Origin of the sequence: Burkholderia sp. AU16482, assembly GCF_002223285.1 — a bacterium.
GTDB classification, from domain to species: Bacteria; Pseudomonadota; Gammaproteobacteria; order Burkholderiales; family Burkholderiaceae; genus Burkholderia; species Burkholderia semiarida.
On the sequence record NZ_NKEY01000004.1, the window covers coordinates 450,721 to 679,822 of the forward strand.

Sequence of the window (229,102 nt, forward strand, 5' to 3'; positions counted from 1 at the left end):
GCGGATGCGAGAAGTACATCAGCACGCCGTTGCGATTCCAGATCTGGATCACGATGCCTTCGTCGCCGTTGGTACGCGAGCCGAACACCTGCGAGAACGGCTCCGACGGCAGCGCCGCGGCGATTTCCTGCAACTGGTAGTCGAACAGTTCGTTCGCCTCGGCGAGCGCCTGCCGGTAAATGAGCCAGCCCGCCATGCCCACGCCCGCGACGACGATCGCGAGCAGCCAGATCAGCAATTGATGACGAATCGACCGCACGCGTCAGCTTTCCTTGACGACCATGTAGCCGAGCCCGCGCACGTTGCGGATCAGGTCCGAGCCGAGCTTCTTGCGCAGCGCGTGGATATAGACCTCGACCGTGTTGCTGCCGATCTCCTCGCCCCAGCCGTACATCTTCTCCTCGAGCTGGCTCTTCGACAGCACCGCGCCCGGCCGCGCGAGCAGCGCCTCGAGCAGCGCGAACTCGCGCGCCGACAGCGCGACGGGCGCGCCGTCGAGCGTCACCTGATGCGCAGCCGGATCGAGGGTCAGCGCGCCGTGGCGGATCAGCGACTCGCTGCGCCCGGCCTGACGGCGGATCAGCGCGCGCATCCGCGCGCCCAGCTCGTCGAGGTCGAACGGCTTGACGAGATAGTCGTCGGCGCCGGCGTCGAGCCCCTTCACGCGATCGGCGACCGCATCGCGCGCGGTGACGATCAGCACCGGCAGCGCCAGCCCGCGCCCGCGCAGCGTGCGCAGCACGTCGATGCCGTCGCGCTTCGGCAGGCCGAGATCGAGCAGCAGCAGGTCGTACGTCTCGCCGCCGAGCGCCGTGAGCGCCGCGTCGCCGTCCTGCACCCAGTCGACCGCAAAGCCGTCCGAGCGCAGCGCCTTGCGCACGCCCTCGGCAATCATTCGATCATCTTCGACAAGCAGAATCCGCATCGCGACAGGCATCCATGGGGCGAATCAAACACGGCGACCATTGTAGCGCCGCGAATCGCGTGCGCGGCACCGTGCAATGCAACAGTAAGGCGGATTGCAAGGGACCTGCCCCGACTTGTCTCTACAATGTGCGCTTCGGCGCCCGCGCGCGCCCTGCCCGAGCCCCTGCTTTTCCCGTATTCGCCCATGCCGATTTCCGATCTTTCCGCCCGGTTCGCCCCGCGCGCCCGCGTCTGCCTGCGCGCGGCCGCCGTCGTCGCCACCTGCACGGCCCTCGCGTTCGCGCCGTCCGCGCAGGCCCGCAAGAAATCCCACAAGGAAGCGCGCAAGACCGCCGTCGTGTCGCCCGCCGCACGCGCGGCCGGGCTGCCTGCGTCCGTGCTCGTCGCGCTGCAGCGCGCGAAGGTGCCGGCGTCGGCGATGAGCGTCGTGGTGGAGCGCGTCGGCGATCCGCAACCGCTGGTCGCGTGGAATGCGAGCCGGCCGATGATGCCGGCCTCGACGATGAAGCTCGTGACGACCTTCTCGGGCCTGTCGATCCTCGGCCCCGACTACCGGTGGCGCACCACCGCGTACACGGACGGCACGGTCGATCCCGACGGCACGCTGCAGGGCAACCTGTACATCAAGGGCACCGGCGATCCGAAGCTCGTGCCCGAGGAGCTGATCGACCTCGTCGACAAGCTGCGCAAGGCCGGCGTGAAGCGCGTGGCCGGCGGCCTCGTGCTCGACAAGAGCTATTTCGCGGCGTCGACGCGCGACCTGCCGTCGTTCGACGACGATGCCAGCGCGCCGTACAACGTCGGCCCCGATCCGCTGCTGTACGCGTTCAAGGCCGTGTCGTTCACGGTCACGCCGGGCGACGACGGCAAGGTCGCCGTCGACGTGCTGCCGCCGCTCGCCGACCTGTCGATCGACAACCGGCTCGTCGAAGGCGCCGGCTCGTGCAGCGCGGCCGCCGCGGCCGCGCGCCCGACGCTGACGGCCGGCGGCGGGATCATGACCGCGTCGTTCGCCGGCGACTACCCGCTGCGCTGCGGCGCGCACACGACCAACCTCGCGATCCTCGATCACACGACGTTCTTCGCGCGCGGCTTCCTCGCGCTGTGGCAGCAGGACGGCGGCACGATCGCGGGGCCGGTGAGCGAAGGCAAGGTGCCGACCACCGCACGGCCGCTCGCCGTGCATCACGGCCCGGTGCTCGGCAGCATCGTCTACGACATCAACAAGTTCAGCAACAACGTGATGGCGCGCAACCTGTTCCTGACGATCGGGGCGGTCAGCGGCAAGCCGCCCGCGACGCCCGAGCAGTCGAGCCGCGCGATCCAGGCGTTCCTGCAGAAGAACGGCATCGCGATGCCCGACCTCGTGCTCGAGAACGGTTCGGGGCTGTCGCGCGAAGAGCACGTGAGCGCGCTGTCGCTCGCCGCGCTGCTCCAGGCCGCGAACGCGAGCCCGGTCGCGCAGGCGTTCGTCGATTCGCTGCCGATCGCGGGCATCGACGGCACGATGAAGAACCGTCTCACCAACGCGGGCGTGCTCGGCAACGCGCACATCAAGACCGGCACGCTGCGCGACGTGCGCGCGATCGCCGGCTACGTCGCCGGGGCGGACGGGCAGAGCTACGTCGTCGTCAGCTTCATCAACGACGATCACGCGGAAGCCGCGCGCGCCGCGCACGACACGCTGCTCGAGTGGATCTACGCGGGCGCGCACTGACGATCCGCGCATCGTGCATCGGGCCGTCCCGACAGGGCGGCCCGGGCGACCCACGCCGCGCCCCGCGCGGTTTGAAACGCCTCCGCCACCCTCATGCGATACCCCGCGCGCGCACCGCGCCCACAAAACGGGGCCATACCGCCGGGCCCCGTGCAGTACGGATTCCGTAGAAACCCTGTCCTCAGAGGGAACCCTCTACGCTGCCCCCTCGCCTAGCGCGTGGCGATTGCGTAGGCTGTTGGCCTGACGATATCTACAACGGGCCATACGCCCGGCCTCAAGGCTTGCAGGGGAACGAAGGAGACACGCCCATGCGATTCGACGTCGAATTGCTTCTGCTCGCGCTGGCGCCCGTCTTCCTGCTCTGCATCGCGTGGGAGGCCTGGCACCTCGCCCGCACCCGTGCGCAGGACCGCATCTATGCATGGCGCGACACGCTGTGCAACGCGGCGCTCGCGCTGATGCACCAGGCCGCCGACAAGCTCGCGTGGCTGTTCGTGATTCCCGTCTATGCGTACTGCTACCGGCACTATCGCGTCCACACGTGGCACGACGGCTGGCTGTCGTTCGCGGTGCTGTTCGTCGCGCAGGACTTCCTCTACTACGTGTTTCATCGCGCGAGCCATCGCGTGCGCTGGCTGTGGGCCGCGCACGTCGTGCACCACTCGTCCGAACGGATGAACTTCTCGACCGCCTTCCGCCAGAGCCTGATGTATCCGGTCGCGGGCATGTGGCTGTTCTGGCTGCCGCTCGCGTTCGCCGGCTTTCCGCCGCAACAGGTCGTCGGCATCGTGCTGATCAACCTCGCGTTCCAGTTCTTCGTGCACACGCAGGCGATCGGCAAGCTCGGCTGGCTCGAATACGTGCTGAACACGCCGTCGATCCACCGCGCGCACCACGCGCGCAATCCCCGCTACATCGACCGCAATTACGCAGGCGTCCTGGTGATCTGGGATCGCCTGTTCGGCAGCTATGTCGAGGAAACGCCCGACGATCCGCCGCGGTACGGGATCGTCGAGCGGCTCGGCTCGAACAACCCGTTCGTCGCGACGTTCCACGAGTGGGTGTCGATGGCGTCCGACGCGTGGCGCGTCGGCGGATGGCGCAACAAGCTGCGCGCGATTTTCGGCCCGCCCGAATGGGCGAGCGCTTATCATGCGCAGATTGCCGAGGCCGCGAACCAGGATCCGCGCACCGTGCCGACAGCGGCCGTGCGCGACCGATAAACCGTTTCAGCCAACGGCCGCCGCGCAGCCCGGAACCGAGCAGGCACGCGGCAGATGAGAAACACATCAGGCCATATCTACGAGGAGATAGAACGATGCAGACACAACAGCACGCACCTTCCCGCACGCGTCAGCGCATGCTGCGCACCGCGCAGATCGCGATCGCCGGCGCCGCGCTCGCGCTGCTCGCCGCGTGCGGCGGCGGCGATGACAACAACAACAGCAGCGCGTCGAACACGCCGCCGTCGGGCGTGAAGATGCAGATCGTGTCGTTCGGCGACAGCCTGTCCGACGTCGGCACCTACTCGCAGATCAAGCTCGGCTTCGGCGGCGGCCGCTTCACGACCAACCCGGGCCAGGTATGGACGCAGAACGTCGCGCAATATTACGGCGACACGCTGCAGCCCGCGAACCAGGGCGGCTTCGGCATCCCGCTGCAGGCCACCGGCGGCCTCGGCTACGCGCAGGGCGGCTCGCGCGTGACGCTGCAGCCGGGCATCGGCCATGCGGACGCCAGCGTGCCGAACTCCGACTACGCGCAGGCGACCACCACGCCGATCGCCGACCAAGTCAAGCAGTACCTGACGCAGCACGGCAGCTTCAACGCCGGCCAGATCGTGCTGATCAACGGCGGCGCGAACGACATCTTCTACCAGGCGCAGGTCGCGCAGGCGCAAGGCAACACGCCGGCCGCGCAGCTCGCCGCGGCCCAGGCGATCGGCCTGGCCGCGCAGCAACTCGGCGGGATCGTCCAGCAGATCGTCGCGGCGGGCGCCACGCACGTGTTCGTCGCGAACGTGCCGGACATCGGCGGCACGCCGCTCGCGCTGCAGGGCGGCACGCAGGCCGCGTTCACGCAACTGTCGGGGCTGTTCAACAAGACGCTGGCCGGTACGCTCGCCGCGCTGAAGGTCGACCCGACGAAGGTCGCGGTGGTCGATTCGTTCACGTGGCAGGACGGCATCGCGGCCAACTTCCAGGCGAACGGCTTCAGCGTGTCGAATACCGACACCGCGTGCAACCTGAAGGCGATGGTCCAGGCCGCCACGCAGTACGGCGTCGCGAACGCGACCGCGTTCGGCTCGTCGCTGTTCTGCTCGCCGCAGAACTACACGGTCGCGAATGCGGACCAGACCTACATGTTCGCCGACACGGTCCACCCGACGACGCGCCTGCATGCGCTGTTCGCGCAGTACGTCGAACAGCAGATCGCGAAGGCGGGCGTCGGCAAGTAAGCCGCCGGCCACGCGCCCCAACGCAAACGCCCGACCGGGTTCGCCGGTCGGGCGTTTTTCGTTGGTGCGGACGGATGAGGACGGATGCGTCAGTCGCGCGCTTCGAACGCGGCCGCCGCGCGGCCGAGGCGATCGTTGACCGCGATCCATTCGACGGTCTCGGGCAGCTTCTCGACGAGGATGCGCGCGACCTGCGCGCGATCGAGCGCCCGCAGCATCCCGTACAGCTCGCGCGCATAGGCCTGCGGATCTTCCGGCGCCGCGATGAAATGCACGCCGTCGGCCTGCACCCAGTGCCCTGCCCGTGACGCACGCGCGACGAGCGCGACGCGTTCGCCGTCGGTTTGCGCGGCCGCGAGCAGCGGCTCGAGCGCGTCGAACGGCAGCAGCGCGAGCGGCGTGCGCGGCGCGTAATGCGCTTTCAGCGTGCCGGACGCGCGTGGTGCCGTCGCATCGCTGCCGTCCGGCAGTGTCGGCGCGCGGCCGAGCACGTCGGCGATCTGCTGCGGCGTCACGTGGCCCGGGCGCAGCAGCGCCGGGAAACCGCGCGACAGGTCGAGAATCGTCGACTCGATGCCGACGTCGGACGCGCCGCCGTCGAGCACGTGCACGGTGTCGCCGAATTCGTCGCGCACGTGTTGCGCGGTCGTCGGGCTCACGTGGCCGAACCGGTTCGCGGACGGCGCGGCCACGCCGCCGTGGCCGCCGCGCCGCGCGCTGAACGCGGCCAGCAGCGCCTGCGCGACCGGATGCGACGGGCAGCGCAGCCCGACCGAATCCTGGCCGCCGCTGACGGCGTCGGGAATGCGCGCGTGACGCTTCAGGATCAGCGTGAGCGGCCCCGGCCAGAATGCATCGATCAGCGCCTGCGCGTCGGCCGGCAGACCGTCGGCCCAGTAGCCGGGATCGCCGCCGGGCGGCAGATGGACGATCACCGGATGGTTCGCGGGCCGCCCCTTCGCCGCATAGATGCGCGCGACGGCTTCGGGATTCGCCGCGTCGCCGCCGAGCCCGTACACGGTTTCGGTCGGAAACGCGACGAGCTGGCCCGCGTCGAGCAACGCGGCGGCCGCGTCGATCTGCGCGGGCGTCACGTGCTTTGGGAGATCGATGGACATCGGCCCGCGCCTCAGTCGAGCGGCACGCGCAGCAGTTGCGCGCACGCGTGGGCGGCGGCGACGGCTTCGTCGCGCGTCTCGGCCGTGAAGTTCACGTGGCCCATCTTGCGGCCGACGCGCGCTTCTTCCTTGCCGTACAGGTGCAGGTGCGCGGCCGGCATCGCGGCGACCGTGTCCCACGGCGGCGTGACGGCCTCGGCCGCCGCGCCGTCGGGGAACCACACGTCGCCGAGAATGTTCAGCATCGCGGCCGGCGAATGCTGGCGCGGATTGCCGAGCGGCATGCGCGTCATCGCGCGCACCTGCTGCTCGAACTGGCTCGTCGCGCACGCATCGACCGTGTAGTGGCCGGAGTTGTGCGGGCGCGGCGCCATTTCGTTCGCGACGAACGAGCCGTCCTCCAGCACGAAGAATTCGACGCACAGCACGCCGACGTAGCCGAGCGTATCGGCGATCCGGATGGCCGCCTGCTGCGCTTCCTCGACGCGCGCCGCATCGGCGGCCGGCGCCGGCACGACCGTCAGCGCGAGGATGCCGTTGTGATGCACGTTCTGCGCGAGCGGGAACGCGGCCGAACGGCCGTCCGCGCCGCGCGCGATCAGCGCCGACACTTCGTATTTCAGCGGCAGGCGCTTCTCCAGCACGCACGGCACGCCGCCGAGCGCGGCATGCGCGTCGCGTGCTTCCTGCGCGGTGGCGACGCGCACCTGGCCCTTGCCGTCGTAACCCAGGCGGGCTGTCTTCAGGATGCCCGGCAGCACGGCGCCGAGCGCGGCATCATCGAGCGCGGCGAGCGCCGCCGCCGATTCGATCACGACGTGCGGCGCGACCGGCACGCCGGACGCCTCGATGAAACGCTTCTCCGCGATCCGGTCCTGCGCGACGGCGACACAGCGGCCGGCCGGCGCGACGAACGTCGTGCGCGCGAGGAAATCGAGGCTCGCGGCCGGCACGTTCTCGAATTCCGTCGATACGGCCTGACACAGGCCGGCCAGTTCGGCGAGCGCGGCTTCGTCGTCGTACGCCGCGCGCAGGTGCCGATCGGCGACCGCGCCCGCGGGGCTCGCCGGATCGGGGTCGAGCACGGCGACGCGATAGCCCATCGACTGGGCGGCAAAGCAGAACATGCGGCCGAGCTGGCCGCCGCCGACCATGCCCAGCCACGCGCCGGGCAGGATCGGGGAAACGGAATCAGGAGTTGCGGTCATGTCAGTGGTCGGTCGCGGCGGAACGCGGATGCCCGCCGCAGTGGGGAAAATCCGGCGCGGGCCGCGTCGTGCGGCCGCGCGCCATGCCGTCATTCCAGCGGCGGCAGCACCATCGCATGCGCGGCTTCGTTCTGGCGCACGCGGAACGCGGCGAGCCGGTTCGCGTAGTCGACCGAATTACCGGACAGGATCGACACCGCGAACAATGCGGCATTCGCGGCGCCGGCCTCGCCGATCGCGAACGTCGCGACCGGCACGCCCTTCGGCATCTGCACGATCGAGTGCAGCGAATCGACACCCTTCAGGTACTTGCTCGCGACCGGCACGCCGAGCACGGGCACCGTGGTCTTCGCGGCGAGCATACCGGGCAGGTGCGCGGCGCCGCCGGCGCCCGCGATGATCGCGCGCAGCCCGCGCTCGCGCGCCTTCTCCGCATAGTCGAACATCTCGTCGGGCATCCGGTGCGCGGACACGACCTTCGCTTCGTACGGCACGCCGAATTCCTGCAGGATGGCGACCGCATGCTTCATCACGTCCCAGTCGGAACTCGAACCCATCAGCACGCCGACGAGCGGCGCGCTGTGCGTGTGGGCGGTCTGGACTTCACTCATTTCGTCTTCCTTCTGGTCAGGCGAGCGACTGGCCCGTGATGCGCTCGAGCGCTTCCTGGTACTTCGCGGCCGTCTTCTCGACGACGTCGGCCGGCAGCGCCGGCGCCGGCGCCGTCTTGCCCCACGGCTGCGCCTCAAGCCAGTCGCGCACGAACTGCTTGTCGAACGACGGCGGATTCGTGCCGACTTCGTACTGGTCGGCCGGCCAGAAGCGCGACGAATCGGCGGTCAGCACTTCGTCCATCAGGTACAGCTTGCCGTGGTTGTCGAGGCCGAATTCGAACTTCGTGTCGGCGATGATGATGCCGCGCGTCGCCGCGTAGTCGGCCGCTTCCTTGTACAGGCGGATCGAGATGTCGCGGATCGTCGCGGCCAGCTCGGTGCCGATGCGGCGCTCGGTTTCCTCGAACGTGATGTTCTCGTCGTGCTCGCCCATCTCGGCCTTCGCGGCCGGCGTGAAGATCGGCTCGGGCAGCTTCTGCGCGTTCTGCAGGCCTTCCGGCAGCTGCACGCCGCACACGGCGCCCGACGCCTGGTATTCCTTCCAGCCGCTGCCGGCCAGGTAGCCGCGCACGACCGCTTCGATCATGATCGGCTCGAGGCGCTTGACGACCACGCCGCGGCCCTTCACCTGCTCGACCTCGTCGGCCGCGACGACCGCTTCCGGCGCGTCGCCCGTCAGGTGGTTCGGCACGATGTGCGCGAGCTTGTCGAACCAGAAGTTGGCCATCTGGTTCAGCACGCGGCCCTTGTTCGGAATCGGCTCGCCCATCACCACGTCGAAGGCCGACAGGCGATCGGTCGTGACGATCAGGAGCTTGTCGTTGCCGACCGCGTAGTTGTCGCGAACCTTGCCGCGACCGAGGAGCGGCAGCGAGCGGAGCGTGGATTCGTAAAGGGTAGACATCGTCTTTTCGCAGATAAGGAGCCAAACAAAAAGGGAAACGCCGTTCCCCGCGGCAGGCGGGAACGGCGGTCTTGCAATACGTCGGCGAACCGGCGGGCGCAGCGCCCGGGCGGCTGCCGGCCGGCCCTCGTTCGGCCGGACGGAACGGCTGCCGGGGCCGGATCGGATCCGGCCAGCCAGGCGGCCAGCCCATGCCCGGCGGCAGAACCGGGCGGGGCAATCGTACTACAGTCTCAGCGCACGACCTGTGCGAGCGCGCCCGACTTGTACTGCTCGGCGATCTTGTCGAGCGACACCGGCTTGATCTTCGCGGCCTGGCCTTCGCAGCCGAACGCGAGGTAACGGTCGACACAGACCTTCTTCGCCGCTTCGCGCGCGGGCTTCAGGTAGTCGCGCGGATCGAACTTGCCCGGGTTCTCGAACAGGTAGCGGCGAATCGCGCCGGTGATCGCGAGACGCAGGTCGGTGTCGATGTTGATCTTGCGCACGCCGTGCTTGATGCCTTCCTGGATTTCCTCGACCGGCACGCCGTAGGTTTCCTTCATGTCGCCGCCGAATTCGCGGATCTCGGCCAGCAGCTCCTGCGGCACCGACGACGAACCGTGCATCACGAGGTGCGTGTTCGGGATGCGCGCGTGAATTTCCTTGATGCGCTGGATCGACAGGATGTCGCCCGTCGGCTTCTTCGTGAACTTGTACGCGCCGTGCGACGTACCGATCGCGATCGCGAGCGCATCGCACTGCGTGAGCTTCACGAAGTCGGCGGCCTGCTCCGGATCGGTCAGCAGCTGCTCGCGGGTCATCGTGCCTTCCGCGCCGTGGCCGTCTTCCTTGTCGCCCTTCATCGTCTCGAGCGAGCCGAGCACGCCGAGCTCGGCCTCGACCGTCACGCCGATCGAGTGCGCCATCTCGACGACCTTGCGCGACACGTCGACGTTGTACTCGTACGACGCGACCGTCTTGCCGTCGGCTTCGAGCGAACCGTCCATCATCACGCTCGTGAAGCCGCTGCGGATCGCGGCCATGCAGACCGCCGGCGACTGGCCGTGATCCTGGTGCATCACGACCGGGATGTGCGGATACGATTCGACCGCTGCTTCGATCAGGTGGCGCAGAAACGGCTCGCCCGCATACTTACGCGCGCCGGCCGATGCCTGCATGATCACGGGCGCGCCGACCTGGTCCGCCGCCGCCATGATCGCCTGAACCTGCTCCAGATTGTTCACGTTGAAGGCCGGCAGGCCGTAACCGTGCTCTGCCGCGTGGTCCAGCAATTGACGCATTGATACGAGAGGCATTGTGGAACTCCTTGGAATGAAAACCGGTGCGCCCTGACGCCGGCGCGGCGCTCGCTCCCGGCTGAACCGGAACGGCGCGGCGCGGCTGAGCGTCGAATAGCCGCATTTTATCGCGAAGCGCCTCCGATTCCGACCGCCCGGTGGCCCCCGCTCGCAATTTGTTACGTTCGCACGGCACAATCCGGCCAAAAAGGAGAAAAAAAGCCGCGCGGGGCTTCGGACCCCGCGCGGCTTACGCGTAAAAAAACGGTGCCAGTTCGATTCCTGACGACCCGGCCGCCGGCTCGCGGGCCGGCTCGAGAAGGCTCAGCCGGCGCTCAATAGTGCTCGCCGACCCGCACGATCTTCAGCGTGTTGGTGCCGCCCGCCTGCCCCATCGGCTCGCCGACGGTCAGCACGACCATGTCGCCGTGCTGCACGTAACCCTGCTTGACGACGATCTCGAGCGCCGCCTGCAGCGCCGAATCGCGGTCGCTGTTGAAGTCGACGTGCAGCGGCGTCACGTTGCGGTACAGCGCCATCGTGCGCTCGCTGCCGACGCGCGGCGTCAGCGCGAAGATCGGCACGTGCGTGTAGTGACGCGACATCCACAGCGCGGTCGCGCCCGATTCGGTCAGCGCGATGATCGCCTTCGCGCCCAGGTGGTACGCGGTGAACAGCGCGCCCATCGCGATCGACTGGTCGATCCGCGTGAACGTGCGGTCGAGGAAATCCTTGTCCAACTCGACTTCTTCCGACTTTTCCGCCTCGACGCACACGGCCGCCATCGTCTCGATCGTGACGACCGGGTACTTGCCGGCGGCCGTCTCGGCCGACAGCATCACCGCATCCGTGCCGTCGAGCACCGCGTTCGCGACGTCGGACACTTCCGCGCGGGTCGGCACCGGCGCGTAGATCATCGATTCCATCATCTGCGTCGCGGTGATCACGAGCTTGTTCGACTCGCGCGCCATCCGGATCATCCGCTTCTGCAGCGCCGGCACGGCCGCATTGCCCACTTCCACCGCGAGATCGCCGCGCGCGACCATGATGCCGTCGGATGCGTCGAGGATGCTCTGCAGCGCCGGGATCGCCTCCGCGCGCTCGATCTTCGCGATCATCTTCGGCTTGATGCCGTACGGCGCGCCCGCGATGTTCGCGAGCTGGCGCGCCATTTCCATGTCGGTCGCGTTCTTCGGGAACGACACCGCGACGAGGTCCGCGCCGAGCGACATCGCGGTGCGGATGTCTTCCATGTCCTTCGCGGTCAGCGCCGGCGCCGACAGGCCGCCGCCCTGGCGGTTGATCCCCTTGTTGTTCGACAGCTCGCCGCCCACCTTGACGATCGTGTGGATCTCGTCGCCGAGCACGCGCTCGACGGTCAGCACGATCAGGCCGTCGTTCAGCAGCAGCAGGTCGCCCGGCTTCAGATCGCGCGGCAGCTCCTTGTAGTCGAGGCCGACGCGCTCGTCGTTGCCGAGTTCGCAGCCCGCATCGAGGATGAACGGCTGCCCCGGCACGAGCGTGGTCTTGCCGTTCTCGAACTTGCCGACGCGGATCTTCGGGCCCTGGAGGTCGGCCATGATCGCGATCTCGCGGCCAACCTTGCGGGCGGCCTCGCGCACCATTTCGGCGCGCTGGCGGTGATCGTCGGCCGTGCCGTGCGAAAAATTGAGCCGCACGACGTCGAGGCCCGCCTGCATCATCTGCAGCAGAATCTCCGGCGAACTGGAAGCCGGGCCGATCGTGGCGACTATCTTGGTGGCGCGCTGCATGAAACTCCTCATCTGGATCAAGGTGGATGCGCTGGGTGAAACGCTGCGAGAGCCGGAAGCGGCAGGCCCAGCGGCCGCCGCTCCGGGGAGCGTGCCGGTGCTGGCGCCCGGCATCGCTTTGTTCTGAATCTCGTGGTGCTGCACGGCCGCGTCGCCGGCGGCCGCCGGTGCGCGCGGGGCGGTGTTCGCCCGCGCGGGCGCGCGTGTGCGCTTGCCCGCGCCGGCCGGCTGCTCCGCTTTCGCGGAGCGCGCGGCCTTCACCCCTGCGCGCGCCGCCACGCTCAGGCCGCCCGCGTTTCGAGCACTTCCACCGCCGGCAGCTTCTTCCCCTCGAGGAACTCGAGGAAGGCGCCGCCGCCCGTCGAGATGTAGCTGACCTGGTCGTGGATGCCGTACTTCGCGATGGCCGCGAGCGTGTCGCCGCCGCCCGCGATCGAGAACGCGGACGATTTGGCGATCGCTTCGGCGAGCGTCTTCGTGCCGTTGCCGAACTGGTCGAATTCGAACACGCCGACCGGACCGTTCCATACGATCGTGCCGGCCTTCTCGAGCTGGCTCGCGAGCGCCTTGGCCGTATCCGGGCCGATGTCGAGGATCATGTCGTCCGCTTCGATGTCGGCGACCTGCTTCACCGTGGCCGCGGCCGTCGGCGAGAATTCCTTGGCCGTCACGACGTCGGACGGGATCGGCACCGACGCGCCGCGCTCGCGCGCTTCGTCGATGATCGCCTTCGCCTCGGCGACGAGATCGGCTTCCGCGAGCGACTTGCCGATCGACAGGCCGGCCGCGAGCATGAACGTGTTCGCGATGCCGCCGCCGACGATCAGCTGGTCGACCTTGCCGGCCAGCGACTTCAGGATGGTCAGCTTGGTCGACACCTTCGAACCCGCGACGATCGCCACCAGCGGGCGCGCCGGGTTGCCGAGCGCCTTGCCGAGCGCGTCGAGTTCGGCGGCCAGCAGCGGGCCCGCGCAGGCGACGGGCGCGTACTTCGCGATCCCGTGCGTGGTCGCTTCCGCGCGGTGCGCGGTGCCGAACGCGTCGTTCACGTACACGTCGCAGAGCTTCGCCATCTTCTGCGCGAGCTCGTCCGAATTCTTCTTCTCGCCCTTGTTCACGCGGCAGTTCTCGAGCAGCACGACCTGGCCCGGCGCGACGTTCACGCCGTTCTCGACCCAGTTCGACACCAGCGGCACGTCGCGGCCGAGCAGTTCGGCGAGACGCTTCGCGACCGGCGCGAGCGAGTCTTCCGGCTTGAATTCGCCTTCGGTCGGACGGCCGAGGTGCGACGTGACCATCACGGCCGCGCCGGCGTCGAGCGCGGCCTGGATGGCCGGCACGGACGCACGCACGCGCGTGTCCTCGGTGATGTTGCCGTGATCGTCCTGCGGGACGTTCAGGTCGGCGCGGATGAACACCCGCTTGCCGGCGAGCTGGCCGGCGGCGATCAGGTCGGTAAGACGCTTGACTTGGCTCATGTTGAACAGATTGAAGTAGTGGATGGGGAAAAGGGGTTCACGCTGGACGTGCGCGGGCTGCCGCGAAAGGGCGCCGGATGCGGCCGTGGCTGGCGGTTCGCATGACGCGCACGGGTCAAAATCTCGAACGGGCATTCTAGCCGATCCACCCGGCAGACTGACCCGTGCGGCGGCGAATTCCGCCTATTTGGGATGACGCGCCGGCAGCGACGCATTGCTGCAACGCAACAATGCGTGCGCGCAGCCGGACGGCACGCGCCGAACCGGAACGGCGGCCCATCAGAAGATCAGGCGCAGGAGGGTGAACACGAGCATCCCGACGACGATCGTGCCGAGCATGCTGCGCCGCCACAGAAACCAGCCGAGGCCGGCGAGCGCCGCGTAGAACGGATGGTTGGACAGCGCGAACGACAGCCCGGCCGGCGTTTCGAGCACATCGGGCAGCACGACGGCGACCAGCGCGGCGGCCGGCGCGTAGCGCAGCGCGCGCTGCGCGCGTTCGGGCAGCACGGTGCGCTCGCCGCCGATCAGGAACAGCGCGCGCGTGACGGCCGTGACGATCGTCATCCCGACGATGACGATCCAGATCTCGGTCGCGCTCATTCGATTTCCTTTTCATGCACGGTTTCGGTACGGATGCGCCGCCAGTCGGCCCGCTCGACGAAGAAGTCGGCCGTGCAGCCGGCCGCGAGCGCGGCGAGCACCGCAAGCGGCAGCGCGAGCCGGTACGGCAGGTCGAACGCGATCAGCGACACGATGCCCGCGACCGCGACGGCCGCGAGCGTCGAGCGGTTCGCGACCGCCGACACCATGATCGGAATCAGCGCGAGCGTGCCGGCCAGTTCCAGCCCCCAGCTCGCGGGAAAGACGCTCGCGAGCAGGATCCCGGCGAGCGACGACACCTGCCACGACGCCCAGCTCGCGAGCGCCATCCCCCAGAAATACGCTTCCTTGCCCGGCACGCGGCCGTACGCGAAGCCCTGTTTCTGGAACAGCAGGTAGATCACGTCGCCGTTGAAATAGCCGATCGCGAGACGCCGCCACAGCGGCAGGTAGGAGAAATGCGGCGCCAGCCCGGCGCTGAAGATCACGAAGCGCAGGTTGACCATCGCGGCCGTGAGCAGCACGGTCCAGATCGGCAGCTTCGCCGCGAGGAGCGGCAGCACGGCGAGCTGCGACGAGCCCGCGTAGACGAACAGCGACATCGCGCTCGCCTGCCCGAGCGTCATCACGGACTTGCTCATCGCGATGCCGGTGACGAGCCCCCAGGACAGGATCGCCATCAGTGTCGGGGAATAGTCGCGCGCGCCCTGAATCAGCGCGAAGCGGTCGGTGGCGGACAATCGAGCGAGCATGGGAAAGCGGGCCGCGGCGGGCGGTTCGTCGGGACGCCGGCGCCTCCTGCCGGTGCGGCCCGTCGTTATTGGAATCGGTACCGGACGATTATAGCGCCGGCTCCGTGCCGTCCGACCGGATCGCCCCCAAATGACGCTAAAATAAGCGTCTTTCCGGCTCAACGCTGCATACCACCCGCAGCACATCACCGCTTCCAGGAGAATCGTATGTCAATGGCCGACCGCGACGGCAAGATCTGGATGGACGGCAAGCTGATCGACTGGCGCGACGCCAAGATCCACGTCCTCACCCACACGCTGCACTACGGCATGGGCGTCTTCGAGGGCGTGCGCGCGTACAAGACGGCCGACGGCGGCACCGCGATCTTCCGCCTGCGCGAGCACACCAAACGTCTGCTGAATTCGGCGAAGATCTTCCAGATGGACGTGCCGTTCGACCGCGAAACGCTCGAAGCCGCGCAACTCGCAGTCGTGCGCGAGAACCAGCTCGAGTCGTGCTACCTGCGCCCGATCATCTGGGTCGGCTCCGAAAAGCTCGGCGTGGCCGCGAAGGGCAACACGATCCACGTCGCGATCGCCGCGTGGCCGTGGGGCGCGTACCTCGGCGAGGACGGCCTCGCGAAGGGCATCCGCGTGAAGACGTCGTCGTTCACGCGCCACCACGTGAACGTGTCGATGGTGCGCGCGAAGGCGTCGGGCTGGTACGTGAACTCGATCCTCGCGAACCAGGAAGCAACGGCCGACGGCTACGACGAAGCGCTGCTGCTCGACGTCGACGGCTACGTGTCCGAAGGCTCCGGCGAGAACTTCTTCCTCGTGAACAACGGCAAGCTGTACACGCCGGATCTATCGTCGTGCCTCGACGGCATCACGCGCGACACGGTCATCACGCTCGCGAAGGACGCCGGCATCGAGGTCATCGAGAAGCGCATCACGCGCGACGAAGTCTACACGGCCGACGAGGCGTTCTTCACCGGCACGGCCGCCGAAGTCACGCCGATCCGCGAGCTCGACAACCGCACGATCGGCAGCGGCGCGCGCGGCCCCGTCACGGAAAAGCTCCAGTCGGCGTTTTTCGATATCGTGTCTGGCAAGAACGCGAAGTACGCGCACTGGCTGACGAAGGTCTGAGCGCGCCGCGCCACCGACCGCCCCACACAAAGAGTGACAAGAGAAAGTCTCATGAGCGAAATCAAGGAAATGCCGCTGGTCGAGCTGACGGCCAAGGATCTCCCCGCCTACTGCCCGAACCCGGCCATGACGCGCTGGAACGCGCACCCGCGCGTGTTCATCGACGTGTCGCACGGCGAGGCGCGCTGCCCGTACTGCGGCACGCGCTACAAGCTGCGCGACGGCGAGGTCGTCAAGGGCCACTGAGCCCCGGCGCCGGGCCTCACGGCCCGCCGACCCGCAAGGCGGCGCAGCCGGACGCCCGGCGCGCCGCCCTTTCCCATTCTGGCAACCCGAACGCGGCGCCCGCGCGCCGTGCTTCATTACGACATCGGAAGTCGACCTGATGCGTCGAGCGCTGGTTATCGCACCGAACTGGATCGGTGACGCATTGATGGCGCAGCCGCTTTTTGCGCTGCTGAAGAAACTCCATCCCCGCATCGCGATCGATGCCGTCGCACCGTCGTGGGTCGCGCCCGTGCTCGAGCGGATGCCCGAGATCCACGATGTCCACGCGACCGATCTCGCGCACGGCAAGCTGCAGCTGCTGCGCCGCTGGCAGCTCGCGAGCGACCTGCGCGACGTCGGCTACGACGCGGCGTACGTGCTGCCGAATTCGCTGAAGTCCGCGGTGATCCCGTGGCTCGCGAACATCCCGCTGCGGATCGGCTATACGGGCGAGCACCGCTACGGGCTGCTGAACGTGCGGCACGCGAACCCCGACAAGTCGGGCGAGCGGCCGCCGATGACCACCCACTACGCGGCGCTCGCGTACGCGCCGGGCGCGAAGCTGCCCGAGTCGATGAAAACCCTGCCCGCGCCGCGCCTCGACGCCGACCTGAACGAGACGGCGCGCGTGTCCGCACGTTTCAATCTCGATACACGCAAGCCGCTCGTCGTGTTCTGCCCGGGCGCCGAATACGGCCCGGCCAAGCGCTGGCCGCCCGAGCACTTCGCGTCGCTCGCGACCATCGTCCACCAGTCGTTCCCGTATACGCAGATCGTCGCGCTCGGCTCGCAGAAGGACGCCGCGGCCGCGCAGGCGATCGCCGACCACGCGCCGAACGTGCGCAACCTGTGCGGGCAGACGTCGTTGTCCGAGGCGTGCGCGCTGATCGCGCGCGCGAACGCGGTCGTCACCAACGATTCGGGGCTGATGCACGTCGCGGCCGCGTTGCGCCGGCCGCTCGTCGCGTTGTACGGATCGACCGATCCGCGCCATACCCCTCCGCTGTCGGACCTGGCGAAGGTACAATGGTTACATCTCGAATGCAGTCCCTGCTTCGAACGCGAGTGCCCGCTCGGCCACCTGAAGTGCCTGCGCGAACTCGGTCCCGAGCAGGTATTCGGCGATTTGCGCGGCATGCTCGTCGGGCAGCGCTGACCCTGGCCGGCAGCGTCGCACGGCGCGCCGGGCAATCCGATTCACCGGTGTGCGGCGGCTCCATCCGGGCCGCCGCGCTGAATACGGCGCGCGACGCGCGCGAGAGACAACCCCGATGCCACGTTTTGCCCGCCTCTTCGAAGCCGCTGCCGATACGCTGAACGCCTACTACCAGGCCGTCGCGGATGCCAATCTCGACGCGCTGCTGGCGTTGTGGATCGACGAGGATTTCGCCAGCTGCGTATGGGCGGACGGCGAGCATCTGCACGGTCTCGACCAGATCCGCGGCGGGCTCGCCAACCGGCTCGCGACGCGCCCGGTCACGATCGAGCCGCTCGACATCCGCGTGTACGACAGCCTCGGCACGGTCGTCTATACGATCGCCGAAGCGCATCAGCAGGCCGACCTGACGGCCGAACCCGACATGGTTTTCGCGACGTACGTGATGATCCACGAACGTGGCGAGTGGCGGATCGCGCACATCCACGCGAGCCCGATTCCCGAACAGGCGGCCGGACAATTCGCCGCGAAGATCCGTCATGGGCAGGGTCCGCTGCACTGACGAAAAACGAAGCAACGCATTAGCGGGGCGATCATGAGTACGGCTTCTCCGCCCACCTCGCCGCTGACCGGGGCCCCGGCCCCCGCCGACGACACACTGCGCTATCGCGCACCGCGCTGGCTACCCAACAGCCATGTGCAAACCATCGTGCCCGCGCTGTTCGCGCGGCGTCCGGTTGTCGCCTACCGGCGAGAGCGATGGGAAACGCCCGATCACGATTTCATCGATCTCGACTGGGTCGCGCACCTCGACAGCGCGGCGCCGGCGCCCGACGCGCCGCTGTTCGTGCTGTTCCACGGCCTCGAAGGCAGCTCCGGCTCGCACTACGCGCTCGCGATGATGGCCGCCGCGCGCGCGAAGGGCTGGCACGCCGTCGTCCCGCACTTTCGCAGTTGCAGCGGCGAGATCAACCGCCAGCCGCGCTTCTACCATCTCGCGGACAGCGCCGAGGTCGACTGGATCCTGCGCCGGCTCGCCGGGCAGCATCGCGGGCCGCTGGTCGCGGCCGGCGTATCGCTCGGCGGCAACGTGCTGCTGCGCTGGCTCGGCGAGCATCGCAGCGACACGTCGATCGTGCGCGCCGCCGCCGCGATCTCGACGCCGATCGACGTGCACGCGGGCGGCCGCGCGCTGTCGCAGGGGTTCGCGATGGTCTACACGCGCAGCTTCCTGAAGACGCTGAAACGCAAGGGACTCGCGAAGCTCGAGCAGTATCCGGGGCTGTTCGACCGCGACGCGATGCTGCGGGCCGTGACGATGCGCGACTTCGACGAAGTCGTGACCGCACCGCTGCACGGCTTCGCGAACGCGGACGACTACTGGACACAGGCCACGACCCGCCCGCTGCTGCGCGCGATCGACGTGCCCACGCTGCTGCTCAACGCGCGCAACGATCCGTTCCTGCCCGAGTCCGCGCTGCCGGGCGCCGCCGACGTGTCGCCGGCCGTCGAGCTCGACCAGCCCGCGCACGGCGGCCATGCGGGCTTCATGACCGGCCCGTTCCCCGGCCGCCTCGACTGGCTGTCGGCGCGGGTGTTCGGTTATTGCTCGAAATTCGTCGACCATGGATGACATCGTCAGGCAGGCGCTCGCCAAATGGCCGAACGTGCCGCATTGCACCGGCTGGCTGCTGCTCGACCGGCGCGGCACATGGCGGCTGCGCGACGACGCGGCGCAGGCGGCCGGCGAGCTCGGCTCGCCGGTCCGGCATGCGGCGCTGAACGCGTTCATCGGCCGCAACTACGCATGCGACGCGCAGGGCCAGTGGTTCTTCCAGAACGGGCCGCAGCGCGTGTACGTCGAGCTCGCCTATACGCCGTGGATCGTGCGGCTCGCCGAACGCGACGGGCAGCTCGCGCTCACCGACCAGACGGGCGCCCCGTTCGAACCGGACGCAGCCTGGCTCGACGACGGCGGCGGCGTGCTGTTTCGCGAGGCCGGCACACCCCCGCGCATCGCGGCGCTGCACGACCACGATCTCGGGCTATTCGCCGATCACGCGGATTTCGATGCCGAGCCGCCCATGCTGCGTTGGCGCGACGGCCGCACGCTGCCGCTCGGCAGCATCGCCTGTGCCGACGTGCCTGCGCGGTTCGGCTACGTCGCGAGCCCGGCGCGCCACGCATGCGACGCCGCCGGCAGCAGCAACTGACCCGCCCCGGCGCCGTCGGCGTTCGCCCCGTGGCGGCCGCTACCCGCGGCCGTTCTTCTCGTCGTCGCGCTCTTCCTTGTAGCGCGCCTCGAACTCCAGCAGCCGCGCGCCGATGATCGACTGCTCGTAGAACGACACGTCCTTCGCATCGCGCGCTTCCTTCAGTTGCCGGATCGCCGACGGCCACGCGCCGTCGAGCGCCAGTTTCTCCGCCAGCGCCCGGCGCCGCGCGAGCACGTCGCCCTTGCCGTCGCTCGCCTTCGCGAGGTAATCCCACCAGTCCGGCTGTTCGGGGTCGGCCTTCGCTTGCGCCCGGGCGAGCGTCTGCGCTTCGGCGAAACGGCGCGCGGCGAGCAGCGCCTGCAGGTGCGCGACGATCGCCGCGTGCGACGCCGGCCAGCGCCGCTGCGCGAGCGCCGAGAGCCGCACCGCGTCGTCGGTGCGGCCCGCGCGGCGGGCGATGTCGGCGGCCAGCACGTCGAGGCTCGGCGAACTCGTCGCCGGATCGTCGTCGCGCCGCTCGCGCGCGTCGAACGCGCCGCGCGCCGACGCGAGCGCCTTGTCCGCCGTGTCGTACTGGCCGAGCAGCGTGTTCGCGAGCGCGATGCCGTACCAGTTCGCCGCGACGTTCGGCGCGGTGCGATCGTCGATCTCGAGCTGCATCCGCCGCGCCTCGGCCGAGATGTCGGTCGGCGCCCGGTTCTGCAGCACGCGAAGACGCGCACGCACGAACCCGTATTCGGCCGACTGGCGCGGCTGCCGGTACGGCGCGCGGCGCGCGCGATCTTCCATGTCGGCAATCCGCTCGCCGGTCAGCGGGTGCGTGCGCGCATAGGCCGGCACGCCCGCATCGCCCATCGACGCGCGGTCGAGCCGCTCGAAGAAGCCCGGCATCCCGTACGGGTCGTAGCCGGCCCCCGCGAGCAGCTGGAAGCCGACGCGATCGGCCTCCCGCTCGGCCGACCGCGAGAAGCGCAACTGGTTGTCGACCGCATACGCCTGCCCGCCCATCGCGATCGCGCTGCCGAGATCGCCGCTGCGCGCGAGCACGCCGGCCAGCACGCCGAGCAGCATCGTCGCCAGCGCCGTGTAGCCGGTCTTCTCGTTCGCGCCGATCATCCGGGCGATGTGCCGCTGCAGCACGTGGCCCATCTCGTGGCCGACCACCGATGCGAGCTCCGATTCCGTCTGCGTCGTCACCACCAGCCCGCTGTTGATCCCGATGAAGCCGCCCGGCATCGAGAACGCGTTGATCTGCGGATCGCGTACCGCGAACAGGTCGAAGTCCGGCGTGTAGCCGCCGATGTAGCGCGCGGCCGCCGCGGCCGCGAGCCGCGCCGCCATCGCGTTCAGGTAGTCGCGCACCAGCCAGTCGTCGAGATAGTCGGGATCGCGCCGCACTTCGCGCATCACGCGCTCGCCGAGCCGGCGCTCGGCTCGCGGCGTCAGCGAACCGCCGGAGCCATCGCCGAGATCGGGCAGCTCCAGTGCACGCAGCGGCGCGCGCAAGCTCGCGACGGGCGCCGACGCACCGGCCGCGCCCGAGAATCGGCTCTCCGCGCCGCCGTATGTACCGAACACGCCGGTCGCGATGCCGGACGGCACGGTGGAAATCGACGTCCCGCCGCCGGCCGCCGGCTCGAGCGGTGGCGCGGATGCGCTCTGAGCATGGCCGCCCGGCGGCAGCGCGAGCGCCGCCGACAGCGACACGGCAAGCAACTGTTTGACACGCATGGCAGGATGAAAACGACGCCGTCCCGCGCGAGCGGCGCGCATCGCGGCGTTTGGTCTGAATATTCGGGTCATTGTACCGGCGCCGCGACGACTGTCCCGTGCCGCGCGAGCGTCATCTGCGCCCCCGGCGACGCAGACGCCGCTGCTATGATAGGCGCCCGTCGCGAGGCTGGATCGGTTCGCCGCGTCGGCATGGGTTCCGGTACCCGGCCGATCGCGAAGCAGCGATCGACGGACGTGCGCACGCACTCCGTTCTCACAAGAGGAAGACATGTCAGGACTCACCCATTTCGATGCCGCCGGCCATGCGCACATGGTCGACGTCGGCGACAAGCAGGAAACCCGGCGCATCGCGATCGCGCGGGGCACGATCCGGATGCTGCCGGCCACGTTCGCGCTGATCCGCGACGGCAAGGCCAAGAAAGGCGACGTGCTCGGCGTCGCGCGCATCGCGGCGATCCAGGGTGCGAAGCGCACGGCCGACCTCATCCCGCTGTGCCACCCGCTCGCGCTCACGCGCGTGGCCGTCGACTTCGAACTCGACGACGCGCTGCCAGCCGTGCATTGCGTCGTGCAGGTCGAGACGTTCGGCCGGACCGGCGTCGAGATGGAAGCGCTGACGGCCGTCCAGGTCGGGCTGCTGACCGTCTACGACATGTGCAAGGCCGTCGATCGCGGAATGGTGATCACCGACGTGAGCGTGCGGGAGAAACGCGGCGGGAAGTCGGGGGATTGGAAGGCGGAAGACGCGGCGGGCTGAACGGCCGGGCGCGGCCGGCCCGCAAATTCGAGATAAAACCGTTTATCTCATACAATTACCGGATTCCGCACGAGAGAGCGTGCGAACCAGCAAAACAGCACAACAAAGCGAGCCCTGGTGATGAATTCGCAAGCGTCAAGAAGCGCGTTGCTGGCCGGACCGGTCCAGCACCAGCGCCTCGTCAAGCTGGATACCCCGCTCGGCCCTGACGTCCTGTTGCCGCAGCGGGTCACGGGCCGGTCGCGGCTCGGACGCCATTTCGAGTTCACCGTCGATACCGTCTCGGTCTCCGACGACGTCGAACTCAAGAAACTGATCGCGCAGCCGGTCACGCTGTGGATCCAGCAGGCCGACCAATCGTACGCGCCACACCACGGCTACGTGCATGCGGTCCGCCGGCTCGGATCGGACAGCGGCCTCACGCACTATCAGGTCGTTTTTGCGTCGTTCCTGCACTTCCTGAAGTTCCGCCGCGATCAACGCATCTGGCAGGACCGGTCGGCAGACGACATCATCGCCGACGTGCTGAACCAGCACCCGCAGGCCAAGGGCCGCTTCACGTTCAAGCTCTACCAGCCGCTGCCGTCGCGCTCGTTCTGCATGCAATACGAGGACGACTGGAATTTCGTCCATCGCCTGATGGAATCGGAAGGCCTGTACGGTTTCTGGGAACAGGACGACGACGGCAAGTCGCACCGGCTCGTCATCGTCGATCGCCTCGATGCATTGCCCGCGCTGTCGCCGGGAACCGTGCGCTTTCATCACGCGGGCGCGGGCGACGAAGCCGACACGCTCGTCCAGTTCGCCGGTACGCGCACGCTGCGAAGCGTCGCGCGCACTACTCGCACGTTCGACTACAAGCAGCCGCCCACTGCGTCGAATCCGAAGGCCACTCACACGCCGACGATCGCGAACCAGGGCGACCTGCCGGGGCAACTCGAAGTCTACGAATACACGGGTGCTTACACGTATCCCGAACAGTCGCGCGGCGACCATCTGTCGAAGATCTGGATGGAGGAACAGGAATCGCACGCCAAGCGCTTTCACGGTGTCGGCGGCGTGCGACGCATGGACGCGGGACGCACGTTCGAGTTCGCCGATCATCCCGAACACGACAAGGACGATGCCGGTCAACGCGAATTCGCCGTGATCGAGACGACGTGGGTCATCGTCAACAACCTGCCCGTGGCCGACGAGTCGGCCGTTTTCCCGCACAGCCTGCAGGCCGAGATCGGCCGCCTCATGCGGGCAACCGATACCGACCTGTCGCGCGTGCGGCATCCCGACGGCAGCGAGGGCTTCTTTCAGATCCGCATCGAAGCGCAGCGCACGACGGTGCCGTTCCGCAGCCCGTTCGAGCATGCGAAGCCGCCGATGCACCTGCAGTCGGCGATCGTCGTCGCCCCGCAGGGCGAAGAGGTTCACACGGACGAGCTCAACCGGGTCAAGGTCCGATTCCACTGGGACCGCTTGAACGACGGCGACGAAAAGGCGTCGTGCTGGCTGCGCGCCACGGCGTCCGATTCGGGGGACGGCTACGGCGCCGTTCACCCGCACCGCGCCGGCGAGGAAGTGCTGGTCGATTTCCTCGGCGGCGACTGCGATCGCCCGATCATCGTCGGCAAGGTCTATAACGGCGCGACGCGTCCGCAATGGCACAGCAACGGGCTCCTGTCCGGATACCGGTCAAAGGAATATGCGGGCGCCGGCTACAACCAGCTGGTGCTCGACGACGCGACCGCACAGAACCGCGTGCACCTGTACAGCAGCCAGGCCAACACGCACTTGCACCTCGGCTACCTGATCGACCACACGGGCAACAACCGCGGCAGCTATCTCGGCAGCGGCTTCGACCTGCGTTCCGACGCATACGGCGCGGTGCGCGCGAACCGCGGGCTGTATGTGACGACGCATCCGAAGCAGGCGGCAAGCCAGCCGCTCGACGTCGACGAGACGCGGGAGCAGCTCGTGCGCGCGCAAGGGCTGATCGACGCCATGTCGCAGGTCAGCGCGCAGCATCAGGGCGAATCGCTCGACGCCGGCCACACGGCGCTGAAACAGTTCAGCGATGCGACGCAGCACAGCGTGAGCGGCAGCAGCGCCGGCGGCAGGACCGCAGGTGGCGGAACCGGCTCGGCCAATGCGTTCAAGGAACCCGTGATGCTGTTCGGCAGCCCGGCCGGCATCGGGCTGTCCACGCAGCAATCCGCGCAATTTGCCGCGGACCAGCACATCAACCTCGTCAGCGGGCAAAGCACGCACGTCGCCGCCGGCAAATCGCTGATCGCCAGTGTCCTCGACCGGATCAGCCTGTTCGCGCAGAACGCTGGGATGAAGCTGTTCGCCGGCAAGGGCAAGGTCGAAGTGCAGGCGCAGGCGGACAACATCGAGCTGACCGCACAGAAGGCGCTGAAGCTGATCGCCGTCACGCAATCGGTCGAGGGCGCCGCGGCGAAAGAAATCCTGCTGACGTCCGGCGGCGCTTATATCCGCATCGCGGACGGCAACATCGAGGTGCACGCGCCCGGCAAGATCGACATCAAGGGCGCGCAGCATGCGTTCAGCGGCCCCACCCACCTGTCGCAAACGATGCCGACGCTGCCGAACTCCAGCGGCAACTACGACCAGGCGTTCATCGCGCACTGGGCCGGCACCGACATTCCGGTCGCGAACACGCGGTACCAGATGTTCTCGAACGGCAAGCTGATCTCGGAGGGCGTCACCAACGCGGCAGGCGAGACGGGGCTCACGCAGAGCCACGTGCCGCACGACGTCGTCGTCAAGTTTCTGGGGAAATCGAATGGCTGACGGACAACACGACAAGGTGCTCGGGACAGGTGCGGCGATGCTCACCCCGACGGGATACCAGGATCGGCCGAAGGTGCAGATCAACATCTGCGACAAGCATGTGACGCCGGCACCGAAATGGGTCGTCGGTACCTGCCCGTTTTACTATCGGCCGCTTCACGGCGAATACTGGGAGACGGTCCAGAAAGTCAGTATGTCGAGCATATGGGAAACCGTGAAGAAGTTCGCCACGTCATGGGATCCTTGGAAAGACAAGAAGGTCGCCCAGGAATTGCTGCATCGGCGCGAAAACCTGATCAAAACGGAAAGCACGGATTCCGACTGGTCGCGCCACGGCAACTTCATGATGCGTCATATCGGGTGCGGACATAAACCACCCGATTACTACGTTAGTTACGGCTACTACTATTGCTCCGACTATGGCAAGAATCTTTACCCTCGACTCAGCCGCCAAGGGAAAGCGTGGTTGAACAAAGCGCGGAAATTGCTTCAGGTCAACATGGAAGACGGCCTGAATCAGAACATGATGGGCGACACGATCCAGATGGCCAGTCCGACACCCGGAAACGGTAGCGTCGACATGACGTGGCCACAGTTCGAACTCGAAATGAACACAGAAAAGTTCAAGGAATTCGCATTCAAGACGCACCCGATGGCCTATCTCGACGGCGGATTGGCAGACCTGCCGATCATGGATCTAGTCAAGATCGGGATGCGCCCGAACATTCAGGAATGGGGCGACGGAAGAACGTGGGGACAGGCAGTCGATTCGGCCATCCCCGTGCTCAGGAACAAGGCCGACGCATGGGACGTCGATGATCCGGTCGGCAAGGCCCTCGGAAGGCTGCTGGTGAAGTGACATGCGAAAAAGCAAACAATGGCTTTTGATCGCGGGATGCGCGCTCGCTCTACCGATCGCTATTTACGGATATACGGAAATGACTTCAGGGTGGGAAACAGTATCGACCGAATTCATGCGCAACGAGAAGCCGTACGGTGCGGGCGCATTTCGCGTACAGCGCAACGACTTCATGTCATTGAAGGTCGCACGACCGGAACTCACGTTCAAGCCGGAAAGCGAGCAGAAGAACCCTGACGTCGCGGAGTTCGCCGAACCGTGGATGGACGATTCGAACCAACGGCTGAACCGATCGACCGTGAGTTTCCTGCGCGGCACGCTAGGCGGCAGCTCCGTGCGTCACTTTCAGGAACCGGGCCAGACCGCGTCATGGTGGTACTCGCCTGACTGGCGAATCCTGTACGTAAGCACCGGCTGGATGGATTACGCGGCACCGCGCCCCGGCGACGGAGCGGCCCCTCAGACGACCAAGCTCTGGAAGTCGAGCGATGGCGGTCAGCACTGGACCCAGCTCGAATGGCCGGCGAACCGCAACATCAACCGCTTGCTCTTCATAGACTCGCAACGAGGCTACGCCATCGGCTGGGGGCCGCACGTATGGCGAACGGCAGACGGCGGGCAAACGTGGCAGGAAATCACGGAGCCACCTGGTGCCGCCGTCCAAGGCAAGCCGCGCGGGACTTTCGACGGATCCAGCCTCGGTCCGGACGGCATATTGCGCATCGCCTATCAGGTCGAAAACGCCGAACATCGGCAACCGGCAGCCGTTGTCTGGCGGCTCGCGTGGAGTCAGCAGGATTTCGTCCGGGAAGCGGTGCTGCCCGGACAAGTTGTCGTCAGCCTCGAATCGCCACCGGCACCCGTCCGCAATTACGCGGTGTATGCGTTGTCGCGTACAAGCGGCGAATCCGGCAGTGGTCGTGGTGCGGGCGTCATTTCGACCTGGACCAGCGAGCATCCCGATCACATCCAGCAGCTGCATGCGTTCGACAGCTCGCTGACGCTCAACGGACTAAGCGCGGGTCGCAACGGCGTCCTGCTGGTTCACGCGACCGATCCGAACGTCGCGAACGGCGGTGGCGCGCCGATCGATCTGACCATCAGCAGCACCGACGGTGGGAAGACATGGCGGCAAACCGCCGACAAGGCTTCGCAGGGCGGCTACTTCGACCCGGAAACGAATACGCTCTATTCGGTGTTTGCCTACACACTTCGGAAACGGCAGTTCTGATCGCTACCAGACGCATTTGCCGTGGGCCGGGTCCGCAGAATCGGACGACGCCTGCGGCATGATCGGCCTCATGCCCTCTTCTCCATTGACTCCAGCCCACCCCGTGCGCAACCGGTCCAGAGCGAAGTGGCTGGCAGCCATCGCGATCGGCAGCATCGTAGTGATTCTGCTGTTCGAAAACACAGGCCCTCGATGGGAAACCGTTTCGTCGAAGGTGACGTGGCCCGACCGACCGGCGGGTGTAGGTGATTTTTACGTCACCGGCAATGAAATCATGTCGCTCACGGTCGCCGACCCTGTGGTGACGCTGAAGCCTCCCGGCGAGTGGAAGAATCCAATGGTCGCGGAACCCACCGAAGCGTGGATGAACAACGCAGCAGAAACCCTCAATCGGCGGACCGTAAATTTCTTCCGTGGCACCCTCGATCAAGGGCTGCAGCGCTTCTTGCAAGCGCCGGGCCAACACACGGCGTGGTGGCATTCGCGAGACGGTCAGGTCCAGGTCATCGGCGTCGGCCGGACTAGCTACACGGCGCCACATCCGGCAGACGGCCTCGTCTCGCAGCAAACCCGTGTCTGGAAATCGCTCGACGGCGGCCGTCACTGGTCACCGCTCGACTGGCCCGAGCACGAGGATATCGCTCAGTTGCTCTTCATCGACGCGCGACGCGGTTATGCGATCGGTCGGGGCCCGGCCGTGCGGCGAACATCCGACGGCGGCGTGTCCTGGCAGCGGATTGCACTACCGCCGGATGCAGCCGTCCGCGGTGCTCCCTGGCGCAGCTTCGCAGGAGTAAATCTTGGGCCCGACGGCACCCTGCGAGTGACCTACCCTGTCGACCGGTCGGCTACGGCCCCTGCCCGCAGCGTCGTATACCGACTCGCGCCAAATCAGCAGGCGTTCGTTCTCGATACCGTCTTACCTGACCAGACCGTCACTCGACTCGTGTCTGCGCCCGCCACGGCTGGCGGCTACGTGCTTTACACGCTGTCTCTCCTCGATAACGAGAGCGGCGAGGATACTGCACCGGATCGCGCACGCCGGACCGGCGTGCTTTCGACGTGGGCGAACACGCGCCCCGACCAAGTCCGGCAAGTGACGACGTTTGACAGGAAGCTCATCCTGAGCGGCCTCGACGTGGGCCGCGATGGCCTATTGCTCGTCTATGCGACCGACCCCGGGCAGGCAATCGATGATCCACCGATCCCCCTGATGATCAGCAGCACTGACGCAGGCAAGACCTGGAAGCAGAATATCGACGCGATCGTCTATCACACTCGGTATTTCAATCAGGATACGAACACGCTGTACTCGTTGCTCGATGAAAGACTGAGGAAACTGTCGTTCCCGGTCCGAAATAACCGTGCCTTACAAGACCGAATCCCGCTGCTACGACGGGAGACTCAATTCGATGAATAAATCACTGCGCCGCGCCGCGCTCGTCATTCGGCGCGCCGCGGCTCGAACACGAACGGTTGCGTGAGCAGGAACGGATTCGCCGTCGCGCCCGTCTGCGTGCAACTCGCGTGCGTCATCGCCTCGACGGCCGCGCGATCGGCCGCCGCATTGCGGCTGCTCGTCGTCACGGTCACGTTCTGCGCTTCGCCGGACGTCGTCATCAATGCGCGCACCAGCACGGTCGCCTGGCGCGTGAGCGGCTTCGCGGTATCCGGATAGACCGCGCGCGGAATGTGGCAGGTCAGCTTGCTTTCCTGCGACGACGTCAGCATCGCGCAGCCAGAAAACAGCATCGCGACGGCGGGCAGGATCAGGTAGGTTGAGCGGATAGCCATGGTCGAATATCGTTCTTGAGTACTGGTCTGGGCACGCGCGCCGCACGACGGAAGCCTTCCCCGGCCGCGCCGCGTGTGTCGCACCGCGCCGCGGCCATCGGACCGGCGCCCCGTTACGGCCGCACGGCCGAGCGACGCTCGACCGCGATCCTGTTCGTGGAATGTCCCGGATAGCCGCGGGCGTTTTCTACGCTCGCACCGGTTAGCCCCGCGCCGCTTTCATGCGAGCGCTTTCGCGCATTGTGCACGCGCCACCCGGTCAACGGCGGCGATTTGACAATGGTTGACGCGAATCGCCGCCCATTCGAGCGGACTCCACGCGATCCGCGATGTAATCGATACCCGACCGGCGTGGCGCGTTGCGCGTGCACCGGGCCGCGGGGCCCGACGTCGATCCGCCTTCATCGCAACCGATAGACGCCGGTATTCCCCGTGCCGGCACGCGCAGCCGTCAATCCGAATCGTCGTCGTCCGAGTCGTCGCCCGCGTCGGCCGGCGCTTCCCCGTACTTTGCTGCCAGTGCGGCCCGGAACGTCTTCAGCGTCGGCTCGTCATCGCACAGCTTGTACAACGCGGCCAGCTGTTGCGGCCAGTCCTTCAATTCCTTTGCAAACACATGCAGGCGCGCGACGGTATCGAGCGCGTCGGCTTCGCGGCCGGCCAGCGCCTGCAGCACCGCGTAGCGGCGCAGCACCGTCTCGCCCGGCAGCAGCGCGATCGCGCGCTCGTGCGCGGCGAGCTTGAGCGGCAGGTTCTCCGACGAAATGGTGAGCAGCGTCGCCGCACCGTAATCGCCCCATGCGCCGAACAGCCGCGACGGCGCATCGCGATACTGCGCGGCCGGGCTGCTGCCGTAATAGAGCACTTCCGCGCGCTGGTAGTCACGCAGCACCGGCACCGCCGCCAGCACGCCACCGAACGACAGCACCGCGAACAGCCCGAATGCCGCGCGCCCCGGCAGGATGCGCAGCGGCTTCACGTCGAGCAGCCCGATCACGAACATCGCCGGCAGCAGGAAGAACATGTATTGCTGCGGATACTCGACCAGCGCATGCATCAGCAGGATGCCGATCAGCGCGAAACCGAACACGCGCATGCTCGACTGCGGCGCCCGCACCGCGCGCACGAACCACGCGACGAGCGTGACGGCGAGCACGCCGAGGCCGACCAGACCAGACTTCGCGAGCAGATCGATGAAGATGTCGTGCGAGTTGTTCGCGATCTCGACGCCGCCGAGCGTGCGCGCGAGCGCAAACTGGTGCGACGGGAATTCGCCCCAGCCGACCCCGAGCAGCGGATGCTCGCGGAACATCGCGAGCCCGTACTTCCACAGCGCGAGGCGCGGCGCGATCTGCCCGGCGTCGCGCATCCGGTCGGCTGCCGACTCCGCGAGATTCAGGTGGTAGTGCACGTTGGCCCAGCGCACCGCGACGTTGACCGCGATGAATGCAACGGCGAGCACGACCGGGATCAGCCACGCACGCGCATTGCCCTGCGTGCGGCGCGATTCGACCCACGCCATCCAGAACCCCGCGACGACCATCACCGCGACCTGCAGCCACGGCCCGCGCGACACCGTCAGCGCGAGACCGACCGACAGCACGATCGACAGCGCGAGCCATGCCCACACCGCGAGCCGGCGCGTCTGCACCAGATACAGCGCGCCCGCCATCGCGAACGCGATATAGCTGGCCAGATGGTTCGCCTGCGCCATGTTGCCGTACGGACGGCGGTCGACCGCGATGTTGTACACCACGACGAACGGCGAGACGGCCGACTCGAGGTGGAACAACTGCACGATCTGCGTGCCGACCGCGAACACGCCGCCGACGAGCAGCGCACCGGCCATCATCCGCGACACGGTTTCCGCGATCCCGTCGCGCGCGAGCGCGTAGCCGGCCTGCATCGCGACGAGCGCCGCGGCCAGATAACCGAGCGCCAGCCAGTTCATCGACGGCACCTTGAGCGGGATCAGCGCCAATTGCGCGATCAGCACCACCGCGAAGCCAATCGGCACGACGAACGCAGCCGGCGCGGCGAACGGCTTGACCGGCCGGCCCGTGCGCGCGAGCAGCACGACCGATACGCCCAGCAACAGATACAGCACGAGCGCGGAAAACTCGGAATAGAAGGTCGGGATCGGATACGTGTGATTCGTGATCGCATACGGCACGATCAGGGCGACAGCCAGCGCAACGAGCGACAACGAACGGGAAAAAGTAGAAGGCATGAGCGAACCGGGTGTCAGCAACCGGCGCACTATACAAAACTTTCCCCGCTCTGTGCGGCGCACGCGCGATGAACCGCGGCGCGGCCGCCGCCGCATCGGACACGCGGCGGCCGGCTTTGCGCACGGGCCACCGCCCTTCCATACCGGCGGCGGCGCTACGCACGGCACTCCGCGGGCGCATATTTCGCGGGCAGCGTCGCGGCGTTACCCGGCAACGGCCCCGCTCCCGGCGCGGGCAGCGACGATGCCTCCTTGCCGGCGGCGAAACATTCCCACGCGATCGCGCCCGCCTGTATCGCCCCCTTTTTGAGCGGTACGCGCGCGGTGGGCGCATCGGCCTTGTCTGGCGCGGACGGTACGAGCACCAGCGTATTCGCGCCAGCCGCGGCGACGCGGGGGGTAAACGCGACCGTGATCTGGCCGGTGGCGCCGTCGATCGCAACCGATTCGACGTTGCGGGTCGCGGCAGGCGGGCTGTAGCCGCCGTCGAGGCTCGCGCCGCTCGCCGCGTTGTCGGCAACCGCGAGCCGCGCCGACGACGCGAGCGCAAGGCCCTCGCCGACGCGCGACCGCGCGAGGTAATCCTGGTACGCGGGAATTGCATAGGCGGCGACGACGCCGACGATCGCCAGCACGATCATCAGTTCGATCAGCGTGAAGCCGGCCGGCCGCCAGCGCGGCGACGGCCGGTTCGCGCGCCGCAGGTCGGCGGCAACGCGACGAAACAGGGAAACGGAAAAAGCTTCGAACATGACAGGCTCCGGAAACGAAAAACGCCTGCCGATACAGGCAGGCGTCTCGATCGTAGCCAGCGGGCCGCGAAGCCGACAGTCGGCCGGATGGCCAGTCAGGGCGCGTGCGTCACGCCGCGGCGCTTCCTGAGCGCGTAACCGATCGCCACGACGAACAGCGCGCCGGCGATGCTCGCGCCATAGACCACCGACGGCGAATCGAGCACCGGCCAGCGGTCGCCGACCGGGTCGTTCACGATCAGCCCGCCCGCGATCCAGCCGAGCAGCCCCGCGCCAAGCGCCACGACGACCGGGAAACGGTCGAGCAGCTTCAGCACCAGCGTGCTGCCCCACACGATGATCGGCACGCTGACGACGAGCCCGAAGATCACGAGCGCGAGCCGGTGCGACGGATCGGCCTGCTCGGCCGCGCCGGCGATCGCGATCACGTTGTCGAGGCTCATGACCGCATCGGCGATCACGATCGTCTTCACGGCATCCCACAGCCGGTCGGCCGGTTTGATGTTGTCGTGCGCGTCGGCGGCCGGCGCCATCAGTTTGATACCGATCCACAGCAGCAACAGCCCGCCGCCGAATTTCAGGAACGGTACGTCGAGCAGCGCGACCGCGAACGTGATCAGCGCGACACGCAGCAGGATCGCCCCCGCGGTGCCCCAGACGACGCCGCGCAGCCGCTGGTTCGCCGGCAGGTTGCGGCACGCAAGCGCGATCACGACCGCGTTGTCGCCGCCGAGCAGGATATCGATGATGACGATCTGGAGAATGGCGCCCCAGTGCAGCGAGGTCAGGAATTCGAGCATGGAGGTGAGGAAAGGACAACGGCCGCCTCGCGGGCGACCCGGTTCATCGCCGGCACATGCATGACGCATGCCCGGTGCTTACGAATTCATTGCGGGAGCATAACAAAAAACGCCGGCAAAGCCGGCGTTTTCTGCAGGACGAGCCCAACGGAAACAATTACAGCGCCTTCTTCAGCAGACGGCCCATTTCCGACGGGTTGCGCGTGACGGTGATGCCGCACGCTTCCATGATTTCCAGCTTCGCTTCGGCCGTATCCGCACCGCCCGAGATCAGCGCGCCGGCGTGGCCCATGCGCTTGCCCGGAGGCGCCGTGACGCCCGCGATGAAGCCGACGACCGGCTTCTTCATGTTGTCCTTGATCCACTCGGCGGCGTTGGCTTCGTCCGGACCGCCGATTTCGCCGATCATCACGACCGCATCCGTATCCGGATCGTCGTTGAACATCTTCATCACGTCGATGTGCTTCAGGCCGTTGATCGGGTCGCCGCCGATACCGACTGCCGACGACTGGCCGAGGCCGAGTGCCGTCAGCTGCGCAACCGCTTCGTACGTCAGCGTGCCCGAACGCGACACGACGCCGATGCGGCCCTTGCGGTGGATGTGACCCGGCATGATGCCGATCTTCAGCTCGTCCGGCGTGATCGTGCCCGGGCAGTTCGGCCCGAGCAGCAGCGTCTTGCGGCCTTCGCGACGCATGCGGTCCTTCACTTCGATCATGTCGCGCACGGGGATGCCTTCCGTGATGCAGATCGCGAGATCGAGGTCGGCTTCGACCGCTTCCCAGATCGCAGCGGCCGCGCCTGCCGGCGGCACGTAGATGACCGACACGGTCGCGCCGGTTTCCGCCTTCGCTTCCTTGACGCTCGCGTAGATCGGAATGCCTTCGAAATCTTCGCCGGCCTTCTTCGGGTTCACGCCCGCGACGAATGCTTCGCGGCCGTTTGCGTATTCACGGCAGGCGCGCGTATGGAACTGACCGGTCTTGCCGGTAATGCCCTGCGTGATGACCTTCGTGTCCTTGTTGATCAGAATCGACATGTATTTTGACCTCTGTTCGATGGGCGTCGCGAGCAAGCCGCGCCGCCCTACGTGTTCATTAGCGCGTGCTTACTTGCCTGCGGCAGCCGCGACGACCTTCTGCGCGGCTTCTTCCATGCTGTCCGCCGAGATGATCGGCAGGCCCGAATCGGCCAGCATCTTCTTGCCGAGGTCCTCGTTCGTGCCCTTCATGCGCACGACGAGCGGCACGTTCAGGTTCACGGCCTTCGAACCGGCGATCACGCCTTCCGCGATCACGTCGCAGCGCATGATGCCGCCGAAGATGTTCACGAGGATCGCCTTCAGGTCCGGGTTCTTCAGCATCAGCTTGAACGCTTCCGTGACCTTCTCGGTCGTCGCGCCACCGCCGACGTCCAGGAAGTTCGCCGGCTCGCCGCCGAACAGCTTGATGGTGTCCATCGTCGCCATCGCGAGGCCCGCGCCGTTCACGAGACAGCCGATGTTGCCGTCGAGCGAGATGTACGCGAGGTCGAACTTCGACGCTTCGATTTCAGCCGGATCTTCTTCGTCCAGATCGCGGTACGCGACGATTTCCGGGTGACGGAACAGCGCGTTCGAATCGAAGTTGAACTTCGCGTCGAGTGCGGTGACCTTGCCGTCGCCGGAGACGTTCAGCGGGTTGATTTCAGCCAGCGATGCGTCGGTTTCCCAGAATGCCTTGTACAGGCCTTGCAGGATCGCGCGCGCTTGCGGAATCGACGCGGCCGGCACGCCGATCTTCGCGGCGAGGTCGTCGGCCTGCGCGTCCAGCAGGCCCGTCGACGGCTCGACGATGACCTTGTGGATCAGTTCCGGGTGCTTCTCGGCGACTTCCTCGATGTCCATGCCGCCTTCGCTCGAACCCATCAGCACGATCTTCTGCGAGATGCGGTCGACGACGAGGCTGACATACAGTTCCTGCTTGATGTCGGCGCCTTCCTCGATCATCAGACGGTTGACCTTCTGGCCTTCCGGGCCCGTCTGGTGCGTGACGAGCTGCATGCCGAGGATCTGGTTCGCGTATTCGCGCACCTGTTCGATCGACTTCGCCACCTTCACGCCGCCGCCCTTGCCACGGCCGCCCGCGTGAATCTGAGCCTTCACGACCCATACCGGGCCGCCGAGCTCTTCCGCCACCTTGACGGCCTCGTCAACCGAGAACGCCGGCTTGCCGCGCGGTACCGCGACTCCGAATTTCCGCAGGATTTCCTTACCCTGGTACTCGTGAATCTTCATGCGTGATTCCCTTCAGTCTGAGAGTTGGATGAAAAGTCGCTTAAGACGCTTCTTCGAATGATTTCCGTTCATTCCTTCGTGCTGCCTTCACCGGGCAGATCCGGCCGAATCGGGCCGTACCAGCGCGGGTAGTACTGCCGTACGACCTCGCCGTCGAATCGCAGCGCCCGGCAGCGGCCGAGCTGGAAAGGCGGTTCGGCGTGCGCGCCGTCATGGTCCGGCCCTTCGCCGCCCTCCTCGCGCACGTTCCACACATCACCGGCGAACGCCTGGATCGCGGCCGTCGGCAGCACGGCGCACAGTTCGGTGAGATGGGAACAGCCGGCGACGCCGGCGAGCAGCCGGTTCGCGTTGCGGCGGAAATTGCGGAAGAGGTTGAGCCCGATGAGGGCCCGATAGGCGGGAGAAGCGGATTGACAGTGACCGGGATAGGGAACCCATTCCGAAGACGCTTCGGCGTCGACGACATTGAGGTCACGATCGATGGTCACGCGTAGCCAGAGTTCGTGGATCGGCAGGCCCTGGGGCCGGATGCCCGACGCAAGCGCGACATCGCGCGGCTTGTGGTCGGTCAGGCAGGCTTCGATGTCCCACAAGCCGTCGCCGCGCTCGTAGGCTTCCGCTCGGATTGCGCGTCGATGTCGCAACTGACGGGGCACGGGCTCGGATAGCGGCATGCTGGAGGTTGAGGCCGAAGAGGAAAACCCGTGGATTTTAGCATATTGGGTATTTGAGACATCCGGCCTCGACGGCGGGTATTCCCGCCTGTCCGGAAGCGGTTGCGATGCAGCAAAATCGCGCGCCCCGCGCGCGACCGGGCGGCTCAGTCGTCGAGCGGGAAATTGTCGCCGACCTTCAGCAACTTCACGATGGTCGCGCTCGAGAAGCCGCGCGCGGCAAGGAAGCGCGCCTGCTTCGCGCGCTCGGCGGGCGTTTGCGGCAGCGCACCGAATTTCTTGCGCCACACGGCCTGCGCGCGCGTCAACTCGGTCTCGCGCAATTGGGCATTCACCGCTTCGACGAGGCTGTCGCCGACCGCATGGCGCTTCAGTTCGCTGACGATGCGCGCGACGCCGACGCGCGACGCGCGGCGATGCACGAGACTCTCGGCGAAGCGCGCGTCGGACAGCCAGCCTTCCTGTTCCAGCGCATCGAGCACCGGTTCGACGGACTCGTCTTCGCCGACGTAGGGGGCGAGCTTGCGCGCAAGCTCCGCGCGGCTGTATTCGCGCCTTGACAGATAACCGAGCGCACGGCCCTTCAACGACCGCGGCGGTTTCGACGGCTTGCGCTCGCCTACGCCCGACGCGTCGCTCGAAGCAGCGCCGCGGGAAGATGCGCCGGCTGCGCGACGTATGCGGCGCGGATGCTGGCTGCTGCGCGTATAGACATCTTCCGTCGCGGGCGCATCGGCTGCGCGATCGTCCGGGACGCGATCGTCCGGGGCGCGATCGCCCGGGAAGCGGACACCGGACACGCGACGGCGGGAGCGGTCGTGCGCGTCGAACGACTCATCGTCGTCGAACGGGTCGTCCGGTGCGGCAATCTCAAACGAAACGAGGGCATCGTCGGATGCCCTCGTCGCGGTGCGGTTCGCGGCGTTGCCGCCTGCGCCCCGCCGGTCGGCGCCCGAGGATCCGGCTCGCCGCCCGGAGCGACCCGCCGTTTCGGGCGTGTCGTGCTCCGCCGGCTCGCCAGCCTGACCTCGGCGCGCAACCATCACTCTTCTTCGTCCATCGCCTCGGCTTCGTTGACTACGCCATCGGGCATCGCGACGACACCGAGCGATTCGCGGATGCGGTTCTCGATCTCGCGCGCGATTTCCGGATTTTCGCGCAGGAATTCACGCGCGTTGTCCTTGCCCTGGCCGATCTTCTCGCCGTTGTAGCTGTACCAGGCGCCCGCCTTGTCGACGATCTTCGCCTGCACGCCGAGATCGATGATCTCGCCCTGGCGCGAAATGCCTTCGCCGTACAGGATGTCGAAGATCGCTTCGCGGAACGGCGGCGACACCTTGTTCTTGACGACCTTCACGCGGGTTTCGTTGCCGATCACCTCGTCGTTCTTCTTGATCGAGCCGATCCGGCGGATATCGAGACGCACCGACGAGTAGAACTTCAGCGCGTTGCCGCCCGTCGTGGTTTCCGGGTTGCCGAACATCACGCCGATCTTCATCCGGATCTGGTTGATGAAGATCACGAGGCAGTTCGTGCGCTTGATCGTGCCGGTCAGCTTGCGCAGCGCCTGCGACATCAGGCGAGCCTGCAGACCCGGCAGCGAATCGCCCATCTCGCCTTCGATTTCGGCCTTCGGCACGAGCGCCGCGACCGAGTCGATGACGATCATGTCGATCGAGCCCGAGCGCACCAGCGCGTCGGTGATTTCGAGCGCCTGCTCGCCGGTGTCCGGCTGCGAGATCAGCAGCTCCGGCACGTTCACGCCGAGCTTCGCGGCATATTGGACGTCGAGCGCGTGCTCGGCGTCGATGAACGCCGCGGTGCCGCCCAGCTTCTGCAGCTCGGCGATGACCTGCAGCGTGAGCGTGGTTTTACCGGACGATTCCGGACCGTAGATCTCGACCACCCGGCCGCGCGGCAGGCCGCCGACGCCCAGTGCGATATCGAGACCCAGCGAGCCCGTGGAGACGACCTGGATATCCTCGGCCGCTTCGCCGTCGCCCATACGCATGATCGAGCCTTTGCCGAACTGCTTCTCGATCTGCGCGAGTGCGGCCGCCAGCGCCTTGCTCTTCTCGGCGGTCATCCCGGAGCCCTTCTTGCTATCTTCCATGAATCGTCCTTTGCTATGATGAGCAGCGTCTGTTAAAGGCGCGCCCGCTTTCAAGCGCCGCCCACGAATGCAGACACTGTATAAAAAAACAGTGTTTTATGCAAGCCCGCAATGCAGGCTGCGTTGTACACGGATAACTTCGGAGACAGCCGCGCCGGCGCGAACGCCTCGCCGGCTATCGGTCAGCAACATGCGAATTCTCATCGCCGAAGACGACAGCATACTCGCGGACGGCCTCACCCGGTCACTCCGCCAATCGGGCTATGCCGTCGATCACGTGAAGAGCGGCGTCGACGCCGATACCGCGCTGTCGATGCAGACTTTCGACCTGCTGATCCTCGATCTCGGGCTGCCGAAAATGTCCGGGCTCGACGTGCTCAAGCGCCTGCGCGCCCGCAATTCCAATCTCCCCGTGCTGATCCTGACCGCCGCCGACAGCGTCGACGAGCGCGTGAAGGGGCTCGACCTCGGCGCCGACGACTACATGGCCAAGCCGTTCGCACTCAACGAGCTCGAGGCGCGCGTGCGCGCGCTGACCCGGCGCGGCGCGGGCGGCGGGCCGACCGTCGTGCGCCACGGCTCGCTCGCGTTCGACCAGGTCGGCCGCATCGCGTATGCGAACGATCACGTGCTCGATCTCTCGGCGCGCGAACTCGGCCTGCTCGAGGTGCTGCTGCAGCGGATCGGCCGCCTCGTGTCGAAGGAACAGCTCGTCGATCACCTGTGCGAATGGGGCGAGGAAGTCAGCAACAACGCGATCGAAGTCTACGTGCACCGGCTGCGCAAGAAGATCGAACCGAGCGGCGTGCGGATCTCGACCGTGCGCGGCCTCGGCTATTGCCTCGAGAAGGTCGCGCCCGCGCCGCCGGCCGACCCGGCGGCGCCCCAGCCCGCGGCGGCCGGCACGCCGCTGCGCTGACGCCGGGCGGCGCCGCGATGGCCACGCCGGCCCATTCCCGTCACCCGACCGGCGCGCCGTCGTCGGCCGCCGACGAGGCGCGCGACGCGCGCTACGAGAACCCGTTCGCGCCGCCCGACGAAACCGAATCGGCCGAAACGCCGCGCCCGCGCTCGCTGTTCGGCGAAATCCTCGACTGGATGCTCGCACCGCTGCTGCTGCTGTGGCCGATGAGCATCGCCGTCACCTATCTCGTCGCGAAGACGATCGCGAACAGCCCGTTCGACCGCGCGCTGGAGACCAACGCGTACGTGCTCGCGCGGCAGATCCATCCGGTCAACGGCGTCGCCGAGCTGACGCTGCCGGAGCAGACGCGCGACTTCCTGCGCGCGGACAACATCGACAGCGTCTACTTCCAGGTGCTCGGCACGCGCGGCGAGCTGGTCGCGGGCGAAGCCGACATGCCGCTGCCGCGCGACGAGGACCGCCCGCCGCCGGGCGTCGTCGTGTTCCGCGACGACCTGCTGCGCGGCAACGACGTGCGCGTCGCGTACACGACCGTCGCGCTGCCGCAGGCGAGCGGCGCGCAGCCCGTGCTCGTGCAGGTCGGCGAGACGCTCGACAAGCGCAACGCGCTCGCGAACGACATCATCAAGGGCGTGATCCTGCCGCAATTCGTGATCCTGCCGCTCGCGATCCTGCTCGTCTGGTTCGGGCTGTCGCGCGGGCTCGCGCCGCTCAACGCGCTGCAGGCGCACATCCGCGCGCGCCGGCCCGACGACCTGTCGCCCGTCGAGGCGCAGCGCGCGCCGCCCGAGATCGAGCCGCTCGTCACGTCGTTCAACGACCTGCTCGCGCGCCTCGAACAGAACATGGCGCTGCAGAAACGCTTCATCGCCGACGCCGCGCATCAGATGAAGACGCCGCTCGCGGGCCTGCGCACGCAGGCCGAATTCGCGCTGCGCCATCCGGTGCCGCCCGACGTGCAGCGCTCGCTCGAGCAGATCGCGACGAGCTCCGAGCAAGCCGCGCGGCTCGTCACGCAACTGCTCGCGCTCGCGCGCGCCGAGAACCGCGCGAGCGGGCTCACGTTCGAGCCGGTCGAGATCGGCGCGCTCGCGCGGCGCACCGTGCGCGACTGGGTGCAGGCCGCGCTCGCGAAACGCATGGATCTCGGTTACGAAGGCCCGGACGACGACGCGCCGCTCGACGTCGACGGCAATCCGGTGATGCTGCGCGAGATGCTCGGCAACCTCGTCGACAACGCGATCCGCTACACGCCCGAAGGCGGCCGCATCACCGTGCGCGTGCGCGCCGAGCGCACGAGGCGGCTCGTGCATCTCGAAGTCGAGGATACGGGCCCCGGCATCCCGGCCGGCGAACGCGAACGCGTCGTCGAGCGCTTCTACCGGATCCTCGGCCGCGAAGGCGACGGCAGCGGCCTCGGGCTCGCGATCGTGCGCGAGATCGCCACGCAGCACGGCGGCACGCTGACGCTCGACGATCACGTCTACCAGCACACGCCGCGCCTCGCCGGCACGCTGGTGCGCATCAGCCTGCCGCTGACCGACACCACCCCGGATTAACCCTGACGCGCGCCGCCGCGGCTGGGTGCAAATATGCCGAAACCGGCGTTTTAACGGACGTTCGCATCACGATCGACACGCGAAGCGGCCGGTTCGCCACGGGTTAACGTGCAGTCGTTTTGTACGCGCGAGTCAGTACGCCGTAAGTTTCCGTGCCAATAATCGTCGACAGGCCCGCCCTCCCAAGGCGGCCGCACATCTATATCAAGGGACTTGGAGACGATTCATGGCAACGTTAGGCGGGCAAATTTCGCACTCGCCGATGACGGGCGAAGAGAAGAAGGTGATCTTCGCGTCGTCGCTCGGCACCGTGTTCGAGTGGTACGACTTTTACCTGGCCGGCTCGCTCGCGGCCTACATCAGCAAGAGCTTCTTCTCCGGCGTCAATCCGACCGCCGCGTTCATCTTCACGCTGCTCGGCTTCGCGGCCGGCTTCGCGGTGCGGCCGTTCGGCGCGATCGTGTTCGGCCGGCTCGGCGACCTCGTCGGCCGCAAGCACACGTTCCTCGTGACGATCGTGATCATGGGCGTGTCGACGTTCGTGGTCGGCTTCCTGCCCGGGTACGCGTCGATCGGCATCGCCGCGCCGGTGATCTTCATCGCGATGCGGCTGTTGCAGGGCCTCGCGCTCGGCGGCGAGTACGGCGGCGCGGCGACCTACGTCGCCGAGCATGCGCCGGCCAACCGGCGCGGCTTCTACACTGCGTGGATCCAGACGACGGCCACGCTCGGCCTGTTCCTGTCGCTGCTCGTGATCCTCGGCGTACGCACGTTCGTCGGCGAGGAAGCGTTCGGCAACTGGGGCTGGCGCGTGCCGTTCGTCGCGTCGATCCTGCTGCTCGGGGTGTCGGTGTGGATCCGGTTGCAGTTGAACGAATCGCCGGTGTTCCTGCGCATCAAGGCGGAAGGCAAGACGTCGAAGGCGCCGCTGACCGAGGCGTTCGGCCAGTGGAAGAACCTGAAGATCGTGATCCTCGCGCTCATCGGCCTGACGGCCGGCCAGGCCGTCGTGTGGTACACGGGCCAGTTCTACGCGCTGTTCTTCCTCACGCAGACGCTGAAGGTCGACGGCGCCAGCGCGAACATCCTGATCGCGATCGCGCTGCTGATCGGCACGCCGTTCTTCCTGTTCTTCGGTTCGCTGTCGGACAAGATCGGCCGCAAGCCAATCATCCTCGCGGGCTGCCTGATCGCCGCGCTGACCTACTTCCCGCTGTTCAAGGCGCTCACGCACTACGCGAACCCCCAGCTCGAACTCGCGACGCAGAAGGCGCCGATCACGGTCGTCGCCGATCCGGCCACCTGCTCGTTCCAGTTCAACCCGGTGGGCACGTCGAAGTTCACCAGCTCGTGCGACATCGCGAAGAGCGCGCTCGCCAAGGCCGGCCTGAACTACGAGAACGTCGCGGCGCCGGCCGGTGCGCTGGCCCAGATCAAGGTCGGCGACACGGTGATCCAGACCTACGACGGCAAGGCGGCCGACGCGAAGGCGCAGGGCGCGGCGTTCGACAAGACGCTCGCGTCGACGCTGAAGGGAGCCGGCTACCCGGCGAAGGCCGACCCGGCGCAGCTCAACTGGCCGATGACGATCGTGATCCTGACGATCCTCGTGATCTTCGTGACGATGGTCTACGGCCCGATCGCCGCGATGCTGGTCGAGATGTTCCCGACGCGGATCCGCTACACGTCGATGTCGCTGCCCTATCACATCGGCAACGGCTGGTTCGGCGGCTTCCTGCCGGCGACCGCGTTCGCGATCGTCGCGGCGAAGGGCAACATCTACTCGGGGCTCTGGTATCCGATCGTGATCGCGCTGGCCACGTTCGTGATCGGCCTGCTGTTCGTCAAGGAGACGAAGGACTCGGACATCTACGCGCAGGATTGATGGCGGGTGCGCAGCGGGGAAAGGCGGCGGAGGCACTGCTTCCGCTGGCCGGCTCCCGCCCGTGATGGAGGCCGGCACGGGGCGGCGGCAACTTTTTTCGGGAAAGATGGAAAAAGGTATTGACAGCCAGCCGGCCGATCGACATAATTCAAGTCTTCGGCGAATTAGCTCAGTCGGTTAGAGCGACGGAATCATAATCCGCAGGTCCGGGGTTCGAATCCCTGATTCGCCACCAAATGCAGAAAGGGCTCAGCACAAGCTGGGCCCTTTTTCTTTGCTCCGCAGACATCGCGCGCCAACAATTCGGGCATCGCCAATCCTAATCACGCGACTCCCGCCAAGGTTGCCCAAAATCTGACTGCCCGCCCGAAGCCGCCCCCCAACGCCCGCATCAGTGACGCCTTCTCATCGCGCCCGCAGCGCAACAGCTCCTGCTTCGTTTGCCGTATTTTTCGATACCGCTCGCTTGGAGGTCGCAGCTCGCGGCCAACCACAACTGCACTCGTGACAACCTTCACCGAGGTTGCGGCATAGGTCTTCCTTCTGCTTGGTCTTGTAATCCTACCTGCTTACCACCTTGCGAAGCTCGCCCAGCAGCTTCTTCGTGGCGGCAGGCCCGGAAATGGTCACGTCGTCTACATAAGCCGTCATCCGGCATTTCTCACCCTCTGCCAGTTCAGCGATATCGTTGAACATATGCCTCGCCGCAAAGAAAGCGATCTTCGCCGCACGATTCGTAATACACAACCTCAAGAACGTCGGCCACTTGCCGTTATCACGACATACTGCGTCGATAGCCAATCGGTCCGACTCTGGCCACGGTCTTTGCCGCCGATGGTCCCTGGCGGTCTGCGCAGCAAGTAACGTTGCCTGCAAGACGCCATGTCAAAAATGAAACCGGTAGCCCTCCTCGCGAGCGTTTTTATTGCGGCGACATCTGGTTGCGCATCGCGGCCGCCCATTTCCTTCGAGCCGCCAGCGCCGGCCCAATGCTGCTCCACTTTCCAGAGCTTTCACTTCGGCGACCTTGGGCCCGACGGGGCCGACAGCGTGTCAATCCAGGTCGGACAAAGTCCCACTTTCGACTTTCCTGAAGGGCGATCTACCTTCGTAGCCTACAAAGTTCCGGCAACGCATCCCGAAGTGGTGGAAGTAAGAACGTATATCGCTGCTTGGGGAGCAATGCTGCTTCCCCATGTGACCATATTCAAACCGCGCCTGATGTTCCTCGACGACAACCTGCACATCACGGAAACCGATCGTCTCGAACCACTGAAGCGCCGCTCCAGGTCTCTCGCCACCCCTTACTTTTTCGCAAGAGCGCAGATTCCGGCAAACGCGAAGTACATGATCGTCTACGCCGCATCGTCGGCAAATAGCGAGCGGCTGATTGCCTATTCACAAAACGGCTCGATGTACGCCATACCGAACGCCTACGAAGGCAAAATCTCAATTACTTTCCCATGAACAAGTCAGTACGTATATTCGCACGCGCCCGAGCAATCGCCTTGTGTGTGATTTCTGCTTGGCTCCTCTCTGCTTGCGTCTCGCCTCTACTCACGACCGATATCAAGCTTGGACCAAACGACACGACCGCAAAGGTACGATTCCGGTTCGTCGGTAACGGTTGGTTGAATATCCTCGAACACGGAAGTGCCGCTTGCTATGCTGAAGCAGACCCGGCCATTCGGTCGCTCGCCTCCATCACCTATCAGGCGCGCTCCCTGAATGCAACAACTTGGCTCTTTAGTCAGCCAAGGCTTGGTATGCCGAACGACCTGGAGGATGTGTCGCAACTCACATACGCTGAAGTCCTCGTCAAGGCCGGCATCCCCCTCGTTTTCTCAGCACATTGGAGCATTGGGGATCGCTATCGGTACTACAAGGCTTGGCGATTCCTTAGCTTCACTCCGGTAACGGGAGCGGACTACGAGGTTGTCGTCACGGACGACGTCAAGATACCGATGTCCGTGACTATTGCCCGACTTCAGGTCGATGATGGAAAGATCGTGCGAACTCCTGTGGAGGTAACGCCGCTGCGCATCTGCGGGACTTCCTGACTCGTCGATTGACAGGAGCGACGCAAATCGGTCTGGACAATAGCCGTGCACATCCCTGATTCGCCACCAAATGCGAAAAGCCGCTGTTTCTTTCGAAACAGCGGCTTTTTTCATTGCTTCATCCAGCACCCGCCGTGCCGCGCGCTGCCCGTCCTTCAGGCCGCGCGCCGCGACTACGCCACCACCGCTCCGCGCTGCGCCTCTGCCGCCTCCACCCCCACCTTCCCGCGCCAGTTCTCCCCGCCCTCCAACGCCGGCGTCGCCTCGAACACCTCCGCGATCCAGTCCGCGAACACGCGCACCTTCTGCGACAAATGCCGGTTGTGCGGATACACGATCGAGATCGGCTTCGGCTTCGGATTGCAGTCCGGCAGTACCTCGACCAGCGAACCGTCGAGCAAGTGCGGCAGCACCATGAACAACGTAGGCTGGATCATCCCGAAGCCTTCGAGCCCGCACGTCACGTAAGCATCCGAATCGTTGACCGTGACGCTGCCGTTCATCCGCACCTCGAACGGCTTGCCGTCGATCATGAACACCCACGGAATCGTCCGCGCGCCGTGGCTCGCGCGAAAATTCACCGCCTGATGTTCGACGAGATCGGCAATCTCGTTCGGCTCGCCGTGGCGCGCGAGGTAATCGGGCGACGCGCACGTCACGCGCTTGAGCATCCCGATGCGCCGCGCGACCATCGACGAATCCTCGAGCGGCCCGACCCGGATCATGCAGTCGATGCCTTCCTCGACCGGATCGACGTAGCGGTCCGACAGCCCCAGCTCGAGCGTGATGTCCGGATAGCGCTGCCGGAAGGTCGACAGCGACGGCAGCACGATACGCCGCCCGAGCGAACTGGGCATGTGGACGCGCAGCATGCCGCTCGGCTTGCGGTTGCCCGCCTGGAAACTCGCGTCGGCCTCGGCGATCTCCGCGATGATCTTCATGCAATGCTCGTAGTACGCGGCGCCCTCCGGCGTCAGCGACAGCCGGCGCGTGGTCCGGTGCATCAGGCGCACGCCGAGCAGCGCCTCGAGATTCTGGATGATGGTCGTCACCGACGCGCGCGGCATCGAGAGCGTGTCGGCCGCCCGCGTGAAGCTGTTCGCGTCGACCACGCGGGTAAAAACTTCCATTGCCTGGATTCGGTCCATGCTGCTCCCCCCTTTCGAATCGCCAACGGAACAGAATAGAGCGCGCGGTGGGCGCGGCACAAGCCCCTGCCTATTGTTCTCCGATCCTGAATAGTTTCGAAACTTCGGACTGGAAACCGACCGGTTTCCGTTCAGTTCCGGGCGCCACCCGCTCCGGCCCCGATGATCGGTCGACCGTTACCGCACGAACCGCTCGCGATATCCCTGCGGCGACACGCCGAACACGCGCACGAAACTGCGCCGCAGCGTCTCTTCGGAACCGAAGCCGCACCGCCCGGCGATCCGCTTGACGGGCCACGCCGTTTCGCCGAGCAGGCGTTGCGCGGCCTCGACACGGATCTGCTCGACCGCGCGCGCGGGCGTGCGGCCGGTTTCCGCGCGATAGTGACGCACGAAGCTGCGCTCGCTCATGCTCATGCGCTCGGCCAGCGCGGGCACCGACAGGTCGGCCGTCAGGTGCTCGGCCATCCACGCGTGCAACTCGCCGAACCGGTCGGCGGTGCGCTGCATCGACAGCATCGTGCTGAATTGGGCCTGCCCGCCCGGACGCTTCAGGAACACGACGAGCTCGCGCGCGACGTCGAGCGCGGTCGCCCGCCCGAGATCGTCCTCGACCAGCGCGAGCGCGAGATCGATGCCGGCCGTCACGCCGGCGGACGTCCACAGCGCGCCTTCGCGGATGAAGATCGGGTCCGGCTCGACGCGCACGTTCGGGTAGCGCGCCGCGAATTCGTCGCAGCGCGCCCAGTGCGTGACCGCGCGCCGCCCGTCGAGCAGACCGGCCTCGGCGAGCAGGAACGCGCCGGTGCACACCGACGCCACGCGCCGCGCGCGTCCGGCCTGCTGCCGCACCCAGCGCACCACCCGCGCATCCTTCGACGCCGCGTGCACACCCTTGCCGCCGGCGACGATCAGCGTGTCAGGGTGGCGCGCGATGGTGCGCAGCGACTCGGCCATCACGACGAGGCCCGACGACGTCTCGACAGGCCCGGCTTCGACGGCCACGACGCGCGGCGCATACGGCGCCGGCTGCCCGCGCTCCAGCGCGAGTTCGTTGACGGACGCGAACACCTGCAGCGGCCCCGTCACATCGAGCAACTGCGCACGGGGAAACGCGAAGATCAGGATCGAACGCGGGGCGGCGGCAGGCATGGCGATTGGCTGAAAACGTGGGTGATATGGCAATTTCGCCAAACACTACGCGCCTAGAATCGATCTGTCCATCCCGTGCCGAACGGCGCGTTCCCTTCCTCTCCGGAGCCTTCGCATGACACTTCACATCGGCCTTCTCGTCTTTCCGGGCGTCCAGCAACTCGACCTCACCGGCCCGCACGACGTGCTCGCGTCACTGCCGGACGCGGCCGTTCATCTGGTGTGGAAGTCGCGCGACGCGGTCGCGTCGAGCAGCGGCCTCGCGCTCGCGCCGACCTGCACGTTCGACGACTGCCCGCCGCTCGACGTGATCTGCATCCCGGGCGGGATCGGCATCAACGAATTGCTGCTCGATGCCGAAACGATCGCGTTCGTGCAGCAGCGTGCGGCCACCGCGCGCTACGTGACGTCGGTCTGCACGGGCTCGCTGCTGCTCGGCGTGGCCGGCCTGCTGCGCGGACGACGCGCGACGACGCACTGGCGGTTCCACTCGCTGCTGGAACCGCTGGGCGCGATACCCGTGCGCGAGCGCGTCGTGCGCGACGGCAACCTGGTCACGGGCGGCGGCGTGACGGCCGGCATCGACTTCGCGCTGACGATCGCCGCGGAGCTCGTCGGCGACGAAGAAGCGCAGGCGATCCAGCTTCAGCTCGAATATGCGCCCGCGCCGCCGTTCGACGCCGGCTCGCCCGACACCGCGCCGGCCGCGGTCGTGACGCGCGTCACCGAACGTACGGCGGCCGGCTTCGCGAAGCGCAAGCAGATCGTCGAGCAGGCGCTGCGCGCCACGTCGCGCTGAAGGCGGATGTCGGAAAAATCACGGGAGAGCGGCGCACACACGCGCCGGAGAACACATCGATGAACATCATCCGGAGTGCCGCATTCACCGCGGACCGCGCGTGGGGCGCCCTCGACATCGCGAACCTGAACGGCATCACGGTCCGGCTGCACTGGACCGACCAGCCGTATCGCTGGCACGTGAACGACGGCGAGGAAGTGTTCGCGGTGCTCGATGGCCGCGTCGAGATGCGCTACCGCGAAGCAGGCGTCGAGCACGCGACGGTGCTCGAAACGGGCGACGTATTCCACGCGACGGTCGGCACCGAACATGTTGCGCATCCGCTTGGCGCCGCGCGCATCCTCGTGATCGAGACCGAAGGCAGCGCCTGACGGCCGGTATCGGCGCCGCGATGCCGCGCGAACGACGAGCGCCTGCGGGCGGCGGGACTCAGCCCGAGATCGTCCCGGTTGCCTGCGATGCGATCAGTTTCGGCTGCGGCGTGCACTGGCACTGGCACAGGTCGTGTTCGAGCGCGACGACCTTGCCCATCACGGTCATCGTGCGCTCGCCGCCGTCCGACACGATCACGCCCGGCGACTTGCACGCCGCACAGAACACGGATGCGCCGAGATACGCGAGTTCGCGCCCGTCGAACGACGAATTGGCGATCCCTTCGAGCACGACGCCGCCGTGATCGGTCGTGTCGCCCTTCAGAATGAATTTGCGGCTCATGATGTCGGTTCTTCCCTCGGAAACGCCGCGCAACGCAGCCGTGCACGGGCATCGTGAAACCGCCCGTCGGTCGCGGGCGTCCCGCGAGCATATCACCGCTCGCGGCCCCCGCAGCCGATCCACGCGGCCGGCAGCCCTCCACCGACGCGCCGCGGCCGTTTCGCGGCAAACGCGCCCCTGCCGCGTCGGCGCCCGCCGACCGTACGCCCACACCGCGCGCCGAACCGCCTCATGGTGGCCGGCCGGATGCGCGAGCATGGCCTGGATCGATATCGGGGCAACGATTCCCCGCCGTGTCGGCCAGCCTGCTCGCGCGCCGCGATGGGCCGGACACGATTGCATGCGACGGTTCGATCCGCTGCTTCGTCGCGGCCGTGCGTCGGCACGATGGCGCAAAAACGCCGGAAATACTTTATCTCGATAAAATCGAATCGCCCGATATCTCAAATACGTGAAAAAAACAATCGTATGAACATTCGTACAATTACTAAAAATGGTTGTAAAAATTACCCTTAACCGGACGCAAACCAGCGCTACCAAAACGCCGAAACCCTATATTTTCCGGGCTTCCCAGCCATCAAATCAACCTGTCGTTTCATAATACTTTTTTCCTCCATCGTCCGACGCTCTGAACAGCAAATTGGAAGATAGAATTAAATAAACAATTTCTGATTCTAGGCAAAAAAATGGACGAACTCCTTCCAATGCGACTATTTGTCAAGGTTGCCGAACTACAAAGTTTCGTGCGCGCCGCGACCGAACTGAACATCTCCAATTCGTCGGCCACCCGCATGATCATGAGCATCGAGAACCGGCTCGGCGCGCGCCTGCTGAATCGCACGACCCGCAGCCTGTCGCTGACCGACGCCGGCCACCTCTACCTGGCGCAGATGCGTCACGTGATCGAGGAAATCGACCGCGTCGAGGAAACGATCGCGTCGATGCACCAGGAACCGATCGGTTCGCTGAAGATCGCCGCGCCGGTCATGTTCGGCATGCACGTGCTCGCGCCCGCGATCGACGCGTTCAAGGCACGCCATCCCAACATCGTGCCGGAAGTCACGATCGTCGACCGCCATGTCGACCTCGTGTCGGAAGGCTTCGATATCGGGCTGCTGCTGTCGCAGCACATCGGCAACAGCACGTTGGTGAAGCGCCCGCTCATGCAATTCCAACGCGTCGTCTGCGCGTCGCCGCAATATGTCAGCCGGCACGGCTCGCCGGCCCATCCGCACGATCTCGCCACGCATGCATGCCTGGTGTTCCATGCCGACTTCGCGAGCGATTACCTGACGTTCGAGCACGACCAGACGCGTGTCACGGTGCGCCCGAACAAGGCCGCGTCGTCGAACAACTTCGGCATGATCCGGAACTGGGCGCTTGCCGGCATGGGCATCGCAGTCCTGCCGGACTTCCTCGCCGAACCGGATCTTCATGATGGCCAGCTTCTGGCCCTGCTCGCCGACTATCGTCTCGAAGCGCTCCAGATGAACGTCGCATACCCGAGCCGCAAGCACTTTCCGCGTAAATCCCGCCTTTTCATCGATCACCTCGTCGAACATTTCGTCAGTTGAATGATGCGATCGCGACGGTCTTTTCGGTGCCAGATGGCTTTCGAACGCGGATGCGGGACGACGTGTACCGCGAGGCCGCACCCGCGCGCGGGCCCGGCCTCGCGGCGCACGATTCCGGTGCGGGCACGGGTGTTGCGCCGCTGCATCTCAGTAGTGAACCACCCTTGGCAGCCCGCTGCGGAGGACTACACTAATCCTTAATGAGGTGCGGCCGGAGCCCGCGCCTTCAGGGAGACGCCGCCATGAATCGGCCGCTGAATCGCATCCTGCCGCGCGTGACCGGAGCTGCATCGGTCTGGACGTGGATCAAGTGGTCCTTGCTGGCCGCGCTGGTGATCGCGATCGCGGTCGTGGTGAGGCTCGTGATGACCGAAATCGCGACGTCGCGCCTGCAGGCGCACTATTTGTCCGAGCTCACCCGCGACGTCGGCTACACGGTCGAAACGGGCGCGAGCAACCACATCCGTTTCCCCGCGAACGGGCCGTACGATCAACGCCTCGGCTATTCGATGATTCCCGCGTTCCAGCAGCGGCTGCTCGCGCGCGGCTTCGTCGTCGGCAAGCAGGCGCGCGATTCCGACCGGATGCTGGCGCTCGCCGATCATGGCCTGTTCCTGCCTTACGAAGAGAAAGACCAGACCGGGCTGATGCTGTTCGACTCGACCGGCTCGCCGCTGTTCGCGACCGTGTTCCCGCAGCGCGTGTACGCCGATTTCGACACGGTGCCGCGCATGGTCGTCGATTCGCTGATGTTCATCGAGGATCGTTACCTGCTCGACCCGAACCAGCCGAACCGCAACCCGGCGATCGACTGGGGCCGCTTCAGCCGCGCGCTCGCCGACCAGGCGCTGCACGTCGTCAATCACCACCAGGCGCGCCCGGGCGGCAGCACGCTCGCGACGCAGATCGAGAAGTTCCGCCACTCGCCCGACGGCCGTACCGCGACGCCGCCGGAGAAACTGCGGCAGATCGCGTCCGCGTCGATCCTCGCGTACCTGAACGGCCCGCAGACGATGCTCGCGCGCCGCTCGATCGTCGTGCGCTACCTGAATTCGGTGCCGCTCGCCGCCCGGCCGCACGTGGGCGAAATCACCGGTATCGGCGACGGTCTCGCCGCGTGGTACGGCCGCGACTTCAACGACGTGAACCGCATCCTGTCCGCGCCGACGACCGGCGACAACGTCGACCAGCAGGGCAAGACGTTCCGCGAGGTGTTGTCGTTGCTGATCGCGCAGCGCGCGCCGTCGTACTTCCTGAATCGCGGGTATCCGGCGCTGCAGAAGCTGACCGACAGCTACCTGCGGCTGCTGTCGAACGGCGGCGTGATCTCGCCCGCGCTGCGCGATGCGGCGCTCGCCGCGCAGATCGAACGCAGCGCGCCGCCGGCCGCCGCGCGCGTGCAGTCGTTCGTGTCGCGCAAGGCCGTCACGTCCGCGCGCGCGTCGCTGCTGTCGGCGCTCGGCATCGCCGACCTGTACCAGCTCGACCAGCTCGACCTGGAAGCGACCAGCACGCTCGACAACGGCGTGCAGCAGGCGGTCGCCCAGCGGCTCGCGCAGGCGTCGACCCGCGACGGCGCGCAGGCGGCCGGCCTGTACGGCTTCGAGATGCTCGCGCCGAAGGACGACCCGTCGCACCTGACGTACAGCTTCACGCTGTACGAGCATCGCAACGGCGCGAACCTGCTGCGCGTGCAGACCGACAGTGTGAACCAGCCGTTCGACGTGAATCGCGGCGGCCGCATCAACCTCGGTTCGACCGCGAAGCTGCGCACGTTGATCACGTACCTGCAGATCGTCTCCGACCTGCATGCGCGCTACGCGAACCTGTCGAACGCGGAGCTGGCGCGCGTGAAGCCCGATCCGATCGACGGGCTGTCGCGCTGGGCGCTCGACTACCTGTCGCATACGCGCGACCGCTCGCTGCAGGCGATGCTCGATGCGTCCGTCGAACGCAAGTACTCGGCGAGCCCGGACGTGTTCTACACGGGCGGCGGCGCGCAGGTGTTCTCGAACTTCGAGAAGTCGGACAACGGCCGCATCATGACGCTGCACACGGCGTTCGAGCACTCGGTGAACCTCGTGTTCGTGCGGCTGATGCGCGACATCGTCCACTACGAGACGCTGCAGGCGGCCGGACCGTCGTCGTCGTGGCTGAACGATCCCGCCCAGCGCCAGCACTACCTGCAGCAGTTCGTCGACGGAGAAAGCCAGGTCTACGTGAAGCGCTACTACACGCGCTATGCGGGCAAGGCGCCCGACGACGCGCTCGCGCTGATGCTGCGCGACGTACGCAAGTCGCCGCCGAAGCTCGCGACGGTGCTGCGCAGCGTCGCGCCGAACGAATCGGTCGCGTGGTTCGCCGCGCGGATGCGCGCGCAACTGAAGGGCACGCCGGCCGCGACGCTGTCCGACGACGATCTCGCCGCGCTCTACGCGAAATACGCGATCGACCGCTTCAACCTGAACGACCGCGGCTATATCGCGAGCGTGCATCCGCTCGCGCTGTGGACGCTCAACTACCTGCGCGCGCATCCCGCCGCGTCGCTCGCGGACGTTCAGCGCGACAGTCGCGACGCGCGTTTCTACACGTATTCGTGGCTGTACAAGACCCGCTACCACGCGACGCAGGACCGGCGCATCCGCCGCATGGTCGAGCTGCGCGCGTACGCGGAGATCACGAAGTCGTGGCGCGCGCTCGGCTATCCGTTCGCGGAAGTGACGCCGTCGTATGCGGCCGCGATCGGCGCATCGGGCGACCAGCCCGACGCGCTCGCGAAACTGATCGGCCTGATCGTGAACGGCGGCCAGAAGGCGCCGACCGAGACGATCACGCGGCTCGATTTCGCGAAGGGCACGCCGTACGAAACGCGCTTCGTGCGCGCGGCCGCGCAACCTCAGCCGATACTGCCGCCGGAGATCGTCAAGGTGGCGCACACGCTGCTGCGCGACGTCGTGCTCAACGGCACCGCGCGCCGCCTCGCGAGCGGGCTCACGCTGCCCGACGGCAAGACGCTCGACGTGTACGGCAAGACGGGCACGGGCGACCAGCGCTTCAACGTGTATGCGCGCGGTGCGCGGCTGATCGAATCGCGCAAGGTCAACCGCAGCGGCACCTTCGTGTTCGCGATCGGCGACCGGTTCTTCGGCGTGCTGACGGCGACCGCGCACGAGCCATACGCGGCGCGCTACGACTTCACGAGCGCGATGGCCGTGCAGCTGCTGAAGTCGATGGCGCCGGCGCTCGCGCCGCTGATCGAACGGCCGGCCGACGCCGGCACGCGCACCGCGGGCCCGGCGCCGCAGGCGGAAACGCCCGCGCCGGGCGCGACGACCGCGCACCCGTCCTGACCCGATCGCCGCGCGCAGGCGCCCGCACCGGCGCGCCGGTCAGTGCGAGCGGCCGTCGTAGTGCGTGACGGGCAGCGCGTCGAGATCGACGCCGTCGATGCAGCGCACGTTGATCGCGGCCATCGCGGTGCCCTTCGGATCGACACCCTCGCCGAACGCGTGAATCCCGCAACGCTTGCAGAAGCGATGCCGGATCACGTGCTTGTTGAACAGGTAGGTCGCGAGATTTTCGTCGGGCGTCAGCAGCTTCATGTGGTCGCGCGGCACGAACCACATCAGCGCGCCCTTGCGCCGGCAGATCGAGCAGTTGCACGCCATCACGCCCTGCAGGTCGCCTTCCGCCTCGAACGTCACGTCTCCACAATGACAGCTTCCGCGATAAAGCATGGTCGTCTCCCGGTGCAGCCCGTGCGCAGCGCCGGCGCCCGGGCGGGACACCGTTGGCCGGGCCGATCCAAACGCGTACAGTAGCGCTCGCATGCGCCGCACGCAATGTGCGGCGCCCCCTCACCCGTCAAGGAGACCGTCATGCTTGAACTGCGCCCCGGCTGCGAATGTTGCGACAAGGATCTGCCGCCGGATTCGACGGACGCGCGCATCTGTACGTTCGAATGTACTTTTTGCGCGACGTGCGCCGACGACGTGCTCAAAGGCCAGTGCCCGAACTGCGGCGGCGACCTGGTCGCGCGGCCGCGGCGGCCAGCGAGCCTGCTCGCGAAGTACCCGCCGTCGACGGAACGCATCCACAAGCCGGGCGGCTGCGCGAACGCCTGACGGCACCGCAACGGCGCCGCCCGCCCCGCTTCCGTCACGACATCTCGATCCGCGCACGCGTCACCGCGAGCAGCGTCGCCATCGCGCGGCGCGCGCCGTCCTCGTCGCGCACGCGGATCGCGTCGCTGACGGCCGTATGCTCGGCCAGCGACGCGTTGTAAACGTCCGCCCGGCGCGCATTCAACTGCAGTTGCGCCTCGAGCGTGCGATCGATCAGCGCGCCGAGCGGCACCAGCAGCTCGTTGCCGCCGGCCTCCAGCACGCTCAGGTGAAAGCGCAGGTCGGCGCGCACCCATTCGTCGACGTTGCGCGCGGCGGCCATCGCGCGCGCCGCGCCCTCGATCGCGTCGAACGCGTCGGGCGTATGCGCGCGGGCGGCGAGCGCGGCCGCGTACGGCTCGATCATCTCGCGCATTTCCTGCAGCTTCAGCGCGAACGCGAGCGGCGGCGCGACGCGCGCATACCAGTCGAGCAGGTCGGCGTCGAGCAGGTTCCACGCCTGGCGCGGCCGCACGCGCGTGCCGACCTTCGGCCGCGATTCGACCAGCCCCTTCGACGTCAGCGTGCGCAGCGCCTCGCGCATCACCGTGCGGCTCACGCCGTACATCTCCATCAGGTCGGGTTCCCTCGGCAGCAGCGATTCGGGCGGATAGTCGCCGCGCAGGATCGCCGTCGCGAGCCGGAAAGCCGTCTGTCCATGCAGGTCGCGTTGAATGATCGTTCTCCGTCGGGCGGGCTGCCCACTATCTGCACATTAATGCTATTAATACTATTTTTTATTCGACTACGCTAGGATAACCGCGAAAGCACGGATCGTGCGCCGCGCCCGAACGGTCGCGCCGGTCAATCATGGAGACTCGCATCGTGAAAATCACCCGCCTCGAAACCTTCGTCGTCCCGCCGCGCTGGCTGTTCCTCAAGATCGAAACCGACGAGGGTGTCGTCGGCTGGGGCGAGCCGGTCGTCGAAGGCCGCGCGCACACGGTCGAGGCCGCCGTGCAGGAACTGGCCGACTACCTCGTCGGCCGCGACCCGCTCCTGATCGAGGATCACTGGCAGGTGATGTACCGCGCGGGCTTCTACCGCGGCGGCCCGATCATGATGAGCGCGATCGCGGGCGTCGACCAGGCGCTGTGGGACATCAAGGGCAAGCATCACGGCGTGCCGGTGCACGCGTTGCTCGGCGGCCAGGTGCGCGAGCGCATCAAGGTGTATTCGTGGATCGGCGGCGACCGGCCGAGCGACGTCGCGAACAATGCGCGCGCGGTCGTCGAGCGCGGCTTCAAGGCCGTGAAGATGAACGGCTCCGAGGAGCTGCAGATCGTCGACACCTACGACAAGGTCGAGCAAGTGATCGCGAACGTCGCGGCGGTGCGCGACGCGGTCGGCCCGCACGTCGGGATCGGCGTGGACTTCCACGGCCGCGTGCACAAGCCGATGGCGAAGGTGCTCGCGAAGGAACTCGATCCGTACAAGCTGATGTTCATCGAGGAGCCGGTGCTGTCGGAGAACGCCGAGGCGCTGCGCGACATCGTCAACCAGACCAACACGCCGATCGCGCTCGGCGAGCGGCTGTACTCGCGCTGGGACTTCAAGCACATCCTTGCGGGCGGCTACGTCGACATCATCCAGCCGGACGCGTCGCACGCGGGCGGCATCACCGAGTGCCGCAAGATCGCGACGCTCGCGGAAAGCTACGACGTGGCGCTCGCGCTGCACTGCCCGCTCGGGCCGATCGCGCTCGCCGCGTGCCTGCAGCTCGATGCGGTCAGCTACAACGCGTTCATCCAGGAACAGAGCCTCGGCATCCACTACAACCAGGGCAACGACCTGCTCGACTACCTGCGCAACCCCGAGGTGTTCCGCTACGAGGACGGCTTCGTCGCGATCCCGCAGGGCCCGGGGCTCGGCATCGACGTGAACGAGGAGAAGGTGCGCGAGATGGCGAAGACGGGCCATCGCTGGCGCAACCCGGTGTGGCGCCACGCGGACGGCAGCGTCGCCGAGTGGTGACGAACGCGTGAGATAAGAGCGACGCACGCGTGCCGCGCCACGCGTTCGACACGGCCGCCCCGACAAGGCGGCCGTTCTTGCATCCGCGCCACGCGCGCGGCGCGCGCCGGCGCCCGGCGCCGCGCCGTCCGGCCGTCAGCCGAGCGCCGCGAAGCCCGGCACGCTGAACGACAGCACGGCCGCCGCGACGAACACGCCGATCATCGTCATCCCTTCGAGATGCAGGATGTTGCGGAACGTGTGCGCGTCCTCGGTCGACGCGGTGCGGCGCAGGCGCGGCAGCGCCGAGAAGCGGTTGAGCCCGCCGAGCACGAGCGCGAGCGCGACGAGCAGCAGCTTCAGCAGCAACACGCGGCCCCACGTGCTGCCGTCGAGCGGCGCGAGCGAGCCGCCGAGCCCGCGGATCGCGTTGAGCGCGCCGGTGCCGAGCACGAAGACGACTGCGACGATCGACGTGCGCGACAGGTGCTGGCCGATGCGGATCAGCGCGCCGCGCGCGACCGACGTCCCGAGCGCCGGCAACACCGCGAGCCCGCCCGCGAGCACGAGGCCGCCCCATACGGCGGTGGCCAGCAGGTGCAGCGTCTGCACGCCGACCGCCGCGGACAGCACGCCGCTGTCGGCCGCATGGCCGAGCGACGCCTTGCCGGCCGCCACCACGATCACCGCGAACCACAGCACCGCATGCGCGAGCGGGCCGTCCGGCTTCGCGAGCGCGACGATCGCGAGCAGCACCGCGCCGGCGAACGCGACGCTCCATGCGAAGCCCGTGTGCGTCTGCATCAGCATGACGGGAATCGCGGCGAACGCGCCGCCGAGCCCCGCGCCGCTCATCGCCGCGGCCTCGTACACGAGCCAGCCGAGATCGGCGAGCACCAGCGCCAGCGCGGCCGCCACCAGCGAATGTTGCGCGCGCAGCCATGCCGGGTGCGACGGCGCGATGACCGGCCGCGCGCCGTCCTTGCCGAGCCACGCCTTGAGCAGCGCCGAGCCGACCGCCATCGCGAACGCCGCATCCATCAGCGCCGCGAGCGCGACCTGGCCGATCCACAAGCTGTCGAACTTCATCACGCGCACCCTCCCGCAAGCGGCAGGCCGGCAGCGCGGCGGCAACGGGACGGACAGCGTGAGGCAGGCAACGGCACGGTAGAAAACGTCATCGATGAATCCGGAAACGGGAGAAATGACTGGGTCAGCGGCGGAGGCGGCGCCGCGCGACCCGCGAGTGTACGGTCTTCGAGGGTGAAAGCGCACGCCGGTTCACTCGACCGTCGTGCAATGCGCGTCAAATTGTCGCAAGTCGCAAACGGACAGGAACCGATGTCCTTTCGTCAAATAGCCGTCATTACCCATCGATGATAGAATGCCGCGTCGCAGCAGCCCGGCTGTCCTGCCGTCCATGCGCCGAGCCGATCGTAGCCCGGACAAGGTCCCCGACGAATAAACATGGAGTCTCGTGTGTCTTCAAGACGCCTCTTCCGTCCGCTGCTCGCCGTTCTGATGATCGGCGGCGCGGGCCTTATGAGCGCTGCCCAAGCGCAGACCAAGCCCACGGAGCAAGCGCACGCCCAGCAGGCGCCGCTCAAGGCACCCGATACCATGGCCGAGCGCGTGCGCGGCTGTACCGCATGCCACGGCGTCCACGGCCAGGGCACGGACAACGACTATTTCCCGCGTCTTGCCGGCAAGCCGGCCGAGTACCTGTACAACCAGCTCGTCAACTTCCGCGACGGCCGGCGCAAGTACCCGCCGATGAACTATCTGCTCACGTACCTGAACGACGACTACCTGCGCGAAATCGCCGAGCACTTCTCGGCCGAGCGTCCGCCGTACCCGACGCCGGCGAAGCCGACGCTGCCGGCCGCGACGCTCGCACGCGGCAAGCAGCTCGTCACGCAGGGCGACCCGGCCCGCAAGCTGCCGGCCTGCGTGGCCTGCCACGGCGCGGGGCTGACCGGCATGCAGCCGGCGATCCCGGGCCTCGTCGGCCTGCACGCCGATTACCTGAGCGCCCAGCTCGGCGCATGGCGCTCGGGCAACCGCCACGCGAAGGCGCCCGATTGCATGCACGACATCGCCGCGAAGCTGTCCGACGAAGACGTGACGGCCGTGACCGCATGGCTCGCCGCGCAACCGGCGCCCGCCAACCCCGTGCCGGCCCCGGCGCGTTCGATGAAGACTCCGCTCGCCTGCGGCAGCGAACCGCAATAAGGCAAGGGAGACAGACACAATGAAACGCAAGTCCCTGTTTGCACTCTCGGCCGTCGCGATCGTCGCGGCTGCCGCCCTCGTGCCGGTCCTGTGGCCGGGCAACGACACGCTGCACGGCGCTGCCGCCGTCGCGGCCACGCCGGCCGACCAGGCCGCGCTGATCAAGAAGGGCGAATACCTCGCGCGCGTCGGCGACTGTATCGCGTGCCACACGGTGCGCGGCGGCAAGTCGTTCGCGGGCGGCCTGCCGATGGCGACGCCGTTCGGCACGATGTACACGCCGAACATCACGCCGGACGACCAGAACGGTATCGGCAAGTGGACGTCGGACGACTTCTACCGCGCGATGCACACGGGTCGCTCGAAGGACGGCAGCCTGCTGTATCCGGGCTTCCCGTTCGCGAGCTACACGAAGGTCACGCGCGCCGATTCGGACGCGATCTACGCGTACCTGCGTTCGGTCCCGCCGGTGTCGGTGCCGAGCCGTCCGCACGAACTGAAGTTCCCGTTCAACAACCGCAACCTGCTGATCGGCTGGCGCACGCTGTTCTTCAAGGAAGGCGAGTACAAGCCGGATCCGACGAAGTCGGTCGAATGGAACCGCGGCGCGTATCTCGTCGAAGGCCTCGGCCACTGCTCGATGTGCCACACGTCGATCAACATGATGGGCGGCCCGGTGAACTCGTCGGCGTTCGCCGGCGGCCTGATCCCGCTGCAGAACTGGTATGCGCCGTCGCTGACGAACGACAAGGAACTCGGCCTCGGCGACTGGCACGTGCAGGAGCTGTCCGACCTGCTGCAGGCCGGCGTGTCGCAGAAGGGCGCGGTATTCGGCCCGATGGCGGACGTGGTCCACAACAGCCTGCAGTACATGACCGACGAAGATACGCGCGCGATGTCGACGTACCTGAAGTCGATCCCGCAGAAGGCTGAAGCGCCGAAGAACATGCAGTACGAGCCGTCGAAGCAGTTCGGCAACGCGCTGTTCGAACAGGGCAAGAAGATCTACGCGGACAACTGCGCGACCTGCCACGCCGAAAACGGCGCGGGCAAGCCGCCGGCCTATCCGCCGCTCGCGGGCAACCACTCGATCATGATGGAATCGGCCGTCAACCCGATCCGCATGGTGCTGAATGGCGGCTACCCGCCGAGCACGTTCAAGAATCCGCGTCCGTACGGGATGCCGCCGTTCGCGCAGTCGCTGTCGAACCAGGAAGTCGCGGCGGTTGTCACGTATATCCGGATGTCATGGGGTAACAACGGTACGCCGATCTCGCCGCAACAGGTGAGCGATCTGCGTTCCGCGCCGCTCGACTAAGAAGCGGCGCACACAAACGGGGCGCGGCTGCGGGAAACCGCGGCCGCGCCCTTTTGCTTTTTGGCTGTTTTGCGATGCAGGTTTGCCGCGCGGGCCGCGCGATGCATCGCCGATCATAAAACTCAAGAGTGGTATCTATGTCTTTCGAATCTCTCGGCCTGGCCGAACCGCTGGTCAAGGCGGTCAACGAGCTCGGCTACACGTCGCCGACTCCGATCCAGCAGCAGGCCATTCCGGCCGTCCTCGGCGGCGGCGACCTGCTCGCCGGCGCGCAAACCGGCACCGGCAAGACCGCCGGCTTCACCCTGCCGATCCTGCAACGCCTGCACACGTTCTACGCCGAGCACCGCGGCGCGAAGCGCGCGGTGCGCGCGCTGATCCTCACGCCGACGCGCGAACTCGCCGCCCAGGTCGAGGAAAGCGTGCGCGCGTACAGCAAGTACCTGAAGCTGCGCTCGACCGTGATGTTCGGCGGCGTCAGCATCAATCCGCAGATCGATGCGCTCAAGCGCGGCGTCGACATCGTCGTCGCGACGCCGGGGCGCCTGCTCGACCACATGCAGCAGAAGACCATCGACCTGTCGGATCTCGACATCCTCGTGCTCGACGAAGCCGACCGGATGCTCGACATGGGCTTCATCCACGACATCAAGCGCGTGCTCGCGAAGCTGCCGCCGCAGCGCCAGAACCTGCTGTTCTCGGCCACCTTCTCCGATGAAATCAAGGCGCTCGCCGACAGCCTGCTCGACTCGCCCGCGCTGATCGAGGTCGCCCGCCGCAACACGACCGCCGAGAGCGTCGCGCAGAAGATCCACCCGGTCGACCGCGACCGCAAGCGCGAACTGCTCACGCACCTGATCCGCGAACACAACTGGTTCCAGGTACTCGTGTTCACGCGCACCAAGCACGGCGCGAACCGGCTCGCCGAGCAGTTGACGAAGGACGGCATCAGCGCGATGGCGATCCACGGCAACAAGAGCCAGTCGGCCCGTACGCGCGCGCTGGCCGAGTTCAAGAACAGCACGCTGCAGGTGCTCGTCGCGACCGATATCGCCGCGCGCGGGATCGACATCGACCAGTTGCCGCACGTCGTCAACTTCGATCTGCCGAACGTGCCGGAAGACTACGTGCACCGGATCGGCCGCACGGGCCGCGCGGGCGCGACCGGCGAAGCCGTGTCGCTCGTGTGCGTCGACGAGAAGCAGTTGCTGCGCGACATCGAGCGGCTGATCAAGCGCGAGATTCCGCAGGAAGTGATCGCGGGCTTCGAACCCGATCCGAACGCGAAACCGGAGCCGATCCAGCAGCGCCGTGGCCAGCAGCAGCCGCGTGGCGGTGGCGGCGGCAATCGTCAGCCGCGTGCCGGCGGCTCAGGCCAGCCGGCCGCGAAGCGCGACGGCAACGCGCAACCGAAGGCCGCGCAGCAGAAGGCCGCGAAGCCGCGCACGCAAGGCGGGGCCGGCGGCAATGGCGGCGGACGTCCGGCAGGCGGCGGCAACGGCGCCCGCCCGGCAAGCGGCAACGCCGCGCATCCGAACCGCAACCGTTCGTCGCGCAGCGGCCAGCGCGGTCACTGAAGCCGCGCGGCCGCGCGCCGCAGGTGCTCGATCTGGCGTCGCCAGCGTGCGAGCACCGCGGCGCGCTCCCCTTCCAGCGTGAACGTGACGCCTGTCGCGAGACGCGCATAGCCGACCCGCTGCGCATCGCCGTGCGCGATCGTCGCAGCGAATCCGGCCAGGCCGCCGAAGTCTCCTTCGAGCGGCGCCATCTCCAGTTGCGCCTGAAAGAACGCACCGTCCGCGACGAGCGTCAACGCGGCCGTGCGCCGCTGCGCGATCGCGCGCGCCGCCCGCGACTGCGGCCAGAGCGCGATCAGCAGCGTGCGTGCATCATGTGCGTAGATCTCGCCGACGCCGAGCAGCGTCGTGCGCAACTGGCCGTCGTCGGTCGCGACGATCAGCGACGCGGCGAGGTCGGCATGACGCTCGAGCGCGGTGCCGTCGAACAGCGACACGACGGCGGGCGGCCACGCGTCGAACGTCCATTGTTCGAGCGCGTGGCGATGGGTATCGGTCATGATGGCGTGGCCCGGGCGCGAATCGGATGAGAATGCACCAGCATACGCGCGACGGGCCGTGCCGCGGCGATCAGCGCAGGAAAACGTGCCGCGTGATCTTCGTGAGCGGATAGTGGACGCCCGGCTGGATCTTCGCGGGCAGGTCGAGCGGCTTGAGCAGCATCTTCACGCACATGTCGGCAGACAGGTTGCGCCGGACGAGCGAATTGATGCGTGCGGCGCGCTCGCGGTTGTATTGGCTGTCGCCGACGCGGTCCGGATAGCGGATCGCGAACACGTGGCGCAGCGCGATCTCGGAATCCTCGTTCTTGATTTCCATCACGCGGCGCGCCAGCGCCCCGAGGACCGCGAGCCGGCCGTTGCCTTCGACCTGGTTGTACTTCTTGAAGAACTTGAAGAAGTGCTTGTAGTGACGCACTTCGTCCGTGCGGATGTTGTCGGTGATTTCCTTCAGCACCGGCTCGTCCGAGCATTCGTTGATCGCGCGATAGAGCGTGGCCGTGCCCGTCTCGACGACGCAGCGTGCGACCATTTCGAGCGCGCGGGTTTTTTCGAACGCCTCGACCGAGCAGGTCTTCGAATACTCGGCGAAGAAATTCGCGAAGGCCGTATCCCAGTCGAACTCGGGCCACACGTGCGCGATATACGCCTTCAGCGCGCGGCCGTGCTGCAATTCTTCGGGCTCCCATGCATTGTTGAGCCATGCGGAGACTTCCGGATCGTCATTGAAGAATTCGCTCAGATTGCTCGTATAGAGATCCGAGCCGCTTTCGATGAACGACGACGCGCACAGCAGCAGCAGCAAATCCTCGTTCGCGGCGGCACGCTGACGATCGATCCGGTTCAGGTCGATGTCCTCGATACGCCACGGCATCACATGCGTCGTTTTGGTGTCCATGGTGGTGCGCTCCCAGTCGTCGCGCGGAGGCCGGCCCATGCCTGGGGCACAGGCGCCAGCCGATCCGCGGCGGCGTTTTACTTGCGTTTATAGTGAGTCGGTCCGGCCGAACCATTCTGGCATCTTAGCCGGACTTTCATGTTCGTGCTCCAAAGCACTGACCATACCCGACAGGCGCAGTTCCACGGCGTCCGTTGCCGTTCGTTAGATGAGACCTTCAAACCGCTTGCGCGCGTTCGATGGACATGCGCCGCGCCAAATGAAACGGGCGGCCGCCGGGCCGCCCGTGATGCCGGGAAACTGCAAGGAAAGCTGGAAGCGATCCGTCAGAAACCGGCCGCCAGCCCGTCGCGCCGGCTGTCGCTCGCGGCCACGTAGCCGCGCTCCGGATCGTCGGGATCGAGGCGCCAGACGAACTGCCCCGAACCGAAATCCATGTACGGATCGTCGATCGACTTGATCGTATGGCCGCGGGCCGCCAGCCCGTCGACGGTCGCGCGGTTCATCGTCGCCTCGACGTCGAGCGTGAAGTCGCGGTTGACCTTCCAGCGCGGCGCGCAACACGCGGCCTGCGGCTGCTGGCCATAGCCGAGCATCCGCACGACGGTCTGCAGATGGCCTTGCGGCTGCATGTCGCCGCCCATCACGCCGAAGCTCATCACGGCCTCGGTGCGGCCGTTGGCCTGCTCGGTGACGAACGCCGGGATGATCGTGTGGAACGGCCGCTTGCCGCCCGCGACGACGTTCGGCGAAGCCGGGTCCATCGAGAAGCCGTGCCCGCGGTTCTGCAGCGCAATGCCCGTACCGGGCACGACGAGCCCCGAACCGAAGCCCATGTAGTTCGACTGGATGAAGCTCACCATCATCCCGCGCTCGTCGGCCGCCGACAGGTAGATCGTGCCGCCCGAATGCGGGCGGCCGGCGGCGAAGTGCGTCGCGCGCGCGCGATCGATCAGCTTCGCGCGTTCGGCGAGATAGGCGTCGTCGAGCATCTGTTCGGGCGTGACGTCCATCGCGCGCGGATCGGCGACGTAGCGATAGACATCGGCGAACGCGAGCTTCATCGCCTCGATCTGCAGATGCTGCGAATCGACCGAGTCGACCGGCCATTCGGTCACGCCCGCGTGCTCGGCGATGCCGAGCGCGATCAGCGCGGCGATGCCCTGCCCGTTCGGCGGAATCTCGTGAATCGTGTGGCGGCCGAAGCGCTTGCCGATCGGCTCGACCCATTCCGGCCGGTACGCGCGCAGGTCGGCTTCGGTCAGCGCCCCGCCGCCCTCGCGCGCGAACGCGGCGAGACGCTCGGCGAGCGTGCCTTCGTAGAACGCCCGGGCGCCTTCCGTCGCGAGCGTGCGCAGCGTCTGCGCATGACCGGGCAGGCATACGCGTTCGCCGACGAGCGGCGCGCGGCCGCGCGGCATGAAGGTGTCCGCGAAACCCGGCAGGCCCCGCAGTTCGGGGACGGCCGCCGCCCACTTGTGCGCGACGATCGGCGGCACCGAATAGCCGCGCTCCGCGATCTCGATCGCCGGCTCGAGCAGGTCCGCGAACGGCAGCGAACCGAACTTCGCGTGCAGCGCTTCCCAGCCCGCGATCACGCCCGGCACGGTGACGGTGTCCCAGCCGCGGGTCGGCTTGTTCGCGATGCCGCGCGCGTCCTCGCCGTGGCGCTGGCGGAAGTAGTCGACGTTCCATGCGGCCGGCGCGACGCCCGATGCATTGAGTCCCGACAGTCGTTCGCCGTCCCACACGAGCGCGAACGCATCGCCGCCGAGCCCGCACGACACCGGCTCGACGACGGTGATCGCGGCGGCCGCGGCCAGCGCCGCGTCCACCGCGTTGCCGCCCTTCCACAGCATCCGCAACCCGGCCTGCGCGGCCAGCGGGTGCGACGTCGACACGACGTTGCGCGCGAACACCGGGATGCGGGTTGTCGGATACGGGTTGTGCCAGTTGAAGTCAGTCATCGATGCCACCTTGTCGAAAACGGGATGAACGCGCGCCCGCACGCGCGGGCCATCCGCCATTGCAACGCGATCGGCACGATCGCACAAATTCATTTGTCACATGAATCCATGTAATTTCCGCATGAATCATGCGCACCGACGCCCGGCAGGCCGGCCGAACGCCGTTGCCGCCCTTACAATACCCGCTCCGTCTCACGACACGACCATCGAGCCATGACCCGAGATCCCCGCCTCACCCTCAACGCGCGCCAGCAGGAATTGCTCGAATGGGTGCAGCGCGACGGCTTCGTGACCGTCGACGATCTCGCCGCGCACTTCGCGGTGACGCCGCAGACGATCCGCCGCGACGTGAACTGGCTCGCCGACCTGAACCTGCTGCGCCGCTACCACGGCGGCGCGAGCCTGCCGACCAGCTCGGAGAACGTGTCGTACACGGCGCGCCAGCGGATGTTCCACGACGAGAAGCGGCGCATCGCGGCGCTCGCGGCGTCGCACATCCCCGACCAGGCGTCGCTGTTCATCAACCTCGGCACGACGACCGAGGAAGTCGCGCGCGCGCTGAACCGCCATCACGGGCTGCACGTGATCACCAACAACCTGAACGTCGCGTCGATGATGAGCGGCTACCCCGACTGCGAGGTGCTGATCACGGGCGGCATCGTGCGGCCGTGGGACAAGGGCATCGTCGGCGAGCTCGCGATCGACTTCATCCGCCAGTTCAAGGTCGACTACGCGATCATCGGCACGTCGGCGATCGAGGCCGACGGCACGCTGCGCGATTTCGACACGCGCGAGGTGCGCGTCGCCGAGGCGATCATGCAGCATGCGCGCACCGTCTACCTCGTGACCGACCATTCGAAGGTCGGCCGCCCGGCGCTGGTGCGCCAGGGCCATCTGAGCCAGGTGCACGCGCTCTTCACCGACAAGCCGCTGCCGCCCGACATGGCCGACACGGTCGCCGCCGCCGGCACCCAGGTGTACGTCGCGGAATGACGATCGCGATGCTGCACCGCACCTGAAACTTCAAGTGAAATCAAGAAGTTGGCGCCGCGCGCGAACCGCTTGTGGCATGCGTTTCTGTCAAACGGAAAATTAACGGGGCATGATTTGTCGTTGCCTGCGCGCTCGACTAGACTCCAGTTCCCCGGCCCGTTCGCCGATCCGCCTGTGCCAGGGCGGTGCGAATCGCAGGCCGGCGAATGCAGCTTTTCCCCCCAAGCCATACCCTCGCGGGGTATCGCGCGGCGGCGTGTACGCCGGCTGCGCGGGCAGTCCGATTGCCATGGAGAGAACGATGCTGAGTCCGCATGAATTCGCCACGCTCTTGCTTGTAAAGGACGCGCCTGATCAGCGCGACATGGATCGGGATGAACTGGACATCCTGCTCGAACAACAACTCGTCCGCCTGGAAGGGCTCGGCTCGGGGCGCAAATACTGCGTGACCGAGACCGGCGACGCCGCGCTGCGATCCATCAAGTACCGCTATTCGTAAGCCCGCTGTTCCCGACCTGACCTGATCGCGCGGCCGGATTCCGGCCGCGCGGTCGTTCTGCCTCCCGCCTGCCCGTCGCCGCCGCCGGCTTCAGCCGCCGCGCAGCGTCGGATCGACCGCCGCCCGCCAGCTGATGGCCTGCGCGCGTGCGCCGTTGAAATACGCGATCCAGCCGGCGCGCGCCGCCGCGTCGGGCGCCGCATAGTGGGTCGAAAGTTCGTTTACGAACGCACAATAGTTCGCTTCGGTCAGCCCGCGATACCGTTTCGCGACGTACGCGTCGTACAGCGTCGAGTACACCGGCTGCGCGTCCGTGCCCCAGTCGCGCGCCGCGCCGCCGCACGACGTCTGCAGGTCGACGAACGACGGCGCCCGCCAGTTGCCCGCGAGCGGCGGCGTCCCCGCGCCACATCCCGCCAGAAGGACGGCGCACACGCCGGCCCACATCCCAATACGCATGATTCACCTCGCGAAACGGTCGATTCCGTCAGTATCGTCCGGGATCGCGTCGCACGCTACTGGCCCCGCTTTTTCGAACTTTACTTTTTCGATTTCGTTCGTTAAATTTCGAATTCGAACATTTCGTGTTCGCCCCATTTCAACAGACGATAAGGACAGCAGGTGACCCAACCGAATCGCTACGATCTGCTCGTCGTCGGCGGCGGCATCAACGGCGCGGGGATCGCGCGCGATGCGGCCGGCCGCGGCCTGTCGGTCATGCTCTGCGAACAGGACGACCTCGCGTCGCACACGTCGTCGTCCAGCACCAAGCTGATTCACGGCGGCCTGCGTTACCTCGAGTACAACGAGTTCGGGCTGGTGCGCAAGGCGCTGCAGGAGCGCGAGACGCTGCTGCGCGCGGCGCCGCACATCATGTGGCCGCTGCGCTTCGTGATGCCGCACATGCCGAACCTGCGCCCGGCCTGGCTGATCCGCATCGGCCTGTTCCTCTACGATCACCTCGCGAAACGCGAACTGCTGCCCGGCTCGCGCGGCATCGACATGCGCCGCCATGCGGCCGGCGCGCCGTTGATCGACTCGATCAAGCGCGGCTTCGTGTATTCCGACGGCTGGGTCGACGACGCGCGCCTCGTCGTGCTGAACGCGATGGATGCGAAGGAGCGCGGCGCCGAGATCCTGACGCGCACGAAGCTCGTTTCCGCCGAGCGCCGCGGCGACGAGTGGGAAGCGCGGCTGCAGCACGCCGACCGCTCGATCCGCGTCGTGCATGCGCGCGCGATCGCGAACGCGGCCGGCCCGTGGGTCGGCGACGTGCTGCACGGCGCGCTCGGCCGCGGCGCGCATCACAGCGTGCGGCTCGTGAAGGGCAGCCACATCATCACGCGCCGCCTGTTCGATCACGATCACGCGTACATCTTCCAGAACCCGGACAAGCGGATCATCTTCGCGATTCCGTACGAGCACGATTTCACGCTGATCGGCACGACCGACGTCGAATACACGAACGATCCCGCGAAGGTCGCGATCGATCGCGACGAGACGCAGTATCTGTGCGATTCGATCAACCGCTACTTCAAGCGCAAGATCTCGCCGGCCGACGTGCACTGGACCTATTCGGGCGTGCGCCCGCTGCTGGAAGACGAGAACGCGGCGAACGCGTCGGCCGTCACGCGCGACTACCGCCTCGAACTCGACGACGGCGCGGGCGCCCCGCTGCTGTCGGTGTTCGGCGGCAAGATCACGACGTTCCGCAAGCTCGCGGAAGAAGCCGGCGACATGCTGTGCCGCGCGCTCGGCCGCGACGCGAAGCGCTGGACGGCCGGCGTCGCGCTGCCGGGCGGCGACATCGCGGACGCGAAGTTCGACGTGTTCGCCGGCGCGTTCGCGAAACGTCACCCGTGGCTGCCCGCCGCGCTCGCGCGCCGCTATGCGCGTGCGTACGGCACGCGTGCGGAACGCGTGGTGGAAGGCGCGACGTCGCTCCCCGATCTCGGCGCCGAAATCGCGCCGGGCATCCACGACGCCGAGCTGCGCTACCTGCGCGACGCCGAATGGGCGACCTGTGCGCAGGACGTTCTGTGGCGCCGCTCGAAGCTCGGCCTGCACGTCGCGCCCGGCACGCTCGATGCCGTGACCGCCGCGGTCGACGCGTGGTTCGCCGCCGCGCATGCGCCGCACGCGTGACTCGAACGCAAATTGCAGTTGCAGTTGCCTGACCGACGTTGATTCACCGACGCGCCGCCCCATGCGGCGCGCATCACAACTAAGCCGATCCACGGATGGAGATGAGAGACATGCAGGACCAGTACATCCTCGCGCTTGACCAGGGCACCACGAGTTCCCGCGCGATGCTGTTCGATCGCCAGGGCAATATCGTATCGATCGCCCAGAAGGAATTCGAACAGATCTACCCGCAACCCGGCTGGGTCGAGCACGACCCGCAGGAAATCTGGTCGACGCAAGCCGGCGTCGCCGCGGAAGCCGTCACGCGCACGGGCCTGAACGGCACGTCGATCGCGGCGATCGGCATCACGAACCAGCGCGAAACGACGATCGTCTGGGATCGCGAGACGGGCCAGCCCGTCTACAACGCGATCGTGTGGCAGGATCGCCGTACCGCCGACTTCTGCGACTCGCTGAAGAAGCAGGGCCTCGAAGCGAAGGTGCGCGCGAAGACCGGCCTGCCGATCGACTCGTATTTCTCGGCGACGAAGATCCGCTGGATCCTCGACAACGTGCCGGGCGCGCGCGACAAGGCGCGCCAGGGCAAGCTCGCGTTCGGCACCGTCGACAGCTGGCTCGTGTGGAACTTCACGAAGCACGAGCTGCACGTGACCGACGTGACCAACGCGTCGCGCACGATGCTGTTCAACATCCATACGCGCGAGTGGGACAACGAGCTGCTCGAACTGCTCGACATCCCACGCAGCATGCTGCCGGAAGTGAAGGCGTCGTCGGAGATCTACGGCCACACGAAGACCACCGTGTTCGCATCGAAGATCCCGCTCGCGGGCATCGCCGGCGACCAGCACGCGGCGCTGTTCGGCCAGATGTGCACGACGTCGGGCATGGTGAAGAACACCTACGGCACCGGCTGCTTCCTGATGATGAACACCGGCGACAAGCCGATCGAGTCGAAGAACAACCTCGTCACGACGATCGCGTGGCAGATCGGCGACGACGTGCAGTACGCGCTCGAAGGCAGCATCTTCATCGCGGGCGCGGTCGTGCAGTGGCTGCGCGACGGCGTCGGCCTCATCAAGACGGCCGCGGAAATCGAGGCGCTCGCCGCCAGCGTGCCGCATACCGACGGCGTGTATCTCGTACCCGCGTTCGCCGGCCTCGGCGCGCCGCACTGGAACGCGCGGGCGCGCGGCTCCGTGTTCGGCGTCACGCGCGGCACGAGCGCCGCCCATCTCGCCCGCGCGGCGCTCGATGCGATCGCGTACCAGTCGCTCGACGTGCTGGCCGCAATGGAAGCCGATTCCGGCATCAGCATCGGCGAGCTGCGCGTGGACGGCGGCGCGAGCGCGAACGATCTGCTGATGCAGTTCCAGGCCGACCTGCTCGGCGTCGACGCGGTGCGTCCGCAGATCACCGAGACGACCGCGCTCGGCGCGGCCTACCTCGCGGGCCTCGCGATCGGCTACTGGAAGAACCTCGACGAAGTACGCGACCAGTGGCAGCTCGATCGCCGCTTCGCCCCGTCGATGCCCAAGGAGCAGGTCGAGCAGCGCATGGCCGGCTGGCAGCGTGCGGTACGCGCCGCGAAGGCATGGGCCGACGACGCCCAGTAACCCGAATCAATCCAGACGAAATACAACAACACCGGCGGACCGCGCGATGCGCGAGTCCGCCGTGACATACGAGAGACAACCATGTCACCTTATATTGCGGAATTCATCGGCACGGCGATCCTCGTGCTGCTCGGCAACGGCGCGGTCGCGAACGTGCTGCTTGCCAAGACCAAGGGCAAAGGCGCGGACCTGATCGTGATCGTGATGGGCTGGGCGATGGCGGTATTCGTCGCGGTCTACGTGACCGCGTCGTTCAGCGGCGCGCACCTGAACCCGATCGTCACGATCAGCCTCGCGCTCGCGGGCAAGTTCGCATGGTCGAAAGTGGGCGGCTACGTGCTCGCGCAGATGCTCGGCGGGATGGCCGGCGCGCTGCTCGTGTGGCTCGCGTATCGCCAGCACTTCGCGAAGGAAGCCGATGCGGACCTGAAGCTCGCGGTGTTCTGCACGGCGCCCGCGATCCGCAGCACCACGCACAACGTGCTGACCGAAGCGATCTGCACGTTCGTGCTGATCCTCGGCGTGCTGTATCTCGCGTCGCCGCAGGTCGGCCTCGGCGCACTCGACGCGCTGCCCGTCGGCCTGCTGGTGCTCGGCATCGGCATCTCGCTCGGCGGCCCGACCGGCTATGCGATGAGCCCCGCGCGCGACCTGTCGCCGCGCATCATGCATGCGCTGCTGCCGATTCCCGGCAAGCGCGACAGCGACTGGCGCTATGCCTGGGTGCCCGTCGTCGGCCCGCTGCTCGGCGGCGCCGCGGCAGCCGGGCTGTATCTGCGCCTGCACGCGATGGCCTGATCGCCGTTTGAACGAAGCGCGCGGCGTTCACTGCCGCGCGCTTCACGCCCCTCCTTTCTTCTGCCGGTCATTCATGGCCGTCACCAGCGACTTCAGCTTCACGCCGACGTTCGCGACCGCCGCCGGCGTCACGTCGATCCCGCGCTCGACCAGCATTCTCGCCACGCGCATTTCCTTCACGAATCCCGCTGCACGGCCGAAGCCGCTCGCCGCGACGAGCCGCGCGAGCGCATCGAAATGGAAATGGATTTCCGCATCGTCGCCGAGCACGCGCGCGACCGACTGCACGCCGAGCGCCGGCTCCCCGGCCACCTGCAACTGCGCATCGTATTGATCGGACCAGAACCACGGCGTGTCGCGATACGGTGCGCCCGCGCCGAGCATGTTGCGGGCGGCCACGTGCGCCTGCGTCTCGGCGCCATGCCACGTCTCCTGCCGAACCAGCCGCCCCGATAACGCGCTCGGAAACACGGCGACGTCGCCGGCCGCGTAGATGCCGCGCGCCGACGTCTCGAGCTGCGCGTTCACGACGATCCCGCGCTCGACCGCGAGGCCCGCGTCGCGCGCCAGCGCGTCGGCCGGTTCGATGCCGATGCCGGTCACGACCGTGTCGGCAAGCAGCGCGTCGCCGTCGTCGAGCAAGACGGCCAGCGCCCCGCCCGAGGTCCGCTCGATCGCAACGGGCTTGCGGTTCAGACGGATCGCCACGCCGCGCTCGTCGTGAAGCGCATGCACGCGCGTCGCGATGGCTTCCGGCACTGCCCGGCCGAGCAGCCGCGGTGCCGCATCGAGCACGGTCACACGGCAGCCGCGCTGCCGCGCCGACGCCGCGACTTCGAGACCGATGAAGCCGCCGCCGACCAGCACGATCCGTGCGTCGGGCACGAGCCGCGCGCCGAGCGCCGCCGCGTCGTCGAGCGTGCGCAACGCGACCACGCCGTCCAGCGCCGCGCCCGGAATGGCCAGACGGCGCGCGCTGCCGCCGGTCGCCAGCAGCAGCGCGTCGTAGCTGAATCCATGCCCGCCCGACACGTGCACTTCGCGTGCATGCGGGTCGATGCGCTCGACGGTCGCGACGATCCGCTCGATGCGGTCGGCCGCCCACGCCTCGGCATCGCGCAACCGGCATTGCGCCGCGCTATGCTCGCCCGTCAGCACGCCCTTCGACAACGGCGGCCGCTCGTACGGCGGGTGCGGCTCCGCGCCGATCAGCACGATGCGCCCGCGCCAGCCGGACGCGCGCAGCACCTGCGCCGCGCGGCCGCCCGCATGACCCGCGCCGACGATCGCCATTACCCGGTCGTGGCTCATCGCGTCACACCTCGATCAGGATGCGACCGTCTTCGATCTTCGCGCGGTACGTGCGCAGCTTCTCGCAGGCGGGCGCGGACAGCGGCCGGCCGTCGCGTACGTCGAAGCGACCGTTGTGCTTCGGGCATTCGATCACGTGATCCATCACGAACCCGTCCGCGAGATGTACGTGCTCGTGCGTGCACAGGCCGTCGCTCGCGTATACCTGGCCGTCGATCCGGTAAATCGCGTACGTGCGGCCTGCGTGATCGAAGCGCGCGACGTCTTCGTCGTCGATGTCGTCGAGCGCGCCGGTGTCGATCCATTGCGTCATGGGGTGTGTCTCCTTCGTCGGGATGGTCGGTAGCTGTCATGCGCGCGCGGCATCGGGCACCGGCCGCACGACGTAATCGGACGGATCGCGCGTCTGCCGGATCAGCGCCGGCACGATCTCCGCATACGCGGCGAGCGTGCTGCGGTACGGCGGCGGCATGTCGGCCTTCACGGCTTCGTGCAGCTTCGGCAGCGCATGGAACGGCACCATCGGGAACATGTGGTGCTCGACGTGATAGTTCATGTTCCAGTACAGGAAGCGGAACACCGGATTCATCATCACGGTGCGGCAGTTGCGCCGGTGATCGAGCACGTTCTCCGGCATGCCCGCGTGCTGCGTGAGGCCGAAATACAGGTACAGCCATGCGCCGTAGAGGCTCGGCAGCCCGATGTAGAGCAGCGGCAGGATCGTGTGCCAGTACATCGCGGCGCCCGCCACGAGCGCGTAGATCGCGAGATGGATGCGCGACTCGCGCACGACCTTCGGCCATTCCGATTCAGGCACGTAGGTGCGCTCCTCGTCGTCGAGCCGGCCGGTGACCGACGCCGCGATCATCTTGCGCAACTCGCCGGCCACGTGCTTCAGCGCGACGACGTTCAGCACGAGTGCGAGCCAGTCGGTCGGCTTCGGCGCGGCGATTTCCGGATCGCGCCCGACGACCAGCGTATCGGTGTGATGGCGCGCATGACTCCAGCGCCACGCGGTTGCGCGGCGGAACACCTGGAACGATGCGAGCTGGTACAGCGCGTCGTTCATCCAGCGCGTGCGGAACGCGGTGCCGTGCCCGCATTCGTGCCAGCGCGAATCGGCCGGGCTGCAGTAAAGGGTGCCGTACACGAAGAACGCCGGGATCGCCCATGCCGAATGCGCGTGCCACGCCAGCCACGCGAGCGCGCCGCTGATCGCGATCGCCGCGTACCAGATCAGCGTGTCGCGAATCGCACGGGCGTCGCCACGCTGCATCAACTGCTTCATCAGCGGCCGCGGCACCGCGCACCGGTACCACGCGGCGTTGACGAGCCCGGCCGCGTGCGCGCGCTCGCCCGCGCCGCCGATCATTCGGTATTCCTGACGGCGCGCCGCGTTGCGCTTGCGTGCCGGGTCGTCGGTAGGGGCCACGTCTGTCTCCTGGGGTTCTCGTGCGATGCAAGCGCGACACGCGCTGCGATGGAATCAAAATTAGGCGCCCGGCTTCCGCTGCTCAATCGAAACGTTGACGAAATTTCGCCATCGCTTTAGCGTTCGGCAACGCCACGCGATCGATGGCGCCTATCACGATGGAGACGACCATGGCAGGAGAATCCGGGCCGCGCTGGCGCAAGCGCACCGCGCGCTTCGACGAGATCGCGGCGCTTGCCGGCGTCAGCACGACGACCGTCGACCGCGTGCTGAACGAGCGCGGCAGCGTCTCCGCGCAGGCGCGCGAACGCGTGGTGGCGGCCGCGCGGCAGCTCGGCGTGCCGCGGCAGCTGCCCGACACGCGGCACGGGCTGATCCACGTCGACGTACTGCTGCCGGACACCGACGCGCCGTTCTTCCGGCGGTTGCAGCAAGCGCTGCAGCGCTCGCTGCAGATGCTCGACCGGCGCGTGGTCGTGCACCGGACGATCGTGCCCGCCGCGGACGACGCGCGCGCCGCCGCGCTGATCGAACGGCCCGCGTACCGGCGCGCGGCGCTGATCGTCACCGCGCACGACACGGCCCGCATGCGCGACGCGCTGGCCGCCGCGATCGCGCGGGGCGAGACCGTCGTCACGATGGTCACCGACATCGGCGGCATCGACCGCGCGCACTTCGCCGGCATCGACAACTATCGCGCCGGGCGCACGGCCGGCTACTACATCGGCCGTCTCGCGGCGCGCCCCGGCCGCGTGCTGCTGCTCGGCGGCCGCATGGGCTACCGCGCGCACGCCGACCGGATGGCCGGCTGCCGCGACCAGCTTGCCGACGCGTTCGCCGCGGTGCGCTGCGACGACGCGCCGGTCGAGACGCTCGACCAGGACGACCGCTGCTACCGCGCGGTGTCGAAGGCGCTGCAGGCGCACGACGACGTGGTCGCGATCTACAACAGCGGCGCCGGGTCGGCCGGGATCGAGGCGGCGCTGCGCCGGGCCGGCGCGGTCGGGCGCGTCGTATGGATCGGCCACGAGATGATCGATCTGCACCGCACCTTCATCGAAGCCGGCGCGATGGATCTCGCGATCGACCAGGATCCGGACGGGCAGGCGATTTCCGCGCTGCAGCACGTGCTGCATGCATGCGGCATCGTCGAGGCGCCGCCGCCGCACGACCCCGTCGAATTCCGCGTGTTCTGTCCGGCGAACGTGAGGACGAGCGCGTACCTGCAGCCGTGAACCCGCCGCACGGCATGCGGCATGCGGCCCGGCGCGTGCATGCGTCGAAAAAATCGATCGCCGCATTGGCGATTTTTCGTCAACGTTTGTCATGCAGCCTGCGCGGCGCGTCCGTACATTGACAGCCATCCACGAACAACGACGGACAGGAGACGATGGCTGAACCGATCCTCATCGGCGTGAATCTCGACGGCGTGCTCGAACACGACGGGCTGCCGCCGCCCACGCCCGCCGAGCGCTTCCGGATGGTCGCCGCCGCCGGCGTGTTCGACTACGTCGAAAAGAACCCGGTGCGCGGCGAGGACCTGTCGCCATATTTCGCGCTGGTCGAGCGCCACGCGCTGCCGATTCGCGTGATCGGCGGCATCTGGTGCGCGGGCCGCGACGAAGCGCATGTCGCCGAGATCGTCGCGGCGGGCGCGCGGTTCGGCAGCACGGTGCTCAACTGTCAGCTGTTCGCGCATCACGCGGACGGCCATCCGCTGTCGGATCGCGAAGTCGCCGATTTCTACCTGCGCGCCTATGCATGGGGCGAACCGTCCGGCTGCCTGCCGAGCCTCGAAGTGCACGTCGACATGTGGAGCGAGGATTTCGCGCGGGTTGCACGCGTCGCGCGGCATGTCGAGCAGGCCGGCGCGCCGTTCCGTATCACGCTCGATCATTCGCACCTGCTGTTCAAGATCGGCAATCGCGCCGAACTCGACGCATCGGGCCTGCACGAATCGGCCGACGGCGGCCGCGCGATGCTCGACCCCGCATCGCCCGCCGCGATCTACGCCGACTGGATCGCGCGCGGCTGGGTCCGGCATGCGCATGCGCGCAGCGTCGTGCCGAACAACCCGGACAATCGCTGGATGCGCCGCGCGGACGGCCGGCCCGGACGCGGCATCCAGTACCCGTTCGTCGCGCCGCCGCCGGGCGCGTACCACGGCGAATGGCGTGCCGAGTCGCTCGATCCATGGAAAGCCGCGCTGCGTCAGTTGCTGCAGGCGCGGGGGCAGGCCCATGCGCAAGCGACACCGCTCGAGCAGATCAGTTGCGAATTCATCCCGTTTCCCGACTACGGCGGCGGCGCACGCTATTCGATCTTCGACAACAACGTCGCGTGCGCGCACTGGCTGCGCGACACGTGGCACGCACTCGCCGCGCGCGCCGGCGCCTGATCCGAACCCGCCCCACTCAAGCCCCAAGGACAGAACGATGACGCAAGCCTTGCACTTTTCGCTGAACCGGATGAGCGCGCCGCGCTTGCCGCTCGACCGCTACGTCGCGCTGTGCCGGCGCCTCGGCGTCGACACGATCGAGATCCGCAACGATCTCGACGGCGTCGAACTCGCCGACGGCACGCCGGCCGCCGCCGTCCGCGCGACGGTCGAAGCCGGCGGCGTAACGATCCTGACGATCAACGCACTGCAGCGCTTCGAGCAGTGGAATGCCGAGCGCGCCGACGAGGCGACCGTGCTGGCCGACTACGCGGCGCAATGCGGCGCGCGGGCGCTGGTGCTGTGCCCGACCAACAGCCGCACCGACACGCGCGACGAGCACGCCCGCCACGCGGATCTCGTCACGGCGCTGAAGGCATTGAAGCCGATCCTCGAAGCCCGCGGCCTGCTCGGCTTCATCGAGCCGCTCGGTTTCGAGGAATGCGCGCTGCGTCGCAAGTCGGACGCGGTGAAGGGCATCTACGGGGCGGCGGGCGAGCCGGTGTTCCGGCTCGTGCACGACACGTTCCACCATCACCTCGCCGGCGAGGACATCTTCTTCCCGAACCTCACGGGCCTCGTGCACCTCTCGGGCGTCGAGGAAGCCGACCTGCCGGTCGAGCGGATGCGCGACGGCCACCGCGTGCTGGTCGGCCACGTGGACCGGCTCGGCAACGTCCGGCAACTCCGCGAGCTGCTCGCGCGCGGCTACCGCGGTGCGTTGTCGTTCGAGCCGTTCGCGAAAGAGATCGCCGAAGCCGACGACATCGAGGACCGGCTGCGGGCAAGCATCGATTACGTGCGCGGCGAGCTGGCGGATCGCTGAGCGGACCGTCGCGACGGCGTGCGGCCCACGCCGGCCGCGCATCGGCAAGATAAGTGAATCCACGGGAGAACGAAATGATCGAATTCGCTTTGTTCGGCGCGGGCAGGATCGGCAAGATCCACGCGGCGAATCTCGCGCGCCATCCGGGCGCGACACTGAAGTACGTGATCGACCGGCACGCACCGTCGGCGGACGCACTCGCCCGCGCGCACGGCGCGCAGGCAACCGACGTCGAACGCGCGCTGGGCGACGCGTCGGTGCGGGCCGTCGTGATCGCATCGAGCACCGATACGCACGCGGACCTGATCGTCGCGGCCGCGAACGCGGGCAAGGCCGTGTTTTGCGAAAAGCCGGTCGACCTCGCCGTCGAACGCTCGCGTGCATGCGCGGACGTCGTGCGGCGCACCGGCGTGACCTGCATGATCGGCTTCCAGCGCCGCTTCGACCCGACCTTCGCGGCGCTGAAGGCGCGCGTCGAGCGCGGCGAGATCGGCGCGCCTGAAATGCTGGTCGTCACGAGCCGCGACCCGGGCGCGCCGCCGGCCGACTACCTCCGCAGCTCGGGCGGCATTTTCAAGGACATGCTGATCCACGACTTCGACGTGTTCCGCTGGATCCTCGGCGACGAAGCGCACACGCTGCATGCGACGGGCAGTTGCCTGACCGATCCGGCCGTGCACGACGCCGGCGACATCGATTCGACCGCCGTGACGATCCGCACGCGGCGCGGATTGCTGTGCCAGATCAACACGTCGCGCCGCGCGGCGTACGGCTACGACCAGCGCTTCGAACTGCTCGGCAGCCGCGGGATGCTGCAGGCCGGCAACGTGCGGCCGACCGACGTGAGCGCGTGGCTTGCCGGCGGCATCGCGACGGACGTGCCTGAGCCGTTCTTCCTGGAACGCTACCGGCATGCGTACGCGGCCGAGATCGCGCACTTCGTCGACGCGTTGCGCGACGGCACGCCGGTCAGGACGACGATCGACGACGGACTCGCCGCGCTCGAGCTGGCCGAAGCCGCGATGACGTCTTGGAAAACGGGGCGCGTGATCGAGCTGTGACGCCGCGAACGGCGGCCGTCCGGCACAACCTGCCGCGCGGCCCGGCCGGATCGGGCACATTTACCGCCACGTCGCTCGGCATGCACGGGAAAGCACGTATGATGGCGAATCGATCGGCGTCGCCGATTTCCCGCGTTTTCATCACCATGCTCGATCACCTCATCTGCGACTGCGACGGCGTGCTCGTCGACAGCGAAGTCATCGCCGACCGCGTGCTGCTCGACACGCTGTCCGCCACGTTCCCGAACCTCGATTTCGAAGCCGCCGCGAAGTCGGCATTCGGCCAGCAGACGTCCCGCTTCCTCACCGGCATCGAAGCCCGCTTCGGGGTCGAGATGCCCGCCAACTTCATCGAGACCGTCGAGCACAACATCGAAGTCGCGCTCGCGCAATCGCTCGCGCCGATCAGTGGCGTGCGCGACGCGCTGCTGAAGATCACGCTGCCGGCCGCCGTCGTGTCGAACAGCCGGCTCGCGCGCGTGCGCAGCTCGCTGAAGCGCGCCGCGCTCACCGAGATCTTCGGCGAACGCGTGTTCAGCGCCGAACAGGTCGCGCGGCCGAAGCCCTACCCCGACGTGTACCTGCACGCAGCGCACACGCTCGGCGTCGCGCCGGCGCGCTGCGTCGTCGTCGAGGACAGCATCTCGGGGCTGAATGCCGCGCGGGCGGCCGGGATGAAGACGATCGCGTTCGTCGGCGCGAGCCACATCCCCGACAACTACGCGGACGCGCTGCGCGCGATGGGCATCACGCGGATCATGCGCAGGATGGACGAACTGCCGGCGCTCGTCGAAGCCGGCATGCGCGGCGAATTCGGCGACGTGCAGTCCTGATCGTCATTCGCGCCGGCTCGCGTCGATCCGGCCGCGCCACGGGCGCGCGAACGCGCCCGCGTTTCCTTCCGCTCAGGCCGGCTCGCAGCAGCGTTCGCGCGCGGCGGCCAGCGCCTCGCGGAACGCGACGAGTTCCGCGATCGTCAGCATCGGCAGCCCGTGCCGTTGCGCGAAGCGCTCGACATCGTCGCCGCGCGTCATCGTGCCGTCCGGATTCATCAGCTCGCACAGCACGCCGGCCGGCTTCAGGCCCGCGAGGATCGACAGGTCGACGGTGCCTTCGGTGTGACCGCGGCGCGCGAGCACGCCGCCCGGTTGCGCACGCAACGGAAACACGTGGCCGGGGCGCACGATGTCGTGCGGCTTCGCGCCGTCGGCGATCGCCGCGCGGATCGTCGTCACGCGGTCGGCCGCCGACACGCCGGTGTGCACGCCTTCGCGCGCCTCGATCGACACGGTGAACGCGGTGCCGTTGCGGCTTTCGTTGGTCTGCACCATCGGCGGCAGCTCCAGCGCACGCACCGTGTCGTCGGTCAGGCACAGGCACACGATGCCGCTGCACTCGCGAATCAGCAGCGCCATCGTCTCGGGCGTGATGCGCTCGGCGGCGACGATCAGGTCGGCCTCGTTCTCGCGGTCGTGGTCGTCCTGCAGCACGACCGCGCGGCCCGCGCGCATCGCGTCGAGCGCGGCGGCGATGCGCGGCGGCACCGGTTCGGAATCCAGCAACGGGAGATCGGCAAAGGCGTCGGCAGGCGCCGACGAAACGGACATCAAGGACATGTGAAACGCTCCTCGCAAAGACGATTTGGGCGAAAAACGTTTCAGGGCATTGCAAACAGACAGAACGACAACCCGCTTCGCACGCACGGCGAAGCGGCCCTGACGGACATGACTATCTGCACATCTTCTCTCATCCGGACTGTGACCGTCGGCTCTGGCATTCGACCAGATCTGCTGACCCCGCGCGAAATGCGCGGGCGCTCGCGGGCTCGCCGGCTTACGCCAGCCTACCGCCGGTGGGGAATTTCGCCCCGCCCTGAAGACGCACTGATTGCCGGACGGGAACGCCCCGTGACCGGCGGGCCAAGCATACAACAGCCGCACACGACGCGCAGCGAATGACCGGTAAAACCTTACTGACGACCCCGTCTAACGGCATCGTCCGAACGGCCGACGCGCGCACGCGGCGTCTCCCGCGCAAACCGGGGACCGCAACGCTCGCGCCGCGCGACCCGCGCGATCAGTTGGCGGCCGCGTGCGCCGCGTCGGGCACGAGCCAGCGCGGCGGCACCTCCGGGCTCACCGTCACGCGGAACGCACGCGCTTCGCTGTCGCCCGGGTTGCGCAGGCTGTACGGCTGATCGGCGTCGAACACGATCGCGTCGCCGGTCGCCAGCAACTGGCGGCGATCATGCACGCTGACTTCGAGCGTGCCCTCGCTGACGACGAGATTGATCGTCGTGCCCGGTGCGCGGCGCGCGCCGGGTTCCGTATGCAGCGGCGCGATCCGCAGCTCGTGGAATTCGGCCGCGGCCGGCTCGCCTTCCGGATACAGCGCACGCGCCGAGAAGCGGCCGTTCGAGCTGACGACGCGCGACGCGCGCTCGGCCGCCAGATGCTCGAAACCGTTCACCGCATGGCGCCGCAGGAACGCGGCGACCGACACCTTCAGCGCCGCGGCGATCTTGCAGAGCACCTTGATCGACGGCACGCTGCGCGCCGATTCGATCTGCGCGAGCATCGCCCGCGACACGCCGGACAGCCGCGCAAGCGCATCGAGCGACAATTGCCGCTCGGCGCGCAAGCGCGCGAGGTTCACGCCGACGACCTGCTCGAGCGCGTCGAGCGATGCGGACGCGCGCAGGTCGGCGCCATTGCCGGACTCGAAGGAAGACACGTCGCGCACGAGCGCCAGGGATGAAGACATAGCATTGCCTCCGGGCCGCCGCGCGGCCCTGCGTAGGGGGTAAGCCGGAATCGGAATCGGGTTGCGCCGGTCGTGGCGCGTATCGAAACGCTATCACCCGGCCTTGCACGGGCAAACGAAGTTATCTTCACACCGTTATCAGCATCGCGGAGGAATGCGTTTCTCGCGAACCTTTTCCTGCCGCTATGGCGTCGCGCTCGGCGCGCCGTGGCGGCGTTCACTGCGCCGCCGGCGCCGCGCCGCGCGCCGGGCCGCGCGCGTCGAGCCGCATCGCGAGCCACGTGACGACCAGCGCCGCGAACGTCACCGCGACCGCGACCCACGGCAGCGCATCGAGCGCGAAGCCGTGCTCCAGCGCGAGGCCGCCGAGCCACGCGCCGCCCGCATTGCCGACGTTGAACGCGCCGATGTTCAGCGTCGACGCGAGATGCGGCGCGCTCGCGGCCTTTTCGACCACGCGCGCCTGCAGCGGCGGCACCGTCGCGAACGCGGCGATCCCCCAGACGAACACGGTGACGGCGGCCGCGACCGGCAGGTGGCTCGTCTTCGCGAACACGGCCATCACGGCCATCAGCGCGACGAGTATCGCGATCAGCGACGGCATCAGCGCGCGATCGGCCAGCTTGCCGCCGATCGTGTTGCCGATCGTCAGCCCCGCGCCGAACAGCACGAGGATCAGCGCGACCGCGCGCGGCGAGTAGCCCGACACGGCCTCAAGGATCGGCGCGATGTACGTGAACACGACGAACACGCCGCCGAAGCCGAGCACGGTCATCAGCAGCGCGAGCCACACCTGCGGCTCCTTCAGCACGCGCACTTCATGGCCGAGGCCGACCGGCCCGCTGTCGTGACGGTTCGGCACCAGCGCGGCCACGCCGCCGAGCGCGAGCACGCCGAGCGCGGCGACGATCCAGAACGACGCGCGCCAGCCGAGCACCTGGCCGACGAACGTGCCGAACGGCACGCCGAGCACGTTCGACAGCGTGAGCCCCGTGAACATCAGCGCGATCGCGCTCGCGCGCTTGTCGGCCGGCACGAGCGACGCGGCGACCACCGCGCCGATCCCGAAGAACGACCCGTGCGCGAACGACGTGACGACGCGCGCGACCATCAGCATCGCGTAGCCGGACGCCGTCGCGCACAGCACGTTGCCGACGATGAAGATCGCCATCAGCAGTTGCAGCGCGGCCTTGCGCGGCATGCGGCTCGTCAGCACCGCGAGCAGCGGCGCGCCCACCGCGACGCCGAGCGCGTAGCCGGTGACGAGCAGGCCGGCCGACGGCAGCGACACGGCGAGGTCGTGCGCGACTTCGGGCAGCAGGCCCATGATGATGAATTCGGTGGTGCCGATGGCGAAGGCGCTGATCGCGAGCGCCAGGAGCGGAATGGGCATGACGTTCTCCGGTAGGCGGCGGCCGCGGCGCCGGTTCGGTGCCGCACCGCACAAGAAAGCGGGATGTGCGCGCATTGTCCCGAAGACGCCAATATTTGATAATTGGCGTGGCATTTGAACCATTTTCAAATATTTCTGGAAAATCGCATGGACCGACTGGGCGACATCCGGCTGTTCGTCGAGGCGGCGGAGCTGGGCAGCCTGTCCGCCGCCGGGCGCAAGCTGAACCTCACGCCGGCCGCCGCGAGCGCGCGGCTCGCGAAGCTCGAGGCGAAGATCGCGACGCGGCTGTTCGAACGCTCGACGCGGCAATTGCGGCTCACCGACGAAGGCAAGCTGTACCTGAACTGCTGCCGCCAGGCGCTGCAGGCGCTCGACGATGCGGACGCGATGTTGCAGGAAGGCCGCAACGTCGTGAGCGGCAAGGTGCGGCTGTCGTCGACGTCCGATTTCGGCCGCAATCAGTTGCTCGACTGGCTCGACGAATTCACGACGCAACATCCCGACGTCACGTTCTCGCTGACGGCGTCCGATTCGTCGTCGAACCTGTGGCAGGACGAGATCGATCTCGCGATCCGCTTCGCCGCGCCGCCCGACGGCGCACTGATCGCCCGCCGGCTCGCGACCAACCGGCGGGTGCTGTGCGCGGCGCCGTCGTTCATCGAACGCCACGGCGTCCCGGCCGATCCGCACGATCTGGCCCGCTTTCCGTGCAACGTGATCACGATCGCGTCCGGCCCGATGAACACCTGGCACTTCACGCGCGGCGACGAAGTGCAGGTTCACACGGTGCCCGTGTCGACCGCGTTCGAGACCAACGACGGCGGGCTCACGCGCGAATGGACGCTGCGCGGCCACGGCATCGCGCTGAAATCGCTATGGGACATCGCCGACGACGTCCGCGCGGGCCGGCTGCGCGTCCTGCTGCCCGACTGGCGGCACCAGGACGCGCCGCTGCACGCGATCTACCACAGCAAGCGCTACATGGCACCGCGCGTGCGCGTGCTGCTCGACTTTCTCGCCGAACGCTTCGCGCGCGAGGAAGCCGCGCTCGACGACCTGCTGAACGCGTGCCGCTGACGGTCGGCTGACCGTCGTCGCCGTCATCGAGGGGTCGGAACCCGGAAGCCGACGTCGCCTGCCCGCAACCGGCGGCCCATCCGCCGCGGCATGAAAAGCTATAATGGAAGGCTTTCCCGACGGCCTTTCCTCCCGGCTACGCGCGATTCGCGTGCCGCGCACCGCCGTCCCGACTCACCCTTGACGACGCCCCCAGGTCAACCACTGCGAACGGCGAATCCCCATGACCAAGAAAGTTTACGTAAAGACCTTCGGCTGCCAGATGAACGAGTACGACTCGGACAAGATGGTGGACGTGCTCAACGCGGCCGAAGGCCTCGAAAAGACCGACACGCCGGAAGACGCGGACATCATCCTGTTCAACACGTGCTCGGTGCGCGAGAAGGCGCAGGAAAAAGTGTTCTCCGATCTCGGCCGCGTGCGCGAGCTGAAGGAAGCGAAGCCGGGCCTGCTGATCGGCGTCGGCGGCTGCGTCGCGAGCCAGGAAGGCGCGTCGATCGTGTCGCGCGCGCCGTACGTCGACCTCGTCTTCGGCCCGCAAACCCTGCACCGCCTGCCGCAGATGATCGACGCGCGCCGCGAGAGCGGCCGCGCGCAGGTCGACATCACGTTCCCCGAAATCGAGAAGTTCGACCACCTGCCGCCCGCGCGCGTCGAGGGGCCGAGCGCGTTCGTGTCGATCATGGAAGGCTGCTCGAAGTACTGCAGCTACTGCGTGGTGCCGTACACGCGCGGCGATGAAGTGTCGCGCCCGCTCGACGACGTGCTGACCGAAGTGGCCGGCCTCGCCGACCAGGGCGTGCGCGAAGTCACGCTGCTCGGCCAGAACGTGAACGCATATCGCGGTGCACTGACGGCCGGCTCGTCGGAAATCGCCGATTTCGCAACGCTGATCGAATACGTCGCCGACATCCCCGGCATCGAGCGGATCCGCTACACGACGTCGCATCCGAAGGAATTCACGCAGCGCCTGATCGACACGTACGCGAAGGTGCCGAAGCTCGTGAGCCACCTGCACCTGCCGGTCCAGCACGGTTCCGACCGCATCCTGATGGCGATGAAGCGCGGCTACACGGTGCTCGAATACAAGTCGGTGATCCGCAAGCTGCGCGCGATCCGCCCCGACCTGTCGCTGTCGACCGACATGATCGTCGGCTTCCCCGGCGAGACCGAGGAGGATTTCGACAAGATGATGGCGCTCGTGCACGACATGCGCTACGACACGAGCTTCTCGTTCATCTACAGCCCGCGCCCCGGCACGCCGGCCGCGAACCTCGCCGACGACACGCCGCGCGAAGTCAAGCTCAAACGCCTGCAACACCTGCAGGCGACGATCGAGGAAAACGTCGCGCGCATCAGCCAGTCGATGGTCGGGAAGGTCGAGCGGATCCTCGTCGAGGGCCCGTCGCGCAAGGACCCGAACGAGCTCGCGGGCCGCACCGAGAACAACCGGGTCGTGAATTTCCCGGCGCCGCTCGCGTCGCACCCGCGCCTGATCGGCCAGATGATCGACGTGAAGATCAACCATGCGTACCCGCACTCGCTGCGCGGCGAGCTCGTGCTCGTCAGCGACGACGCGAGCACGGCCACCCACTGACCGACCGACGCCCGACAGGAGCCCGACGCTACTTTGAAGACCGTCCAAGCACTGGAATTCACCGCCCCGCGCGACGACAACGCGCGCCTCGCCAACCTCTGCGGCCCGCTCGACGAAAACCTGCGGCAGATCGAACAGGCGCTCGACGTGACGCTCGCGCGGCGCGGCCACCGGATCACGATTCGCGGGCGCGGCGCCAAGCTCGCGCTCGCCGCGCTCGAAAACTTCTACAACCGCGCGCGCGATCCGCTGTCGGTCGACGACATCCAGCTCGCGCTGGTCGAAGTGCGCCACACGGCCGGCAACGGCCGCCAGGACACGCTCGACGTGCGCTTTCGCGGCGATCCCGACCATCCGTTCGACGAACCGGTCGTGCAGCTCGACGCCAGCGAGCCGGACGAAGAGCCGGGGCCGAAGCTCTACACGCGGCGCGCCGACCTGCGCGGCCGCACGCCGGCCCAGCGCGAATACCTGAAGCAGATCCTGCAACACGACGTGACGTTCGGCATCGGGCCGGCCGGCACCGGCAAGACCTACCTCGCGGTCGCATGCGCGGTCGACGCGCTCGAGCGCGACCAGGTCAAGCGGATCGTGCTGACGCGCCCGGCCGTCGAGGCCGGCGAGCGGCTCGGCTTCCTGCCCGGCGATCTCGCGCAGAAGGTCGACCCGTACCTGCGGCCGCTGTACGACGCGCTGTACGACCTGCTCGGCTTCGACAAGACGGCCAAGATGTTCGAGCGCCAGATGATCGAGATCGCGCCGCTCGCGTACATGCGCGGCCGCACGCTGAACCACGCGTTCATCATCCTCGACGAGGCGCAGAACACGACGCCCGAGCAGATGAAGATGTTCCTCACGCGGATCGGCTTCGGCTCCAAGGCGGTCGTGACCGGCGACACGAGCCAGGTCGATCTGCCGCGCGGCCACAAGAGCGGCCTCGTCGAGGCGCAGCAGGTGCTCGGCGGCGTGCGCGGCATCGCGCTCACGCGCTTCACGAGCGCCGACGTGGTGCGCCACCCGCTCGTCGCGCGCATCGTCGAGGCGTACGACGAATTCCACGCGCAGCATCAGGACGGCTGAGCGGCGGCGGCCGCGTGCCGCCCCCCGGCCTCCCGGCCCGGCCCGCCCGACGGCGCGCCGGGCTTTTTTTGCCCGTGCGCGGCCCGGCCGAATTCGGGCGCGATCGCCCATTTGGTGTATCCTCGACGCGTCCCAATCGCCTCACGCGTCATGAAATCCTCCCGTTCCCGCAAGTCCGGCCGCGCCCAGTCCGTCGCGTCCGAATCCCCCCGCCTTTCGCTGTTCGACGCGAAGGGCAAGGCCCGGACCGTCAACGCGCAAGGACTGCGGATCGACTTCCCGGACGGCCGCAGCCTGATGTTCGACCTGTCGGGCAGCTCGGGCGACGCGGCTGTCGCGATCGTCGCGCAGCACAACGACCCGGCGATGCGCGCGAAGCTCGCGCTGCAGCCCGAGCACTACGACAGCGTGACGCTGCACGTCGGCGCCGAATTCGCGCCGCGCGAGGACGACCCCGAAGACGAGCCGCGCGCGCTGGAACTCGACTTGTCCGTCCAGTACGGCGACGAGATCACGAGCGACGTGCGCAAGGCGCTGCCCAAGCGCAAGCTGATCGCCGAATGGCTCGAGCCGGCGCTGTTCGCGAGCGCGCAGCTCACCGTGCGCTTCGTCGGCGAAAACGAAGGCCGTACGCTGAACGCCGGCTACCGCCACAAGGACTATCCGACCAACGTGCTGACCTTCGCGTACGACCCGGCGCCCGACGGCACCGTGATCGGCGACCTCGTGCTGTGCTGCCCGGTCGTCGAGAAGGAAGCGCACGAGCAAGACAAGCCGCTCGCGGCCCATTACGCGCACCTGCTGGTGCACGGCGCGCTGCATGCGCAGGGCTACGACCACGAGACGAGCGACGAGGACGCGGCCGAAATGGAAGCGCTCGAAGTCGACATCCTCGCGAAACTGGGTTTCCCGAACCCGTACCGGTAAGCCGGCCGCACGATGCGTCACGCCGCGATGCTGCCGCCCGCCTACCCGCCGTCGATCGGCGAAGGCCGTCTGCTGACGGAAGACGAGCTCGCGGCATCGCTCGCGCACACGATGCGCGACTGGGACGGCCGGCAGGATCTCTGGCTGTTCGGCTATGGCTCGCTGATCTGGAACCCCGGGCTGCCGACCGTCGCCGCCGTGCGCGGCAAGGTGCACGGCTACCATCGCGGGCTCTACCTGTGGTCGCGCGTGAACCGCGGCACGCCCGAACGGCCGGGCCTCGTGCTCGCGCTCGATCGCGGCGGCTCGTGCTCGGGCATCGCGTTCCGGCTTTCCGGCCCGACCGCGCAGCCGCATCTCGAGACATTGTGGAAACGCGAGATGCCGATGGGCTCGTACCGGCCCGCGTGGCTGCCGTGCTCGCTCGAGACCGGCGAACGCGTGAACGCGCTCGCGTTCGTGATGCGCCGCGACGCACCGACCTATACGGGCAAGCTGACCGACGCCGTCGTGAAGGAAGTGTTCGGCTGCGCGGCCGGCCGCTACGGCACGACGCTCGACTACGTGAGCCGCACGGTCGACGCGCTGCGCGCGAGCGGCATCCCCGACCGCGCGCTGGAAGGGTTGCTGGCGCGATGCCGGTGATCCGACACCGCGCCGCCCGCGCACCCGCACGAGGACACCGCCAATGAAACCGTCACACTGGTCGCGTTGCAGGATCGCCGTGCTGCTCGTCGCCGCGAGCGTCGCGCTGTCCGGCTGCGGGATACTCGGCTGCGGCGGCGCCGCGACCAACGGCGCGGCCGCCGGCGGCTGCTCGGCCGGCATGCGGTTCTGAGCGGCGCGCCGGCGGCGCCCGCCTGCGGCAGAATGCCGCCGTCCGGCCGCGCCGCCCGTCCCGCCACCGATTTTTGGCCGCCGCGCCCCGCCGCTCCTTTCTGCGATAGGATGGACCCGACGACGACGTCGCGCCCGGCGCGGCCGTCCGCGAGCGGGGCCCGGGCGAGCCGCCCGCCCTGGCCGTGCGGCCGGGGTGACACGGTCGCGTCGTGCCCTTGGTGTATCCTTGCCTACTCCGTGACCGCGCGCCCCGGCATGACCCGGGCGCACCACCATGAACGATTCGTATCCCAGTCGTAAGCCAACCGACAAACCGCAAGAAAAGCGCTCGCTGCTCGAGCGCCTGACCGACTTCATCTCGCCCGAGCCCGAATCCCGCGGCGAGCTGCTGGAAATCCTCCAGGACGCCCACGAACGCAACCTGATCGACGCCGATTCGCTGTCGATGATCGAAGGCGTGTTCCAGGTGTCCGATCTGTGCGCGCGCGACATCATGGTGCCGCGCGCGCAGATGGACGCGATCAACATCGCCGACAAGCCCGAGGATTTCATCCCGTTCGTCCTGGAAAAGGCGCACTCGCGCTACCCGGTGTACGAGGAGAACCGCGACAACGTGATCGGCGTGCTGCTCGCGAAGGATCTGCTGCGCTTCTACGCCGAGGAGGAGTTCGACGTGCGCGGGATGCTGCGCCCGGCCGTGTTCATTCCGGAATCGAAGCGCCTGAACGTGCTGCTGCACGACTTCCGCGTGAACCGCAACCACCTGGCGATCGTCGTCGACGAATACGGCGGCGTCGCGGGCCTGATCACGATCGAGGACGTGCTCGAACAGATCGTCGGCGACATCGAGGACGAATACGACTTCGACGAGGAAGCCGGCAACATCATCGCGGGGCCGGACGGCCGCTACCGCGTGCGCGCGCTCACCGAGATCGAACAGTTCAACGAGACGTTCGGCACCGATTTTCCCGACGACGAGGTCGACACGATCGGCGGGCTGATCACCCATCATTTCGGCCGCGTGCCGCACCGCGGCGAGAAGCTGCAGCTCGGCAACCTCGTGTTCGAAATCCAGCGCGGCGATGCGCGCCAGGTTCATGTGCTGCTGGTGCGCCGCAACCCGCTCGCCAGCCGTCGCGCCGAAACCTCGCACGAAGACTGACCGCTCCGCGCCAGCCGCGCTTCCTTCAACCGCTCGCCCACTTCCGCTTCACATGGACGATCCGATCCCGTCCCGCCCGGCTGGCGGCCTTCTCGCGCCGGCCCCCGGCCGCGCGCTGCCGCGCTGGCACTATCCGGCCGCGCTGCTCGCCGGCGCGGCCAATACGCTCAGCTTCGCGCCCACGCCGCATGGCGGCTGGCTGCAGCTCGTCGTATTCGTCTGGTTTTTCGCGCAACTGACCCGCACGTCGAGCTGGCGCGGCGCCGCGCTCACCGGCGGCGCGTTCGGCTTCGGCAACTTCATCACCGGCGTCTGGTGGCTCTACATCAGCATGCACGTGTACGGCGAGATGGCCGCGCCGCTCGCCGGCGGCGCGCTCGTGCTGTTCTCGCTGTACCTGGCGCTGTATCCGGCGTTCTCGGCCGGGCTGTGGTCGTTCTGTGCGGGCCATGCGTGGCACCGCCGGGAGCCCGACCCGCGACCATTCTCGCCGACCTGGCACGGCGCGTTTGCGTTCGCCAGCGCGTGGGCGCTCGGCGAATGGCTGCGCGGCACCGTGTTCACCGGCTTTCCGTGGCTCGGCAGCGGCTATCCGCAGGTCGACGGCCCGTTCGCGGGCTTCGCGCCGGTGGTCGGCGTGTACGGGATCGCGTGGGTGCTCGCGCTGTTCGCCGCGCTGGTCGTGCAGGCGCTCGCCGCCGCGCGCCCGTCGCCGGTGCGTGACGGCGCAGCCGGCGCATCGGGCGGCAACGCCCGCGTGCGCATCGCGGCGCCGGCCGGCATCGCGCTCGCGCTCGTCGCGGCCGGGCTCGGGCTGTCGCAGGTCACGTGGACCGTGCCCGCGAACGCGCCGCTCACCGTGCGGCTGCTGCAGGGCAACGTGAAGCAGGACATCAAGTTCGAGCAGGAAGGCATCGACGCGGCGATCAAGATGTACCAGCAGATGATCGTCGAGAAGCCGGCCGACCTGATCGTCACGCCCGAGACCGCGATCGCGGTGATGATCCAGGAACTGCCCGAGCCGTTCGCCGCCGCGATCCGCAAGTTCAGCGACACGACCGGTTCGGCCGTGCTGTTCGGCGCGGTCGGCGCGTCGGTGACCGAGGATGGCCACTACGTCGACTACACGAACAGCCTGTACGGCGTGACGCCGAATTCGCGCGACATCTATCACTACGACAAGCATCACCTCGTGCCCTTCGGCGAGTTCATTCCGTGGGGCTTCCGGTGGTTCGTCAACCTGATGAAGATGCCGCTCGGCGACTTCGCGCGCGGCGCGCCGGTGCAGAAGCCGTTCCTCGTGCACAACCAGCCGGTGATGGCCGACATCTGCTACGAGGACTTGTTCGGCGAGGAAATCGCCGCGACGATCCGCGACAATCCGCAGCCGCCCGGCGTGCTCGTCAACGTGACGAACCTCGCGTGGTTCGGCGACACGATCGCGCTCGACCAGCATCTGCAGATCGCGCGGATGCGTTCGCTCGAAACGGGCCGGCCGATGCTGCGCTCGACCAACACCGGGATGACGGCCGCGATCGACGCGCACGGCCGCGTGCTCGGTCAGTTGAAGCCGTTCACGATCGGCTCGCTCGACGTGCGGATCGAAGGCACGAGCGGCTTCACGCCGTACGTGACGAGCGGCAACAACATCGTGCTCGCGGTGTCGTTCGTGCTGCTCGCGTTCGGCTTCACGTTCGGGCCCGGGCTGCGCCGCCGCAACGGCCGGCAGCAGCACGGCGGCGACGGAGCGGCATGATGCAACGGGCCGCTGCCGTGCACGGCGGCGGCCCGTGACCGCGAACCGGCCGGCCGTTCAGGCCTGCCGGGACGATCGATCCGATTGCGCCGGCTGCGCGGCGAGGCCCCGCAGGTCGCGACTCACGTCCTCCATCACCGGCGCCCACGCGCCGAACGTCGGCTGCCGGTACAACGTCGCGGTCGGATACCACGGGCTGTCCCGGCGATCGAGCAGCCACGGCCAGTGCGGATTCACGTCGAGCAGCACCCAGGTGCGCGCGCCGAGCGCGCCGGCCAGGTGCGCGACCGACGTGCACACAGTGATCACGAGATCCAGCGCGCCGATGAATGCGGCCGTATCGTCGAAGCTCTTCAATTCGTCGGTGTAGTCTTCGATCGCGAAACCGGCCGCGCGCGCGGCGGCGACGTCCGCGTCCGCCCCCGGCTGTAGCGAATAAAACGTGACGCCGTCGATGCCGCGAAACGCGTCGGCGTAGCGTTCGAGCCCGACGCGCCGGAACGGATTGCGCTGGTGGCCCGCGCTGCCCGTCCACACGAGCCCGACCTTGAGCCGGCCGTCGCCCGCGAGCCGCGCGCGCCATGCGTCGCGGGCGCCCGGCTCGGCCCGCAGGTACGGCACCGACGCCGCGAGCGTCGACGCTTCCATGCCGAGCATCAGCGGCACGCCGATCAGCGGCACTTCGTAATCGAACGCCGGCAGCGCGTCGACGCCGCCGCCCGCGCCGAACACGTCCGCATGCGCGCCGAGGCTGCGCTGCATCAGCGCGCCGAGCGCCGGAAACGTATTCCACGCGAGCCGGCCGCCTTCGCGATGCACGCGTTCGGCGAGCGGCACGACGAAGCGGCAGAACTGCAGCACGTCGCCGAGCCCCTGCTCGCCCCACACCAGCAGCGTCTTGCCGGCAAGCGGCTCGCCCTGCCAGCGCGGGCCCGGCAGCGCCGGCCGGCGGCCGCGCAACTCGCCCGCGCCGTCCCAGCGCGCCTCGTGGCCGCGCCAGCCGGCCGCGTAGTTGCCGCGCACGAGCTGGATGATCGCGAGATTGAAGCGGAACGACGCGTCGTCGGGCGCGAGCTCGCACGCGCGCGCCGCGTAGCGCTCGGCGTCGTCCCAGCGCTGCGCCTCCTTCATCGCCATCGCGACGTTGTTCATCGCGAGCGCGTTGTCGGGTGCGAGATCGGCGAGCCGCGCGGCGCTCGCGAGCGCACCATCCAGGTCGTGCATCGCGATCCGCGCGACGACGAGGTTGATCCATGCCTGCACGTCCTGCGGATCGTGCTTCACGGCCGCGTCGAGCAGCGCGATCTCTTCCGCGCGGTCGCCGCCAGACAGCCGCAGCGCGATCGCGAGGTTGTTGCGCAGCGACGGCCAGCCGGCGTCGATGGCGAGCGCCGCGCGGTACGGCGCGACCGCCTGCGCGTGATGGCCGGCCATCTGCAGCACGTAGCCGTGGTTGAAGTGCGTGGCCGCGCCCGGCTGCACGCGCGCCGCGCATTCGGCGAGCGCGAGCGCGTCGGCCGGGCGCTGCCGGGCAACGAGCGCGGTCGTGAGCCGCACCAGCGAGTCGGCATCGACCGCATGCAGATGGGCGGCGGCGGCCAGCCAAAGATCGTGCGCGGGGCGCTCGCCGCGCGCCTGCGCGTCGGCGGCCTGCCCGAGCAGCGCGAGGAACGGCGGAAGCAGCGGAATCAGAATGTCGGTCGGTTCGTTCATGCAATCGGCATCGGCGAGCGGGTGACGCGGCGCGCATCGCACGCGCCGCAATACGCGCATCTTAACGCTCGCGCGAGGCGCCGCGGCCCGCGCGCGTGCGCACCGGTGCGCGGGCCGCCGGAACGGTGCGGCGATGCCCGCATCCGGCTTCCGGCCGCATCCGCTCGCCGATCCGGTAAAATTACGCGTTTCTGCACACTAACAAGCCGCGCCGCCGCGCGAGCCGACCCTCCGGGCCCGCCCGGAGCGCCGTCCGCAACGGAGCGCCAGCGCCACGAAGGCTCTTCATGCTTACGTTTCAGCAAATCATCCTGACGCTGCAGTCCTACTGGGACAAGCAGGGTTGCGCCCTGCTCCAGCCCATCGACATGGAAGTCGGCGCGGGTACGTCGCACGTCCACACGTTCCTGCGCGCGGTCGGCCCCGAGCCGTGGCGCGCCGCGTACGTGCAGCCGTCGCGCCGCCCGAAGGACGGCCGCTACGGCGAAAACCCGAACCGCCTGCAGCACTACTACCAGTACCAGGTCGTGCTCAAGCCCGCGCCGGAAAACATCCTCGACCTGTACCTCGGCTCGCTCGAGGCGCTCGGCTTCGACCTGAAGCAGAACGACGTGCGCTTCGTCGAGGACGACTGGGAAAACCCGACGCTCGGCGCGTGGGGCCTCGGCTGGGAAGTGTGGCTGAACGGGATGGAAGTCACGCAGTTCACGTATTTCCAGGAAGTCGGCGGCCTCGAATGCAAGCCGGTGCTCGGCGAGATCACGTACGGCCTCGAGCGCCTGGCGATGTACCTGCAGAAGGTCGAGAACGTGTACGACCTCGTGTGGACCGAGTGGGAAGAGCAAGGCCCGAACGGCCCCGAGCTGCGCCGCCTGTCGTATGGCGACGTGTACCACCAGAACGAGGTCGAGCAGTCGACCTACAACTTCGAGCATGCGAACGTCGACCTGCTGTTCACGTTCTTCAACAGCTACGAAGCGGAAGCGAAGAAGATGATCGACGCGCAGCTCGCGCTGCCCGCGTACGAGCTCGTGCTGAAAGCCGGCCACACGTTCAACCTGCTCGACGCGCGCGGCGCGATCTCGGTCACCGAGCGGGCAGCGTACATCGGCCGCATCCGCGCGCTGTCGCGTCTCGTCGCGCAGGCTTACTACGACTCGCGCGAGAAGCTCGGCTTCCCGATGCTCGGCAACCCGCCGGGCGTGCCGGGCCTCACCACCGACGCCCAGGATGCCGCGCAGCCGGCATGGGCGCCGCCGCTCAAGGTCGAACGCAAGATCGATCAGGACTGACGAGACGAGATTTATTCCAGACATGACGCACAATCATCCCGCCCCCCTGCTCGTCGAACTGCTGACCGAAGAGCTGCCGCCGAAGGCCCTCGCACGCCTCGGCGACGCATTCGCCGAAGGTATCGCACAACGCCTCGCCGCGCGCGACCTCGTCGAAGGCGAACTCGTGTTCGAACGCTACGCGACGCCGCGCCGCCTCGCCGTCGTCGTGCAGAACGTACGCGCCGTCGCGCCCGACAGACAGGTCCGCGAAAAGGTCCTGCCCGTGTCGGTCGCGCTCGACGCGCAAGGCAAGCCGACGGCCCCGCTCGCGAAGAAGCTCGCGGCGCTCGGCCACCCGAACGCCTCGATCGCCGATCTCGAACGCGCGCAGGACGGCAAGGCCGAAGCGTTCTTCATCAACTACTCGGCGGCCGGCGCCACGCTCGCCGACGGCCTGCAGGCCGCGCTCGACGAAGCGCTCGCGAAGCTGCCGATCCCGAAATTCATGACGTACCAGCGCCCGGACGGCACGGACGTGAAGTTCGTGCGCCCGGTGCATCGCCTGACGGTGCTGCACGACGACCGCGTCGTGCCCGTCACCGCGTTCGGCGTCGACGCGGGCGACACCACGCTCGGCCACCGCTTCCTGTCCGACGGCCTCGTCGCGATCCAGCATGCGCGCGCGTACGCCGACACGCTGCGCGACAAGGGCCGCGTGATCGCGCACTTCGCCGATCGTCGCGAAACGATCCGCACGCAACTGAACGAACATGCGAACGGCGACACGGTCGTGATGCCCGAATCGCTGCTCGACGAAGTGACGTCGCTGGTCGAATGGCCGGTCGTCTACCCGTGCCGCTTCGAGGACGAATTCCTGCAGGTGCCGCAGGAATGCCTGATCCTCACGATGCAGACGAACCAGAAGTATTTCGCGCTGACCGACGTCGCCGGCAAGCTGCGCTCGCGCTTCCTGATCGTGTCGAACATCGAGACGAAGACGCCGGGCGAGATCGTCGAAGGCAACGAGCGCGTCGTGCGCCCGCGCCTCGCCGATGCGAAGTTCTTCTTCGAGCAGGACAAGAAGAAGCCGCTCGCCGATCGCGTGCCGCAGCTCGCCAACGTCGTCTATCACAACAAGCTCGGTTCGGCGCTCGCGCGCGTCGAGCGCCTCGACGCGCTGGCGGGCGAGATCGCCCCGGCGATCGGCGCCGATCCCGCGCACGCGAAGCGCGCCGCGCGCCTCGCGAAGGCCGACCTGCTGACCGACATGGTCGGCGAGTTCCCGGAACTGCAGGGCACGATGGGCACGTACTACGCGCGCCACGACGGCGAAGCCGACGACGTCGCGCTCGCGTGCGCCGAGCACTACCAGCCGCGCTTTTCCGGCGACGCGCTGCCGACCACACCGGTGTCGACCGCCGTCGCGCTCGCCGACAAGCTCGAAACGATCGTCGGCATCTGGGGCATCGGCCTCGCGCCGACGGGCGAGAAGGATCCGTTCGCGCTGCGCCGCCACGCGCTCGGCGTGCTGCGCCTGCTGCTCGAAAAGCAGTTGCCGCTCGATCTCGTGTCGCTGCTGCGCACGGCCCATGCACGCTTCGACGGCGTGCCGGGCGTCGCCGAATCGACCGACGCGATCTTCGCGTTCTTCATGGATCGCCTGCGCGGCCTGCTGCGCGAGCGCGGCTATTCGGCCGGCGAAATCGACGCGGTGCTGAGCCTGAACCCGACGCGCATCGACGATCTCGTCGCGCGCCTCGACGCGGTGCGCGAATTCACGCGCCTCGCGGAAGCCGAAGCGCTCGCGGCCGCGAACAAGCGGATCTCGAACATCCTGAAGAAGTCGGAAGGCGGCGCGAACGGCGCGGTGCAGCCGACGCTGCTCGTCGAGGCCGCGGAAAAGGCGCTGCACGAGCAGCTCGCGGCCGTCACGCCGCACGTGCAGTCGCAGCTCGAGGCGCGTGCGTACACGGGCGCGCTGTCGGCGCTCGCCGCGCTGCGCGCGCCGGTCGACACGTTCTTCAACGACGTGATGGTCAACGCGGACGATCCGGCGCTGCGCGCGAACCGTCTCGCGCTGCTGTCCGCGCTGCACCAGCAGATGAACTGCGTCGCCGACATCTCGAAGCTCGCCGCATAAGGGCCGCACGATGCCGATCAGCCCCAACCGAAAGCTCGTCGTCCTCGACCGGGACGGCGTGATCAATGTCGATTCGGATGCGTTCATCAAGACGCCCGACGAATGGATCGCGCTGCCCGGCAGCTTCGAGGCGATCGCCCGGCTCAACCACGCGGGCTACCGCGTGGTCGTCGCGACCAACCAGTCCGGCATCGGTCGTGGGCTGTTCGACATGGCCGCGCTCAACGAGATGCACCTGAAGATGCATCGCGCGGCGGCTGCCGTCGGCGCGCGCATCGACGCGGTGTTCTTCTGCCCGCACACGGCCGAGGATCACTGCGACTGCCGCAAGCCGAAGCCCGGCATGATGCAGATGATCGCCGAGCGCTTCGAGATCGATCCCGATCACACGCCGGTCGTCGGCGATTCGCTGCGCGACCTGCTCGCCGGCGTCGCGGTCGGCTTCCAGCCGCACCTCGTGCTGACCGGCAAGGGCAAGAAGACGCTCGCCGCGGGCAACCTGCCGCCCGGCACGAAGGTGCACGACGACCTGCGCGCGTTCGCGCTCGATTTTCTTTCACACGAACACGAGTGATGCGGCTGCCGCGCGCATCCTCCCCAACGCCAGACTCACGCCGATGCGCTTCGTTCGCTCCCTGCTGCTGCTGATCTACTTCATCCTGTACACGGTGCCGTACGCCACCGCGTGCTTCATCGCGTTCCCGTTCATGCGCCCCGACGCACGCTACTGGATGGCGGCCGGCTGGTGCAAGTCGACGCTGTGGGTCGTGCGCTGGCTGAACGGCATCCGCTACCGGATCGAAGGGATGGAGAACCTGCCCGACGGCCCGGCCGTGCTGCTGTCGAAGCATCAATCCGCGTGGGAGACGCTCGCGTTTCCCGCGCTGATGCCCAAGCCGCTCTGCTACGTGTTCAAGCGCGAGCTGCTGTACGTGCCGTTCTTCGGCTGGGCGCTCGGGCTGCTGCACATGGTCAACATCAACCGCAAGGAAGGCAAGAACGCGTTCAATTCGGTGATCCGCCAGGGCAAGAAGCGCCTGTCGGAAGGCGCATGGATGATCATGTTCCCCGAAGGCACGCGCACGCCGGTCGGCAAGCAGGGCAAGTACAAGACGGGCGGCGCGCGCTTCGCGATCGAAACCGGCACGCCGGTCGTGCCGATCGCGCACAATGCAGGTCGTGTGTGGCCGCGCAACTCGTTCACGAAATTCCCGGGCGTCGTCACCGTGTCGATCGGCAAGCCGATTCCGGTCGAAGGCAAGACGCCCGACGTATTGAACTCGCAGGTCGAAGCCTGGATCGAAGCGGAAATGCGCCGCATCGATCCCGATGCGTATCGTCAGGCGGGCAACGCCGGCACACGCGATGCCGCGCGCGCCTGACGCCCCGGATTGCAGCCGTTGCGTACGACAAAAAGAACCGAACTGATGAAACAGCGTCCGCGGCCACGGCCTGCCGTCGTGGCCCTCGATCATCGCCAGATGGACCTGCCGCTCTTCGACGGGCCGGCCGCGCCGCCGTCGGCGCCCGCCGCCCCGCCGGCGCCGCCCGACATCGCCGCCCCTGCCGCGCCGCTCGATCCCGGTCCGGCGCCCGATCGCTCGCGCGTGCGCACGTTCGCGCTCGACAGCCGCGTGCTCGAATACCGGCTCAAGCGCTCGGCGCGCCGCACGATCGGCTTCACGATCGACGGCAGCGGGCTGTCGATCACCGCGCCGCGCTGGGTCACGCTCGCCGACATCGAAGCGGCGATCGCCGAGAAGCAGCGCTGGATCTTCGCGAAGCTCGCGGAATGGAAGACGCGCACCGAGCAACGCGCGCTGCCGCAGATAGACTGGCGTGACGGCGCGCAACTGCCGTATCTGGGCAAGACGGTGACGATCGCGCTCGGCGCGGGCGCCGTCGCGTTCGATGCCGACGCGCTGCGGCTGTCGCTGCCGCTGCCCGTGCAGGCCGACATGCAGCAGATCAAGGACCGCGTGCAGGGCTGGCTGCAGGGCGAAGCGAAACGCATCTTCGGCGAACGCCTCGCGGTCTATGCGGAAAAGCTCGGCGTCACGTATTCGATGTATGCGCTGTCGTCGGCCGCGACGCGTTGGGGCAGTTGCTCGAGCGACGGCAAGATCCGCCTGAACTGGCGGCTGATCCATTTCCCGATGTCGATCATCGACTACGTCGTCGCGCACGAGCTGTCGCACCTGCGGGAGATGAACCACAGCCCGGCCTTCTGGCAGACCGTCGAATCGATCTTCCCCGAGTTCCGCGAAGCGCGGCACACGCTCAAGCATCACCCGCCCGAGCTGCTGCCGTCGCTCTGACGCGCACGGCTTCGCCGCCAACGAAAAAGGGCGATGCGGATTACCCCGCATCGCCCTTTTTCGTTGGCGCGGCGCACATCGCACGCCGCGGCCCGGTTCATCCCGCGCTTACTTCTTCTGGATGAACTCGATCTTGTAGCCGTCCGGATCCTCGACGAACGCGATCACGGTCGTGCCGTGCTTCATCGGGCCCGCCTCGCGCGTGACCTTGCCGCCTTGCGCCTTGATCTTCTCGCAGGCCGCGTACGCATCGTCGACCGCCACCGCCAGATGGCCGAAGCCATTGCCGAGATCGTAGGACGGCGTGTCCCAGTTGTGGGTCAGCTCGATCACGGTGCCCGTGCGCTCGTCTTCGTAGCCGACGAACGCGAGCGTGAACTTGCCTTCCGGATAGTCCTCGCGACGCAGCAGCTTCATGCCGAGCAATTCGGTGTAGAACTTGATCGAGCGGTCGAGATCGCCGACTCGCAGCATCGTATGCAGCAAACGCATGTGTTGTACTCCTGTGGGGACTTTCCAGAACCGGAAATTCTACCGGAGTCGGGTGAATCGCGCCGGGGACGGCCGGCCGGCGCGCGCCCGGGCGGTGCAGCGGCTGAGCCGCACGAGCACGAGCGAGCGCCGCGGCGGGAAACAGCACGATCCGACTCACCCGGCCACCGCGTCGATCGGGTAACATCCTTCCACTTCGTACCAAAATCGGGCACGCATGCCACCGCCCGACCGCGACCACCCACTCTTCCGTACCGCCACCCTGCCGTGCGAAACCGCCCATCCGAGCGCACCGGACGCGCCGCCCGCCTCACCTCGCCGCCACCGCACCGGACCCGCGAGGCACGTCGATGAGCCCGCTTGCCGCCGCCCCCGTGCGCCGCGCACTCGATACGCACGCCGTCGGCCTGATGCTGCTGCTGTGCGCGATCTGGGGCTTCCAGCAGGTCGCGATCAAGAGCACGAACGCCGCGATCGCGCCGATGTTCCAGGCCGGGCTGCGCTCGGCGATCGCCACGCTGCTGCTGTGGGGCTGGGCCCGCACGCGCGGCACGCCGCTGTTCCAGGCGGACGGCACGTTCGGCGCGGGCCTCGCGGCCGGTGCGCTGTTCGCCGGCGAATTCGTCTGCGTGTTCTTCGGGCTGACGCTGACGAGCGCGTCACACATGGCGATCTTCCTGTACACGGCGCCGTGCTTCACCGCGCTCGGCCTGCACCTGTTCGCACCGGGCGAGCGGCTGCAACGCACGCAATGGGCCGGCGTGGGCATCGCATTCGCCGGCATCGCGCTCGCGTTCGCGGACGGCTTCCTGAAGCCGCGCGCGCCCGGCGCGTCCGTGCTGGCCGGGCTCGCCGGCGACGCGCTCGGGATCCTCGGCGGCGCGATGTGGGCCGCGACGACGGTCGTCGTACGCTCGACGGCGCTCGCGCGGGCCAGCGCGAGCAAGACGCTGTTCTATCAGCTCGCGGTATCGGCGGTCGTGCTGGTCGCGCTCGCCGCGCTGTTCGGCCAGATGTCGTTCGCGCACGTGACGCCGATTGCGGTGGCGAGCCTCGCCTACCAGTCGGTGATCGTCGCGTTCGTCAGCTATCTGTCGTGGTTCTGGCTGCTGACGCGCTACAGCGCGTCCCGGCTGTCCGTCTTCACGTTCCTGTCGCCGCTGTTCGGCGTCGCGTTCGGCGTGCTGCTGCTCGGTGAATCCGTCGGCTGGCGCTTCATGTCCGCTGCCGCGCTCGTGCTGACCGGCATCGCGCTCGTCAACGCGCCGCCGCGCCGGCGGGCGTGACGACCGGCGCAAGACGCGCGGGCAATAAAAAAGCTGCCCGTCGGGCAGCCTCTTCGATACAGCCGATGAGCGGCTCGCGCCACGCGCATCATCCGGCCTTGCGCGCCGCCGCCAGCGCCTGCGCGACGCCGACGTATTCGGCCACGCTCACGTCCTCCGCGCGGCGCGCGAGATCGAAGCCGAGCGCATCGAAATCGATCGTCTCGCGGTAGTCGCCGAGCGTATTGCGCAGCATCTTGCGGCGCTGCGAGAACGCGGCGGTGACGATTTCGCCGAGCAGCCCGGGATCGACGTCCGGCAGTTCGTGCGGCTCGTACGGAATCATCCGGACGATCGCCGAATCGACCTTCGGCGGCGGCTGGAACGATTCCGGCGGCACGTCGAGCATCTTCTCCATCACGTAACGGTACTGCAGCATCACCGACAGCCGGGAAAACGCCTTCGTGCCCGGCTCCGCGACCATCCGCTCGACGACTTCGTTCTGCAGCATGAAATGCTGGTCGATGACCGCATCGGCGAACGTCATCAGGTGGAACAGCAGCGGGCTGGAAATGTTGTACGGCAGGTTGCCGACGATCCGCAGCGACGGCTTGTCGCCGGGCGCCGCGAGTGAGCGGAAGTCGAACGCGAGCGCGTCGCCCGCGTGCAGCTCCAGCAGCGCGCCGAAGCGCTGCTGCAGGCGCCCGATCAGGTCGCGGTCGAGCTCGACCGCGTGCAGCGGCGACTCGGGCGTCGCGAGGCGCTCGATCAGCGGCTCGGTCAGCGCGCCGAGCCCGGGGCCGATCTCGACCATCCGCTGGCCGCGGGCGGGGCCGATCGTCGCGACGATCGAGTCGATCACGCCGTGATCGACGAGAAAGTTCTGCCCGAAGCGCTTGCGCGCGAAATGGCCTTGGTGCTGTCTGCTGTTCGACATCGACTCAGTAAAACGAAAAATACGACGAAAGGAGTAAGCCGGCGGCGTCAGGCTGCGCGGCGATGGCGCGCCATCGTGACGGCCGTATCGAGCGCGGCGATCATGCTGCCCGGATCCGCGCGGCCCGTGCCGGCCAGATCGAGCGCGGTGCCGTGATCGACCGACGTGCGGATGATCGGCAGCCCGAGCGTCACGTTGATGCCCTCGCCGAACGTCGCGTACTTCAGCACGGGCAGGCCCTGGTCGTGGAACATCGCCAGCACGCAATCGGCATCGGCCAGATGGCGCGGCTGGAACAGCGTGTCGGCCGGATACGGGCCGCGCGCGTCGATGCGTTGCGCGTTCGCGCGGGCCAGCGCCGGTTCGATCACGTCGATCTCCTCGCGGCCGAGATAACCGTTCTCGCCCGCGTGCGGGTTCAGGCCCGTCACGAGGATGCGTGGCGCGGCGAGACCGAAATCGCGCCGCAGGTCGCGATCGATGATCGCGAGCGTCTCGACGAGCCCGTCGATCGTCAGCGCGGCCGATACGTCCTTCAGCGGCAGGTGCGTGGTCGCGAGCGCGACGCGCAGCGGCCGGTGGCCGGTGCCGGCCAGCATCATCACGACGCGCGGCGTATGCGTGCGTTCGGCCAGGTATTCGGTATGGCCGGTGAACGGCACGCCCGCGTCGTTGATCGTGCTTTTCTGCAGCGGCGCGGTGACGATCGCGTCGTACCGGCCCGCCAGCGCGCCGTCGATCGCCGCGTCGAGCAACCCGAGCACGTACCGGCCGTTCGCCGCGTCCAGCTTGCCCGCCTGCGCGGGCGCGGCCAGCGCGTGATGCGCGACCGACACCTGCGCGCCGCCCGCCAGCGTGGCCGGGTCGGCCCCGACCGCCGCCGCCCGCGCATCGAGCAGCGCCGCATCGCCGAGCACGGTGAAATGCGCGTCGGGCCAGCGCTGCGCGGCGTCACGCAGCGCCTGCACAGTCAGCTCCGGGCCGACCCCCGCGGGTTCGCCGGTCGTGATCGCGATCTGCAGCGCGGGCATGGTCATCCGACGCTCGCTCAGTTCGCCGGGCCGACGCCGCCGATCTTGTACTGCACGTACGACGAATCGCGCAGCTCGCGCAGCCAGTCGGCATAGGCCTGTTCGGCCTTGCGCTGGCCGATCGCCTGACGGGCGATGTCCATCTGCTGCTGCACCGACCCTTCCGCTTCACGGCGGCTCAGCACCTGGATCAGGTGGTAGCCGTACTCGGTGCGAATCGGCTGGCTGATCTGGCCGTCCTGCAGGCTGTTCATCGCGCGCTCGAATTCCGGCACGGTCTCGCCCGGGCTGATCCAGCCCAGATCGCCGCCCTGCGACGCCGAGCCGTCCTGCGAGTAGGTGCGCGCGAACTTCGCGAAATCGCCGCCGGCCTCGACCTGGTTGCGGATGTCGCTCAATTGCTGGCGCGCCTGGCCTTCCGACTTGCCTTCGCCAACGCGCAGCAGGATGTGGCGCACGTGCGTCTGCACGATCTTCGGCGCCGCGGCGCTCGCGCCCTGGCTCTGGCGGCGGTCGACGAGGCGCACGATCTCGAAGCCGTCCGGCACGCGGATCAGCGTCGGGTTGACCTGGCCCGGGCGCAGCTTCGACGCGGCGTCGACGACGTCGGCCGGCAGCGCGCTCGGCGCCTTGAAGCCGAGATCGCCGCCCTTCTTCGCGTCGTTCGCTTCGGAGTTGCTCTTCGCGAGGCGCTCGAAATCGGCGCCCGACTTCGCCTGCTGCAGCAGCGCTTCGGCCTTCTTCTGCGCGGCTTCGATGTCGGCCTGCGGCGCGTTGGTGGGCGCCTTGATGAAGATGTGCTGGAAGCGCAGGTCCTGCTGCTGCGCCGCGTTCGGCCCGCGCTGGCTCGCGATGTAGTTCGCGACCTCGGCGTCCGACACCGTGATCTTGCCGTCGACTTCGCGCTCGCGCAGCTTCGACAGCATCAGCTCGGTACGCGCATCGTTCGTGAAGATGCTCCACGGCACGCCTTGCGCCTCGAGACGCGCGCGGTACTGGTCGAGCGTCATCCCGTTCGCCTGCGCGAGACGCTGCAGCGTGGCCTGCACGGTCGCGTCGTCGATGCGGATCCCGTCGTCCTTGGCCTTTTGCACCTGGATACGCTCGAGCACCATCTGGTTCAGCACCTGCGCGCGCAACTGGTCGGCCGGCGGCACCGGCGCGTTCTGCTGCTGCAGCCGGCGCGCGATCAGGCCGACGCGCTGGTCGAGTTCGCGGCCGGTGATCACGTCGTTGTTGACGACCGCGACGACTTCGTCGGCGAGCTGCGCACCTTGCGAACCGAGCGCCTGCGCCGCAGCGGGCGCGGCGGCGAGCAGCGCGGCGGACGCGGCGAGGCTGGACACGACTGCCGCGAAACGAAGGGTTTTCTTCATTGCCACTGAAACTCCATTGAAATCGTGCTGACCGGTGCAGACATGCCGGCGTTACTCGTAGTTGCTGAAGCGGGACATCGGCGGCGGCGGCGGCGGCAACGGCGTGTAGCCCGGCACCCCGGCGCGGAATGCGGACACGAGGCCGTTGTCGATGGTCGACAAGCCCTTGAGCGTCAGCTGCATCATGAATCGCGTCGACGAGTTCTGCTGTCCCGACGTATTGATGCCGTTCGCGGCCCGCTGCACTCCGACCCCGAGCGCCCAGCAATCCGCGTCGTATTGTAAGCCGACCAGACCGTCGACCACGCGATCTCCGGCGAAGTCGTAGTTGAAGCGGCCGATCGCATACAGGCGGCGCGTGAGCGGCCACTGCGCGGACACCAGGAACTGGTTGATCGGCTGGTTGTCGAGCGTGGTGTTCGTGCGCGTATAGCGGTAGCCGACGTTGATCACGCGGCGCTCGCCCGGGCTGTAGCCGAAACCGATACTCGACTTCACGAGCTGGTTGTTGTTCTGGTTGTACTGGAACGCCGTTTCCGACATGAAGCCCGAGCCGAGCTTCAGCGCGGCGCCGACGATCAGGTCCGAGTGGCGCGCCAGCACGGCGCTCTGCCCGGGCGTCAGCGTGACGCGCTGATCCGCGAAGTAGTACTGCTGCGCGATCACGAAGCGCGCGCGCTCGTCGCCGGTGCGCGGATCGATGAAGCGCGACGTGAGGCCGGCCGTGATCCGGTTCGCGTCGGCGATCCGGTCGTTGCCGACGAACGTGTTCGGCTGGTAGATCTCCGCGAGGCCGAAGTCCGATTCCGCGGTGTCGAACAGCGGCGCGTTCGACTGGTCGCGATACGGCGTGTACACGTAGTACAGGCGCGGCTCGAGGGTCTGGATGAAGTCCTGGCCGAACAGGCGCACCGAACGGTCGAAGATCAGGCCCGTGTCGAAGCTCACGGTCGGGATCGACTCGGTGAAGCGCTTCGGGCTGTTCGGCGTGGTCGACGACAGGTAGTTCAGGTCGTAAGACGCGAAGTGGTACTGGACCTTCGGCACGACGAAGTAGCCGGGCCCGTACACGCCGTACGAAATGTACGGATTGAAGACGATGCGGTCGCCTTCGGTCGCGTCGGCGGTCGTGATGCGGAACCGCGAATAATCGGCTTCCGCGCCGAAGTCGAAGCCGCCGACGTTGTACTTCGTGTACTTCACGTTCAACTGCGGCTCGCGGCTGTACGGCGCGATCGACGGCGGCAGCGTCTGCCAGTGCTGGTAGCGCGCGAGCACCGACCACGGGCCGTTGTTGTACGTAAGGCCGGCTTCCTGCTGGTACAGCGTCTGCGTCCCGTTGATGAACTGGTTCGCCGACCCGAGGTCTTCCGGATACGTGTTGTCCGAGACCTTGTTGTAGTAGACGTAGCCGCCGAAACCGCCGCCGAAGTTCTGCTGGTGCTGCCAGTAGATCGCGTAGCGGTTGCGGTGCGCGAGCCGGTCGTCCGGCAGGTAATTGGCCGTGAACGTGCCCGAATACGACGGCGACAGATAGCGGAACGTCGCCTCGGCCATCACGCCGCGCCGCGAGATGATGCGCGGCGTGAGCGTCAGGTCGCGGTTCGGCGCGATGTTGAAGTAGTACGGCAGCGACAGCTCGAAGCCGTTGCTCGAGTTCACCGAGAACGTCGGCGGCAGCAGGCCGCTGCGCCGCTCGCCCGACAGCGGGAACGTCATCCACGGGCTCGCGAAGATCGGCACGCCCTGGAAGAACAACACGCCGTTGCGCGCGGTGCCCTCGTCGGCGCCCGTATCGAAGTCGAAGCGGCTGCCCTTGATGTACCACGCGGGGTTCGTCGCGCACTGGCATGCGGTGTACGTGCCGTTGACGAACACCGAGCGCTCGTTGTCGACCATGTCGACGCGCTCCGCGCTGCCCGACCCGCCCGTCACGTTGAAGTGATACTTCGGCGCGGTCATGAAGCCCTGGTTCGCCTCGACCTTCAGGTGCGCCTCGGGGCCCGCGAACGACGTGCCGCCGTTGATCACCTTGACCTGGCCGTACGCATCGGCCATGTCGGTATCCTGATCGTAGTGGATCGCGTCGGCCTTCACGACCGCATCGCCGCGCCGCAGCTCGGCGGAGCCCTTCGCGGCGAGATCCTGCTCGGCGGTGCCGCTCGTGTGGTCGGCGATCACGAAGGCGGCCGGCTTCGCGCCGTCCTTCAGCGGATGATCCTCGAGCTGGGGTGCGAGACGCAGATCCCACGGCGAGTCGAGCGGCTGCGGCTGCGCAGCGGCGCCCGACAGCTGCGCGTACGACACGGCCGGCACGAGGCCGGGCACGGCCAGGAGCGCGAGCGCGAGCCGCCGTTTGCGCGGCGCCCCGTCACCGGGGAAAACATTCGGGAATAGCGGTTTGGGCGGCATCTATCGTTTGGCGAATCGCCCCTTGTCAACCGCGCCTGCACGGCACCTTCGCGCGCGGCGGGCCGCGCCGTCGAGCCGCGACTGCGGCTCTTCGCAAACCGGGGAGGCGATCGGGCGGACGTCGCGACAGGCGCGGGCCTGCACGGCGGAAGCTGACGCGGGGCGCGTCAAAAAAGTCGTGGGGTATTATATGGCAAGACGTTCCCCCCTCCGCCGAGTTTCATGACGCCCCCATCCGCCGCATCCCAGCCCGACGCCCGCCTCGACGCGCTCACCGCGTGGCTGCGCCCGCTCGCCGGGCGCTACGCCCTCGATCTGTCGACCCTCGCGCCCGCGTCGTCGGACGCCAGTTTCCGCCGCTATTTCCGCGTCGCGTCCGCCGCGAGCCCCGGCGGCACGCTGATCGCCGTCGACGCGCCGCCGCCCGAGAAGTGCCGCGAGTTCGTCCAGGTCGCGCAGTTGCTCGCCGCGGCCGGCGACCACGTGCCGGACGTGCTCGCCCACGATTTCGACGCGGGCTTCATGCTCGTGACGGACCTCGGCCGCACGTCGTACATCTCGGTGCTCGATCCGGCCGACCCGGCCGCCGCAAAACCGCTGATGCGCGCGGCGCTCGACGCGCTGATCCGCTTCCAGCTCACGTCGAAGCCCGACGTGCTGCCGCCGTTCGACGAAGCGTTCCTGCGCCGCGAAATGGAGCTGATGCCCGAATGGTTCGTCGGCCGCCACCTCGGCAAGCCCGTCACCGACGCGATGCGCGGCACGCTCGACCGCACGTTCGCGCTGCTGGTCGCGAGCGCGCACGCGCAGCCGCAAGGCTTCATGCTGCGCGACTTCATGCCGCGCAACCTGATGGTCTGCGAGCCGAACCCGGGCGTGCTCGACTTCCAGGACGCCGTGTACGGGCCACTGACGTACGACGTCGTGTCGCTGCTGCGCGACGCGTTCATCAGCTGGGACGAGGAATTCGAGCTCGACTGCTTCGCGTACTACTGGGAAAAGGCGAAAAAGGCCGGCCTGCCGGTCGATCCCGACTTCGGCGAGTTCTACCGCCAGCTCGAATGGATGGGCCTGCAGCGCCACATCAAGATCCTCGGCCTGTTCGCGCGCATCAACTACCGCGACGGCAAGCCGCACTACCTGAACGACCTGCCGCGCTTCCTCGCGTATGCGCGCAAGGTCGCGCTGCGCTATCGTCCGCTCGTGCCGTTCGCGAAGCTGCTCGACGAGCTCGAGGGCAACGCGCCGGCCGACGTCGGCTATACGTTCTGAGCGCCCCCACACCCAGTCGAACATGAGCCCTACCCTGACCACGGCGATGATCTTCGCCGCCGGACGCGGCGAACGGATGCGTCCGCTGACCGACACCTGCCCGAAGCCGCTGCTCGAAGCCGGCGGCAAGCCGCTGATCGTGTGGCAGATCGAGGCGCTCGCGCGTGCGGGCATCGACACGATCGTGATCAACCATGCGTGGCTCGGCGAACGGATCGAGGCCGCGCTCGGCGACGGTTCGCGCTGGGGCGTGCGGATCGCGTATTCGGCCGAAGGCGAAGCGCTGGAAACCGCCGGCGGCATCGCACAGGCGCTGCCGCTCATCGAGCGCGACGGCCAACCGGCGGTGTTCGCGGCCGTCAGCGGCGACGTGTACTGCGCCTTCGACTACCGGGCGCTCGCGCCGCGCGCCGCCCGGATGGCCGCACTCGACACGCCGGCGATGCACCTCGTGATGGTGCCGAACCCGCCGTTCCACCCGGCCGGCGACTTCGCGCTCGGCGACGACGGCCGTCTCGCGCTCGACGGCGCCGCGCGCTTCACGTTCGGCAACATCGGCCTGTACGACACACGGATGTTCCGCGATCTCGCGCCCGGCACGCGGCGCGCGCTGACGCCGTACTACCGCGCGGCGATCGAGGCCGGCCACGCGAGCGGCGAACTGTACGAAGGCATCTGGGAGAACGTCGGCACGCCCGCGCAGCTCGGCGAGCTGGACGCGCGCCTGCGCGCCGCGGGCTGAGCGGAGCCGACGGACGGCCGCGCACCGTCGTGCCGGCCGCCCGCTGCGCGCCACGGCACGCAGCACACCCGCAAGCCGTTACGCGGCCTCGGCCTCTTCCCCGCCGGCTGCCGCGCGCTGCTGCTGCAGCGCCCACATCTGCGCATACAGCCCGTCGGCGCGCACGAGTTCGTCGTGCGTGCCGCGCTCGACGATCCGCCCGTGATCCATCACGAGAATCTGCTGCGCGTGCACGACCGTCGACAGCCGGTGCGCGATCACGAGCGTCGTGCGATGCCGCGCGATCTGGTCGAGCTCGTGCTGGATCGCGCGTTCCGAGCGCGAATCGAGCGCCGACGTCGCTTCGTCGAACAGCAGCACCGGCGGATCCTTCAGCAGCGTGCGCGCGATCGCGACGCGCTGCTTCTCGCCGCCCGACAGCTTCAGCCCGCGCTCGCCGACCGGCGTGTCATAGCCCTTCGGCAAGCTCTCGATGAAATCGTGGATGTGCGCGGCGCGCGCGGCCGCGACCACCTCGTCGCGGCTCGCCGTCGGCCGGCCGTACGCGATGTTGTAATAGATCGAGTCGTTGAACAGCACAGTGTCCTGCGGCACGATCCCGATCGACGCGCGCAGCGATTCCTGCGTGACGTCGCGAATGTCCTGCCCGTCGATCCGGATCGCGCCGCCCGTCTGCCGGTCGAGATCGTAGAAGCGGAACAGCAGCCGCGACAGCGTCGATTTCCCCGAACCGCTGTGGCCGACCACCGCGGTCGTCGTGCCGGCCTCGATCGTAAAGGTCACGTCGTGCAGGATCGGCCGCGACGGCTCGTACGCGAAGTTCACGTGCTCGAAGCGCACCTGCGCGCCGGCCACCGCGAGCGGCGGCGCATCAGGCCGGTCGGCCACTTCCTTCGGCGCCGACAGCAGCCCGAACATCCGATCCATGTCGGTGAGGCTCTGCTTCAGCTCGCGATAGACGACGCCCAGGAAATTCAGCGGGATGTACAGCTGCAGCATGAACGTGTTGATCAGCACGAGATCGCCGAGCGTCAGCTTGCCCGCGAGCACGCCCTGCGTCGCGCGCCACAGGATGAACACGAGCCCCGTGCCGATGATCGCCTGCTGGCCGAAGTTCAGCACCGACAGCGAGTTCTGCGAGCGGATCGCGGCCTTCCGGTAGCGCTTCAGGTTCTCGTCGTAGCGCTGCGCCTCCCACTCCTCGTTGCCGAAGTACTTCACCGTCTCGTAGTTGATCAGCGAGTCGATCGCCCGCGAGTTCGCGCGCGAATCGAGCTCGTTCATCGTGCGGCGGAAGTGCGTGCGCCAGTTGGTGACCTTCACGGTGAACACGATGTACGTGACCAGCGCCGCGAACGTCACGTACGCGTAGTAGGCCTCGTACTTGACCACGAAGAAGCCGAGCACGAGCCCGACCTCGACGAGCGTCGGCAGAATGCTGTACAGCGAGTACGAAATCAGTTGCTGGATGCCGCGCGTGCCGCGCTCGATGTCGCGCGACATGCCGCCCGTCTGCCGCTCCAGATGGAACCGCAGCGACAGCCCGTGCAGATGCCGGAACACCTGCAGCGCGAGCTGGCGCACCGCGCTCTCGGTGACCTTCGAGAACAGGATCTCGCGCAGCTCGGTAAAGAGCGACGTCGACAGCCGCACGAGCGCATACGCGACGACCAGCAGCCCGACACCGCCCGCGAGCACGATCCCGGCCGATTGCTCGGCACGGCCGAGCGCGGTGAGCTGCTGCACGGCGGACAGGTGATCGACGATACGCTTCATCACGACCGGCACGCCGAGGTTCGCGACCTTCGCGCCGATCAGGCAGCCGAGCGCGAGCGCGACCCGCCATTTGTAGGTGGTCAGGTACGGCAGCAGCGACCGGATGGTCTGCCAGTCGTTGCGAGGCCCGGTCGAAGCCGGCGCGGGCTCGCCGGAAGCGGGAAATCGGCGCATGGGGAAAAGGTCCTGCGGCGATGCCGGACGCGCGTATCGACGGCCGGCTCGCGCGCTTTCTCGTACAATTTGCGAACGTTGTATTGTCGCAGAAGCCGCTTCGCGCCGCTGCCGGCGGCCTTGCCGGCCGGCCTGCGCGCGGCGGCCCATTTATTACAGGATGAAAGCCCCCGCCATGACCGATTCGACCCTCGAACTCCCGCAGAAGCAGCCCGCGCTGCGCGTCGTCCCGCAACCGCACGACGCGAACGTTCACGGCGACGTGTTCGGTGGCTGGATCATGTCGCAGGTCGACATCGCCGGCTCGATTCCCGCGAGCCAGCGCGCGAACGGCCGCGTCGCGACGGTCGCGGTCAACTCGTTCGTGTTCAAGCAGCCGGTATTCGTCGGCGATCTGCTGAGCTTCTACGCCACGATCATGCGCACCGGCAACACGTCGATCACGGTCGACGTCGAGGTGTACGCGCAGCGCATGCGCCTGATGGGCGAAGTCGTGAAGGTCACCGAGGCGACGCTCACCTACGTCGCGACCGGCCCGGACCGCAAGCCGCGGCAACTGCCGCCGCTCTGACGCGGGCACGCGCAGCGGCGCGGCAGGCGGCCGTCAATGCGTGGCCGTCAGCCCGAACTCCCGCATCGCGGGCAGGAAATCGTGATTCAGCTTCGGCTTGCGCGACAGCTTCACCAGCACGTAGCGCTGGAACGGCGCGAGCCGCTGCCACTGCGCGAGCGCGGGCGCCGGCAGCCCGGCCAGCGCGCTCTGCTGCACGAGCGACTCCGGCACCGTGTCGACGTCGCGCCAGGCCGGCTGCTCGTCCGGCTGAAACCATGACGGCTCCAGATCGGCGTGCGTGCGCAGCATTTCGAACAGCGCATGATCGAAGTTGGGCTCGATCGCGGTGTCGTCGTCGGCCGGGAAGCGCGCGAGCAGCTTGCGATCCTCGAGCGGCAGCAGTTGCCACTGTTCGAGCGAAATCCGCAGCCCGAAGCGGTCGAGATTGAAACGCACGATCATCGGGATGTACGTGAAGTTTTCCGACGAATCGTGTTCGAAGTTGAAGAGCAACGGAGCGTCGCTGAGTCCCATGGTCGTTACCTGACGTGGCGGATGCCGGCGCGGCCGGCTTGCCTGGGGTATTTTAGAACCTCTGCGCGCGGGCGGCGGCACGATCGTCGCCGGCCGTGCGTCGAATCAACGGGAGTGCTCGTGAATCCGACCCAATCAGACGATCCGCGCGACGCGTTGCGCGATGAGCCGCGCGGCGCGATCGAGCTGCCCGTGAGCCGCACGCGCGGCGGCGCGGTCGAAACCGCGCACGACTTCGTCGGCCAGGAATGGCCGGTCGCACTCGTCTTCAACGGCATCTCGCACGCGGTGATGATGTGTACGCCATGCGACCTCGAAGCGTTCGCGGTCGGCTTCGCGATCTCGGAGGGGATCGTCGTGCGCGGCAGCGACATCAAGGACATCGAGGTGATCCTGCATGCCGATGCGCCGTTGCCGCACGCGGAAGTCCACCTGGAAGTCGTCCAGCAGGCGTTCGCCGCGCTGAAGGACCGGCGCCGCGCGCTCGCCGGGCGCACGGGCTGCGGCGTGTGCGGCATCGAAAGCATCGACCTGCTCGATCTCGCGCCCGAACGCGTGCCCGATACCGGCTTTCTCGCGCGCCTCGCGCCCGATGCGCTGGCGCGCGCCGCGCATGCGCTGCCGGCGCATCAGGCGCTCACGAAACTGACCGGCGGCCTGCACGCGGCCGCGTGGTGCGACGCAACAGGCGCGATCCGCGCGGCATTCGAGGATGTCGGCCGCCACAATGCGCTCGACAAGCTGATCGGCTCGCTCGTGCTGTCGCGCGCCGATACCACCGACGGCTTCGTGTTCCTGTCGAGCCGCGCGAGCTATGAGCTCGTACGCAAGGCCGCACGGGTCGGCATCCCGCTGGTCGCGACCATCTCCGCGCCGTCGTCGCTCGCGATCGGGATCGCGAAGGCGGCCGGCTTGCGGCTCGTCAGCTTCTGCCGCGAAACGGGCCACGTCGACTACGGCACGGCCTGATCGCGGTCGAAGCCGCGCCGGCAAGCCACCGCCGGCGCGGCCTGCCCGGTCAGTCGAACTGACGGAAATCCGGCTTGCGCTTCTCGAAGAACGCGGTCATCGCCTCGCGCGCTTCCGGCGCACGCAGCATCGCGGCGAAATGGCGCGCTTCCTCGGCCATCCGCGCGGGCGTCGCCACGCCGCCCGTCTCCTTGAGCAGCGCCTTCGTCACACGCAGCGATGCCGCCGGCAACGCCGCCAGCTTCGCCGCCTGCTTCGCCGCGAACGCGTCGAGCTCCGCCGCCGGCAGCACGCGGTTGACGATGCCGATCCGGTGCGCTTCCAGCGCGTCGAACGCCTCGCCCAGCAGCAGCTTCTCGGCGGCGACCTGATGGCCGGTCAGGCGCGGCAGCAACGCGCTCGACGCGGCTTCCGGGCACAGCCCGAGCTGCACGAAAGGCAGCGAGAACGTCGCGGTGTCGGCCGCGTAGACCAGATCGCAGTGCAGCAGCATCGTCACGCCGACGCCGACCGCGATGCCCGGCACGGCCGCCACGATCGGCTTGCTCGCGCTGCTGATCCGCGCCAGGAACTGGAAGACCGATGCCGAATCGTCCGTCGGCGGCGACTTCAGGAAATCCTCGAGATCGTTGCCCGCGCTGAAATTGCCGTCGCTGCCGCGCAGCAGGATCACGCGCGTCGCCTTGTCTTCCTGCGCGTCGGCGAGCGCATCGGCCATCGTCTGGTACATCGCCGCCGTCAGCGCATTCTTCTTCGCCGGGCGTGCGATCGTGATCGTCATCACGCCGTCGGCGCGTTCCACTTGAATGTCGGCCACAACCGTCTCCTTTGACTGTCTCTACCGGAATGAAAAAACGGTGCGCGAGCTCGTGGCCCGCGCACCGTCGTCGCTTTTATCCGCGCCTCGCTTACAGGCGCTCGATGATGCCCGCGGCGCCCATGCCGGTGCCGACGCACATCGTGACCATCCCGTATTTCAGGTTGCGGCGGCGCAGGCCGTGCACGACGGTCGCCGCGCGGATCGCGCCGGTCGCGCCGAGCGGGTGGCCCAGTGCGATCGCGCCGCCCATCGGGTTGACCTTCGACGGATCGAGGCCGAGGTCGCGCATCACCGCCAGCGATTGCGCGGCGAACGCTTCGTTCAGTTCGATCCAGTCGAGATCGTCCTGTTTCAGGCCGGCGGCCTTCAGCGCGGCCGGAATCGCTTCCTTCGGACCGATGCCCATGATTTCCGGCGGCACGCCGCGCACCGCGAAGCTCACGAAGCGCGCGAGCGGCGTCAGGTTGAATTGCTTGAGCACCTTCTCCGACACGACGAGCAGCGCACCCGCGCCGTCCGACGTCTGCGAGCTGTTGCCGGCCGTGACCGAGCCCTTGTTCGCGAACACCGTGCGCAGCTTCGCGAGGCCTTCGAGCGACGTATCCGCGCGCGGACCTTCGTCGAGCTTGATCTCGCGCGTCTTCACGTCGACTTCGCCGGTCGCGAGGTTCGGGAAACGCTCGGTGATCGTGTACGCGGCGATTTCGTCGCCGAACTCGCCGGCCTGCTGCGCGGCGAGCGCCTTGCGGTGCGACTCGACCGAGAACGCGTCCTGGTCCTCGCGGCTCACCTTCCACTGCTCGGCGACGCGCTCGGCCGTCAGGCCCATCCCGTACGCGATGCCGAAGTCTTCGCTGCGATCGAAGATGTGCGGCGACATCGACGGCTTGTTGCCCATCATCGGCACCATGCTCATCGATTCGCAGCCGCCCGCGAAGATCGCGTCCGATTCGCCGACGCGGATGCGGTCGGCCGCCATCGCCAGCGCGGTGATGCCCGACGCGCAGAAGCGGTTGACCGTCACGCCGCCGACCGTCTGCGGCAGGCCCGCCAGCAGCGCGCCCATGCGCGCGACGTTCAGGCCCTGCTCCGCTTCCGGAATCGCGCAGCCGATGATCGCGTCCTCGATCACCTTCGTGTCGAGGCCGGGCACCTGGGCGACCGCCGACTTGATCGCGTGAACCAGCAGTTCGTCGGGGCGCGTGTTCTTGAAGACACCGCGCGGGGCCTTGCCGATCGGCGTGCGGCTGGCGGCGACGATGTATGCGTCTTGCAGTTGTTTGCTCATTTGAAACTCCTTGCCTTATCCGCTCGCTCAGTTACGCACCGGCTTGCCGGTCTGCAACATGCCCATGATCCGTTCCTGCGTCTTCTGCGTGCCGAGCAGCTCGACGAACGCGCGACGCTCGAGCGCGAGCAGCCATTCTTCGTCGACGAGGCTGCCGGCTTCGACGTCGCCGCCGCACACGGCTTCGGCGATGCGGCTCGCGATCAGGTAGTCGTGATCGCTGATGAAGCGGCCGTCACGCATGTTGACGAGCGACGCCTTGATCGTCGCGATCGCCGAGCGGCCCGCGACCGGCACGTCCTTCGCGCGCAGCGGTGCGCGGTAGCCGGTGGCGGCGAGCGCACGCGCTTCCTTCTTCGCGGTGTCGAGCAGTTCGAACACGTTGAAGACGATCGTGTCGGACGGCTTCACGTAGCCCATCGCACGCGCGTCGTGCGCGGACGACGACACCTTCGCCATCGCCGCGTTCTCGAACGACTTCGTGACGAACTTCAGGATGTCGGTGGTCGCGTTCGCGGCCGTCGCGGCTTCCGCCGCGCGCAGCGCCGCTTCCTTCAGGCCGCCGCCGGCCGGCACGAGGCCGACGCCCACTTCGACGAGGCCGATGTAGCTCTCGACGTGCACGACGCGCTTCGCGCTGTGCAGCATCAGCTCGCACCCGCCGCCGAGCGCGATGCCCGACACGGCCGCGACGACCGGTACGTTCGCGTACTTCACGCGCAGCATGCCTTCCTGGAATTTCTTCACGAACGGCTCGATGCCCTTCGCGCCGCCCATCATGAACGCGGGCATCGCCTCCTCGAGGTTCGCGCCTGCCGAGAACGGGCCGCCCGGCGTGCCGAGCTTCAGCGACGTCGGCTGCCAGATCACCACGCCCTTGTAATCCTTCTCCGCGAGTTCGATCGCCTGCACGAGGCCGTCGATCACGCTCGGTCCGATCGTGTTCATCTTCGACTTGAACGACACGATCACGACGTCGTCCTCGCCGGCACGGTCGTCGACCCACGCGCGCACCGCGTCGGTTTCGAACAGCGTCTTGCCGTACGTCTTCGGGTCTGCGCCGGCTTCGCCGACGAGCGGCGCACGGAACACCTGCTTGTCGTACACGGCCAGGTCCGAACGCGGCACGAAACGCTTGGCGGCCGGCGCCCACGAGCCTTCGGCCGTGTGCACGCCGCCCTTCTCGGCGACCGGGCCTTCGAGTACCCACGACGGCAGCGGCACGTTCGCGAGCGCCTTGCCGGCCGCGATGTCTTCCTGCACCCATTCGGCGACCTGCTTCCAGCCGGCGGCCTGCCAGCCTTCGAACGGGCCTTCGTTCCAGCCGAAGCCCCAGCGGATCGCGAGATCGACGTCGCGCGCGTTGTCGGCGATCGATTCGAGATGCACGCCGATGTAGTGGAACACGTCGCGGAAGATCGACCACAGGAACTGCGCGTGCGGATGGTTCGTCTCGCGCAGCAGCTTCAGGCGTTCCGCCGGCGGACGCTTCAGGATGCGGCCGACCGTTTCGTCCGCCTTCGCGCCCGAGTCGACGTAGGTGCCCGTCTTCGCGTCGAGCACCTTGATCGCCTTGCCTTCCTTCTTGTAGAACCCGCCGCCCGTCTTCTGGCCGAGCGCGCCCTGCTTCACCAGCTCGGCGAGCACGGCGGGCGTCTGGTAGACCGGGAAGAACGGATCGTCGGCGAGGTTGTCCTGCATCGTCTTGATCACGTGCGCCATCGTGTCGAGGCCGACCACGTCCGCGGTGCGGAACGTCGCCGACTTCGCGCGGCCGAGGCGGCTGCCCGTCAGGTCGTCGACTTCGTCGAAGCGCAGGCCGAACTTCGCGGCCTCGGTGATCACCGCGAGGATCGAGAAGATGCCGACGCGGTTCGCGATGAAGTTCGGCGTGTCCTTCGCGCGCACGACGCCCTTGCCGACGACGCTCGTCAGGAATGTTTCGAGCTGGTCGAGGATTTCCGGGCGCGTATGCGCGGTCGGGATCAGCTCGACGAGGTGCATGTAGCGCGGCGGGTTGAAGAAGTGCACGCCGCAGAAGCGCGCCTTCAGCTCGTCCGAGAAACCTTCGGACAGCTTCGTGATCGACAGGCCCGACGTGTTGGTCGCGAAGATCGCGTGCGAGGCGATGTGCGGTGCGACCTTCTTGTACAGGTCGTGCTTCCAGTCCATCCGCTCGGCGATCGCCTCGATCACGACGTCGCATTCGGCCAGCTTCGCGATATCGTCCTCGTAGTTCGCCGCTTCGAGGTACTTCGCGTCGTCCTTCACGCCGAACGGCGCGGGCGACAGCTTCTTCAGGTTCTCGATCGCCTTCAGCGCGATCGCGTTTTTCGGGCCTTCCTTGGCCGGCAGGTCGAACAGCAGCACCGGCACGCGCGCGTTGACGAGGTGCGCGGCGATCTGCGCGCCCATCACGCCGGCGCCCAGCACGGCGACCTTGCGAATCAGGAAATTGCTCACGGGATGTCTCCGGATAGTGTCGTGCAGCGCGGAATATGGTGGCTGCACGGCGAAGTGAGTACCAGGAACCGTTGCGTTCGGGCGGCGCGGCACGCGGCGCGCACCGCCCGGACTTGGATCAGAACAGCGATTCGTCGACTTCCATCAGCGTCTTCGAACCGGCGCGCGCGGCGCGGATCGTCGATGCCGTTTCGGGCAGCAGACGCGCGAAGTAGAAGCGGGCGGTGGCGAGCTTCGACTTGTAGAACGGATCGCCCGACGCTTCGTTGTCGAGCGCGATGCGCGCCATGCGCGCCCAGAAGTACGAGAACACCAGGTGGCCAACGGTGCGCAGGTACGGCACGGCCGCGGCGCCGACTTCGTCCGGGTTCTGCATCGCCTTCATGCCGATTTCCATCGTCAGCTTCTGCACCTTTTCACCGATGTCGGCGAGCGGGTTGATGAACTCGGCCATCTCGGGCTTCACGCCTTCGGCTTCCGCGAATTCGGTCACGAGCTTGCCGAACTTCTTCAGCTTCGCGCCCATGTCGCCGAGCACCTTGCGGCCCAGCAGGTCGAGCGACTGGATCGAGTTCGTGCCTTCGTAGATCATGTTGATCCGCGCGTCGCGCACGTACTGCTCCATGCCCCACTCGGAGATGAAGCCGTGGCCGCCGTAGATCTGCATCGCATGGTTCGTGCACTCGAACGCGTTGTCGGTCAGGAACGCCTTGATGATCGGCGTGAGCAGCGCGACGAGGTCGGCCGCTTCCTTGCGCACCGCTTCGTCGGCGTGCGACAGCTCCTTGTCGATCTGCAGCGCGGACCAGTACGTGAATGCGCGCGCGCCTTCCGCGTAGGCCTTCTGCGTGAGCAGCATGCGGCGCACGTCCGGGTGCACGATGATCGGGTCGGCCGGCTTGTCCGGTGCCTTCGGGCCGGTCAGCGAACGCATCTGCAGGCGTTCCTTCGCGTACGTCAGCGAGTTCTGGTACGCGACTTCCGTGAGGCCGAGGCCCTGCATGCCGACACCCAGACGCGCGGCATTCATCATCACGAACATCGCGTTCAAGCCCTTGTTCGGCTCGCCGACCATCCAGCCCTTCGCACCGTCGAGGTTCATCACGCACGTCGAGTTGCCGTGGATGCCCATCTTGTGCTCGATCGAGCCGCACTTGATGCCGTTGCGCTCGCCCGGCTCGCCCGAAGCGTCCGGAATGAACTTCGGCACGATGAACAGCGAGATCCCCTTCGTGCCTTGCGGCGCGTCCGGCAGGCGCGCGAGCACGAGGTGGACGATGTTCTTCGACATGTCGTGCTCGCCGCTCGAGATGAAGATCTTCGTGCCGCTGATCGAGTACGAGCCGTCGCCGTTCGGTTCGGCCTTGGTGCGCAGGATGCCGAGATCGGTGCCGCAGTGCGGCTCGGTCAGGCACATCGTGCCGGTCCATTCGCCCGACACGAGCTTCGGCAGGTATTGCTGCTGCAGTTCCGGCGCGCCGTGCGCGTGCAGGCATTCGTACGCGCCGTGCGACAGGCCCGGATACATCGTCCAGGCCTGGTTCGCCGAGTTCAGCATTTCGTAGAGCGCGTTGTTCACGAACGCGGGCAGGCCCTGGCCGCCGTAGTCCGGATCGCAGCCGAGCGCCGGCCAGCCGGCTTCGACGTATTGCCGGTAGGCCTCCTTGAAGCCGGTCGGGGTCTTCACGACGCCGTCGCCTTCATACGTGCAGCCTTCGCGGTCACCGACCTGGTTCAGCGGGAACAGCACCTCGGAGCAGAACTTGCCCGCTTCCTCGAGGACCTGGTTGATCGTGTCGGCGTCGAGGTCCGCATGCTTGGGCATTTGCTTGACTTCGGCTTCGACGTTCAGAAGCTCGTGCAACACGAATTGCATGTCGCGCAGCGGCGCGGCGTACTGTCCCATGACTCTCTCCAAAGGTGGGCAAACGGCTCGAGCTCCTGGCGGGCGGGTCACGCGCCGCTAACGGCTCTCGCTCTGATACGAAACAATCGTCTTTTCCAGCGCGGCCCACGTGAGGCGCACGGCGTCCGGCGAATGCAGGAAGCGTGCGTCGTGATGCAGGCCGAGCGTGAAGCTGTACAACTCGAAGAGCATCAATTCCGGATCCGTATCCGCGCGCAGATGCCCTTCTTCCATCGCCTGCGAAATGGCGCGCAGCAACGCGGCACGCCAGGCGGTTACGCTCGCGATCAACTGTTCGCGCACGGGGCTGTCCGGCCGGTCGTCGTACTCCACCGCGCCGCTGATGTAGATGCACCCGGTCGTCACCTCCTGGATGCGCTTCTCCATCCAGCGCGCCAGCATCGCCCGAAGACGCGGCAGACCGCGCGCCTCGCGCAGGCTCGGAAAGAACACCTCGTTCTCGAAACGATGGTGGTACTCGCGCACGACCTCGACCTGCAGGTCCTCGCGCGATCCGAAGTGCGCGAACACGCCGCTCTTGCTCATCTGCATGCGCTCGGCCAGCAGGCCGATCGTCAGCCCCTCCAGCCCGTCACGGCTGGCGAGGTCCAAAGCAGCTTCGAGTATCGCGGCACGCGTCTGTTCGCCTTTTCGCATAGCTATTTCTGTAACCGTTCGGGGGTTCGAATAAAATCGAACGGCCGTACTATTATTGAGTGCGGCCGCTCGCGAAACAAGGAAATTATTAGAAACCGGTGTCTAACCGAGCCGCTATTTTGCGCGATTCCGGCGGGACCGGAGCGGCTTTTCCGCACGAACGTGCGGACGGATTTTTGAAGTGAATGCTTAGTCTGCGTCAGTCGTAACCGCCGACCGTCAGCGCCTTCATCAGGAGGCGGTACGTGTTGTACGCCAGCCAGTTCAGCAGCCGCTCGATGCGCGGGCGCGCGGCGTAGTGCGCGGCGTCGATCTCGCGCCCTTCGGCGAACGCGGTGGCGATCGCGTCGCGCAACTGGTTCGTGACTGCATCGTAGCGCACCAGCACGACGTTCGCTTCATTGTTCAGCATCAGGCTCAGCGCGTCCAGATTCGACGAGCCGACCGTCGCCCAGTTGTCGTCGATCACGGCGACCTTGCCGTGCAGGATCGTCTTGTCGTATTCGGCGACGCGCACGCCCGCGCGCAACAGCGAGTGATACAGGAACGGCACGGCCGTATCGAGCGCCGTGAACTCCTTGCGGCCGATCAGCACCTGCACGTCGACGCCGCGGCGGGCCGCGCCCGTCAGCGCGCGGCGCAGCTTGCGGCCCGGCATGAAGTACGGATTCGCGAGCAGGATCCGCTGGCGCGCCTGGCCGATCGCCGCGAGATACGCCTTCTCGATCGCGCGGCGGTTCACGACGTTGTCGCGCGCGACGAACGCGACGCTCGGCTCGGTCACGACCCGCAGCGCGCCGGCCTTGATCCACCGGTGGCTGCGCATCCAGCGCCGGAACATGTCCGGGAACGCTTCGCCGCCGTGCAGCCCGGCCGCGTACTGCGCGTACGGCTTGTGGCCGAACTGGATCCGGTGCCACTGCAGCTCGAACGCGGCGCGCACGTCGGACACCGCGGGCCCGGCCATCTCGACCGCGAAATCCCAGCGCGGGAACGGCAGCGTCGCGCTGCCCTGCGTGTAGTCGTCGACGATGTTGATGCCGCCGCAGAACGCGACCGCGTGATCGACCACCGCGAGCTTGCGGTGCGTGCGCGAGAAGCCGAAGCGGCCAAACAGGTAGCGGTTGTAGATGCAGTGCTCGACACCGGCCTCGGCCCACGTGTCGAACAGCGGCAGGCGGGCGGTGCCGATGCCGTCGGTGATCACGCGCACGCGCACGCCGCGCCGCGCGGCGCGGATCAGCGCGTCCGACACCGGCCGGCCGGCCGCGTCGTCGCAGAAGATGTAGGTTTCGAGCATCACCTGCTCGCGGGCGGCATCGATCCGATCGATCAGCGCCTGGAAGAATTCGCCGCCGGTTTCGCACAGCCGCACGGTGTTGCCGGCCGTAAACGCGAGCCGCGACGCGGAGCCGCGCTCCTGCAGGAACATCTGCCGCAATTGCGCGAAGCGCTTGCGGGTTTCCGCATTCATGCGGACGAGCCGTGCGGCGCCCGCGCGAGCGCCACGCGTACGGGCAATTGCAGGATCGCCTCGGCGTTCGACGGCGAGAAACAGCGCGCGGCCGCCTCGCGGAACGGCAGCCACGCGTGATCGACGTGCTCGCGCGGCGACAGCGTCACGTCGACGCGATGCGGCACGCACAGCCCGAACCAGTGCTCGACGTTGCGCGTGACGCCCGGCGCATAGCGGTGCTGGTATTGCGGATAGATCGTGTATTCGATCCGGTGATGCCAGTCGACGAGCGCGCTGGCCGGCACGTCGGGCGTGCCGACCGCGATGCCGGTTTCCTCGGCTACTTCGCGCGCGGCGGTGAGCGCGAGCGGCTCGTCGAGCGCGTCCTTCGAGCCGGTGACCGATTGCCAGAAATCGGGCTGGTCGGCACGCTTGATCACGAGCACGTCGAGGTCGGGCGTGTAGATCACGACGAGAACGGATTCAGGGATTTTCGGCGGCTTCGTCATCTTGGTTTCATGCGGCACGGGGCCGTGCGTCGACCCTGTGCCCCGAACGTGCGGCAAGTGCTGCGACTGTACCGCAAAAAATGCAAAAGGCGCATCAGCGCCTTTTTCATGGGTGTCGTGTGGGCGTGACCGCACACACGACAGAGGGGGCGAAAGCGCGTTACGCCTTCGGCTGCTCCGGCTGACGCAGACGGATGTGCAGCTCGCGCAGTTGACGCTCGTCGACCGGGCTCGGCGCCTGCGTGAGCAGATCCTGCGCACGCTGGGTCTTCGGGAACGCGATCACGTCGCGGATCGAATCGGCGCCGGCCATCATCGTGACGATGCGGTCGAGACCGAACGCGATACCGCCGTGCGGCGGCGCGCCGTACTGCAGCGCGTCCAGCAGGAAGCCGAACTTCGCCTGCGCTTCTTCCGCGCCGATCTTCAGCGCGCGGAACACCTTGCTCTGCACTTCCTCGCGGTGGATACGCACCGAGCCGCCGCCGATTTCCCAGCCGTTCAGCACCATGTCGTACGCCTTCGCGAGGCAGCGGCCCGGATCGGTCTCGAGGTACTCGAGGTGCTCGTCCTTCGGGCTCGTGAACGGATGGTGCGCAGCGACGTAGCGCGCGTCTTCGTCGTCGTATTCGAACATCGGGAAGTCGACGACCCACAGCGGCTTCCAGCCGGCCTGGACGAGACCGTTCGCCTTGCCGAATTCCGAATGGCCGATCTTCAGGCGCAGCGCGCCCAGGCTGTCGTTGACGACCTTCGCGCGGTCGGCCGCGAAGAAGATGATGTCGCCGTCCTCAGCGCCGGTGCGCTCGAGGATCGCCGCGATCGATGCGTCGTGCAGGTTCTTGACGATCGGGCTTTGCAGGCCGTCGCGGCCCTTCGCCTTCTCGTTGACCTTGATCCACGCGAGGCCCTTCGCGCCGTAGATACGCACGAATTCCGTGTAGCCGTCGATGTCGCCGCGCGACAGCTCGCCGCCCTTCGGCACGCGCAGCGCCGCGACCCGGCCGTCCTTCGCGTTGGCCGGCGTGCTGAACACCTTGAAGTCGACGTCCTTCATCGCGTCGGTCAACTCGGTGAATTCGAGCTGCACGCGCAGGTCCGGCTTGTCCGAACCGAAACGCGCCATCGCTTCCGAGTACGGCATCACCGGGAATTTCGCGTCGAGCTCGACGTCGATCGTCGTCTTGAAGATGTGACGGATCATGTCCTCGAACAGGTCGCGGATTTCCTGCTCGCCGAGGAACGACGTTTCACAGTCGATCTGCGTGAATTCCGGCTGGCGGTCGGCGCGCAGATCCTCGTCGCGGAAGCACTTGGTGATCTGGTAGTAACGGTCGAAGTTCGCGACCATCAGCAGCTGCTTGAACAGCTGCGGCGACTGCGGCAGCGCGAAGAACTGGCCCGCGTTCACGCGCGACGGCACGAGATAGTCGCGCGCGCCTTCCGGCGTGCTCTTCGTCAGCATCGGCGTTTCGATGTCGATGAAGCCCTGTTCGTCGAGGTACTTGCGTGCTTCGATCGCGACGCGGTAGCGCAGGCGCAGGTTGTGCTGCATCTGCGGGCGGCGCAGGTCGAGCACGCGGTGCGTGAGGCGCGTCGTTTCCGACAGGTTGTCGTCGTCGAGCTGGAACGGCGGCGTGACCGACGCGTTCAGCACGTTCAGCTCGTGGCACAGCACTTCGATCTTGCCGCTCTTCAGGCCGGCGTTGACCGTGCCTTCCGGACGGTTGCGCACGAGGCCCTTGATCTGCACGCAGAACTCGTTGCGCACGCCTTCGGCGGTCGCGAACATCTCGGCGCGATCCGGGTCGCACACCACCTGCACGAGGCCTTCACGATCGCGCAGGTCGATGAAGATCACACCGCCGTGATCGCGGCGGCGCTGCACCCAGCCGCACAGCGACACGGTTTGGCCCAGCAGGTGTTCGGTCACGAGACCGCAGTATTCAGTACGCATCGACATGATGTTTGCTTTCGTTCGGTTTGATCAACGGGCGCCGCAACGCGCGGCCCGGGCGATGATTCTTTACTTACAGCGGCGGCTCGACGGGACGGCGGGCGGGCGCCGGAACCGGCGCCGAAGGCGCCACGACGCCCATCGAGACGATGTACTTGAGCGCGGCATCGACCGACATGTCGAGTTCGATGACTTCGCTCTTCGGCAGCATCAGGAAGAAGCCGGATGTCGGGTTCGGCGTCGTGGGCACGTACACGCTCACGTACTCTTCCGTCAGATGGTTGACCACGTCGCCGCCGGGCACGCCGGTCAGAAACGCGATCGTATACGAGCCGCGGCGCGGGTATTCGATCAGCAGCGCCTTGCGGAACGCGTTGCCGCTGCTCGACAGCAGCGTGTCCGATACCTGCTTGACGCTCGTGTAGATCGGCCCGACGACCGGGATGTGGCGCACGACCGCGTTCCACCACGTGACGAGCTTCTGGCCGATGAAGTTCTGCGTGGCCAGCCCGACCACGAAGATGAACGCGAGCGTCAGCACCGCGCCGATCCCCGGCAGATGGAAGCCGAGCATCCGCTCGGGCTGCCACGATTCGGGCAGCAGGAGCAGCGTCTGATCCATCGTGCCGATGATGAGGCCGAGCACCCACAGCGTGATCGCGAGCGGGACGAGAACCAGCAAGCCGGTCAGGAACACCGTTTTCAGGGTCGTCTTTTTCATCATCTGCCGTCAATGAACCGCGCCGGCGGCGCGGGTTGGTCGCGACCCGGCCGGGCCGCGACGGTCAACTGCCGGCGGCGGGCGTCGCGGCCGGTGCCGGCGCGGCGCTCGTCGTCGTGGTGCTGCCTGAACTGCTCGCCGCGGCCGGCGCGGCCGCGGCGGGTGCGGCTTGCGCCCCGGAGGCTGCCGGCGCCGCGTCGCCCGACGCAGCCGCCGGTGCGCTGGTGCCGCCCGAGCCACCGCGGAAATCGGTGACATACCACCCCGAGCCCTTGAGCTGGAACCCGGCGGCAGTCACCTGTTTGCGAAAAGCATCCTTCCCGCATTCAGGGCATTGCGACAGCGGCGCGTCGCTCATCTTCTGGAGCACGTCCTTCGCGAAACCGCACGCTTCGCATCGATAGGCGTAGATCGGCATGATATTTTTCCCGCGGAAACTGGAAACGGCTTGCAAAACCTTGAATTATAGCCGAAACCCGGGCGTGCTCCGGCAATGGCCGAGACGCCGGCGCATCAGCGGCGACGCCACGTGAGCCAGCGCTCGTGCCCGTCGAACACGGCCAGCGAATCGGTCACCGGCAAATCCTCCACCCGTTCGAAGTGCGGCGCGAGCAGCGCGTCGAGCTCCGCACGCTCGATGCCGAACGGCGGCCCCTTCGGCTTCGCCACCAGGAAGAAATAACCGGCCAGCAAGCCGCCCGCGGGCAGCAGCTCGGCCATCCGCGCCGCATAGTCGGCACGCATGGCCGGCGGCAACGCGCACAGGAACGCTCGCTCGTACACCCACTGCACGTCGAACGGCGGCCGGTACTGGAAAAAATCCGCCTGCTCGACGACGTCCGCATGCGCGCCGAGCTGCGCCTTCGCGGCAGCGACCGCCTGCGCGGCGAAATCGATCGCACGCACCGGCCAGCCGGCCTGCGCGAGCCATCCGGCCTCCTGCGCGCTGCCGCAGCCGGGGATCAGCACCGCGCACGGCTCGAGCCGCCGCGCGAACACGCGAAAGCCGTCCGGCACGCCACCGAATTCCCACGGCGTCACGCCGCGCTCGAAGCGCTCATTCCAGAACGACGCGCTGCCCGGGTCGCGCGTCGCGAAATCGGCGGCCGACGGTGCGGCCGGTTGCTTCGGATCGGACATCGCCGCGCTCCTTTCGATCAGGCGCCGTACGCGAGCGCGAGCAGCACGCGCGCGACGAGCGCGCCGACGCCGACGGCCAGGCCGAAGATCAGCAACGCCTGCATCAGCCGGTTCGTCCGTTTCTGCTCGACGAGGATCTGGCGCATCAGCTCCTCGCTCGCGGCGCGCGGCGCGTCGTGGCGCGCGGCCATCGCATGGTGGATCAGGCGCGGCAGCTGCGGCAGCGTCTTGCTCCACTGCGGCGCCTCGACCTTGAACCGCTCGTACCAGCCGCGCAGGCCGATCTGCTCGGTCATCCAGCGCTCGAGATACGGCTTCGCGGTCTTCCACAGATCGAGTTCGGGGTCGAGCGAGCGGCCGAGCCCTTCCACGTTCAGCATCGTCTTCTGCAGCAGCACGAGCTGCGGCTGGATCTCGACGTTGAAGCGGCGCGACGTCGAGAACAGGCGCATCAGCACCTGGCCGAGCGAAATGTCCTTCAGCGCGCGGTCGAAATACGGCTCGCACACCGCGCGAATCGCGCTTTCGAGCTCCTCGACGCGCGTCTCGGGCGGCACCCAGCCCGATTCGAGGTGCAGCGTCGCGACGCGGTGGTAGTCGCGCTTGAAGAACGCGAGGAAGTTCTGCGCGAGGTAGTTCTTGTCGAAATCGGACAGCGCGCCGACGATCCCGAAATCGAGCGCGATATAGCGGCCGAACGTGTTCGGATCGAGGCTCACCTGGATGTTGCCGGGGTGCATGTCCGCATGGAAGAAGCCGTCGCGGAACACCTGCGTGAAGAAGATCTCGACGCCTTCGCGCGCGAGCTTCTTGATGTCGACGCCCGCCGAGCGCAGCGTCTCGACCTGGCTGATCGGCACGCCGGTCATGCGCTCCATCACGAGCACCTGCGACGTCGAGAAATCCCAGAACATCTCCGGCACGAGCAGCAGGTCGAGGCCCGCGAAGTTGCGGCGCAGCTGGCTGCCGTTCGCGGCCTCGCGCATCAGGTCGAGCTCGTCGTGCAGGTACTTGTCGAATTCGGCGACGACCTCGCGCGGCTTCAGGCGTCGGCCGTCGGCCCACATGCGCTCGGTCCACGTCGCGATGTCGCGCATCAGCGCGAGGTCGGAATCGATCACCGGCAGCATGTTCGGGCGCAGCACCTTGACGGCGACCGCCTTGCCCGCATGCGCGCCCTGCTTCAGCTTCGCGAAATGCACCTGTGCGATCGATGCGCTCGCGATCGGCTCGCGCTCGAATTCGTCGAACAGCTCGTCGACCGGCGCGCCGAGCGATTTCTCGATGATCGCGATCGCGACGGCCGAATCGAACGGCGGCACCTGGTCCTGCAGCTTCGCGAGTTCGTTCGCGAAATCGACCGACAGCAGGTCGCGGCGCGTCGACAGCACCTGGCCGAACTTCACGAAGATCGGGCCGAGGCTTTCGAGCGCGTGACGCAGCCGTACGGCGGGCGGATCGGAATAGCGGCGGCCGATCGTCGTGATCCGCAGCAGCAGCTTCACGCGCCGGTCGTCGATCCGGGACAGCATCACTTCGTCGAGGCCAAAGCGGATGACGGTGTAGACAATCTTGATGAAACGGAAAATGCGCATGCCCTGCGGCCCTCAGTGCGCGCCGCGCGGGCCGGAACCCGTGCGCGCGCCGATTTTTTGTTCGAGTCGCTCGACCCGCTTTTCGACCCGCGCGAGCGCATCGCGCGCGCGCGCCAGTTCCGCGTCGAAACCGCCGAGCGACGTGCGCCGGACGACTTGCGGGTTCTCGTCGAGCCAGTATTCGGCGACGGAATCGAGCACGTTGCGGCCGGTGCGGCGCACGCGCGCGCCGGCGTCGCGCACGAACGTCGCGATCCGGTACGCCGCCGCGTCGCCGACCAGCTTCGCGAGATCTTCCTCAGGTTCCCAGCGCAGATGCTCGGCCAGCTTCGCGATCTGCGTCGCGAATTCCGCGTCGCCCTCGATCTTCACGTGCTTCATCACGGCCGCCTGGCCGCCCTGCAGGAACGCGGCGACCGTGTCGCCGGCAAGCGCGATCGACACGTCGACCTGTTGCGCATCGTGCGCGTCGACGGCCGACAGATAACCGTCGGGCTGCACGAGCAGCGTGAGCGTGACGGGAGGCACGTCGATCCGGGCAGTCTTGCCCGCATAGGGAATCAGGCGGTCGCGCGCCCACGATTCGCGCGCGAGCAGGTGATTGACGGCAGCAGCAAAAGGCTTGGCGGCAAAGGTCATCGGGCTGGGAAAGAAAAAACCCGCGCAGGCCGGGCGCCCACGCGGGTTTCTATTGTAACGTCGGATCGGCGGCAGACCGTGCCCGACCGTACACCCGGGCGGCAAGCGGTCGCAGTGCGGCGGCCGTCGCGCGGATGCCCGGCGGCGCGGGCCGCCGGTCACGCTCAGTGCGTGTTGATCTGCTGGATACCCGCGAGCAGCCAGCCCTGACTGCCCGACTTCGACAGGTTCCACACCTCGTCGAACGGCGTGGCCGACGTATTCGCCGATTCGCGGATCAGACCGTGGAAGCGTACGCTCGCCGACTGCTCGATGCCGCGATCCTCGATCGCGACCAGTTCGGCGTCGAGCTGCACGACGTCGGTCTGGTTCGCGTCGGTGCCGCGCGAATCGAGGTCGACCTTGATCTCGGCGAACATTTCGGGCGTCGTGAACTCGCGGATGTCGGCCAGGTTGCCCTGGTCCCACGCGGCCTGCAGGCGCACGAAGTACACCTTCGCGCTGCGCAGGAACGCTTCGGTATCGAAGCCGGCCGGCACCTGCAGCGGCGCAGCCGCCATCGCGCCTGCCGCACCGGCCGCCGCCGCACCGCCGCCGAACACGCTCTGCGCTTCGTTCGCATAGCTGCTGCCGCTACCTGCATAGTTGCTGCCGGTGTTGCCCTGCTGGAACGACGGGCTTTGCGCGTAGCCGCCCGACGACGACGACGCGCCGCCGACCGAATACGCCGGCTCCTGCGGGCGACGGCGGTTCATGAACTTGCGGATCAGCCAGATGCCGACCATCGCGAGCAACGCGATCACGATGACGTTCGCCATCATGCTCGCGAACGCGCCGCCGAGGCCGAAGTGCGACAGCAGCGCCGCGATGCCGAGACCGGCCGCGAGGCCGGCGATCGGCCCGAGCCAGCGCGAGCGGTTGGGTTGCGCGGCCGGCGTGGGCGCGGCCGGGTTCGTACGCTGCGCCTGCGACGGCGCCGCTTGCTGCATCGGCTGCTGCGCGGGCGGCGTGGCCTGACGCTGCGTGACGGTGGAACTCTGGCGGCCGATGCTGCGCCCGCCGCCCATGCGCTTGGCCTCAGCGTCGAGCGATGCGAACGTGCCGGCCGTGAGCAGGCCGACCATCAGCAGGGTGCCGACCCGTCGAGCCCACGGCTTCGACGGCTTGCCACGGTTGAACAACGAACGCGATTCGAACATCAGTTTCTCCAGATGTAAGACAAATGTATGGAAAGAGCCCCTTAGTACTTGGCTCCCATGTGTAAAGCTACCACGCCACCTGACAAATTGTAATATTTGACGGCATCGAGGCCCGCTTGTTCCATCATCGTCTTCAGCGTGTCCTGATCGGGGTGCATCCGGATAGATTCAGCAAGATACCGATAACTTTCAGCATCTTTCGCGAACTTGTCGCCAAGCCACGGTAATACTTTGAAAGAATACAGATCGTACGCTTTTTTCAGCGGATCCCAGACTTTCGAGAATTCCAGCACCATCACGCGGCCGCCGGGCTTCGTCACGCGGCGCATCTCGGCGAGCGCGGCGTCCTTGTGCGTCATGTTGCGCAGCCCGAACGCGACCGTCACCACATCGAAGTAGTTGTCCGGAAACGGAATTTTCTCGGCGTCGCACAACAGCGACGGCGTCACGATGCCCTTGTCGAGCAGCCGGTCGCGGCCGACGCGCAGCATCGATTCGTTGATGTCGGTATGCCAGACCTCGCCCGTCGGCCCGGCCGCCTTCGCGAACGACTTGGTCAGGTCGCCGGTGCCGGCCGCGATGTCGAGCACCTTGAAGCCGGGGCGCACGTTCGCCTGCGCGATCGTGAACGCCTTCCACGCGCGGTGCATGCCCGCCGACATCAGGTCGTTCATCAGATCGTAGTTGCTCGCGACCGAATGAAACACGCCCGCCACTTTCTTCGCTTTTTCGTTTTCCTCGACGCTTTCGAAGCCGAAGTGGGTTTTGCTCATCGCGTTGATCCTCAGTAAATGGCAAGACGGCGCCGAGCGGGCGCCGTCGATTTCAGTGGCAGTGGCCGTGCGGCGCGCCGGCCGCCTGCATCGGGGCGTCGCGCTCGACGCCCGCCGCCTTCAGTTTGTCGAAATAGTCGCGCCACAGCGCGTCCTGCTGCGTCGCCAGTTCGTACAGCAGATCCCACGAGTAGATGCCGGTCGAATGGCCGTCGGAGAACGTCGGCTGCAGCGCGTAGTTGCCGACGCCCTCGAGCGCGGTGATCGTCACTTCGCGCTTGCCGGTCTGCAACGTCTCCTGGCCGGGCCCGTGGCCGCGCACCTCGGCCGACGGCGAATACACGCGCATCAGCTCGAACGGAATCCGGTAACTCTCGCCGTTCGGATACTGCAATTCGAGCACGCGCGACACCGCGTGCACGACGACGCCGGACGGAATCGGCGTCGTGGAAGTCAAACCGCTCATGGCTGCCTCGAATCGATCATGCGTTGAATTTCCTCGCGCACCGCATTGTGCAGCAGCGAGGCCTGCGCCGCGCGCGAGCGCAGCAGCGCCTCGGACACGCTGCGCTGGCGCGGCGCCCATACGGGCTGCGGAAAATGGGCATCGTTGGAAAAACGCGGAATCACGTGCCAGTGCACGTGCGGCACCATGTTGCCGAGGCTCGCGAGATTCACCTTGTTCGGCTGCATCACGCGGCGCACGGCCCGCTCGACCGCGTAGACCACGCGCATCAAGTGTGCCCGCTCCGACTCGCCGAGATCGGAGAACTCGGCGACGTGCGCGCCCCAGATCACCCGGCAGAAGCCCGGGTAGTCGTGCTCGCCCGTCGCGAGCACGACGCGCAGCGCATCGTCCTGCCAGAGCACCTCGCCGCCGTCTTCACGGCAAAACACGCATTCCATCGTCGCTCCCATGTGGACGGGCGCCGGCGCATCAGCGCCGGCGCCCGCTCTCATCCGTCGCCCGGCCGGGCGGTCGTCATGCCCGCATTAGACCAGCACGCGCTCGATCCCGCCATGGTTGGCCCGTGCGACATAATCGGCCATCCAGTTCTCGCCGAGCACCTGGCGCGCGATCTCGACCACGATGTAGTCCGCTTCGAGATTCGCGTCCTCGCCGTAGCGCGACAGCCCCTGCAGGCACGACGGGCAGCTCGTCAGGATCTTCACGTCCGGGCCGGCCGCGGCCACTGCCGCCGGCGCCGCCGCGTCGCCCGCCACCACCGGAATCGCACGCAGCTTCGCCGCGCCCTTGCGAATCTCTTCTTCCTTGCGGAAGCGCACCTGCGTGGAGATGTCCGGCCGCGTGACCGCCAGCGTGCCCGATTCGCCGCAGCAGCGATCGTTCTTCTCGATCTTGTAGCCGTCCTTCTCCGAACCCATCAGCTCGTTGACCAGCTTCACCGGGTCCATCGTCTTGATCGGCGTGTGGCACGGGTCGTGGTACATGTAGCGCGTGCCCGTCACGCCGTCGAGCTTCATCCCCTTCTCCAGCAGGAACTCGTGGATGTCGATGATCCGGCAGCCCGGGAAGATCTTGTCGAATTCGTAGCCCGCGAGCTGGTCGTAGCACGTGCCGCACGACACCACCACCGTCTTGATGTCCAGGTAGTTCAGCGTGTTCGCCACCCGGTGGAACAGCACGCGGTTGTCCGTCACGATCTTCTCGGCCTTGTCGTACTGGCCCGAGCCGCGCTGCGGATAGCCGCAGCACAGGTAGCCCGGCGGCAGCACCGTCTGCACGCCCGCCTCCCACAGCATCGCCTGCGTCGCCAGCCCCACCTGCGAGAACAGCCGCTCGGAGCCGCAGCCCGGGAAGTAGAACACCGCCTCCGAATCGACGGTCGTCGATTTCGGGTCGCGGATGATCGGCACGATCTTGTTGTCCTCGATGTCCAGCAGCGCGCGCGCCGTCTTCTTCGGCAGGTTGCCCGGCATCTTCTTGTTCACGAAGTGGATCACCTGCTCGACCGCCGGCGGCTTGCCCGTCGTCGCCGGCGGGTGCTGCGTCTGCTTCGTCACGACCTTCTTGAGCATGTCGTTCGCGAAGCGCTGCACCTTGTAGCCCACCCCCATCATCACGCCGCGCGCGACGTTGATCGTCTGCGGATTGGTCGCGTTCAGGAAGAACATGCCCGCCGCGTTGCCCGCGTTGAACTTCTTCTTGCCCATCTTGCGCAACAGGTTGCGCATGTTCATCGTCACGTCGCCGAAGTCGATCTTCACCGGGCACGGCGTCGCGCACTTGTGGCACACCGTGCAGTGGTCGGCCACGTCGTTGAACTCGTCCCAGTGCTTGATCGACACGCCGCGGCGCGTCTGCTCCTCGTACAGGAACGCCTCGACCAGCAGCGACGTCGCGAGGATCTTGTTGCGCGGGCTGTACAGCAGGTTCGCGCGCGGCACGTGCGTCGCGCACACCGGCTTGCACTTGCCGCAGCGCAGGCAGTCCTTCACCGAATCGGCGATCGCGCCGATGTCGGACTGCTGCATGATCAGCGACTCGTAGCCCATCAGCCCGAAGCTCGGCGTGTACGCATTGCGCAGATCGGCGCCCTCGAGCAGCTTGCCCTTGTTGAAGCGGCCGTTCGGGTCCACGCGCTGCTTGTACGCGCGGAATTCGGCGATCTCGTCCTCGGTCAGGAACTCGAGCTTCGTGATGCCGATCCCGTGCTCGCCGGAAATCACGCCGTCGAGCGAGCGCGCGAGCGTCATGATCCGCGCGACGGCCGCGTGCGCGTCCTGCAGCATCTCGTAGTTGTCGGAGTTGACCGGGATGTTCGTGTGCACGTTGCCGTCGCCCGCGTGCATGTGCAGCGCGACGAACACGCGCGCGCGCAGCACGCGCTTGTGGATCGCCTGCGCTTCGTCGAGGATCGGCTTGAACGCGCCGCCGTTGAAGATCGCGCGCAGTTCCGCGCGGATCTCCTGCTTCCACGAGATGCGCACCGTGCGGTCCTGCGTGACGTGGAACACGGTCGCGCCCGGCTGCTCGTCCGCGCGATCGGCGAACTTCTCCGCGAGCGCCTCGTAGCCGAGCTGCACCAGGTAGTGCTGCGCCTCGCGCAGCGGCTGGTCGAGCCGGTCGCGCACGAATTCCCAGCGCGCGCGCACGCGCTTGAGCAGCTCCAGCGCCTGCTGCACGCGGTCCTCCAGCAGTTCCGCGCTCGGGATCTCGTTCGCGTCGTCGGTCTTGCCGAGCGGCAGGTTGCCGCCACGGAAGAACGCCTCGAGCGCGTCGACCAGCTGCAGCTTGTTCTTCAGCGACAGCTCGATGTTGATCCGCTCGATGCCGTCGGTGTACTCGCCCATCCGGTTCAGCGGGATCACGACGTCCTCGTTGATCTTGAACGCGTTCGTGTGCTTCGCGATCGCCGCCGTGCGGCTGCGGTCGAGCCAGAAGCGCTTGCGCGCCTCCGCGCTGACCGCGACGAAGCCTTCGCCGCTCTTGCCGTTCGCCATCCGGATCACTTCGGACGTCGCGTGCGCGACCGCGTCGGCGTCGTCGCCGACGATGTCGCCGATCAGCACCATCTTCGGGAACGCATTGCGCTTGCTCTTGGTCGCGTAGCCGACCGCGCGCAGGTAGCGCTCGTCGAGGTGCTCGAGGCCCGCGAGGATCGCGCCGCCCTGCTTCGAGGTCTCGAACAGGTAGTCCTTGATCTCGACGATGCTCGGGATCGCCTCGCGCGCCTGGCCGAAGAATTCGAGGCAGACGGTGCGCGTGTGCGCGGGCATCTTGTGCAGCACCCAGCGCGCGGACGTGATCAGCCCGTCGCAGCCTTCCTTCTGCACGCCCGGCAGGCCGGCGAGGAACTTGTCGGTCACGTCCTTGCCGAGCCCTTCCTTGCGAAAGCGCCGGCCTTCGATCTCGAGCATCTCGGTCTTCAGCAGCTTCTCGCCCGGCGCGTACGCGCCGTCGAACCACTTCAGCTCGAAGCGCGCGACCGCGATGTCGTGGATCTTGCCCTGATTGTGCTCGTGGCGCGTGACTTCGAGCCAGTTGCCGTCCGGGTCGACCATCCGCCACCAGGCCAGGTTGTCGAGCGCGGTGCCCCACAGCACGGCCTTCTTGCCGCCCGCGTTCATCGCGACGTTGCCGCCGATGCACGAGGCGTCGAGCGAGGTCGGATCGACCGCGAACACGTAGCCGGCCGCTTCCGCCGCTTCGGTCACGCGGCGCGTGACGACGCCCGCGCCGGAGAAGATCGTCGGCACCTTGTGCGCGACGCCCGGCAGCTCGGTGAGCTCGACCGCGCCGAGCTGTTCGAGCTTCTCGGTGTTGATCACCGCGGAGAACGGCGTGAGCGGCACCGCGCCGCCCGTGTAGCCGGTGCCGCCGCCGCGCGGGATCACGGTCAGGCCGAGCTCGAAGCACGCCTTGATCAGCGCGGCGATCTCGGCTTCGGTGTCGGGCGTCAGCACGACGAACGGGTATTCGACGCGCCAGTCGGTCGCGTCGGTCACGTGCGACACGCGCGACAGCCCGTCGAAGCGGATGTTGTCCTTCTGCGTGCAGCGGCCGAGCGCCTTGGTCGCGCGGCGGCGCAACTCGGCCATCTTGTCGAATTCGTCGGCGAACTCGTTGACCGCGCGCTGCGCCGCCGCTTCCAGCATCTCGACGCGCGATGCGCGTTCGCGGCCGGCGGCGTCGCGGTGCTCGGTGAGATCGGCGCTACGGCGCTTGCCGATTTCGGTCAGGCGGTGGTTCAGGGCCTCGATCAGCAGCGCGCGGCGCTTCGGGTTGTCGAGCAGGTCGTCCTGCAAGTACGGGTTGCGACGCACGACCCAGATGTCGCCGAGCACTTCGTACAGCATCCGTGCGGAACGGCCCGTGCGGCGTTCCGCACGCAGTTCGTCGAGCACCGACCACGCCTCTTCGCCGAGCAGGCGGATCACGATCTCGCGATCCGAGAAGGACGTGTAGTTGTAGGGGATCTCGCGCAAGCGGGGCGCGGGGTCGGCGGCGACGGCGGCGGCCGCGCCATGCGGATCGAAAACTTGTGGTGCGTTCATGTTCGGACGACTCGGAGGGCCGATATCCCGTGCACGGGCGTCGGCAAGCGCGTGGGCGCAATCTTGGGGAAATCTGTTCTGTTACCAGGCGCGCGGCTGTCCTTCATGGGGCCGGAGCGGGCGACTCGCCCCTCCTGGCCGGCGACAGGGCCTGGCGGCACTCGGGACCATCAGCACGATCGCGCGCGGCGCGCATGCCGTTCGGCCGCGGGGCTGGCTGCGCGCGGCGTCGGCTTCAACGGTGCGATCCGAGGGTGCCTCTGCATCTTCCGAATCCTTGATTCAAAACGGAATTCTAACCCATGATCGCGCCGCCCGTGACACGCCGGACAGGTCGTGGGGCTATCGCCGCGAGCCGCGCCGGGCGGGGTTCGGCACGATTTCGGGCGACCATTCGCCGTCCGTCCGGTCGGTAACCATGCGGTTAAACCGGTAAAAGGCGGCGCGCGGCGCCCCGCCCGTATGCGCAGGTCACCGCCCACGACCGCCCGCCCGGCATGCCGCTTGCGTGCGGGCGGACCCTTGGCGCTATCATTGACCCTTTACCGTCTGCATCCGCACTGCACGCGAGCGCCCATGGCATCCCACGATTACCTGAAGAAAATCCTCACCGCGCGCGTCTACGACGTCGCGATCGAGACGGAACTCGAACCGGCCCGCAATCTGTCGACCCGGCTGCGCAACGCCGTTTACCTGAAGCGCGAGGACAACCAGCCGGTGTTCTCGTTCAAGCTGCGCGGCGCGTACAACAAGATGGCGCACATTCCGGCGGACGCGCTCGCGCGCGGCGTGATTACCGCGTCGGCCGGGAACCACGCGCAGGGCGTCGCGTTCTCGGCGGCGCGGATGGGCATCAAGGCCGTGATCGTCGTGCCGGTCACGACGCCGCAGGTGAAGGTCGATGCGGTGCGCGCGCACGGCGGCCCGAGCGTCGAGGTGATCCAGGCGGGCGAATCGTACAGCGATGCGTATGCGCACGCGGTCAAGGTCCAGCAGGAGCGCGACCTCACGTTCGTCCACCCGTTCGACGATCCGTACGTGATCGCCGGCCAGGGCACGATCGCGATGGAAATCCTGCGCCAGCATCAGGGCCCGATCCACGCGATCTTCGTGCCGATCGGCGGCGGCGGGCTCGCTTCCGGCGTCGCCGCGTACGTGAAGGCGGTGCGCCCCGAGATCAAGGTGATCGGCGTGCAGGCCGAGGATTCGTGCGCGATGGCGCAGTCGCTGGACGCGGGCGAGCGCATCGAGCTGAGCGAGGTCGGCCTGTTCGCGGACGGCACCGCGGTAAAGCTCGTCGGCGAGGAAACCTTCCGGCTGTGCCGCGAATTCCTCGACGGCGTCGTGACGGTCAACACCGACGCGCTGTGCGCGGCGATCAAGGACGTGTTCCAGGACACGCGCAGCGTGCTCGAGCCGTCCGGCGCGCTCGCGGTCGCGGGCGCGAAGCTGTACGCGGAACGCGAAGGCATCGAGAACCAGACGCTCGTCGCGGTCACGTCCGGCGCGAACATGAACTTCGACCGGATGCGCTTCGTCGCCGAGCGCGCCGAGGTCGGCGAGGCGCGCGAGGCCGTGTTCGCGGTCACGATCCCCGAGGAGCGCGGCAGCTTCAGGCGCTTCTGCTCGCTCGTCGGCGATCGCAACGTCACCGAGTTCAACTACCGGATCGCCGATGCGCAGTCCGCGCACATCTTCGTCGGCGTGCAGATCAAGCGCCGCGGCGAATCGGCGGAGATCGCCGCGAACTTCGAGTCGCACGGCTTCAACAGCGTCGACCTGACGCACGACGAGCTGTCGAAGGAACACATCCGCTACATGGTCGGCGGCCGCTCGCCGCTCGCGCTCGACGAGCGCCTGTTCCGCTTCGAATTCCCGGAACGGCCGGGCGCGCTGATGAAGTTCCTGTCGTCGATGGCGCCGGACTGGAACATCAGCCTGTTCCACTACCGCAACCAGGGCGCGGACTACAGCTCGATCCTCGTCGGGCTGCAGGTGCCGCCGGCCGATCGCGCCGAATTCGAACGCTTCCTCGCGGCGCTCGGCTATCCGTACGTCGAAGAGAGCGCCAACCCGGCTTACCGCCTCTTCCTGTCGTAAAGGCTTCGTGCAATGAATCCCGAACATTCCCCGCTCGGCAAGGCCACCGTCTACGCGGCGCAGTACGATGCGTCGCTGCTGTTCCCGATCCCGCGCGCCGGCGCGCGCGAGCAGCTCGGCATCACGTCGGCGCTGCCGTTCTTCGGCACCGACATCTGGAACGCATACGAACTGTCGTGGCTCAACGCGCGCGGCAAGCCGCAGCTCGCGATCGCGACGTTCTACGTGCCGGCCGAATCGCCGAACATCGTCGAATCGAAGTCGTTCAAGCTGTATCTCGGCTCGTTCGCGCAATCCAAGTTCGACTCGGTCGACGCGGTGCGCGACGTGCTCAAGCGCGACGTGTCGGCCGCGTGCGGCGCGAGCGTGTCGGTGCAGCTGGTGTCGCCGCACGATTTCGGCAAGCTCGAGATGGACGAGCTCGACGGGCTGTCGCTCGACCGGCTCGACCTCGACACCGACGTGTACGAACCCGATCCGTCGCTGCTGTCGGCCGCCGACGGCGAGAACGAGGCGCCGGTCGAGGAGACGCTCGTGTCCGACCTGCTGCGCTCGAACTGCCCGGTCACCGGCCAGCCCGACTGGGGCAGCGTGCAGATTCATTACGTGGGGCCGCAGATCGACCATGCGGGCCTGCTGCGCTACATCATCTCGTTCCGCAATCACACGGGCTTTCACGAGCAGTGCGTCGAGCGGATCTTCCTCGACATCCTGCATGCGTGCAAACCGGTGAAGCTGGCGGTGTATGCACGGTATACGCGGCGCGGCGGGCTCGACATCAACCCGTTCCGCACGAATTACAACCAGCCGATGCCCGATAACGCGCGGACGGCGCGGCAGTAAATGAGTCTGTTGGCGGCATCTTGCGGTCCGCCAACCCTCCCTGCTTGCGGAAGGGTGCGTCTCTCTAATTCGGCGCGAACATGGCGGCCCGGCACTTCGGACAATACAGGTAGATTGTTCGACCATCGTGCATGGAAATGAAGCCTCGCCTTGCCTGGTCTATCCTCCATTTCGCCGCGCCACCACCCGCTAGACGCGCTTCGCCTTCGGCATAGCAACTCGCGGCATCCAAGTCATGACTGTACGCCCGTTCCGTTACGCGGTTCGCACGCTTGAAAAACGCGCTGACATCCGTCTGCCGAAGAATGAACTGGCGGCACATATCCGCGGTTTCGCCTCCGCTGATGTCGGCCGACCACGCCCCGTTGCTGACGATTTCGACAGACCTCGGCGCAACATGAGGCACTACTCCTCGCAGCGGCGTCTTGTCGGACAACGTGCTCGCAACGGCAGTGCGGTCGAGCACGAGCAGCAACATCAGAATTGCGATCCGCATCACCATTGCACGCTTGCTCGCCGCTGCGTGGCGCTTCCGCGAGTGCCCAATGCGACCGTCATTTCGGCTGCGCCGGCAAACCGCCGAAGGTGCGTGCAAAGTTGCTCTCGATATGGGCCAGCAAACGTGTGAGCGTTTCCTGGTCTTCGTACCGATCTGCGAGCGCATCCTCATCGAGCGAATCCGGATCCATGCACTCGATCTGGTCGAGTCGCAAGCGGATCGTTTCCATCAGCACGGCCCATTCGCCCATCAGCAACGGGATGGCCATGTCGCCGCGACCTTGCCGCTGATCACTCATGTTCATTTCAGCATCATCTACGGCTGGCACTGTCATCCTGCTTTCGCTGCACTTCGGCCAATCGCTCGGCATCCCATTTCCTCCCGACCGCCGCACGATGCAGCATCTCGAGCGTAATTGGTTCACGCTCGAGGTGGTGCGGTTTTCGAAGCACCCATCGCCGAAACAGCGAATAGAGCAACCCCTCGCCTTCCATCAAAAAATATCGATGGAAATCGAAGTCGCCGGTATCGACGGCAAACCGCTCAAAAAAGCGCCACATGAAGTCATTGGCTTCGTCGCCGGTTTGACCCAGGTCTTCCCAGAGCCGGGTATGAGCAGCGAGCGGCTTCGATGGACCGAGCCCCACCTCCGACCTCACAAAAGCTTCGATCTCGTCCCAACTCACGTTTTGCATCAAAACACCCTGTCCTCGTTTTTGACGAGGCCGTTGTACCGGGAGATCGTTCCGTGAACGATCGCGAACACGTCACGCGCAAGCAGCGCCCAACCCACGCCAGGCACGGCACGTCCGACGAACACGCTGAGCTTTCGGGTCAGGATGATCCGAAACGACTTGATACTCTGCAGCGTCACGGTTGGTAAAACCTTCCTGTTCAACTGGTGGCGGAAAATCGATCGAGCCATCACGGATGCGACGGACGTTCCTTTCGTCGCGCCGCCGAATTTCTGCCGCGTCGGCAATACCGGCCAGCCCGCCAGAATCAGGATCACAGCTTCGACATCGTCGATCCCGGCCCGTGCACACGTCTCTTCTACAGCGACGAAAAAGAAAAGCTCGGCGGGTGTGAGATCCGAATGAACGCCGTAGCGGTATGTATTGCTGGTCATGGGGCGACTTCACGAAATCGTTGATCGGGAAGACGACCATACCCAGCAATCCACTTAGTCTGCTCGTTCGAATTTCATGATGCCCGTTGCCAATTACGCGTCCATCACTGTTGTCACCCGCCAGACGGACCTATCGTCTCGCGCTCTCATCGACAGGATTCTATTCAAAGTGTAAAAATTCAGTGCCAAATGCAACAAGGCCGGTGCACGTCCATGCACCGGCCTTGTCGTACAGCTTCCACCCTCGCGCGTTACTTCACCGGCGGCTTGTACGCGATGCAGTCGACCTCGACCTTGCAGTCGATCACCATGCTCGATTGCACGCACGCGCGTGCCGGCGGGTTCTCGCCGAAGTACGACACGAACACCTTGTTGAACGACGCGAAATCGCGCGCGTCGTCGAGCCACACGCCGCAGCGCACGACGTGCTCGAGGCCGTACCCGGCTTCCTTCAGGATCGCGATCACGTTCTCGATCGCCTGCTTCGACTGCGTGACGATCCCGCCTTCGACGACCTCGCCGTTCACCATCGGCGTCTGGCCCGACACGTACAGCCAGCCGTCGGCCTCGACCGCCCGCGCGAACGGCATCACCTGGCCGCCGGTCCCCTTCGCTTCGCCTACGCCATATCGCTTCATCGTTTCACTCCTCGTGTTGTCGGCCGGAGCCGGCGCTTCAGCGCCTGCTCCTGCCCATGCAACGCACGGTTGCGGGTACGCGCGCCGGCTGCTGCGGCGCGCGGAAGATCGGAATGCGCGCGTTCAGAACGCCGCATCGGCACTGGCCGACACGCGTTCGCCGCGCGCGACGAAACCGCCGGCGCGCTCGCCGGTCGGCTGGCCGTTTTCGTAAGTCAGCACACCGTTCACCCACACGGCATCGATCCCGTGCGCGGGCTGCTGCGGCTTCTCGAACGTCGCGGCGTCGATCACGCTCGCCGGATCGAACAGCACGAGATCGGCGTGATAGCCGACGTGCACCTCGCCGCGCCGAGCGAGCCCGAAGCGGCGCGCGGACAGCGACGTCATCTTGCGGATCGCCTCCTCGAGCGGCAGCAGGCTGGTGTCGCGCACGTAGTGGCCGAGCACGCGCGGGAACGCGCCCCACAGCCGCGGATGCGGCAGCGGATCGTTCGGCAGGCCGTCGGAGCCGACCATCGTCGCCGGATGCGACAGGATCCGGCGCACGTCGTCCTCGGACATGTTGTGGTACACGGCGCCGGCCGGGCGAATGCGCTGCGCGGCCTCCTGCTCGGTCACGCCCCAGTCGGCCGCGATCGCCTTCAGCAGCTTGCCCGCGACTTCCGGATGCGGTTCCGACCACGTGATCGTGATGTCGATGTCGCCCGTCACCTGCTTCAGGTCGAGCGTCGACGAGCTGCGGCTGTACGGATAGCAGTCGCAGCCGACCGGCTGGTAGCGGCGCGCGCCTTCGAGCGACGCGAGCACCTCGGTACTGCGCCCCCAGTTCGACGGGCCCGCGCACTTCAGGTGGGAGATCACGACCGGCACGCGCGCATGACGGCCGACCTGGTACGCCTCTTCCATCGCGTCGAGGATCGCGTCGAACTCGGTGCGCATGTGCGTCGTATACAGCGCGCCGGCTTGGGCGAGCGGTTCGGCGAGCGCCATCACTTCCTCGGTCGGCGCCGCGAACGCCGAGCCGTACGCAAGGCCCGACGACAGGCCGAGCGCACCGTTCGCGAGCGCCTCCTCGAGCTGCGCGCGCATGCCGGCGATCTCGCCGTCGGTCGCCGCGCGGTCGAGGCGGTCCATCTGGTTGTTGCGCAGCGCCGTATGGCCGACGAGCGCCGCGACGTTCACGGCCGGGCGCGCGTCGTTCACGGCCGCGACGTAGGCGGCGAAGGTCGGGTACTGGAACGCGCCGCGCTCGCCGAGCAGGTTCATCGGATCGGGCGGGTCGCCCGCGAGCGTCACCGGCGATGCGCTGATCCCGCAGTTGCCGACGATCACGGTCGTCACGCCCTGCGAGATCTTCGGGATCATCTGCGGCGCGCGGATCACGTGCGTGTCGTCGTGGGTGTGCACGTCGACGAAACCCGGCGCCAGCGCGCGGCCGTTCGCGTCGACGACGTTCTCGGCGAGCCAGTTCGACAGGTTGCCGATCGCCGCGATCAGGCCGTTGCGGATCGCGACGTCGCGCGTGACGGGCGGCGCGCCGGTGCCGTCGTACAACTGCGCGCCGACGATCAGCGTATCGGCGGCTTCGGGGTGCGAATGCATGGTCAGTCTCCTACCGGTTGACGGTCTCCGCCGCCGCGGTGCGCGTCGAGCGCGTGCTTGATGCGGCGCAGCGATTCCCGGCCCGCGTCGCCGAGCCGCAATGCGACACCGGTGACGAGCACGTCGATCGCCATCATCATCGCGTAGCGCGATGTCGAAGGCTTGTAAATGAAATCGGTTTCGAACGCGACGACGGGGATCAGGTGGTCGGCGAGCTTCGCGAGCGGCGATGCCGGCGCGGTGATCGCGATCAGCTTCGCGCCGTAACGCTTCGCGAGCCGGCAGCTCTCGAGCAGCTCGGGCACGCGCCCGCTCACCGACAACGCGACGACGACGGTGTCGCCCGACAGCGTCGCGGCCACCATCCGCTGCAGCAGGCTGTCCTGGTAGCTCGCGACCGGCCGGCCGAAGCGCACGAGCCGGAAGCGCAGCTCGTCGGCGAGCGCGGTCGAGCCGCCGCCCTGCCCGTACACGTAGGTCATCTTCGCGCCGGCAAGCAGATCGGCCGCCGCGTCGAACGACGTGTTGCGCAGCAGCTGGTGGTTGTGCGCGAGCGCCACGCGGATCTCGTCGTAGACGATCGACGCGGGGCTCGTGTCGTCGTCCGGCGCGTCGTCGGACGGCACCAGGAAGCGCTGGCCGACGGCCGCCGCCTGCGCGACGAGCACCTTCAGCTCGCGCACGTCGCGGCAGCCGACGGCCTTCGCGAAACGCGTGACCGTGGCGACGCTGACCTCCGCGTCGCGCGCGAGCGCGCCGATGCTCGCATGCGCGGCACGCGCCAGATCGGCGAGGATGAACGCGGCGACCTTGCGCTCGGCTTCGCGCAGCTCGGGCGCGCATTCGGCGATCCGCGCGACGATGTCGAGGACCGGCGGAGCGGCCTGAGCCGGATGCGGCTCGGCCGCGGGCGAAGTGGACGGGGAAGCGGGCGTATTCATCGGCGGAAAAGGGGGTGAAGCGGGATGTTATTAAATAACATCACCGCGCCGATGCTACTTTCTGTACCATCTGCATGTCAACTTCAGTGCAATGCATAGTGATGATGGAGCGGGATGACATGAAAGTTACAAACTATCAGGAAGCGACGATCGATCCGTTCGGCAAGGGCCTGGGCAATCTGCCGAGCGCGAGCGTGCCGCTCGGCGACGCCGGCCGGCTCGAATGGAACCTGCTCGCGGAAGACGTCAGCTTGCCGGCCGCCGTGCTTTACGAGGATCGCGTCGAGCACAACCTGAACTGGATGCAGGCGTTCGTGCAGAAATACGGCGTCAAGTTCGCGCCGCACGGCAAGACGACGATGGCGCCGCAACTGTTCCGCCGCCAGCTCGACGCCGGCGCGTGGGGCATCACGCTCGCGACCGCGCACCAGACGCAGGCCGCGTATCACGGCGGCGTGCGGCGCGTGCTGCTCGCGAACCAGCTGGTCGGCCGCCAGAACATGACGATCATCGCGGGGCTGCTGTCCGATCCCGATTTCGAATTCTTCTGTCTCGTCGATTCCGCGGAGAGCGTCGACCAGCTCGGCCGCTTCTTCGGCGACGCGAAAAAATCGCTGAACGTGCTGATCGAACTCGGCGTGCCGGGCGGCCGCGCGGGCGTGCGCGATGCCGCGCAGCGCGAGGCCGTGCTCGCCGCGATCGCGCGCTATCCGGACACGCTGAAGCTGGCCGGCATCGAGCTCTATGAAGGCGTGCTGAAGGAGGAAGGCGAGATCCGCGCGTTCCTGCAGCAGGCGGTCGCGCTCACGCGCGAGCTGGCCGAAGCCGGCCGCTTCGCGCGCACGCCCGCGATCCTGTCCGGCGCCGGTTCGGCGTGGTACGACGTGGTCGCCGAAGAATTCAGGAAGGCGTCCGATGCGGGCTTCGCGGAAGTCGTGCTGCGTCCGGGCTGCTACCTGACGCACGATGTCGGCATCTACAAGAAGGCGCAGACCGACGTGTTCGCGCGCAACCCGATCGCCCGCTCGATGGGCGAAGGGCTGCTGCCGGCGCTGCAGCTGTGGGCGTACGTGCAGTCGGTGCCGGAGGCCGACCGTGCGATCGTCGCGCTCGGCAAGCGCGATGCGGCATTCGACGCGGGCCTGCCCGAGCCGGCGCGCCACTTCCGCCCGGGCCGCGACACCGCGCCGCGCGACGTCGCCGCCGCCGAAGGCTGGGCCGTCACCGGGATGATGGACCAGCACGCGTACCTGCAGATCCCGCCGGGCGCGGACGTGAAGGTCGGCGACATGGTCGCGTTCGACATCTCGCACCCGTGCCTGACGTTCGACAAGTGGCGCCAGGTGCTCGTGCTCGATCCGCAGTTCCGCGTGACGGAAGTCGTCGAAACCTTCTTCTGACGCATGCCGCGCGCGGCGCCGCCCTGCCGCTCGCGCGGGGCGGCCGTCACGCGCGCTTCAATCTGCCGGAGTACACTGCGCTTTCGCCCTCGGGCCCGTCGCGGCCGTCATGCACGGCGCGATCGGGCCTTCAACGCTGCTTCTCTGGAGAAAGCCATGGCCGCGAAGAAGATCCTGTTCCTGACCGGCGATTTCGCCGAAGACTACGAAACGATGGTGCCGTTCCAGGCGCTGCAGGCCGTCGGCCATCACGTCGACGCAGTCTGCCCGGGCAAGCGCGCGGGCGACAAGATCAAGACCGCGATCCACGATTTCGAGGGCGACCAGACCTACACCGAGAAGCCCGGCCACAACTTCACGCTGAATGCGGCGTTCGACGACGTCGATGCGGCGCGCTACGACGCGCTCGCGATCGCGGGCGGCCGTGCGCCCGAATATCTGCGGCTCGATCCGAAGGTGATCTCGCTCGTGCGCGAGTTCGCCGAAGCCGGCAAGCCGATCGCGGCGATCTGCCACGCGGCGCAACTGCTCGCGGCCGCCGACGTGATCCGCGGCAAGCGCATTTCGGCGTACCCGGCCTGCGCACCGGAGGTAAAGCTCGCGGGCGGCGAATACGCGGACATCCCGGTCGACGCGGCCGTGACCGACGCGCCGTTCGTCACCGCGCCCGCGTGGCCCGCGCATCCGGCCTGGCTCGCGCAGTTCCTCGCGTTGCTCGGCACGCGCATCGAGCTGTGAACGACGCGGGAATGAATCGAAATGATGTGAAGTGAAACGCCGGCCGGCAGCGGGTGCGTACGTGCGCTCGGCCGCGTCGGCCACGACCGGCCGACGGGGGGCGCCCCGTCGCGGCCTGCCCTTCAGTGCGGCGCCGGCGTCGAGCCGACGTCCGCGATCCGCGACTCCAGCATCGCCAGCGCGCCCGACAGCGCGGTCAGCACGTCGTCCGGCAATTGCGCCATCGTCTGGTCGATGAACGCCTTGCGACGCGGCAGGCACGCTTCGAACGCGGCGCGGCCGTCGGCGGTCAGCGTGACGTTGGTCACGCGGTTGTCGCGTGCATCGGACGCGCGCTCGATCCAGCCGAGCGCGTCGAGCGACTTCAACTGGCGCGTGAGCGCGCCCGGATCGATGCGCAGCACCTCGACGAGCTTCTTCTGCGACGCATGCCCGTCCATCGTGTGCAGCGCGACCATGATGCGCCAGCGCGGCATCGGCTGCCCGACGTGCGTTTCGAATGCGGTCATGAACGCACGATACGTGCGTCCGAATTGCTGCAAGATCGCGACGCGGTCCTGTTCTTCCATGCGCTCAGTTCTGTTCGTTCAATCGATCAATCGGCCGCGACGTGCGGTTCGATCTTGCGCCGCAGCGCGATCGGCGGCACGCGACGGCACTGCCACACCGACACCACGGCGACGACGGCCGCCATCGCGACACCGAGGTGGATCGCACCGACCAGCGATTCGCGGGCCGCTTCCAGCAGCAGCGCGCCATTATGCCCGGCACGCGTCAACTCCGCGACGAGACCGCCCTGCGCCGCGCGATCGATCAGGATCTGCGGATCGGCGAGCCGCGCGTGCCACTGCATCGCGTGGTCGGCCGACAGCGCGCTGCGCACGCCGCCCGAATACATCTGGTTGACGAGCGTGCCCGTGAGCGCGGTGCCGAGCATCCCGCCGACCATGCGCAGCGACTGCAGCAGCGCCGTCGCGATGCCGAGATGCTCGCGGCCGGCCGTCTGCTGCGCGAACACGGTGAGGTTCGGCAGCACGAAGCCGAGCCCGATGCCGCCCGCGACCATCAGCGCCATCAGCATCCAGGCCGGCGTCGCGTGGGTCGCCACGACGACGCCCGCGCAGGCGGCCGCGAACAGCACGAAGCCGACGTGCAGCATCGCGTTCGGGTTGCGGATGCGCGTGATGACGCGGCCGTTCATGATGCTGCCGATCGTGATGAACACGACGAGCGGCGTGATCACGAGCCCCGCCTCCTTCGGCGACATCCCGAAGCCGCCCTGGAACAGCAGCGGCGCGTAGAACAGCAACGAGAACATCGAGAAACCGGCGAGGATCGCGAGCACGAACAGCGCGGACAGCGCGCGGTTGGCGAACATGTCGAACGGCAGGATCGGCTGCGCGCAGCGCTTCTCCCAGTGCCACAAGCCGGCGCCCGCCGCGACCGCGACGACGAGCAGCAACGACGCCCAGCTCATGACGCCGTACTTCGGCAGCCATTCGACGAACAGTTGCAGCGCGCCGAGCGACAGCGCGATCAGGAGCGCGCCGGGCCAGTCGAGCCGCATCTTGCGATCGTGCTCGACGTGGCGCAGGTGCGGCAGGTAGCGCCACACGAAGAACAGCGACAGGATGCCGATCGGCAGGTTCACGTAGAACACCGAGCGCCAGCCGAACGATTGGGTCAGGAACCCGCCCAGCGACGGCCCGACCGCATTCGCGATGCCGAACGCTGAGCTCATCAGCACCTGCCAGCGCAGCCGCACGACGGAATCGGGAAACAGATCGGGAATGCATGCGAACGCGGTGCCGACCAGCATCCCGCCGCCGATGCCCTGCAACCCGCGCGCAAGCACGAGGGTCAGCATGTCGTTGGCCATCCCGCAGAGCACGGACGCGCCGGTGAACACGACGATCGACGCGATCACGAACGGCTTGCGCCCATAGTAATCGCCGAGCCGGCCGAAAATCGGCACGGTAATCACGGAGCTGAGCAGGTACGAGGTCGCGACCCATGCGTACAGGTCGAAGCCGCGCAGTTCGGCGACGATGGTCGGCAGCGCAGTGCCGACGACCGTCTGGTCCAGCGCGACCAGCATGGTGACGAACGAGATCCCGATCATCGCGAGCAGCGATTCGCGGAACGGCAGGACTTGCCCGCTCGAATGGTGGGCGGCAGTATGGACGGCCATTTTTTGTCGATGCAACTTTTGCCGGGTCAAATAATCTCAAAATTCTAGCATGCCGGAGTAATCTAGGCTGGCGATGGTTCAGGGCCCGTTCAGGCCAAGGAGAAAGATGGAACCGATTTCAATCAACCCCGCGACGACGCTGTCGCCGGAGGACCGGGACGCGCTGCGGCGCGCGAAGCAGGTGCTGGAAAGCCCGTCGCTGACGATGAAGCTGACGGGCGTGCTCGGCGCGCCGGTCGAGAAGATGATCGCGCGGCTGCCGGACTTCGCGACCGGCAAGATCAACGATGCGACGCAGCTCGCGCTGCGCAAGTGCCTGCACATCGCGCTGCGAACGCTCGGCAAGCCGCAGGCGCCGGACGCCGAGCCCGACAAGCCCAGCAACCTGCTGCACAAGCTCGCGGTCGCGACGACCGGCGCGGCGGGCGGCGCATTCGGCTTTCTCGCGCTGCCGGTCGAGCTGCCGGTGACGACCACGCTGATCTTCCGCTCGGTGTGCGACATCGCGCGCAGCGAGGGGGAGGATCTGACGTCGGTCGATACGCAGCTGCAGTGCCTCGCCGTGCTCGGGATGGGCGGCCACCCGGACAAGCAGGAGGAGGACGCCGATCTCGGCTATTTCGTGCTGCGCGGCGCGCTCGCGCAGGCGATCTCGAAGGCGTCGTCGGACATCACGGCCAAAGGCATCGCCGCGCACAGCTCGGCGGCCGTGTTCAAGCTCGTGCAGACGGTGGCCTCGCGCTTCTCGGTGCAGGTGACCGAACAGATGGCCGCGAAGTCGATCCCGGCGATCGGCGCCGTGCTCGGCGCGACCGTCAACACGCTGTTCATCGACCACTTCCAGCAGATGGCGCACGGCCACTTCACCGTGCGCCGGCTTGAACGCAAGTACGGCCCGGTGGCCGTCCAGGCCGCCTATCAGGCAATCGACGCCTCGCCCGCGCGCTGAGCCGCGCGCTCGAGCGCGACGCGGCGCAGGAACGCGGCCGCGCGGTCGAGCGCGTCGCGCGCCTCCGGCACCATCGGCGCATACAGCTGCCACACGTGCGGCATGTCGGGCCACACCTCGATCTCCACCGCCACGCCGGCCGCCTTCGCCTTGTCCGCGACGCGGCGCGAATCGTCGAGCAGCACCTCGGTGCTGCCGACCTGGATGTACAGCGGCGGCAGGCCGGTGAAATCGGCGTGGAGCGGCGATGCGTACGGATGCGTCGCCGGCGTGTCGCCCAGATACAGCTTCGCGGCCTTCGGCAGCGCCGCGGCCGCGAACATCGGGTCGCGGCCGTCGTTGCTGCGCATCGTGTCGCCGGTGCCGGCCAGATCCGTCCACGGCGAGAACAGGATCGCGCCGGCCGGCAGCGGCTCGCCGCGATCGCGCAGCGCGACGAGCGTCGCGAGCGCGAGGCCGCCGCCCGCCGAATCGCCGCCGAGCACGATCGACTCGGGCGGCGTGCCGAGCGCCAGCAATTGCCGGTATGCGGCGAGCGCATCGTCGAGCGCGGCCGGGAAGCGGTTTTCGGGCGCGAGCCGATAGTCGAGCGAGAACGCGCGCACACCCGCGCGCTTCGTCAGCCCGAACACCAGCGGCCGGTGCGTCTTCGTCGAACAGAAGTAGTAGCCGCCGCCGTGGAAATACAGCAGCGTGCGGCCGGACCCGCGGCCCGTGGCGGTGTCGGTGCGCTCGAGCCATTCGCCGCGCAGCGGCGCGTCGCCGGCGCCGAAGCACGGGCGCAGCCGGTAGCCCGACGGCGGGCGGCGCGGCACGATCATCCGCAGGTCGGTAAAGCGCCGGGCACGCGCGGGGTCGAGCACCTCGCGCGTGGTTTCGGGACGAAACTGCCAGCGCAGCAGCCAGCAGGCGAACTTGCTTTGCCAACTCATCGGACGCACTCCGTCATCGCAATGTGACGATGGTACGGGCGAACGTGCCCGCGTCGCTCGACAGGTGCCTCTACCTCAAACGCCGGCGCTCAGTTCGCCGGCATCACCTGGCCGCGGATCTCGCCGGACGGGTGTTCCTTCGTATGAATGTTGAAGTACCACTTGCCGCTCATCAGGTCGGTGACCTGCGCGTCGGTGAGTTCCTTCGAACCCTTGATCGGGCTCGTCAGCTCGTCCTTCGGAATCGGCACCTGCACGCCGGCGTTCTGGCCGACCGGCGCGGGCCCGTGGAAATGCGCGGCCGTGGCCGGCCCCGTGAGGTGTTCGTAGGTGACCGTCCACTGCAGCATGCGGGTGGCCGTATCGTAGGTGGCGGCGACGGCGCCCGACCCCTTGGTCGCCGTCGGCGGCACTTCGCTCGACGGCTGCAGACTGGCGGACAGGCGCACCGTTTCGGCAGCGGCGCCGCCGGCGGCCAGCACGCCCGCGAACAACGCGACCTGGAGCAAACGCAGCTTGAGCATGGATTCTCCTTGTACGACGTGGACGCCGCCCGGACAGGGGCGGCAGATACGATGGTAGTCGATTGCGGTCGATCCGGGCAGCCTGCCGAAACGTGGAAGAGACCTTTGCAGCAGGCCCCCTGAATCGCGACGCGGCCTTTCGCTACACTTCGTTTCACAGTTGCTTGTTTCCTTCGTCCGAAGGAGTCTGCGAGTATTCACGCGGCCGCCCGGCCGCGTTTTTTTGCGTGTATCGACCGGCACGCGACATGCCGCACACGAACGTCTTTTTCCGGAATACGAAGCACCACGAATCGTTTTTCATCTCGCGAACGCCGCGATCGAAGCGCATGCCGACGCGCGCCGGGACCCGACCGCGTACCCCGCATGTTGTCACGATACGTGTAATACGTTATTGCGCGAAGCCGGGTCGACACGTGTTTTCCCGCGCAGGAAAATGATCGCGTGTTGTCGTGACTGGAAAGTTGACCGTGCCGGCCCGTCTCCCGATGCCCCGCCCGACCCGCCCCGTTCGCGCCCGCCCGCTGCTGGCGGGACTCTGCTCCGCTGCCGCCCTCTACGGCGCGCCCGCCGACGCGCAGGAATTCTCGCTGTTCACCGGCCCGCTGTGGGGCGGCGGCCAACGCACGTATTCGTGGGCGTTCGATTACCAGGAAGGCTTGAGCCCGCATACCGCGCTCGGCTTCACGTGGTACAACGAAGGGCACATCCCGAATCACCACCGCGATGGCCAGGCCGTGCAGTTCTGGGGCCGCATGCCGCTCGATCGCCGCCGGCTGGTGCTGTCGGCCGGCGCGGGCCCGTATCGCTACTTCGACACGGTGCCGGCCGCCGAAGGCCGCGGTTACTCGAATACGCACGGCTGGGGCGTGCTGATGAGCGTGCGCGCCGCGTACTACACGTCGCACCGCTGGATCGCGCAGCTTCAGGTCAACCGCGCGCAGGTGTTCGGCGGGCCCGACACGACGGCGGTGATGTTCGGCGTCGGCTATCAGCTCGATGCGCCCGACACGCCGGGCCCGCGCGACACCGCGCTGCCGCGCGCGGGCCGGGTCACGCACAACGAAATCACGGCGATGCTCGGCGAGACGATTCTCAACAGCCGCTCGTCACCGTCGACGCTCGGCGGCAGCCTCGAATACCGGCGCGGCCTCACGCGTTCGATCGACTGGACCGCGACGTGGATGTACGAAGGCGCGAAGCAGGCCGTCCGACGCAACGGCGTCGCCTCCCAGCTGTGGCTCACGCGCGCGTTCCTGAACGACAAGGTCACGCTGGCGGCCGGCGCCGGCGCCTATTTCACCGTCAACCAGCGCAACCGCGAAGGCCAGCCGGGCCCCGGCGACGGCCGCCTCTCCGGCATCGTGTCGATCTCGGCCAGTTACCGGATCTCCGAGCGCTGGCTCACCCGCGTCACGTGGAACCGCGTGGTCACGCGCTACGACCGCGACACCGACGTGATCCAGGCCGGCCTCGGCTACCGGTTCTAGGCGGGCGCACTCGCCGCGCGCGCCGCCCCCGTCACGCGCGGTAGCCCGGATCGATCCGGTCGACGATGCGCTGCAGCGCGTCGAACGCGTCCTGCCCCGCGCCATGCTTCGGATCGAAATTCAGCGAATCGCGCACGCACCCTTCGAGCACGGGCGGCGCAATCGGCAGCGCATCGCCGATCGCATGCGTCGCGACCTGCACCTCGCACGCGCGGTTGAGCAGCCACATCAGCGAAAACGTCTGCGCGAGCGTCGCGCCGATCGTCACGGGCCCATGGTTGCGCAGCAGCAGCACGGGCCGCCCGAGCGCGCTGTCGACGATGCGCCGGCCTTCCTCGAGATGCACGGTGATGCCTTCGAAGTCGTGATACGCGACCTTACCGTACAACTGCGCGGCATAGAAATTCGAGAACGACAGCCCGTCGCGCGAACAGCACACGGCCATCGTCGGCGTCGTGTGCACGTGCATCACGCAGTGCGCATCAGGGAGCGCCGCATGGATCGCACTGTGGAACGTGAACCCGGCCGGATTGATCGGCCAGTCGGAATGACCGATCACGTTGCCGTCGATGTCGATCTTCACGAGGTTCGATGCGCACACCTCGCGGTAATGGAGCCCGAACGGATTGATCAGGAAATGCCCGTCCTCGCCCGGCACGCGCAGCGAGATATGGTTGTAGATGAGCTCGGTCCAGCCGAGGTGGTCGAAGATGCGGTAGGCAGCCGCGAGCTGCACCCGCGCCTGCCATTCGGCTTCGGAAAAGCGCGCGGGGCGCGTGAACGGCTGGTTCGGTACACGTTGCATGGGGAACTCCGGTTGCGCGGGGCGCGCAGCGTGGCGGTGCGCGTCGTCCATCGTCTGCCGGCGCCGCGCAGGGTGCGGATCCCGCACGTGCGGCGGCACGTCGTTCGGCACCGTTCCGGCCCGCATTGCGCGAGCGGCCCGGCGCCCTTCACGATTCACATATCGTTGCGCGCACAACCATATCATCTTTCCCCGCGCGCCGGTATCGCGGGTTTTGCCGGAGCCGTTCCCGCCCTTACAACTGATCGTCGACCGGCAGCAGCGTGAAGATGCCCGTCATCACGTTGCGCAGCAGCCCCGCATGCGGGTCGACGTGATAGGTGGTGGTCCGGCCGCCCTCGGTGCCCGTCCATTCGAGCGCGGGCGGGCTGCCGTCGGCCCCCTTCGCGAGCGTGACGCGATAGCTTTCGTCCGGCTGCGTCACGCGCGCGAAAATCGCCGCGGCCTGCTGCGCGAGCACCGGGCTGTGGATCACGAGCGCGAGCTCGGTGTTCAGGTACGCGGAGCGCGGGTCGAGGTTCAGCGAGCCGATCACGAGAATCTGCCGGTCGATCACGTATGCCTTCGCATGCAGGCTCGCACGCGAGCGCGAGCCGAACAGCCGCGCTGGCTGCTGATCCGGCTGCGACTTGAATTCGTACAGCTCGACGCCGCGCCGCAGCAACGGCACGCGATACGGCGCATAGCCGGCCTGCACCGCGACCGCGTCGGTCGCCGCGAGCGAATTCGTGACGATCGCGACGCGCACGCCGCGCGCGGCCGTCTCGCCGAGGATCTTCACGCCGGCGTCGTGCGGCACGAAGTACGGCGAGAACGCGAGGAATTCCTTGCGCGCGCCGCGCGTGAGCTCGGCCAGGCGCTGCATCGGCGGGCTCACGTACGTGCCGGTCGGCCGCGCGACCTTGGTCGGCGCATCGACCTTGAATTCGGCCGGCGCCCACACGAGTTCGAGTTCGTCGCGCGCGATCTGCCGGGCGAGCGGCGTCGCGTTCAGCGGCTTCGCGTTGTACGGATCGGCATTCTTGCGCCAGTGCTCGCGCAGTTCGTCGCGCATCGCGTCGAGATCCTTCGGATCGAAGGTCTGATGATTGAGCACGCGCAGCGGATAGCTGCTCGCGCTCGCCCAGTACTCGTCGAAGCTCGTCGAGATGTCGTGCGTCACGGGGCCGGCCGCCAGCACGTCGAGATCGCGGAACTGCAGCGTCGGGCTCGCACTGAAGTATTCGTCGCCGAGATTGCGGCCGCCGACGATGGCGAGCTGGTTGTCCGCGATCATCGCCTTGTTGTGCATCCGCCGCGTGAAGCTGTCGATCCGCGTGAAGAAGTTGGCCGTACGCTCGACCATGCCGCGCTGCGATGCGCCGAACGGGTTGAACACGCGGATCTCGATGTTCGAATGCGTATTCAGCGCGGCCATCACGCGGTCGATATCGTCGAAGTTCAGGTCGTCGACCAGCATCCGCACGCGCACGCCGCGATCGGCCGCGTACAGCGCCGCGGCGAGCAGCAGCTTGCCCGTCGTATCCTCGGTCGCGATGTAGTACTGCATGTCGAGTGTCTTCGTCGCCGCACGCGCGAGCGCGATGCGCATCTGCAACGCGGTGGCGCCGTCGGCCAGCAGTCGGAAGCCCGACTGCCCCGGATGCGCGGCCTCCGGCGCGGCCAGCGCATCGCGCAACGGCGTCGCGGTAGCGGCCGGCAACGCGTGGGAGACGGGGCGATCGAGCGAAGTGGCGGGCGGATGCGTCGCGCACGCGGCGAGCGGCAGCAGCGCACAGACGATCAGCGCGCGGGCCTGGCGGCATGCGGCGCGCCACGGCAGCGCGGCCGGTGCGCGCCGGATCAAGGACGTGAGCACGGAAGCTTCCTCGACAGTCGGATCAATGGGCACGTCATTGCCGCGGCGCGCGGCTGACAGGCGGTCCCGATCGATTCTAGTGGGCGCCCGACGAACCGGTCAATTGGGCGGACCGAGCATGCCGCGCCGTTGCTCCGACCCATCTCGCGGTACATCGCTCGGTTCGAGATGGCTGCGTACGTAGTCGATATGGTCTGCATCGCGGGTGCGCGCCTCTTGGAGCCGGCGCGTGCGAATCGCCCCGCACACGACCGGGTGCCGCAATGACAGCAACCCGGGTGCCTGCTCGTCCTCCATCGTCATCCCGGCCATGTCGATCCGACGTGCTCGCGCAGCATGCGCGCCACGCCCGTATGTCGATGCACGCACATCGTGTTGCGCGACGCGAGCGCGATCGCCTCGTGCAGCTTCGCGTCGGTCGCGGCTGCGACGGCCGCGTCGCCGTTCGCGTGCGCGGTTTCGAGCGCATAAGCGGCGGCAGGCGCCCCGAGAAAACAAAACCCCACGCCCGAACAACGAGCGTGGGGTTTTTCATGTCGCTTGCCGATCGCCGGCGCGGACGGCCGGCAATCCGCCGCGCGATCGGCTGCGGAATCAGCTACCTTTCGCGATGCGATCCTCGATGTGCTGCGCACGGCTCGACGAAGACGGGTGCGAGCTCATCATCGAGCTCTGGCCGCCGTCGAGCTTCGCGAGCTTCTGGAACGCGGTGACGAGGCCCTTCTGGCTCATGTTCTTCTGCTTCATCAGGTCGAACGAGTAGTCGTCGGCCGCGCTTTCCTGCGACTGCGAGAACTGCGCGTTGATGAACTTCTCGGTGATGTCGCCGAGCTGCGAGCTCGTCAGCGCCGCCACGCCCGGCGAAGCCGCGCCGGCCGCGGTACGCGCCGCGCTCACCGCATACGCCGTCTGCATCGCCTTCTTCGAGTGGCCGAGTGCGACGTGGCCCATTTCATGGCCGATCACGCCGCGCAGCTCGTCGTCGTTCATCATGTCCATCAGGCCGCTGTACACGCGCACGCAGCCGTTGCCCATCGCCCACGCGTTGACGTCCTTGGTCAGGTAGACCTTGTAGTTGATCTTCTGGCCGTTCAGCGTCATGTCGCCGAAGCCCTTCATCACCTTCGTCAGGCGCTTCGCGTACGCGCTGTTCGGCGGCGCGATCTTCGATTCGGCGTCGCTCGCTTTGCACGACTCGTTCGACAGCGCGGCGATGTCGCTGTCCGACAGCGTCGCCGCCTTGTAGAGATTGGTCCCCGCCGACGTCAGGCTGTTCGCGTCAAGGTTCTGTACCCCGCCGCACGCGCTCAACAGAAACGCCACGCCACACGCCGCCACCGCTTTCTTGAGTTGCATCCCGGAATCCCTCGATAGTTGTATTTGGGAGCGGCGATTTTGCATAATCCGGCGGAAAATTACCAGATGTTTACATCACATGACATGTCGATTACTCGGTAGATTGAAAATAAGTGTCAAAACATGGTCGAATTGACGACAAAAAGCGCCGCAATCGTCGCGCTCGGGCGACGGCCGGAACGGAAGCCGGAAACGGTGTCGCTCAGGCGGTCTGGCCGCGGCGGCGCGTCAGGCGGCGGGCGACCAGCATCGGCAGCCTCACCGCGAAGCCGGTGAAAAGACGCAAGTGCATCCACGCGAGCAGCGCGTTGTCGCGACCGTAGTGAAAGTGCGACACGCCGCCTTCGTGCCGGCCGAAATAGCGCACCGGCGCGTCGATGCGGATCGGACGCACGCCGGCCCAGCACAGCCGCACGGCCGCTTCGGGATCGAAGTCGAAGCCGCGCATCCACGGCTGGCGCCGCATGATCGCCGCCAGCGGCGCGACCGGATACACGCGAAAACCGTACAGCGAATCGCCGATGCCGGCCCAAAGCGTCTCGAGGTCGGCCCACGCGTTCGACAGCCGGCGCCCCTGCACGCGCAACGGCGGCGCGCTCGCGTCGAACTTCGGCACGCCGAGCACCATCGCGTCGGGCGCGGCCTGCGATGCCGCCATGAAAGCGGGAATCAGGTCCGCCGGATGCTGGCCGTCGGAATCCATCGTCAACACGTGCGTGAAGCCGCTCGCGGCGGCCGCGTCGAGGCCCGCGAGCACCGCGGCGCCCTTGCCGCGATTCTCCGGCAGCACGATCACGCGCAAGCCGGGATCGCGCTCGGCCATCGCCTGCAGCCGTTCGGCGCTGCCGTCGGTGCTGCCGTCGACGACGACCCACACCGGGTTCCACTGCGCGCGCGCATTGCGCACGGTCGTGTCGACCTTGGCGCCCGGGTTGTAGCTCGGAATCAGGACGAGATGAGTGGACGACGCGTGCAGCCTGGACATGGGAACAGCCGATGACGTAGACGGGGATCCTGACAAAAGTGCATGACTTGCCGACGAACGCTCGCACGCGTCGTCGACCTCGGTTGCAGGCCGGGCCGGTGGCCGGATCGCGAGGCTCTCGCGTTTCATGGCAGCCACTCCATCGCATGACCGGCGCTGGCCTCGATCTCGACCAGCAAGTCGTCGCGACACACGTGCGCATGCACGAACAGCGGCCGCACGTGAGAACCGGCCGCGTCGCGCAGCACGCGGTCGATCGCGGCCAGCGCCGCGGTGTCGCCGGCGTCGCGCACGTAGACGCGATAGCCGAGGTCGGCGAGCGAGTACGGGCCGTGCCCCTGCCGCGCGGCCTGCTCGAGCACCGCCGCGAGATTCGCGACCGTCTCGCGCGTCTGCGCGACGACGTCGCCGCGATGCACGGTGCGATGCCCGACGATGCTCGCGGTGCCCGATACGAACAGCACCGGCGCCGCATCGCCATCGGCCCATGCGGCGGCGCGTGCGAACGTCGGTGCACGCGGGCCGTACTGCGCCGGATAGTGATACGCGCTGACCTGGCGCGGATTCTCGACGGCATCGGCCGGCGTGCGGCTCGCGAGGAAATGAATCGCGAGCGGCGCGGCAGGCGGCGTATCGCCCGCGACCGGCACGACCGAGCCGAGCGCGCATGCGGCCGGCACGCCGCCCGTCAATGCGCGCCGGCACGCATCGAACGCGTGCTGACGGCCGATATTGAACTGACGATAGCGCTCGATCCCGAACTGCACCGCGTTGATCGCCGGCACCGTGTTCCAGATCCGCAGCGGATGCGGCATGCCGAGCGTATCGAGCAGGCCGAACAGCGCGTGGTACGCATCGAACGTCGCGCGTTCGAGCGGCGTGCCGCCGTCGCGCGGCGCGTCGTACGCCGCGTCCGTCTCGTGCACGACGAGGCTGCCGAACACGAGCCCCGCCGCTTCGCTGTAGCGGTAGTGCAGCGCACCGCGCCGTTCGCTGCGCAGGTCGTGCGCGTCGCATTGCCAGAGTTCGCAGACGGCATCGCCCGGCGCGACTTCGGCGCCGAGCAGCGCCATCCGCACCGGCGCGACCGGCAAGCCGGGCGCAACATCGGTCAGCATCCGCGCCAGCGCCTGCGCGCGCGATTCGTGCGGCGTGCCCGCGGCGCCGATGCACACCGCGCCCAGCGCGCCGGGAAACACGCGATCGAGTGCGTCGCCACGGCCGCGCGCATCGTGCAGCAGCGCGACGAGCCGCGCATCGCTCATCTGGACGAGCCGCAGCGCGCGGTCGCCGCCGTGCGCGAACGGCGCGGCGGCGGGGGACGGCGAACACGGGTGCCGTTCGGCGTCGACTGGTTGCACGGACACTTCGATTTCCTCACTATGGGGGCGCAGGCCGAACGACGACGCGGCCCTGCACCGCGGTGCGTTACATCAGGCCAATGCGGTCAGGCCAACGCGACACGCCGCGTCATGCGAGCCCGCCGTTGACGGACAACACCTGCCCCGTCACATAGGCCGCGGCGTCGGATACCAGATACGCGACCATCGCCGCGACTTCGTCGGGCCGGCCCGCGCGCTGCGCGGGCACGAGCTGCCTGATGCGTTCGGCGGGAAACGCCTGTTCGGCCATCGGCGATGCGATGATCCCGGGCGCCACCGCATTCACGGTGATGCCGCGCGACGCGAGCTCCAGCGACAGCGACTTCGTCGCGCCGATCAGCCCCGCCTTCGCGGCCGCGTAGTTGGCCTGCCCGCGATTGCCGGTCACGCCGGCCACCGATGCGATGTTGACGATCCGTCCGTGCCGCGTGCGGATCATCGGCAGCAGTAGCGGCTGCGTGACGTTGAAAAAACCGTTGAGCGTCACGTCGATCACGCTGCGCCACTGCTGGCGCGACATGCCGGCCATCGGCGCGTCGTCGTGGATGCCCGCGTTGTTGACGAGGATCTGCACCGGTGCCTCGTCGATGAACGGCTTCAGCGCGGCAAGCGTCGCGTCGGCATCGGTCACGTCGAACGCGATCGCGTGCGCGGCGCCGCCGGCCGCGACGATCTGCTGCGCGACCGCCTGCGCGTGCGCGAGATGGCGGTTCGCATGCACCCACACTTCATGGCCGGCCTGCGCGAGCGCCGTGCAGATCGCCTGCCCGAGCGCGCCGCTGCCGCCCGTCACGAGCGCCCGCATCGAATGGCTCCGTTCATCGCGTTTTCACCTCGATCGACGCGGCCGCGCATCGTCCGCCGAGCGCCGCCGCGTGCCGTCTTCATCGTTGCGCCGCGCGCTGCGCTACGCCGCTGCGCGACACCGTCACTTCGTGCGATGCGCGGCGACGTACGCCGCCAGCGCGCCGAGCGTCGCAAAGATCTTTTGGTTGTCCGGATTGTCCGAGCGCAGCTCGAAGCCGTATTGCTTCGAAATCAGCAGCGCGATTTCCAGAATGTCGATGGAGTCGAGCCCGAAACCTTCGCCATACAGCGGCGTGTCGGCCGTCACTGTATCGAGCGAGACGTCTTCGAGATTCAGTTCGCCGATGATCAGCGTGGCGAGCTCTTGTTCCAGTGCGTTCATCATGCGTGCGTGCAGGCGGCCCATGGCAGCGGGAGGCGCCCGGAAACGGCAACCATCGTGCACGCCCGGCGCGTGCGAATCTCCGTCCCTCCGGCCTCTGCCGGCTTCCCCGCCTGCGTCGTTTGGGGATCGTTTGTAAAAGTTACGCGGATTCTAGACGAAGGGTATCGGGGCGTATACCGCGAATGGTTACAAGACTGGCGAGCCGCCGCCGCGGCCCGTTTCGGCCGCGAATGCACGAGACGCTTGAGCCGCTTTGGATGGAAATGCACCGACCCCGCGAAACCGTTCGTCCCGCGCCATACAATCGGTTACAAAAGCCGGTCGCGGCCGCCCCGAACCGGCGCTGCCGCGGCCCTAAAATGAGCGTGCCCGACCACCGGCCCGGACCCGCGTCCGGGCCACCATTCATATGATGTTTGACGGCCCGACCGCGCGTCCGCCGACGATCCACCCGATGTCTCCAGTCATGCCGCGTCCGCTCTTGTGCCCCGTTCCGGTTCGCCCGCCCGTCCGCCGCCGCCATCCGGCCGCCGGCCGGTGCACACGCGGCGCGCGCGGAGGCCGCCGATGAGCCGGCTGCTGCCCGTCGTGCGCGGCATTGCGGCGGCCGGGGCCGTGGCCGCCTACCAGGTGGGCGCGCACTACGCGAGCGCGACACCCGGCGCGCACGGCTTCGGCCTCGCGATGGCGCTCGTGCCGCCGCTGCTGCTCGCGCTGGGCGCGGCGCTGCGCTCGCCGCGGCGCGCATGGCTCGTGCCGGCATGGCTGCTGGCCGCCGCCGCGCTGTGGGTCGCGCGCGCGCCGCTCGCGCGGCACTTCGAATGGGGCCTGTATCTGGAACACGCGAGCTTCAACGTCGCGATGGCGCTGCTGTTCGGCCGCACGCTCGTGGCCGGCCAGGTGCCGCTGTGCACGCGCTTCGCGGCGATGATCCACGGCGCCGTCACGCCGGCCGTCGCGCGCTACACGCGGCGGATCACGCTCGCGTGGACGCTGTTCTTCGTCGCGACCGCCGCCGTGTCGACGCTGCTGTTCGCGACCGCGCCGATCGTCACGTGGTCGACGTTCGCGAACTATCTGTCGCTGCCGCTCGTCGCCGTGATGTTCGCCGCCGAGCATGCATGCCGGCGTTTCGCGCTGCCTCACGAGCCACGGCCGCGGATGATCGACGCGGTGCGCGCGTATCGCGCGTCGACCCACGCGTCGCAGGCCTCGCGATGAATTCATGACCGGCGTGGCTTCACGGCCGCGCCGGCCTTCGTTCCCGTCTTGACCGATTTATGCCGACTCACCCGCTGGTATTCCATGCCTCGCCCGACCAGACGATCGCCTGGCGCGACGGCTCGCCCGTCACCGTGCGCGCCTTCGTCGCCGACGTCGCGCGCGTGGCCGCCGCGCTGCCCGCCGGCGGCCACGTGTTCAACGTGTGCCGCGACCGCTATCGCTTCGCGGTCAGCCTGTGCGCGGCGCTCGTCGCCGGCAGGATCAGCCTGCTGCCGTCGACGCATACGCCTGAAATGGTCCGCCAGCTCGCGTCGTTCGCGCCCGACGCGTTCTGCCTGCACGATGCGCCCGACTGCGCGATCGACCTGCCGCGCTTCGCGTATCCCGACGCCGCGCCCGGCGAATGCACGGGCGATGCGCCGTTCGCCGTGCCGCAGATCGACGCGGCGCGGATCATGGCCTACGTGTTCACGTCCGGCTCGACCGGCGCGCCGGTGCCGCACCGCAAGACCTGGGGCTTCCTGGTCGGCTGCGTGCGCGCGGCGGCCGAGCGCCTCGGGCTGCTCGACGGGCGCGCGGCCACGCTGATCGGCACGGTGCCCGCGCAGCACATGTACGGCTTCGAGTCGACGGTGCTGCTCGCGCTGATCGGCGGCCTCGCGTTCAGCAACCGCCAGCCGTTCTACCCGGGCGACATTCGCGACGAGCTCGACGCGATCCCGCAGCCGCGCGTGCTCGTCACGTCGCCGATCCACCTGCGTGCGCTGCTGGCGGCCGGTCACGGGCTGCCGCGCGCGGCGCTGGTGCTGTCGGCCACCGCGCCGCTGTCGGAAAAGCTCGCGTGCGAAGCCGAGGCCGCGCTCGACGCGCCGCTCGTCGAGATCTACGGCAGCACCGAGACGGGCCAGATCGCGACCCGTCGCACGTCGCAAGGCGCGGCGTGGGACCCGTTCCCGGGCATCCGGCTCGACGCGCGCGACGCACGCGACGATCCGGCCGGCGACGACAGCGAGCCGACGGTCTGGGTATCGGGCGGGCACGTCGAGACGCCCGTGCCGATGGGCGACGCGCTCGAGCTGCTCGGCGACGGCCGGTTCCTGCTGCACGGCCGCAAGGCCGACCTCGTCAACATCGCCGGCAAGCGCACGTCGCTCGCATATCTAAATCATCAGCTCAACGCGATCCCCCGCGTGGTCGACGGCGTGTTCTTCATGCCCGACGAAGCCGCGCCCGCGCGTGGCGACACGGCGCTCGAACCGGTCACGCGGCTCGTCGCGCTGGTCGTCGCGCCGACGCTCGCGGCCGCCGATCTGCAACGCGCGCTGCGCGAGCGAATCGACCCCGCGTTCATGCCGCGCCCGCTCGTGTTCGTCGATGCGCTGCCGCGCAACGAAACGGGCAAGCTGCCGCGCGACGTGCTGGCCGCGCTCGTCGCGCACCATGCGCGCGCCGCGGCCGCGGCGGCCACGACGGTCGTTCCGCCGGCCGAGGGCGACCCGGCCGGCACGCCGTCGCCCTCGCCCTCGCCCTCGCTCGCGTTCACGATCGCCGCCGACCATCCCGCGCTGCCCGGCCACTTTCCCGGCCATCCGGTCGTGCCGGGCGTCGTGCTGCTCGATCACGCGATCCATGCGATCGGCGCGGCGCTGAACCGTCCGCTGCACGCGTGGCGGCTCGGCGCCGCGAAATTCCTGAGCCCGGTCGCACCCGGCGAACCGCTCGATCTCGCGTACGACGCCGCGGCCGGCGGCGCGATCCGCTTCACGGTGCGCGCCGGTTCGCGCGAGGTCGCGACCGGCGTGCTGTCCGCGCCACCGGCCGCGCGGGATGGCGCGCAGCCATGAAGCGCACCGCGTGGGCCGAGCGTCAGGAGCGCAGCAACGCGGGCTTGCTGCGCGCGATGACGTGGATCTCGCTGCGCTTCGGCCGACAGCGCGCGCGCATCGTGCTGCACCTGATCGCGACGTATTTCGTGCTGTTCTCGCCGGCCGCGTGCGCGGCGTCGCGCGACTACCTGCGCCGCGTGCTCGACCGCCCCGTGCGCTGGCGCGACGTGTACCGGCACGTGTTCACGTTCGCGGCGACGATCCACGATCGCGTGTACCTGATGAACGGGCGCTTCGACCTGTTCGACATCCGGCTGCACGGCGAAACGCTCGTCGACGCTGCGCTCGCGGGCGGACGCGGCGCGTTCCTGATGGGCGCGCACCTCGGCAGCTTCGAGGTCGTGCGCGCGATCGGCCGCACGCGCCCGGACCTGCGCGTGGTCGTCACGATGTATGAGCAGAACGCACGCAAGATCAACGCGACGCTCGCGGCGGTGAACCCGGCCGCGCAGCCGGAGGTGATTCCGCTCGGGCAGGTCGACTCGATGCTGAAGGTGCGCGAGCGCCTCGACGCAAATTGCATGGTCGGCATGCTCGCCGACCGCACGCTGCTCGACGACGCGGCCGCGTCGCTGCGGCGCCTGCCGCTGCTCGGCGCGCCGGCCGCGTTCCCGGTCGGCCCGCTTTACATGGCCGCGATGCTCAAGCGCCCGGTGATCTTCATGACGGGCCTCTATCGCGACGGCAACCGCTACGACGTGCACTTCGAGACCCTTGCCGATTTTTCCGACGTGCGGCGCGACACGCGCGCGGCGGCGGTCGACGCGGCGCTCGCGCGCTACGTCGCGCTGCTCGACAGGTACTGCCGCGCGGCGCCGTACAACTGGTTCAACTATTTCGATTTCTGGCAAGGCGGCGACGCCGCGCCCGCGCGCCGCGACGCGGTGCGCGCCGGCGCCGACCTGCCCGCCACGAGGGATTCCGACGCATGACCGCCGCTCGCCGCTGCCTGTTCCCGTTCTCGTTGCCCGTGGCCGCGTGCACCGCGCGCGTGCTCGCCGCCAGCGCCGCCGCGATCGCGCTGGCCGTGCCTGCGTACGCGGCCGATGCCGGTTCGGCCTGGACTCTCGACCGGCTGATGTCGACGCTCGCGCAGCACAAGTCGGGCCGCGCGACCTTTACCGAGACGAAGCACCTGTCGATCGCCACGCAGCCGGTCGAATCGTCGGGTGAACTGGTGTTCGTCGCGCCCGATCATCTGGAAAAGCACACGCTGAGCCCGAAGCCCGAGCACCTCGTCGTCGACGGCGACATGCTCACCGTCGAGCGCAACGACCGCAAGTACACGCTCGCGCTCGCGCGCTATCCGGAGCTCGGCGCGTTCATCGACAGCATCCGCGCGACGCTCGCCGGCAACCGCTTCGCGCTCGAACGGGTGTACAAGGTCGCGCTGTCCGGGCGCGGCGACGGCTGGACGATGACGCTCACGCCGCTCGACTCGCGGATGCTGAAGGTCGTCAGCACGATCACGCTCGACGGCACGCGCGACACGTTGCGCGGCGTCACGATCCGGCAGGCCGACGGCGATCGTTCGGTGATGCGCCTGCAACCCGCCGCGGCGAACGCGAACTGATGGACGATCGCATGCGCCCCTCCCCCGTCGCCCCCCGCGTGCCCGCATGGCGGCAGCGCGCGGTGCTCGTGTGGCTGCTCGCGCTCGTCGCGTGCGGCGTCGCGATCGGGCGCGCGCACTTCACGGCCGACCTGTCCGCGTTCCTGCCGAACGCGCCGAGCGCCGGGCAGCGCGTGCTCGTCGACCAGTTGCGCGACGGCATCGTGTCGCGCCTGATCCTCGTCGCGATCGACGGCGGCGATGCGGCCACGCGCGCCGCGCTGTCGCGGCGCGTCGCCGGCACGCTGCGCGCCGATCCGCGGTTCGCGGCCGTTCACAACGGCGAAGCCGCGAACGACGCGCGCGACCGGCAGTTCATCTTCGATCACCGCTATCTGCTGAGCCCGGCCGTCACGCCGCAGCGCTTCAGCGCCGACGGCCTGCACCAGGCGCTCGGCGACAGCCTCGACCTGCTGAGTTCGTCGGCCGGCCTCGTCGCGAAGGCGATGCTGCCGCGCGATCCGACCGGCGAAGTCGCCGCGCTCGTCGACGGCCTCGACGGCGCGGCCGAGCCCGCGAGCCGCGACGGCGTGTGGGCGTCGCGCGACGGCACGCGCGCGGTGCTGGTCGTGCAGACGGCCGCCGCCGGCTCCGATACCGACGCGCAGGCCCGCGCGATCGACGCCGTGCGCCGCGCGTTTGCGGCCGCGACGCGGGCCGTGCCGAACGCGAACGCGGCGACGCTCGCGATGACGGGCCCCGGCGTGTTCTCGGTCGATACGCGCGACACGATCCGGCACGACGTCGAACGGCTGTCGACGGCGAGCGTCGTGCTGATCGTCGCGCTGCTGCTCACGCTCTACCGTTCGCCGCGCACGCTCGCGCTCGGCTTGCTGCCGGTGCTGACGGGCGTCGCGGCCGGAGTCGCGGCAGTCAGCGCCGCGTTCGGCACGGTCCACGGGCTGACGCTCGGGTTCGGCACGACGCTGATCGGCGAAGCCGTCGACTATTCGATCTACCTGTTCGTGCAATCGGCATCGGTCGGCACGCGCGGCGCCGCGCACCCGGCCAACGCGACGCGCGCGTGGGTCGCCGCGTACTGGCCGACGATCCGGCTCGGCGTGCTGACGTCGGTGTGCGGGTTCGCGTCGATGCTGTTCTCCGGATTCCCGGGCCTCGTGCAACTCGGGCTCTATTCGATCGTCGGGCTGACGGCCGCCGCGCTCGTCACGCGCTTCGTGCTGCCGCACCTGCGCGGCGAGCATGTCGCGATTCGCGACGTATCGCGCGTCGGCGCCGTGCTCGCGCGCGCGGCCGACGCCGCGCCGCGGCTGCGCTGGCCGCTCGCGGTACTCGTGGTTGCCGCGTGCGCGACGCTCGCGCTGCATCGCGACGGCCTGTGGAGCCGCGAGCTCGCCGCGCTCAGCCCCGTGCCGGCACAGGCGCAGGCGCTCGACGCACGGCTGCGCGCCGACGTCGGCGCGCCCGACGTGCGCTACCTCGTCGTGATTGCCGCGCCGACCGAACAGGCCGCACTCGAACGCGCGGAAAAGGTGGCCGCGCAATTGCAGCCGCTCGTCGACCACGGCACGCTCGGCGGTTTCGACAACCCCGCACGCTACCTGCCGAGCGACGCCGCGCAGCGCGCGCGCCAGGCGAGCCTGCCGGATGCGAGCGTACTCGCCGAACGGATGCGCGTTGCCGTCGCGAACCAGCCGATCGCGGTGAAACCCGACCTGTTCGCGCCGTTCGTCGCCGACGTCGACGCCGCGCGTCGCGCGCCGCCGTTGACGCGCGCGGACCTGCGCGGCACGTCGATGGCGCTCGCCGTCGACGCGCTGCTGACCGAACGCGACGGCCGCTGGAGCGCGATGCTGCCGCTGCGTGCGCCGGACGCCGCGCGCACCGCGCAGCCGGCGCCGAGCGTCGACGCCGCGCGGATTCGCGCCGCCGTCGCGCGCGCGGGCGTGCCCGATGCGCTGTTCGTCGACATGAAGGCCGAAGCCGATCGGCTGTACGTGAGCTACGTGCACGAAGACATCCGGCTGTCGCTCGCGGGATTCGCCGTGATCGCCGTGCTGCTGCTGATCGCGCTGCGCTCGCCCCGGCTCGCCGCGCGCGCCCTCGCCCCGCTCGTTGCGGCCGTGCTGGTCGTGACGGCCGGTTTCGCGCTCGCCGGCGTGCAACTGACGATCCTGCACCTCGTCGGGATGCTGCTGATCGTCGCGGTCGGCTCGAACTACGCGCTATTCTTCTGCCGGCGCGGCGACGCGCAGCCCGTCACGCCGTACACGCTGGTGTCGCTGCTGATCGCGAACCTCGCGACGGTCGCCGGCTTCGGGCTGCTCGCGCTGTCGCGCGTGCCGCTGCTCGAAACCTTCGGGCTGACCGTCGGCCCCGGCGCGATGCTCGCGCTCGCGTTCGCGGCGATTCTCGCGCCGCGCGCCGCGACGGCGGTCGGCAATCACGAGCAACGAGGCCGCGCATGAACGTGCCGCCTTTCATCCCCCCGCGCGATACCGGCGACGCACGCCGCTGGAAGCCGACGCCGCTGATCGCGGGCGCCGCCGCGCTGCACGCGGGCGCGGCCGCCGCCGTGATCGCACAACCGGCCGCGTGGCCGTGGGCCGTCGGCGGCGTGGCCGCGTCGCATCTCGCGCTGACCGCGGCCGGCCTGTGGCCGCGCAGCACGCTGCTCGGCCCGAACTGGACGCGCCTGCCGGCCGGCGCGGGCCGCCGCATCGCGCTGACGATCGACGACGGCCCGGACCCGGACGTCACGCCGCGCGTGCTCGACCTGCTCGACCGTTACGACGCGCGCGCGACGTTCTTCTGCATCGGCGATCTCGCACGCCGTCATCCGCGGTGGATCGAGGCGATCGTCGCGCGTGGCCATGCGGTGGAGAACCACAGCCAGCGGCACCGCCATACGTTCTCGCTATCGGGGCCGGCGGCGCTGCGGCGCGAAATCGCCGCCGCGCAGCAGACGCTGACCGACATCGCCGGCACGCGCCCGCTGTTCTTCCGCGCGCCGGCCGGCCTGCGCAATCCGTTTCTCGAACCCGTGCTGTGCGAATTCGGCCTGCAACTCGCGAGCTGGACGCGGCGCGGCTTCGACACGCGTGCGCGTGACGCCGCGACCGTCACGCGCCGCCTGCTGCACGGGCTCGATGCGCGCGACATCCTGCTCGTGCACGACGGTCACGCGGCGCGCGATGCGCGCGGCGAACCGGTCGTGCTCGACGTGCTGCCGGCGGTGCTGCGCGCAGCCGCCAACGCGCAACTGCACTGGACCACCTTGCGCGCGGCGCTCGCGCCCGAACCGCCCGGCCAGCCGGGCGTTCCGGCACCCCCGTTTGATAAGATCTGACCTCGAACGGCGCGCGTGCCGGCCCTGCTGCAGCGCCCGTTCCGGCCACCGGATGCGACTCTCGTGAACCCTCTCCTGCTCTCGCACTTCACCGCCACCAGCTGCATCGGCCGCGGCCTCGACGCGACCCTCGATGCACTGCGCCACGCCCGCGGCGGGCTCGTGCCGTGCAACTTCGAGCGTGCGGATCTCGACACGTGGATCGGCGCGGTGGACGGCGTCGATGCGCGGCCCGTACGCGCCGATCTCGCCGACTTCGAGTGCCGCAACAACCGCCTCGCGCAACTCGGCCTGACGCAGGACGGCTTCGATGCGCGCGTCGCGGCGGCGGTCGCGCGCTACGGCGCCGCACGCGTGGGCGTGTTCGTCGGCACGAGCACGGCCGGCATCCTCGAAACCGAACGCGCGTACCGGCGCCGTGACCCGACGAGCGGCGCGCTGCCGGCCGACTTCCGCTATGCGCACACGCACAACCCGTATTCGCCGGCCGCGTTCGTGCGCGCGTATTTCGCGCTGCGCGGGCCGGCGATGGCGATCTCGTCCGCGTGCTCGTCGGGCGCGAAGGTGTTCGGCTCCGCGCGCCGCATGATCGAGGCCGGGCTGATCGACGCGGCCGTCGTCGGCGGCGTCGATTCGCTGTGCCTGACCACGCTGTACGGCTTCAATTCGCTGGAACTGCTGTCGCGCCAGCCGTGCCGGCCGTTCGACGTCGCGCGCGACGGCATCTCGATCGGCGAGGCCGCCGCGTTCGCGCTCGTCGAACGCGCCCCGGCCGCGCCTGCCGCGCTCGACGGCGACGCGATCCTGCTGCTCGGCATCGGCGAATCGAGCGACGCGCACCATATGTCGTCGCCGCATCCGGAAGGGCTCGGCGCGCGCGCCGCGATCGAACAGGCGCTCGCGTCCGCCGGCCTCGGCGCGCACGATATCGATTACGTGAACCTGCACGGCACCGCGACGCCAAGCAACGACGCAGCGGAAAGCCGCGCGGTCCGCACGTTGTTCGCGCGCACGCCGTGCAGCTCGACGAAGGGCGCGACCGGCCACACGCTCGGCGCGGCCGGCGCGCTGGAAGCGATCGTCGCCGCGCTCGCGCTGCGCGAGCAATTCGTGCCGGCCGGCGTCAACACGACGCAGCCCGACCCGGCGCTCGTCGCCGATTACGTGCTCGCGAGCCGCGACACGCGCGTGCGCGCCGTCCTCTCCAATTCGTTCGGCTTCGGCGGCACGAACTGCAGCCTGATCCTCGGCCGCGCCGATCACGACCGCCGTTGAGGCCCGCCATGACGCTCACCGCCTTCATCGAAAGCATCGGCCTCGTCGGCCCGGGATTGAACGGCTGGCCGCACGCGGCCGACGTGCTCGCGGGCCGCGCGCCCTACGTGCCTGCCCGCACCGAGCTGCCGCCGCCCGCCGGCCTGCCGTCGGCCGAGCGGCGTCGCACGGGCCCCGTCGTGCGCGCCGCGCTCGCGGTCGGCCACGAAGCGGTGGCCGCGAGCGGCCGCGACGCCGCGACGCTCGCGACCGTGTTCAGTGCATCCGGCGGCGACGGCCAGAACTGCCACGCGATCTGCGAAACGCTGGCCGGCGACGATCGCCAGTTGTCGCCGACGCGCTTCCACAACTCGGTGCACAACGCGCCGGCCGGCTACTGGAGCATCGCGACCCGCGCGATGGCGACGTCGAACGTGCTGTGCGCGCACGACGGCAGCTTTGCCGCCGGCCTGCTCGAAAGCCTGTGCCAGGTCGTCGTCGATCGCGTGCCGAGCCTGCTGATCGCGTACGACACCGACTATCCGGAACCGCTGCGCGCGGTGCGGCCGATCGGCGACGCGTTCGGCGTCGCGCTCGTGTTGGCGCCGGAAGCCGGCGAGCGCGCGCTCGCCCGTATCGACGTCCAACTCACCGACGCACCCGCGACGGCGCTCGCGCACGCCGGGCTCGACGCACTGCGCACCGGCAATCCGGCCGCGCGCGTGCTGCCGCTGCTCGAGGCGCTCGCCACGCAACGTACGACGCGCGTCGTGCTCGACTATCTGGACGACACGCGCCTTCAGGTCGACGTCGCGATGCCCGGGACCTTCGCGGAGCGCGCGCGATGAACGCAACCGCCGCACCGGCCCCGCCGCTCGACCACGCGTGGATTGCCGCGCACATTCCGCACGCCGGCGCGATGTGCGTGCTCGATTCGGTCGATGCGTGGGACGCCGAACGCATTCGCTGCACCGCGTCGAGCCACCGCGATCCGCACAACCCGCTGCGCGCGCACGGGCGGCTCGCGTCGGTCTGCGGCATCGAATACGCGGCGCAGGCGATGGCCGTGCACGGCGCGCTGCTCGGTGCGCACGATGCACGCCCGCGCGCCGGCTATCTCGCGAGCGTGCGCAACGTCGACGCGTTCGTCGACCGGCTCGACATCTTCGCGCAGCCGCTCACCGTGGACGCGCAACGCGTGAGCGGCGACGGCCGCTCGGTGCTATACGGCTTCGCGCTGCGTTGCGGCGAGCGCGTGCTGCTGTCCGGCCGCGCGGCGGTGATGCTCGACGCATCGGCCGCCGGCGCGTTTCAACCGGCGCCTGCCGGCAACCCGAAACCTCGATGACGAGGCTTACCTCAAGGAACCCGGTCGTGAAAGTTCGTCAGTTCATTGGCGCCGCGCTCGTTCTGGCGCTGCTCAGCCCGCTCGCCCACGCGGACCTGTCGGAAGTGAAGCAGGACATCAAGCGCGATTCGAAGGAAGCCGCGCACAAGACCGGCGAAGCGGCGCGCAGCTTCGGCCACGCGACCGCGAGCGCCGCGAAGGCGGTCGGACACGGCGTCGCCCATGCGTCGCGCGAAGGCTGGGAAGCCACCAAGCGCACGACGAAGCGGATCTTCCACAAGAACGACTCGGGCGAATCGGCCGGGAAGGGCGAAAGGAACGACTGATCCCGCGCCCACGCGTCGCGGACGGCATGCGCGCGGGACGTGACCGCCGATCGGCCGCTCATCGATCACCGATCGCAACGCGTCGGCGCGACGGCCAACGTGCGCGACGCAGCGGCCTGGCCGGCCTGCGCGCGAAGCACTTGCCGTACGCTGCGAGCCCGCAATCGCGATGATCGAAATTCCGCAACAGCCGCGCGCGGCGCCGCTCGAGCCGGTAGAGCGAAATCGCCATCGTCAGCGCGACGGCCAGTGCCGTGCCGCCGATCACGAGTCCCATCCAGGTGTCGCCCATGCGTCCTCCGGAATGCGAGGCCGAAGCGGCGCGCCTGCCGTCGCTCCGGCACGGGATGGTGCGCAACGCTGCCCGCACGCGCGCGAATGCCGTGCGGGCCGCCGCGCGTCAGTGCATGTGCTGACCGCCGTTGATCGCGATGTTGGAGCCCGTCACGAAGCCGGCCTCCTCCGAGCACAGGTACGCCACCAGCGCCGCGACTTCCTCGGGCTTGCCGAGCCGACCCACCGGAATCTGCGGGAGGATCTTCGCGTCGAGGATGTCCTGCGGGATCGCGGTGACCATCTTCGTCGCGAGGTAGCCCGGCGACACCGTGTTCACCGTCACGCCCTTGCGCGCGACCTCGAGCGCGAGCGATTTCGTGAAGCCGTGCATGCCGGCCTTCGCGGCCACGTAGTTGGTCTGGCCGACCGAACCCTTCGAGCCGTTCACCGACGAGATGTTGACGATGCGGCCCCAGCCGCGCTCGACCATGCCGTCGCAGACCGGCTTCGTCATGTTGAACACGGAGTCGAGATTCGTGCGGATCACCGCGTCCCAGTTGACCTTGTCGAGCTTGCGCAGCGTCATGTCGCGCGTGATGCCCGCGTTGTTCACGAGAATGTCGACCGGGCCGACGTCCCGCACGATCGTCTCGATGCATTCCCGGCACGAGTCGTGATCGGCCACGTCCACCGGGTACGCAAGGAACGTGCGACCGGCCGCATGCATCTCGGTCAGCCAGCGGTCCGCGCCGGCGTTGTTCGGCGAATACGTGACGACGACCCGGTGGCCCGCGTCGTTCAACCGGATGCTGACCGCTTCGCCGAGACCGCCCATCCCACCTGTCACAACTGCGATTCGCTTAGTCATACTATGAATTACCGACAAAAAAGTAATCGATGAAAGACGGGGCGACGGCCTCGCACCTGCTGCAGCCCCACCGCTTCGATGCACGGCCGCCCCGCGTCGCGGGCGCGGCACGCATCGGTACCTCGCGCTTATTGTCGATTTCCCGTCTTGCGCGAAACCCGCGCGGCTCGCCCGCGGCGCGGGCGCGCGCCGCGAGCGAGCCGTGCCGTCAATCACCACTCAGAGACGCTCGACCGCGAGCGCGACGCCCATCCCGCCGCCGATGCACAGCGACGCCAGCCCGCGCTTCGCATCGCGCTTGGCCATCTCGTGCAGCAGCGTCACCAGGATCCGGCAGCCCGACGCGCCGATCGGGTGACCGATCGCGATCGCCCCGCCGTTCACGTTCACCTTCGACGTGTCCCAGCCCATCTGCTTGTGCACCGCCAGCGCCTGCGCCGCGAACGCCTCGTTGATCTCCATCAGGTCCAGGTCGCCCGGCGTCCAACCCGCGCGCTCCAGGCACCGGCGCGAAGCCGGCACCGGACCCATGCCCATCACGCTCGGATCCACGCCCGCGTTCGCGTACGCCTTGATCCGCGCCAGCGGCGTCAGGCCCAGCGCCGCCGCCTTCTGCGCCGACATCACCAGCACGGCCGCCGCGCCGTCGTTCAGCCCCGACGCGTTCGCCGCCGTCACCGAGCCGTCCTTCGCGAACGCCGGCTTCAGCCCGGCCAGCGATTCGGCCGTCACGCCGTGACGCACGAACTCGTCGGTCGCGAACTGCAGCGGCTCGCCCTTGCGTTGCGGGATCGACACCGGCACGATCTCGTCGTTGAAGCGCCCGGCCTTCTGCGCGGCTTCCGCCTTGTTCTGCGACAGCGCCGCGAACGCGTCCTGCTCCTCGCGCGTGATCCCGTATTCCTTCGCGACGTTCTCCGCCGTGATGCCCATGTGGTACTGGTTGTACACATCCCACAGGCCGTCGACGATCATCGTGTCGACCAGCTTCGCGTCGCCCATCCGGAAGCCGTCGCGCGAGCCCGGCAGCACGTGCGGCGCCGCGCTCATGTTCTCCTGGCCGCCCGCGATCACGATGTCCGCGTCGCCCGCGACGATCGCGTTCGCCGCCAGCATCACGGCCTTCAGGCCCGAGCCGCACACCTTGTTGATCGTCATGCCCGGCACGGCGCTCGGCAGCCCCGCCTTGATCAGCGACTGCCGCGCCGGGTTCTGCCCGGAGCCGGCCGTCAGCACCTGGCCCATGATCACTTCGCTGACCTGCTCGGGCTTCACGCCCGCACGCTCCAGCACCGCGCGGATCACCGTCGCGCCCAGTTCAGGCGCGGCCACCTTCGCCAGCGAGCCGCCGAATTTGCCGACCGCGGTCCGCGCGGCCGATACGATCACTACGTCCGTCATGTTCAGTTCCTGCATCGAAATCAGTGTGTGGTTCTGACGCCCGCACGAGGCGTGCTGTACACGGCGATGACGCGTGTCGGGCCATCCGGCGCGATCGCGGCCACACGCCGCCGTACGCCATAGGGCGGGCGGCATCCGTTCGCACCGTGGCACGGGCAACCGTGCACGGGCGTCTTGCGGCGAGCCGAAGCTCGCCAGCCCCGCGTGGCACACGCGGCGCCGGCGCCAATCAATCGTGTCGCGCCTGCGCGCGACACGCATTCATGCGCGTTCGTGCTCGTTCGGGCCCGTTCGGGCCGTCACGCAGCCGATTCGCGCGCGGCCGCTGCGTCCTTGCGTGCGGCGGCCGCCGTCTGCTTCGCGCCGCGCGTGGCCGTTTCGCTGACCACATCGAAGCCGCTCTTCGCCGCTTCGATCGCCTGCCCCGTGGCTTCACGCACGGAGTCGGCCGCGGCGCTCGCCGCGGACAGCGCCGAATTCAGCGCGGCCACCACCGGCGCCGAGCCGGCCGGCGCATGCTTCGACAGCTCGCCGAGCACGTCCTTCAGGCGCTTGTCGTTCTGCTCGTACTGCGCCTGGGCGACCTTCGCCCATTCGGACTGCGTCGACACCGCGATCTCGAACAGATGCCGGCCGTACGACGCGACCTTGCCGGCCGCTTCCTGCGGCGCGGCGACCTGCTGCGCGAAGCCCGCGGCCGGGTTGCTGCCGGTGAACGCGTTCTTCAGCTTGTCCTCGTAGTCCTCGAGCGCCGTCCGGGCCGCTTGCAGGTTGAGTTCGACGACAGCCTCGAAACCGTGGATCGCCGGACGGGCGATTGCAAACCACGCGGCGATACCGGACTGATAATCGGCGGTGAGTTTTTCGGGGGCAAATACGGACATCGGGCACGCTCCTGTTGGCTATGCGAGAGACGACGTAAAGAAAAATGGAAGCTCGGGTAAACAACCGCTTCCTTATTGAAACCCGTCACCTGTTTGGGAACGGGCGGTAGAAGGAAGTCATTCTAGATCGATTAATTGTCAATTAAATGGCATTAATAATAGGTGTAAACCCTTATTACCCTTTGAACCGTCCGCCGAAGCTGCGGGCACGCCGAAATCTCAGACAAGACAGTGCCCCTCACCGGCCGGCGACGCTTTTTTACCTTTTGCAGCACAGCGCATCATGACGTGGCGCAATATTTGCCAATTCATTATTCCGCTTATTAGAAAACCGGGCACCATTGAAAATGGAGCACCCATTTATGTCATATTTTTTGTGGATTTCTTGTGAAATCGTTTTCTTGATTATTAATGACGAAATCAATAATCGGACGAATTGCCGGTCGCGACAAAAAAACAAGGCCGCTCGAAGCGGCCTCGGTCGGTGCGGTCGCGCGCGAGATCAGCCGGCCAGTTCGCGATGCAGCGCGCGGAACTCCTGCGCGAGCTTGTGCGTCGGCTCGAGATGGATCACCGGCCTCGACTGCTGATGCGATTCGCGGATCTTCACCGATGCGGACAGCCGCGACGCGAGCACCGGCAGCCCTTCGTCGACGAGCTCGTCGACCAGCCGTTGCGGCAGGCTCGCGCGCGGCTGGAACTGGTTGATGACAATCCCTTCCACCTCGAGCGCCGCGTTGTGGTCCTGCTGGATTTCCTTCACGTTCTCGAGCAGCGTGTACAGCGCGCGGCGCGAGAAATCGTCGCAGTCAAACGGGATCAGGCAGCGCTCGACCGCGATCAGCGCCGAGCGCGTATAGAAATTCAGCGCGGGCGGCGTGTCGATGTATACGGTGTCGTACATGTCGAGCTCGTTCAGCGCGTCGCGCAGCTTGTAGATCTTGTAGCGCGATTCGAGCTTGCCGTGCAGCGTGTCGAGATCCGGATGCGCGGGCATCAAGTCGAGCCCGTCGAACGGGGTCGCGTGGATGAACGACGCGACGTCGATCGGACGGAAGTTGAAGGTCAGCGCGGTTTCGAAGAAGCCGGCGACGCCCGGTTGCGCATCGGCCGCGGCGTCGCCGAGCAGGTAGCGCGTCGAGTTCGCCTGCGCATCGAGATCGATGACGAGCGTGCGCAACCCTTCGCTCGCGCTGATCGCCGCCAGGTTGCAGACGATCGTCGATTTGCCCACGCCGCCCTTCTGGTTGAACACGACACGCCGCATAGTCCCCTCTCGATCGAAGCCAACGGAAGACACCAGCATACCCGAGACCGGTTGCCTGCCGTATCGCGACGTGCATCGGGATCGTGCGGCGAATCGCCGAGCCCCCGCGTGCATCGATGTGCGCCCGCCGCGGACGCATCCGCTGCCAGCCGCCCCCGATGGTTGCACGACCCACACAGAAGGGCGGGCACGCGGCCACGCCGGCCCGATTGAGTCGCGCCGATGAACGACGAAGGCGAGGCACCGGATCACTCCGATGCCCCGCCTTCAGTGACTACGACAAGCGACGGTCAGCTTCGCGGGTGGCTGGCGAAAAGCCCGCCCCCCGCATCGAGACCGGTGCGCTTACCGGGACGCGATGACGCGACGGCCAGCACCGATCTGTTGCACCGCGGCTGCCGCGCCGGTTGCCACGCTCGACTCGATATGTCCGTAGTTCAAGCCCGCCAGACCACCGTAAGCCTGGTCATACCCGGACACATAGTTGATGCGGCTGCTCGTCGTCGAGCCCTTCACCGTGGCCACGTTATAGCCGACGAGACCGCCGAGACGCGCACCCCTACCGCCGCTCACCGTACCCGACGATTCCGAGCTCGACACGAGGTGGCCGTTAGTGCCGACCAGACCGCCGACGCTCGCATAATCGCCGCCCGTCACGTCGCCTGTCGCCTTGCTATTCGCAACGCTACCCGCCACATTGCCCATTCCGACGAGACCGCCTACGGCGCTACTCGTGCCGGCAGTCACCGCGCCGGACGCTTCCGAGTTCGACACTCGACCGTCGTTGTGGCCGACCAGGCCGCCGGCGTAAGCGGAGTTGCCGCCCTCCACCACGCCGATCGCCTTGCTGTTCGAAATGTCACCGTTCGCGTTCTTGCCGACCAGACCGCCGACGCTCGCCGAAGCGCCCGCCACCACCTTGCCTGACGCCTTGCTATTTGCGATGGTGCCGCCGTTCATGCCGACGAGGCCGCCTACGGTGCTCTTCATGTCAGCGCTCACGTAACCCTTCGCCTGGGACCCGCTGATGGCGCCGGTGTTGACGCCAACGAGGCCGCCCGCGAGGCTGAAAGCGCCGCCCGTCACCTGGCCGTACGCATCCGAACCGGAAATCGTGCCCTTGTCGTTATTGCCGACCAGACCACCGACATGGCTGGCTCCGCCGCTGGTGACGTCGCCGCGGGCGATCCCCACCGTGATTTGCCCCTTGTTTTGACCCACGAGGCCACCGATAAGCGCAGCCGACTTGTCGGTCACGTCGCCCGTTGCCGTCCCGTTCGTGAGGACGCTTTCGTTCACGCCAACGAGACCGCCGATCGCGGCCGAGCCGACGCCCGAGACATTGCCCGTCGCCGTTCCATTGGCGACCGTGCCGAGAAGATGCCGGCCGATGAGGCCGCCGATCGTGGAACCGGACGCGGTGCCGTTGACCGCGCCGCTCGCCGACACATTCGAGAGCGAACCGCGGTTCACGCCGATGAGACCACCGATCGCGGAATTACCGGCGCCGCGGACGGTGCCGCTCGCCGACGAGTTCGCGATGCTCGTGCCGACGTCGTTGTCGCCCACCAGGCCACCGATGCTGCTGTTACGGCCGCTGACGGCAACGTTGACGCTCGACGACGAATTCTGGATCGCACCCGTGCCGACGTCACCGTTCACGCTGTTCACGCCGACCAGACCGCCCACCTTCGCATTGGTCTGCGCCAGCGTGATGCTTCCCGTGCTGCTCGAATTCGAGATCACGCCGCCGCGGTTGATGCCGGCCAGACCGCCCACGCCGCCGTAGAACCAGCTCTGATCCGCGATCCCGCCCGAAATGGTCGTATCGGCCGAGCTGTTGCTGATCGTGCCGAGCTTGTCCGGACGGCCCGCGATCGTGTAGTTTTCGCCGACGAGACCGCCCATCGACAACGTGGCCCAGCTGCCTGCAATGCGCCCGGTGACCGACGACCGATCGATGTCGCCGCCCAGGTTCGTGCCGACGAGACCGCCCAGCACCTGCATGCGCGACGTCCCGCCGTTCACGACCACGTTCGTCGCCTTCACGTTGGAGATGACGCCGGTGTCCGTATTCACGCCCGCGAGGCTGCCGATCATCGCCGGCCCGTTGCCCGTGTACGATCGCGCGCCCGTCACGTTCACCGACGCGAGCTTCAGGTTGCCGATGTAGCCGGCGTTCACCGAGAACAGGCCGATGAACGGGCCGGTGCCGTACACCGATACGTTGCTGATCGTGTTGCCCAGGCCGTCGAACTTGCCGAAGAACGTGCGGTCGTTGCCGATGCTCCGGAACTGGCGGCCACCGCCGTCGATTGCGCTGCCGAGCACGTAGCGGCCCGACAGGTCGTTGTCGATCGAACGCAGTTGATCGACGCTGTTGATCACGCGATACGCGTCGCCGTTCGAACGGTACGACGCATTCGCACCCGACAGCGTGACGACGCCGTCGCCGTTCACCGCGAGACCGCTACCCGGATTCAGTTCCAGCTTCGCGTTGCGGCCATCGAGCGTCAGCTTGTCGTTCACGCGAATCTGCTTCGCCGCGTTCACCGTGACGCCCGCGTCGTCGCCCGTCGCCGTCACCGGCCCGTGCAGTTCCACGTCGCCTTGACGCGACGTCAGCGTCAGCCCGTTGTCGCTGCTCCAGGTAACCGGCGCGTCCACCTTCAGCGTGCCGGTCGTGCGAGCGAGTTCGACGTTGGTCGTGCCGAGATTGCGCGCCAGCGTATCCGCGCCGATCGCGGCATCCGAACCGCCCGAACCGCCGACCTGCTGGCCGCCGATCACGAGCGCGCGCGACGCGGCGCTCCGACCCACGCCGGCATTCGCCGACTCGATCGTCCACTTGCCCGCCACACCATCGTGCCCGCGCGTGTCGACCGTCGTCGTGTCCGCCACGCGCACCGCGGCACCCTTCGTCACCACGGCGCCGTGACCTTCCGCGCCCGCCAGCGTGCTCGCGTCCAGCGTCCCGGCCACGTGCACCGCGCCGTCGCCACCGTCCAGCGTGATCCGGCCCGCGACGTTGTTCAGCCCCTTCGCCTCGATCGTCCCGCTGTTGTTCACCACCGTGCCCAGCAGGCTGTTCGCCGACCGTGCCGACATCAGCACCTGGCCGCCGTCGGCCTTCAGCAGGCCGCCGTTGCTCACCAGCGCGTCCACCGCCGCGCCGTTCACCTCGAGGCTCAGCAGCTTGCTGCCGTCGAAGTTCACCTTCACGTCATTGCCCGCGCCCAGCGCGACCGTGCCCATCTGCGCCCGGATCACGCCGTTGTTCGTTACCTGCGCGCCCAGCAGCGCGACACCGCCGCCGTCCGCCGCCGTGATCGTGCCCTGGTTCACCACCTGGCCTGCCGACTTACCGTTGAAGCGGAAGTTGCCGTTCAGGAAATCCTTGTCCGAGATGTCGCGCGTCGACGCCACGAGGCCACCGACGTTCACTTGCGCGCCCGATCCGAACAGCACCCCGTTCGGGTTCACCAGGAACACCTTGCCGTTCGCATCGATGCGGCCTTCGATGTTGCTGCCGTTCGCACCGACCACCCGGTTCAGCGCCAGCGACTGGCTCGTCGGCTGATTGAACGACACGCGCTCGCCGCCGGCGACGCTGAAGTCCTGCCAGTTCGTGATCAGCTTGTCCGTATGCTGGTTGATCGACATCGTCTTGTTGTCGGCCGACGTCGCGAAGTCGCCCTTGCCCGACACGATCTCGGCGCCCGTGGGCAGCGCATATGCGCTCGACGCCGCGAAGCCCAGCAGCGACACGGCCGCCGCGATTACACGGCGGCCGCCCGCCTTGCCGCGCCGACGCGCGTTCTCGCCCGCCACGCTCCAGCATCCGTTCGCTTGATTCCAGACCAATGCATAAGCCTTGTTCATCTTTGGTTTCCTTGTTGTATTGACTGCCAAACCCTGCGTCATGCAGGCGCTCGTCCAGACGCTCAGAAATACTGAGTCGCCTGAAACCAGATTCGCGGCGAGCCGGCGGACGACGCCAGCCCTTCGCTTGAGGCGAACGGCCAGGCGGCCGCCACCGTGACTTGATGCCCCTTCCCGTACCAGCCCGCGCCGAATCCCGCGGCCTGCATGCGGATGATGTTGGTGTCCTTGAACACGCGATGCTTGTTGATGCCGACCCGGCCGGCGTCGACGAACGTGCTGACCCGCCAGCCGGGCGCCACCGCATACCGCAATTCCGCGCTCGCCTGCCACCCCTGATCGCCGCTGCCCGAGCCGAGCGTGTAGGCGCGCACGCCGTACGGGCCGCCGAGGCTGAACTGCTCGGACGCGTCGAGATTGCCCGACGACAGTTGGCCGCTGAACTGTGTGTAGAACTGGAAACGCGAGCCAAGCGCCTGCAGGCGCATCACGCTGACGCCGAGTTTCTTGAAGGTGCCGCGCGTCTTGACGAACCCCTGCGCGCCAAGCACGTCGGCCGTGCGCAGGCGGCCCGCGCCGGCCGAAACGGAGAAGGCGGTGGTGCCGCCGCCGAGCAATGCGTCGTCGCCGTTGCCGCTCAGCGTGAAAGTCCATAGACCGACGTTCTTGTCGTCCTGTATCTGGAACGCGCGATAGTCGTCGTGAAGGTTCTTGTTCTCGTATTGGAGTTGCGCGTTCAGGTTGAACGCGCGGCCGCGCAGCAGCGGCTGAACGACAAATGCGCTCTGGATGTTGGCGCGGCTGTGAAGATCGAGTTCCTCGAAGCCTTCGCCGACCTTCGAATGCAGATTCGAGTAGCCGACGCCGACGCGCGTCGACCACGGCCCGACCGGCAACTGGTACGACGCGCTGTAGTAGCGCTGCAGCGTGTCGCTTCCCATGCCGCGCAACGTGAGCCGATCGCCGATGCGCAGCGGCGAATTGACCGCGATGCTGCCGGTAAGCCGGTAGCGCCCCGTCGACAGGTTGCCGTAGTTGTCCGCCTCCAGCGTTCCCGTCGCGATCGGCCCCGGATCGGCGTCGATCACCAGATCGGTCGAGCCCTGCGTGCGCCCCGAGCGCAACGTGCCCTTGGCGTCGACGCCGGGCAGGTCACCGACGAGCAGCAGGCTGCGCGCCAGATCGGCGCCGCGCACCGCCTCGCCCGGACGCAGCGCGGACAGCGGCTGGCGCACCACGCCGTCCAGCACGCGCGAGCGGTTATGGAGTTCGATCCGATCGTAGCGGCCTTCCAGCACGTCGATCCGGACGACGCCGTCGTCGATGTCCTGACGCGGCAGATAGGCGCGCGCGAGCACGTAGCCATGCTCGCGGTAGTAGGAAGTGATGCGAGCCGCAGCCGCCTGCAACTCGCCAAAACTCAGCTCCCGCCCGGCCAGGTCCTGGAGGAGCGGCTCGAGCTGCGCCGACGTGAACACCCGATTGCCGCCGATCGCGAACGCGCGGACCGTCACGCGCGGCCCCGCATCGACGCCCTCAGGCGCGGGTGCGGCCTGCTCCGTACGCTCGATGCTCAACTCGGGCGCCGACGCGGCCGGGAGCGCCGGGCGCACGGATTCGATTTCGCGCATCGACTGGCCCGCGTTCGGCAACTGCGAAAACGCGACACCGGGCAGGAACAGCCCCATCGCCGCGCAACAGCCCAGCGCGTATGGAACACCGCCGCCGAGGCCGGCAACGGGCGCGCGCACCACCGCTGGCCGTGCGTCTCGATGATGCGTGACGCCTGGATGCCGGGTCGCAAGAAAATACCAGAAGCCTCGGCCGTAACGATCCATTATCAATTCGGTAAACCACCATTTGCATTCGCTACCGAATCATAATTTTCAGTCCTATCAAGATAAATAATACAAGTACGATTTATTTCTATAAAAACGAAATCCTTCGATAAATTCCTAATACTCCCCGAAAAAACTGCACATCATTCGGCTTTCTTGTCGACTGCCGCCGCCCGATTCCATCACCGACATGTCCGCCCCGGCCGTCGGAATCAGACGGTGTCCTAACGATACTGGCGCAACAAGGTCCTCTAGCGTCGATCGGGCATGCGAAAGTGAAGGAATGCGGACCGCGTACAGGCCGTCCGGACAATTGATCAGCCGGAGACGTGGCCCAGCGCGAAAGCGCTACCTGCCGCCGCTATTCGGGGCGAATGTTCCCGAAGCAAAATAAAAATCGCCGCAGAAAATCGAATCAGATTTGATCCGCCATGGGCTAAAAAGGCTAAAAAAAACCCCGCCAAAAGGCGGGGTCGATCTTTACAGCGTTTGGTTGCGAGATCTCAGAACGGAATATCGTCGTCCATCTCGTCGAAGCCGCCGCCTGCCGGCGCGCTCGGACGGCTCTGGCCGCCGCCACTTGCACCGCCGCGCGCCGCGCCGCCGGCACGACCGCCGCCGCCACCGCCGCGCTCCATCTGCTCGCCGCGACCGCCGCCGCCACCGCCGTAGCCGCCGCCATAACCGCCTTCGTCACCGCCGCCACCGCCGCCGCCCGAACCGCCGCGGCCGCCGAGCATCTGCATCTGTTCGGCGACGATTTCGGTCGAGTAACGGTCCTGGCCGTCCTGGCCCTGCCACTTGCGCGTGCGGATGCGGCCTTCGATATAGACCGACGACCCCTTCTTCAGGTATTCGCTGACGATTTCCGCCAGACGGCCAAAGAACGCGACGCGATGCCACTCGGTCATTTCCTTGAAATCGCCGCTTGCCTTGTCCTTGTAGCGGTCGGTCGTCGCGAGGCGGATGTTCGCAACCGCGTCGCCGCTCGGCAGGTAACGGACTTCAGGATCGGCGCCGAGGTTGCCGACGAGGATGACCTTGTTGACGGATGCCATGTGTTTCTCCAGTAAATTCGATGCCGGGCCGCCCGCGACAGCCGTCGGAGCAGCCCGCCGGGGGGAGCCGGCGAACGCCGCCGGCGCCCACCCGACAATCAGGTTCCGGCCTTGCGCGGCGGCGCTTTCATATTGGCCGCGATTATAAGCCACGCGGCCACGAGCCCCGAACACGTGTAGAACACGGTGTTCGCGCCGCCGTGCTTCAGCAGCCAGCCGCCCACGATGCCGCCGAGCGCGAGCCCGATCGACTGCGTGGTGTTGTAGACGCCCGTGGCCGCGCCCTTGCGCGAACCCGGCGCGAGCTTCGACACGAGCGACGGCTGCGACGCTTCCAGGATGTTGAACCCGAGGAAGTAGACGAAAAGAATCGCCGCCACAATCAGGATGGTATGCGGCGCGCTGCCCAGCAGCAATTGACCGATGAGGATAGCCAGAATGCCGCCGAGCAGCACCGGCTTCATCTTGCCCCGTTTTTCCGCGACGATGATCGCCGGCACCATCATCACGAACGCGAGCCCCATCACCGGCAGGTACACCTTCCAGTGCGCGGCGACCGGCAGCCCGCCGTCGACCAGCAGGCGCGGCACGACGAGGAACAGCGCCGTCTGCGTCGCATGCAGCACCAGCACGCCGAAGTTCAGGCGCAGCAGCTCGACGTTGTGCAGCACCTCGGCGAACGGCGCCGGCACGTGCACGGGCTTCGCCGCATCGGGCACGATCCACAGCACGACGCCGATCGCGAGGATCGACAGCACGCCGACGATCGCGAACAGCCCGCTCATCCCGACCCAGTGGAACACGATCGGCGCGCCGACGATCGCGACCGCGAACGACACGCCGATCGAGCCGCCGACCATCGCCATCGCCTTCGTGCGGTTCTGCTCGGAGGTCAGGTCGGCGATGAACGCGAGCACCGCCGACGACACGGCGCCCATGCCCTGGATCACGCGGCCGACGATGATCCACGTGATGTCGTGCGCGAACGCGGCGACGAAGCTGCCGAGCGCGAAGATCACGAGGCCCGCGGCGATCACCGGCTTGCGGCCGAACTTGTCGGACGCCCAGCCGTAGAAGATGTAGAACAGCGACTGCGTGACGCCGTAGGCCCCGAGCGCGATCCCGACGAGCAGCACGTTGTCGCCGCCCGGGATGGTTTTCGCGTAGACCGAAAACACCGGCATGATCATGAACAGGCCGAGCATGCGCAACGCGAAGATCGCCGCGAGCGACGTGGTCGCGCGCAGTTCGGGCGCAGTCATGCGGGAAGACGTGGCAGACGGATTGGACATCGGGAATGAATTTCGAATGATCGGAATGTCCGCCCGGCAGCGGGCGGCGGAAGATCAGGGCCGGCGGCCTGGCGGCCTTTCGGGCGACACGTCGGGGCCGGATGCGGATGGCCTGCGGGCCGCCCGGAACCGTGCGGCGCGACCGCTTTCCCCGGCGCAGGTGTCGCCTTGCTGCCACCTGCCGCAAGGGCTGGGGGCCGTAAACGACGGTCTCGAAAAGCCGTTATAGTAGCAGGTTTGGTTTCCTCCATTTTCGCCAGGTTCATGGAACAGATCCGTATCCGTGGGGCACGCACCCACAACCTGAAAAACGTCAATCTCGACCTGCCGCGCCACAAGCTGGTCGTGATTACCGGGTTGTCCGGGTCGGGCAAGTCGTCGCTCGCGTTCGACACCCTTTATGCCGAGGGCCAGCGCCGCTACGTCGAGAGCCTGTCCGCCTATGCCCGCCAGTTCCTGCAGCTGATGGAGAAACCCGACGTCGACCTGATCGAGGGGCTGTCGCCGGCGATCTCGATCGAGCAGAAGGCGACGTCCCACAACCCGCGTTCGACCGTCGGCACGGTCACGGAAATCCACGACTACCTGCGACTTTTGTACGCACGTGTCGGTACACCGTACTGCCCCGATCACGACATCCCGCTCGAGGCGCAGAGCGTGTCGCAGATGGTCGACGCGGCGCTCGCGCTGCCCGAGGAAACCAAGCTGATGATCCTCGCGCCCGTCGTCGCGGATCGCAAGGGCGAGCATGTCGAGCTGTTCGAGGACATGCAGGCGCAGGGCTTCGTGCGCTTTCGCGTGCGCTCGGGCGGCGGCGCCGCGAACGAAGGCGCCGCGAAGATCTACGAGGTCGAGTCGCTGCCGAAGCTGAAGAAGAACGACAAGCACACGATCGACGTCGTCGTCGATCGCCTGAAGGTGCGCCCGGACATGAAGCAGCGGCTCGCCGAATCGTTCGAAACCGCGCTGCGCCTCGCCGACGGCCGCGCGATCGCGCTCGAGATGGATACCGACAAGGAGCACCTGTTCAGCTCGAAGTTCGCGTGCCCGATCTGCTCGTACTCGCTGCAGGAACTCGAGCCGCGCCTGTTCTCGTTCAACAACCCGATGGGCGCGTGCCCGGAATGCGACGGCCTCGGCCAGATCACGTTCTTCGACCCGAAGCGGGTCGTCGCGCACCCGTCGCTGTCGCTTGCCGCCGGCGCGGTGAAGGGCTGGGACCGCCGCAACCAGTTCTACTTCCAGATGCTGCAGAGCCTCGCGGCGTTCTACGAATTCGACATCGACGCCGCGTTCGAGGATCTTCCCGAAAAGATCCGCAAGGTGCTGCTGTTCGGCTCGGGCAAGCAGACGATCCCGTTCTCGTACATCAACGAGCGCGGCCGCACGACGATCCGCGAGCACGTGTTCGAAGGGATCATCCCGAACCTCGAGCGCCGCTACCGCGAGACCGATTCGGTCGCGGTGCGCGAAGAGCTGTCGAAGTACCAGAACAACCAGCCGTGCCCGTCGTGCGACGGCACGCGCCTGCGCCGCGAGGCGCGCCACGTGCGGATCGGCACCGGCGACCATGCGCGCGGCATCTATGAGATCAGCGGCTGGCCGCTGCGCGACGCGCTCGGCTATTTCGACGGGCTGACGCTCGACGGCGCGAAGCGCGAGATCGCCGACAAGGTGATCAAGGAAATCGTCGCGCGCCTGACGTTCCTGAACAACGTCGGGCTCGACTACCTGTCGCTCGAGCGCAGCGCCGAGACCTTGTCGGGCGGCGAGGCGCAGCGCATCCGGCTCGCGTCGCAGATCGGCTCGGGCCTCACGGGCGTGATGTACGTGCTCGACGAGCCGTCGATCGGCCTGCACCAGCGCGACAACGACCGCCTGATCGCGACGCTCAAGCATCTGCGCGACCTCGGCAACTCGGTGATCGTCGTCGAGCACGACGAGGACATGATCCGCACGGCCGACTACGTCGTCGACATGGGCCCCGGCGCCGGCGAGCACGGCGGCGTGGTGGTCGCCGAAGGCACGCCGAAGCAGGTGCAGTCGAACCCGCAGTCGCTGACGGGCCAGTACCTCGTCGGCAAGCGCGTGATCGAGTACCCGGACGAGCGGCTCGCGCCCGATCCGGAGCGGATGCTGCGCATCGTCGACGCGCACGGCAACAACCTGAAGCACGTCGATCTCGATCTGCCGGTCGGCCTCCTGACCTGCATCACCGGCGTATCGGGCTCCGGCAAGTCGACGCTGATCAACGACACGCTGTATCACGCGGTCGCGCGCCACCTGTACGGCTCGGCCGCCGAGCCGGCGCCGCACGAGGCGATCGAGGGCCTCGAGCACTTCGACAAGGTGATCAACGTCGACCAGTCGCCGATCGGCCGCACGCCGCGCTCGAACCCGGCCACCTACACGGGCCTGTTCACGCCGATCCGCGAGCTGTTCTCGGGCGTGCCGACGTCGAAGGAGCGCGGCTACGATCCGGGCCGCTTCTCGTTCAACGTGAAGGGCGGCCGCTGCGAATCGTGCCAGGGCGACGGCGTGCTGAAGGTCGAGATGCACTTTTTGCCGGACGTCTACGTGCCGTGCGACGTGTGCCACGGCAAGCGCTACAACCGCGAAACGCTCGAAGTGCAGTACAAGGGCAAGAACATCAGCGAAGTGCTCGACATGACGGTCGAGCACGCGTACGAGTTCTTCAGCGCGGTGCCCGTCATCGCGCGCAAGCTGAAGACGCTGCTCGACGTCGGCCTCGGCTACATCCGCCTCGGCCAGTCGGCCACGACGCTGTCGGGCGGCGAGGCGCAGCGCGTGAAGCTGTCGCTGGAGCTGTCGAAGCGCGACACCGGCCGCACGCTGTACATCCTCGACGAACCGACCACCGGCCTGCACTTCCACGACATCGCGCTGCTGCTGGAAGTGATTCACCGGCTGCGCGACCAGGGCAACACGGTCGTGATCATCGAGCACAACCTCGACGTGATCAAGACCGCCGACTGGGTGATCGACCTCGGCCCCGAAGGCGGCGCCGGCGGCGGCCAGATCATCGCGCAGGGCTCGCCCGAGCAGGTCGCGAAGACGAAGGCGAGCTTCACCGGCAAGTACCTCGCGCCGCTGCTGAAGCGTCCCACCCGCAAGGTCGCGGCCGGCTGACGCCCCGTTCCGCCGTTCCCGCGCGCGGCCGCCCGGCCGCGCGCCCCCTCGTTTTCCCTTCTGCGTTTACACCACGCGCCAAACGGGCCGTTTGCGGACCATAATGGCAGCTATACTTTACGGTCGTAAGGTTCGCCATCCGCACCAATCCGGTGCGGCGCCGGGCGGCCCGCGCTCTGCCGCGCGCTCCGCGGCACGACACACGGACGACAGGAATCCACGATGGAGAAGCAACAAGAGTCGCGCGACACGCAGAACCGCGAGCCGCACCTGCGCAGCGTGCGGCTGACCAGCGACTTGAGCCTGCCGAAACTGTCGGCACTCGAGATCGGCAGCTATCTCTTCGCGCTCGTCATGATGTGGCTCGTCCTCGAGCTGCGGCTGCTCGGCGGGATGCTGGCCGGCCTGCTCGTCTATCAGCTGATCCACACGATCGCGCCCGTGATCGAACGCCATACCACCAGCATGCGCGCGCGCTGGGTCGCCGTCGTGCTGCTGTCGATCGCGATCGTCGGCGCGCTCACCGGCCTGACGCTCGGCATCATCGAGCATTTCGAGCACACGGTGCCGAACCTGCAGAGCCTGCTCGGCCAGCTGATGCAGATCGTCGAGCAAACCCGCGCGCGCACGCCGGCCTGGATCGCGAACCTGCTGCCCGTCGACGTCGAACAGATGAAGACGAAGGCGGCCGTGCTGATGCATTCGCACATGGACCAGCTCCAGCAAAGCGGCAAGAGCGTCGCGCGCGGCTTCGGCCACGTGCTGTTCGGGATGATCATCGGCGCGATGATCGCGATCGGCGTCGAGCAGGGCAAGGTGCGCCGGCCGCTGTCGACCGCGCTCGTCACGCGCGTGTCGCGCTTCGCCGATGCGTTCCGCCGGATCGTGTTCGCGCAGATCAAGATCTCGGCGATCAATGCGGCCTTCACCGGCATCTACCTGCTCGTCGCGCTGCCGATCTTCCACCAGCGGCTGCCGCTGTCGAAAACCCTCGTGCTCATCACGTTCATCGTCGGCCTGCTGCCGGTGATCGGCAATCTGATCTCGAACACGCTGATCGTCGCGGTGTCGCTGTCGGTCAGCATGGGCACCGCGATCGCATCGCTCGCGTTTCTCGTGGTCATCCACAAGCTCGAATACTTCCTGAACGCGAAGATCATCGGCGGCCAGATCGAGTCGCGCGCGTGGGAGCTGCTGCTTGCGATGCTGATCATGGAAGCCGCGTTCGGGCTGCCGGGCGTGATCGCCGCACCGATCTTCTATGCGTACCTGAAACGCGAGCTGTACCTGCTGCGGCTGATCTGACGCCGCCCGCTCGCCAACGGCAAACGAAAACGCCGCGCCCCGTGAAGGGCGCGGCGTTTTCGCTTGTGGAGCCAGCCTTCCGCGACCGACGGATCAGCGGAACACGACCGTCTTCGTCCCGTTCAGCACGATCCGGTGCTCGACGTGCCACTTCACCGCCCGCGCGAGCGTCACGCATTCGACGTCGCGGCCGATCGCGGTCAGCTGGTCGGGCGTCATGCTGTGGTCGACGCGCTCGACTTCCTGCTCGATGATCGGGCCTTCGTCGAGATCGGTCGTCACGTAGTGCGCGGTCGCGCCGATCAGCTTCACGCCGCGGTCGAATGCCTGGTAGTAAGGCTTCGCGCCCTTGAAGCTCGGCAGGAACGAATGGTGGATGTTGATCGCGCGCCCGGCGAGCTGCTCGCACATGTTCGGCGACAGGATCTGCATGTAGCGCGCGAGCACGACGAGATCGGCCTGGTGCTCGTCGATCACTTCCAGCACGCGTGCTTCCTGCGCGGCCTTCGCGGCATCGGACGAACCGCCGACGAGCGGGAAGTGATGGAACGGAATGTTGTAGCTCGCGGCGAGCTGGTAGAACTCCTTGTGGTTCGACACGATCGCCGGGATCTCGATCGGCAACTGGCCGGTGCGATAGCGGAACAGCAGGTCGTTCAGGCAGTGGCCGATCTTCGACACCATGATCACGACGCGCGGCTTCACGGCCGCATCGTGCAGCTCCCAGCGCATCGAGAACTGCTCGGCGAGCGGCGCGAATTCGTTGCGAAGCGTGTCGAGCGCCGACGCGGCATCCACGCCGCCGCCGTCCTGCTCGAAGTGCACGCGCATGAAGAACTCGCCGGTGCGGCTGTCGCCGAACTGCGCGGAATCGAGGATGTTGTTGCTGCGCTCGAACAGGAAGCCCGAGACCGCATGGACGATGCCGTGCCGGTCGGGGCACGACAGTTTCAAGATAAAGCTGTGATCGGTCGGCATGACCGCGACTCCCATTGTTTCCGTATTCGTCAAATTGCCCGTTCGCGCCGCCAGGCCGCGCGCGGCGCGCGTCATGCGCCCGGCACGAACAGCGCGTCGATGCCGGCCGCGTCGGCCGCCGCAAGCCAGCGGTGGCGCAGCAGCGTGTCGAGCGTCGCGAGGCTCGCATCCATCGTCGCGCGGCCTTCGCGCAGCCAGCCGATCACCTCGGGCACGCCGGCCAGCAGGTGCTCGGCCACTTCGCCGTCCTGGTTGCGCGGCGCGAAGTCGTGCGGCAGCGGCAGGTCGTACACGAAGATCAGCTCCGACTGCGTGCCTTCCGGCAGCGAGTTCAGCACCTGCACCGTGCGGCCCGCGATCGCGCGCGCCGCCAGGTCGACCGGAATGCCGGCTTCTTCCCAGCACTCCTTCGCGAGCGTCTCGTGAACGCCCAGCCCCCAGCCGATCCCGCCCGCGACGACGTTGTCGAGCATGCCGGGGTCGGTGGCCTTGGTCTCGCTGCGGCGGCCGAGCCACATCTTCGGCGCGGCCGCGGCGGGCTCGCCGGGCGTAACCGCATATTCTACGATGCCGTTCACGTGCACCGCATAGGTCTGCGTGCCGAAGAAGCGCGACGCCGCGCGCTCGATGTACGCGAGCGGCGGATCGTCGAAGCGGTTGCGGATCGCGTAGATCTCGTCGCGCCAGCCGGGAATCGCGCCTTCCGCCGCGAGCGCGCCGATCGCGCCGGCCAGCGCCATGCTGCGCGCATCGACCGAATCGTAGCGCGCCGACAGCACGACGCGCTCGCCGGTCAGCTCGAACACGTCGGGCCAGCGCGCGAGCTTCGCGACGTCCTGGCGGCGCACCCAGCCCACCGCCTGGCCGGCGATCTCGAAACGCAGGTGCGCGGCCGGATCGAAGCGGCGCGCGGCCGCGATGCACGGAAACGTCATCGCGCTCAATCCTTCAGCGCGACGCGGATGCCGATCGCGATGAACGTCGCGCCGGCGATCCGGTCGAGCCACACGCCGGCCTTCGGGCGGCGCTTCAGCCATGCGCCGATCATGCCCGCGCCGACGCCGAACAGCGAGAAGACCGCGGCCGTCTGCAGCATGAACAGCGCGCCGAGCTCGAACATCTGCAGCGTCACGCCCTGCGCGCCGTGCGGATCGACGAACTGCGGCAGGAACACGACGAAGAACAGCGTGACCTTCGGGTTCATCAGGTTGCCGATCACGCTCTGCCGGAAGATCGTGCCGAGCGGCTGCGGCGGGCGCGCATGCGCGTTCGCGAGGCCCTGGCTGCGCAGCGCCTTGATGCCGATCCACACGAGGTACGCGGCGCCCGCGAGCTTCAGGATCTGGAACGCGACCGGCGACGAACGCAGCACGGCCGCGACGCCGAGCGCCGCGAGCGTCGTGTGGAACAGGATCCCCGCCGTGAAGCCGAGCGCGGCGACGAAGCCGGCCGCGCGGCCCTGCGAGATGCCGCGTGCGAGCACCTGCAGGTTGTCGGGACCCGGCGCGAACGTGATCGCGATCGACGTGGCGAGAAACAGCATGAAGTTGGGCATCGTGAACCTCGCTGCGGAAGGTGAACCAGGCGCGAACCAGCGCAAACCGGGGCGGCGGGCCCCGACGGACCGGCGTTCAGTGGCCGGAGAATTCGGTAACGGTATAGACGGGCAACCCGGCGTTGCGCAGCAGCGCCGAGCCGCCGAGATCGGGCAGATCGATGATCGACGCACCTTCGACGACCACCGCGCCGAGCCGCTGCAGCAGGTTGCGCCCCGCCATCATCGTGCCGCCGGTCGCGATCAGGTCGTCCATGATGATCACGCGGTCGCCGGGGCGGCACGCATCTTCGTGGATCTCGACCGTCGCGCTGCCGTATTCGAGATCGTACGATTCCGAACGCGTCTTGTACGGCAGCTTGCCGACCTTGCGGATCGGCACGAAACCGACGCTCAGCTCGTACGCGACGATCGGCGCGATGATGAAGCCGCGCGCGTCGAGGCCCGCGACGTAGTCGAGCTTCGCGTCGACATAGCGTTCGACGAACAGGTCGACGAGGATGCGCAGCGCCTTCGGGCTCTGCAGCAGCGTCGTGATGTCGCGGAACTGCACACCCGGCTGCGGCCAGTCCGGCACCGTGCGGATCTGGCTGTGGATGAAGGCGACCGGATCGAGCGGTGCGCCCGGCGACGAATGCGGCATGAAACTCTCCGAAAAAAACGGTGCGCGAAGATCGGGCACCGTTTCTGATCAATACGGGTCAGGTTGCGAATCGCGGCTCACGCAGCCGCGGCCGGCGGATCGCGCCGATGGCGCGACAACCGCTCCTCCGCGAGCGCGAGCGCCTCGGGCAGCCCGCGCAGCACCACGATGTCGCTCGCGCGCAGCTTGGTCTGCGGATCGGGTTCGACGCCGCGGATGCCGTGGCGGCGGATCGCCGTGACCTCGAGCCCGAGCGCGTACAGCCCGAGTTCTTCCAGCGACCGCCCGACCGCGTCCGCGCGCGCATCGACCGGCACCGATTGTAGCCGCACCTGCTCGTGATCGTCGTCGTCCGCGTCATCGGCGCCGCGGAAATAGCCGCGCAGCAGGCTGTAGCGCTCGTCGCGCATCTCCTCGACGCGCCGCACGACCTTGCGCATCGGCACGCCGACCAGCACCAGCGTGTGCGACGCGAGCATCAGGCTGCCCTCGACGATCTCCGGAATCACCTCGGTCGCGCCGGCCGCCAGCAGCTTTTCGAGATCGGCATCGTCGACGGTGCGCACGATCGCCGGCAGCGTCGGCTCCAGCTCGTGCACGTGATGCAGCACGCGCAGCGCGGACGGCGTGTTCGCGTAGGTGATCGCGACGGCCGCCGCCCGGTGGATACCGGCCGCGACCAGCGACTCGCGGCGCGCGGCGTCGCCGAACACGACCGATTCGCCGGCCGTCGCGGCCGCGCTCACGCGATCGGGGTCGAGGTCGAGCGCGACGTACGAAATGCCTTCCTGCTCGAGCATGCGCGCGAGGTTCTGCCCGGCGCGGCCGTAGCCGCAGATGATCACGTGGCCGCGCTGCTTGAGGCTTTGCGTCGCGATCCGCGTCATCTGCAGCGACTGCTGCATCCATTCGGTCGACGACAGCCGCATCACGATGCGGTCGGCGTTCTGGATCAGGAACGGCGCGGCGAGCATCGACAGCAGCATCGACGCGAGGATCGCCTGCAGCAGCGTCGAGTCGACGAGATGCCGGTCGAGAATCAGGTTCAGCAGCACGAAGCCGAATTCGCCGGCCTGCGCGAGGCCGATGCCCGTGCGCATCGCGACGCCCGGCGTCGCGCCGAACAGCCGCGCGAGCCCGGCGATCATCGTCGCCTTGAACAGGATCTGCCCGACGAAGAAGCCGAGCACGATCAACGGATGCTCCCAGATCACGCGTGGATCGAGCAGCATCCCCGTCGTCACGAAGAACAGCCCGAGCAGCACGTCGCGAAACGGCTTGATGTCCTCCTCCACCTGATGGCGGAACGGCGTCTCGGAAATGAGCATCCCGGCGATGAACGCGCCGAGCGCGAGCGACAGCCCGAAGCGGTCGGTGATGAACGCCGCGCCGAGCGTGACGAGCAGCAGGTTCAGCACGAACAGCTCCTGCGAGCGGCGCCGCGCGACCACGTTGAGCCAGCGCGTCATGAAGCGCTGGCCGATGACCAGCAGCAGCGCGAGCGCGATCACGATCTTGACCGCCGCGAAGCCGAGCGTGAGCGCGAGATCCTTCGACGATTCGGCGCCGAACGCGGCGATCACGATCAGCAGCGGCACGACCGCGAGATCCTGGAACAGCAGCACGCCGAAGATGTTGCGGCCGTGCTCCGTCTCGATCTCGAGCCGCTCGGCGAGCATCTTCGACACGATCGCCGTCGACGACATCGCGAGCGCGCCGCCGAGCGCGATGCTGCCCTGCCACGTGATGTGCACCCAGTGCTCGAACAGCGCGCCGAGCACGAGCGCGAGCAGGAGGGTCGCGACGACCTGCAGCAGGCCGAGCCCGAACACGAGCCGCTGCATCGCCCTCAGCTTCGCCAGCGAGAATTCGAGGCCGATCGAGAACATCAGGAACACCACGCCGAACTCCGCGAGGTGCTCGGCCCGTTCGAGATCCGCCGCGACGCCGAATGCGTGCGGGCCGACCAGGATGCCGACGGTCAGGTAGCCGAGCATCGGCGGCAGGTTCAACGAGCGGAATACGACGACGCCCACCACCGAGGCCAGCAGCAGCAGCAGGGTCATTTCGAGCGGGGAAATCACGGGCGAAGCGTCCTCGTTCGTCGGGGCCACGGCAATGCGGGCGCGGGTGGTGGCGGTGGACACGCGACATCGGACGAGTCCGAAGGCGCGGCGCGGCGAACAAACGCCTTTGCTATACTCCGCGCATGATAGCGAAAATCAATGATGACCGGGCGCTCGCGCTCGCCCGCGACGTGCTCGACATCGAGGCGGACGCCGTGCGCGCGCTGCGCGACCAGCTCGACGGCGGCTTCGTCCAGGCCGTGGCGCTGCTGCTCGGCTGCCGCGGCCGCGTCGTGGTCTCGGGCATCGGCAAATCGGGGCATATCGCCCGCAAGATCGCGGCCACGCTGGCCAGCACCGGCACGCCGGCCTTCTTCGTCCACCCTGCCGAGGCCAGCCACGGCGACCTCGGGATGGTCACCTCCGACGACGTCTTCATCGGCATCTCCTATTCCGGCGAATCGGAAGAACTCGTCGCGATCCTGCCGCTCGTGAAGCGGATCGGCGCGAAGCTGATCGCGATCACGGGCCGTGCGGAGTCGAGCCTCGGCACGCTCGCCGACGTGAACCTGAACGCCGCGGTCTCGAAGGAAGCGTGCCCGCTGAACCTCGCGCCCACCGCGAGCACGACCGCCGCGCTCGCGCTCGGCGACGCGCTCGCCGTCGCCGTGCTCGACGCGCGCGGCTTCGGCTCGGAAGATTTCGCGCGCTCGCATCCGGGCGGCGCGCTCGGCCGGCGCCTGCTCACCTACGTGCGCGACGTGATGCGCTCGGGCGACGACGTCCCGGCCGTCGGGCTCGACGCGACGCTATCGGACGCGCTGTTCCAGATCACCGCGAAGCGCCTCGGCATGACGGCCGTGGTCGACGCCGACGGCAAGGTCGCCGGCATCTTCACGGACGGCGACCTGCGCCGCGTGCTCGCGCGCGACGGCGATTTCCGCACGCTGCCGATCACCGAAGTCATGACGCGCGAGCCGCGCACGATCGCGCCGGATCACCTGGCGGTCGAGGCCGTTGAACTGATGGAGCGCCACCGGATCAACCAGATGCTGGTCGTCGATGCCGACGGCGCGCTGATCGGCGCGCTGAACATGCACGACCTGTTTTCGAAGAAGGTGATCTGATGAGCGCAGCGCTGACTGCGGCCGAACGCGCGAGCCGCGTGAAGCTGATGATTTTCGACGTCGACGGCGTACTGACCGACGGCGGCCTGCTGTTTACCGCGGCCGGCGACACGATGAAGTCGTTCAATTCGCTCGACGGCCACGGCGTGAAGCTGCTCGGCGAAGCCGGCATCGCGACCGCGATCATCACGGGCCGCCGCTCGGACATCGTCGCGGCGCGCGCGAAGGAAATGAAGATCGCGCACCTGTTCCAGGGCGTCGAGAACAAGCTCGCCGTGTTCGCCGACCTGATCGCATCGCTCGGCCTGACGGCCGACGCATGCGGCTACATGGGCGACGACTGGCCCGACCTGCCGGTGATGCTGCGCTGCGGCTTCGCCGCGGCCCCCGCGAACGCGCACCCCGAGGTGATCGCCCGCGCGCACTGGGTCGCCGAGGCCCGTGGCGGCCACGGCGCGGTGCGCGAAGTCTGCGACGCGGTCCTGCGCGCGCAGCGCCGCTACGACGCGCTGCTCGCCGCCGCCTGCGGAGCCTGACCGATGAGCACGCATTTCCGCTGGACCCAGATGCTGCCGCTCGCCGCGGTCGCCGCGCTCGCGGGCGTCACGTGGTGGCTGCTGCAGGCCACGCTGCCGCCGCCCGGCGAGGGCGCCGCGCAGCCGAAGCGCCACACGCCCGACTATTTCGCGGACAACTTCTCGGTCACCGAGCTCGACCAGTCCGGCACGACCCAGTACCGGCTGACGGCCGCGAAGCTGGTCCATTACGAAGATACCGAAAGCAGCGACCTGACCGATCCGGCCATGCGCGCGTTCCAGCCCGGCAAGCCGGTCGTGACGACCACCGCGAAGCGCGGCACCGTCAACGGCGACGTGTCGATCGTCGACTTGTACGACGACGCGCGCATCCTGCGCGCGGCCGGCGGCGGCGATCCGCAGATGCAGGCCGATTCCCAGCATTTCCGGATCTTCGTCAATGACGATGTGATCCAGACCGAAAAGCCGGTTAAACTTCAGCGCGGCCTGTCGCTCGTCAACGCGACCGACGGCATGAAGTACAACAACGTCACCCGGGTCATCGAGCTTTACGGCAACGTGCGCGGCACGATCGCCGCGGCGGACACGTCCGGCGGCTCGAAAGGTCAACCCAAGTGACGCATCCCTCACGTGACTGCATGAACGAACCGTTCCCTCGACAGATTTCCGGCGGCGCTGCGCGCGCCGTCCGCGCCGCGCTCGCCGCGACGCTCGTGGCGCTCCCGCTCGTCGGGCTGGCGCCGCTCGCCCGTGCCGAGAAGGCCGACCAGAACAAGCCGATCAACGTCGAGGCCGACAACCTGACCTATGACGATCTGAAGCAGGTCACGGTCGCGACCGGCAACGTCGTGATCACGAAGGGCACGATCATCATCAAGGGCGATCGCGTCGAAGTGCGCCAGGACCCGGAAGGCTATCAGTACGCGACGTCGTTCGGCAGCGGCAAGAAGCACGCGACGTTCCGCCAGAAGCGCGAAGGCCTCGACGAGTACATCGACGGCGACGCCGAACGCATCGACTACGACGGCAAGCAGGACCTGACCACGCTGACCACCGCCGCGACCGTGCGCCGCCTGCAGGGCACGTCGACGGTCGCCGACACCGTGCACGGCAGCGTGATCACGTACGACGGCCAGCGCGACTTCTACACCGCGAAGGGCGGCAAGGACGTCGCCGCGCCGGGCAACCCGAGCGGCCGCGTGCGCGCGATGCTGTCGCCGAAGAACGGCGGCCCCGCGCCGCTGAACGGGGCGCCGGCCAAGCTGTCGCCGTCGACCACGATCCAGGGAGCGCCGGGCCAATGAACGCGCTCCCCAACCGCCAGCCGGCCGGCACCACGAGCTCGCTCGTCGTCCGCAACCTGAAGAAGCGCTACGGCTCGCGCACGGTCGTCAAGGACGTGTCGCTCGACGTGAAGAGCGGCGAGGTCGTCGGCCTGCTCGGCCCGAACGGCGCCGGCAAGACCACGTCGTTCTACATGATCGTCGGCCTCGTGCCGACGGACGCGGGCGAAATCTCGCTGAACGGCAGCTCGATCGGCCTGCTGCCGATCCACAAGCGCGCGTCGCTCGGCCTGTCGTACCTGCCGCAGGAAGCGTCCGTGTTCCGCAAGCTGACCGTCGAGGAAAACATCCGCGCGGTGCTCGAGCTGCAGCACGGCGAAGACGGCAAGCGGCTGTCGAAGGATGCGATCTCGGCGCGCACCGAAGCGCTGCTCGACGAGCTGCAGATCGGCCACCTGCGCGAGAACCCCGCGCTGTCGCTGTCGGGCGGCGAACGGCGCCGCGTCGAAATCGCGCGCGCGCTCGCGACCAACCCGAGCTTCATCCTGCTCGACGAACCGTTCGCCGGCGTCGACCCGATCGCCGTGCTCGAGATCCAGAAGATCGTCAAGTTCCTGAAACAGCGCAACATCGGCGTGCTGATCACGGACCACAACGTCCGCGAAACGCTCGGCATCTGCGACCACGCTTACATCATCAGCGACGGTTCGGTGCTGGCCGCCGGCGCGCCGAGCGAAATCATCGAAAACGAAAGCGTGCGCCGCGTGTACCTCGGCGAGCACTTCCGCATGTAACGTCCTCCTCGTGGCTGGCTGCACCCCGCCCGGCAGCGCCGCGCGGGGCTGCGCCCCGCTTTGCATCCACGCCCGCGGGCATGCCCGCGGCCGGGCGGCGCGCCACGCGTAATCGCGGATGGCTCAACGCGCCTGGGTCGTGGCAAACTGCCGGTATGACTCCCTCCTTGCCATGAAAGCCAGCCTTCAACTCCGCCTGTCGCAACATCTTGCGCTGACGCCCCAGCTGCAGCAGTCGATCCGGCTCCTGCAGTTGTCGACGCTCGAATTGCAGCAGGAAGTCGCGATGGCCGTCGCGCAGAACCCGCTGCTCGAGAACGACGACGAATGGATCGCGAGCCCGCTGCGCGTCGCCGCGGACGGATCGCTGATCGCGCAGACGCCACCCGCATCGAACACCGAACCCGCCGCGGCCAACGGCACCAGTACGTCCAGCGATCGCGCGGAACGCGACGAGCCGGCAGGCGCCGACGAATACGACGGCTATGCGTCCGGCGACGGCAGCGACGGCCCGCAGTGGAATCTCGACGAATACGGCCGCTCGAGCGGCGCGTCCGACGACGACGATCTGCCGCCGCTGCAGGTGCAGGAAGCCGCGACGTCGCTGCGCGACCACCTGTCCGCGCAGTTGCGCGTCACGCAGGCCGGCCCGCGCGATCGCGCGCTCGTGATGTTCCTGATCGAATCGCTCGACGACGACGGCTATCTGACCGCCACGCTCGACGAAGTGCTCGCCGATCTGCCGCCCGAGCTGGAAATCGACTGCGACGAACTGAACGCGGCGCTCGCGCTGCTGCACAGCTTCGACCCGGCCGGCGTCGGCGCGCGCTCGGCCTCCGAATGCCTGAAGCTGCAGTTGCTGCGTCTCGATCCGTCCCCCACGCGCACGCTCGCGCTCGAGATCGTGTCGCAGCATCTCGAACTGCTCGCCGCGCGCGACTTCACACGGTTGCGCAAGCACCTGAAGGCGACCGACGACGCGCTGCGCGACGCGCACGCGCTGATCCGCTCGCTGGAGCCGTTCCCCGGCGCCGCATACGGGAAGGCCGAGGCCGACTACGTCGTGCCCGACATCATCGTGAAGAAGGCCGGCCAGGGCTGGCTCGCGGAGCTCAATCCGGAGGTCGTGCCGCGCCTGCGGATCAACAACCTGTACGCGAACATCCTGCGCAACAGCCGCGGCGACCCGTCGGCCGGATCGTTGAAACAGCAGCTCCAGGAAGCGCGCTGGCTGATCAAGAACATCCAGCAGCGTTTCGACACGATCCTGCGTGTCGCTCAGGCTATTGTCGAGCGTCAGAAGAATTTCTTCGCGCACGGTGAAATTGCCATGCGCCCCTTGGTTTTGCGGGAAATAGCTGATACGCTGGGCCTACACGAGTCGACTGTCAGCCGTGTGACAACCGGGAAGTACATGCTGACCCCGTTCGGGACGCTTGAATTTAAGTACTTCTTCGGATCTCACGTCTCGACCGACACCGGTGGCGCCGCCTCGTCGACCGCCATCCGAGCCCTCATCAAGCAACTGATAGGAGCTGAAGACCCAAAATCGCCACTTTCGGACAGCCGCATTGCCGAGCTGCTGGCAGAACAGGGTTTCGTGGTCGCGCGCCGCACGGTTGCGAAATATCGCGAAGCCCTCAAGATCCCGGCAGTGAATCTGCGCAAGTCTCTTTAAGCCTGCTGCCTGCCCGGCGGCAGGCGTGTCCCGACCACCGCGCACACGGGGAACAGGCCGGGCGACCTGTCCGCGATACGCCGCCTTCGTGCGGCACGGGCAAGTCGACCGGAGCGCCGCCTCGATGCGGCCGGGTGGTCACTCGCTTGGAGAAGCACTATGAACCTGAAGATCAGTGGACATCATCTCGAAGTCACGCCTGCAATTCGCGAATACGTGATCACCAAGCTGGACCGGGTGCTACGGCATAGCGATCAGGTGATCGATGGCACTGTGATCCTCTCGGTCGACAACCACAAGGAAAAGGACAAGCAGCAGCGCGCGGAAATCAACCTGCACCTGAAGGGCAAGGACATCTTCGTCGAAAGCGCGAACGGCAACCTGTACGCCGCGATCGATCTGCTGATCGACAAGCTGGATCGCCAGGTCGTCAAGCACATGGAGCGCCTGCAAACGCACGCGCACGACCCAATCAAGCTTCAACCGTCGATCGACCAGATCGAACTGCCGCCGCAGTAATCGTCACCGCAACACGCACGCCGCCCGGTTCGCCGGGCGTTTTTTTTGCCACTCCGAGCGCAGGTGCAACCGGTCCGACCGTGCTGCGCCACGCGCGCGGCTGTGCTCTATAATGTCCCGGTTATCGCCGGGGGGTGTTGGATGCGGTAGCGGCGTTGCAGGTTGCCATGCCACATGCCTTGATATCGCCGAACATGGAAAATCAGTCCGCCGCCGCAAGGAGACCCCAGGCCGCCCAATCGCCTGCCAACATGAATCGCCTAGCCAAAATCCTGCCCATAGAGAACGTCGTCATCGACCTCTCGGTCACCAGCAAGAAACGCGTCTTCGAACAAGCCGGGCTGATGTTCGAGAATCAGAACGGCATCGGCCGCAGCACCGTCACGGACAACCTGTTCGCGCGCGAGCGCCTCGGTTCGACCGGGCTCGGCGAAGGTGTCGCGATTCCGCACGGCCGCATCAAGGGCCTCAAGCATCCGCTCGCCGCGTTCGTCCGCCTCGCCGATGCGATCCCGTTCGAAGCGCCCGACGGCCAGCCGGTCAGCCTCCTGATCTTCCTGCTCGTCCCCGAGCAAGCCACGCAGCAGCACCTCGAGATCCTGTCGGAGATCGCGCAACTGCTGTCCGATCGCGACGCGCGCGAGCGTCTGCACAACGAAACGGATATCGCCGAGTTGCATCGCCTGCTCACTCAGTGGCAACCTTGAGTTGTTCCGGGCGGAATATTTCCCCGTACGAGGCGGCGCATGCCGCCGTCCAGGGCCGCCCGGCGCCGGCCCGGCATGGCGACGTCCGTCGCCGCGCGCCCGCACCGGCCCATTGGAGTGACGAGAGTCATGGATACGTCCAGCATCAACGCCCAGAGCATCTTCGACGACAACGCAGCCACGCTGAAACTGAGCTGGCTGACGGGGCATGAAGGCTGGGAACGCGGCTTTTCGGCCGACACGGTCGGCAACGCGACATCGAGCGCCGACCTCGTCGGCCACCTGAACCTGATCCACCCGAACCGGATCCAGGTGCTCGGCGAAGCCGAAATCGACTACTACCAGCGCCAGACCGACGAAGACCGCTCGCGCCACATGGCCGAGCTGATCGCGCTCGAGCCGCCGTTCCTCGTCGTCGCCGGCGGCGCGGCGGCGCCGCCCGAACTGGTGCTGCGCTGCACGCGCTCGTCCACGCCGCTGTTCACGACGCCGATGTCGGCCGCCGCGGTGATCGACAGCCTGCGGCTCTACATGTCGCGCATCCTCGCGCCGCGCGCGACGCTGCACGGCGTGTTCCTCGACATCCTCGGGATGGGCGTGCTGCTGACCGGCGATTCGGGCCTCGGCAAGAGCGAGCTCGGCCTCGAGCTGATCAGCCGCGGCCACGGCCTCGTCGCCGACGACGCGGTCGATTTCGTCCGTCTTGGCCCCGATTTCGTCGAAGGGCGCTGCCCGCCGCTGCTGCAGAACCTGCTCGAAGTGCGCGGCCTCGGCCTGCTCGACATCAAGACGATCTTCGGTGAAACCGCGGTGCGGCGGAAAATGAAGCTGAAGCTGATCGTCCAGCTCGTGCGGCGCCCCGACGGCGAATTCCAGCGCCTGCCGCTCGAAAGCCAGACCGTCGACGTGCTCGGCTTGCCGATCAGCAAGGTCACGATCCAGGTCGCGGCCGGCCGCAACCTCGCGGTGCTCGTCGAGGCGGCCGTCCGGAACACGATCCTGCAGTTGCGCGGAATCGACACGTTGCGCGATTTCATGGATCGGCAACGACTCGCGATGCAAGATCCCGACAGTCAGTTCCCCGGCAAACTGGTGTAACCCGCACGCGCCGGCCGCGCAACGCCGACGCGTCGAGCCGGTGCTATGATGAAACGTCAGGATTCTCTGTTCCCATGCGCATCGTCCTCATCACCGGCATCTCCGGCTCAGGCAAGTCCGTCGCGCTGAACGCGCTCGAGGACGCAGGCTATTACTGCGTCGACAACCTGCCGCCGCACGTGCTCCCCGAACTCGCCCGCTACCTTGCGCAGGACGGCCAGCGCCGGCTCGCGGTCGCGATCGACGCGCGCTCGAGCGCGTCGCTCGACGAAATGCCCGGCCTGATCCGCGAGCTGTCCCGCGAGCACGACGTGCGCGTGCTGTTCCTCAACGCGAGCACGCAGGCGCTGATCCAGCGCTTCTCCGAAACGCGCCGCCGCCATCCGCTGTCCGGCTCGCTGTCGCACGACGCGGACGTCGGCCTGCTGTCGTCGCTCGAGGAAGCGATCGAGCGCGAGCGCGAGCTGGTCGCGCCGCTCGCCGAATTCGGCCACCAGGTCGACACCAGCACGCTGCGCGCGAATGTGCTGCGCACCTGGGTCAAGCGCTTCATCGAGCAGAAGAACAACGACCTGATGGTGATGTTCGAATCGTTCGGCTTCAAGCGCGGTGTGCCGCTCGACGCCGACCTGATGTTCGACGTGCGCGCGCTGCCGAATCCGTACTACGACCACGAGTTGCGCCCGCTCACCGGGCTCGACCAGCCGGTCATCGCCTTTCTCGACGCACTGCCGATCGTCCACCAGATGATCGACGACATCCATGCGTTCCTGATGAAATGGCTGCCGCACTTTCGCGATGACAACCGCAGCTACCTGACCGTCGCCATCGGCTGCACGGGCGGCCAGCATCGCTCGGTGTTCATCGCGGAAACGCTCGCCGCGCGCCTGGCGCGCGAGGCGAACGTGATCGTGCGGCATCGTGACGCGCCGGTGGATGTCGACGCGTCGTCGCGGCTCGTCTCCGAGGTCGACCGACCCTAGCGACACCCGCCCCCACGCCCGCGCGCCATGTCCTCCCTATCGACCACCCTGATCGACCTGCCGCTGTTTCCGCTGCACACGGTGCTGTTTCCGGGAGGGCTGCTCCCGCTCAAGGTGTTCGAGGCGCGCTATCTCGACATGTCGCGCGCCTGCCTGCGCGACGACGCACCGTTCGGCGTGTGCCTGCTCAAGAGCGGGCCCGAAGTCGCGCAGGACGGCGCGGTGTCGGTGCCCGAGACCATCGGCTGCATGGCGCGCATCACCGAGTGCGATACCGGCGAATTCGGGATGCTGTATCTGCAGGCGGTCGGCACGCAGCGTTTCGAGCTGCTGTCGTATCGCGTCGAAGGCAACGGGCTGCTGGTCGGCATCGCGGAGCCGCTGCCCGACGACATCCCGCTCGAAGGCGAACAGGCGCTCGCGCAGTTCGGCTCGTGCGCCGAGGTGCTCGAGCGCATCATCGACGCGCTGAAGAAGTCCGATCCGCAGAAAATGCCGTTCGGCGAGCCGTTCCGCCTCGACGATCCGAGCTGGGTATCGAACCGCCTCGCGGAACTGCTGCCGCTCGACCTGCGCGCACGGCAGAAGCTGATGGAGTTTCCGGACGTCGGCGCGCGCATCGACGCCGTGCACCACGTGCTCGACCGGCACGGCTGGCTGTAGCGCCCGCGCCCGCTCCGTCGCGCATCGCGCGTCGCGCCCGCCCGAAAACCTCTCCTGCGCGCGGCCACCCGGCGCCTTCCCGCACGCGGCCCGCGCCGCGCCCTTCCCGTTCGTTACAGCAGCGGCCCGCTCAGCGCGTCGAGCAGCTTGCGCACGGGCGCCGGCACGCCGTACGCGTCGAGCCGGCTCAGCGGCACCCACGCGGTGTCCGCGTCCCGCGCCTGCGACGGCAGGCCGCCGCCGTCCGCCACATCGCTCAGCCGCGGCTCGATCTCGAGCCGGAAATGCGTGAACGTGTGCGTGAGCGGCGCGAGCGGCACCGTGCCGCCGCCGCCGAAGCCGCGCGCGAGATCGGCCAGCGCGGCATCGCCGTCCGCTTGCGGCAGGCTCCACAGCCCGCCCCAGATGCCGGTCGGCGGCCGTCGCTCCAGCAGCACGGCGTCGCCGTCGCGCAGCACGAGCATCCAGGTCTTGCGCGTCGGCACGGCCTTCTTCGGCCGCGCGGCCGGCAGTTCGCGCTGGCGGCCGGTCGATTGCGCGACGCAGTCGCCCGCGAACGGGCAGCGCGCGCAGTCGGGCTTGCCGCGCACGCACAGCGTCGCACCCAGATCCATCAGCCCCTGCGTATACGCGCTCACGTCGGCCGCGTTCGCGGCATCGGGCAGCAGCGATTCGGCGAGCGCCCACATGTCGTTCTCGACACGCTTCTCCCCCGGAAAGCCCTCGACGCCGAATACCCGCGCAAGCACGCGCTTCACGTTGCCGTCGAGGATCGTCGCGCGCGCGCCGTACGCGAACGACGCGATCGCGGCGGCCGTCGAGCGGCCGATGCCCGGCAGTTCGGCCAGCGCGTCGGGCGTCGCCGGAAACGCGCCGCCGTGCTCGGCGACGACGACCTGCGCGCAGCGGTGGAGGTTGCGCGCGCGCGAGTAGTAGCCGAGCCCCGCCCACAGCGCCATCACGTCGTCGCTCGGCGCGGCCGCGAGCGCGGCGACGTCGGGGTAGCGGTCGAGAAAGCGCGTGTAATACGGAATGACGGTCGACACCTGGGTCTGCTGCAGCATGATTTCCGACAGCCAGATCCGGTACGGATCGCGGGTGTTCTGCCACGGCAGGTCATGGCGGCCATGCTCGCGCTGCCACGCGACGAGACGCGTGGCGAACGTGCGATGCAGCGGCGTGACGGGGAACGGAGCGGGGGCGATGCGGGGCGGCTTCAAGTTGTCTGATCGTGGAAAAGGGTTTCAACGCTGGCACGTCGGGCAGAAATAGGTCGACCGCTGGCCCTGCACGATCTGGCGAACCGACGTGCCGCAGACGCGGCACGGCTGGCCCGCACGATCATAGACGAAGCAGTCGAGCTGGAAGTAGCCGCTTTCGCCGTTGCTGCCGACGAAGTCGCGCAACGTGCTGCCGCCGCGCTCGATCGCGTCGGCGAGCGTCGCGCGCACCGCGTCGGCCAGCCGCTCGTAGCGCGCCAGCGAAACCTTGCCGGCGGCCGTCGTCGGCCGGATGCCCGCGCGAAACAGGCTCTCCGACGCATAGATGTTCCCGACGCCGACGACCATGTCGCCCGCGAGCAGCGCCTGCTTGACCGATACCGTGCGGCCGCGCGTGCGCGCGTGCAGCAGCGCGCCGGTGAACGCCGGCGAGAACGGCTCGACGCCGAGGCTCGCGAGGAGCGGATGCGCATGCACGTCGCCTGCTTCGCGCGGGTGCCACAACACGGCGCCGAAACGGCGCGGGTCGCGAAACCGCAGCACGAACTCGTCGAAGATCCAGTCGATGTGGTCGTGCTTCGCGGCGACCGGCACGCCGGCCGCGGGCAGCACACGCAGCGTGCCGGTCATCCCGAGATGGACGATGAACCAGCCGGCATCGACTTCGAACAGCAGGTACTTGCCGCGGCGCTCGACAGCGAGCACCTCGCGCGCGCGCAACTGCTCGGCGAGCCCCGCCGGCACGGGCCAGCGCAGCATCGCGGTACGGACGTCGACACGCTCGACGCGGCGGCCCGCGACAAAGGGCTCGATGCCCCGGCGCGTGACTTCGACTTCTGGCAACTCTGGCATGTTTTGCGGGTCTGAGGCTACGGTCTGCTTGCATGGGGAACGCGCATGCGCCGCCGCGCGAGCGGCCGCTCTCGCGACTCCCCCGAATGAAACACGGGAATGCCCGAAATCGCCCGCCCGGCAGCACGCGAGGCGCGCGATTTCGGGCATTCGCATGGGGATTCCACAGGCAAGCGGACCCTATCACGATCGTGCGTGTATTGTAGCGAGCGCGTTACAATCGGTTGAAACATCGAACGGATTTCCATGACTCTGCCCTCGAAGCTGCTTCAGAAGCGCCCCGCCGCCGTGCGCGGCGCGCGCGCCTTCCCGGTCCGTCGTGCACTCGGCGCCGCGCTGTTTGCCGCCTGGACCCTCACCGCCTTCCCGGCCCACGCGCAGGATCCGGCATCGGACGACGCGCAGCCGCAGGGTGCGTTCGAGCATGTGATGCCGGACGAGCAGAAGAATCTCCCCGGCGTGCCGCTGACGAGCCAGATCGTCTACCAGGTGCTCGCCGCCGAGGTCGCGCTCCAGCGCAACCAGCCGGCGCCGGCCTACCAGACCTACCTCGCGCTTGCCCGCGACACGCGCGATCCGCGCATGGCGCAGCGCGCGACCGAAATCGCGCTCGGCGCGCAGAGCCCGGCCGACGCGCTGTCCGCCGCGAATCTGTGGCGTCAGTACGCGCCGGATTCGAACCGCGCGTCGCAGGTCGACGCCGCGCTGCTGGTGCTCGCCGGCAAGCCGGCCGACGCGCAGCCGATGCTCGCGCGCGAGCTGGCCCGCGCGACCGGCGAGACGCGCGGCCCGGCGATCCTCGCGCTGCAGGCGCTGCTCGTGCGCGGCCCCGACCGCGTCGGCGGCCTCGCGGTGCTGAAGGACATGCTGAAGAACGACATGAGCCGCCCCGAGGCGCAGCTCGCGATCGCACGCCAGCAGCTCGCGGTCGACGACAAGGACGGCGCCGCGCAGTCGCTGAAGCAGGCGCTGCAGATCCGCCCCGACTACCTGCCGGCTGCGTTGATGCTGTCGCAGATGGGGCCGGCGGAACGCGCGGCGGGCATCGCGTCGTTCGAGAAGTATGTTCAGCAGAATCCGAAGTCGCGCGACGCACGGCTCGCGCTGTCGCAGCTCTATCTCGCCGACGACCGCCTCGACGATGCGCAGAAGCAGTTCGAGACGATGCGCAAGCTCGACGCGAAGGATCCGACGCCGCTGATGGCGCTCGCGCTGATCAAGATCCAGCAGAAGAAACTCGACGAGGCGACCGGCTACCTGAAGCAGTACGTGCAGCTCGGCGACAAGCAGCCGAACCTCGACGTCGGCCAGGGCTACATCTACCTCGCGCAGATCGCGATCGACCAGAACAACGACGCGCAGGCGTCGCAATGGCTCGACAAGGTCGACCAGACGAGCCAGCACTACCTGCCCGCGCAGATCACGCGCGCGCAACTGCTGCAGAAACAGGGCAAGACCGACGAGGCGCGCAAGGTGCTCGACAACCTGCCGATCACGGATCCGCGCGACGCGGCCGTGGTGGCGCGCACGGATGCGTCGATCCTGTTCACCGCGAAGCGCTATCCGGAAGCGGAAGCGCGGCTCGGACAGGCCGTCCAGGACTTCCCGGACGATCCCGACCTGCGCTACGACTACGCGATGGCGGCCGAAAAGACGGGCCACTACGCGACGATGGAAAAGCAGTTGCGCGAGCTGATCCGTACGCAGCCCGACAACCCGCAGGCCTACAACGCGCTCGGCTATTCGCTCGCCGACCGCAACCAGCGCCTGCCCGAGGCCAGCAAGCTGATCGACAAGGCGATGTCGCTCGCGCCGAACGACGCATACATCATGGACAGCCTCGGCTGGGTGAAGTACCGGATGGGCGACACGGCCGGCGCGACGAAGGTGCTGCAGCGCGCATACGAACTGCAGCCGAACGCCGAAATCGGCGCGCATCTCGGCGAAGTGCTGTGGAAGAGCGGCGCGCAGGACGACGCGCGCAACGCGTGGCGTGCCGCTCGGAAGCTCGAACCCGACAACGAAACGCTCGTGCAGACGCTGAAACGCCTGCAGATCAACGACCTTTGATGCGGATGTTCCCGATGTTTTCCCTGCCCTCGCGCGCGCAGCGCACGCTGGCCGCGGCCGGCGCGGCGCTCGCGCTCGCCGGCTGCGCGAGCACGCCGCCGTCGGCCAACGCGCCGACGGGCGCCGCGCTGCAGACGGCGGCAACCCATGCGTACCACGGCCGCTTCGCGGTGCGGTACGACGATCGTCTCGGCAACCCGCAGAACGTGTACGGCAACTTCGACTGGCAGGAGCACGGCGACGACGTGTCGCTCGAACTGCGCAGCCCGCTCGGCCAGACGCTCGCGGTCGTGAAATCGACGCCGCGCGCGGCGTCGCTCGAATTGCCGAACCGCCCGACCCAATATGCGCCGGACGTCGGCGACCTGATGCAGAAAGCGCTCGGCTTCGAGCTGCCGCTCGCGGGCCTGCGCTACTGGCTGCTGCCGACCGCCGCCCCGGCGACGCCCGCGGAAACGGTGCGCGACCCGGCCGACGGCGCGCGCATCAAGCAGCTCCGCCAGGACGGCTGGACGATCGACTACCTTGCCTACGCGGATGCCCCGGCCACGGGCGTCAAACGCGTCAACCTCGTGCGCGCGACGCCGCCGCTCGACATCAAGCTCGTGCTCGATCAGTGAGCACGCGCGCTTAAGCCTCGATACCCGCATGACCGATTCGACCCGCTCGCTGCGCAACTGCCTGGCGCCCGCGAAACTCAACCTGTTCCTGCACATCACCGGCCGCCGTCCGAACGGCTATCACGATCTGCAGAGCGTATTCCAGCTGCTGAACTGGGGCGACACGCTGCACTTCACGCGCCGCGACGACGGCCGCGTCGCACGCGTCACCGACGTGCCCGGCGTGCCCGAGGAAAGCGATCTCGTCGTGCGCGCGGCCAATCTGCTGAAAGCGCATACGGGCGCGGCGCACGGCGTCGACATCGAGATCGACAAGATCCTGCCGATGGGCGCCGGCCTCGGCGGCGGCAGCTCCGACGCGGCGACGACGCTGCTCGCGCTGAACCGCCTGTGGCAACTGGATCTGCCGCGCGCGGAACTCCAGTCGCTCGCGGTCAAACTCGGCGCCGACGTCCCGTTTTTTATTTTCGGAAAAAATGCGTTCGCGGAGGGTATCGGAGAAGAATTAGCTGAGGTAGAATTGCCGACTCGCTGGTTCCTGGTTGTGACGCCACGCGTTCATGTCCCGACCGCTGAAATATTTTCAGATGAGTTGTTGACAAGAGATACGAAGCCCGTCACAATTGCTGACTTTCTTGCACAGCAAACCAGCGATGCGGGATGGCCAGATAGCTTCGGCCGGAACGATATGCAGGAAGTTGTAACAAGGAAGTACGCGGAAGTTGCGCAGGTGGTCAAATGGTTGTATGATGTGACCCCCGCGAGGATGACCGGCTCCGGAGCAAGCGTGTTTGCAGCGTTTCACAGCAAGCACGAGGCAGAAGCGGCGAAAGCCAAACTGCCCGCCAGTTGGAATGGCGCAGTTGCCGAGAGCCTGAACGAGCATCCGCTCTTCGCTTTCGCGTCATGAAGTTTTACTTTGCCGAACGGCCTACACATGTTCGGTGAAGTTATCAGTTAAGTGTAGGGGAGTCGCCAAGTTGGTCAAGGCACCGGATTTTGATTCCGGCATGCGAGGGTTCGAGTCCTTCCTCCCCTGCCAAAAATTTTCCCGCATTTCCCGCCCAAGCCTGAAGCAGGTGCACGATGAGCAGCCACAGCCATGATGGCCTGATGGTCTTTACTGGCAACGCGAATCCCGCGCTCGCCCAGGAAGTCGTCAGTATCCTTGGTATTCCCCTCGGCAAAGCAATGGTCAGCCGTTTCTCCGACGGCGAGATCCAGGTCGAGATCCAGGAAAACGTGCGCGGCAAGGATGTCTTCGTCCTGCAATCCACGTGCGCACCGGCGAACGACAACCTGATGGAACTGATGATCATGGTCGATGCGCTCAAGCGCGCATCCGCCGGCCGGATCACCGCTGCCATCCCCTACTTCGGCTATGCCCGTCAGGATCGCCGCCCGCGTTCGGCGCGCGTCGCGATCTCGGCGAAGGTCGTCGCGAACATGCTGGAAATCGCCGGCGTCGAGCGGATCATCACGATGGATCTGCACGCCGACCAGATTCAAGGCTTCTTCGACATCCCGGTCGACAACATCTACGCGACGCCGATCCTGCTGGGCGACCTGCGCAAGCAGAACTACTCGGATCTGCTCGTCGTGTCGCCGGACGTCGGCGGCGTGGTGCGTGCCCGGGCGCTCGCGAAGCAGCTCAACTGCGATCTCGCGATCATCGACAAGCGTCGCCCGAAGGCGAACGTCGCCGAAGTGATGAACATCATCGGTGAAGTCGAAGGCCGCACCTGCGTGATCATGGACGACATGGTCGATACGGCCGGCACGCTCTGCAAGGCCGCGCAGGTGCTGAAGGACCGCGGCGCGAAGCAGGTGTTCGCCTACGCGACGCACCCGGTGCTGTCGGGCGGCGCCGCTGACCGCATCGCCGCATCGGCACTCGACGAGCTGGTCGTCACCGATACGATCCCGCTGTCGGCCGAATCGCTGGCGTGCTCGAAGATCCGCTCGCTGACGAGCGCGAGCCTGCTGGCCGAGACGTTCTCGCGGATTCGCCGCGGCGATTCGGTGATGTCGCTGTTCGCGGAATCCTGATCGCGAATCGACGCAACAAAGCATGCGCGGAAAGCGAAGCGGCAACGCTTCGCTTTTTGCACAATCGGACGGGATAGACGAAACCCCGGCCGTTTCATCGGGGGCCGCCATTTGATGGCCCCGTTTTACTGCCTGGTCGCGGGCAGCCATTGGAGAATCACATGAAAGTCGTCGCTTTCGAGCGCCAACAGCAAGGTACGGGTGCGAGCCGCCGCCTGCGCAACGCCGGTAAGACCACGGGTATCGTTTACGGTGGCGAAGCCGCCCCGCAAAAGATCGAACTCGATCACAACGCCCTGTGGCACGCCCTGAAGAAGGAAGCTTTCCACTCGTCGATCCTCGATCTCGAAGTGGCCGGCCAGTCGCAACAGGTTCTGCTGCGCGACGTGCAATACCACCCGTTCAAGCAACTGGTGCTGCACGTGGACTTCCAGCGCGTCGACGCGAAGAAGAAGCTGCACACGAAGGTGCCGCTGCACTTCCTGAACGCTGAAGTCAGCCCGGCCGTCAAGCTGTCGAGCGCGGTCGTTTCGCACGTCGCGACGGAAATCGAAGTCGAGTGCCTGCCGGCTGCCCTGCCGGAGTTCCTCGAAGTCGACCTGTCGAAGATCGAAGCCGGTCAGTCGCTGCACGCGAAGGACATCGCACTGCCGAAGGGCGTGACGCTGGTCGCGCACGTCGACGCGGAAAACCCGGTTGTCGCGTCGGCGACGATCCCGGCTGGTGCCGTGTCGGACGCAGCAGAAGGCGAAACGCCGGCTGCCTGAGCGGCTGCCTGCGCCCCATCGATCCGTTTCGCGAAACGGTCGACGCAACCCGCCGCGGCTTGCCCGGCGGGTTTTTCTTTTTCTGCGCCCAGGCGGCCGCCGCCGCCTTCGAAACGTCATGATCAAACTGATCGTCGGCCTCGGGAATCCCGGGGCGGAATACACCACGACGCGCCACAACGCCGGTTTCTGGCTGGTCGACCAGCTCGCCCGCGAAGCCGGCACGACGCTGCGCGACGAACGCCGTTTCCACGGCTTCTACGCGAAAGCGCGCCTGCACGGCGAGGAAGTCCATCTGCTCGAGCCGCAGACCTACATGAACCGCTCCGGCCAGTCGGTCGTCGCGCTCGCGCAATTCTTCAAGATCCTGCCCGACCAGATCCTCGTCGCGCACGACGAGCTCGATCTGCCGCCCGGCACCGTGAAGCTGAAGCTCGGCGGCGGCAGCGGCGGCCACAACGGGCTGAAGGACATCACCGCGCATCTGTCGTCGCAGCAATACTGGCGGCTGCGGATCGGCATCGGCCATCCGCGCGACCTGATTCCGGAAAGTGCGCGCGCCGGCGCGAAGCCCGACGTCGCGAACTTCGTGCTGAAGCCGCCGCGCCGCGAGGAACAGGACGTGATCGACGCATCGATCGAACGCGCGCTCGCCGTGATGCCGATGGTCGTCAAGGGCGAACTCGACCGCGCGACGATGCAACTGCATCGCAACTGATCGCCCGCCGCACCGGCCCGGTGCATCGGCCGTCCCGCGCAACCGGGCGGCCTCGCCCGCCCCACCGCGACGCGTACATGCGGTAATCTGGACGTTTTTGCCCGACAGGAGCCAAGCGGTGAGCCGTTACTGGAGCGACGTCGTTCAGCAACTCGTGCCTTACGTGCCGGGCGAACAGCCCGCGCTCGCGCACCCCGTCAAGCTGAACACCAACGAGAATCCCTATCCGCCGTCGCCGCGCGTCGTCGCGGCGATCGCACGCGAACTCGGCGACACCGGCGACACGCTGCGCCGCTATCCGGACCCGGTCGCGCGCGCGCTGCGCGAGACGGTCGCGGCCCATCACCGCATCCAGCCCGGACAGGTGTTCGTCGGCAACGGCTCCGACGAGGTGCTCGCGCATGCGTTCCAGGCGCTGCTCAAGCACGACCGGCCGCTGCGCTTTCCCGACATCACGTACAGCTTCTACCCGACCTACGCGCGCCTGTACGGCGTCGAGACCACGGTCGTGCCGCTCGCGGACGATTTCTCGATCCGCGTCGACGATTATCTCGACGACGCCGGCGGCGTGCTGTTTCCGAACCCGAACGCGCCGACCGGGCGCGCGCTGCCGCTCGCGGACGTCGAGCGGATCGCGGCCGCGAATCCGTCGTCGGTCGTCGTGATCGACGAAGCGTACGTCGATTTCGGCGCGCAGTCGGCGATTACGCTGATCGACCGTCATCCGAACCTGCTCGTCGTGCATACGACGTCGAAGGCGCGCTCGCTCGCGGGCATGCGCGTCGGCTTCGCGTTCGGCGATGCGGCGCTGATCGACGCGCTGAACCGCGTGAAGGACAGCTTCAACTCGTACCCGCTCGACCGGCTCGCGCAGGTTGCCGCACAGGCCGCGTATGAAGACACCGATCATTTCAACGCCACCTGCCGGCGCGTGATCGACAGCCGCGCGCGGCTCACGCATGCGCTCGGCGCACTCGGCTTCGAGATCGTGCCGTCGGCCGCGAATTTCGTGTTCGCGCGCCATCCCGCGCACGATGCGGGCACGATCGCGGCGAAGCTGAAGGAACGGGAAATTTTCGTGCGGCACTTCCGGCTGCCGCGGATCGACCAGCACCTGCGTATCACCGTCGGCACCGATGCCGAATGCGATGCGCTCGTCGCGGCGTTGCGCGCGCTGCTGGCCTGACACGGAAAGATCGGCGCCGGGCGGCGCCGATCCGAAAGCGCGGCGCGCGGGCCAATCGAGGCGCGCGCGTCAGCGCAGAATCACGATGCGTCGTCGCCCTTCACGGCGATCAGCGCGTGATACTTCTCCATCAATTGCGCATGCGATTCGTCATGCTGCGGATCGCGCGGAATGCATTCGACCGGACACACCTGCTGGCACTGCGGTTCGTCGAAATGGCCGACGCACTCGGTGCACTTGTTCGGGTCGATCACGTAGATGTCCGGGCCCATCGAAATCGCGCCGTTCGGGCACTCGGGCTCGCACACGTCGCAATTGATGCACTCGTCGGTAATCATCAAAGCCATACTGATCTCACTTCTTCAGGCCGTCGGCCGGCCTCGCAACGAAACCGGCCGACGCCGCGTCACGCGGCGGGGCCTCCCATCGCGGCGACTTTCTCGGTCAACCATTTCTCGACGGACGGAAACACGAATTTGCTGACATCGCCGCCCAATTGCGCGATTTCACGCACGATCGTTCCCGAGATGAACTGGTACTGGTCGGACGGCGTCATGAACATCGTCTCGACGTCGGGCAGCAGATAGCGGTTCATCCCTGCCATCTGGAACTCATACTCGAAATCGGACACGGCGCGCAGCCCGCGCACGATCACGCGCGCATTGTTGACGCGGACGAAATCCTTCAGGAGGCCTGTGAAACTCATCACCTTCACGTTCGGGTAATGGCCGAGCACCTCGTTCGCAATCGTCAGACGTTCTTCGAGCGAGAAAAACGGCTTTTTCGCGCGGCTGTCGGCAACGCCCACCACCAGCGTATCAAAAATGCTCGACGCGCGCCGCACGAGGTCTTCGTGCCCGCGCGTCAGCGGATCGAACGTACCGGGATACACGGCGACTACCATGTCGCTCCTCCTGTCATCACGCAAACGGGATGGCAGCCGTGCGATGCACGCGCCGCTGCCGAGATGGGCATGCGTCGCCTTTGCGGCGCGCCGCCTCGTATGGAACGCGCATTATTCATCATTTTCGCGCCGCAGCAAATGATAGTGAACCGCCCCCGCCTTGCCGCGCTTCACCACCTGCCAGCCAGCCAGCGCGTCGTGCGCGGCCGGATCGAGTTCCGCCCCCGTTTCGACGTACAGCGCGCCGTCCGCCGCGACGAGCGGCGCCGCCAGCGCGATCGCGCGCTCGAGCGCGGCCGGGTCGTCGAACGGCGGATCGAGGAACACGACGTCGAACGCGCCCGGCGTGAGCCCGGCCGCGAGCCGCAGCGCATCGGCTTCGGCGATCTCGACCGAACGGGCGCCGAGCTTGTCCTTGATCGCACGCAGCTGCTGCGCCGCGCGCGGATGGCGCTCGACCATCACGACGCTCGCCGCGCCGCGCGACGCGGCCTCGAAGCCGAGCGCGCCGGTGCCCGCGAACAGGTCGAGGCAGCGCCAGCCTTCGAGATCCTGGCCGAGCCAGTTGAACAGCGTCTCGCGTACGCGATCGGGCGTCGGGCGCAGGCCGTCGAGATCGAGCACCGCGAGCGGCGTGCGTTTCCAGTCGCCGCCGATGATGCGGATCGTGTGCGGCTTGCCGCGGCCGGAAGGGGCCGCTGAGCGGCCGGAAGAGGAACGGGACATTCGGGAATATCGACAACGGAGGGACCGGACGCGCGCAGCCGCGCGCCGCCAAACAGGCGCACGTTACCACAGCGGCGACGCGCGCTGACGCGAGCGCCACGCCGCACTGATAAAATGCACGGTTTCGGCCGCCGAGCGCCGCGCCCACGCGAACGCAGAACGGCCCGTCCGGCGCCCCCGCCCCCGGCGGCGGCCCGCCCTCTTCCCGACGCCAGACCATGTTCAGTTTCTTCAAACGATTCAAGAAAACGCAGGAGCCCGATCCGGCGGAATCGCAATCGGCCGACGCGCAGCAAGCGGACGAAGCGTCCGACGCCGACGCGCCCGCGCTCGACGCGCCACCCGCGGCCGAGCTGCCGCAGGCGAGCGCCCAACCGGCCGCGCCGGCCGTCGTGATGACGGTCACGCCGACCAACGACGGCCGCGACGAAGTCGTGGAGACGGTCGAGATCGTCCCGCCGCCGCAGCAGGACGCCTCCGCGAAGAAGTCGTGGCTCGCGCGCCTGAAAACGGGGCTCGCGAAGACGGGCTCGAGCATCACCGGCGTCTTCGTCAACACGAAGATCGACGAAGACCTGTACGAGGAGCTCGAAACCGCGCTGCTGATGTCCGACGCGGGCGTCGACGCGACCGAATACCTGCTCGGCGCGCTGCGCGAGAAGGTGCGCGCGGGCCGGCTGACCGATCCGCAGCAGGTGAAGGATGCGCTGCACGACCTGCTCGTCGAGCTGCTGGCGCCGCTCGAGAAATCGCTGATGCTCGGCCACGCGCAGCCGCTCGTGATGATGATCGCCGGCGTGAACGGCGCGGGCAAGACGACCAGCATCGGCAAGCTCGCGAAGCATCTGCAGAGCTTCGACCAGTCGGTGCTGCTGGCCGCCGGCGACACGTTCCGCGCGGCCGCGCGCGAACAGCTGGCGGTCTGGGGCGAGCGCAACAACGTGACGGTCGTGCAGCAGGAAAGCGGCGATCCGGCCGCGGTGATCTTCGACGCGGTCAGCGCCGCGCGCGCGCGCAAGATCGACGTGATGATGGCCGACACGGCCGGCCGCCTGCCGACGCAGCTGCACCTGATGGAAGAGCTGAAGAAGGTGAAGCGCGTGATCGCGAAGGCGCACGACGGCGCGCCGCACGAGGTGCTGCTGGTGATCGACGCGAACACCGGCCAGAACGCGCTCACGCAGGTGAAGGCGTTCGACGACGCGCTGGGCCTGACCGGCCTGATCGTCACGAAGCTCGACGGCACCGCGAAGGGCGGGATTCTCGCCGCGATCGCGCGGCAACGGCCGGTGCCCGTCTACTTCATCGGCGTCGGCGAGAAGGTCGAGGACCTGCAGCCGTTCAGCGCGGTGGAATTCGCGGACGCGCTGCTCGGCTGACCGCCGCCGGCTCGCCTCGCACGGGGCGCCTTCGGGCGCCCTTTTTCATGCGGTCGCGCTCATTCCGCGTCGGGCTGCACACCCGGCTCGGCGGCCTTGAACGCATCGATCGTCGCCGCATGGTCGACGATCCGCTGGATCGTCGGGAAACGCGTCGTATCGATCGAGAAGCGGTTCGCGTTGAACACCTGCGGCACGAGGCACACGTCGGCGAGCGTCGGCGTGTCGCCGAAGCACAGCTTGCCGGTGCGCGGATCGTTCGCGAGACGGGTCTCCAGTGTGTCGAAGCCCGCCTCGATCCAGTGCCGGTACCACGCGTTCTTTGCGTCCTCGGACACCTTCAGCGTGTGCTTCAGGTACTTCAGCACGCGCAGGTTGTTGAGCGGATGAATCTCGCACGCGATCTGCAGCGCGACCGCGCGCACGTACGCGCGATCGACCGGCTGCTTCGGCAGCAACGGGGGCTCGGGATGGGTTTCGTCGAGATATTCGATGATCGCGAGCGACTGCTGCAGCGTCGCGTCGCCGTCGATCAGCGTCGGCACGACCGCATCCGGATTCAGCGCGCGGTACGCGTCCTTCAGTTGCTCGCCGCCGTCGCGCAGCATGTGCACGGGCGCATAGTCGAACGGCAACTGCTTCAGGTTCAGGGCGATCCGCACGCGGTACGACGCGGAACTGCGGAAATAGCTGTAGAGCTTCATGGGATGTCTCGCTTTTGGTCGTATTCGGCCGGCGGCGGCACGGGCGCGGCGCAGCCGGCGCGCGCGGCGCCGGGAACCAGAGTGTAGCGCGGCGCGATGCGCGGCCGCGCCCGTGCGATACTCGGGGCATTCCTCACCGCTCACCGCGCGGCCCGATGCCGGCCGCCCGCCCCACGTTCCGATGACCGCTTCCCACGATCCCGCCGCCCCGTTCCCTTGCGCCCGCTTCATCAAGGAAATCGGCCGCGGCCCGAACGGCGCGCGCGCCCTGTCCGCCGAGGACACGTTCGAGCTCTATCGCGCGATGCTCGATGCGCGCGTGTCGGACCTCGAACTCGGCGCGATCCTGATCGCCTATCGGCTGAAAGGCGAATCCGCCGACGAACTGGCCGCGATGCTCGCCGCCGCGCAGGCGTCGTTCGAGCCCGTGCACGTGCAGGACGCCGCGTTCCGCCCGGTGTCGATCCCGAGCTACAACGGCGCGCGCAAGCAGCCGAACCTCGTGCCGCTGCTCGCATTGCTGCTCGCGCGCGAAGGCGTGCCGGTGCTCGTGCATGGGGTGGAGCGCGATCCGGGCCGCGTGACGAGCGCGGAGATTTTCTCGGCGCTGTCGCTCGCGCCGTCGACGTCGCACGATGCGATCGAGGACACGCTCGCCGAACGCCGCGTCGCATTCGCGCCGATCGACGTGCTCGCGCCGCGCATCGCGCACCTGCTGTCGATGCGCAGGGTGCTCGGCGTGCGCAACTCGACGCATACGCTCGTGAAGATTCTGCAGCCGTTCGCGCCGGCCGGCCTGCGGCTCGTCAACTACACGCACCCGCCGTACCGCGACAGCCTCGCGCAGCTGTTCCGCGATCATCCGGACGCCGCGCTCGGCGGTGCGCTGCTCGCGCGCGGCACCGAAGGCGAAGCGGTGGCCGACACGCGGCGCCAGGTGCAGGTCGACTGGCTGCACGACGGCGTGTGCGACACGCTGATCGACGCCGAGCGTTCGTCGACCGACGCGCCGCCCGTCGCGCTGCCCGAGTCGCGCGATGCGGCGACCACGGCCGCGTGGACGGACGCCGTGCTGCGCGGCGAGGTGCCGGTGCCCGACACGGTCGCGCGGCAGGTCGCGACGATCGTGCGGATCGCCCGCGTCGCGCGCTGACGGCGCGGCGGCGCCCGCCCCGTTATCCCGATATTTGACACGGGAGCGCATCCTGGCATAGAGTTGGCGTCATGCGTTCCTTTCCGAACACCCTCCGAATTACCTCCGGCCGCCTAGCGCGGCCGCTATCGCTACGACTAGCCTAAGGCTGTCGTAGCGCCGTGTGCTGTCCGCACGGTCCTCCCAGCAGTTCCTCGCCGTACCCCTCTCGCAGTTTTTACAACCCGAAGTCGTCAGCCTTCGTCCGTCCATCCGTCGGCCGATTCGCGAAGACCATCCGCATCCATGGCGCCATCGCGCGCCGGGGGGTGCGAGGCAGCGCCAACCATCGCCCATGCCGCCCGTCTTCGCTCGCGACTTGAGACCCGAGGTCCAGAAGATGATGCGCAATCCGCAAGACAAGTACCGTCCGTTCGAGCCCGTCCGCCTCAATGGCCGCCGCTGGCCGGCCCGCACCATCGAGCGCGCGCCCGTGTGGATGAGCACCGACCTGCGCGACGGCAACCAGTCGCTGATCGAGCCGATGAGCATCGAGCAGAAGCTCGAGTTCTTCGAGATGCTGATCGCGATCGGATTCAAGGAGATCGAAGTCGGCTTTCCGTCGGCGTCGCAAACCGATTTCGATTTCGTCCGCAAGCTGATCGACGACAAGCGGATTCCCGACGACGTGACGATCGAGGTGCTCGTGCAGTCGCGCGAAGACCTGATCGCGCGCACGTTCGACGCGCTCGAAGGCGTGCCGCGCGCGATCGTGCACCTGTACAACGCGGTCTGCCCGTCGTTCCGCCGCATCGTGTTCGGGATGTCGAAGGACGACGTGAAGGCGCTCGCGATCGACGGCACGCGCATCATCAAGGAACACGCCGCCGCGCGCCCCGATACGCACTGGACGTTCCAGTACTCGCCGGAAACCTTCAGCATGACCGAGCTGACGTTCGCGCGCGAGATCTGCGACGCAGTCGCGCAGACGTGGCGTCCGACCCGCGATCACAAGATGATCGTCAACCTGCCGGCCACCGTCGAAGCCGCGACCCCGAACGTGTTCGCCGACCAGATCGAATGGATGGACCGCAACCTCGCGTATCGCGACAGCATCGTGCTGTCCGTGCATCCGCACAACGATCGCGGCACGGCGGTCGCGGCGGCCGAACTCGCGCTGCTCGCGGGCGCCGACCGCATCGAGGGCTGCCTGTTCGGCAACGGCGAGCGCACCGGCAACGTCGATCTCGTCACGCTCGCGTTGAACCTCTACACGCAAGGCATCGACCCGGGCCTCGATTTCTCCGACATCGATGCGGTGCGCCGCGTCGTCGAGCGCTGCAACCAGATTCCCGTGCATCCGCGCCACCCGTACGCGGGCGACCTCGTGTTCACCGCGTTTTCGGGCTCGCACCAGGACGCGATCCGCAAGGGCTTCGCGCAGCAGCGCGCCGACGCGGTCTGGGAAGTGCCGTACCTGCCGATCGACCCGGCCGATCTCGGCCGCAGCTACGACGCGGTGATCCGCGTGAACAGCCAGTCCGGCAAGGGCGGCGCGACGTTCCTGCTCGAACGCGGGATGGGCTTCACGCCGACGCGCCGCGTGCAGATCGAATTCAGCCAGGCGGTGCAGACGCTCGCCGATGCGTCGGGCGAGGAAGTGACGGGCGACGCGATCTGCGCGCTGTTCGCACGCGAATTCCTCGAAACCGACGGCCCGGCCGCGCGCCACGGCAGCGGCGCGCGCTGGCGGAACCGCGAGATCGCGGCGGCGCCCGCCGCCGACGCGACGCCCGACGACACCGTGCGACGTTTCGCCGCGGCCTTTGCGACGGCCGCCGGCGCCGCCGTCGACATTGCGTCGTGCGAACACGTGCGCGCCGCGGACGGCCGGATCGCGGTATCGGTCGGCTGCCGGGTCGGCGACGCGCCGCTGCGGCACGGCGTCGGCGTGCACGCCGAGGCGGCGAGCGCGGCGCTCGATGCGCTCGTCAGCGCGATCAACCGCTCGGCATGGCACTGCGCGGATCGCCGCGCGGCGGCCTGAGCGCCGGGCTTCGATGCAGGGTTGAATGTCAGCGAGCGGTGCGTGACCGCCCGTGCGCCGCGCGATCCGCGCCGCACGAGGCAGCAAAAAGCGGCTCAGAAGGCCGCTTCGGTCGAGGCATGAAAAGGGACACTACCCGGGGGCGCCACCCGCGCTCATGTTTCGGTCGCGCACCGCGTCGCCTGCCACGCGAGCAGCCGCCACTGCCCGTGCTCGTGCGTGTGCACGGCCGTGTAGGCGATCGGAAACACGAGGCCGCCATTGTTCGTTTCCATCTCGATCAACGCGCGCCCGGTCACGACGCAGGTGGCATCGCCGACGGGCAGCAGGTCCTGCGACTGGACCTCGATCTGACGATAGCGGCGGCGGCCGGCGACGATGGCGTCGATGAACTGCTGCTTCGTTTCGCGTTTGCCGTTGGTGTGCACGAAGAACACCTTGTCCGACAATTGCGCGTCGAGCGCCTCGCCGTCGCCGTCCACCATCGCCCGGAACCGATCGCGCTCGAGCGCGCGGATCGCATCGACCACCTTCGCCATCGCCTGACTCCTCGGCAACGCGCCCGCCGTGCGCCGGCGTGCGGATCAGAAGTTGTACTGCAGGTAGAACTGGTGGAAATTTATACCAGGATTCGGCTCTTTGATACCCGCGTTAGACACATGTTGGAAACGGTAACCAACCTGATACTGTTGCCGTTCGCCGAACTGCGCGCCGACGCCGACGACGTCCGCGAACTGGAACGATGTCGACAGCGACAGATTGTTCGAGATCGTCGGATGCGTAAGGAACCGGATGCCGGCGCCGGCCTCGACGAACGGGCGAACCTGGCCCGCGCTCTTGATGAAACGGAACATCGGCGTCGCGCCGAATTCACCGATGTTGGCGTGCACGTTGCCGCCGGTGTGCCAGTAGCCGACATGGCCTTCCATCACGAACGCGAAGTGCCAGCCGCCGATTTCCCACCAGTTCCAGCCCGGATCCCAGACCACGCCGAGATCGGCCTTGTCGATCCCGTGGCGATCGGAAAATCCGCCGCCCGCCTGGATTCCCCAGCGATCCGCGAAAGCCGCACCCGATCCGCCCAGGAGAGACGCCGCCAGCATCGCGTGCAGCACCACCCGGCCGCGGGGCCGACGGTTCTTCTTATTGTTCATCTGACACTCCAACTTTGTGGGTTGAATGGAGCCTGCCGCGACGGCCCGGCCCGAGCGAACTGAATGGTATGGTAAAGGACTTTTCGGATCGGCATCACGAAGCGAAATTGTTTGCTTCCAAAACGACAAAAATCGAAATCGTCTCCCGATTCCCATCAGAAACAACGGCTTACGGAACTTCGCGGCGGAGGCCTTGTCGCAGAATAGACTATCGACTCGACTGATTCGATAGAAAATAGGGAACTTGGATGCCCCCGTGGCCTCTAAGGAATTAGCACTCATCTTGCGGGAGTGCTAAGATGGCCTCCGGAATCTCAACCGAGACCGGGGGTTTGCCCCTGATTCCAAAGGAGTTTTTAGTGAGCAACGCCCTGACCCTCCCGAACACCCTGCGCCCGACGCCGGCCAAGGCCGAATCGGCAGGCTCGCTGGCGCTCGCAGCCCAATCGATGTTGCCCGGCCAGCTCGGCAACATCGACGCGTACATCCAGGCCGTCAATCGCATTCCGCTGCTGACCGCCGAAGAGGAACGCCGGTACGCAACCGAATTCCGCGAGGACAACAACCTCGACGCGGCGCGTCGGCTCGTGCTGTCGCACCTGCGTCTCGTCGTGTCGATCGCGCGCAACTACCTCGGCTACGGCCTGCCGCACGGCGACCTGATCCAGGAAGGCAACATCGGCCTGATGAAAGCCGTGAAGCGGTTCGACCCGGCGCAAAACGTGCGCCTGGTGTCGTATGCGATTCACTGGATCAAGGCCGAGATCCACGAGTACATCCTGCGCAACTGGCGCATGGTGAAGGTCGCGACGACGAAGGCGCAGCGCAAGCTGTTCTTCAACCTGCGCAGCCACAAGAAGAGCATGCAGGCGATGACGCCGGAGGAAATCGACGGCCTCGCGCAGGAGCTCAACGTCAAGCGCGAGGAAGTGACCGAGATGGAAACGCGCCTGTCGGGCGGCGACATCGCGCTCGAAGGGCAGGTCGACGACGGCGAGGAGTCGTACGCGCCGATCGCCTACCTGGCCGACTCGCACAACGAGCCGACCGCCGTGCTCGCCGCGCGCCAGCGCGACATGCTGCAGACGGACGGCATCGCGCAGGCGCTCGACGCGCTCGACGCGCGCAGCCGCCGCATCATCGAGGCGCGCTGGCTGCACGTCGACGACGACGGCTCGGGCGGCTCGACGCTGCACGATCTCGCCGCCGAGTTCGGCGTGTCGGCGGAACGCATCCGCCAGATCGAAGCGAGCGCGATGAAAAAGATGCGCACGGCCCTCGCCGAATACGCGTAAATCCCGGCGATTCAGAGCACTGCATCGAAACCGCTGCCCGACCGGCAGCGGTTTTTTTTCGTCCGTTTTCCACTGCTTTTGACGCGCTTTTCAGCGCGTTTCACGCCCCGTTTCCCTCCCCGTTTCCCGCCCGTTAATTGAACTGATTCATCCGGCATTGCGCTATTTGCAGCGCTCATCCGCATAACCTTGATCCACCTCAATTTTCAACCCCTGTTTCGCGACGGTCTGCCGCAGCGCAGCACTCGGCATCGGAAAGCAGTCCTTTTAAAATTGGCACGTCAGGCGCAAAAGGATTAAAACAGCTTCACGGCCGTCACCAATCCGACGTAAAGTCGCCCCCAATCCGACCTAAATCGATTCAGGATAATCGCCTTGATCTCGATCAATAAAGAGCCTGCGCCGCCCTCGCGGCCGGCCGGCCCGATCGGCTGGCGCGCGCGCATCGCCGCATGGGCACGCGGACCGACCCTCGCCCGCGACATCACCCTGGTGCTGATCGTCAAGCTGATCCTCCTGATGTCGCTCAAATACGCATTCTTCAATCATCCGCAGGCCGAGCACATGTCGTTGCCGCCTGCCGCCGTGGCCGAGAAGCTGCTCTCGGTGCCGGCGCCTGCACCCACCGAGGGAGACCACCATGATAAGTAGCGAAGTCGTCGATCTGTCGCGTCTGCAGTTCGGCATCACGGCGCTCTACCACTTCCTGTTCGTGCCGCTGACGCTCGGCCTGTCCTGGCTGCTCGTCATCATGGAAGCCGTCTACGTGATGACCGGCAAACAGGTCTACAAGGACATGACGCAGTTCTGGGGCAAGCTGTTCGGGATCAACTTCGCGATGGGCGTGACGACCGGCATCACGCTCGAATTCCAGTTCGGCACGAACTGGTCGTACTACTCGCACTACGTCGGCGACATCTTCGGCGTGCCGCTCGCGGTCGAAGGCCTGATGGCGTTCTTCCTCGAATCGACGTTCGTCGGCCTGTTCTTCTTCGGCTGGAACCGCCTGTCGAAGGTCAAGCACCTGATCGTCACGTTCCTCGTCGCGCTGGGCTCGAACCTGTCCGCGTTGTGGATCCTCGTCGCGAACGGCTGGATGAACAACCCGGTCGGCGCCGAATTCAACTACCAGACGATGCGCATGGAGATGACGAGCCTGTTCGACGTGCTGTTCAACCCGGTCGCGCAGGTGAAGTTCGTGCACACCGTGTCGGCCGGCTACGTGTCGGCGGCGATGTTCGTGCTCGGCGTGTCGTCGTGGTACCTGCTGAAGAAGCGCGACGTCGACTTCGCGCTGCGCTCGTTCGCGGTCGCGGCCGGCTTCGGCCTCGCGGCCACGCTGTGCGTGATCGTGCTCGGCGACGAATCGGGCTACACGACCGGCGAAGTGCAGAAGATGAAGCTCGCCGCGATCGAATCCGAATGGGAAACGCAACCGGCGCCCGCGTCGTTCACGCTGATCGGCATCCCGAACCAGGAGGAACAGCGCACCGACTACGCGATCAAGATCCCGTACGCGCTCGGCCTGATCGCGACGCGCTCGATCGACGAACCCGTGATCGGCCTGCGCGACCTCGCGAAGCACAGCGAGGAGCACATCCAGAGCGGGATGATCGCGTACGGTGCGCTGCAGAAGATCAAGCAGGGCGACACGAGCGACGCGACGCGCGCGCTGTTCGACCAGCACAAGCAGTATCTCGGCTACGGGCTGATGCTCAAGCAGTTCACGCCGAACGTGACCGACGCGACGCCCGAGCAGATCAAGGCCGCCGCGAAGAAGACGATCCCGCCCGTCGCGCCGGTGTTCTTCTCGTTCCGGATCATGGTGTTCCTCGGCTTCCTGTTCGTCGCGACGTTCGTTGCCGCGTTCTGGTTCTGCGCGCGCCGGCAACTGCTGCAGGACAACCGCCGCTGGTTCCTGCGCTACGCGGTGTGGGCGATCCCGCTGCCGTGGATCGCGATCGAATTCGGCTGGATCGTCGCCGAACTCGGCCGCCAGCCGTGGACGATCGCCGGCGTGCTGCCGACGCACCTGTCCGCGTCGAGCCTGCAGCCGAGCGACCTGTACCTGAGTCTCGCCGGCTTCATCCTGTTCTACACCGCGCTGTTCGTCATCGAGATCAAGCTGATGTTCAAGTACGCGCGCCTCGGCCCGTCGTCGCTGCATACCGGCCGCTATCACCACGAACTCGCCGCTGCCGGCGAGCGGGCCGCGGTTTGAACACGCCCTCGCAACCGAACAAGGAATCGCTATGGACTATGCAACGCTCAAGCTGATCTGGTGGGTGCTCGTCGGCGTGCTGCTGATCGGCTTCGCCGTCACCGACGGCTTCGACATGGGCGCGACCGCGCTGCTGCCGTTCCTCGGCAAGACCGACGAGGAGCGCCGCATCATCGTCAACACGGTCGGCGCGACGTGGGAAGGCAACCAGGTGTGGCTGATCACGGCCGGCGGCGCGATGTTCGCGGCCTGGCCGCTCGTCTACGCGGCGTCGTTCTCCGGCTTCTACTTCGCGATGCTGCTCGTGCTGTTCGCGCTGTTCTTCCGGCCGGTGGGCTTCGACTACCGCAGCAAGCGGCCGGACCCGCGCTGGCGCGCGGGCTGGGACTGGGGCCTGTTCGCCGGCGGCTTCGTGCCGGCGCTCGTGTTCGGCGTCGCGTTCGGCAACCTGCTGCAGGGCGTGCCGTTCAAGTTCGACAGCGACCTGCGCGTGACCTACTACGGCGGCTTCTGGGCGCTGCTGAACCCGTTCGCGCTGCTGTGCGGGCTCGTCAGCCTCACGATGCTCGTCGCGCACGGCGCGGCGTTCATCAAGATGAAGACCGACGGCGCGATCGCGCGCCGTGCGTCGATCGCGCTGCGCGTGGCGTCGTTCCTCGCGGTCGTGCTGTTCGTGCTGGCCGGCGTGCTGGTGGCCTCCTACATCGGCGGCTTCCACATCACCCACGCCGCGCCGACCGACACCGTCGCGAACCCGCTGCTCAAGGACGTCGCCGCCGGTTCGGGCCTGTGGCTCGCGAACTACGGCGACTATCCGTGGATGATCGCGGCGCCGGTCGCCGGGATCGCGGGCGGCGTGCTCGCGCTGCTGCTCGCCGGCTCGAAGCAGGAAAAGACGGCGTTCTTCTGCACGGGCCTGATGATCGCCGGCGTGATCCTGACCGCGGGCTTCTCGATGTTCCCGTTCATCATGCCGTCGTCGCTCGACCCGCGCAGCAGCCTGACCGTGTGGGATTCGACGTCGAGCCACATGACGCTGCAGGTGATGCTGTTCGCGGTGATCGTGTTCCTGCCGATCGTGCTGATCTACACGAGCTGGGTGTATCGCGTGATGCGCGGGAAGGTCACGCACCAGACGCTCGAAGAGAACAAGCACTCGATGTATTGATGCATTGAACCGGGTCGGGGCGCGCGGGCGCCTCGCCCGCCGTTCCACCGTTTCGCAAGGAGTCGGATCATGTGGTATTTCAGCTGGATTCTCGGTATCGGCGTCGCGCTGTCGTTCGGCATCGTCAACGCGATGTGGCTCGAAGCGCGGCAGAAGACGCAGGAAGCGCCCGTGCGGGCACGCCGCGACTGACGCACAGGCGCACCGGCGCACTGACGCGTGACGCGCGCGCCGATCGCGCGCCGCCACCGCCCGGAAGGGAAAGAACCTCGCTTCACGCGAGGTTTTTTTTCGTCCTGGCCGCGCGCGGGCAGGCGTCATGCATCGATGCCAATTTAGCGCCAGATTGATACCACTTGAATACCAATAAAAGGTTTCATAAGATCGTTGGACACGGCCGCTGACAGGCCGATTCCTTCTGGGTGGGGGAGACATGCGAATCCCGTGTGTGGCGTGCGCGTGCGCGCCGTGTCGACGTCCGTGTGCCGCGGCGCGCGCCGTCGTCGCGATCGCGTTCGGCCGCACGTATGCCGTCGGCCGCGGCCGCGTCGTCGTCGCGGCGGTTGCCGCGCGCCGCCGATGAATCCGCGCACGCGGCCGCGCCGATCCGATCGGCACGCATGCCCGCCTCCCGTTCCGTAACGCACGCTCCCGCGTGCCGAATGCGCGCGGTGCAGCCGCATCGCCCCGCGTGCAGGCATCTCCCGCAGCTCCACTGAAAGACCCGATCGCAGCGACGTCGCGTCACGACGCCGCCACGCCCTCTTTTTCTCAGGAGTTCGAATTGAAGCGTACCTTGCCTTCCCTCATTGCCGGTCTGCTGCTCGCGGTGCTGCCCCCCACCGCGATCGCCGCGGTACCGGCGTCGGCCGCCGCCGGCGCGACCGCCGGCGCCGCGCAAGCAGCCGCCGCGCAAGCAGCCAGCCTCGCGACGGTGCTGTCGAACGGGCTCGCGTTGCGCGTGGCCGTCGACAACAACCATGCGGCCACCGCCGGCGTACCCTGCGCCGATCTCGGCGCCGACGGCGCGGCCTGCGCGACGGGCCGCCTGATCCTGCAGAACCGCGGCCACCAGGCGATCGCCGACGGCGGCTGGAAACTCTATCTGCACAGCATCCGCCGTCTGCTGCGGATCGACCGCCCGGGCTTCGCGCTGCGGCGGCTCACCGGCGACCTGTACGAACTGACGCCGCAACCGGGCTCGGTGCGGCTCGCGCCCGGCGAGCGCATCGAGTTGCCGTTCGTCGCCGAATACTGGCTGCTGCGTTACAGCGACGTGATTCCGCGCCCGTATGTCGTCGTCGACGGCGCGCCGCCGGCCGTGCTGCGCTACAACGATACCGACAACGAACTGCGCTACGTCGAAACCCTGCCGGCCGACGCGCAGAACAATTCGACCGGCAACGCGCCGCCCGTGGCAGCACGGTCCGATCCGGGCCGCGCGCTGCCGAGCGTGAAGCGCGAACTGCCGCTGCCCGGTACGCTCGAGCTGCGCGGCGTCGAACTCGCGCTGCCGGACCTGCCGGACGCGCAGGTCGCGGCGCTGCGCGAGCGCGCGACGACGCTCGGGCTCGACGGCGCACGCGTGCCGGTTCGCGGCTTCGTCGCGCCGCGCCGGCTGCCGGCCGACCTCGCGACACCGGGCGGCTACCGGCTCGCGATCGGGCCGCGCGGCGTGCTGATCGAAGGCTACGATCGCGCAGGCCTCTACTACGGCGTGCAGACGCTCTACTCGCTCGCGCCGGCCGGCGGCGGCCCGATTCCTGCGATGCTCGTCGAGGATGCGCCGCGCTTCTCGCATCGCGGCATGCATGTCGACCTCGCGCGCAACTTCAAGCAGCCGGCGACGCTGCGCCGCCTGATCGACCAGATGAGCGCGTACAAGCTCAACCGGCTGCACCTGCATCTGTCCGACGACGAGGGCTGGCGCATCGAGATTCCCGGCCTGCCCGAACTGACCGAGATCGGCTCGCGCCGCTGTCACGACCCGGACGAGACGCGCTGCCTGCTGCCGCAGCTCGGCTCCGGCCCCGACAACCGCTCGGGCGGCGGCTACCTGACGCGCGACGACTACGTGGCGCTCGTGCGCTACGCGGCCGCGCGTTTCGTGCAGATCATCCCCGAGATCGACATGCCCGCGCACGCACGGGCTGCCGTCGTGACGATGGAGGCGCGCTACCGGCGGCTGCATGCGGCCGGCCGCGAGCAGGAAGCGAACGCGTATCGGCTGCTCGACCCGCAGGACACGACGAACCTGACGACGGTGCAGTTCTACGACCGGCGCAGCGACCTGAACCCATGCGTGCCGGGCGCGCTGAACTTCGCGTCGAAGGTGATCCGCGAGATCGCGGCGATGCACGCGGACGCGCAGGCACCGCTGCAGACCTGGCACTACGGCGGCGACGAAGCGAAGAACATCTTCCTCGGCGGCGGCTTCCAGCCGCTGAACGGCACCGACCCGAACAAGGGGCGCATCGATCTGGCCGCGCAGGACAAGCCGTGGGCGCGGTCGCCCGCGTGCACGGCGCTGCTCCAGCGCGGCGAGATCAAGTCGATCGACGAGCTGCCGACGCGCTTCGCGAAACAGGTGAGCGCGGCGGTCGACGCGAACGGGATCGGCACGATGGCCGCGTGGCAGGACGGTATCAAGCATGCGAACGGGCCGCGGGATTTCAGCACGCGCCACGTGATGGTGTCGCTGTGGGACACGATCTTCTGGGGTGCGTCGGACAGCGCGCGCGACCTGAGCGGCAAGGGCTACCAGACGGTGCTCGCGCTGCCCGACTACCTGTACTTCGACTTCCCGTACACGCTCAATCCGCGCGAGCGCGGCTACTACTGGGGCTCGCACGCGACCGACGAGTACAAGGTGTTCTCGCTCGCGCCGGAGAACCTGCCGCAGAACGCCGAAGTGATGGGCGACCGCGACGGCAACGCGTTCGAGGTGACGGGCACGGGCCCCGCGCCGCGCATCGAGGGCATGCAGGGCCAGGCGTGGGGCGAGGTGATGCGCAACGACACCTTCCTCGAATACATGACCTACCCGCGGCTGCTCGCGCTGGCCGAGCGCGCGTGGCACCGGGCCGACTGGGAGCTGCCGTATGCGGCCGGCGTGCGCTTCAAGCGCGGCGACACGCACCACGTCGACATCGCCGCGCTGCAGCGCGACTGGGCCGGCTTCGCGACGCTGCTCACGCAACGCGAATTGCCGAAGCTCGACCGGGCCGGCATCGGCTACCGGAAACCGACCTTCACGCTGACGAATCCGTGAACGGTTGAACGGCCTGGCAGTCGGCGCGACAGGCGAAGCGCGCCCACGCATCGCCTGTCGCGCATCGAGCATTGCCCGCGCCAAAGAAAAAACGGCTTGCGACGTACACGTCGCAAGCCGTTTTTCGTTTCATCCCCGGCCGGACCCGCCTCGCGGCTCCGGCCGGCTTCACCGCCTCACGCCGGTTGTGCCGCCGCCCCGCCGCCCGAGGGCGGCAGGCGCGCGCCGAGCTGTTCGGCATAGCGTGCGGCCGCGTTGCCGCAGACGATGTGGAACGTGTCGAGCGACACCCATGCGACGTCGAGTGCGCCGAGACGCTCGCGATCGACCGCCGACGGATCGCGCACGACCACGCGCAGGCGGGTGGTGGCCACCGCATCGAGCGACACGACGTTGGTCGCGCCGCCGAATACCGCGAGCCAGCGCGTCGGCTCCGGATCGAGCGGGCCGGCGGCCGCGCCCGTGACGGGCTGCGCGGCGGCGGCCGGCGCCGTCGCTGCCGCGCCGCTGCCGATCGCGGCGCGCATCTCGTCGGCGATGATGTCGGCCTCGGGCCCGATGATCACCTGCACGCTGTTGCCGCCGCGCTTGAGCACGCCGCGTGCGCCGATCGACTTCAGTTCCGGCTCCGATACCTTTTCCGGATCGACGACGCTCAGGCGCAGGCGCGTCGTGCACGCGTCGACGACCGACAGGTTGGCCGCCCCGCCGAGCGCGGCGATGTAGCGTTGCGCGCGCGGTGCGGCGGCCGTTGCAGCCGCGCCCGCGGCCGGCGCGACGAAGCCGCCCGATGGGTACGATTCCGTGGCCGCATCGGCCGAGGCCGGCTCACGGCCCGGCGTGGCCATGTTGAACTTGCGGATGAAGAAGCGGAACAGCCCGTAGTACGCGACGCCGTACGCGATGCCGAGCGGGATCGCGATCCAGCCCTTCGTCGACAGCCCGTAGTTCAGCACGTAGTCGATCGCGCCGGCCGAGAACGTGAAGCCGAGCTTCACGCCGAGGATCTGGCAGATCGCGAGCGACAGCCCGGTGAGCACCGCGTGGATCACGTACAGCACCGGCGCGAGGAACATGAAGCTGAATTCGATCGGCTCGGTCACGCCGGTCAGGAACGACGTCAGCGCCATCGAGAACAGCAGGCCGCCGACCATCGCGCGGCGCTCCTTCGGCGCTTCGTGCAGCATCGCGAGACACGCGGCCGGCAGGCCGAACATCATGATCGGGAAGAAGCCGGCCATGAAGGTGCCCGCGGTCGGATCGCCCGCGAAGAAGCGGTGCAGGTCGCCGTGCACGATTTCGCCGCCGGCCGGCGGCGTGAAGTTGCCGAACACGAACCATGCAAGCGAGTTGATGATGTGGTGCAGGCCGGTGACGAGCAGCAGCCGGTTCAGGAAGCCGAACACGAACGCACCGATCGCGCCCGCCGTCGTCAGCCACTGGCCGGCCGCGTCGATCGCATGCTGGATCGGCTGCCACACGTACCCGAACGCGATGCCCAATATCACGCACACCAGCCCCGTGATGATCGGCACGAACCGCTTGCCGCCGAAGAACGCGAGGTAGTCCGGCAGCTTGATGTCCTTGTAGCGGTTGTACAGCAGCCCCGCGACGACACCCGCGATGATCCCGGACAGCACGCCCATGTTCAGCTTGGGATCGATGTCCTTCATGATCGCGGTTTCGATCAGGTAGCCGATCGCGCCCGCGAGCGCCGCCACGCCGTTGTTGTCCTTCGCGAAACCGACCGCCACGCCGATCGCGAACAGCAGCGGCAGGTTGTCGAAGATCGCGCCGCCGGCGTCGGCGATCATCTTGATGTTGAACACGTCCGGCTGGCCGAGCCGCAGCAGGATGCCGGCGACCGGCAATACCGCGATCGGCAGCATCAGCGCCCGGCCCAGGCCCTGTATTTTCAGAAACGGATTCCCGTCCATTCGATCCTCCAATCCATGTCTCGTCGTTAAGCGTCGTTGACCTAATTGCTTTCGTAGTAAAACGGGCCGCGAGCCCGCCGTCGACGCTCAGTCGAGCGGCCAGACCTCGCGGCTTGCTGCCCTTACCGCCTGTGCCGAATCGAGCGCGAGCAGATCCTGCGCGCGCTGACGGCACAACTGGTAATCGAGACGGCGCACACGCGCCTTGATGCCCGGCACCGCCACCGGATCGACCGACAGCTCGGTCACGCCGAGGCCCACCAGGACCGGCACCGCGAGCGGATCGCCGCCGAGCGCGCCGCATACGCCGACCCACTTGCCATGCTTCGCGGCGCCGCGCACCGCGATGTCGATCAGGCGCAGCACGGCCGGATGCAGGCCGTCGGACTGCGCGGCGAGATCGGCCTGGCAGCGATCCATCGCGAGCGTGTATTGCGTGAGGTCGTTGGTGCCGATCGACAGGAAATCCGCATGCTGCGCGAGCTGGTCGGCCAGCAGCGCGGCCGACGGCACCTCGATCATCACGCCGACCTCGATCGGCTCGGTGCGGCCCTGCGCGCGCGCGAATTCGTCGATGCGCTTCCTCAGCCGCACGAGTTCGCCCGCGTCGGTCACCATCGGCAGCAGGATGCGCACCGCGCCGAACGGTTTCACCGCGAGCAGGCCCTGCAACTGATCGTCGAGCAGATCGGGGCGCACCTGCGCGAGACGGATGCCGCGCAGCCCGAGCGCCGGGTTCGGCTCGGGCGGCAGCGTCAGGTAGTCGACCTCCTTGTCCGCGCCGACGTCGAGCGTGCGGATGATCGCCGTGCGGCCCTGCAGCGCGTCGACGATCGACTGGTAGCTCTGCTGGTGCTCGACGACGGTCGGCGCGGCCTGGCGGTGGATGAACATCAGTTCGGTGCGCAGCAGGCCGACCGCATCGGCGCCGTTGTCGACCGCGGTGTTCGCGTCGTCGAGCGTCGCGATGTTCGCGGCGACCTCGATCGCGCGGCCGTCGACGGTCGCGGCCGCAACGCCTGCCAGTTGCCGGTTCGCCTCGCGCACGCCGTCCAGGCGCTGGCGCTCGTGACGCGCGCGCTCGACGTCGAGCGCGGTCGGTGCATGTTCGAGCCGGCCCGCGCTCGCATCGACGACGACCTGCGTGCCGTCCGGAATCGTGTACAGCGCATCGCCAACCGCCACCAGCGCCGGGATGCCGAGCTGCCGCGCGATGATCGCCGCGTGCGACGTCGCGCCGCCGCGCGCCATCACGAGCGCGGTCACGCGCTCGCGATCGAGCGACGACAGGTCGGACGGCGTGAATTCGTCGGCCGCGAGCACGGCTTCGTCGGGTAGCATGCGCGCCGCGCCATTCGTGTGGCCGAGCGCGCGCAGCACGCGCTTCTCGATGTCGCGCAGGTCGGCCGCGCGCTCGGCGAGCAGCGCGTCGTCGAGCTTCGACAGCGTGTCGATCTGCGTGCGGATCGTCTCGCGCCACGCGAAGCCGGCGCCCTTGCCGAGGCTGATCAGGTCGCGCGCCGCGTCGATCAGCGTCGGGTCTTCCAGCAGCACGCGATGCACCGCGAAAATCCCCGCCTCGCCGACCGCGCCGCGCGCCGACGCGTTGCGAACCGTTTCGGCGAGTTCGGCGTCGACCGCCTTCAGCGCCTGGTCGAGCCGGCGGCTTTCGGACGCGGGCGTGCCGGACGCCTGTTCGGGCGGCACGATGTCCGCATCGTCGAGACGCACCAGCGTGCCGACCGCGATGCCGGGCGCCGCGCACACGCCGGCGAGCGTGTTCGGGTCGAGCGCCGCGCCGGTGGCGTGCACGATGGTTTGCGGCGCGGGCGATTTCAGCCGCGCCGGCTTTTCCTCCACTTCGCCGTGCGCCTCGCGCAGCAGCTCGCGCTCGACCGCATCGACGGCCTGTTGCGCGTGCGCGCCGCGGCCGACCAGTTCGACCGTCGCGCCTTCGCCGGCGCCGAGACCGAGCAGACCGACGACGCTCGCGATCGACGCCTTGCGGCCGTCGAACAGCACGTCGACGCTCGCGTCGAACCCGCGCGCGGCTTCGCGCGCCCGCGCGGCCGGCCGTGCATGCAGGCCGCCCGGCTGCGCGAGCACGATCTCGCGGCGCACTTCGTTGTGCGCGGCCGCGCCGGCCTGCGCCGCCTGCGCGGCGGCTTCGCCCTTGCCGCGCAGCACGAGCAACGGCGTCTCGCCGGCCGTCGCGAAACCGCTCGCGCGGTCGACCACCTCGAACGCATCGGAATTCGCGATCGCGATCACCGACACGAGCGAATGCGCGTGACGCGCCACCGCGTCCTGGTCGAACTCGATCAGCAACGCGCCCGCTTCGACGCGTGCGCCGGCTTCGACGTGCGCGATGAAGCCCTGCCCGTTCAGCTCGACGGTATCGATGCCGATGTGCAGCAGCACTT

General features: G+C 67.8%; 209 protein-coding genes, 2 tRNA genes, 1 pseudogene and 1 riboswitch (2 of these 213 running past the window's edge). Of the genes and pseudogenes, 105 read left to right on the plus strand and 107 right to left on the minus strand.

Annotated elements, in window-relative coordinates; all coding sequences use genetic code 11:
* Both CFB35_RS13740 and CFB35_RS13745 read right to left on the minus strand, forming a co-directional pair.
* On the minus strand, window positions 1-259 hold the 5' portion of the coding sequence (locus CFB35_RS13740) for an ATP-binding protein (RefSeq protein WP_059578545.1). Its footprint begins 1,088 nt before the window's first position; the window shows 259 of its 1,347 coding nt (coding positions 1-259); its start codon is at window positions 257-259; its stop codon lies off the left edge, out of view.
* Window positions 260-262: 3 nt separating this feature from the next.
* Window positions 263-925, minus strand: coding sequence for a response regulator (locus CFB35_RS13745; protein WP_050014536.1), 663 nt, complete (start codon window positions 923-925; stop codon window positions 263-265).
* Between the two features lie 186 nt (window positions 926-1,111).
* Between CFB35_RS13745 and dacB the strand changes: the two genes are divergently transcribed.
* The 3 genes from dacB to CFB35_RS13760 all read left to right on the plus strand — a co-directional run bounded on the left by dacB (window position 1,112) and on the right by CFB35_RS13760 (window position 5,105).
* Window positions 1,112-2,644, plus strand: coding sequence for a D-alanyl-D-alanine carboxypeptidase/D-alanyl-D-alanine-endopeptidase (dacB, locus tag CFB35_RS13750; protein ID WP_089465109.1), 1,533 nt, complete (start codon window positions 1,112-1,114; stop codon window positions 2,642-2,644).
* Window positions 2,645-2,955: 311 nt separating this feature from the next.
* Complete coding sequence (locus CFB35_RS13755) at window positions 2,956-3,870, plus strand: sterol desaturase family protein (RefSeq protein ID WP_059578550.1); 915 nt, start codon at window positions 2,956-2,958, stop codon at window positions 3,868-3,870.
* Window positions 3,871-3,965: 95 nt separating this feature from the next.
* Complete coding sequence (locus CFB35_RS13760) at window positions 3,966-5,105, plus strand: SGNH/GDSL hydrolase family protein (protein ID WP_089465110.1); 1,140 nt, start codon at window positions 3,966-3,968, stop codon at window positions 5,103-5,105.
* An 89-nt stretch (window positions 5,106-5,194) separates the two neighbouring features.
* Here CFB35_RS13760 and CFB35_RS13765 read toward each other — a convergent pair whose 3' ends face one another.
* The 6 genes from CFB35_RS13765 to pyk all read right to left on the minus strand — a co-directional run bounded on the left by CFB35_RS13765 (window position 5,195) and on the right by pyk (window position 12,001).
* The gene (locus CFB35_RS13765) at window positions 5,195-6,223 is read right to left on the minus strand and encodes an L-threonylcarbamoyladenylate synthase (RefSeq protein WP_089465111.1); all 1,029 of its coding nucleotides are present in this window, start codon (window positions 6,221-6,223) and stop codon (window positions 5,195-5,197) included.
* An 11-nt stretch (window positions 6,224-6,234) separates the two neighbouring features.
* On the minus strand, window positions 6,235-7,431 hold the full coding sequence (locus tag CFB35_RS13770; RefSeq protein ID WP_059643086.1) for a 5-(carboxyamino)imidazole ribonucleotide synthase: 1,197 nt from the start codon (window positions 7,429-7,431) through the stop codon (window positions 6,235-6,237).
* Window positions 7,432-7,520: 89 nt separating this feature from the next.
* A complete protein-coding gene (gene purE, locus CFB35_RS13775; RefSeq protein WP_039360624.1) occupies window positions 7,521-8,042 on the minus strand; it encodes a 5-(carboxyamino)imidazole ribonucleotide mutase in 522 nt (173 codons plus the stop codon).
* Between the two features lie 16 nt (window positions 8,043-8,058).
* Complete coding sequence (locus tag CFB35_RS13780) at window positions 8,059-8,949, minus strand: phosphoribosylaminoimidazolesuccinocarboxamide synthase (protein WP_027785305.1); 891 nt, start codon at window positions 8,947-8,949, stop codon at window positions 8,059-8,061.
* A 233-nt stretch (window positions 8,950-9,182) separates the two neighbouring features.
* On the minus strand, window positions 9,183-10,247 hold the full coding sequence (gene fba, locus CFB35_RS13785) for a class II fructose-bisphosphate aldolase (protein ID WP_059578563.1): 1,065 nt from the start codon (window positions 10,245-10,247) through the stop codon (window positions 9,183-9,185).
* A gap of 317 nt (window positions 10,248-10,564) precedes the next feature.
* On the minus strand, window positions 10,565-12,001 hold the full coding sequence (pyk, locus tag CFB35_RS13790) for a pyruvate kinase (protein ID WP_050014704.1): 1,437 nt from the start codon (window positions 11,999-12,001) through the stop codon (window positions 10,565-10,567).
* Here pyk and CFB35_RS35335 point away from each other — a divergent pair.
* Window positions 12,000-12,128: a hypothetical protein gene (locus CFB35_RS35335; protein ID WP_023476234.1), complete on the plus strand. Its 129-nt coding sequence runs from the start codon at window positions 12,000-12,002 to the stop codon at window positions 12,126-12,128. The genes pyk and CFB35_RS35335 overlap by 2 nt on opposite strands.
* Before the next feature lie 154 nt (window positions 12,129-12,282).
* Here the strand turns inward: CFB35_RS35335 and CFB35_RS13795 are convergent, their stop codons facing one another.
* From CFB35_RS13795 to CFB35_RS13810, 3 genes are all read right to left on the minus strand, one after another.
* Window positions 12,283-13,479, minus strand: coding sequence for a phosphoglycerate kinase (locus tag CFB35_RS13795; protein ID WP_059578566.1), 1,197 nt, complete (start codon window positions 13,477-13,479; stop codon window positions 12,283-12,285).
* Window positions 13,480-13,758: 279 nt separating this feature from the next.
* Window positions 13,759-14,082, minus strand: coding sequence for an AzlD domain-containing protein (locus tag CFB35_RS13805; protein ID WP_059578569.1), 324 nt, complete (start codon window positions 14,080-14,082; stop codon window positions 13,759-13,761).
* Window positions 14,079-14,834, minus strand: a complete 756-nt coding sequence (locus tag CFB35_RS13810) for an AzlC family ABC transporter permease (RefSeq protein WP_059578571.1) — start codon at window positions 14,832-14,834, stop codon at window positions 14,079-14,081. The genes CFB35_RS13805 and CFB35_RS13810 overlap by 4 nt, the downstream gene beginning before the upstream one ends.
* A gap of 207 nt (window positions 14,835-15,041) precedes the next feature.
* On the opposite strand from CFB35_RS13810, the gene CFB35_RS13815 reads away from it, so the two are divergent.
* From CFB35_RS13815 to CFB35_RS13840, 6 genes are all read left to right on the plus strand, one after another.
* The gene (locus tag CFB35_RS13815) at window positions 15,042-15,965 is read left to right on the plus strand and encodes a branched-chain amino acid transaminase (protein WP_059643070.1); all 924 of its coding nucleotides are present in this window, start codon (window positions 15,042-15,044) and stop codon (window positions 15,963-15,965) included.
* Between the two features lie 51 nt (window positions 15,966-16,016).
* Window positions 16,017-16,211 (plus strand): zinc-finger domain-containing protein, encoded by a 195-nt coding sequence (locus CFB35_RS13820; protein WP_006482499.1) that lies wholly within the window; start codon window positions 16,017-16,019, stop codon window positions 16,209-16,211.
* A 139-nt stretch (window positions 16,212-16,350) separates the two neighbouring features.
* Entirely contained in the window at window positions 16,351-17,388 is a 1,038-nt protein-coding gene (gene waaF, locus CFB35_RS13825; protein ID WP_059578574.1) for a lipopolysaccharide heptosyltransferase II, read from the plus strand.
* A 115-nt stretch (window positions 17,389-17,503) separates the two neighbouring features.
* Window positions 17,504-17,950, plus strand: a complete 447-nt coding sequence (locus CFB35_RS13830; protein WP_006477934.1) for a nuclear transport factor 2 family protein — start codon at window positions 17,504-17,506, stop codon at window positions 17,948-17,950.
* A gap of 33 nt (window positions 17,951-17,983) precedes the next feature.
* Window positions 17,984-19,021: a hydrolase gene (locus CFB35_RS13835; protein WP_059578575.1), complete on the plus strand. Its 1,038-nt coding sequence runs from the start codon at window positions 17,984-17,986 to the stop codon at window positions 19,019-19,021.
* Entirely contained in the window at window positions 19,014-19,601 is a 588-nt protein-coding gene (locus tag CFB35_RS13840; protein ID WP_059578578.1) for a DUF2946 family protein, read from the plus strand. The genes CFB35_RS13835 and CFB35_RS13840 overlap by 8 nt, the downstream gene beginning before the upstream one ends.
* 39 nt (window positions 19,602-19,640) lie before the next feature.
* On the opposite strand, the gene CFB35_RS13845 is transcribed toward CFB35_RS13840, so the two are convergent.
* Window positions 19,641-21,335, minus strand: coding sequence for a M48 family metalloprotease (locus CFB35_RS13845; protein ID WP_060011305.1), 1,695 nt, complete (start codon window positions 21,333-21,335; stop codon window positions 19,641-19,643).
* A gap of 271 nt (window positions 21,336-21,606) precedes the next feature.
* Here CFB35_RS13845 and moaC point away from each other — a divergent pair, with 271 nt between their 5' ends.
* From moaC to CFB35_RS13870, 5 genes are all read left to right on the plus strand, one after another.
* Window positions 21,607-22,095, plus strand: coding sequence for a cyclic pyranopterin monophosphate synthase MoaC (gene moaC / locus CFB35_RS13850; RefSeq protein ID WP_059643063.1), 489 nt, complete (start codon window positions 21,607-21,609; stop codon window positions 22,093-22,095).
* Between the two features lie 120 nt (window positions 22,096-22,215).
* On the plus strand, window positions 22,216-24,903 hold the full coding sequence (locus CFB35_RS13855) for a type VI secretion system Vgr family protein (protein WP_089465112.1): 2,688 nt from the start codon (window positions 22,216-22,218) through the stop codon (window positions 24,901-24,903).
* Window positions 24,896-25,762 carry a hypothetical protein gene (locus tag CFB35_RS13860; protein WP_059578584.1) on the plus strand — a complete coding sequence of 289 codons (867 nt, stop codon included), beginning with the start codon at window positions 24,896-24,898 and terminating at the stop codon, window positions 25,760-25,762. Before CFB35_RS13855 ends, CFB35_RS13860 begins: the two co-directional genes overlap by 8 nt.
* A gap of 79 nt (window positions 25,763-25,841) precedes the next feature.
* Entirely contained in the window at window positions 25,842-26,993 is a 1,152-nt protein-coding gene (locus tag CFB35_RS13865) for a hypothetical protein (RefSeq protein ID WP_059578587.1), read from the plus strand.
* A gap of 70 nt (window positions 26,994-27,063) precedes the next feature.
* Window positions 27,064-28,413: a hypothetical protein gene (locus CFB35_RS13870; protein WP_059578795.1), complete on the plus strand. Its 1,350-nt coding sequence runs from the start codon at window positions 27,064-27,066 to the stop codon at window positions 28,411-28,413.
* A 23-nt stretch (window positions 28,414-28,436) separates the two neighbouring features.
* On the opposite strand, the gene CFB35_RS13875 is transcribed toward CFB35_RS13870, so the two are convergent.
* From CFB35_RS13875 to recA, 9 genes are all read right to left on the minus strand, one after another.
* Window positions 28,437-28,787: a TonB family protein gene (locus tag CFB35_RS13875; RefSeq protein ID WP_059578589.1), complete on the minus strand. Its 351-nt coding sequence runs from the start codon at window positions 28,785-28,787 to the stop codon at window positions 28,437-28,439.
* A 451-nt stretch (window positions 28,788-29,238) separates the two neighbouring features.
* Complete coding sequence (locus CFB35_RS13880; RefSeq protein ID WP_059578593.1) at window positions 29,239-31,017, minus strand: Wzy polymerase domain-containing protein; 1,779 nt, start codon at window positions 31,015-31,017, stop codon at window positions 29,239-29,241.
* 155 nt (window positions 31,018-31,172) lie between these two features.
* Window positions 31,173-31,769, minus strand: coding sequence for a pilin (locus CFB35_RS13885; RefSeq protein WP_059578595.1), 597 nt, complete (start codon window positions 31,767-31,769; stop codon window positions 31,173-31,175).
* 95 nt (window positions 31,770-31,864) lie between these two features.
* Entirely contained in the window at window positions 31,865-32,569 is a 705-nt protein-coding gene (locus tag CFB35_RS13890) for a TerC family protein (RefSeq protein ID WP_059578598.1), read from the minus strand.
* A 157-nt stretch (window positions 32,570-32,726) separates the two neighbouring features.
* Entirely contained in the window at window positions 32,727-33,608 is an 882-nt protein-coding gene (gene sucD, locus CFB35_RS13895; protein WP_006477916.1) for a succinate--CoA ligase subunit alpha, read from the minus strand.
* 69 nt (window positions 33,609-33,677) lie between these two features.
* Window positions 33,678-34,844, minus strand: a complete 1,167-nt coding sequence (gene sucC / locus CFB35_RS13900; RefSeq protein WP_006477915.1) for an ADP-forming succinate--CoA ligase subunit beta — start codon at window positions 34,842-34,844, stop codon at window positions 33,678-33,680.
* 68 nt (window positions 34,845-34,912) lie between these two features.
* Window positions 34,913-35,521 carry a DUF2889 domain-containing protein gene (locus CFB35_RS13905; protein WP_060315087.1) on the minus strand — a complete coding sequence of 203 codons (609 nt, stop codon included), beginning with the start codon at window positions 35,519-35,521 and terminating at the stop codon, window positions 34,913-34,915.
* Between the two features lie 146 nt (window positions 35,522-35,667).
* Window positions 35,668-36,564, minus strand: a complete 897-nt coding sequence (recX, locus tag CFB35_RS13910) for a recombination regulator RecX (RefSeq protein WP_089465113.1) — start codon at window positions 36,562-36,564, stop codon at window positions 35,668-35,670.
* Window positions 36,564-37,634, minus strand: a complete 1,071-nt coding sequence (gene recA, locus CFB35_RS13915; protein WP_059578606.1) for a recombinase RecA — start codon at window positions 37,632-37,634, stop codon at window positions 36,564-36,566. Before recA ends, recX begins: the two co-directional genes overlap by 1 nt.
* Window positions 37,635-37,824: 190 nt before the next feature.
* Here recA and CFB35_RS13920 point away from each other — a divergent pair, with 190 nt between their 5' ends.
* The 4 genes from CFB35_RS13920 to CFB35_RS13940 all read left to right on the plus strand — a co-directional run bounded on the left by CFB35_RS13920 (window position 37,825) and on the right by CFB35_RS13940 (window position 42,238).
* On the plus strand, window positions 37,825-38,553 hold the full coding sequence (locus CFB35_RS13920) for a response regulator transcription factor (RefSeq protein WP_089465114.1): 729 nt from the start codon (window positions 37,825-37,827) through the stop codon (window positions 38,551-38,553).
* 17 nt (window positions 38,554-38,570) lie between these two features.
* Entirely contained in the window at window positions 38,571-40,118 is a 1,548-nt protein-coding gene (locus tag CFB35_RS13925; protein WP_059578611.1) for a sensor histidine kinase, read from the plus strand.
* A gap of 226 nt (window positions 40,119-40,344) precedes the next feature.
* The gene (locus CFB35_RS13930) at window positions 40,345-42,003 is read left to right on the plus strand and encodes an MFS transporter (RefSeq protein WP_059643034.1); all 1,659 of its coding nucleotides are present in this window, start codon (window positions 40,345-40,347) and stop codon (window positions 42,001-42,003) included.
* 158 nt (window positions 42,004-42,161) lie between these two features.
* A tRNA-Met gene (locus CFB35_RS13940) sits at window positions 42,162-42,238 on the plus strand.
* Window positions 42,239-42,564: 326 nt separating this feature from the next.
* On the opposite strand, the gene CFB35_RS35340 is transcribed toward CFB35_RS13940, so the two are convergent.
* Entirely contained in the window at window positions 42,565-42,699 is a 135-nt protein-coding gene (locus CFB35_RS35340) for a hypothetical protein (RefSeq protein ID WP_256939976.1), read from the minus strand.
* Between the two features lie 186 nt (window positions 42,700-42,885).
* On the opposite strand from CFB35_RS35340, the gene CFB35_RS34335 reads away from it, so the two are divergent.
* Both CFB35_RS34335 and CFB35_RS34340 read left to right on the plus strand, forming a co-directional pair.
* Window positions 42,886-43,470: a hypothetical protein gene (locus tag CFB35_RS34335; protein WP_124862688.1), complete on the plus strand. Its 585-nt coding sequence runs from the start codon at window positions 42,886-42,888 to the stop codon at window positions 43,468-43,470.
* Complete coding sequence (locus CFB35_RS34340; RefSeq protein ID WP_143328721.1) at window positions 43,467-44,063, plus strand: hypothetical protein; 597 nt, start codon at window positions 43,467-43,469, stop codon at window positions 44,061-44,063. The genes CFB35_RS34335 and CFB35_RS34340 overlap by 4 nt, the downstream gene beginning before the upstream one ends.
* A gap of 173 nt (window positions 44,064-44,236) precedes the next feature.
* On the opposite strand, the gene CFB35_RS13960 is transcribed toward CFB35_RS34340, so the two are convergent.
* Complete coding sequence (locus tag CFB35_RS13960; RefSeq protein ID WP_059578621.1) at window positions 44,237-45,211, minus strand: LysR family transcriptional regulator; 975 nt, start codon at window positions 45,209-45,211, stop codon at window positions 44,237-44,239.
* A 177-nt stretch (window positions 45,212-45,388) separates the two neighbouring features.
* Window positions 45,389-46,363, minus strand: a complete 975-nt coding sequence (locus tag CFB35_RS13965) for a GlxA family transcriptional regulator (RefSeq protein WP_059578624.1) — start codon at window positions 46,361-46,363, stop codon at window positions 45,389-45,391.
* A gap of 115 nt (window positions 46,364-46,478) precedes the next feature.
* Here CFB35_RS13965 and CFB35_RS13970 point away from each other — a divergent pair, with 115 nt between their 5' ends.
* Both CFB35_RS13970 and CFB35_RS13975 read left to right on the plus strand, forming a co-directional pair.
* Window positions 46,479-47,162: a DJ-1/PfpI family protein gene (locus CFB35_RS13970; protein WP_059578626.1), complete on the plus strand. Its 684-nt coding sequence runs from the start codon at window positions 46,479-46,481 to the stop codon at window positions 47,160-47,162.
* A 59-nt stretch (window positions 47,163-47,221) separates the two neighbouring features.
* Window positions 47,222-47,533, plus strand: a complete 312-nt coding sequence (locus CFB35_RS13975) for a cupin (protein WP_059578629.1) — start codon at window positions 47,222-47,224, stop codon at window positions 47,531-47,533.
* Window positions 47,534-47,591: 58 nt separating this feature from the next.
* Here CFB35_RS13975 and CFB35_RS13980 read toward each other — a convergent pair whose 3' ends face one another.
* Entirely contained in the window at window positions 47,592-47,876 is a 285-nt protein-coding gene (locus CFB35_RS13980) for a PAAR domain-containing protein (protein ID WP_059578632.1), read from the minus strand.
* A 293-nt stretch (window positions 47,877-48,169) separates the two neighbouring features.
* On the opposite strand from CFB35_RS13980, the gene CFB35_RS34965 reads away from it, so the two are divergent.
* The 3 genes from CFB35_RS34965 (at window position 48,170) to CFB35_RS13990 (ending at window position 52,800) form a co-directional block, all read left to right on the plus strand.
* Window positions 48,170-48,331 carry a hypothetical protein gene (locus tag CFB35_RS34965; protein ID WP_155634633.1) on the plus strand — a complete coding sequence of 54 codons (162 nt, stop codon included), beginning with the start codon at window positions 48,170-48,172 and terminating at the stop codon, window positions 48,329-48,331.
* 231 nt (window positions 48,332-48,562) lie between these two features.
* Window positions 48,563-49,450: a LysR family transcriptional regulator gene (locus CFB35_RS13985; protein WP_059578634.1), complete on the plus strand. Its 888-nt coding sequence runs from the start codon at window positions 48,563-48,565 to the stop codon at window positions 49,448-49,450.
* 242 nt (window positions 49,451-49,692) lie between these two features.
* On the plus strand, window positions 49,693-52,800 hold the full coding sequence (locus CFB35_RS13990) for a transglycosylase domain-containing protein (protein WP_059578637.1): 3,108 nt from the start codon (window positions 49,693-49,695) through the stop codon (window positions 52,798-52,800).
* Between the two features lie 39 nt (window positions 52,801-52,839).
* Here CFB35_RS13990 and CFB35_RS13995 read toward each other — a convergent pair whose 3' ends face one another.
* Complete coding sequence (locus CFB35_RS13995; protein ID WP_059578639.1) at window positions 52,840-53,187, minus strand: GFA family protein; 348 nt, start codon at window positions 53,185-53,187, stop codon at window positions 52,840-52,842.
* Between the two features lie 141 nt (window positions 53,188-53,328).
* Between CFB35_RS13995 and CFB35_RS14000 the strand changes: the two genes are divergently transcribed.
* A complete protein-coding gene (locus CFB35_RS14000) occupies window positions 53,329-53,574 on the plus strand; it encodes a DUF1272 domain-containing protein (protein WP_059578642.1) in 246 nt (81 codons plus the stop codon).
* A gap of 34 nt (window positions 53,575-53,608) precedes the next feature.
* Here CFB35_RS14000 and CFB35_RS14005 read toward each other — a convergent pair whose 3' ends face one another.
* Entirely contained in the window at window positions 53,609-54,292 is a 684-nt protein-coding gene (locus CFB35_RS14005; protein WP_059578644.1) for a FadR/GntR family transcriptional regulator, read from the minus strand.
* Window positions 54,293-54,438: 146 nt separating this feature from the next.
* Here CFB35_RS14005 and dgoD point away from each other — a divergent pair, with 146 nt between their 5' ends.
* Window positions 54,439-55,587, plus strand: coding sequence for a galactonate dehydratase (gene dgoD, locus CFB35_RS14010; protein WP_059578798.1), 1,149 nt, complete (start codon window positions 54,439-54,441; stop codon window positions 55,585-55,587).
* A 135-nt stretch (window positions 55,588-55,722) separates the two neighbouring features.
* Here dgoD and CFB35_RS14015 read toward each other — a convergent pair whose 3' ends face one another.
* A complete protein-coding gene (locus tag CFB35_RS14015) occupies window positions 55,723-56,655 on the minus strand; it encodes a CopD family protein (protein WP_059578801.1) in 933 nt (310 codons plus the stop codon).
* Window positions 56,656-57,033: 378 nt separating this feature from the next.
* Between CFB35_RS14015 and CFB35_RS14020 the strand changes: the two genes are divergently transcribed.
* The 3 genes from CFB35_RS14020 to CFB35_RS14030 all read left to right on the plus strand — a co-directional run bounded on the left by CFB35_RS14020 (window position 57,034) and on the right by CFB35_RS14030 (window position 60,693).
* Window positions 57,034-57,798 (plus strand): c-type cytochrome, encoded by a 765-nt coding sequence (locus tag CFB35_RS14020; protein WP_006477898.1) that lies wholly within the window; start codon window positions 57,034-57,036, stop codon window positions 57,796-57,798.
* A 19-nt stretch (window positions 57,799-57,817) separates the two neighbouring features.
* Window positions 57,818-59,116, plus strand: a complete 1,299-nt coding sequence (locus CFB35_RS14025) for a cytochrome c (RefSeq protein ID WP_059578646.1) — start codon at window positions 57,818-57,820, stop codon at window positions 59,114-59,116.
* Window positions 59,117-59,253: 137 nt separating this feature from the next.
* On the plus strand, window positions 59,254-60,693 hold the full coding sequence (locus CFB35_RS14030; protein ID WP_059578649.1) for a DEAD/DEAH box helicase: 1,440 nt from the start codon (window positions 59,254-59,256) through the stop codon (window positions 60,691-60,693).
* On the opposite strand, the gene CFB35_RS14035 is transcribed toward CFB35_RS14030, so the two are convergent.
* From CFB35_RS14035 to CFB35_RS14045, 3 genes are all read right to left on the minus strand, one after another.
* On the minus strand, window positions 60,687-61,193 hold the full coding sequence (locus tag CFB35_RS14035) for a hypothetical protein (protein ID WP_059578652.1): 507 nt from the start codon (window positions 61,191-61,193) through the stop codon (window positions 60,687-60,689). The two genes, CFB35_RS14030 and CFB35_RS14035, sit on opposite strands and share 7 nt — an antisense overlap.
* Before the next feature lie 70 nt (window positions 61,194-61,263).
* On the minus strand, window positions 61,264-62,091 hold the full coding sequence (locus tag CFB35_RS14040) for a ferritin-like domain-containing protein (protein ID WP_011546143.1): 828 nt from the start codon (window positions 62,089-62,091) through the stop codon (window positions 61,264-61,266).
* Between the two features lie 326 nt (window positions 62,092-62,417).
* On the minus strand, window positions 62,418-64,058 hold the full coding sequence (locus CFB35_RS14045; protein ID WP_059578805.1) for a gamma-glutamyltransferase family protein: 1,641 nt from the start codon (window positions 64,056-64,058) through the stop codon (window positions 62,418-62,420).
* Between the two features lie 213 nt (window positions 64,059-64,271).
* On the opposite strand from CFB35_RS14045, the gene CFB35_RS14050 reads away from it, so the two are divergent.
* Both CFB35_RS14050 and CFB35_RS14055 read left to right on the plus strand, forming a co-directional pair.
* Window positions 64,272-65,051 (plus strand): DeoR/GlpR family DNA-binding transcription regulator, encoded by a 780-nt coding sequence (locus tag CFB35_RS14050; RefSeq protein ID WP_034208319.1) that lies wholly within the window; start codon window positions 64,272-64,274, stop codon window positions 65,049-65,051.
* A gap of 301 nt (window positions 65,052-65,352) precedes the next feature.
* Window positions 65,353-65,550, plus strand: a complete 198-nt coding sequence (locus CFB35_RS14055; protein WP_006477892.1) for a hypothetical protein — start codon at window positions 65,353-65,355, stop codon at window positions 65,548-65,550.
* Between the two features lie 90 nt (window positions 65,551-65,640).
* On the opposite strand, the gene CFB35_RS14060 is transcribed toward CFB35_RS14055, so the two are convergent.
* Window positions 65,641-66,009, minus strand: coding sequence for a hypothetical protein (locus CFB35_RS14060; protein WP_059578653.1), 369 nt, complete (start codon window positions 66,007-66,009; stop codon window positions 65,641-65,643).
* A 162-nt stretch (window positions 66,010-66,171) separates the two neighbouring features.
* Between CFB35_RS14060 and glpD the strand changes: the two genes are divergently transcribed.
* The 3 genes from glpD to CFB35_RS14075 all read left to right on the plus strand — a co-directional run bounded on the left by glpD (window position 66,172) and on the right by CFB35_RS14075 (window position 70,106).
* Complete coding sequence (gene glpD / locus CFB35_RS14065) at window positions 66,172-67,695, plus strand: glycerol-3-phosphate dehydrogenase (RefSeq protein ID WP_059578656.1); 1,524 nt, start codon at window positions 66,172-66,174, stop codon at window positions 67,693-67,695.
* A gap of 110 nt (window positions 67,696-67,805) precedes the next feature.
* Complete coding sequence (gene glpK / locus CFB35_RS14070; protein WP_059578659.1) at window positions 67,806-69,308, plus strand: glycerol kinase GlpK; 1,503 nt, start codon at window positions 67,806-67,808, stop codon at window positions 69,306-69,308.
* A gap of 81 nt (window positions 69,309-69,389) precedes the next feature.
* Window positions 69,390-70,106 carry an MIP/aquaporin family protein gene (locus CFB35_RS14075; protein ID WP_011546148.1) on the plus strand — a complete coding sequence of 239 codons (717 nt, stop codon included), beginning with the start codon at window positions 69,390-69,392 and terminating at the stop codon, window positions 70,104-70,106.
* A gap of 42 nt (window positions 70,107-70,148) precedes the next feature.
* Here the strand turns inward: CFB35_RS14075 and CFB35_RS14080 are convergent, their stop codons facing one another.
* Genes CFB35_RS14080 through CFB35_RS14090 form a run of 3 tightly spaced genes read right to left on the minus strand, consistent with a single transcriptional unit; the run spans window position 70,149 to window position 72,849 of the window.
* Entirely contained in the window at window positions 70,149-71,417 is a 1,269-nt protein-coding gene (locus CFB35_RS14080) for an NAD(P)/FAD-dependent oxidoreductase (protein WP_089465115.1), read from the minus strand.
* Between the two features lie 4 nt (window positions 71,418-71,421).
* On the minus strand, window positions 71,422-71,730 hold the full coding sequence (locus CFB35_RS14085; protein WP_059578663.1) for a non-heme iron oxygenase ferredoxin subunit: 309 nt from the start codon (window positions 71,728-71,730) through the stop codon (window positions 71,422-71,424).
* 36 nt (window positions 71,731-71,766) lie between these two features.
* Window positions 71,767-72,849 carry a fatty acid desaturase family protein gene (locus CFB35_RS14090; RefSeq protein ID WP_089465116.1) on the minus strand — a complete coding sequence of 361 codons (1,083 nt, stop codon included), beginning with the start codon at window positions 72,847-72,849 and terminating at the stop codon, window positions 71,767-71,769.
* 170 nt (window positions 72,850-73,019) lie between these two features.
* Here CFB35_RS14090 and CFB35_RS14095 point away from each other — a divergent pair, with 170 nt between their 5' ends.
* The 5 genes from CFB35_RS14095 to CFB35_RS14115 all read left to right on the plus strand — a co-directional run bounded on the left by CFB35_RS14095 (window position 73,020) and on the right by CFB35_RS14115 (window position 78,006).
* The gene (locus tag CFB35_RS14095) at window positions 73,020-74,084 is read left to right on the plus strand and encodes a LacI family DNA-binding transcriptional regulator (RefSeq protein WP_089465117.1); all 1,065 of its coding nucleotides are present in this window, start codon (window positions 73,020-73,022) and stop codon (window positions 74,082-74,084) included.
* A 155-nt stretch (window positions 74,085-74,239) separates the two neighbouring features.
* Window positions 74,240-75,247 carry a hypothetical protein gene (locus CFB35_RS14100; RefSeq protein WP_059578667.1) on the plus strand — a complete coding sequence of 336 codons (1,008 nt, stop codon included), beginning with the start codon at window positions 74,240-74,242 and terminating at the stop codon, window positions 75,245-75,247.
* Between the two features lie 37 nt (window positions 75,248-75,284).
* Entirely contained in the window at window positions 75,285-76,112 is an 828-nt protein-coding gene (locus CFB35_RS14105; protein WP_089465118.1) for a TIM barrel protein, read from the plus strand.
* A 74-nt stretch (window positions 76,113-76,186) separates the two neighbouring features.
* Window positions 76,187-77,173 (plus strand): inositol 2-dehydrogenase, encoded by a 987-nt coding sequence (gene iolG / locus CFB35_RS14110; protein ID WP_089465119.1) that lies wholly within the window; start codon window positions 76,187-76,189, stop codon window positions 77,171-77,173.
* Window positions 77,174-77,319: 146 nt separating this feature from the next.
* Entirely contained in the window at window positions 77,320-78,006 is a 687-nt protein-coding gene (locus CFB35_RS14115) for an HAD family hydrolase (protein ID WP_059578675.1), read from the plus strand.
* Between the two features lie 72 nt (window positions 78,007-78,078).
* Here the strand turns inward: CFB35_RS14115 and ribB are convergent, their stop codons facing one another.
* The 3 genes from ribB to CFB35_RS14130 all read right to left on the minus strand — a co-directional run bounded on the left by ribB (window position 78,079) and on the right by CFB35_RS14130 (window position 81,329).
* A complete protein-coding gene (ribB, locus tag CFB35_RS14120; RefSeq protein ID WP_012329192.1) occupies window positions 78,079-78,789 on the minus strand; it encodes a 3,4-dihydroxy-2-butanone-4-phosphate synthase in 711 nt (236 codons plus the stop codon).
* Between the two features lie 118 nt (window positions 78,790-78,907).
* Window positions 78,908-79,057, minus strand: a riboswitch (FMN riboswitch).
* 192 nt (window positions 79,058-79,249) lie between these two features.
* The gene (locus CFB35_RS14125) at window positions 79,250-79,936 is read right to left on the minus strand and encodes a helix-turn-helix domain-containing protein (protein ID WP_089465120.1); all 687 of its coding nucleotides are present in this window, start codon (window positions 79,934-79,936) and stop codon (window positions 79,250-79,252) included.
* 217 nt (window positions 79,937-80,153) lie between these two features.
* Complete coding sequence (locus CFB35_RS14130) at window positions 80,154-81,329, minus strand: MFS transporter (RefSeq protein ID WP_059578810.1); 1,176 nt, start codon at window positions 81,327-81,329, stop codon at window positions 80,154-80,156.
* Between the two features lie 147 nt (window positions 81,330-81,476).
* Between CFB35_RS14130 and CFB35_RS14135 the strand changes: the two genes are divergently transcribed.
* The 8 genes from CFB35_RS14135 to lnt all read left to right on the plus strand — a co-directional run bounded on the left by CFB35_RS14135 (window position 81,477) and on the right by lnt (window position 89,771).
* The gene (locus tag CFB35_RS14135; RefSeq protein ID WP_059578680.1) at window positions 81,477-82,409 is read left to right on the plus strand and encodes a LysR family transcriptional regulator; all 933 of its coding nucleotides are present in this window, start codon (window positions 81,477-81,479) and stop codon (window positions 82,407-82,409) included.
* 223 nt (window positions 82,410-82,632) lie between these two features.
* A complete protein-coding gene (gene miaB, locus CFB35_RS14140) occupies window positions 82,633-84,006 on the plus strand; it encodes a tRNA (N6-isopentenyl adenosine(37)-C2)-methylthiotransferase MiaB (protein WP_059578683.1) in 1,374 nt (457 codons plus the stop codon).
* A 33-nt stretch (window positions 84,007-84,039) separates the two neighbouring features.
* Complete coding sequence (locus CFB35_RS14145) at window positions 84,040-85,086, plus strand: PhoH family protein (RefSeq protein ID WP_059578685.1); 1,047 nt, start codon at window positions 84,040-84,042, stop codon at window positions 85,084-85,086.
* A 150-nt stretch (window positions 85,087-85,236) separates the two neighbouring features.
* Window positions 85,237-86,013 (plus strand): rRNA maturation RNase YbeY, encoded by a 777-nt coding sequence (ybeY, locus tag CFB35_RS14150; protein WP_089465121.1) that lies wholly within the window; start codon window positions 85,237-85,239, stop codon window positions 86,011-86,013.
* Window positions 86,014-86,025: 12 nt separating this feature from the next.
* Window positions 86,026-86,658, plus strand: a complete 633-nt coding sequence (locus CFB35_RS14155) for a gamma-glutamylcyclotransferase (RefSeq protein WP_059578691.1) — start codon at window positions 86,026-86,028, stop codon at window positions 86,656-86,658.
* A gap of 43 nt (window positions 86,659-86,701) precedes the next feature.
* Window positions 86,702-86,851, plus strand: a complete 150-nt coding sequence (locus CFB35_RS34970; RefSeq protein ID WP_167351617.1) for a hypothetical protein — start codon at window positions 86,702-86,704, stop codon at window positions 86,849-86,851.
* Window positions 86,852-87,127: 276 nt separating this feature from the next.
* Window positions 87,128-88,015 carry an HlyC/CorC family transporter gene (locus CFB35_RS14160; protein ID WP_059578694.1) on the plus strand — a complete coding sequence of 296 codons (888 nt, stop codon included), beginning with the start codon at window positions 87,128-87,130 and terminating at the stop codon, window positions 88,013-88,015.
* 52 nt (window positions 88,016-88,067) lie between these two features.
* Window positions 88,068-89,771, plus strand: coding sequence for an apolipoprotein N-acyltransferase (lnt, locus tag CFB35_RS14165; protein WP_089465122.1), 1,704 nt, complete (start codon window positions 88,068-88,070; stop codon window positions 89,769-89,771).
* Window positions 89,772-89,828: 57 nt separating this feature from the next.
* Here the strand turns inward: lnt and CFB35_RS14170 are convergent, their stop codons facing one another.
* Complete coding sequence (locus tag CFB35_RS14170) at window positions 89,829-91,484, minus strand: hypothetical protein (RefSeq protein ID WP_089465290.1); 1,656 nt, start codon at window positions 91,482-91,484, stop codon at window positions 89,829-89,831.
* A gap of 287 nt (window positions 91,485-91,771) precedes the next feature.
* Here CFB35_RS14170 and glyQ point away from each other — a divergent pair, with 287 nt between their 5' ends.
* The 5 genes from glyQ to CFB35_RS14195 are packed head-to-tail and all read left to right on the plus strand — an operon-like array spanning window position 91,772 to window position 97,216.
* The gene (glyQ, locus tag CFB35_RS14175) at window positions 91,772-92,776 is read left to right on the plus strand and encodes a glycine--tRNA ligase subunit alpha (RefSeq protein ID WP_006477868.1); all 1,005 of its coding nucleotides are present in this window, start codon (window positions 91,772-91,774) and stop codon (window positions 92,774-92,776) included.
* A gap of 22 nt (window positions 92,777-92,798) precedes the next feature.
* Entirely contained in the window at window positions 92,799-94,898 is a 2,100-nt protein-coding gene (gene glyS, locus CFB35_RS14180) for a glycine--tRNA ligase subunit beta (protein ID WP_089465123.1), read from the plus strand.
* 10 nt (window positions 94,899-94,908) lie between these two features.
* A complete protein-coding gene (gene gmhB, locus CFB35_RS14185) occupies window positions 94,909-95,472 on the plus strand; it encodes a D-glycero-beta-D-manno-heptose 1,7-bisphosphate 7-phosphatase (RefSeq protein ID WP_060314991.1) in 564 nt (187 codons plus the stop codon).
* A 43-nt stretch (window positions 95,473-95,515) separates the two neighbouring features.
* Window positions 95,516-96,280, plus strand: coding sequence for a 1-acyl-sn-glycerol-3-phosphate acyltransferase (locus tag CFB35_RS14190; protein WP_059578704.1), 765 nt, complete (start codon window positions 95,516-95,518; stop codon window positions 96,278-96,280).
* A 45-nt stretch (window positions 96,281-96,325) separates the two neighbouring features.
* Complete coding sequence (locus tag CFB35_RS14195; protein WP_060314988.1) at window positions 96,326-97,216, plus strand: M48 family metallopeptidase; 891 nt, start codon at window positions 96,326-96,328, stop codon at window positions 97,214-97,216.
* 108 nt (window positions 97,217-97,324) lie between these two features.
* On the opposite strand, the gene gloA is transcribed toward CFB35_RS14195, so the two are convergent.
* Window positions 97,325-97,708 carry a lactoylglutathione lyase gene (gene gloA / locus CFB35_RS14200; RefSeq protein ID WP_059578709.1) on the minus strand — a complete coding sequence of 128 codons (384 nt, stop codon included), beginning with the start codon at window positions 97,706-97,708 and terminating at the stop codon, window positions 97,325-97,327.
* Between the two features lie 350 nt (window positions 97,709-98,058).
* Between gloA and CFB35_RS14205 the strand changes: the two genes are divergently transcribed.
* Window positions 98,059-98,994 carry a DMT family transporter gene (locus CFB35_RS14205; protein WP_060966680.1) on the plus strand — a complete coding sequence of 312 codons (936 nt, stop codon included), beginning with the start codon at window positions 98,059-98,061 and terminating at the stop codon, window positions 98,992-98,994.
* Window positions 98,995-99,082: 88 nt separating this feature from the next.
* Here the strand turns inward: CFB35_RS14205 and rsmA are convergent, their stop codons facing one another.
* From rsmA to CFB35_RS14225, 4 genes are read right to left on the minus strand one after another with little or no spacing between them, the layout of a single operon-like run.
* Window positions 99,083-99,910 (minus strand): 16S rRNA (adenine(1518)-N(6)/adenine(1519)-N(6))-dimethyltransferase RsmA, encoded by an 828-nt coding sequence (gene rsmA / locus CFB35_RS14210; protein ID WP_089465124.1) that lies wholly within the window; start codon window positions 99,908-99,910, stop codon window positions 99,083-99,085.
* A 47-nt stretch (window positions 99,911-99,957) separates the two neighbouring features.
* The gene (gene pdxA / locus CFB35_RS14215) at window positions 99,958-100,947 is read right to left on the minus strand and encodes a 4-hydroxythreonine-4-phosphate dehydrogenase PdxA (protein WP_060314975.1); all 990 of its coding nucleotides are present in this window, start codon (window positions 100,945-100,947) and stop codon (window positions 99,958-99,960) included.
* Between the two features lie 11 nt (window positions 100,948-100,958).
* Entirely contained in the window at window positions 100,959-102,317 is a 1,359-nt protein-coding gene (locus CFB35_RS14220; protein ID WP_089465125.1) for a peptidylprolyl isomerase, read from the minus strand.
* Window positions 102,318-102,368: 51 nt separating this feature from the next.
* A complete protein-coding gene (locus tag CFB35_RS14225; RefSeq protein ID WP_089465126.1) occupies window positions 102,369-104,729 on the minus strand; it encodes an LPS-assembly protein LptD in 2,361 nt (786 codons plus the stop codon).
* Window positions 104,730-104,951: 222 nt separating this feature from the next.
* Here CFB35_RS14225 and CFB35_RS14230 point away from each other — a divergent pair, with 222 nt between their 5' ends.
* Both CFB35_RS14230 and murU read left to right on the plus strand, forming a co-directional pair.
* A complete protein-coding gene (locus tag CFB35_RS14230) occupies window positions 104,952-106,001 on the plus strand; it encodes an aminoglycoside phosphotransferase family protein (protein WP_059642949.1) in 1,050 nt (349 codons plus the stop codon).
* A gap of 22 nt (window positions 106,002-106,023) precedes the next feature.
* A complete protein-coding gene (gene murU, locus CFB35_RS14235) occupies window positions 106,024-106,743 on the plus strand; it encodes an N-acetylmuramate alpha-1-phosphate uridylyltransferase MurU (RefSeq protein WP_089465127.1) in 720 nt (239 codons plus the stop codon).
* A 78-nt stretch (window positions 106,744-106,821) separates the two neighbouring features.
* Here murU and CFB35_RS14240 read toward each other — a convergent pair whose 3' ends face one another.
* Entirely contained in the window at window positions 106,822-108,693 is a 1,872-nt protein-coding gene (locus tag CFB35_RS14240; RefSeq protein ID WP_060314964.1) for an ABC transporter ATP-binding protein/permease, read from the minus strand.
* Between the two features lie 175 nt (window positions 108,694-108,868).
* Here CFB35_RS14240 and CFB35_RS14250 point away from each other — a divergent pair, with 175 nt between their 5' ends.
* The gene (locus CFB35_RS14250) at window positions 108,869-109,264 is read left to right on the plus strand and encodes an acyl-CoA thioesterase (protein ID WP_006485741.1); all 396 of its coding nucleotides are present in this window, start codon (window positions 108,869-108,871) and stop codon (window positions 109,262-109,264) included.
* 33 nt (window positions 109,265-109,297) lie between these two features.
* Here CFB35_RS14250 and CFB35_RS14255 read toward each other — a convergent pair whose 3' ends face one another.
* Window positions 109,298-109,780 (minus strand): nitrate reductase associated protein, encoded by a 483-nt coding sequence (locus CFB35_RS14255; RefSeq protein ID WP_059642940.1) that lies wholly within the window; start codon window positions 109,778-109,780, stop codon window positions 109,298-109,300.
* 114 nt (window positions 109,781-109,894) lie between these two features.
* On the opposite strand from CFB35_RS14255, the gene fdhD reads away from it, so the two are divergent.
* The gene (fdhD, locus tag CFB35_RS14260) at window positions 109,895-110,749 is read left to right on the plus strand and encodes a formate dehydrogenase accessory sulfurtransferase FdhD (protein ID WP_089465128.1); all 855 of its coding nucleotides are present in this window, start codon (window positions 109,895-109,897) and stop codon (window positions 110,747-110,749) included.
* A gap of 49 nt (window positions 110,750-110,798) precedes the next feature.
* Here the strand turns inward: fdhD and CFB35_RS14265 are convergent, their stop codons facing one another.
* From CFB35_RS14265 to CFB35_RS14350, 18 genes are all read right to left on the minus strand, one after another.
* Window positions 110,799-111,566 (minus strand): enoyl-CoA hydratase, encoded by a 768-nt coding sequence (locus tag CFB35_RS14265; protein ID WP_059642937.1) that lies wholly within the window; start codon window positions 111,564-111,566, stop codon window positions 110,799-110,801.
* Between the two features lie 91 nt (window positions 111,567-111,657).
* On the minus strand, window positions 111,658-112,857 hold the full coding sequence (locus CFB35_RS14270; RefSeq protein WP_059642934.1) for an acetyl-CoA C-acyltransferase: 1,200 nt from the start codon (window positions 112,855-112,857) through the stop codon (window positions 111,658-111,660).
* A gap of 27 nt (window positions 112,858-112,884) precedes the next feature.
* The gene (locus CFB35_RS14275; RefSeq protein ID WP_059578752.1) at window positions 112,885-115,320 is read right to left on the minus strand and encodes a 3-hydroxyacyl-CoA dehydrogenase/enoyl-CoA hydratase family protein; all 2,436 of its coding nucleotides are present in this window, start codon (window positions 115,318-115,320) and stop codon (window positions 112,885-112,887) included.
* A gap of 118 nt (window positions 115,321-115,438) precedes the next feature.
* On the minus strand, window positions 115,439-117,226 hold the full coding sequence (locus CFB35_RS14280) for an acyl-CoA dehydrogenase C-terminal domain-containing protein (protein WP_059578755.1): 1,788 nt from the start codon (window positions 117,224-117,226) through the stop codon (window positions 115,439-115,441).
* Between the two features lie 57 nt (window positions 117,227-117,283).
* A complete protein-coding gene (locus CFB35_RS14285) occupies window positions 117,284-117,883 on the minus strand; it encodes a TetR/AcrR family transcriptional regulator (protein ID WP_059578757.1) in 600 nt (199 codons plus the stop codon).
* 199 nt (window positions 117,884-118,082) lie between these two features.
* Entirely contained in the window at window positions 118,083-119,357 is a 1,275-nt protein-coding gene (gene clsB / locus CFB35_RS14290) for a cardiolipin synthase ClsB (RefSeq protein ID WP_059578760.1), read from the minus strand.
* Window positions 119,354-119,848 carry a dihydroneopterin triphosphate diphosphatase gene (nudB, locus tag CFB35_RS14295; RefSeq protein ID WP_089465291.1) on the minus strand — a complete coding sequence of 165 codons (495 nt, stop codon included), beginning with the start codon at window positions 119,846-119,848 and terminating at the stop codon, window positions 119,354-119,356. The genes clsB and nudB overlap by 4 nt, the downstream gene beginning before the upstream one ends.
* A 160-nt stretch (window positions 119,849-120,008) precedes the next feature.
* Complete coding sequence (gene aspS, locus CFB35_RS14300) at window positions 120,009-121,811, minus strand: aspartate--tRNA ligase (RefSeq protein ID WP_006485737.1); 1,803 nt, start codon at window positions 121,809-121,811, stop codon at window positions 120,009-120,011.
* 67 nt (window positions 121,812-121,878) lie between these two features.
* Window positions 121,879-122,529 (minus strand): DUF502 domain-containing protein, encoded by a 651-nt coding sequence (locus CFB35_RS14305; RefSeq protein WP_059578762.1) that lies wholly within the window; start codon window positions 122,527-122,529, stop codon window positions 121,879-121,881.
* 61 nt (window positions 122,530-122,590) lie between these two features.
* Window positions 122,591-122,944: an FmdB family zinc ribbon protein gene (locus CFB35_RS14310; protein WP_089465129.1), complete on the minus strand. Its 354-nt coding sequence runs from the start codon at window positions 122,942-122,944 to the stop codon at window positions 122,591-122,593.
* Window positions 122,945-123,039: 95 nt separating this feature from the next.
* Window positions 123,040-123,666 (minus strand): methyltransferase domain-containing protein, encoded by a 627-nt coding sequence (locus CFB35_RS14315; RefSeq protein ID WP_059578768.1) that lies wholly within the window; start codon window positions 123,664-123,666, stop codon window positions 123,040-123,042.
* A gap of 17 nt (window positions 123,667-123,683) precedes the next feature.
* Window positions 123,684-125,261 carry a ubiquinone biosynthesis regulatory protein kinase UbiB gene (ubiB, locus tag CFB35_RS14320; RefSeq protein ID WP_059578770.1) on the minus strand — a complete coding sequence of 526 codons (1,578 nt, stop codon included), beginning with the start codon at window positions 125,259-125,261 and terminating at the stop codon, window positions 123,684-123,686.
* Window positions 125,262-125,273: 12 nt separating this feature from the next.
* On the minus strand, window positions 125,274-125,900 hold the full coding sequence (locus CFB35_RS14325; RefSeq protein WP_060966671.1) for an SCP2 domain-containing protein: 627 nt from the start codon (window positions 125,898-125,900) through the stop codon (window positions 125,274-125,276).
* A 164-nt stretch (window positions 125,901-126,064) separates the two neighbouring features.
* Window positions 126,065-127,099, minus strand: a complete 1,035-nt coding sequence (locus CFB35_RS14330) for a Tim44 domain-containing protein (RefSeq protein ID WP_089465130.1) — start codon at window positions 127,097-127,099, stop codon at window positions 126,065-126,067.
* Between the two features lie 41 nt (window positions 127,100-127,140).
* Window positions 127,141-127,872 (minus strand): bifunctional demethylmenaquinone methyltransferase/2-methoxy-6-polyprenyl-1,4-benzoquinol methylase UbiE, encoded by a 732-nt coding sequence (ubiE, locus tag CFB35_RS14335; RefSeq protein ID WP_059578778.1) that lies wholly within the window; start codon window positions 127,870-127,872, stop codon window positions 127,141-127,143.
* 52 nt (window positions 127,873-127,924) lie between these two features.
* A complete protein-coding gene (locus CFB35_RS14340) occupies window positions 127,925-128,338 on the minus strand; it encodes a gamma-butyrobetaine hydroxylase-like domain-containing protein (RefSeq protein ID WP_006487879.1) in 414 nt (137 codons plus the stop codon).
* On the minus strand, window positions 128,335-128,778 hold the full coding sequence (locus CFB35_RS14345; protein WP_060966669.1) for an HIT family protein: 444 nt from the start codon (window positions 128,776-128,778) through the stop codon (window positions 128,335-128,337). Before CFB35_RS14345 ends, CFB35_RS14340 begins: the two co-directional genes overlap by 4 nt.
* Before the next feature lie 87 nt (window positions 128,779-128,865).
* Window positions 128,866-132,891, minus strand: a complete 4,026-nt coding sequence (locus CFB35_RS14350) for a DUF3683 domain-containing protein (RefSeq protein ID WP_089465131.1) — start codon at window positions 132,889-132,891, stop codon at window positions 128,866-128,868.
* A gap of 576 nt (window positions 132,892-133,467) precedes the next feature.
* On the opposite strand from CFB35_RS14350, the gene ilvA reads away from it, so the two are divergent.
* Window positions 133,468-134,991 carry a threonine ammonia-lyase, biosynthetic gene (gene ilvA / locus CFB35_RS14360; RefSeq protein WP_089465132.1) on the plus strand — a complete coding sequence of 508 codons (1,524 nt, stop codon included), beginning with the start codon at window positions 133,468-133,470 and terminating at the stop codon, window positions 134,989-134,991.
* Between the two features lie 12 nt (window positions 134,992-135,003).
* Window positions 135,004-135,834, plus strand: coding sequence for an NADPH-dependent 7-cyano-7-deazaguanine reductase QueF (queF, locus tag CFB35_RS14365; RefSeq protein WP_059580804.1), 831 nt, complete (start codon window positions 135,004-135,006; stop codon window positions 135,832-135,834).
* A gap of 64 nt (window positions 135,835-135,898) precedes the next feature.
* On the opposite strand, the gene CFB35_RS14370 is transcribed toward queF, so the two are convergent.
* The 7 genes from CFB35_RS14370 to CFB35_RS14400 form a co-directional block, all read right to left on the minus strand.
* On the minus strand, window positions 135,899-136,336 hold the full coding sequence (locus CFB35_RS14370; protein WP_059580801.1) for a hypothetical protein: 438 nt from the start codon (window positions 136,334-136,336) through the stop codon (window positions 135,899-135,901).
* A 52-nt stretch (window positions 136,337-136,388) separates the two neighbouring features.
* On the minus strand, window positions 136,389-136,631 hold the full coding sequence (locus CFB35_RS14375) for a hypothetical protein (protein ID WP_124659460.1): 243 nt from the start codon (window positions 136,629-136,631) through the stop codon (window positions 136,389-136,391).
* A gap of 13 nt (window positions 136,632-136,644) precedes the next feature.
* Window positions 136,645-137,028, minus strand: coding sequence for a DUF1493 family protein (locus tag CFB35_RS14380; RefSeq protein WP_059580796.1), 384 nt, complete (start codon window positions 137,026-137,028; stop codon window positions 136,645-136,647).
* Complete coding sequence (locus CFB35_RS14385) at window positions 137,028-137,462, minus strand: STM2901 family protein (RefSeq protein WP_060317957.1); 435 nt, start codon at window positions 137,460-137,462, stop codon at window positions 137,028-137,030. Before CFB35_RS14385 ends, CFB35_RS14380 begins: the two co-directional genes overlap by 1 nt.
* Before the next feature lie 251 nt (window positions 137,463-137,713).
* On the minus strand, window positions 137,714-138,100 hold the full coding sequence (locus tag CFB35_RS14390) for a RidA family protein (protein WP_059580793.1): 387 nt from the start codon (window positions 138,098-138,100) through the stop codon (window positions 137,714-137,716).
* A 123-nt stretch (window positions 138,101-138,223) separates the two neighbouring features.
* Window positions 138,224-139,705: an amidohydrolase family protein gene (locus CFB35_RS14395; protein WP_089465134.1), complete on the minus strand. Its 1,482-nt coding sequence runs from the start codon at window positions 139,703-139,705 to the stop codon at window positions 138,224-138,226.
* A 2-nt stretch (window positions 139,706-139,707) separates the two neighbouring features.
* Complete coding sequence (locus tag CFB35_RS14400) at window positions 139,708-140,646, minus strand: MurR/RpiR family transcriptional regulator (protein ID WP_089465135.1); 939 nt, start codon at window positions 140,644-140,646, stop codon at window positions 139,708-139,710.
* 119 nt (window positions 140,647-140,765) lie between these two features.
* Between CFB35_RS14400 and CFB35_RS14405 the strand changes: the two genes are divergently transcribed.
* Window positions 140,766-142,046 carry an amino acid deaminase gene (locus CFB35_RS14405; RefSeq protein WP_059580786.1) on the plus strand — a complete coding sequence of 427 codons (1,281 nt, stop codon included), beginning with the start codon at window positions 140,766-140,768 and terminating at the stop codon, window positions 142,044-142,046.
* A 156-nt stretch (window positions 142,047-142,202) separates the two neighbouring features.
* Window positions 142,203-142,784: a DJ-1/PfpI family protein gene (locus CFB35_RS14410; RefSeq protein WP_006477826.1), complete on the plus strand. Its 582-nt coding sequence runs from the start codon at window positions 142,203-142,205 to the stop codon at window positions 142,782-142,784.
* A gap of 122 nt (window positions 142,785-142,906) precedes the next feature.
* Here the strand turns inward: CFB35_RS14410 and CFB35_RS14415 are convergent, their stop codons facing one another.
* Both CFB35_RS14415 and CFB35_RS14420 read right to left on the minus strand, forming a co-directional pair.
* A complete protein-coding gene (locus CFB35_RS14415) occupies window positions 142,907-143,353 on the minus strand; it encodes a MarR family winged helix-turn-helix transcriptional regulator (protein ID WP_059580779.1) in 447 nt (148 codons plus the stop codon).
* A 26-nt stretch (window positions 143,354-143,379) separates the two neighbouring features.
* The gene (locus CFB35_RS14420; RefSeq protein WP_059580775.1) at window positions 143,380-144,975 is read right to left on the minus strand and encodes an MDR family MFS transporter; all 1,596 of its coding nucleotides are present in this window, start codon (window positions 144,973-144,975) and stop codon (window positions 143,380-143,382) included.
* Window positions 144,976-145,081: 106 nt separating this feature from the next.
* Here CFB35_RS14420 and CFB35_RS14425 point away from each other — a divergent pair, with 106 nt between their 5' ends.
* Window positions 145,082-145,924: an EcsC family protein gene (locus CFB35_RS14425; RefSeq protein ID WP_089465136.1), complete on the plus strand. Its 843-nt coding sequence runs from the start codon at window positions 145,082-145,084 to the stop codon at window positions 145,922-145,924.
* Here CFB35_RS14425 and CFB35_RS14430 read toward each other — a convergent pair.
* Window positions 145,894-146,856 (minus strand): alpha/beta hydrolase, encoded by a 963-nt coding sequence (locus CFB35_RS14430; RefSeq protein ID WP_059580771.1) that lies wholly within the window; start codon window positions 146,854-146,856, stop codon window positions 145,894-145,896. The genes CFB35_RS14425 and CFB35_RS14430 overlap by 31 nt on opposite strands.
* Window positions 146,857-146,945: 89 nt before the next feature.
* On the minus strand, window positions 146,946-147,380 hold the full coding sequence (locus CFB35_RS14435) for a CHRD domain-containing protein (RefSeq protein WP_060966662.1): 435 nt from the start codon (window positions 147,378-147,380) through the stop codon (window positions 146,946-146,948).
* A gap of 488 nt (window positions 147,381-147,868) precedes the next feature.
* Here CFB35_RS14435 and CFB35_RS14440 point away from each other — a divergent pair, with 488 nt between their 5' ends.
* A complete protein-coding gene (locus CFB35_RS14440; protein ID WP_059637933.1) occupies window positions 147,869-148,870 on the plus strand; it encodes a hypothetical protein in 1,002 nt (333 codons plus the stop codon).
* A 31-nt stretch (window positions 148,871-148,901) separates the two neighbouring features.
* Here CFB35_RS14440 and CFB35_RS14445 read toward each other — a convergent pair whose 3' ends face one another.
* The 8 genes and pseudogenes from CFB35_RS14445 to CFB35_RS14485 all read right to left on the minus strand — a co-directional run bounded on the left by CFB35_RS14445 (window position 148,902) and on the right by CFB35_RS14485 (window position 156,469).
* Window positions 148,902-149,675 carry a class II aldolase/adducin family protein gene (locus CFB35_RS14445; protein ID WP_060966661.1) on the minus strand — a complete coding sequence of 258 codons (774 nt, stop codon included), beginning with the start codon at window positions 149,673-149,675 and terminating at the stop codon, window positions 148,902-148,904.
* Window positions 149,676-149,910: 235 nt separating this feature from the next.
* Complete coding sequence (locus CFB35_RS14450; RefSeq protein ID WP_089465137.1) at window positions 149,911-151,533, minus strand: phospholipase D family protein; 1,623 nt, start codon at window positions 151,531-151,533, stop codon at window positions 149,911-149,913.
* A 99-nt stretch (window positions 151,534-151,632) separates the two neighbouring features.
* Window positions 151,633-151,997, minus strand: a pseudogene (locus CFB35_RS35345) (hypothetical protein); the annotation flags it as partial.
* Window positions 151,998-152,127: 130 nt separating this feature from the next.
* Window positions 152,128-152,889 carry a M48 family metalloprotease gene (locus tag CFB35_RS14465; protein WP_059637939.1) on the minus strand — a complete coding sequence of 254 codons (762 nt, stop codon included), beginning with the start codon at window positions 152,887-152,889 and terminating at the stop codon, window positions 152,128-152,130.
* A 202-nt stretch (window positions 152,890-153,091) separates the two neighbouring features.
* Window positions 153,092-153,874, minus strand: a complete 783-nt coding sequence (locus CFB35_RS14470) for a glycosyltransferase family 2 protein (RefSeq protein WP_089465139.1) — start codon at window positions 153,872-153,874, stop codon at window positions 153,092-153,094.
* Window positions 153,875-153,999: 125 nt separating this feature from the next.
* Entirely contained in the window at window positions 154,000-155,241 is a 1,242-nt protein-coding gene (locus CFB35_RS14475) for an endoribonuclease L-PSP (protein ID WP_089465140.1), read from the minus strand.
* Between the two features lie 103 nt (window positions 155,242-155,344).
* Complete coding sequence (gene fabG, locus CFB35_RS14480; RefSeq protein ID WP_059580749.1) at window positions 155,345-156,061, minus strand: 3-oxoacyl-ACP reductase FabG; 717 nt, start codon at window positions 156,059-156,061, stop codon at window positions 155,345-155,347.
* Between the two features lie 123 nt (window positions 156,062-156,184).
* On the minus strand, window positions 156,185-156,469 hold the full coding sequence (locus tag CFB35_RS14485; RefSeq protein ID WP_081066508.1) for a phosphopantetheine-binding protein: 285 nt from the start codon (window positions 156,467-156,469) through the stop codon (window positions 156,185-156,187).
* A 546-nt stretch (window positions 156,470-157,015) separates the two neighbouring features.
* On the opposite strand from CFB35_RS14485, the gene CFB35_RS14495 reads away from it, so the two are divergent.
* The 10 genes from CFB35_RS14495 (at window position 157,016) to CFB35_RS14540 (ending at window position 167,408) form a co-directional block, all read left to right on the plus strand.
* Window positions 157,016-157,669, plus strand: coding sequence for a hypothetical protein (locus tag CFB35_RS14495; protein WP_089465142.1), 654 nt, complete (start codon window positions 157,016-157,018; stop codon window positions 157,667-157,669).
* 59 nt (window positions 157,670-157,728) lie between these two features.
* A complete protein-coding gene (locus CFB35_RS14500; protein ID WP_089465143.1) occupies window positions 157,729-159,516 on the plus strand; it encodes an acyl-CoA synthetase family protein in 1,788 nt (595 codons plus the stop codon).
* Entirely contained in the window at window positions 159,513-160,490 is a 978-nt protein-coding gene (locus tag CFB35_RS14505; protein ID WP_089465144.1) for an acyl-CoA synthetase, read from the plus strand. Before CFB35_RS14500 ends, CFB35_RS14505 begins: the two co-directional genes overlap by 4 nt.
* A complete protein-coding gene (locus tag CFB35_RS14510; protein ID WP_089465145.1) occupies window positions 160,487-161,131 on the plus strand; it encodes an outer membrane lipoprotein carrier protein LolA in 645 nt (214 codons plus the stop codon). The genes CFB35_RS14505 and CFB35_RS14510 overlap by 4 nt, the downstream gene beginning before the upstream one ends.
* The gene (locus CFB35_RS14515; protein WP_089465146.1) at window positions 161,131-163,599 is read left to right on the plus strand and encodes an MMPL family transporter; all 2,469 of its coding nucleotides are present in this window, start codon (window positions 161,131-161,133) and stop codon (window positions 163,597-163,599) included. The genes CFB35_RS14510 and CFB35_RS14515 overlap by 1 nt, the downstream gene beginning before the upstream one ends.
* Window positions 163,596-164,480, plus strand: a complete 885-nt coding sequence (locus tag CFB35_RS14520) for a polysaccharide deacetylase family protein (RefSeq protein ID WP_089465147.1) — start codon at window positions 163,596-163,598, stop codon at window positions 164,478-164,480. The genes CFB35_RS14515 and CFB35_RS14520 overlap by 4 nt, the downstream gene beginning before the upstream one ends.
* A gap of 63 nt (window positions 164,481-164,543) precedes the next feature.
* Window positions 164,544-165,755 carry a beta-ketoacyl-[acyl-carrier-protein] synthase family protein gene (locus tag CFB35_RS14525; RefSeq protein ID WP_089465293.1) on the plus strand — a complete coding sequence of 404 codons (1,212 nt, stop codon included), beginning with the start codon at window positions 164,544-164,546 and terminating at the stop codon, window positions 165,753-165,755.
* 8 nt (window positions 165,756-165,763) lie between these two features.
* Window positions 165,764-166,582 carry a beta-ketoacyl synthase chain length factor gene (locus tag CFB35_RS14530; protein WP_089465148.1) on the plus strand — a complete coding sequence of 273 codons (819 nt, stop codon included), beginning with the start codon at window positions 165,764-165,766 and terminating at the stop codon, window positions 166,580-166,582.
* Complete coding sequence (locus tag CFB35_RS14535; RefSeq protein ID WP_089465149.1) at window positions 166,579-167,082, plus strand: hotdog family protein; 504 nt, start codon at window positions 166,579-166,581, stop codon at window positions 167,080-167,082. The genes CFB35_RS14530 and CFB35_RS14535 overlap by 4 nt, the downstream gene beginning before the upstream one ends.
* Window positions 167,079-167,408 (plus strand): hypothetical protein, encoded by a 330-nt coding sequence (locus CFB35_RS14540; RefSeq protein WP_089465150.1) that lies wholly within the window; start codon window positions 167,079-167,081, stop codon window positions 167,406-167,408. Before CFB35_RS14535 ends, CFB35_RS14540 begins: the two co-directional genes overlap by 4 nt.
* 58 nt (window positions 167,409-167,466) lie before the next feature.
* On the opposite strand, the gene CFB35_RS14545 is transcribed toward CFB35_RS14540, so the two are convergent.
* The 9 genes from CFB35_RS14545 to CFB35_RS14585 form a co-directional block, all read right to left on the minus strand.
* Window positions 167,467-167,700, minus strand: coding sequence for a hypothetical protein (locus CFB35_RS14545; RefSeq protein ID WP_060966647.1), 234 nt, complete (start codon window positions 167,698-167,700; stop codon window positions 167,467-167,469).
* 108 nt (window positions 167,701-167,808) lie between these two features.
* Complete coding sequence (phbB, locus tag CFB35_RS14550) at window positions 167,809-168,552, minus strand: acetoacetyl-CoA reductase (RefSeq protein WP_089465151.1); 744 nt, start codon at window positions 168,550-168,552, stop codon at window positions 167,809-167,811.
* A 219-nt stretch (window positions 168,553-168,771) separates the two neighbouring features.
* The gene (locus tag CFB35_RS14555) at window positions 168,772-169,953 is read right to left on the minus strand and encodes an acetyl-CoA C-acetyltransferase (protein ID WP_089465152.1); all 1,182 of its coding nucleotides are present in this window, start codon (window positions 169,951-169,953) and stop codon (window positions 168,772-168,774) included.
* A gap of 299 nt (window positions 169,954-170,252) precedes the next feature.
* Complete coding sequence (gene phaP / locus CFB35_RS14560) at window positions 170,253-170,837, minus strand: TIGR01841 family phasin (protein WP_059575684.1); 585 nt, start codon at window positions 170,835-170,837, stop codon at window positions 170,253-170,255.
* Window positions 170,838-171,339: 502 nt separating this feature from the next.
* A complete protein-coding gene (locus CFB35_RS14565; RefSeq protein WP_060009018.1) occupies window positions 171,340-172,104 on the minus strand; it encodes a ParA family protein in 765 nt (254 codons plus the stop codon).
* A 345-nt stretch (window positions 172,105-172,449) separates the two neighbouring features.
* On the minus strand, window positions 172,450-175,986 hold the full coding sequence (locus CFB35_RS14570) for a GLUG motif-containing protein (RefSeq protein WP_089465153.1): 3,537 nt from the start codon (window positions 175,984-175,986) through the stop codon (window positions 172,450-172,452).
* A gap of 62 nt (window positions 175,987-176,048) precedes the next feature.
* Window positions 176,049-177,737: a ShlB/FhaC/HecB family hemolysin secretion/activation protein gene (locus CFB35_RS14575; protein ID WP_306427097.1), complete on the minus strand. Its 1,689-nt coding sequence runs from the start codon at window positions 177,735-177,737 to the stop codon at window positions 176,049-176,051.
* Between the two features lie 590 nt (window positions 177,738-178,327).
* Window positions 178,328-178,882, minus strand: coding sequence for a single-stranded DNA-binding protein (locus CFB35_RS14580; protein WP_059575676.1), 555 nt, complete (start codon window positions 178,880-178,882; stop codon window positions 178,328-178,330).
* Between the two features lie 98 nt (window positions 178,883-178,980).
* Window positions 178,981-180,174, minus strand: coding sequence for an MFS transporter (locus CFB35_RS14585; RefSeq protein ID WP_059575675.1), 1,194 nt, complete (start codon window positions 180,172-180,174; stop codon window positions 178,981-178,983).
* 264 nt (window positions 180,175-180,438) lie between these two features.
* Here CFB35_RS14585 and uvrA point away from each other — a divergent pair, with 264 nt between their 5' ends.
* Complete coding sequence (uvrA, locus tag CFB35_RS14595) at window positions 180,439-183,324, plus strand: excinuclease ABC subunit UvrA (RefSeq protein WP_089465155.1); 2,886 nt, start codon at window positions 180,439-180,441, stop codon at window positions 183,322-183,324.
* A gap of 222 nt (window positions 183,325-183,546) precedes the next feature.
* Complete coding sequence (locus CFB35_RS14600; RefSeq protein WP_059575670.1) at window positions 183,547-184,629, plus strand: AI-2E family transporter; 1,083 nt, start codon at window positions 183,547-183,549, stop codon at window positions 184,627-184,629.
* 93 nt (window positions 184,630-184,722) lie between these two features.
* On the opposite strand, the gene purU is transcribed toward CFB35_RS14600, so the two are convergent.
* From purU to CFB35_RS14625, 5 genes are all read right to left on the minus strand, one after another.
* Entirely contained in the window at window positions 184,723-185,607 is an 885-nt protein-coding gene (purU, locus tag CFB35_RS14605; protein ID WP_059575690.1) for a formyltetrahydrofolate deformylase, read from the minus strand.
* Window positions 185,608-185,678: 71 nt separating this feature from the next.
* Window positions 185,679-186,542, minus strand: coding sequence for an NUDIX hydrolase family protein (locus tag CFB35_RS14610; protein WP_089465295.1), 864 nt, complete (start codon window positions 186,540-186,542; stop codon window positions 185,679-185,681).
* A gap of 5 nt (window positions 186,543-186,547) precedes the next feature.
* Complete coding sequence (locus CFB35_RS14615; protein ID WP_059575668.1) at window positions 186,548-187,162, minus strand: LysE family translocator; 615 nt, start codon at window positions 187,160-187,162, stop codon at window positions 186,548-186,550.
* A gap of 76 nt (window positions 187,163-187,238) precedes the next feature.
* Window positions 187,239-187,805 carry an adenine phosphoribosyltransferase gene (locus tag CFB35_RS14620; protein WP_059575666.1) on the minus strand — a complete coding sequence of 189 codons (567 nt, stop codon included), beginning with the start codon at window positions 187,803-187,805 and terminating at the stop codon, window positions 187,239-187,241.
* A 77-nt stretch (window positions 187,806-187,882) separates the two neighbouring features.
* Window positions 187,883-189,889 carry a monovalent cation:proton antiporter family protein gene (locus CFB35_RS14625; protein ID WP_059642787.1) on the minus strand — a complete coding sequence of 669 codons (2,007 nt, stop codon included), beginning with the start codon at window positions 189,887-189,889 and terminating at the stop codon, window positions 187,883-187,885.
* A 125-nt stretch (window positions 189,890-190,014) separates the two neighbouring features.
* Here CFB35_RS14625 and kdsD point away from each other — a divergent pair, with 125 nt between their 5' ends.
* The 11 genes from kdsD to CFB35_RS14680 all read left to right on the plus strand — a co-directional run bounded on the left by kdsD (window position 190,015) and on the right by CFB35_RS14680 (window position 199,259).
* Window positions 190,015-190,998, plus strand: a complete 984-nt coding sequence (gene kdsD, locus CFB35_RS14630) for an arabinose 5-phosphate isomerase KdsD (protein WP_059575664.1) — start codon at window positions 190,015-190,017, stop codon at window positions 190,996-190,998.
* Window positions 190,998-191,534, plus strand: a complete 537-nt coding sequence (locus CFB35_RS14635) for an HAD family hydrolase (RefSeq protein WP_059575662.1) — start codon at window positions 190,998-191,000, stop codon at window positions 191,532-191,534. The genes kdsD and CFB35_RS14635 overlap by 1 nt, the downstream gene beginning before the upstream one ends.
* A 3-nt stretch (window positions 191,535-191,537) precedes the next feature.
* A complete protein-coding gene (gene lptC, locus CFB35_RS14640; protein WP_059506659.1) occupies window positions 191,538-192,152 on the plus strand; it encodes an LPS export ABC transporter periplasmic protein LptC in 615 nt (204 codons plus the stop codon).
* 20 nt (window positions 192,153-192,172) lie between these two features.
* Entirely contained in the window at window positions 192,173-192,838 is a 666-nt protein-coding gene (gene lptA / locus CFB35_RS14645) for a lipopolysaccharide transport periplasmic protein LptA (RefSeq protein ID WP_089465156.1), read from the plus strand.
* Entirely contained in the window at window positions 192,835-193,611 is a 777-nt protein-coding gene (lptB, locus tag CFB35_RS14650) for an LPS export ABC transporter ATP-binding protein (RefSeq protein WP_059575659.1), read from the plus strand. The genes lptA and lptB overlap by 4 nt, the downstream gene beginning before the upstream one ends.
* 172 nt (window positions 193,612-193,783) lie before the next feature.
* Window positions 193,784-195,289 carry an RNA polymerase factor sigma-54 gene (locus tag CFB35_RS14655; protein WP_059642617.1) on the plus strand — a complete coding sequence of 502 codons (1,506 nt, stop codon included), beginning with the start codon at window positions 193,784-193,786 and terminating at the stop codon, window positions 195,287-195,289.
* Window positions 195,290-195,448: 159 nt separating this feature from the next.
* A complete protein-coding gene (gene hpf / locus CFB35_RS14660) occupies window positions 195,449-195,808 on the plus strand; it encodes a ribosome hibernation-promoting factor, HPF/YfiA family (RefSeq protein ID WP_006477786.1) in 360 nt (119 codons plus the stop codon).
* 194 nt (window positions 195,809-196,002) lie between these two features.
* Complete coding sequence (locus CFB35_RS14665) at window positions 196,003-196,515, plus strand: PTS sugar transporter subunit IIA (RefSeq protein ID WP_179231743.1); 513 nt, start codon at window positions 196,003-196,005, stop codon at window positions 196,513-196,515.
* A 129-nt stretch (window positions 196,516-196,644) separates the two neighbouring features.
* A complete protein-coding gene (gene hprK, locus CFB35_RS14670) occupies window positions 196,645-197,613 on the plus strand; it encodes an HPr(Ser) kinase/phosphatase (RefSeq protein ID WP_006483133.1) in 969 nt (322 codons plus the stop codon).
* A 74-nt stretch (window positions 197,614-197,687) separates the two neighbouring features.
* Complete coding sequence (gene rapZ, locus CFB35_RS14675; RefSeq protein ID WP_059642620.1) at window positions 197,688-198,596, plus strand: RNase adapter RapZ; 909 nt, start codon at window positions 197,688-197,690, stop codon at window positions 198,594-198,596.
* 27 nt (window positions 198,597-198,623) lie between these two features.
* The gene (locus CFB35_RS14680) at window positions 198,624-199,259 is read left to right on the plus strand and encodes an LON peptidase substrate-binding domain-containing protein (RefSeq protein WP_059575655.1); all 636 of its coding nucleotides are present in this window, start codon (window positions 198,624-198,626) and stop codon (window positions 199,257-199,259) included.
* A gap of 113 nt (window positions 199,260-199,372) precedes the next feature.
* Here the strand turns inward: CFB35_RS14680 and mutY are convergent, their stop codons facing one another.
* Together mutY and mutM are read right to left on the minus strand one after the other, a co-directional pair.
* Window positions 199,373-200,479 (minus strand): A/G-specific adenine glycosylase, encoded by a 1,107-nt coding sequence (gene mutY, locus CFB35_RS14685; RefSeq protein ID WP_059642623.1) that lies wholly within the window; start codon window positions 200,477-200,479, stop codon window positions 199,373-199,375.
* A gap of 24 nt (window positions 200,480-200,503) precedes the next feature.
* A complete protein-coding gene (mutM, locus tag CFB35_RS14690; RefSeq protein WP_059575651.1) occupies window positions 200,504-201,331 on the minus strand; it encodes a bifunctional DNA-formamidopyrimidine glycosylase/DNA-(apurinic or apyrimidinic site) lyase in 828 nt (275 codons plus the stop codon).
* Window positions 201,332-201,577: 246 nt separating this feature from the next.
* Here mutM and CFB35_RS14695 point away from each other — a divergent pair, with 246 nt between their 5' ends.
* From CFB35_RS14695 to hisC, 8 genes are all read left to right on the plus strand, one after another.
* Window positions 201,578-203,401: a tetratricopeptide repeat protein gene (locus tag CFB35_RS14695; RefSeq protein ID WP_059642629.1), complete on the plus strand. Its 1,824-nt coding sequence runs from the start codon at window positions 201,578-201,580 to the stop codon at window positions 203,399-203,401.
* Window positions 203,401-204,021, plus strand: a complete 621-nt coding sequence (lolB, locus tag CFB35_RS14700) for a lipoprotein insertase outer membrane protein LolB (protein ID WP_089465157.1) — start codon at window positions 203,401-203,403, stop codon at window positions 204,019-204,021. Before CFB35_RS14695 ends, lolB begins: the two co-directional genes overlap by 1 nt.
* Window positions 204,022-204,049: 28 nt before the next feature.
* Window positions 204,050-204,931, plus strand: a complete 882-nt coding sequence (gene ispE / locus CFB35_RS14705) for a 4-(cytidine 5'-diphospho)-2-C-methyl-D-erythritol kinase (protein ID WP_059575646.1) — start codon at window positions 204,050-204,052, stop codon at window positions 204,929-204,931.
* A 55-nt stretch (window positions 204,932-204,986) separates the two neighbouring features.
* Window positions 204,987-205,063: transfer RNA gene (locus CFB35_RS14710), tRNA-Gln, on the plus strand.
* Between the two features lie 44 nt (window positions 205,064-205,107).
* Window positions 205,108-206,070, plus strand: coding sequence for a ribose-phosphate pyrophosphokinase (locus tag CFB35_RS14715; protein ID WP_059575643.1), 963 nt, complete (start codon window positions 205,108-205,110; stop codon window positions 206,068-206,070).
* A gap of 161 nt (window positions 206,071-206,231) precedes the next feature.
* Complete coding sequence (locus CFB35_RS14720; protein WP_059575641.1) at window positions 206,232-206,837, plus strand: 50S ribosomal protein L25/general stress protein Ctc; 606 nt, start codon at window positions 206,232-206,234, stop codon at window positions 206,835-206,837.
* A gap of 118 nt (window positions 206,838-206,955) precedes the next feature.
* Window positions 206,956-207,555 (plus strand): aminoacyl-tRNA hydrolase, encoded by a 600-nt coding sequence (pth, locus tag CFB35_RS14725; RefSeq protein ID WP_089465158.1) that lies wholly within the window; start codon window positions 206,956-206,958, stop codon window positions 207,553-207,555.
* Window positions 207,556-207,673: 118 nt separating this feature from the next.
* Complete coding sequence (hisC, locus tag CFB35_RS14730; RefSeq protein WP_060966639.1) at window positions 207,674-208,741, plus strand: histidinol-phosphate transaminase; 1,068 nt, start codon at window positions 207,674-207,676, stop codon at window positions 208,739-208,741.
* A gap of 80 nt (window positions 208,742-208,821) precedes the next feature.
* Here hisC and CFB35_RS14735 read toward each other — a convergent pair whose 3' ends face one another.
* From CFB35_RS14735 to rsmD, 3 genes are all read right to left on the minus strand, one after another.
* Window positions 208,822-209,088 (minus strand): YfhL family 4Fe-4S dicluster ferredoxin, encoded by a 267-nt coding sequence (locus CFB35_RS14735; protein WP_006477774.1) that lies wholly within the window; start codon window positions 209,086-209,088, stop codon window positions 208,822-208,824.
* Window positions 209,089-209,147: 59 nt separating this feature from the next.
* Complete coding sequence (coaD, locus tag CFB35_RS14740) at window positions 209,148-209,645, minus strand: pantetheine-phosphate adenylyltransferase (RefSeq protein WP_014895999.1); 498 nt, start codon at window positions 209,643-209,645, stop codon at window positions 209,148-209,150.
* A gap of 111 nt (window positions 209,646-209,756) precedes the next feature.
* Window positions 209,757-210,371: a 16S rRNA (guanine(966)-N(2))-methyltransferase RsmD gene (gene rsmD, locus CFB35_RS14745; RefSeq protein WP_089465159.1), complete on the minus strand. Its 615-nt coding sequence runs from the start codon at window positions 210,369-210,371 to the stop codon at window positions 209,757-209,759.
* 218 nt (window positions 210,372-210,589) lie between these two features.
* On the opposite strand from rsmD, the gene ftsY reads away from it, so the two are divergent.
* Complete coding sequence (ftsY, locus tag CFB35_RS14750; protein ID WP_089465160.1) at window positions 210,590-211,750, plus strand: signal recognition particle-docking protein FtsY; 1,161 nt, start codon at window positions 210,590-210,592, stop codon at window positions 211,748-211,750.
* A 59-nt stretch (window positions 211,751-211,809) separates the two neighbouring features.
* On the opposite strand, the gene maiA is transcribed toward ftsY, so the two are convergent.
* Window positions 211,810-212,454, minus strand: a complete 645-nt coding sequence (maiA, locus tag CFB35_RS14755; protein ID WP_060966636.1) for a maleylacetoacetate isomerase — start codon at window positions 212,452-212,454, stop codon at window positions 211,810-211,812.
* Window positions 212,455-212,635: 181 nt separating this feature from the next.
* Here maiA and ybiB point away from each other — a divergent pair, with 181 nt between their 5' ends.
* Window positions 212,636-213,607, plus strand: a complete 972-nt coding sequence (ybiB, locus tag CFB35_RS14760; RefSeq protein WP_089465161.1) for a DNA-binding protein YbiB — start codon at window positions 212,636-212,638, stop codon at window positions 213,605-213,607.
* A 379-nt stretch (window positions 213,608-213,986) separates the two neighbouring features.
* On the plus strand, window positions 213,987-215,633 hold the full coding sequence (gene leuA, locus CFB35_RS14765; RefSeq protein ID WP_089465162.1) for a 2-isopropylmalate synthase: 1,647 nt from the start codon (window positions 213,987-213,989) through the stop codon (window positions 215,631-215,633).
* Between the two features lie 155 nt (window positions 215,634-215,788).
* On the opposite strand, the gene CFB35_RS14770 is transcribed toward leuA, so the two are convergent.
* Window positions 215,789-216,172: a nuclear transport factor 2 family protein gene (locus tag CFB35_RS14770; RefSeq protein ID WP_059642650.1), complete on the minus strand. Its 384-nt coding sequence runs from the start codon at window positions 216,170-216,172 to the stop codon at window positions 215,789-215,791.
* A 45-nt stretch (window positions 216,173-216,217) separates the two neighbouring features.
* Window positions 216,218-216,787: an acyloxyacyl hydrolase gene (locus CFB35_RS14775; RefSeq protein ID WP_059642653.1), complete on the minus strand. Its 570-nt coding sequence runs from the start codon at window positions 216,785-216,787 to the stop codon at window positions 216,218-216,220.
* Between the two features lie 359 nt (window positions 216,788-217,146).
* Here CFB35_RS14775 and rpoH point away from each other — a divergent pair, with 359 nt between their 5' ends.
* From rpoH to CFB35_RS14810, 6 genes are all read left to right on the plus strand, one after another.
* Complete coding sequence (rpoH, locus tag CFB35_RS14780; protein ID WP_060966632.1) at window positions 217,147-218,082, plus strand: RNA polymerase sigma factor RpoH; 936 nt, start codon at window positions 217,147-217,149, stop codon at window positions 218,080-218,082.
* 369 nt (window positions 218,083-218,451) lie between these two features.
* Window positions 218,452-218,733, plus strand: coding sequence for a cytochrome oxidase putative small subunit CydP (cydP, locus tag CFB35_RS14785; RefSeq protein WP_179231750.1), 282 nt, complete (start codon window positions 218,452-218,454; stop codon window positions 218,731-218,733).
* Entirely contained in the window at window positions 218,723-220,303 is a 1,581-nt protein-coding gene (locus CFB35_RS14790) for a cytochrome ubiquinol oxidase subunit I (protein ID WP_059575619.1), read from the plus strand. The genes cydP and CFB35_RS14790 overlap by 11 nt, the downstream gene beginning before the upstream one ends.
* A 31-nt stretch (window positions 220,304-220,334) precedes the next feature.
* The gene (cydB, locus tag CFB35_RS14795; RefSeq protein WP_089465163.1) at window positions 220,335-221,471 is read left to right on the plus strand and encodes a cytochrome d ubiquinol oxidase subunit II; all 1,137 of its coding nucleotides are present in this window, start codon (window positions 220,335-220,337) and stop codon (window positions 221,469-221,471) included.
* Window positions 221,472-221,540: 69 nt separating this feature from the next.
* A complete protein-coding gene (gene cydX / locus CFB35_RS14800; RefSeq protein ID WP_006477761.1) occupies window positions 221,541-221,663 on the plus strand; it encodes a cytochrome bd-I oxidase subunit CydX in 123 nt (40 codons plus the stop codon).
* A 592-nt stretch (window positions 221,664-222,255) separates the two neighbouring features.
* Window positions 222,256-224,742 carry a family 20 glycosylhydrolase gene (locus CFB35_RS14810; protein ID WP_089465165.1) on the plus strand — a complete coding sequence of 829 codons (2,487 nt, stop codon included), beginning with the start codon at window positions 222,256-222,258 and terminating at the stop codon, window positions 224,740-224,742.
* 176 nt (window positions 224,743-224,918) lie between these two features.
* Here the strand turns inward: CFB35_RS14810 and nagE are convergent, their stop codons facing one another.
* Window positions 224,919-226,679, minus strand: coding sequence for an N-acetylglucosamine-specific PTS transporter subunit IIBC (nagE, locus tag CFB35_RS14815; RefSeq protein ID WP_179231744.1), 1,761 nt, complete (start codon window positions 226,677-226,679; stop codon window positions 224,919-224,921).
* Between the two features lie 87 nt (window positions 226,680-226,766).
* Window positions 226,767-229,102 carry the 3' portion of a phosphoenolpyruvate--protein phosphotransferase gene (gene ptsP / locus CFB35_RS14820; protein WP_089465167.1) on the minus strand. It continues 247 nt past the right edge of the window, so 2,336 of the gene's 2,583 nt are visible here — the last part of the coding sequence; the start codon falls outside the window, past its right edge; it ends in the stop codon at window positions 226,767-226,769.

Coding starts and splice junctions, on each gene's coding strand:
- CFB35_RS13745 (WP_050014536.1), bottom strand. CDS start 925: ATGCGGATTCTGCTTGTCGAAGATGATCGAATGATTGCCGAGGGCGTG.
- dacB (WP_089465109.1), top strand. CDS start 1,112: ATGCCGATTTCCGATCTTTCCGCCCGGTTCGCCCCGCGCGCCCGCGTC.
- CFB35_RS13755 (WP_059578550.1), top strand. CDS start 2,956: ATGCGATTCGACGTCGAATTGCTTCTGCTCGCGCTGGCGCCCGTCTTC.
- CFB35_RS13760 (WP_089465110.1), top strand. CDS start 3,966: ATGCAGACACAACAGCACGCACCTTCCCGCACGCGTCAGCGCATGCTG.
- CFB35_RS13765 (WP_089465111.1), bottom strand. CDS start 6,223: ATGTCCATCGATCTCCCAAAGCACGTGACGCCCGCGCAGATCGACGCG.
- CFB35_RS13770 (WP_059643086.1), bottom strand. CDS start 7,431: ATGACCGCAACTCCTGATTCCGTTTCCCCGATCCTGCCCGGCGCGTGG.
- purE (WP_039360624.1), bottom strand. CDS start 8,042: ATGAGTGAAGTCCAGACCGCCCACACGCACAGCGCGCCGCTCGTCGGC.
- CFB35_RS13780 (WP_027785305.1), bottom strand. CDS start 8,949: ATGTCTACCCTTTACGAATCCACGCTCCGCTCGCTGCCGCTCCTCGGT.
- fba (WP_059578563.1), bottom strand. CDS start 10,247: ATGCCTCTCGTATCAATGCGTCAATTGCTGGACCACGCGGCAGAGCAC.
- CFB35_RS35335 (WP_023476234.1), top strand. CDS start 12,000: ATGAAACTCCTCATCTGGATCAAGGTGGATGCGCTGGGTGAAACGCTG.
- pyk (WP_050014704.1), bottom strand. CDS start 12,001: ATGCAGCGCGCCACCAAGATAGTCGCCACGATCGGCCCGGCTTCCAGT.
- CFB35_RS13795 (WP_059578566.1), bottom strand. CDS start 13,479: ATGAGCCAAGTCAAGCGTCTTACCGACCTGATCGCCGCCGGCCAGCTC.
- CFB35_RS13805 (WP_059578569.1), bottom strand. CDS start 14,082: ATGAGCGCGACCGAGATCTGGATCGTCATCGTCGGGATGACGATCGTC.
- CFB35_RS13810 (WP_059578571.1), bottom strand. CDS start 14,834: ATGCTCGCTCGATTGTCCGCCACCGACCGCTTCGCGCTGATTCAGGGC.
- CFB35_RS13815 (WP_059643070.1), top strand. CDS start 15,042: ATGTCAATGGCCGACCGCGACGGCAAGATCTGGATGGACGGCAAGCTG.
- CFB35_RS13820 (WP_006482499.1), top strand. CDS start 16,017: ATGAGCGAAATCAAGGAAATGCCGCTGGTCGAGCTGACGGCCAAGGAT.
- waaF (WP_059578574.1), top strand. CDS start 16,351: ATGCGTCGAGCGCTGGTTATCGCACCGAACTGGATCGGTGACGCATTG.
- CFB35_RS13830 (WP_006477934.1), top strand. CDS start 17,504: ATGCCACGTTTTGCCCGCCTCTTCGAAGCCGCTGCCGATACGCTGAAC.
- CFB35_RS13835 (WP_059578575.1), top strand. CDS start 17,984: ATGAGTACGGCTTCTCCGCCCACCTCGCCGCTGACCGGGGCCCCGGCC.
- CFB35_RS13840 (WP_059578578.1), top strand. CDS start 19,014: ATGGATGACATCGTCAGGCAGGCGCTCGCCAAATGGCCGAACGTGCCG.
- CFB35_RS13845 (WP_060011305.1), bottom strand. CDS start 21,335: ATGCGTGTCAAACAGTTGCTTGCCGTGTCGCTGTCGGCGGCGCTCGCG.
- moaC (WP_059643063.1), top strand. CDS start 21,607: ATGTCAGGACTCACCCATTTCGATGCCGCCGGCCATGCGCACATGGTC.
- CFB35_RS13855 (WP_089465112.1), top strand. CDS start 22,216: ATGAATTCGCAAGCGTCAAGAAGCGCGTTGCTGGCCGGACCGGTCCAG.
- CFB35_RS13860 (WP_059578584.1), top strand. CDS start 24,896: ATGGCTGACGGACAACACGACAAGGTGCTCGGGACAGGTGCGGCGATG.
- CFB35_RS13865 (WP_059578587.1), top strand. CDS start 25,842: ATGACTTCAGGGTGGGAAACAGTATCGACCGAATTCATGCGCAACGAG.
- CFB35_RS13870 (WP_059578795.1), top strand. CDS start 27,064: ATGCCCTCTTCTCCATTGACTCCAGCCCACCCCGTGCGCAACCGGTCC.
- CFB35_RS13875 (WP_059578589.1), bottom strand. CDS start 28,787: ATGGCTATCCGCTCAACCTACCTGATCCTGCCCGCCGTCGCGATGCTG.
- CFB35_RS13880 (WP_059578593.1), bottom strand. CDS start 31,017: ATGCCTTCTACTTTTTCCCGTTCGTTGTCGCTCGTTGCGCTGGCTGTC.
- CFB35_RS13885 (WP_059578595.1), bottom strand. CDS start 31,769: ATGTTCGAAGCTTTTTCCGTTTCCCTGTTTCGTCGCGTTGCCGCCGAC.
- CFB35_RS13890 (WP_059578598.1), bottom strand. CDS start 32,569: ATGCTCGAATTCCTGACCTCGCTGCACTGGGGCGCCATTCTCCAGATC.
- sucD (WP_006477916.1), bottom strand. CDS start 33,608: ATGTCGATTCTGATCAACAAGGACACGAAGGTCATCACGCAGGGCATT.
- sucC (WP_006477915.1), bottom strand. CDS start 34,844: ATGAAGATTCACGAGTACCAGGGTAAGGAAATCCTGCGGAAATTCGGA.
- CFB35_RS13905 (WP_060315087.1), bottom strand. CDS start 35,521: ATGCCGCTATCCGAGCCCGTGCCCCGTCAGTTGCGACATCGACGCGCA.
- recX (WP_089465113.1), bottom strand. CDS start 36,564: ATGGTTGCGCGCCGAGGTCAGGCTGGCGAGCCGGCGGAGCACGACACG.
- recA (WP_059578606.1), bottom strand. CDS start 37,634: ATGGAAGATAGCAAGAAGGGCTCCGGGATGACCGCCGAGAAGAGCAAG.
- CFB35_RS13920 (WP_089465114.1), top strand. CDS start 37,825: ATGCGAATTCTCATCGCCGAAGACGACAGCATACTCGCGGACGGCCTC.
- CFB35_RS13925 (WP_059578611.1), top strand. CDS start 38,571: ATGGCCACGCCGGCCCATTCCCGTCACCCGACCGGCGCGCCGTCGTCG.
- CFB35_RS13930 (WP_059643034.1), top strand. CDS start 40,345: ATGGCAACGTTAGGCGGGCAAATTTCGCACTCGCCGATGACGGGCGAA.
- CFB35_RS35340 (WP_256939976.1), bottom strand. CDS start 42,699: ATGTTCAACGATATCGCTGAACTGGCAGAGGGTGAGAAATGCCGGATG.
- CFB35_RS34335 (WP_124862688.1), top strand. CDS start 42,886: ATGTCAAAAATGAAACCGGTAGCCCTCCTCGCGAGCGTTTTTATTGCG.
- CFB35_RS34340 (WP_143328721.1), top strand. CDS start 43,467: ATGAACAAGTCAGTACGTATATTCGCACGCGCCCGAGCAATCGCCTTG.
- CFB35_RS13960 (WP_059578621.1), bottom strand. CDS start 45,211: ATGGACCGAATCCAGGCAATGGAAGTTTTTACCCGCGTGGTCGACGCG.
- CFB35_RS13965 (WP_059578624.1), bottom strand. CDS start 46,363: ATGCCTGCCGCCGCCCCGCGTTCGATCCTGATCTTCGCGTTTCCCCGT.
- CFB35_RS13970 (WP_059578626.1), top strand. CDS start 46,479: ATGACACTTCACATCGGCCTTCTCGTCTTTCCGGGCGTCCAGCAACTC.
- CFB35_RS13975 (WP_059578629.1), top strand. CDS start 47,222: ATGAACATCATCCGGAGTGCCGCATTCACCGCGGACCGCGCGTGGGGC.
- CFB35_RS13980 (WP_059578632.1), bottom strand. CDS start 47,876: ATGAGCCGCAAATTCATTCTGAAGGGCGACACGACCGATCACGGCGGC.
- CFB35_RS13985 (WP_059578634.1), top strand. CDS start 48,563: ATGGACGAACTCCTTCCAATGCGACTATTTGTCAAGGTTGCCGAACTA.
- CFB35_RS13990 (WP_059578637.1), top strand. CDS start 49,693: ATGAATCGGCCGCTGAATCGCATCCTGCCGCGCGTGACCGGAGCTGCA.
- CFB35_RS13995 (WP_059578639.1), bottom strand. CDS start 53,187: ATGCTTTATCGCGGAAGCTGTCATTGTGGAGACGTGACGTTCGAGGCG.
- CFB35_RS14000 (WP_059578642.1), top strand. CDS start 53,329: ATGCTTGAACTGCGCCCCGGCTGCGAATGTTGCGACAAGGATCTGCCG.
- CFB35_RS14015 (WP_059578801.1), bottom strand. CDS start 56,655: ATGAAGTTCGACAGCTTGTGGATCGGCCAGGTCGCGCTCGCGGCGCTG.
- CFB35_RS14020 (WP_006477898.1), top strand. CDS start 57,034: ATGGAGTCTCGTGTGTCTTCAAGACGCCTCTTCCGTCCGCTGCTCGCC.
- CFB35_RS14025 (WP_059578646.1), top strand. CDS start 57,818: ATGAAACGCAAGTCCCTGTTTGCACTCTCGGCCGTCGCGATCGTCGCG.
- CFB35_RS14030 (WP_059578649.1), top strand. CDS start 59,254: ATGTCTTTCGAATCTCTCGGCCTGGCCGAACCGCTGGTCAAGGCGGTC.
- CFB35_RS14035 (WP_059578652.1), bottom strand. CDS start 61,193: ATGACCGATACCCATCGCCACGCGCTCGAACAATGGACGTTCGACGCG.
- CFB35_RS14040 (WP_011546143.1), bottom strand. CDS start 62,091: ATGGACACCAAAACGACGCATGTGATGCCGTGGCGTATCGAGGACATC.
- CFB35_RS14045 (WP_059578805.1), bottom strand. CDS start 64,058: ATGACTGACTTCAACTGGCACAACCCGTATCCGACAACCCGCATCCCG.
- CFB35_RS14050 (WP_034208319.1), top strand. CDS start 64,272: ATGACCCGAGATCCCCGCCTCACCCTCAACGCGCGCCAGCAGGAATTG.
- CFB35_RS14055 (WP_006477892.1), top strand. CDS start 65,353: ATGCTGAGTCCGCATGAATTCGCCACGCTCTTGCTTGTAAAGGACGCG.
- CFB35_RS14060 (WP_059578653.1), bottom strand. CDS start 66,009: ATGCGTATTGGGATGTGGGCCGGCGTGTGCGCCGTCCTTCTGGCGGGA.
- glpK (WP_059578659.1), top strand. CDS start 67,806: ATGCAGGACCAGTACATCCTCGCGCTTGACCAGGGCACCACGAGTTCC.
- CFB35_RS14075 (WP_011546148.1), top strand. CDS start 69,390: ATGTCACCTTATATTGCGGAATTCATCGGCACGGCGATCCTCGTGCTG.
- CFB35_RS14080 (WP_089465115.1), bottom strand. CDS start 71,417: ATGAGCCACGACCGGGTAATGGCGATCGTCGGCGCGGGTCATGCGGGC.
- CFB35_RS14085 (WP_059578663.1), bottom strand. CDS start 71,730: ATGACGCAATGGATCGACACCGGCGCGCTCGACGACATCGACGACGAA.
- CFB35_RS14095 (WP_089465117.1), top strand. CDS start 73,020: ATGGCAGGAGAATCCGGGCCGCGCTGGCGCAAGCGCACCGCGCGCTTC.
- CFB35_RS14100 (WP_059578667.1), top strand. CDS start 74,240: ATGGCTGAACCGATCCTCATCGGCGTGAATCTCGACGGCGTGCTCGAA.
- CFB35_RS14105 (WP_089465118.1), top strand. CDS start 75,285: ATGACGCAAGCCTTGCACTTTTCGCTGAACCGGATGAGCGCGCCGCGC.
- iolG (WP_089465119.1), top strand. CDS start 76,187: ATGATCGAATTCGCTTTGTTCGGCGCGGGCAGGATCGGCAAGATCCAC.
- CFB35_RS14115 (WP_059578675.1), top strand. CDS start 77,320: ATGCTCGATCACCTCATCTGCGACTGCGACGGCGTGCTCGTCGACAGC.
- ribB (WP_012329192.1), bottom strand. CDS start 78,789: ATGTCCTTGATGTCCGTTTCGTCGGCGCCTGCCGACGCCTTTGCCGAT.
- CFB35_RS14125 (WP_089465120.1), bottom strand. CDS start 79,936: ATGTCTTCATCCCTGGCGCTCGTGCGCGACGTGTCTTCCTTCGAGTCC.
- CFB35_RS14130 (WP_059578810.1), bottom strand. CDS start 81,329: ATGCCCATTCCGCTCCTGGCGCTCGCGATCAGCGCCTTCGCCATCGGC.
- CFB35_RS14135 (WP_059578680.1), top strand. CDS start 81,477: ATGGACCGACTGGGCGACATCCGGCTGTTCGTCGAGGCGGCGGAGCTG.
- miaB (WP_059578683.1), top strand. CDS start 82,633: ATGACCAAGAAAGTTTACGTAAAGACCTTCGGCTGCCAGATGAACGAG.
- ybeY (WP_089465121.1), top strand. CDS start 85,237: ATGAAATCCTCCCGTTCCCGCAAGTCCGGCCGCGCCCAGTCCGTCGCG.
- CFB35_RS14155 (WP_059578691.1), top strand. CDS start 86,026: ATGCGTCACGCCGCGATGCTGCCGCCCGCCTACCCGCCGTCGATCGGC.
- CFB35_RS34970 (WP_167351617.1), top strand. CDS start 86,702: ATGAAACCGTCACACTGGTCGCGTTGCAGGATCGCCGTGCTGCTCGTC.
- CFB35_RS14160 (WP_059578694.1), top strand. CDS start 87,128: ATGAACGATTCGTATCCCAGTCGTAAGCCAACCGACAAACCGCAAGAA.
- lnt (WP_089465122.1), top strand. CDS start 88,068: ATGGACGATCCGATCCCGTCCCGCCCGGCTGGCGGCCTTCTCGCGCCG.
- CFB35_RS14170 (WP_089465290.1), bottom strand. CDS start 91,484: ATGAACGAACCGACCGACATTCTGATTCCGCTGCTTCCGCCGTTCCTC.
- glyQ (WP_006477868.1), top strand. CDS start 91,772: ATGCTTACGTTTCAGCAAATCATCCTGACGCTGCAGTCCTACTGGGAC.
- glyS (WP_089465123.1), top strand. CDS start 92,799: ATGACGCACAATCATCCCGCCCCCCTGCTCGTCGAACTGCTGACCGAA.
- gmhB (WP_060314991.1), top strand. CDS start 94,909: ATGCCGATCAGCCCCAACCGAAAGCTCGTCGTCCTCGACCGGGACGGC.
- CFB35_RS14190 (WP_059578704.1), top strand. CDS start 95,516: ATGCGCTTCGTTCGCTCCCTGCTGCTGCTGATCTACTTCATCCTGTAC.
- CFB35_RS14195 (WP_060314988.1), top strand. CDS start 96,326: ATGAAACAGCGTCCGCGGCCACGGCCTGCCGTCGTGGCCCTCGATCAT.
- gloA (WP_059578709.1), bottom strand. CDS start 97,708: ATGCGTTTGCTGCATACGATGCTGCGAGTCGGCGATCTCGACCGCTCG.
- CFB35_RS14205 (WP_060966680.1), top strand. CDS start 98,059: ATGAGCCCGCTTGCCGCCGCCCCCGTGCGCCGCGCACTCGATACGCAC.
- rsmA (WP_089465124.1), bottom strand. CDS start 99,910: ATGTCGAACAGCAGACAGCACCAAGGCCATTTCGCGCGCAAGCGCTTC.
- pdxA (WP_060314975.1), bottom strand. CDS start 100,947: ATGACCATGCCCGCGCTGCAGATCGCGATCACGACCGGCGAACCCGCG.
- CFB35_RS14220 (WP_089465125.1), bottom strand. CDS start 102,317: ATGAAGAAAACCCTTCGTTTCGCGGCAGTCGTGTCCAGCCTCGCCGCG.
- CFB35_RS14225 (WP_089465126.1), bottom strand. CDS start 104,729: ATGCCGCCCAAACCGCTATTCCCGAATGTTTTCCCCGGTGACGGGGCG.
- CFB35_RS14230 (WP_059642949.1), top strand. CDS start 104,952: ATGACGCCCCCATCCGCCGCATCCCAGCCCGACGCCCGCCTCGACGCG.
- murU (WP_089465127.1), top strand. CDS start 106,024: ATGAGCCCTACCCTGACCACGGCGATGATCTTCGCCGCCGGACGCGGC.
- CFB35_RS14240 (WP_060314964.1), bottom strand. CDS start 108,693: ATGCGCCGATTTCCCGCTTCCGGCGAGCCCGCGCCGGCTTCGACCGGG.
- CFB35_RS14250 (WP_006485741.1), top strand. CDS start 108,869: ATGACCGATTCGACCCTCGAACTCCCGCAGAAGCAGCCCGCGCTGCGC.
- CFB35_RS14255 (WP_059642940.1), bottom strand. CDS start 109,780: ATGGGACTCAGCGACGCTCCGTTGCTCTTCAACTTCGAACACGATTCG.
- CFB35_RS14270 (WP_059642934.1), bottom strand. CDS start 112,857: ATGAGCAAACAACTGCAAGACGCATACATCGTCGCCGCCAGCCGCACG.
- CFB35_RS14280 (WP_059578755.1), bottom strand. CDS start 117,226: ATGGGACAGTACGCCGCGCCGCTGCGCGACATGCAATTCGTGTTGCAC.
- CFB35_RS14285 (WP_059578757.1), bottom strand. CDS start 117,883: ATGCGAAAAGGCGAACAGACGCGTGCCGCGATACTCGAAGCTGCTTTG.
- clsB (WP_059578760.1), bottom strand. CDS start 119,357: ATGAATGCGGAAACCCGCAAGCGCTTCGCGCAATTGCGGCAGATGTTC.
- nudB (WP_089465291.1), bottom strand. CDS start 119,848: ATGACGAAGCCGCCGAAAATCCCTGAATCCGTTCTCGTCGTGATCTAC.
- aspS (WP_006485737.1), bottom strand. CDS start 121,811: ATGTCGATGCGTACTGAATACTGCGGTCTCGTGACCGAACACCTGCTG.
- CFB35_RS14305 (WP_059578762.1), bottom strand. CDS start 122,529: ATGATGAAAAAGACGACCCTGAAAACGGTGTTCCTGACCGGCTTGCTG.
- CFB35_RS14310 (WP_089465129.1), bottom strand. CDS start 122,944: ATGCCGATCTACGCCTATCGATGCGAAGCGTGCGGTTTCGCGAAGGAC.
- CFB35_RS14315 (WP_059578768.1), bottom strand. CDS start 123,666: ATGTCCGATCCGAAGCAACCGGCCGCACCGTCGGCCGCCGATTTCGCG.
- ubiB (WP_059578770.1), bottom strand. CDS start 125,261: ATGCGCATTTTCCGTTTCATCAAGATTGTCTACACCGTCATCCGCTTT.
- CFB35_RS14325 (WP_060966671.1), bottom strand. CDS start 125,900: ATGACCTTTGCCGCCAAGCCTTTTGCTGCTGCCGTCAATCACCTGCTC.
- CFB35_RS14330 (WP_089465130.1), bottom strand. CDS start 127,099: ATGTTCGAATCGCGTTCGTTGTTCAACCGTGGCAAGCCGTCGAAGCCG.
- ubiE (WP_059578778.1), bottom strand. CDS start 127,872: ATGAGCAAAACCCACTTCGGCTTCGAAAGCGTCGAGGAAAACGAAAAA.
- CFB35_RS14340 (WP_006487879.1), bottom strand. CDS start 128,338: ATGAGCGGTTTGACTTCCACGACGCCGATTCCGTCCGGCGTCGTCGTG.
- CFB35_RS14345 (WP_060966669.1), bottom strand. CDS start 128,778: ATGGAATGCGTGTTTTGCCGTGAAGACGGCGGCGAGGTGCTCTGGCAG.
- CFB35_RS14350 (WP_089465131.1), bottom strand. CDS start 132,891: ATGAACGCACCACAAGTTTTCGATCCGCATGGCGCGGCCGCCGCCGTC.
- ilvA (WP_089465132.1), top strand. CDS start 133,468: ATGGCATCCCACGATTACCTGAAGAAAATCCTCACCGCGCGCGTCTAC.
- queF (WP_059580804.1), top strand. CDS start 135,004: ATGAATCCCGAACATTCCCCGCTCGGCAAGGCCACCGTCTACGCGGCG.
- CFB35_RS14370 (WP_059580801.1), bottom strand. CDS start 136,336: ATGGTGATGCGGATCGCAATTCTGATGTTGCTGCTCGTGCTCGACCGC.
- CFB35_RS14375 (WP_124659460.1), bottom strand. CDS start 136,631: ATGAGTGATCAGCGGCAAGGTCGCGGCGACATGGCCATCCCGTTGCTG.
- CFB35_RS14380 (WP_059580796.1), bottom strand. CDS start 137,028: ATGCAAAACGTGAGTTGGGACGAGATCGAAGCTTTTGTGAGGTCGGAG.
- CFB35_RS14385 (WP_060317957.1), bottom strand. CDS start 137,462: ATGACCAGCAATACATACCGCTACGGCGTTCATTCGGATCTCACACCC.
- CFB35_RS14390 (WP_059580793.1), bottom strand. CDS start 138,100: ATGAAGCGATATGGCGTAGGCGAAGCGAAGGGGACCGGCGGCCAGGTG.
- CFB35_RS14395 (WP_089465134.1), bottom strand. CDS start 139,705: ATGCATTCGCACCCCGAAGCCGCCGATACGCTGATCGTCGGCGCGCAG.
- CFB35_RS14400 (WP_089465135.1), bottom strand. CDS start 140,646: ATGAATACGCCCGCTTCCCCGTCCACTTCGCCCGCGGCCGAGCCGCAT.
- CFB35_RS14405 (WP_059580786.1), top strand. CDS start 140,766: ATGAAAGTTACAAACTATCAGGAAGCGACGATCGATCCGTTCGGCAAG.
- CFB35_RS14410 (WP_006477826.1), top strand. CDS start 142,203: ATGGCCGCGAAGAAGATCCTGTTCCTGACCGGCGATTTCGCCGAAGAC.
- CFB35_RS14415 (WP_059580779.1), bottom strand. CDS start 143,353: ATGGAAGAACAGGACCGCGTCGCGATCTTGCAGCAATTCGGACGCACG.
- CFB35_RS14420 (WP_059580775.1), bottom strand. CDS start 144,975: ATGGCCGTCCATACTGCCGCCCACCATTCGAGCGGGCAAGTCCTGCCG.
- CFB35_RS14425 (WP_089465136.1), top strand. CDS start 145,082: ATGGAACCGATTTCAATCAACCCCGCGACGACGCTGTCGCCGGAGGAC.
- CFB35_RS14430 (WP_059580771.1), bottom strand. CDS start 146,856: ATGAGTTGGCAAAGCAAGTTCGCCTGCTGGCTGCTGCGCTGGCAGTTT.
- CFB35_RS14435 (WP_060966662.1), bottom strand. CDS start 147,380: ATGCTCAAGCTGCGTTTGCTCCAGGTCGCGTTGTTCGCGGGCGTGCTG.
- CFB35_RS14440 (WP_059637933.1), top strand. CDS start 147,869: ATGCCCCGCCCGACCCGCCCCGTTCGCGCCCGCCCGCTGCTGGCGGGA.
- CFB35_RS14445 (WP_060966661.1), bottom strand. CDS start 149,675: ATGCAACGTGTACCGAACCAGCCGTTCACGCGCCCCGCGCGCTTTTCC.
- CFB35_RS14465 (WP_059637939.1), bottom strand. CDS start 152,889: ATGCAACTCAAGAAAGCGGTGGCGGCGTGTGGCGTGGCGTTTCTGTTG.
- CFB35_RS14470 (WP_089465139.1), bottom strand. CDS start 153,874: ATGTCCAGGCTGCACGCGTCGTCCACTCATCTCGTCCTGATTCCGAGC.
- fabG (WP_059580749.1), bottom strand. CDS start 156,061: ATGCGGGCGCTCGTGACGGGCGGCAGCGGCGCGCTCGGGCAGGCGATC.
- CFB35_RS14485 (WP_081066508.1), bottom strand. CDS start 156,469: ATGGGCCGCCTGCACGCACGCATGATGAACGCACTGGAACAAGAGCTC.
- CFB35_RS14495 (WP_089465142.1), top strand. CDS start 157,016: ATGAGCCGGCTGCTGCCCGTCGTGCGCGGCATTGCGGCGGCCGGGGCC.
- CFB35_RS14500 (WP_089465143.1), top strand. CDS start 157,729: ATGCCGACTCACCCGCTGGTATTCCATGCCTCGCCCGACCAGACGATC.
- CFB35_RS14505 (WP_089465144.1), top strand. CDS start 159,513: ATGAAGCGCACCGCGTGGGCCGAGCGTCAGGAGCGCAGCAACGCGGGC.
- CFB35_RS14510 (WP_089465145.1), top strand. CDS start 160,487: ATGACCGCCGCTCGCCGCTGCCTGTTCCCGTTCTCGTTGCCCGTGGCC.
- CFB35_RS14515 (WP_089465146.1), top strand. CDS start 161,131: ATGGACGATCGCATGCGCCCCTCCCCCGTCGCCCCCCGCGTGCCCGCA.
- CFB35_RS14520 (WP_089465147.1), top strand. CDS start 163,596: ATGAACGTGCCGCCTTTCATCCCCCCGCGCGATACCGGCGACGCACGC.
- CFB35_RS14530 (WP_089465148.1), top strand. CDS start 165,764: ATGACGCTCACCGCCTTCATCGAAAGCATCGGCCTCGTCGGCCCGGGA.
- CFB35_RS14535 (WP_089465149.1), top strand. CDS start 166,579: ATGAACGCAACCGCCGCACCGGCCCCGCCGCTCGACCACGCGTGGATT.
- CFB35_RS14540 (WP_089465150.1), top strand. CDS start 167,079: ATGACGAGGCTTACCTCAAGGAACCCGGTCGTGAAAGTTCGTCAGTTC.
- CFB35_RS14545 (WP_060966647.1), bottom strand. CDS start 167,700: ATGGGCGACACCTGGATGGGACTCGTGATCGGCGGCACGGCACTGGCC.
- phbB (WP_089465151.1), bottom strand. CDS start 168,552: ATGACTAAGCGAATCGCAGTTGTGACAGGTGGGATGGGCGGTCTCGGC.
- CFB35_RS14555 (WP_089465152.1), bottom strand. CDS start 169,953: ATGACGGACGTAGTGATCGTATCGGCCGCGCGGACCGCGGTCGGCAAA.
- phaP (WP_059575684.1), bottom strand. CDS start 170,837: ATGTCCGTATTTGCCCCCGAAAAACTCACCGCCGATTATCAGTCCGGT.
- CFB35_RS14565 (WP_060009018.1), bottom strand. CDS start 172,104: ATGCGGCGTGTCGTGTTCAACCAGAAGGGCGGCGTGGGCAAATCGACG.
- CFB35_RS14570 (WP_089465153.1), bottom strand. CDS start 175,986: ATGAACAAGGCTTATGCATTGGTCTGGAATCAAGCGAACGGATGCTGG.
- CFB35_RS14580 (WP_059575676.1), bottom strand. CDS start 178,882: ATGGCATCCGTCAACAAGGTCATCCTCGTCGGCAACCTCGGCGCCGAT.
- CFB35_RS14585 (WP_059575675.1), bottom strand. CDS start 180,174: ATGTCCAATCCGTCTGCCACGTCTTCCCGCATGACTGCGCCCGAACTG.
- uvrA (WP_089465155.1), top strand. CDS start 180,439: ATGGAACAGATCCGTATCCGTGGGGCACGCACCCACAACCTGAAAAAC.
- CFB35_RS14600 (WP_059575670.1), top strand. CDS start 183,547: ATGGAGAAGCAACAAGAGTCGCGCGACACGCAGAACCGCGAGCCGCAC.
- purU (WP_059575690.1), bottom strand. CDS start 185,607: ATGCCGACCGATCACAGCTTTATCTTGAAACTGTCGTGCCCCGACCGG.
- CFB35_RS14610 (WP_089465295.1), bottom strand. CDS start 186,542: ATGACGTTTCCGTGCATCGCGGCCGCGCGCCGCTTCGATCCGGCCGCG.
- CFB35_RS14615 (WP_059575668.1), bottom strand. CDS start 187,162: ATGCCCAACTTCATGCTGTTTCTCGCCACGTCGATCGCGATCACGTTC.
- CFB35_RS14620 (WP_059575666.1), bottom strand. CDS start 187,805: ATGCCGCATTCGTCGCCGGGCGCACCGCTCGATCCGGTCGCCTTCATC.
- kdsD (WP_059575664.1), top strand. CDS start 190,015: ATGATAGCGAAAATCAATGATGACCGGGCGCTCGCGCTCGCCCGCGAC.
- CFB35_RS14635 (WP_059575662.1), top strand. CDS start 190,998: ATGAGCGCAGCGCTGACTGCGGCCGAACGCGCGAGCCGCGTGAAGCTG.
- lptC (WP_059506659.1), top strand. CDS start 191,538: ATGAGCACGCATTTCCGCTGGACCCAGATGCTGCCGCTCGCCGCGGTC.
- lptA (WP_089465156.1), top strand. CDS start 192,173: ATGAACGAACCGTTCCCTCGACAGATTTCCGGCGGCGCTGCGCGCGCC.
- lptB (WP_059575659.1), top strand. CDS start 192,835: ATGAACGCGCTCCCCAACCGCCAGCCGGCCGGCACCACGAGCTCGCTC.
- CFB35_RS14655 (WP_059642617.1), top strand. CDS start 193,784: ATGAAAGCCAGCCTTCAACTCCGCCTGTCGCAACATCTTGCGCTGACG.
- hpf (WP_006477786.1), top strand. CDS start 195,449: ATGAACCTGAAGATCAGTGGACATCATCTCGAAGTCACGCCTGCAATT.
- CFB35_RS14665 (WP_179231743.1), top strand. CDS start 196,003: ATGGAAAATCAGTCCGCCGCCGCAAGGAGACCCCAGGCCGCCCAATCG.
- hprK (WP_006483133.1), top strand. CDS start 196,645: ATGGATACGTCCAGCATCAACGCCCAGAGCATCTTCGACGACAACGCA.
- rapZ (WP_059642620.1), top strand. CDS start 197,688: ATGCGCATCGTCCTCATCACCGGCATCTCCGGCTCAGGCAAGTCCGTC.
- CFB35_RS14680 (WP_059575655.1), top strand. CDS start 198,624: ATGTCCTCCCTATCGACCACCCTGATCGACCTGCCGCTGTTTCCGCTG.
- mutM (WP_059575651.1), bottom strand. CDS start 201,331: ATGCCAGAGTTGCCAGAAGTCGAAGTCACGCGCCGGGGCATCGAGCCC.
- CFB35_RS14695 (WP_059642629.1), top strand. CDS start 201,578: ATGACTCTGCCCTCGAAGCTGCTTCAGAAGCGCCCCGCCGCCGTGCGC.
- lolB (WP_089465157.1), top strand. CDS start 203,401: ATGCGGATGTTCCCGATGTTTTCCCTGCCCTCGCGCGCGCAGCGCACG.
- ispE (WP_059575646.1), top strand. CDS start 204,050: ATGACCGATTCGACCCGCTCGCTGCGCAACTGCCTGGCGCCCGCGAAA.
- CFB35_RS14715 (WP_059575643.1), top strand. CDS start 205,108: ATGAGCAGCCACAGCCATGATGGCCTGATGGTCTTTACTGGCAACGCG.
- CFB35_RS14720 (WP_059575641.1), top strand. CDS start 206,232: ATGAAAGTCGTCGCTTTCGAGCGCCAACAGCAAGGTACGGGTGCGAGC.
- pth (WP_089465158.1), top strand. CDS start 206,956: ATGATCAAACTGATCGTCGGCCTCGGGAATCCCGGGGCGGAATACACC.
- CFB35_RS14735 (WP_006477774.1), bottom strand. CDS start 209,088: ATGGCTTTGATGATTACCGACGAGTGCATCAATTGCGACGTGTGCGAG.
- coaD (WP_014895999.1), bottom strand. CDS start 209,645: ATGGTAGTCGCCGTGTATCCCGGTACGTTCGATCCGCTGACGCGCGGG.
- rsmD (WP_089465159.1), bottom strand. CDS start 210,371: ATGTCCCGTTCCTCTTCCGGCCGCTCAGCGGCCCCTTCCGGCCGCGGC.
- ftsY (WP_089465160.1), top strand. CDS start 210,590: ATGTTCAGTTTCTTCAAACGATTCAAGAAAACGCAGGAGCCCGATCCG.
- maiA (WP_060966636.1), bottom strand. CDS start 212,454: ATGAAGCTCTACAGCTATTTCCGCAGTTCCGCGTCGTACCGCGTGCGG.
- ybiB (WP_089465161.1), top strand. CDS start 212,636: ATGACCGCTTCCCACGATCCCGCCGCCCCGTTCCCTTGCGCCCGCTTC.
- leuA (WP_089465162.1), top strand. CDS start 213,987: ATGATGCGCAATCCGCAAGACAAGTACCGTCCGTTCGAGCCCGTCCGC.
- CFB35_RS14770 (WP_059642650.1), bottom strand. CDS start 216,172: ATGGCGAAGGTGGTCGATGCGATCCGCGCGCTCGAGCGCGATCGGTTC.
- CFB35_RS14775 (WP_059642653.1), bottom strand. CDS start 216,787: ATGAACAATAAGAAGAACCGTCGGCCCCGCGGCCGGGTGGTGCTGCAC.
- CFB35_RS14790 (WP_059575619.1), top strand. CDS start 218,723: ATGATAAGTAGCGAAGTCGTCGATCTGTCGCGTCTGCAGTTCGGCATC.
- cydB (WP_089465163.1), top strand. CDS start 220,335: ATGGACTATGCAACGCTCAAGCTGATCTGGTGGGTGCTCGTCGGCGTG.
- cydX (WP_006477761.1), top strand. CDS start 221,541: ATGTGGTATTTCAGCTGGATTCTCGGTATCGGCGTCGCGCTGTCGTTC.
- nagE (WP_179231744.1), bottom strand. CDS start 226,679: ATGGACGGGAATCCGTTTCTGAAAATACAGGGCCTGGGCCGGGCGCTG.